General features: G+C 70.0%; 209 protein-coding genes, 5 tRNA genes, 1 other RNA gene and 2 riboswitches (2 of these 217 only partly in view). Of the genes, 94 read left to right on the top strand and 121 right to left on the bottom strand.

Annotation, left to right across the window (positions count from 1 at the left end; genetic code table 11):
• Both ACTJJP_RS01355 and ACTJJP_RS01350 read left to right on the top strand, forming a co-directional pair.
• On the top strand, window positions 1-161 hold the end of the coding sequence (locus tag ACTJJP_RS01355) for a glutamate--cysteine ligase (protein ID WP_440773261.1). Its footprint begins 1,003 nt before the window's first position; the window shows 161 of its 1,164 coding nt (coding positions 1,004-1,164); its start codon lies beyond the left edge, outside the window; it ends in the stop codon at window positions 159-161.
• A 48-nt stretch (window positions 162-209) separates the two neighbouring features.
• Window positions 210-953, top strand: a complete 744-nt coding sequence (locus ACTJJP_RS01350; RefSeq protein WP_440773260.1) for an SGNH/GDSL hydrolase family protein — start codon at window positions 210-212, stop codon at window positions 951-953.
• A gap of 22 nt (window positions 954-975) precedes the next feature.
• Here the strand turns inward: ACTJJP_RS01350 and ffh are convergent, their stop codons facing one another.
• Both ffh and ACTJJP_RS01340 read right to left on the bottom strand, forming a co-directional pair.
• Window positions 976-2,520 (bottom strand): signal recognition particle protein, encoded by a 1,545-nt coding sequence (gene ffh, locus ACTJJP_RS01345; protein ID WP_440773259.1) that lies wholly within the window; start codon window positions 2,518-2,520, stop codon window positions 976-978.
• Between the two features lie 205 nt (window positions 2,521-2,725).
• Entirely contained in the window at window positions 2,726-3,274 is a 549-nt protein-coding gene (locus ACTJJP_RS01340) for a TetR/AcrR family transcriptional regulator (RefSeq protein ID WP_440773258.1), read from the bottom strand.
• Between the two features lie 64 nt (window positions 3,275-3,338).
• On the opposite strand from ACTJJP_RS01340, the gene lipB reads away from it, so the two are divergent.
• Both lipB and lipA read left to right on the top strand, forming a co-directional pair.
• Window positions 3,339-3,977: a lipoyl(octanoyl) transferase LipB gene (gene lipB / locus ACTJJP_RS01335; RefSeq protein ID WP_440773257.1), complete on the top strand. Its 639-nt coding sequence runs from the start codon at window positions 3,339-3,341 to the stop codon at window positions 3,975-3,977.
• Window positions 3,974-5,008: a lipoyl synthase gene (lipA, locus tag ACTJJP_RS01330; RefSeq protein ID WP_440773256.1), complete on the top strand. Its 1,035-nt coding sequence runs from the start codon at window positions 3,974-3,976 to the stop codon at window positions 5,006-5,008. The genes lipB and lipA overlap by 4 nt, the downstream gene beginning before the upstream one ends.
• Window positions 5,009-5,074: 66 nt before the next feature.
• Here lipA and ACTJJP_RS01325 read toward each other — a convergent pair whose 3' ends face one another.
• From ACTJJP_RS01325 to smc, 3 genes are all read right to left on the bottom strand, one after another.
• Window positions 5,075-5,575, bottom strand: a complete 501-nt coding sequence (locus ACTJJP_RS01325; protein WP_440773255.1) for a DUF2004 domain-containing protein — start codon at window positions 5,573-5,575, stop codon at window positions 5,075-5,077.
• A 140-nt stretch (window positions 5,576-5,715) separates the two neighbouring features.
• Window positions 5,716-6,588, bottom strand: coding sequence for a signal recognition particle-docking protein FtsY (ftsY, locus tag ACTJJP_RS01320; RefSeq protein ID WP_055954091.1), 873 nt, complete (start codon window positions 6,586-6,588; stop codon window positions 5,716-5,718).
• Window positions 6,589-6,592: 4 nt separating this feature from the next.
• Window positions 6,593-10,138: a chromosome segregation protein SMC gene (gene smc / locus ACTJJP_RS01315; RefSeq protein WP_440773254.1), complete on the bottom strand. Its 3,546-nt coding sequence runs from the start codon at window positions 10,136-10,138 to the stop codon at window positions 6,593-6,595.
• Window positions 10,139-10,569: 431 nt separating this feature from the next.
• Here smc and ACTJJP_RS01310 point away from each other — a divergent pair, with 431 nt between their 5' ends.
• Both ACTJJP_RS01310 and ACTJJP_RS01305 read left to right on the top strand, forming a co-directional pair.
• Window positions 10,570-10,851 carry a hypothetical protein gene (locus ACTJJP_RS01310; protein WP_440773253.1) on the top strand — a complete coding sequence of 94 codons (282 nt, stop codon included), beginning with the start codon at window positions 10,570-10,572 and terminating at the stop codon, window positions 10,849-10,851.
• Between the two features lie 65 nt (window positions 10,852-10,916).
• Window positions 10,917-11,999, top strand: coding sequence for an N-acetyltransferase family protein (locus ACTJJP_RS01305; protein ID WP_440773252.1), 1,083 nt, complete (start codon window positions 10,917-10,919; stop codon window positions 11,997-11,999).
• A gap of 93 nt (window positions 12,000-12,092) precedes the next feature.
• Here ACTJJP_RS01305 and mutM read toward each other — a convergent pair whose 3' ends face one another.
• The 6 genes from mutM to ACTJJP_RS01275 all read right to left on the bottom strand — a co-directional run bounded on the left by mutM (window position 12,093) and on the right by ACTJJP_RS01275 (window position 17,284).
• The gene (gene mutM / locus ACTJJP_RS01300) at window positions 12,093-12,983 is read right to left on the bottom strand and encodes a bifunctional DNA-formamidopyrimidine glycosylase/DNA-(apurinic or apyrimidinic site) lyase (RefSeq protein ID WP_440773251.1); all 891 of its coding nucleotides are present in this window, start codon (window positions 12,981-12,983) and stop codon (window positions 12,093-12,095) included.
• Window positions 12,976-13,668, bottom strand: coding sequence for a ribonuclease III (gene rnc, locus ACTJJP_RS01295; protein WP_440773250.1), 693 nt, complete (start codon window positions 13,666-13,668; stop codon window positions 12,976-12,978). The genes mutM and rnc overlap by 8 nt, the downstream gene beginning before the upstream one ends.
• A gap of 10 nt (window positions 13,669-13,678) precedes the next feature.
• Window positions 13,679-13,888 (bottom strand): 50S ribosomal protein L32, encoded by a 210-nt coding sequence (gene rpmF, locus ACTJJP_RS01290; RefSeq protein ID WP_019179169.1) that lies wholly within the window; start codon window positions 13,886-13,888, stop codon window positions 13,679-13,681.
• A 2-nt stretch (window positions 13,889-13,890) separates the two neighbouring features.
• Window positions 13,891-14,385, bottom strand: coding sequence for a YceD family protein (locus tag ACTJJP_RS01285; RefSeq protein ID WP_440773668.1), 495 nt, complete (start codon window positions 14,383-14,385; stop codon window positions 13,891-13,893).
• 173 nt (window positions 14,386-14,558) lie between these two features.
• Entirely contained in the window at window positions 14,559-15,056 is a 498-nt protein-coding gene (gene coaD / locus ACTJJP_RS01280; protein ID WP_314453983.1) for a pantetheine-phosphate adenylyltransferase, read from the bottom strand.
• Between the two features lie 41 nt (window positions 15,057-15,097).
• A complete protein-coding gene (locus ACTJJP_RS01275; protein ID WP_440773249.1) occupies window positions 15,098-17,284 on the bottom strand; it encodes an ATP-dependent DNA helicase RecG in 2,187 nt (728 codons plus the stop codon).
• Between the two features lie 241 nt (window positions 17,285-17,525).
• Between ACTJJP_RS01275 and rsmD the strand changes: the two genes are divergently transcribed.
• Window positions 17,526-18,089, top strand: a complete 564-nt coding sequence (gene rsmD / locus ACTJJP_RS01270; RefSeq protein ID WP_440773248.1) for a 16S rRNA (guanine(966)-N(2))-methyltransferase RsmD — start codon at window positions 17,526-17,528, stop codon at window positions 18,087-18,089.
• A gap of 28 nt (window positions 18,090-18,117) precedes the next feature.
• Here rsmD and thiL read toward each other — a convergent pair whose 3' ends face one another.
• Entirely contained in the window at window positions 18,118-19,122 is a 1,005-nt protein-coding gene (gene thiL, locus ACTJJP_RS01265) for a thiamine-phosphate kinase (RefSeq protein ID WP_440773247.1), read from the bottom strand.
• Window positions 19,123-19,147: 25 nt separating this feature from the next.
• Here thiL and ACTJJP_RS01260 point away from each other — a divergent pair, with 25 nt between their 5' ends.
• The gene (locus tag ACTJJP_RS01260; RefSeq protein WP_440773246.1) at window positions 19,148-19,651 is read left to right on the top strand and encodes a DUF3515 family protein; all 504 of its coding nucleotides are present in this window, start codon (window positions 19,148-19,150) and stop codon (window positions 19,649-19,651) included.
• 233 nt (window positions 19,652-19,884) lie between these two features.
• Here the strand turns inward: ACTJJP_RS01260 and ACTJJP_RS01255 are convergent, their stop codons facing one another.
• The 6 genes from ACTJJP_RS01255 to leuC form a co-directional block, all read right to left on the bottom strand.
• Window positions 19,885-20,973 carry a D-alanine--D-alanine ligase family protein gene (locus tag ACTJJP_RS01255; RefSeq protein WP_440773245.1) on the bottom strand — a complete coding sequence of 363 codons (1,089 nt, stop codon included), beginning with the start codon at window positions 20,971-20,973 and terminating at the stop codon, window positions 19,885-19,887.
• Entirely contained in the window at window positions 20,870-22,015 is a 1,146-nt protein-coding gene (locus ACTJJP_RS01250) for an NAD(P)H-dependent glycerol-3-phosphate dehydrogenase (protein ID WP_440773244.1), read from the bottom strand. Before ACTJJP_RS01250 ends, ACTJJP_RS01255 begins: the two co-directional genes overlap by 104 nt.
• Window positions 22,005-22,754, bottom strand: coding sequence for a lysophospholipid acyltransferase family protein (locus ACTJJP_RS01245; protein WP_440773243.1), 750 nt, complete (start codon window positions 22,752-22,754; stop codon window positions 22,005-22,007). Before ACTJJP_RS01245 ends, ACTJJP_RS01250 begins: the two co-directional genes overlap by 11 nt.
• Window positions 22,751-24,124 carry a UDP-N-acetylglucosamine 1-carboxyvinyltransferase gene (gene murA / locus ACTJJP_RS01240; RefSeq protein ID WP_440773242.1) on the bottom strand — a complete coding sequence of 458 codons (1,374 nt, stop codon included), beginning with the start codon at window positions 24,122-24,124 and terminating at the stop codon, window positions 22,751-22,753. The genes ACTJJP_RS01245 and murA overlap by 4 nt, the downstream gene beginning before the upstream one ends.
• A gap of 63 nt (window positions 24,125-24,187) precedes the next feature.
• Window positions 24,188-24,784 (bottom strand): 3-isopropylmalate dehydratase small subunit, encoded by a 597-nt coding sequence (gene leuD, locus ACTJJP_RS01235; protein WP_440773241.1) that lies wholly within the window; start codon window positions 24,782-24,784, stop codon window positions 24,188-24,190.
• 1 nt (window position 24,785) lies between these two features.
• Window positions 24,786-26,303, bottom strand: coding sequence for a 3-isopropylmalate dehydratase large subunit (leuC, locus tag ACTJJP_RS01230; RefSeq protein WP_440773240.1), 1,518 nt, complete (start codon window positions 26,301-26,303; stop codon window positions 24,786-24,788).
• 228 nt (window positions 26,304-26,531) lie between these two features.
• On the opposite strand from leuC, the gene ACTJJP_RS01225 reads away from it, so the two are divergent.
• The gene (locus ACTJJP_RS01225; RefSeq protein WP_440773239.1) at window positions 26,532-27,842 is read left to right on the top strand and encodes an O-acetylhomoserine aminocarboxypropyltransferase/cysteine synthase family protein; all 1,311 of its coding nucleotides are present in this window, start codon (window positions 26,532-26,534) and stop codon (window positions 27,840-27,842) included.
• Window positions 27,839-29,152, top strand: coding sequence for an LLM class flavin-dependent oxidoreductase (locus ACTJJP_RS01220; protein ID WP_440773238.1), 1,314 nt, complete (start codon window positions 27,839-27,841; stop codon window positions 29,150-29,152). The genes ACTJJP_RS01225 and ACTJJP_RS01220 overlap by 4 nt, the downstream gene beginning before the upstream one ends.
• Before the next feature lie 572 nt (window positions 29,153-29,724).
• On the opposite strand, the gene ACTJJP_RS01215 is transcribed toward ACTJJP_RS01220, so the two are convergent.
• Window positions 29,725-30,789: a TerC family protein gene (locus ACTJJP_RS01215; protein WP_440773237.1), complete on the bottom strand. Its 1,065-nt coding sequence runs from the start codon at window positions 30,787-30,789 to the stop codon at window positions 29,725-29,727.
• A gap of 213 nt (window positions 30,790-31,002) precedes the next feature.
• Here ACTJJP_RS01215 and ACTJJP_RS01210 point away from each other — a divergent pair, with 213 nt between their 5' ends.
• Window positions 31,003-31,557: an RNA polymerase sigma factor gene (locus ACTJJP_RS01210; RefSeq protein WP_440773236.1), complete on the top strand. Its 555-nt coding sequence runs from the start codon at window positions 31,003-31,005 to the stop codon at window positions 31,555-31,557.
• On the top strand, window positions 31,554-32,609 hold the full coding sequence (locus ACTJJP_RS01205; RefSeq protein ID WP_440773235.1) for a DUF4349 domain-containing protein: 1,056 nt from the start codon (window positions 31,554-31,556) through the stop codon (window positions 32,607-32,609). The genes ACTJJP_RS01210 and ACTJJP_RS01205 overlap by 4 nt, the downstream gene beginning before the upstream one ends.
• A 167-nt stretch (window positions 32,610-32,776) precedes the next feature.
• Here the strand turns inward: ACTJJP_RS01205 and ACTJJP_RS01200 are convergent.
• A tRNA-Glu gene (locus tag ACTJJP_RS01200) sits at window positions 32,777-32,852 on the bottom strand.
• 187 nt (window positions 32,853-33,039) lie between these two features.
• On the opposite strand from ACTJJP_RS01200, the gene ACTJJP_RS01195 reads away from it, so the two are divergent.
• Complete coding sequence (locus ACTJJP_RS01195; RefSeq protein ID WP_440773234.1) at window positions 33,040-33,678, top strand: MBL fold metallo-hydrolase; 639 nt, start codon at window positions 33,040-33,042, stop codon at window positions 33,676-33,678.
• A 204-nt stretch (window positions 33,679-33,882) separates the two neighbouring features.
• Here ACTJJP_RS01195 and ACTJJP_RS01190 read toward each other — a convergent pair whose 3' ends face one another.
• The 9 genes from ACTJJP_RS01190 to ACTJJP_RS01150 all read right to left on the bottom strand — a co-directional run bounded on the left by ACTJJP_RS01190 (window position 33,883) and on the right by ACTJJP_RS01150 (window position 42,709).
• Complete coding sequence (locus tag ACTJJP_RS01190; RefSeq protein WP_055954014.1) at window positions 33,883-34,152, bottom strand: HPr family phosphocarrier protein; 270 nt, start codon at window positions 34,150-34,152, stop codon at window positions 33,883-33,885.
• A 28-nt stretch (window positions 34,153-34,180) separates the two neighbouring features.
• Window positions 34,181-36,256, bottom strand: coding sequence for a PTS fructose transporter subunit IIABC (locus ACTJJP_RS01185; protein WP_440773233.1), 2,076 nt, complete (start codon window positions 36,254-36,256; stop codon window positions 34,181-34,183).
• An 18-nt stretch (window positions 36,257-36,274) separates the two neighbouring features.
• Window positions 36,275-37,240: a 1-phosphofructokinase family hexose kinase gene (locus ACTJJP_RS01180; protein ID WP_440773232.1), complete on the bottom strand. Its 966-nt coding sequence runs from the start codon at window positions 37,238-37,240 to the stop codon at window positions 36,275-36,277.
• Entirely contained in the window at window positions 37,237-38,019 is a 783-nt protein-coding gene (locus ACTJJP_RS01175) for a DeoR/GlpR family DNA-binding transcription regulator (protein WP_440773231.1), read from the bottom strand. Before ACTJJP_RS01175 ends, ACTJJP_RS01180 begins: the two co-directional genes overlap by 4 nt.
• A gap of 344 nt (window positions 38,020-38,363) precedes the next feature.
• The gene (locus ACTJJP_RS01170; RefSeq protein WP_440773230.1) at window positions 38,364-38,783 is read right to left on the bottom strand and encodes a hypothetical protein; all 420 of its coding nucleotides are present in this window, start codon (window positions 38,781-38,783) and stop codon (window positions 38,364-38,366) included.
• A 79-nt stretch (window positions 38,784-38,862) separates the two neighbouring features.
• Window positions 38,863-39,072: a hypothetical protein gene (locus tag ACTJJP_RS01165; protein ID WP_440773229.1), complete on the bottom strand. Its 210-nt coding sequence runs from the start codon at window positions 39,070-39,072 to the stop codon at window positions 38,863-38,865.
• A gap of 72 nt (window positions 39,073-39,144) precedes the next feature.
• Window positions 39,145-40,110 (bottom strand): ABC transporter ATP-binding protein, encoded by a 966-nt coding sequence (locus ACTJJP_RS01160; RefSeq protein WP_440773228.1) that lies wholly within the window; start codon window positions 40,108-40,110, stop codon window positions 39,145-39,147.
• Window positions 40,107-41,630, bottom strand: a complete 1,524-nt coding sequence (locus tag ACTJJP_RS01155) for an ABC transporter permease (protein WP_440773227.1) — start codon at window positions 41,628-41,630, stop codon at window positions 40,107-40,109. Before ACTJJP_RS01155 ends, ACTJJP_RS01160 begins: the two co-directional genes overlap by 4 nt.
• A 38-nt stretch (window positions 41,631-41,668) precedes the next feature.
• Window positions 41,669-42,709, bottom strand: coding sequence for an iron ABC transporter substrate-binding protein (locus tag ACTJJP_RS01150; protein WP_440773226.1), 1,041 nt, complete (start codon window positions 42,707-42,709; stop codon window positions 41,669-41,671).
• A 91-nt stretch (window positions 42,710-42,800) separates the two neighbouring features.
• Here ACTJJP_RS01150 and ACTJJP_RS01145 point away from each other — a divergent pair, with 91 nt between their 5' ends.
• The 4 genes from ACTJJP_RS01145 to ACTJJP_RS01130 all read left to right on the top strand — a co-directional run bounded on the left by ACTJJP_RS01145 (window position 42,801) and on the right by ACTJJP_RS01130 (window position 46,998).
• Window positions 42,801-43,436 carry a response regulator gene (locus ACTJJP_RS01145; RefSeq protein ID WP_440773225.1) on the top strand — a complete coding sequence of 212 codons (636 nt, stop codon included), beginning with the start codon at window positions 42,801-42,803 and terminating at the stop codon, window positions 43,434-43,436.
• Window positions 43,433-44,737: a sensor histidine kinase gene (locus tag ACTJJP_RS01140; RefSeq protein ID WP_440773224.1), complete on the top strand. Its 1,305-nt coding sequence runs from the start codon at window positions 43,433-43,435 to the stop codon at window positions 44,735-44,737. The genes ACTJJP_RS01145 and ACTJJP_RS01140 overlap by 4 nt, the downstream gene beginning before the upstream one ends.
• A 177-nt stretch (window positions 44,738-44,914) precedes the next feature.
• A complete protein-coding gene (locus ACTJJP_RS01135) occupies window positions 44,915-46,789 on the top strand; it encodes a hypothetical protein (protein ID WP_440773223.1) in 1,875 nt (624 codons plus the stop codon).
• Window positions 46,790-46,848: 59 nt separating this feature from the next.
• Window positions 46,849-46,998: a hypothetical protein gene (locus ACTJJP_RS01130; RefSeq protein WP_440773222.1), complete on the top strand. Its 150-nt coding sequence runs from the start codon at window positions 46,849-46,851 to the stop codon at window positions 46,996-46,998.
• Here ACTJJP_RS01130 and ACTJJP_RS01125 read toward each other — a convergent pair.
• The 4 genes from ACTJJP_RS01125 to ACTJJP_RS01110 form a co-directional block, all read right to left on the bottom strand.
• Entirely contained in the window at window positions 46,980-47,666 is a 687-nt protein-coding gene (locus ACTJJP_RS01125; protein ID WP_440773221.1) for a hypothetical protein, read from the bottom strand. The two genes, ACTJJP_RS01130 and ACTJJP_RS01125, sit on opposite strands and share 19 nt — an antisense overlap.
• 212 nt (window positions 47,667-47,878) lie before the next feature.
• Window positions 47,879-47,953, bottom strand: a tRNA-Gln gene (locus ACTJJP_RS01120).
• A gap of 348 nt (window positions 47,954-48,301) precedes the next feature.
• A complete protein-coding gene (gene gltX, locus ACTJJP_RS01115; RefSeq protein ID WP_440773220.1) occupies window positions 48,302-49,810 on the bottom strand; it encodes a glutamate--tRNA ligase in 1,509 nt (502 codons plus the stop codon).
• Between the two features lie 10 nt (window positions 49,811-49,820).
• On the bottom strand, window positions 49,821-50,777 hold the full coding sequence (locus tag ACTJJP_RS01110) for a LysR family transcriptional regulator (protein WP_440773667.1): 957 nt from the start codon (window positions 50,775-50,777) through the stop codon (window positions 49,821-49,823).
• A gap of 81 nt (window positions 50,778-50,858) precedes the next feature.
• On the opposite strand from ACTJJP_RS01110, the gene ACTJJP_RS01105 reads away from it, so the two are divergent.
• Entirely contained in the window at window positions 50,859-51,992 is a 1,134-nt protein-coding gene (locus ACTJJP_RS01105; RefSeq protein ID WP_440773219.1) for an aminotransferase class V-fold PLP-dependent enzyme, read from the top strand.
• Between the two features lie 400 nt (window positions 51,993-52,392).
• Here the strand turns inward: ACTJJP_RS01105 and ACTJJP_RS01100 are convergent, their stop codons facing one another.
• The 5 genes from ACTJJP_RS01100 to ACTJJP_RS01080 form a co-directional block, all read right to left on the bottom strand.
• On the bottom strand, window positions 52,393-53,634 hold the full coding sequence (locus ACTJJP_RS01100; RefSeq protein ID WP_440773218.1) for an MFS transporter: 1,242 nt from the start codon (window positions 53,632-53,634) through the stop codon (window positions 52,393-52,395).
• Window positions 53,627-54,394 carry a fumarylacetoacetate hydrolase family protein gene (locus tag ACTJJP_RS01095; RefSeq protein ID WP_440773217.1) on the bottom strand — a complete coding sequence of 256 codons (768 nt, stop codon included), beginning with the start codon at window positions 54,392-54,394 and terminating at the stop codon, window positions 53,627-53,629. The genes ACTJJP_RS01100 and ACTJJP_RS01095 overlap by 8 nt, the downstream gene beginning before the upstream one ends.
• 313 nt (window positions 54,395-54,707) lie before the next feature.
• A complete protein-coding gene (locus tag ACTJJP_RS01090; RefSeq protein WP_440773216.1) occupies window positions 54,708-55,814 on the bottom strand; it encodes a branched-chain amino acid aminotransferase in 1,107 nt (368 codons plus the stop codon).
• A gap of 54 nt (window positions 55,815-55,868) precedes the next feature.
• The gene (locus ACTJJP_RS01085; protein ID WP_440773215.1) at window positions 55,869-56,918 is read right to left on the bottom strand and encodes a 3-isopropylmalate dehydrogenase; all 1,050 of its coding nucleotides are present in this window, start codon (window positions 56,916-56,918) and stop codon (window positions 55,869-55,871) included.
• Window positions 56,919-56,943: 25 nt separating this feature from the next.
• On the bottom strand, window positions 56,944-58,482 hold the full coding sequence (locus tag ACTJJP_RS01080) for an MFS transporter (protein ID WP_440773214.1): 1,539 nt from the start codon (window positions 58,480-58,482) through the stop codon (window positions 56,944-56,946).
• Between the two features lie 79 nt (window positions 58,483-58,561).
• On the opposite strand from ACTJJP_RS01080, the gene ACTJJP_RS01075 reads away from it, so the two are divergent.
• Entirely contained in the window at window positions 58,562-59,104 is a 543-nt protein-coding gene (locus ACTJJP_RS01075) for a TetR/AcrR family transcriptional regulator (RefSeq protein ID WP_440773213.1), read from the top strand.
• A gap of 141 nt (window positions 59,105-59,245) precedes the next feature.
• Here the strand turns inward: ACTJJP_RS01075 and serA are convergent, their stop codons facing one another.
• The 9 genes from serA to ACTJJP_RS01030 all read right to left on the bottom strand — a co-directional run bounded on the left by serA (window position 59,246) and on the right by ACTJJP_RS01030 (window position 69,790).
• Window positions 59,246-60,850, bottom strand: coding sequence for a phosphoglycerate dehydrogenase (gene serA / locus ACTJJP_RS01070; RefSeq protein WP_440773212.1), 1,605 nt, complete (start codon window positions 60,848-60,850; stop codon window positions 59,246-59,248).
• A 226-nt stretch (window positions 60,851-61,076) separates the two neighbouring features.
• Entirely contained in the window at window positions 61,077-61,415 is a 339-nt protein-coding gene (locus ACTJJP_RS01065; protein ID WP_440773211.1) for a bacitracin resistance protein, read from the bottom strand.
• A complete protein-coding gene (locus tag ACTJJP_RS01060) occupies window positions 61,412-61,981 on the bottom strand; it encodes a DNA polymerase III subunit gamma/tau (protein WP_440773210.1) in 570 nt (189 codons plus the stop codon). The genes ACTJJP_RS01065 and ACTJJP_RS01060 overlap by 4 nt, the downstream gene beginning before the upstream one ends.
• Window positions 61,982-62,121: 140 nt before the next feature.
• Window positions 62,122-63,147, bottom strand: coding sequence for a ketol-acid reductoisomerase (gene ilvC, locus ACTJJP_RS01055; RefSeq protein WP_440773209.1), 1,026 nt, complete (start codon window positions 63,145-63,147; stop codon window positions 62,122-62,124).
• A 195-nt stretch (window positions 63,148-63,342) separates the two neighbouring features.
• A complete protein-coding gene (ilvN, locus tag ACTJJP_RS01050; protein WP_055953948.1) occupies window positions 63,343-63,852 on the bottom strand; it encodes an acetolactate synthase small subunit in 510 nt (169 codons plus the stop codon).
• Between the two features lies 1 nt (window position 63,853).
• Window positions 63,854-65,662: an acetolactate synthase large subunit gene (locus ACTJJP_RS01045; protein WP_440773208.1), complete on the bottom strand. Its 1,809-nt coding sequence runs from the start codon at window positions 65,660-65,662 to the stop codon at window positions 63,854-63,856.
• Window positions 65,663-65,707: 45 nt separating this feature from the next.
• The gene (ilvD, locus tag ACTJJP_RS01040) at window positions 65,708-67,426 is read right to left on the bottom strand and encodes a dihydroxy-acid dehydratase (protein ID WP_440773207.1); all 1,719 of its coding nucleotides are present in this window, start codon (window positions 67,424-67,426) and stop codon (window positions 65,708-65,710) included.
• Window positions 67,427-67,550: 124 nt separating this feature from the next.
• The gene (gene otsB, locus ACTJJP_RS01035; RefSeq protein ID WP_440773206.1) at window positions 67,551-68,330 is read right to left on the bottom strand and encodes a trehalose-phosphatase; all 780 of its coding nucleotides are present in this window, start codon (window positions 68,328-68,330) and stop codon (window positions 67,551-67,553) included.
• Entirely contained in the window at window positions 68,327-69,790 is a 1,464-nt protein-coding gene (locus tag ACTJJP_RS01030; RefSeq protein WP_440773205.1) for an alpha,alpha-trehalose-phosphate synthase (UDP-forming), read from the bottom strand. The genes otsB and ACTJJP_RS01030 overlap by 4 nt, the downstream gene beginning before the upstream one ends.
• A gap of 202 nt (window positions 69,791-69,992) precedes the next feature.
• Between ACTJJP_RS01030 and ACTJJP_RS01025 the strand changes: the two genes are divergently transcribed.
• On the top strand, window positions 69,993-70,247 hold the full coding sequence (locus ACTJJP_RS01025; RefSeq protein WP_440773204.1) for a hypothetical protein: 255 nt from the start codon (window positions 69,993-69,995) through the stop codon (window positions 70,245-70,247).
• Window positions 70,248-70,366: 119 nt separating this feature from the next.
• On the opposite strand, the gene ACTJJP_RS01020 is transcribed toward ACTJJP_RS01025, so the two are convergent.
• From ACTJJP_RS01020 to ACTJJP_RS01010, 3 genes are read right to left on the bottom strand one after another with little or no spacing between them, the layout of a single operon-like run.
• Window positions 70,367-71,566 (bottom strand): acetyl-CoA C-acetyltransferase, encoded by a 1,200-nt coding sequence (locus ACTJJP_RS01020; RefSeq protein WP_440773203.1) that lies wholly within the window; start codon window positions 71,564-71,566, stop codon window positions 70,367-70,369.
• A complete protein-coding gene (locus tag ACTJJP_RS01015; RefSeq protein ID WP_440773202.1) occupies window positions 71,563-72,216 on the bottom strand; it encodes a CoA transferase subunit B in 654 nt (217 codons plus the stop codon). Before ACTJJP_RS01015 ends, ACTJJP_RS01020 begins: the two co-directional genes overlap by 4 nt.
• 54 nt (window positions 72,217-72,270) lie before the next feature.
• Complete coding sequence (locus tag ACTJJP_RS01010) at window positions 72,271-73,041, bottom strand: CoA transferase subunit A (RefSeq protein ID WP_440773201.1); 771 nt, start codon at window positions 73,039-73,041, stop codon at window positions 72,271-72,273.
• A gap of 103 nt (window positions 73,042-73,144) precedes the next feature.
• Here ACTJJP_RS01010 and ACTJJP_RS01005 point away from each other — a divergent pair, with 103 nt between their 5' ends.
• From ACTJJP_RS01005 to ACTJJP_RS00995, 3 genes are read left to right on the top strand one after another with little or no spacing between them, the layout of a single operon-like run.
• Window positions 73,145-73,942, top strand: a complete 798-nt coding sequence (locus tag ACTJJP_RS01005; protein WP_440773200.1) for an IclR family transcriptional regulator — start codon at window positions 73,145-73,147, stop codon at window positions 73,940-73,942.
• A 52-nt stretch (window positions 73,943-73,994) separates the two neighbouring features.
• A complete protein-coding gene (locus ACTJJP_RS01000; protein WP_440773199.1) occupies window positions 73,995-74,456 on the top strand; it encodes a MarR family winged helix-turn-helix transcriptional regulator in 462 nt (153 codons plus the stop codon).
• Window positions 74,453-75,682 carry an MFS transporter gene (locus ACTJJP_RS00995; RefSeq protein WP_440773198.1) on the top strand — a complete coding sequence of 410 codons (1,230 nt, stop codon included), beginning with the start codon at window positions 74,453-74,455 and terminating at the stop codon, window positions 75,680-75,682. Before ACTJJP_RS01000 ends, ACTJJP_RS00995 begins: the two co-directional genes overlap by 4 nt.
• Before the next feature lie 83 nt (window positions 75,683-75,765).
• On the opposite strand, the gene ACTJJP_RS00990 is transcribed toward ACTJJP_RS00995, so the two are convergent.
• Window positions 75,766-77,514, bottom strand: coding sequence for a DUF4082 domain-containing protein (locus tag ACTJJP_RS00990; protein WP_440773197.1), 1,749 nt, complete (start codon window positions 77,512-77,514; stop codon window positions 75,766-75,768).
• Between the two features lie 823 nt (window positions 77,515-78,337).
• Between ACTJJP_RS00990 and ACTJJP_RS00985 the strand changes: the two genes are divergently transcribed.
• Window positions 78,338-78,550, top strand: a complete 213-nt coding sequence (locus ACTJJP_RS00985; RefSeq protein ID WP_440773196.1) for a hypothetical protein — start codon at window positions 78,338-78,340, stop codon at window positions 78,548-78,550.
• Window positions 78,551-78,743: 193 nt separating this feature from the next.
• Here the strand turns inward: ACTJJP_RS00985 and ACTJJP_RS00980 are convergent.
• A tRNA-Lys gene (locus ACTJJP_RS00980) sits at window positions 78,744-78,819 on the bottom strand.
• A 111-nt stretch (window positions 78,820-78,930) separates the two neighbouring features.
• On the opposite strand from ACTJJP_RS00980, the gene ACTJJP_RS00975 reads away from it, so the two are divergent.
• Window positions 78,931-79,737, top strand: a complete 807-nt coding sequence (locus ACTJJP_RS00975; protein WP_440773666.1) for an inositol monophosphatase family protein — start codon at window positions 78,931-78,933, stop codon at window positions 79,735-79,737.
• The gene (locus ACTJJP_RS00970) at window positions 79,734-80,309 is read left to right on the top strand and encodes a hypothetical protein (protein ID WP_440773195.1); all 576 of its coding nucleotides are present in this window, start codon (window positions 79,734-79,736) and stop codon (window positions 80,307-80,309) included. Before ACTJJP_RS00975 ends, ACTJJP_RS00970 begins: the two co-directional genes overlap by 4 nt.
• 91 nt (window positions 80,310-80,400) lie before the next feature.
• On the opposite strand, the gene ACTJJP_RS00965 is transcribed toward ACTJJP_RS00970, so the two are convergent.
• Entirely contained in the window at window positions 80,401-80,667 is a 267-nt protein-coding gene (locus tag ACTJJP_RS00965) for a hypothetical protein (RefSeq protein WP_440773194.1), read from the bottom strand.
• An 84-nt stretch (window positions 80,668-80,751) separates the two neighbouring features.
• On the opposite strand from ACTJJP_RS00965, the gene ACTJJP_RS00960 reads away from it, so the two are divergent.
• Window positions 80,752-81,291, top strand: coding sequence for a YaeQ family protein (locus ACTJJP_RS00960; RefSeq protein ID WP_440773193.1), 540 nt, complete (start codon window positions 80,752-80,754; stop codon window positions 81,289-81,291).
• A gap of 71 nt (window positions 81,292-81,362) precedes the next feature.
• On the opposite strand, the gene ssrA is transcribed toward ACTJJP_RS00960, so the two are convergent.
• Window positions 81,363-81,733, bottom strand: a transfer-messenger RNA (tmRNA) gene (ssrA, locus tag ACTJJP_RS00955).
• Window positions 81,734-82,010: 277 nt separating this feature from the next.
• Here ssrA and ACTJJP_RS00950 point away from each other — a divergent pair.
• Window positions 82,011-82,667 (top strand): SIMPL domain-containing protein, encoded by a 657-nt coding sequence (locus ACTJJP_RS00950; protein WP_440773192.1) that lies wholly within the window; start codon window positions 82,011-82,013, stop codon window positions 82,665-82,667.
• A gap of 55 nt (window positions 82,668-82,722) precedes the next feature.
• Here ACTJJP_RS00950 and smpB read toward each other — a convergent pair whose 3' ends face one another.
• The 4 genes from smpB to prfB all read right to left on the bottom strand — a co-directional run bounded on the left by smpB (window position 82,723) and on the right by prfB (window position 86,446).
• Window positions 82,723-83,199, bottom strand: coding sequence for an SsrA-binding protein SmpB (smpB, locus tag ACTJJP_RS00945; RefSeq protein ID WP_055953901.1), 477 nt, complete (start codon window positions 83,197-83,199; stop codon window positions 82,723-82,725).
• Window positions 83,200-83,253: 54 nt separating this feature from the next.
• On the bottom strand, window positions 83,254-84,171 hold the full coding sequence (gene ftsX, locus ACTJJP_RS00940; protein ID WP_440773191.1) for a permease-like cell division protein FtsX: 918 nt from the start codon (window positions 84,169-84,171) through the stop codon (window positions 83,254-83,256).
• The gene (gene ftsE, locus ACTJJP_RS00935; RefSeq protein WP_440773190.1) at window positions 84,168-85,214 is read right to left on the bottom strand and encodes a cell division ATP-binding protein FtsE; all 1,047 of its coding nucleotides are present in this window, start codon (window positions 85,212-85,214) and stop codon (window positions 84,168-84,170) included. Before ftsE ends, ftsX begins: the two co-directional genes overlap by 4 nt.
• A 122-nt stretch (window positions 85,215-85,336) precedes the next feature.
• A complete protein-coding gene (gene prfB / locus ACTJJP_RS00930) occupies window positions 85,337-86,446 on the bottom strand; it encodes a peptide chain release factor 2 (RefSeq protein ID WP_440773189.1) in 1,110 nt (369 codons plus the stop codon).
• 71 nt (window positions 86,447-86,517) lie between these two features.
• Between prfB and ACTJJP_RS00925 the strand changes: the two genes are divergently transcribed.
• Together ACTJJP_RS00925 and ACTJJP_RS00920 are read left to right on the top strand one after the other, a co-directional pair.
• Window positions 86,518-87,753 (top strand): MFS transporter, encoded by a 1,236-nt coding sequence (locus ACTJJP_RS00925; protein ID WP_440773665.1) that lies wholly within the window; start codon window positions 86,518-86,520, stop codon window positions 87,751-87,753.
• A gap of 256 nt (window positions 87,754-88,009) precedes the next feature.
• The gene (locus ACTJJP_RS00920; RefSeq protein WP_440773188.1) at window positions 88,010-89,731 is read left to right on the top strand and encodes a M20/M25/M40 family metallo-hydrolase; all 1,722 of its coding nucleotides are present in this window, start codon (window positions 88,010-88,012) and stop codon (window positions 89,729-89,731) included.
• Between the two features lie 75 nt (window positions 89,732-89,806).
• On the opposite strand, the gene ACTJJP_RS00915 is transcribed toward ACTJJP_RS00920, so the two are convergent.
• The gene (locus tag ACTJJP_RS00915; RefSeq protein WP_440773187.1) at window positions 89,807-90,829 is read right to left on the bottom strand and encodes an NADPH:quinone reductase; all 1,023 of its coding nucleotides are present in this window, start codon (window positions 90,827-90,829) and stop codon (window positions 89,807-89,809) included.
• 72 nt (window positions 90,830-90,901) lie between these two features.
• Here ACTJJP_RS00915 and ACTJJP_RS00910 point away from each other — a divergent pair, with 72 nt between their 5' ends.
• The 3 genes from ACTJJP_RS00910 to ACTJJP_RS00900 all read left to right on the top strand — a co-directional run bounded on the left by ACTJJP_RS00910 (window position 90,902) and on the right by ACTJJP_RS00900 (window position 93,517).
• Window positions 90,902-92,518 (top strand): amidohydrolase, encoded by a 1,617-nt coding sequence (locus ACTJJP_RS00910; RefSeq protein ID WP_440773186.1) that lies wholly within the window; start codon window positions 90,902-90,904, stop codon window positions 92,516-92,518.
• A gap of 51 nt (window positions 92,519-92,569) precedes the next feature.
• Window positions 92,570-92,651 (top strand) — tRNA-Leu (locus tag ACTJJP_RS00905).
• A gap of 101 nt (window positions 92,652-92,752) precedes the next feature.
• On the top strand, window positions 92,753-93,517 hold the full coding sequence (locus tag ACTJJP_RS00900; protein ID WP_440773185.1) for a DedA family protein: 765 nt from the start codon (window positions 92,753-92,755) through the stop codon (window positions 93,515-93,517).
• A gap of 3 nt (window positions 93,518-93,520) precedes the next feature.
• Here ACTJJP_RS00900 and ku read toward each other — a convergent pair whose 3' ends face one another.
• Together ku and ACTJJP_RS00890 are read right to left on the bottom strand one after the other, a co-directional pair.
• The gene (ku, locus tag ACTJJP_RS00895; RefSeq protein WP_440773184.1) at window positions 93,521-94,375 is read right to left on the bottom strand and encodes a non-homologous end joining protein Ku; all 855 of its coding nucleotides are present in this window, start codon (window positions 94,373-94,375) and stop codon (window positions 93,521-93,523) included.
• A gap of 65 nt (window positions 94,376-94,440) precedes the next feature.
• On the bottom strand, window positions 94,441-94,914 hold the full coding sequence (locus ACTJJP_RS00890; RefSeq protein ID WP_440773183.1) for a nucleoside deaminase: 474 nt from the start codon (window positions 94,912-94,914) through the stop codon (window positions 94,441-94,443).
• A gap of 223 nt (window positions 94,915-95,137) precedes the next feature.
• Between ACTJJP_RS00890 and ACTJJP_RS00885 the strand changes: the two genes are divergently transcribed.
• Both ACTJJP_RS00885 and ACTJJP_RS00880 read left to right on the top strand, forming a co-directional pair.
• Window positions 95,138-95,623: a nucleoside deaminase gene (locus ACTJJP_RS00885; protein WP_440773182.1), complete on the top strand. Its 486-nt coding sequence runs from the start codon at window positions 95,138-95,140 to the stop codon at window positions 95,621-95,623.
• 113 nt (window positions 95,624-95,736) lie between these two features.
• A complete protein-coding gene (locus tag ACTJJP_RS00880) occupies window positions 95,737-98,220 on the top strand; it encodes an ATP-dependent DNA ligase (RefSeq protein ID WP_440773181.1) in 2,484 nt (827 codons plus the stop codon).
• Window positions 98,221-98,329: 109 nt separating this feature from the next.
• On the opposite strand, the gene ACTJJP_RS00875 is transcribed toward ACTJJP_RS00880, so the two are convergent.
• The 5 genes from ACTJJP_RS00875 to murI all read right to left on the bottom strand — a co-directional run bounded on the left by ACTJJP_RS00875 (window position 98,330) and on the right by murI (window position 102,463).
• On the bottom strand, window positions 98,330-99,247 hold the full coding sequence (locus tag ACTJJP_RS00875; RefSeq protein ID WP_440773180.1) for a cation diffusion facilitator family transporter: 918 nt from the start codon (window positions 99,245-99,247) through the stop codon (window positions 98,330-98,332).
• A gap of 202 nt (window positions 99,248-99,449) precedes the next feature.
• Window positions 99,450-100,259 (bottom strand): glycosyltransferase, encoded by an 810-nt coding sequence (locus tag ACTJJP_RS00870; protein WP_440773664.1) that lies wholly within the window; start codon window positions 100,257-100,259, stop codon window positions 99,450-99,452.
• A gap of 26 nt (window positions 100,260-100,285) precedes the next feature.
• Window positions 100,286-100,882 carry an RdgB/HAM1 family non-canonical purine NTP pyrophosphatase gene (gene rdgB, locus ACTJJP_RS00865; RefSeq protein ID WP_440773179.1) on the bottom strand — a complete coding sequence of 199 codons (597 nt, stop codon included), beginning with the start codon at window positions 100,880-100,882 and terminating at the stop codon, window positions 100,286-100,288.
• A 1-nt stretch (window position 100,883) separates the two neighbouring features.
• Complete coding sequence (gene rph / locus ACTJJP_RS00860; protein ID WP_440773178.1) at window positions 100,884-101,609, bottom strand: ribonuclease PH; 726 nt, start codon at window positions 101,607-101,609, stop codon at window positions 100,884-100,886.
• Between the two features lie 35 nt (window positions 101,610-101,644).
• On the bottom strand, window positions 101,645-102,463 hold the full coding sequence (gene murI, locus ACTJJP_RS00855) for a glutamate racemase (RefSeq protein ID WP_440773177.1): 819 nt from the start codon (window positions 102,461-102,463) through the stop codon (window positions 101,645-101,647).
• A 410-nt stretch (window positions 102,464-102,873) separates the two neighbouring features.
• Between murI and ACTJJP_RS00850 the strand changes: the two genes are divergently transcribed.
• Window positions 102,874-104,199 (top strand): nicotinate phosphoribosyltransferase, encoded by a 1,326-nt coding sequence (locus ACTJJP_RS00850; protein ID WP_440773176.1) that lies wholly within the window; start codon window positions 102,874-102,876, stop codon window positions 104,197-104,199.
• 33 nt (window positions 104,200-104,232) lie between these two features.
• Here the strand turns inward: ACTJJP_RS00850 and ACTJJP_RS00845 are convergent, their stop codons facing one another.
• The 3 genes from ACTJJP_RS00845 to ACTJJP_RS00835 are packed head-to-tail and all read right to left on the bottom strand — an operon-like array spanning window position 104,233 to window position 107,794.
• A complete protein-coding gene (locus ACTJJP_RS00845; protein ID WP_055953839.1) occupies window positions 104,233-104,499 on the bottom strand; it encodes a DUF3039 domain-containing protein in 267 nt (88 codons plus the stop codon).
• 50 nt (window positions 104,500-104,549) lie between these two features.
• Window positions 104,550-106,112, bottom strand: coding sequence for a hypothetical protein (locus ACTJJP_RS00840; protein WP_440773175.1), 1,563 nt, complete (start codon window positions 106,110-106,112; stop codon window positions 104,550-104,552).
• Window positions 106,088-107,794, bottom strand: coding sequence for an ATP-binding cassette domain-containing protein (locus ACTJJP_RS00835; RefSeq protein ID WP_440773174.1), 1,707 nt, complete (start codon window positions 107,792-107,794; stop codon window positions 106,088-106,090). The genes ACTJJP_RS00840 and ACTJJP_RS00835 overlap by 25 nt, the downstream gene beginning before the upstream one ends.
• Here ACTJJP_RS00835 and ACTJJP_RS00830 point away from each other — a divergent pair.
• The 3 genes from ACTJJP_RS00830 (at window position 107,751) to ACTJJP_RS00820 (ending at window position 110,718) form a co-directional block, all read left to right on the top strand.
• On the top strand, window positions 107,751-108,101 hold the full coding sequence (locus tag ACTJJP_RS00830; RefSeq protein ID WP_440773173.1) for a hypothetical protein: 351 nt from the start codon (window positions 107,751-107,753) through the stop codon (window positions 108,099-108,101). The genes ACTJJP_RS00835 and ACTJJP_RS00830 overlap by 44 nt on opposite strands.
• A gap of 278 nt (window positions 108,102-108,379) precedes the next feature.
• Window positions 108,380-109,306 carry a hypothetical protein gene (locus ACTJJP_RS00825; RefSeq protein WP_440773172.1) on the top strand — a complete coding sequence of 309 codons (927 nt, stop codon included), beginning with the start codon at window positions 108,380-108,382 and terminating at the stop codon, window positions 109,304-109,306.
• Between the two features lie 71 nt (window positions 109,307-109,377).
• Window positions 109,378-110,718, top strand: coding sequence for a maltokinase N-terminal cap-like domain-containing protein (locus ACTJJP_RS00820; protein ID WP_440773171.1), 1,341 nt, complete (start codon window positions 109,378-109,380; stop codon window positions 110,716-110,718).
• Window positions 110,719-110,844: 126 nt separating this feature from the next.
• Here ACTJJP_RS00820 and ACTJJP_RS00815 read toward each other — a convergent pair whose 3' ends face one another.
• Window positions 110,845-112,389 carry a trypsin-like peptidase domain-containing protein gene (locus tag ACTJJP_RS00815; RefSeq protein ID WP_440773170.1) on the bottom strand — a complete coding sequence of 515 codons (1,545 nt, stop codon included), beginning with the start codon at window positions 112,387-112,389 and terminating at the stop codon, window positions 110,845-110,847.
• A gap of 148 nt (window positions 112,390-112,537) precedes the next feature.
• Here ACTJJP_RS00815 and ACTJJP_RS00810 point away from each other — a divergent pair, with 148 nt between their 5' ends.
• Window positions 112,538-113,743, top strand: coding sequence for an aminotransferase class I/II-fold pyridoxal phosphate-dependent enzyme (locus ACTJJP_RS00810; protein WP_440773169.1), 1,206 nt, complete (start codon window positions 112,538-112,540; stop codon window positions 113,741-113,743).
• A 17-nt stretch (window positions 113,744-113,760) separates the two neighbouring features.
• Complete coding sequence (locus tag ACTJJP_RS00805) at window positions 113,761-114,114, top strand: Pepco domain-containing protein (protein ID WP_440773168.1); 354 nt, start codon at window positions 113,761-113,763, stop codon at window positions 114,112-114,114.
• 142 nt (window positions 114,115-114,256) lie between these two features.
• On the opposite strand, the gene ACTJJP_RS00800 is transcribed toward ACTJJP_RS00805, so the two are convergent.
• Together ACTJJP_RS00800 and ACTJJP_RS00795 are read right to left on the bottom strand one after the other, a co-directional pair.
• The gene (locus ACTJJP_RS00800) at window positions 114,257-115,063 is read right to left on the bottom strand and encodes a carbon-nitrogen hydrolase family protein (protein WP_440773167.1); all 807 of its coding nucleotides are present in this window, start codon (window positions 115,061-115,063) and stop codon (window positions 114,257-114,259) included.
• Window positions 115,060-115,557: a DUF6328 family protein gene (locus ACTJJP_RS00795; protein WP_440773166.1), complete on the bottom strand. Its 498-nt coding sequence runs from the start codon at window positions 115,555-115,557 to the stop codon at window positions 115,060-115,062. The genes ACTJJP_RS00800 and ACTJJP_RS00795 overlap by 4 nt, the downstream gene beginning before the upstream one ends.
• Window positions 115,558-115,640: 83 nt before the next feature.
• Here ACTJJP_RS00795 and ACTJJP_RS00790 point away from each other — a divergent pair.
• Window positions 115,641-115,714: transfer RNA gene (locus tag ACTJJP_RS00790), tRNA-Met, on the top strand.
• Window positions 115,715-115,820: 106 nt separating this feature from the next.
• On the opposite strand, the gene ACTJJP_RS00785 is transcribed toward ACTJJP_RS00790, so the two are convergent.
• Window positions 115,821-116,033 carry a hypothetical protein gene (locus ACTJJP_RS00785; protein WP_440773165.1) on the bottom strand — a complete coding sequence of 71 codons (213 nt, stop codon included), beginning with the start codon at window positions 116,031-116,033 and terminating at the stop codon, window positions 115,821-115,823.
• A 328-nt stretch (window positions 116,034-116,361) separates the two neighbouring features.
• On the opposite strand from ACTJJP_RS00785, the gene ACTJJP_RS00780 reads away from it, so the two are divergent.
• Window positions 116,362-116,496, top strand: a complete 135-nt coding sequence (locus tag ACTJJP_RS00780) for a hypothetical protein (protein ID WP_440773164.1) — start codon at window positions 116,362-116,364, stop codon at window positions 116,494-116,496.
• 1 nt (window position 116,497) lies between these two features.
• Here ACTJJP_RS00780 and ACTJJP_RS00775 read toward each other — a convergent pair whose 3' ends face one another.
• Genes ACTJJP_RS00775 through ACTJJP_RS00760 form a run of 4 tightly spaced genes read right to left on the bottom strand, consistent with a single transcriptional unit; the run spans window position 116,498 to window position 120,106 of the window.
• On the bottom strand, window positions 116,498-116,776 hold the full coding sequence (locus tag ACTJJP_RS00775) for a Dabb family protein (RefSeq protein ID WP_440773163.1): 279 nt from the start codon (window positions 116,774-116,776) through the stop codon (window positions 116,498-116,500).
• An 11-nt stretch (window positions 116,777-116,787) separates the two neighbouring features.
• Window positions 116,788-117,771 (bottom strand): GDP-L-fucose synthase family protein, encoded by a 984-nt coding sequence (locus ACTJJP_RS00770; protein WP_440773162.1) that lies wholly within the window; start codon window positions 117,769-117,771, stop codon window positions 116,788-116,790.
• Window positions 117,768-118,817 carry a GDP-mannose 4,6-dehydratase gene (gene gmd / locus ACTJJP_RS00765; protein WP_440773161.1) on the bottom strand — a complete coding sequence of 350 codons (1,050 nt, stop codon included), beginning with the start codon at window positions 118,815-118,817 and terminating at the stop codon, window positions 117,768-117,770. The genes ACTJJP_RS00770 and gmd overlap by 4 nt, the downstream gene beginning before the upstream one ends.
• Before the next feature lie 32 nt (window positions 118,818-118,849).
• A complete protein-coding gene (locus ACTJJP_RS00760; protein WP_440773160.1) occupies window positions 118,850-120,106 on the bottom strand; it encodes a glycosyltransferase in 1,257 nt (418 codons plus the stop codon).
• Between the two features lie 55 nt (window positions 120,107-120,161).
• Here ACTJJP_RS00760 and ACTJJP_RS00755 point away from each other — a divergent pair, with 55 nt between their 5' ends.
• The 6 genes from ACTJJP_RS00755 to ACTJJP_RS00730 all read left to right on the top strand — a co-directional run bounded on the left by ACTJJP_RS00755 (window position 120,162) and on the right by ACTJJP_RS00730 (window position 126,667).
• Complete coding sequence (locus tag ACTJJP_RS00755) at window positions 120,162-120,728, top strand: acetyltransferase (RefSeq protein ID WP_440773159.1); 567 nt, start codon at window positions 120,162-120,164, stop codon at window positions 120,726-120,728.
• Window positions 120,729-120,730: 2 nt separating this feature from the next.
• Entirely contained in the window at window positions 120,731-121,555 is an 825-nt protein-coding gene (locus ACTJJP_RS00750) for a glycosyltransferase family 2 protein (RefSeq protein WP_440773158.1), read from the top strand.
• A gap of 376 nt (window positions 121,556-121,931) precedes the next feature.
• Window positions 121,932-122,699, top strand: a complete 768-nt coding sequence (locus ACTJJP_RS00745; RefSeq protein WP_440773157.1) for a glycosyltransferase family 4 protein — start codon at window positions 121,932-121,934, stop codon at window positions 122,697-122,699.
• A 10-nt stretch (window positions 122,700-122,709) separates the two neighbouring features.
• Complete coding sequence (locus tag ACTJJP_RS00740; protein WP_440773156.1) at window positions 122,710-123,897, top strand: lipopolysaccharide biosynthesis protein; 1,188 nt, start codon at window positions 122,710-122,712, stop codon at window positions 123,895-123,897.
• Between the two features lie 155 nt (window positions 123,898-124,052).
• Entirely contained in the window at window positions 124,053-125,429 is a 1,377-nt protein-coding gene (locus ACTJJP_RS00735; RefSeq protein ID WP_440773155.1) for a hypothetical protein, read from the top strand.
• On the top strand, window positions 125,426-126,667 hold the full coding sequence (locus ACTJJP_RS00730) for an acyltransferase family protein (RefSeq protein WP_440773154.1): 1,242 nt from the start codon (window positions 125,426-125,428) through the stop codon (window positions 126,665-126,667). The genes ACTJJP_RS00735 and ACTJJP_RS00730 overlap by 4 nt, the downstream gene beginning before the upstream one ends.
• On the opposite strand, the gene ACTJJP_RS00725 is transcribed toward ACTJJP_RS00730, so the two are convergent.
• A complete protein-coding gene (locus ACTJJP_RS00725) occupies window positions 126,622-127,113 on the bottom strand; it encodes a lysostaphin resistance A-like protein (RefSeq protein ID WP_440773153.1) in 492 nt (163 codons plus the stop codon). The genes ACTJJP_RS00730 and ACTJJP_RS00725 overlap by 46 nt on opposite strands.
• Before the next feature lie 413 nt (window positions 127,114-127,526).
• On the opposite strand from ACTJJP_RS00725, the gene ACTJJP_RS00720 reads away from it, so the two are divergent.
• From ACTJJP_RS00720 to ACTJJP_RS00685, 8 genes are all read left to right on the top strand, one after another.
• Entirely contained in the window at window positions 127,527-128,126 is a 600-nt protein-coding gene (locus tag ACTJJP_RS00720; RefSeq protein WP_440773152.1) for an arsenate reductase/protein-tyrosine-phosphatase family protein, read from the top strand.
• 225 nt (window positions 128,127-128,351) lie between these two features.
• Window positions 128,352-129,878, top strand: coding sequence for a polysaccharide biosynthesis tyrosine autokinase (locus ACTJJP_RS00715; RefSeq protein WP_440773151.1), 1,527 nt, complete (start codon window positions 128,352-128,354; stop codon window positions 129,876-129,878).
• 163 nt (window positions 129,879-130,041) lie between these two features.
• On the top strand, window positions 130,042-131,775 hold the full coding sequence (locus ACTJJP_RS00710) for a DUF4012 domain-containing protein (protein WP_440773150.1): 1,734 nt from the start codon (window positions 130,042-130,044) through the stop codon (window positions 131,773-131,775).
• A 209-nt stretch (window positions 131,776-131,984) separates the two neighbouring features.
• On the top strand, window positions 131,985-132,566 hold the full coding sequence (locus ACTJJP_RS00705) for a hypothetical protein (RefSeq protein WP_440773149.1): 582 nt from the start codon (window positions 131,985-131,987) through the stop codon (window positions 132,564-132,566).
• 119 nt (window positions 132,567-132,685) lie between these two features.
• Window positions 132,686-133,174, top strand: coding sequence for a hypothetical protein (locus tag ACTJJP_RS00700; RefSeq protein ID WP_440773148.1), 489 nt, complete (start codon window positions 132,686-132,688; stop codon window positions 133,172-133,174).
• Window positions 133,175-133,223: 49 nt separating this feature from the next.
• Window positions 133,224-134,141, top strand: coding sequence for an SMP-30/gluconolactonase/LRE family protein (locus tag ACTJJP_RS00695; RefSeq protein WP_440773147.1), 918 nt, complete (start codon window positions 133,224-133,226; stop codon window positions 134,139-134,141).
• 226 nt (window positions 134,142-134,367) lie between these two features.
• Window positions 134,368-134,619 carry a hypothetical protein gene (locus tag ACTJJP_RS00690; protein ID WP_440773146.1) on the top strand — a complete coding sequence of 84 codons (252 nt, stop codon included), beginning with the start codon at window positions 134,368-134,370 and terminating at the stop codon, window positions 134,617-134,619.
• Window positions 134,620-134,749: 130 nt separating this feature from the next.
• Window positions 134,750-135,406, top strand: a complete 657-nt coding sequence (locus ACTJJP_RS00685) for a formylglycine-generating enzyme family protein (protein ID WP_440773145.1) — start codon at window positions 134,750-134,752, stop codon at window positions 135,404-135,406.
• 21 nt (window positions 135,407-135,427) lie between these two features.
• On the opposite strand, the gene ACTJJP_RS00680 is transcribed toward ACTJJP_RS00685, so the two are convergent.
• Window positions 135,428-135,859: a MarR family winged helix-turn-helix transcriptional regulator gene (locus tag ACTJJP_RS00680; protein ID WP_440773144.1), complete on the bottom strand. Its 432-nt coding sequence runs from the start codon at window positions 135,857-135,859 to the stop codon at window positions 135,428-135,430.
• 111 nt (window positions 135,860-135,970) lie between these two features.
• On the opposite strand from ACTJJP_RS00680, the gene idi reads away from it, so the two are divergent.
• From idi to ACTJJP_RS00645, 7 genes are read left to right on the top strand one after another with little or no spacing between them, the layout of a single operon-like run.
• Window positions 135,971-136,522 (top strand): isopentenyl-diphosphate Delta-isomerase, encoded by a 552-nt coding sequence (gene idi, locus ACTJJP_RS00675; RefSeq protein WP_440773143.1) that lies wholly within the window; start codon window positions 135,971-135,973, stop codon window positions 136,520-136,522.
• Window positions 136,519-137,589, top strand: coding sequence for a polyprenyl synthetase family protein (locus ACTJJP_RS00670; RefSeq protein WP_440773142.1), 1,071 nt, complete (start codon window positions 136,519-136,521; stop codon window positions 137,587-137,589). The genes idi and ACTJJP_RS00670 overlap by 4 nt, the downstream gene beginning before the upstream one ends.
• The gene (locus tag ACTJJP_RS00665; RefSeq protein WP_440773141.1) at window positions 137,586-138,455 is read left to right on the top strand and encodes a phytoene/squalene synthase family protein; all 870 of its coding nucleotides are present in this window, start codon (window positions 137,586-137,588) and stop codon (window positions 138,453-138,455) included. The genes ACTJJP_RS00670 and ACTJJP_RS00665 overlap by 4 nt, the downstream gene beginning before the upstream one ends.
• On the top strand, window positions 138,452-140,008 hold the full coding sequence (crtI, locus tag ACTJJP_RS00660; RefSeq protein WP_440773140.1) for a phytoene desaturase family protein: 1,557 nt from the start codon (window positions 138,452-138,454) through the stop codon (window positions 140,006-140,008). Before ACTJJP_RS00665 ends, crtI begins: the two co-directional genes overlap by 4 nt.
• A gap of 1 nt (window position 140,009) precedes the next feature.
• Complete coding sequence (locus ACTJJP_RS00655; protein ID WP_440773139.1) at window positions 140,010-140,414, top strand: lycopene cyclase domain-containing protein; 405 nt, start codon at window positions 140,010-140,012, stop codon at window positions 140,412-140,414.
• Window positions 140,411-140,728, top strand: coding sequence for a lycopene cyclase domain-containing protein (locus tag ACTJJP_RS00650; RefSeq protein ID WP_440773138.1), 318 nt, complete (start codon window positions 140,411-140,413; stop codon window positions 140,726-140,728). The genes ACTJJP_RS00655 and ACTJJP_RS00650 overlap by 4 nt, the downstream gene beginning before the upstream one ends.
• The gene (locus ACTJJP_RS00645) at window positions 140,725-141,615 is read left to right on the top strand and encodes a prenyltransferase (RefSeq protein WP_440773137.1); all 891 of its coding nucleotides are present in this window, start codon (window positions 140,725-140,727) and stop codon (window positions 141,613-141,615) included. Before ACTJJP_RS00650 ends, ACTJJP_RS00645 begins: the two co-directional genes overlap by 4 nt.
• Before the next feature lie 686 nt (window positions 141,616-142,301).
• On the opposite strand, the gene ACTJJP_RS00640 is transcribed toward ACTJJP_RS00645, so the two are convergent.
• Entirely contained in the window at window positions 142,302-145,250 is a 2,949-nt protein-coding gene (locus tag ACTJJP_RS00640) for a UPF0182 family membrane protein (protein WP_440773136.1), read from the bottom strand.
• Window positions 145,251-145,293: 43 nt separating this feature from the next.
• Window positions 145,294-146,421 (bottom strand): YlbL family protein, encoded by a 1,128-nt coding sequence (locus ACTJJP_RS00635; RefSeq protein WP_440773135.1) that lies wholly within the window; start codon window positions 146,419-146,421, stop codon window positions 145,294-145,296.
• A 126-nt stretch (window positions 146,422-146,547) separates the two neighbouring features.
• Between ACTJJP_RS00635 and ACTJJP_RS00630 the strand changes: the two genes are divergently transcribed.
• Window positions 146,548-148,002 (top strand): zinc-dependent metalloprotease, encoded by a 1,455-nt coding sequence (locus ACTJJP_RS00630; protein WP_440773134.1) that lies wholly within the window; start codon window positions 146,548-146,550, stop codon window positions 148,000-148,002.
• Window positions 148,003-148,875: 873 nt separating this feature from the next.
• Here ACTJJP_RS00630 and ACTJJP_RS00625 read toward each other — a convergent pair.
• Together ACTJJP_RS00625 and nudC are read right to left on the bottom strand one after the other, a co-directional pair.
• On the bottom strand, window positions 148,876-150,627 hold the full coding sequence (locus tag ACTJJP_RS00625; protein ID WP_440773133.1) for an ATP-dependent helicase: 1,752 nt from the start codon (window positions 150,625-150,627) through the stop codon (window positions 148,876-148,878).
• Window positions 150,624-151,583, bottom strand: a complete 960-nt coding sequence (gene nudC / locus ACTJJP_RS00620) for an NAD(+) diphosphatase (RefSeq protein WP_440773132.1) — start codon at window positions 151,581-151,583, stop codon at window positions 150,624-150,626. The genes ACTJJP_RS00625 and nudC overlap by 4 nt, the downstream gene beginning before the upstream one ends.
• Before the next feature lie 108 nt (window positions 151,584-151,691).
• On the opposite strand from nudC, the gene ACTJJP_RS00615 reads away from it, so the two are divergent.
• Entirely contained in the window at window positions 151,692-153,116 is a 1,425-nt protein-coding gene (locus ACTJJP_RS00615; RefSeq protein ID WP_440773131.1) for a phosphotransferase, read from the top strand.
• A gap of 345 nt (window positions 153,117-153,461) precedes the next feature.
• On the opposite strand, the gene ACTJJP_RS00610 is transcribed toward ACTJJP_RS00615, so the two are convergent.
• Complete coding sequence (locus ACTJJP_RS00610; protein ID WP_440773130.1) at window positions 153,462-156,785, bottom strand: UvrD-helicase domain-containing protein; 3,324 nt, start codon at window positions 156,783-156,785, stop codon at window positions 153,462-153,464.
• Window positions 156,746-159,892: an ATP-dependent helicase gene (locus ACTJJP_RS00605; protein ID WP_440773129.1), complete on the bottom strand. Its 3,147-nt coding sequence runs from the start codon at window positions 159,890-159,892 to the stop codon at window positions 156,746-156,748. Before ACTJJP_RS00605 ends, ACTJJP_RS00610 begins: the two co-directional genes overlap by 40 nt.
• A 213-nt stretch (window positions 159,893-160,105) precedes the next feature.
• Here ACTJJP_RS00605 and ACTJJP_RS00600 point away from each other — a divergent pair, with 213 nt between their 5' ends.
• Together ACTJJP_RS00600 and ACTJJP_RS00595 are read left to right on the top strand one after the other, a co-directional pair.
• On the top strand, window positions 160,106-160,330 hold the full coding sequence (locus tag ACTJJP_RS00600; RefSeq protein WP_285137019.1) for a DUF3107 domain-containing protein: 225 nt from the start codon (window positions 160,106-160,108) through the stop codon (window positions 160,328-160,330).
• Window positions 160,331-160,340: 10 nt separating this feature from the next.
• Window positions 160,341-160,628 carry a hypothetical protein gene (locus tag ACTJJP_RS00595; protein ID WP_440773128.1) on the top strand — a complete coding sequence of 96 codons (288 nt, stop codon included), beginning with the start codon at window positions 160,341-160,343 and terminating at the stop codon, window positions 160,626-160,628.
• 202 nt (window positions 160,629-160,830) lie between these two features.
• Here ACTJJP_RS00595 and ACTJJP_RS00590 read toward each other — a convergent pair whose 3' ends face one another.
• Window positions 160,831-161,547 (bottom strand): ferritin-like fold-containing protein, encoded by a 717-nt coding sequence (locus ACTJJP_RS00590; protein ID WP_440773127.1) that lies wholly within the window; start codon window positions 161,545-161,547, stop codon window positions 160,831-160,833.
• A gap of 146 nt (window positions 161,548-161,693) precedes the next feature.
• Here ACTJJP_RS00590 and ACTJJP_RS00585 point away from each other — a divergent pair, with 146 nt between their 5' ends.
• Window positions 161,694-163,145: a DEAD/DEAH box helicase gene (locus ACTJJP_RS00585; protein ID WP_440773126.1), complete on the top strand. Its 1,452-nt coding sequence runs from the start codon at window positions 161,694-161,696 to the stop codon at window positions 163,143-163,145.
• 562 nt (window positions 163,146-163,707) lie between these two features.
• Here ACTJJP_RS00585 and ACTJJP_RS00580 read toward each other — a convergent pair.
• Complete coding sequence (locus ACTJJP_RS00580) at window positions 163,708-164,568, bottom strand: PHP domain-containing protein (RefSeq protein ID WP_440773125.1); 861 nt, start codon at window positions 164,566-164,568, stop codon at window positions 163,708-163,710.
• A 115-nt stretch (window positions 164,569-164,683) separates the two neighbouring features.
• Here ACTJJP_RS00580 and ACTJJP_RS00575 point away from each other — a divergent pair, with 115 nt between their 5' ends.
• From ACTJJP_RS00575 to ACTJJP_RS00550, 6 genes are all read left to right on the top strand, one after another.
• Window positions 164,684-165,715 carry an endonuclease/exonuclease/phosphatase family protein gene (locus ACTJJP_RS00575; RefSeq protein ID WP_440773124.1) on the top strand — a complete coding sequence of 344 codons (1,032 nt, stop codon included), beginning with the start codon at window positions 164,684-164,686 and terminating at the stop codon, window positions 165,713-165,715.
• Between the two features lie 196 nt (window positions 165,716-165,911).
• Window positions 165,912-167,348, top strand: coding sequence for an aminopeptidase P family protein (locus ACTJJP_RS00570; RefSeq protein WP_440773123.1), 1,437 nt, complete (start codon window positions 165,912-165,914; stop codon window positions 167,346-167,348).
• A complete protein-coding gene (locus tag ACTJJP_RS00565) occupies window positions 167,345-169,126 on the top strand; it encodes a gamma-glutamyltransferase family protein (protein WP_440773122.1) in 1,782 nt (593 codons plus the stop codon). The genes ACTJJP_RS00570 and ACTJJP_RS00565 overlap by 4 nt, the downstream gene beginning before the upstream one ends.
• A 94-nt stretch (window positions 169,127-169,220) precedes the next feature.
• On the top strand, window positions 169,221-169,568 hold the full coding sequence (locus ACTJJP_RS00560; protein ID WP_440773121.1) for a hypothetical protein: 348 nt from the start codon (window positions 169,221-169,223) through the stop codon (window positions 169,566-169,568).
• Window positions 169,565-171,280 (top strand): hypothetical protein, encoded by a 1,716-nt coding sequence (locus ACTJJP_RS00555; protein ID WP_440773120.1) that lies wholly within the window; start codon window positions 169,565-169,567, stop codon window positions 171,278-171,280. The genes ACTJJP_RS00560 and ACTJJP_RS00555 overlap by 4 nt, the downstream gene beginning before the upstream one ends.
• Window positions 171,277-171,795, top strand: a complete 519-nt coding sequence (locus ACTJJP_RS00550) for a hypothetical protein (protein WP_440773119.1) — start codon at window positions 171,277-171,279, stop codon at window positions 171,793-171,795. The genes ACTJJP_RS00555 and ACTJJP_RS00550 overlap by 4 nt, the downstream gene beginning before the upstream one ends.
• Window positions 171,796-171,810: 15 nt before the next feature.
• Here ACTJJP_RS00550 and ACTJJP_RS00545 read toward each other — a convergent pair whose 3' ends face one another.
• Together ACTJJP_RS00545 and ACTJJP_RS00540 are read right to left on the bottom strand one after the other, a co-directional pair.
• The gene (locus ACTJJP_RS00545) at window positions 171,811-172,479 is read right to left on the bottom strand and encodes an alpha/beta hydrolase family protein (RefSeq protein WP_440773118.1); all 669 of its coding nucleotides are present in this window, start codon (window positions 172,477-172,479) and stop codon (window positions 171,811-171,813) included.
• Window positions 172,476-173,279, bottom strand: a complete 804-nt coding sequence (locus tag ACTJJP_RS00540; RefSeq protein WP_440773117.1) for a general stress protein — start codon at window positions 173,277-173,279, stop codon at window positions 172,476-172,478. Before ACTJJP_RS00540 ends, ACTJJP_RS00545 begins: the two co-directional genes overlap by 4 nt.
• Window positions 173,280-173,350: 71 nt before the next feature.
• Here ACTJJP_RS00540 and ACTJJP_RS00535 point away from each other — a divergent pair, with 71 nt between their 5' ends.
• Genes ACTJJP_RS00535 through ACTJJP_RS00525 form a run of 3 tightly spaced genes read left to right on the top strand, consistent with a single transcriptional unit; the run spans window position 173,351 to window position 176,357 of the window.
• Window positions 173,351-174,670: a magnesium transporter gene (locus ACTJJP_RS00535; protein WP_440773116.1), complete on the top strand. Its 1,320-nt coding sequence runs from the start codon at window positions 173,351-173,353 to the stop codon at window positions 174,668-174,670.
• The gene (locus tag ACTJJP_RS00530) at window positions 174,670-175,197 is read left to right on the top strand and encodes a DUF1003 domain-containing protein (protein WP_440773115.1); all 528 of its coding nucleotides are present in this window, start codon (window positions 174,670-174,672) and stop codon (window positions 175,195-175,197) included. Before ACTJJP_RS00535 ends, ACTJJP_RS00530 begins: the two co-directional genes overlap by 1 nt.
• Complete coding sequence (locus ACTJJP_RS00525) at window positions 175,194-176,357, top strand: P-loop NTPase (protein ID WP_440773114.1); 1,164 nt, start codon at window positions 175,194-175,196, stop codon at window positions 176,355-176,357. The genes ACTJJP_RS00530 and ACTJJP_RS00525 overlap by 4 nt, the downstream gene beginning before the upstream one ends.
• A 48-nt stretch (window positions 176,358-176,405) precedes the next feature.
• Here ACTJJP_RS00525 and ACTJJP_RS00520 read toward each other — a convergent pair whose 3' ends face one another.
• A complete protein-coding gene (locus ACTJJP_RS00520) occupies window positions 176,406-176,777 on the bottom strand; it encodes a hypothetical protein (RefSeq protein WP_055953679.1) in 372 nt (123 codons plus the stop codon).
• Between the two features lie 71 nt (window positions 176,778-176,848).
• Between ACTJJP_RS00520 and ACTJJP_RS00515 the strand changes: the two genes are divergently transcribed.
• On the top strand, window positions 176,849-177,487 hold the full coding sequence (locus tag ACTJJP_RS00515; RefSeq protein WP_440773113.1) for an O-methyltransferase: 639 nt from the start codon (window positions 176,849-176,851) through the stop codon (window positions 177,485-177,487).
• Window positions 177,488-177,710: 223 nt separating this feature from the next.
• Here ACTJJP_RS00515 and ACTJJP_RS00510 read toward each other — a convergent pair whose 3' ends face one another.
• The 3 genes from ACTJJP_RS00510 to dapE form a co-directional block, all read right to left on the bottom strand.
• A complete protein-coding gene (locus ACTJJP_RS00510) occupies window positions 177,711-177,881 on the bottom strand; it encodes a DUF3117 domain-containing protein (protein ID WP_074615842.1) in 171 nt (56 codons plus the stop codon).
• A 90-nt stretch (window positions 177,882-177,971) separates the two neighbouring features.
• Window positions 177,972-179,192 (bottom strand): hypothetical protein, encoded by a 1,221-nt coding sequence (locus tag ACTJJP_RS00505; RefSeq protein ID WP_440773112.1) that lies wholly within the window; start codon window positions 179,190-179,192, stop codon window positions 177,972-177,974.
• The gene (gene dapE / locus ACTJJP_RS00500) at window positions 179,189-180,265 is read right to left on the bottom strand and encodes a succinyl-diaminopimelate desuccinylase (protein ID WP_440773111.1); all 1,077 of its coding nucleotides are present in this window, start codon (window positions 180,263-180,265) and stop codon (window positions 179,189-179,191) included. Before dapE ends, ACTJJP_RS00505 begins: the two co-directional genes overlap by 4 nt.
• A gap of 44 nt (window positions 180,266-180,309) precedes the next feature.
• On the opposite strand from dapE, the gene dapD reads away from it, so the two are divergent.
• Window positions 180,310-181,230 carry a 2,3,4,5-tetrahydropyridine-2,6-dicarboxylate N-succinyltransferase gene (gene dapD, locus ACTJJP_RS00495; protein ID WP_440773110.1) on the top strand — a complete coding sequence of 307 codons (921 nt, stop codon included), beginning with the start codon at window positions 180,310-180,312 and terminating at the stop codon, window positions 181,228-181,230.
• A gap of 201 nt (window positions 181,231-181,431) precedes the next feature.
• Here dapD and ddaH read toward each other — a convergent pair whose 3' ends face one another.
• The 7 genes from ddaH to ACTJJP_RS00460 all read right to left on the bottom strand — a co-directional run bounded on the left by ddaH (window position 181,432) and on the right by ACTJJP_RS00460 (window position 187,096).
• Complete coding sequence (ddaH, locus tag ACTJJP_RS00490) at window positions 181,432-182,193, bottom strand: dimethylargininase (protein ID WP_440773109.1); 762 nt, start codon at window positions 182,191-182,193, stop codon at window positions 181,432-181,434.
• 307 nt (window positions 182,194-182,500) lie between these two features.
• The gene (locus ACTJJP_RS00485) at window positions 182,501-183,796 is read right to left on the bottom strand and encodes a citrate synthase (RefSeq protein WP_440773108.1); all 1,296 of its coding nucleotides are present in this window, start codon (window positions 183,794-183,796) and stop codon (window positions 182,501-182,503) included.
• A gap of 276 nt (window positions 183,797-184,072) precedes the next feature.
• Window positions 184,073-185,176, bottom strand: coding sequence for a succinyldiaminopimelate transaminase (gene dapC, locus ACTJJP_RS00480; RefSeq protein ID WP_440773107.1), 1,104 nt, complete (start codon window positions 185,174-185,176; stop codon window positions 184,073-184,075).
• A 3-nt stretch (window positions 185,177-185,179) separates the two neighbouring features.
• Window positions 185,180-185,500, bottom strand: coding sequence for a ferredoxin (fdxA, locus tag ACTJJP_RS00475; protein ID WP_055953658.1), 321 nt, complete (start codon window positions 185,498-185,500; stop codon window positions 185,180-185,182).
• Window positions 185,501-185,552: 52 nt separating this feature from the next.
• Window positions 185,553-185,957, bottom strand: a complete 405-nt coding sequence (locus ACTJJP_RS00470; protein WP_440773663.1) for a histidinol dehydrogenase — start codon at window positions 185,955-185,957, stop codon at window positions 185,553-185,555.
• A gap of 99 nt (window positions 185,958-186,056) precedes the next feature.
• The gene (locus ACTJJP_RS00465) at window positions 186,057-186,371 is read right to left on the bottom strand and encodes an AzlD domain-containing protein (RefSeq protein ID WP_440773106.1); all 315 of its coding nucleotides are present in this window, start codon (window positions 186,369-186,371) and stop codon (window positions 186,057-186,059) included.
• Window positions 186,368-187,096 (bottom strand): AzlC family ABC transporter permease, encoded by a 729-nt coding sequence (locus tag ACTJJP_RS00460; RefSeq protein ID WP_440773105.1) that lies wholly within the window; start codon window positions 187,094-187,096, stop codon window positions 186,368-186,370. The genes ACTJJP_RS00465 and ACTJJP_RS00460 overlap by 4 nt, the downstream gene beginning before the upstream one ends.
• Window positions 187,097-187,161: 65 nt before the next feature.
• Here ACTJJP_RS00460 and ACTJJP_RS00455 point away from each other — a divergent pair, with 65 nt between their 5' ends.
• The gene (locus ACTJJP_RS00455) at window positions 187,162-187,713 is read left to right on the top strand and encodes a helix-turn-helix domain-containing protein (RefSeq protein WP_440773104.1); all 552 of its coding nucleotides are present in this window, start codon (window positions 187,162-187,164) and stop codon (window positions 187,711-187,713) included.
• 131 nt (window positions 187,714-187,844) lie between these two features.
• The gene (locus ACTJJP_RS00450) at window positions 187,845-188,213 is read left to right on the top strand and encodes a DUF2200 domain-containing protein (protein ID WP_440773103.1); all 369 of its coding nucleotides are present in this window, start codon (window positions 187,845-187,847) and stop codon (window positions 188,211-188,213) included.
• A gap of 167 nt (window positions 188,214-188,380) precedes the next feature.
• Here the strand turns inward: ACTJJP_RS00450 and typA are convergent, their stop codons facing one another.
• Complete coding sequence (typA, locus tag ACTJJP_RS00445) at window positions 188,381-190,294, bottom strand: translational GTPase TypA (protein ID WP_440773102.1); 1,914 nt, start codon at window positions 190,292-190,294, stop codon at window positions 188,381-188,383.
• A 132-nt stretch (window positions 190,295-190,426) separates the two neighbouring features.
• Window positions 190,427-192,181 carry an ABC transporter ATP-binding protein gene (locus ACTJJP_RS00440; protein WP_440773101.1) on the bottom strand — a complete coding sequence of 585 codons (1,755 nt, stop codon included), beginning with the start codon at window positions 192,179-192,181 and terminating at the stop codon, window positions 190,427-190,429.
• 62 nt (window positions 192,182-192,243) lie between these two features.
• Between ACTJJP_RS00440 and ACTJJP_RS00435 the strand changes: the two genes are divergently transcribed.
• Entirely contained in the window at window positions 192,244-192,846 is a 603-nt protein-coding gene (locus ACTJJP_RS00435) for a PH domain-containing protein (RefSeq protein WP_440773100.1), read from the top strand.
• Between the two features lie 20 nt (window positions 192,847-192,866).
• On the opposite strand, the gene ACTJJP_RS00430 is transcribed toward ACTJJP_RS00435, so the two are convergent.
• The 3 genes from ACTJJP_RS00430 to ACTJJP_RS00420 all read right to left on the bottom strand — a co-directional run bounded on the left by ACTJJP_RS00430 (window position 192,867) and on the right by ACTJJP_RS00420 (window position 197,436).
• The gene (locus ACTJJP_RS00430; RefSeq protein WP_440773099.1) at window positions 192,867-193,916 is read right to left on the bottom strand and encodes an ABC transporter permease; all 1,050 of its coding nucleotides are present in this window, start codon (window positions 193,914-193,916) and stop codon (window positions 192,867-192,869) included.
• Window positions 193,917-193,947: 31 nt separating this feature from the next.
• Entirely contained in the window at window positions 193,948-195,492 is a 1,545-nt protein-coding gene (locus tag ACTJJP_RS00425; RefSeq protein ID WP_440773098.1) for an ABC transporter permease, read from the bottom strand.
• Window positions 195,493-195,642: 150 nt separating this feature from the next.
• Complete coding sequence (locus tag ACTJJP_RS00420) at window positions 195,643-197,436, bottom strand: ABC transporter family substrate-binding protein (RefSeq protein ID WP_440773097.1); 1,794 nt, start codon at window positions 197,434-197,436, stop codon at window positions 195,643-195,645.
• A 259-nt stretch (window positions 197,437-197,695) separates the two neighbouring features.
• Here ACTJJP_RS00420 and ACTJJP_RS00415 point away from each other — a divergent pair, with 259 nt between their 5' ends.
• Window positions 197,696-198,565: a CPBP family intramembrane glutamic endopeptidase gene (locus ACTJJP_RS00415; protein ID WP_440773096.1), complete on the top strand. Its 870-nt coding sequence runs from the start codon at window positions 197,696-197,698 to the stop codon at window positions 198,563-198,565.
• Window positions 198,566-198,580: 15 nt separating this feature from the next.
• On the opposite strand, the gene ACTJJP_RS00410 is transcribed toward ACTJJP_RS00415, so the two are convergent.
• From ACTJJP_RS00410 to ACTJJP_RS00375, 8 genes are all read right to left on the bottom strand, one after another.
• Window positions 198,581-200,314, bottom strand: coding sequence for an ABC transporter substrate-binding protein (locus ACTJJP_RS00410; RefSeq protein ID WP_440773095.1), 1,734 nt, complete (start codon window positions 200,312-200,314; stop codon window positions 198,581-198,583).
• A 149-nt stretch (window positions 200,315-200,463) separates the two neighbouring features.
• Complete coding sequence (gcvP, locus tag ACTJJP_RS00405) at window positions 200,464-203,250, bottom strand: aminomethyl-transferring glycine dehydrogenase (RefSeq protein ID WP_440773662.1); 2,787 nt, start codon at window positions 203,248-203,250, stop codon at window positions 200,464-200,466.
• A gap of 107 nt (window positions 203,251-203,357) precedes the next feature.
• Window positions 203,358-203,732 (bottom strand): glycine cleavage system protein GcvH, encoded by a 375-nt coding sequence (gene gcvH, locus ACTJJP_RS00400; protein ID WP_440773094.1) that lies wholly within the window; start codon window positions 203,730-203,732, stop codon window positions 203,358-203,360.
• Window positions 203,729-205,015 (bottom strand): glycine cleavage system aminomethyltransferase GcvT, encoded by a 1,287-nt coding sequence (locus tag ACTJJP_RS00395; protein ID WP_440773093.1) that lies wholly within the window; start codon window positions 205,013-205,015, stop codon window positions 203,729-203,731. The genes gcvH and ACTJJP_RS00395 overlap by 4 nt, the downstream gene beginning before the upstream one ends.
• Window positions 205,016-205,063: 48 nt before the next feature.
• Window positions 205,064-205,172, bottom strand: a riboswitch (glycine riboswitch).
• A riboswitch (glycine riboswitch) is annotated at window positions 205,173-205,267 on the bottom strand. It abuts the riboswitch before it with no gap.
• A gap of 83 nt (window positions 205,268-205,350) precedes the next feature.
• On the bottom strand, window positions 205,351-205,827 hold the full coding sequence (locus ACTJJP_RS00390) for a hypothetical protein (RefSeq protein ID WP_440773092.1): 477 nt from the start codon (window positions 205,825-205,827) through the stop codon (window positions 205,351-205,353).
• A gap of 20 nt (window positions 205,828-205,847) precedes the next feature.
• Window positions 205,848-207,443, bottom strand: coding sequence for a hypothetical protein (locus tag ACTJJP_RS00385; RefSeq protein WP_440773091.1), 1,596 nt, complete (start codon window positions 207,441-207,443; stop codon window positions 205,848-205,850).
• A gap of 110 nt (window positions 207,444-207,553) precedes the next feature.
• Window positions 207,554-207,892: a DUF6507 family protein gene (locus ACTJJP_RS00380; RefSeq protein ID WP_440773090.1), complete on the bottom strand. Its 339-nt coding sequence runs from the start codon at window positions 207,890-207,892 to the stop codon at window positions 207,554-207,556.
• A 65-nt stretch (window positions 207,893-207,957) separates the two neighbouring features.
• Window positions 207,958-209,133: a MarP family serine protease gene (locus ACTJJP_RS00375; protein WP_440773089.1), complete on the bottom strand. Its 1,176-nt coding sequence runs from the start codon at window positions 209,131-209,133 to the stop codon at window positions 207,958-207,960.
• A 368-nt stretch (window positions 209,134-209,501) separates the two neighbouring features.
• Here ACTJJP_RS00375 and ACTJJP_RS00370 point away from each other — a divergent pair, with 368 nt between their 5' ends.
• Genes ACTJJP_RS00370 through ACTJJP_RS00345 form a run of 6 tightly spaced genes read left to right on the top strand, consistent with a single transcriptional unit; the run spans window position 209,502 to window position 216,031 of the window.
• On the top strand, window positions 209,502-210,227 hold the full coding sequence (locus tag ACTJJP_RS00370; RefSeq protein WP_440773088.1) for an NUDIX hydrolase: 726 nt from the start codon (window positions 209,502-209,504) through the stop codon (window positions 210,225-210,227).
• A 12-nt stretch (window positions 210,228-210,239) separates the two neighbouring features.
• Window positions 210,240-211,571: a quinolinate synthase NadA gene (nadA, locus tag ACTJJP_RS00365; protein ID WP_440773087.1), complete on the top strand. Its 1,332-nt coding sequence runs from the start codon at window positions 210,240-210,242 to the stop codon at window positions 211,569-211,571.
• Window positions 211,568-213,172, top strand: a complete 1,605-nt coding sequence (gene nadB, locus ACTJJP_RS00360; protein ID WP_440773086.1) for an L-aspartate oxidase — start codon at window positions 211,568-211,570, stop codon at window positions 213,170-213,172. Before nadA ends, nadB begins: the two co-directional genes overlap by 4 nt.
• Window positions 213,166-214,023 carry a carboxylating nicotinate-nucleotide diphosphorylase gene (gene nadC / locus ACTJJP_RS00355; RefSeq protein WP_440773085.1) on the top strand — a complete coding sequence of 286 codons (858 nt, stop codon included), beginning with the start codon at window positions 213,166-213,168 and terminating at the stop codon, window positions 214,021-214,023. Before nadB ends, nadC begins: the two co-directional genes overlap by 7 nt.
• The gene (locus ACTJJP_RS00350; RefSeq protein ID WP_440773084.1) at window positions 214,020-215,150 is read left to right on the top strand and encodes a cysteine desulfurase family protein; all 1,131 of its coding nucleotides are present in this window, start codon (window positions 214,020-214,022) and stop codon (window positions 215,148-215,150) included. The genes nadC and ACTJJP_RS00350 overlap by 4 nt, the downstream gene beginning before the upstream one ends.
• Complete coding sequence (locus tag ACTJJP_RS00345) at window positions 215,147-216,031, top strand: glycosyltransferase family 2 protein (RefSeq protein ID WP_440773083.1); 885 nt, start codon at window positions 215,147-215,149, stop codon at window positions 216,029-216,031. The genes ACTJJP_RS00350 and ACTJJP_RS00345 overlap by 4 nt, the downstream gene beginning before the upstream one ends.
• 147 nt (window positions 216,032-216,178) lie before the next feature.
• On the opposite strand, the gene ACTJJP_RS00340 is transcribed toward ACTJJP_RS00345, so the two are convergent.
• Window positions 216,179-218,122: an ABC transporter ATP-binding protein gene (locus tag ACTJJP_RS00340; RefSeq protein WP_440773082.1), complete on the bottom strand. Its 1,944-nt coding sequence runs from the start codon at window positions 218,120-218,122 to the stop codon at window positions 216,179-216,181.
• Window positions 218,123-218,328: 206 nt separating this feature from the next.
• Here ACTJJP_RS00340 and ACTJJP_RS00335 point away from each other — a divergent pair, with 206 nt between their 5' ends.
• Window positions 218,329-219,810 (top strand): MDR family MFS transporter, encoded by a 1,482-nt coding sequence (locus tag ACTJJP_RS00335; RefSeq protein WP_440773081.1) that lies wholly within the window; start codon window positions 218,329-218,331, stop codon window positions 219,808-219,810.
• Window positions 219,811-220,119: 309 nt separating this feature from the next.
• Here ACTJJP_RS00335 and ACTJJP_RS00330 read toward each other — a convergent pair whose 3' ends face one another.
• The gene (locus ACTJJP_RS00330) at window positions 220,120-220,257 is read right to left on the bottom strand and encodes a hypothetical protein (protein ID WP_440773080.1); all 138 of its coding nucleotides are present in this window, start codon (window positions 220,255-220,257) and stop codon (window positions 220,120-220,122) included.
• 319 nt (window positions 220,258-220,576) lie between these two features.
• On the opposite strand from ACTJJP_RS00330, the gene ACTJJP_RS00325 reads away from it, so the two are divergent.
• Window positions 220,577-221,125 (top strand): type 1 glutamine amidotransferase domain-containing protein, encoded by a 549-nt coding sequence (locus tag ACTJJP_RS00325; RefSeq protein WP_440773079.1) that lies wholly within the window; start codon window positions 220,577-220,579, stop codon window positions 221,123-221,125.
• Between the two features lie 218 nt (window positions 221,126-221,343).
• Here ACTJJP_RS00325 and ACTJJP_RS00320 read toward each other — a convergent pair whose 3' ends face one another.
• A complete protein-coding gene (locus ACTJJP_RS00320) occupies window positions 221,344-222,153 on the bottom strand; it encodes a DNA-formamidopyrimidine glycosylase family protein (RefSeq protein ID WP_440773078.1) in 810 nt (269 codons plus the stop codon).
• A gap of 9 nt (window positions 222,154-222,162) precedes the next feature.
• Window positions 222,163-223,587, bottom strand: a complete 1,425-nt coding sequence (locus ACTJJP_RS00315) for an SPFH domain-containing protein (protein WP_440773077.1) — start codon at window positions 223,585-223,587, stop codon at window positions 222,163-222,165.
• A gap of 171 nt (window positions 223,588-223,758) precedes the next feature.
• On the opposite strand from ACTJJP_RS00315, the gene ACTJJP_RS00310 reads away from it, so the two are divergent.
• Complete coding sequence (locus ACTJJP_RS00310; protein ID WP_440773076.1) at window positions 223,759-224,172, top strand: glucose-6-phosphate dehydrogenase; 414 nt, start codon at window positions 223,759-223,761, stop codon at window positions 224,170-224,172.
• A 64-nt stretch (window positions 224,173-224,236) separates the two neighbouring features.
• On the opposite strand, the gene ACTJJP_RS00305 is transcribed toward ACTJJP_RS00310, so the two are convergent.
• Both ACTJJP_RS00305 and ACTJJP_RS00300 read right to left on the bottom strand, forming a co-directional pair.
• Complete coding sequence (locus ACTJJP_RS00305) at window positions 224,237-225,205, bottom strand: aldose 1-epimerase family protein (RefSeq protein WP_440773075.1); 969 nt, start codon at window positions 225,203-225,205, stop codon at window positions 224,237-224,239.
• Window positions 225,206-225,427: 222 nt separating this feature from the next.
• Window positions 225,428-225,598, bottom strand: coding sequence for a CsbD family protein (locus tag ACTJJP_RS00300; RefSeq protein ID WP_082484862.1), 171 nt, complete (start codon window positions 225,596-225,598; stop codon window positions 225,428-225,430).
• 174 nt (window positions 225,599-225,772) lie between these two features.
• On the opposite strand from ACTJJP_RS00300, the gene ACTJJP_RS00295 reads away from it, so the two are divergent.
• Complete coding sequence (locus ACTJJP_RS00295) at window positions 225,773-227,080, top strand: D-alanyl-D-alanine carboxypeptidase family protein (RefSeq protein WP_440773074.1); 1,308 nt, start codon at window positions 225,773-225,775, stop codon at window positions 227,078-227,080.
• A 27-nt stretch (window positions 227,081-227,107) separates the two neighbouring features.
• Here ACTJJP_RS00295 and ACTJJP_RS00290 read toward each other — a convergent pair whose 3' ends face one another.
• On the bottom strand, window positions 227,108-227,818 hold the full coding sequence (locus tag ACTJJP_RS00290) for a hypothetical protein (RefSeq protein ID WP_440773073.1): 711 nt from the start codon (window positions 227,816-227,818) through the stop codon (window positions 227,108-227,110).
• Window positions 227,802-228,007: the final stretch of an RNA polymerase sigma factor gene (locus ACTJJP_RS00285; RefSeq protein ID WP_440773072.1), read on the bottom strand. The gene runs 328 nt beyond the window's last position; 206 of the gene's 534 nt are visible here — the last part of the coding sequence; its start codon lies beyond the right edge, outside the window; it ends in the stop codon at window positions 227,802-227,804. The genes ACTJJP_RS00290 and ACTJJP_RS00285 overlap by 17 nt, the downstream gene beginning before the upstream one ends.

Here is a 228,007-nt window from a genome sequence, read left to right as displayed (position 1 = left end):
CCAGCCTCGAGACCATCCTCGCCACCGGCGGGAGCTCGGCGCGTCAGATCGCGGTGGCCGAAGCCGCCGACGGCGACCTGCGCGAGGTCGTACAGCACCTGATCCGCGAGTTCCGCGGCGGCCCGACGCTGCGCGAGCACCTGGCCGCGCTGCGGGTCTGAGTCGTCTTTCGACGCCGGCTCATAGGCGCCCGCTCGTAGGATCGCGTCATGTTCTCCGGACGCAGCGCTCCGGCCGTCTCGCTGGCGGCCCTCTCCGCTGCGGTCGTGGTCCTGCTCGCGGGCTGCGCGGGTGAGCCCGTCACCGCCGTCACCACCGTCTCCGCCACCCCGCGATTCGCGCCCGCGCGGCTCGCGGCATCCCCCTCCCCCGTACCGTCGTCGAGCGCCACCCCCTCCGAGCGAGTGGTCACCCTCGGCGACTCGGTGATGTCGGGCTTCGGCCTCACGGCGCGGGACGCGTGGCCGCGGCTTCTCGCCCAGCGGACCCACCTCTCGCTCGTCAACCTCGCGTGCCCCGGTATGGGCTTCGTGGTGGAGGGCGATTGCGGAACGCCGTACGCCGGACTCGTGCCCGCGGTGGCCGCCCTGCAGCCCGATCTCATCGTCGTGGAGTCGTCCAGCAACGATTTCTGGCAGGACGCGGACGAGATCCGGTTCGAGACCGCCGACACCGTCCAGCGCCTGCACGACGCCGCGCCCGATGCGCTCATCGTCGGCCTCAGCACCATCTGGAGCGATGATCCCGAGGTGCCCGACGACACCGCGGTCACCTCCGACGCGCTGCGCGACGCGGTGGAGACGGTCGGCGGCACCTATATCGACATCGGTCAGCCGCTGGTCGGACACCCCGAATGGATGCAGAGCGACGACGTGCACCCGACCGCCGGCGGACAGCGGGCGATCGAAGAAACGGTGGCGTCGGCCCTGCGCGACGCCTCCGTGCTGCCCTGAGTCCGAGCTCCGTGCAGCGGGGTCAGCCCCGGCCCAGCATCTTCTGCAGCTCGGCGAGGTCGGCCTCGCTCGGCGCCGCCTGGCCGCCCAGGCCGAAGCCCGAACCCGTTGCGGGTGCCGCCGCGGCGATACCGGCGTTCTCGGCCGCGCGCTTGGCCGGATTGCCGGAGCGCGATCCCTTCGCCTTCTGCTGCTTCCCGCGCTTCGACGACGCGCCGGGCTTGCCGCCGACCGGACCCATGCCGGGGATGTTGGGCACACCGCCGCGGGCGACGGTCTTCATCATCTTGGCGGCCTGATCGAAACGCTGCACCAGCTGGTTGACGTCGGTGACGGTCATTCCCGAGCCCCGCGCGATGCGCAGGCGCCGTGAGCCGTTGAGGATCTTGGGGTTGCGTCGCTCGACGAGGGTCATCGAGCGGATGATCGCCTCGGTCCGGTCGATCTCGCGCTCGTCGAAGTCTTCGAGCTGCTGCTTCATGTTGCCCATGCCCGGGAGCATCCCGAGCATCTTCTTCATGGAGCCCATCTTCTTCATCTGCTGCATCTGCTGCAGGAAGTCCTCGAGCGTGAACGTCTCGGTCGCGAGCTTCTCGGCGACCGCCATGGCCTCGGCCTCGTCGAACGCCGACTGCGCCTGCTCGATCAGCGTGAGGATGTCACCGAGGTCGAGGATGCGGGATGCCATGCGGTCGGGGTGGAACGGCTCGACGTCGTCGAGCCCCTCACCGGTCGAGGCGAAGATGATGGGGCGACCGGTGACCGAGGCGACCGAGAGCGCGGCGCCACCGCGGGCGTCGCCGTCGAGCTTCGACAGCACGACGCCGGTGAAGTCGACGCCGTCCTGGAAGGCCTTCGCCGTGTTCACCGCGTCTTGACCGATCATCGCGTCGATGACGAACAGCACCTCGTCGGGCTGCGTCGCCTTTCGGATGTCGGAGGCCTGCTTCATCAGCTCGGCGTCGACGCCGAGACGGCCGGCGGTGTCGATGATGACGATGTCGTGCTGATGGCGCGTGGCGTGCGCGACCCCGTCGCGCGCGACCTTGACGGGGTCGCCGACGCCATTGCCGGGCTCGGGGGCGTAGATCGTCGCTCCGGCACGCTCGGCGACGACCTGCAGCTGGTTCACGGCGTTGGGGCGCTGGAGGTCGCACGCGACCAGGAGCGGCGTGTGCCCGTCTTTCTCGAGCATCTTCGCGAGCTTGCCCGCGAAGGTCGTCTTTCCGGAGCCCTGCAGGCCCGCGAGCATGATGACGGTGGGAGGGTTCTTGGCGAACTGCAGACGTCGCTGCTGACCACCCAGGATGCCGATCAGCTCGTCGTTGACGATCTGCACGACCTGCTGCGCGGGGTTGAGGGCACGGTTGACCTCGTCACCGAGCGCGCGCTCACGGATGGCGGCGGTGAACTCCTTGACCACGGGAAGGGCGACGTCGGCGTCGAGGAGGGCGCGGCGGATCTCGCGCACCGTCCCGTCGACGTCGGCGGGCGTGAGCTGGCCCTTCTTCCGGAGGTTGCGGAAGGTCTCTGTGAGCCGGTCGGAGAGGGTGCCGAAAGTCGCCATGATGTGTCGAGTTTACGCGGGCTCCGCGGCGACCGCTGCCGTCGTTCCGGCCGGGTCGCGCGGCACAACCTCAGCGATCCGCGCGAGCTCAGCCCGACGACCCCGGATGCCACTGACCTCACGCGAATCACCGACCTCGCGCAACAGCGACCCGGCACCGTGCCGAGAGGCGCACGCACGACGCCAGAGGGGCGAGCGCGGCGCGTCACACGAGGGCGAGCGCCTCGGCGAGCACCTCGTCGAGGGGTCGCCCCGTCGCGGTACGGTCCGCCCACGACCACACCGCCGCCAGCACGGCGGCCGCCAGCGCGCCCGCGCGGACCTCGGCGAGCAGTCGCGGCATCCCCTCTCGCGCGAGACGGGCAGCGACGTGCTGCTGCAAACGGAACTGCCGCACGGCGCGATCACGGTCGAGCTCCGCGGCGATGCCCATGGCGTCGGCGTTGGTGATCGCCAGGGCGAGGGCGTCGGGCGTCAGTCCGCGGCCGATCGTCGCCAGCGCGGCGACGATGTCGGCGCCATCGTGGAGGAGCGCCACGCCTGCGGCGACCTGTTCGTCGAAACCCGACCAGAGCACATCGCTCTTCGCCGCGAAGTAGTTGAAGAAGCTCGAGCGACTCACCCCCGCGCGGCGTGTGATGTCGGAGACGCTGGTGGCGTCGTAGCCCTGCTCGAGGAACAACTCGCACGCCGCCTCCGAGAGCACCTCGCGCGAGGAGGCGCGCGGGCGTCCGCTGCGCGGTTCGGGGGTCACCGACTCAGACTAGACGGGTCGCCTGCGTGTATTGTTGGACGCAATCCAACATCGGAGGCGGTCGATGATCGACATCCACCAGGCGGGCCTCGCTCCGTCGTACGTGCCCTACCTCGACGGGTGGGCCCACCAGCGTCGCATCCATGCCGACGTCGTCGCTCACGAGCGGCCCGACACGTTGCTCCTGCTCGAGCACGAGGCCGTCTACACCGCCGGCAAACGCACCGAGGCGCATGAGCGACCCGACGATGGAACCCCCGTCATCGATGTGGACCGCGGCGGCAAGATCACGTGGCACGGCCCCGGTCAGCTCGTCGGCTACCCGATCCTCCGGCTGCCCGAACCGATCGACGTCGTCGCGCACGTCCGCCGGCTCGAGGCACTGCTCATCGACGCGCTGTGCGCGCACGGTGTCCACGGCTTCCGGGTCGACGGTCGCAGCGGCGTCTGGGTGCAGCGCCCCCTCGGCGTGGACAAGGTCGCGGCCATCGGTGTGCGCGTCGAGAAAGGCGTGACGATGCACGGATTCGCCGTCAACTGCGACAACTCGCTCGCCGGGTTCCGGCATATCGTCCCCTGCGGGATCACGGATGCCGGGGTCACGACCGTCAGCGAGGTGGTCGGCGCCGACGTCTGCCCCGCCGACCTCATTCCCGCGATCGAGCGCGTCTTCCGTGCCGAGTACGCGGCGGTGGCCGCGTGAGCGCCTGCGGGACCGGTAACACCGGGGCAGCGGCATCCACCGCTCCGAACGGACGGAAGCTGCTGCGCCTCGAGGTGCGCAACGCCGAGACGCCCATCGAGCGCAAGCCCGAATGGATCAAGACCAAGGCCAAGATGGGCCCCGAGTACACCGCCCTGCAGAATCTGGTGAAGACCGAGGACCTGCACACGGTCTGCCAAGAGGCCGGCTGCCCGAACATCTTCGAGTGCTGGGAGGACCGCGAGGCGACCTTCCTCATCGGCGGCTCGCAGTGCACGCGCCGGTGCGACTTCTGCCAGATCGACACGGGCAAGCCCGCGGACTACGACACCGACGAACCGCGTCGCGTCGCCGAGAGCGTCACCCGGATGCAGTTGCGCTACGCCACCGTCACCGGCGTCGCCCGCGACGACCTGCCCGACGAGGGCGCGTGGCTCCACGCCGAGACGGTGCGGCGCATCCATGCCGAGAACCCCGGCACGGGCGTGGAGATCCTCGCAACCGACTTCTCCGGCAACCCGGCACTGCTCGAAGAGGTGTTCTCGTCGCGACCCGAGGTGTTCGCGCACAACGTCGAGACGGTGCCGCGCATCTTCAAGCGCATCCGCCCGGCCTTCCGCTACGAGCGGTCCCTCGGCGTCCTGAGCGCGGCCCGCGATGCCGGTCTCATCACCAAGTCGAACCTCATCCTCGGGATGGGCGAAGAGCCCGAAGAGGTGGTCCAGGCCCTCGAAGACCTGCGCGCCGCGGGCACCGACATCATCACGATCACGCAGTACCTGCGCCCCACGCCCCGCCATCTGCCCGTGCAGCGCTGGGTGAAGCCCGCGGAGTTCGTCGAGTTCAAAGAGGAAGCCGAGCGCATCGGGTTCCTCGGCGTGCTCGCCGGTCCCCTGGTGCGCTCGTCCTACCGCGCCGGGCGCCTATGGGCGCAGTCGATGGTGTCAAAGGGGCAGCAGATCCCGCCGCACCTCGCCCACCTGGCCAAGGACATCGTCGACGCGGACGCCGGTTTCGCCCAGGCGGTGTGAGCCGCTTCACGCCCGCGTTTCCGGGGCGGAGTCGACGAGACGGATGCGGCAGGAGGTTACGCGCGCTCAGTCGGCGCTCGTGACCGACTGCACGTGACCGTCGGAGGCGAGGTTGACCAGCAGCACGTCGTCGGTGGCATCCGGATCGAGAGCGTACTCCAGCACCGCGAACGGATCGGCGCCCCCGTGCTCGTCGGCCAGGATGGTCATGCTCATCAGCTGCAGGGCTTTGATGACGTCGATGTGCGTGTCGCCGCTCACGTCCGTGAGCAGGTCTTCGAGTTCCTCGCCGAGCGTCGCCTGCTGCTGAAGGATGTACTCGGTCACCTCACTGGTGCGGGAGTCCAACTCGTTGACCATGGCGTTGCGGGCGGCGAGGTCGATGGACTCGAGCGACGAGACCATGGATGCCGCGACGTCGAGGGCCTCCACGGACACGTCGTCCTGATCGGGCGCCGTGAGATCGACGGTGACGCTCTGGTCGCCGAACTCCACGTTCTCACTCCAGAAGATCGACCCGTCGGGGCCGGATTCGAGGAGTCCGAAGAAGTCGTGCTCGATGGCCATGGGTCCATGTAAGCAGTCCGCCCGGTCTTCGGGAAGACGACCCGCCCGCGGCTCGCGGTGCGGTATGGGCATCGATTCGCGAGGCCGACCGCGCACGCGTTCCGGAGCGCGCTCGCACCCCGGGAGGAGCGAGACCGCGCTCAGTCGACGAGCGAGGCCGCGAACACGTGCGGCGTGAAGCCCGTCAGGTCGCCGATGCCCTCGCCCTGCCCGAGGAGCTTCACCGGGATGCCGGTGAGTTCCTGCACGGCGAGCACGAAGCCGCCCTTGGCCGACCCGTCGAGCTTGGTGAGCACGAGGCCCGTGACCCCCGCGCTGTCGAGGAAGGCCTGCGCCTGCATGAGACCGTTCTGCCCGGTCGTCGCATCCAGCACGAGGAGCACCTCGCTGATGGGCGCCTGCTTCTCGATCACGCGCTTGATCTTGCCCAGCTCGTCCATCAGGCCGCCCTTGGTGTGCAGACGCCCTGCGGTGTCGATCAGGACGATCTCGGTCGCGGTCTCCTTGGCGTGGGCGACGGTCTGGAAGGCGACGGATGCCGGGTCCTGACCCTCGTGCTGCGGGCGCACGATCGTCGCTCCCCCGCGCTCGGCCCACGTCGCGAGCTGGTCGACCGCCGCGGCGCGGAACGTGTCGGCCGCGCCGACGACGACCGTGCGGCCGTAGCGCTGGAGGAACTTCGCGAACTTGCCGATCGTGGTCGTCTTGCCCACACCGTTGACGCCGACGACGAGCACGACCGCGGGACGCTCGGTGAGACGCAGCGTGGTGTCGAACTTCGCGAAGTGCTCCTCGAGCGTCTCGCGGAGCATCCGCTGCAGGTCGCGCGGATCGGTGGTGCGGAAGCGCTCCACCTTCTCGCGCAACTCGTCGATGAGGCGCTCGGTGACGTCGGGGCCGAAGTCGGCGGTGAGCAACGCCGTCTCGAGATCGTCCCACGTCGTCTCGTCGATCGTGGGCTTGACGAACAACCCGCGCAGCGCGCGGCCCAACGACCAGGAGTTCTCAGCCATTGCTTCAGCTTACGGCCGCGGCCTCGACCGGGGCGGCGGCGCGGACGGCCGCACGATCCCCCACGCGCTGTCCGACCACGGCGGACACCCCGTCCTGACGCATCGACACCCCGTACAGCGCGTCGGCGATCTCCATCGTGCGCTTCTGGTGGGTGATGACGATGAGCTGACTGCTGGCGCGCAGCTTCTCGAACACGCCGAGGAGGCGTCCGAGATTGGCGTCGTCGAGGGCCGCTTCGACCTCGTCGAGGATGTAGAACGGGCTCGGCCGCGCGGTGAAGATGGACGTCAGGAACGCCACCGCCGCCAGCGACCGCTCACCGCCCGAGAGGAGCGACAACCGCTCGATCTTCTTGCCGACCGGACGCACGGCGACCTCGATGCCGGTGGTCAACGGCGACTCGGGGTCGGTGAGCGAGATACTGCCCGAACCCCCCGGGAAGAGGATGGGGAAGATCTCGGTGAAGGCGACGCGCGTGTCCTCGAACGCGGCGACGAAGATCGTCTGCATGCGTTCGTCGAGGTCGGCGATGATCGTCTGGAGGTCGGCGCGGGTCTGCTGGAGGTCGGCGAGCTGCTCGGTGAGGAAGGCGTGCCGCTGCTCGAGGGCCGCGAACTCCTCCAGCGCGAGCGGATTGACCCGGCCCAGCTGCGACAGCTTCCGCTCGGCATCCTGGAGCCGGCGCTTCTGAGCCACGCGGTCGAACGGGTCGCCGTCCCCCTCCCGGTCGACGGGAACGAGCTGATCGGGGCCGTATTCGGCGACGAGCACGTCTTCGTCGAGCGCGAGCTCGGACTGTACGCGCTCCAGCAGGCTCGTGACGTGCAACCTCTTCTCGTGCATCTGCAGTTCGAGGCCGTGCACACTCTCTGTGAGGCGCGCGAGACGCTCCCGCACGGCGGCTTCGTCGGCGCGAGCGCGGACGAGTTCTTCGGTGATCGCGGTGCGCGCGGACTCCGCCGCCGCGAGCTCGACGCGCGCCTGGCTGACCGAGCGGTCGACCGAGTCCAGCAGCGCGGGGAGGTGACCGGCGACCTCGGCGGCGACCTCGCGCTGCGCGCGCCGGACCACCGCGCGACGCGCGGCCTCTTCCGCGGCCGCGCGCTCGCGCTCGCGCTGCTGCTCGAGCTGGACGATGCGCGCCTCGCCCGCTCGCACGCGTTCCTTCAGCGCCTCGATGTCCAGACGTGCCCGCATCTCCGTCTCGCGCGCGGCGTCGACGTCTGCGGCCATACCCTCGCGCGCGGAGGCGTCGAGCAGAGGGCGCGGTGCCTCCAACGCGCGCTCGAGCGCGTCGGCGGCACGACGAGCGGCGTGCTCGGCCTCGGCGACCGCCGTCTCGGTCTGCGCGAGGCCCGCGGCGAGGCGGTCGCATTCCGCGACGGCCGCCTCGTGCCGCACCGTGACGCGATTGACCCTCTCGGCGTGGGCCGCCAGCGCGGCATCGTGGGCGCGCAACGTCGACAGGGCCTCTTTGGTGCGGTGGCGGGCGTCGGTGAGCGCGCGCTGCTCGTCGGTGAGGGCCTCGCGCAGGGAGTCCGCGATGACGACGATCTCATCGAGCCGTGCGGCTGCGGCGTCGCGCTCGGCGGCGAGCTCCAGCCGCGACCGCCCCGACCCCGAACCCGCACGGAGCGTACGGGACGTGGCGACCTCTCCGGCTCGGGTGACGACGGTGACGTCGGGGGGCAGAGACGCCTGCGCCTCGCGGAGGGCCGCGAGATCCTCGACGATCACCGTACGCCTCAGGATGCCGAGCACCCCTGGTGATGCGACCACCACGTCGATCGCCGGAACGGCCCCCGCCACCACGGTCGCCAGGTCCGCCGGGGCGACGTCCGGCGGGGCAGCGTCGGCGATGACGATCTCGACCACGCCGAGATCGCCCTCGTGCGCGTCACGTGCCGCGGCGAAGGCCGTCGCCGCATCGTCGACGAGCAGTCCCTCGGCGAGCGAGCCCAGGGCCGCGGCGATCGCGGCCTCGTATCCCGCCGTGACCTTGACGTCATCGCCCACGAGGCCGCGAACGCCCCGCCCGCCGGCGGCGAGCAGCTCGGCGGCGGCGTTGCGAAGGTCGAGAGCGCGGCCGAGCGCGGTCGTCTGCGCGCCGAGGGCGTCGCGCTCGCGCTCGGCCGCATGGAGGCGCTCACGCAGACCGGCGACCGTGGATTCGAGGTCGTTCGCGTCTCGCTGCGCCCGATCGTAGGCTGCGGCGTGCTCGGCGGTGGATGCCTCGGGCACGACGTCGGGGTCGAGCTCGGCGAGGGCGTGCTCGGTTTCGGCCCGACGGGTCAGGGCCGCATCCAGCGCACGCTGCTGCCGGTCGACACCGGCCCGGACCGCCGCGAGGGCGGAGTTCGCGGCATCCGCCGTGCCGCGGAGCGCCTGGAGCTTCAGGTCGTGCTCCGAGACGAGGGCGCTCTGTGCGGCGATGTCGACGTCGAGGGCATCGAGGTCGGCCCGTGCGCGCGCGACGGCACGAGCCGCCTCGGCCGCGGCATCCTGCGCGTCGCCGAGGCCGGCCGCGATGTCGTCGATCTCCGCCCGGACGTCGTCGATGGTGCTCTGCGACACGGTCGGCGCGAAGCCTGCGGCCTCGGAGCCGTCGTCCGTCAGCAGGGTGAGACGTTGACCGGCCAAGGAGTACAGGCCCCGCAGGCGCTCCTGCACCTGTTCGAGACCGAATGAGACGCTGCGCGCGCGGTCGACGGCTTCCGACCGCTGATCGTTCTCGAGTCGTTCGACGCGGCGACGAAGACCGTCGGCCTGTTCCTGCAGCCCGAGGCGCTCGGTGTGCCGCTCGCTCTCGGCGCGGGCGGCGTCGGCGAGCTGCGCGCGCAGCCGCACGAGGTCGTCGGCGTACAGGCGCGCCTTCGCATCCCGGACGACGGCGGCGATGGTCGCGGCCTCCCGCGCGATCTCGGCCTGCTTGCCGAGGGGCTTGAGCTGTCGACGCAACTCGCCCGCGAGATCGCTGAGGCGGGTGAGATTGGTCTCCATCGCCTCGAGCTTGCGCACGGTCTTCTCTTTGCGGCGCCGGTGCTTGAGAATCCCCGCGGCTTCTTCGATGAAGCCGCGGCGGTCCTCGGCGGTCGCCTGCAGCACCGTGTCGAGCCGGCCCTGACCGATGATGACGTGCATCTCGCGACCGAGGCCGGAATCGCTCAGCAGCTCCTGCACGTCGAGCAGGCGGCAGGTCTGACCGTTGATGGCGTACTCGCTGGCGCCGGTGCGGAACAGCGTCCGGCTGATGGTGACCTCGCTGTAGTCGATCGGCAGCGCACCGTCGCCGTTGTCGATCGTGAGCTGCACCTCGGCGCGCCCGAGCGGGCCGCGGGTCGACGTCCCGGCGAAGATGACGTCTTCCATCTTCCCGCCGCGCAGGGTCTTGGCGCCCTGCTCCCCCATGACCCACGCGAGCGCGTCGACGACGTTGGACTTACCCGAACCGTTCGGCCCGACGATGCAGGTCACACCGGGTTCGAGCGCGAAGGTCGTCGACTGGGCGAAGGACTTGAAGCCCTTGAGCGTCACGCTTTTCAGATGCATGCCACCCGCCTTCCCGCCCAGTCGAATCCTCGCCTCACGCTAGTCGAGGATCCGCGGAAAACCGCGGTGGCGAGCCGCGTCCGCCCCCACGACGCGCCCGGAAGTCCGCGAATTCTGGGAAATCGCTTGACCTCCCGCGATGACCTCCGCTAGCGTCGGGGGTCGCAACCGACGTTGAAAGGAGGTCACACCATGATTCGCACCACTATCGGCTTCACCGCCACCGGCTTCGTCGCCGCCCCCGTGCTGTCCGCACCCGTCACCGGAGTGACCGCCGCCGTCGGCTCGCCCTCTCGTCTGGGCTGACCCGTCGCGTCGAGACGCCCCGCGTCTCCGCCTTCCGCGAGCCGGCATCCGCCTCTCGCCCGGATCCCCGCGATCCCGCCACGCGCTCGTCGCGTGTTCCTCTCATCTCTCCACGGAGCCTCCGCATGAACGCCTTGTTCGCGCGCGCGCCGCAGCATCCTTCGGCCGCGCTCTCTTCCACCCCGTCCACGATCACGATCGACACCGCCCCCGACCGACCGCTGGGTCTGGTCGACCGCCTCTCGCTGCGCCTCGGCCTCTGGCTGCTCACGCGTCACGCCGCTCGCGGCCGAGCGCAGGCGTATCGGGCCGACCGGGCGCACCGTCGCCGCACCGCCGACGCCGAGCGCACCGCGCGCGAACGCGCCTGGCACCGCGCGGCCGCCCTCGTCCGGCCGCCGCTGTGATCCCGTGGGGCCGGTCACTCCCGGCCGGCCTCACCCGGATTCCTCTTCGAACCGAAAGCACTCCTATGAATTCCCTTCCCGCCGGCCTCGAGCTGCGGCCCCTGCACATCCCGGCATCCATCGACGACGACGATGCCGCCGACTTCCGCGAGATGGTGCGTCTGCGCAACCTCGTCTACGAGGAGATCTCCGGCCACGACGACGAGTCGATGCCCGCCGACGAACTGCTCCCCCTGTTTCAGCCGCGGCCGGAGGTGAAACGGTTCTCGTGGATCGCCGTGTTCCACGGCGAGGTCGTCGGTCGCGCGGGCCTCGACCTCCCTCAGGAGGAGGGCGCCCGCACCGGGTCGTACCTCATAGAACTCCGTCGGTCCGCCTGGGGCCACGGCATCGGTCGCGCCGCCTTCGCCATGATCGAGCCCCTCGCCCGCGCCCACGGACGGACGGTTCTGCAGTGCTGGGCCGCGCACCCCGCCGCCGAGGGGCCGCAGCTGACGGCGCCCACGGGGTTCGGCGCGGTGCCGCACGACCATGCCGCACGGTTCCTTCTGGCGTCCGGCTGCACGCTCGAGCAGATCGTGCGAGTGAGCACGCTGGATCTCGCTGAGGCCCGCCCGCGCCTCGGGGCCCTCCTCACCGAGGCCGAAGCCGCGGCGGCGGGGTATCGCGTGGTGCAGTGGACGCTGCCCACACCCGACGAGTTCGTCGACTCCTTCGCCTGGATGAAGTCGCGCATGGCGACGGACGCGCCGTCCGCCGACCTCGACGTCGACGAAGAGGTGTGGGATGCCGCTCGACTCCGACGCCACGAGGCCACGTACCTCGACGCGGGTCGACACATGCTCGTGACCGCGGCGCAGCACGTGGACTCGGGGGAGCTCGCCGCGTTCAACGAGCTCGTCATCGGCAAGGACCGCACGGCGGCGACGGGGCAGGAGGACACCCTCGTGGTGGCCGCCCATCGGGGACACCGGCTGGGCCTGCTCGTGAAATGCGCCGGCCTCCTCGCGTGGCGAGACGTCGCCCCCGAATCGCCCCGCGTGATCACCTACAACGCGGAGGAGAACCGCCCGATGCTCTCGATCAACGAACGGATCGGCTTCGCACCGATCTCGTACGAGGGCGTGTGGCAGAAGATCCTCTCGTGACCCCACGACGCGAGTCGCCGGATGCGCCGGCCGGGCCGCCACCGCCGGCGCATCAGGGCGGCTCGGGCGGTCGGCCGCGGCGCGGGCCGCGGTTCAGCGTCGCTTCTGGCAGTGCGGGCAGAAATGGCTCGAACGGTTCATGAACGACACGCGCACGATCGGACGCCCGCACCGCGGACACGGCTGACCCGTGCGCCCGTAGGCGTTGAGCGAGTGCGCGAAGTAGCCGGCCTGACCGTTGACGTTCACATACTGCGCGTCGAAGCTCGTGCCGCCCTCTGCCAGCGCCTTCTCGAGCACCGCCCGCACCTCGCCGAGCAGGCGGTTCACGCTTCTGGTCGGAAGATCGGATGCCGAGGTCTCGGGGTGCACGCGCGACGCCCAGAGCGACTCGTCGGCGTAGATGTTGCCGATGCCACTGGCGACCGTCTGATCCAGGAGCACGCGCTTGATACCCGACGCCGTGCGGCCCAGTCTCGCGCGGAAACGGGCCGCGTCGAAGGCCGGATCGAGCGGATCGCGACCGATGTGCGCCACCTGGGTTGGCACGCGCGCGAGGTCGGACCCGCGTCCGCCCGCGGCGCCGTCGGGCGTGTCGACGAGCTCGTCGAGCGCGAGCGAGCCGAAGGTGCGCTGGTCGGCGAAGACGACCGACAGCTGACCGTGCGTGGGGTGCTCGAGCTCGATGCGGATGCGCTCGTGGCGTTCCTCCGGAGCGCCGGGGACGCGCAACAGCATCTGCCCGCTCATCCCCAGGTGCGTGACGATCGCTTCGTCGCCGGCCACCGGCATCCACAGGAACTTGCCCCGACGGACCGCGGCGGTGATGCGCCGGCCGGTCAGCTCGGCTTCGAAGTGGGCCGCTCCACCGGTGTGCCGCGTCAGCGCGCGCTCGTCGCGCACGTCGACGGACGTGATCAGCGCACCGGCGACGGCCGGCTCGAGGCCGGCACGCACGACCTCGACCTCGGGGAGCTCAGGCACGGGTGTCGAGCTCGCGCCACGCGGTGAGGGCGGCGGCCATCTCGGCCTGCTTCTTGCTCGACCCGTTGCCCGTGGTGGCGAGGTCGCCGACGGTCACGGTCGCGGTGAACCGACGGTCGTGATCGGGCCCGGTCGCCTGCACGGTGTACACCGGGGCGGCTAGACCCTGGCGGGCCGCGATCTCCTGCAGGCTCGTCTTGGGATCCATGGCTGCGCCGTAGCGTTCGGGGTCGGCGAGGAGCGGCTCGACCAGTCTGAGCACCATCGCGGTCGACGCATCGGGACCGGCCGAGAGGAAGGCGGCGCCGATGAGCGCCTCCATCGTGTCGGCGAGGATCGAGTCCTTGTCGCGCCCGCCCGTGAGGATCTCGCCTCGGCCGAGGCGCACGTGCGCACCGAGACCGATCGTGCGGGCCACCTCTGCCAGGGCGACGGTCGACACGACGCTGGCGCGACGCTTGGCGAGGCCTCCCTCTTCGAGCTCCGGATGCCGCGTGAACAGGCGCACCGTCACGGCCTGCCCGAGCACCGAGTCGCCGAGGAACTCCAAGCGCTCGTTGTGCGGGATGCCGCCGTTCTCGTAGGCGTACGAGCGATGCGTAAGGGCAAGAGAAAGAAGCTCGGGGTCGATGTCGACCCCGAGCTTCTCGGTGAGCGCACCGCGCTCGACGTTGTTACGCGTCACGAATCGCCGATCAGACGTCGGCGACCTTGCGGCCCTTGTACTCGAGGAAGAGCTCGGTGCCCTGCGAGTCGGTGACGACCTTCGCCTGGTGAGGGCGGCTGTAGACGACCTTGCCGTTCTCGATGGTCTTGACCAGCGTGGGGGCCTCGGCCTTCCACTGCGCGCGGCGCGAGCGGGTGTTGGAGCGGGAGACCTTCCGCTTCGGGGGGTTACCTGCCATGACTAGCTCTTCTCTGTCTTGGGGGCGGCGCGGAGCGCATCGCCGTCGTCTGGGGTGTACTGCTGGAGCGCAGCCCATCGATGATCGACAGGCGTCTGCTCCGTGTCGCCGGTGGTTTCCGTCAGCCTCTCGCCCGTGTTCGGGTCGAGCCCGGGGCAGTCCGGCTGACACACCGGCTGGAACGGAAGCGACAGGACAATGGCATCCCGGACCAGATTTTCAAGATCCACGTGGTCGTCTTGAACGTCGAAGTCACTCGCTTCACCCCCAGGATACGTGAAAAGTTCCTGGAACTCGACTTCGACAGGCTCCTCGATGTCGATGAGGCAGCGTCCGCACACGCCCGTGGCGGTGGTGTCGACGGTGCCCGAGACGAGGATCCCCTCGTGCACCGACTCCAGACGCACCTCGAGCTCGAGGATCTCGCCCTCGGGGATCGAGACCAGTCCCTCCCCCCACTTCTCGGGGGTGGGGAGGTCGAGGCTGTGCTCGCGCATCTCGCCGGGATGGTGCTCGATGTCGCGGACGGGGAGTTGGAAGGGGCCGGGTCGACGGGTTCTCACGGACGTCCATGCTACCCGCACACCCCTGAGCGAGGGCCGGGCGAACCCGGCGCACCTGCGGCGCACGGTCGCCTCACGCTCGGGGTCCCGAACAGGGACGCAGCGCGTCAGATACCGCGGGCGCCGGTGTCGAGGTAGCGCGCGACGGCGGGCGGGACGTAGGGCGACACGTCTCCCCCGAGCCCGGCCACCTGGCGCACGAGCGAACTCGACACGAGGGCGTGCGAGGGGTCGGGGAGCAGGAACACCGTCTCGACGTGCGCGAGGTCGCGGTTGACGATCGCCATCGGGGTCTCGTACGCCACGTCGACCTGCGAACGGATTCCCTTCACCAGCACCTTCGCGCCCACGTCGGTGGCGTAGTCGACGAGAAGGCCCATGCTCCAGGCGGCGATGATCACGTCACCCTCGACACCCGCCTCCGAGATCGACTGTTCGAGCAGACGCTGGCGCTCGGCGATGGGCAGCATCGCCTCTTTACCGGGGTTGTGCACGACCAGCACGTGAAGCTGGTCGAACAGACCGGCGGCACGACGGATGACGTCGAGGTGACCGAGCGTGGGCGGGTCGAACGAGCCGGGGACGACGGCGATCCGGGGATCCATGCCGCCAGCCTATCGACGCGGATCGGCGGGGAGCCCGTCGTTCAGGACTTCGCCAGCGCGGCGCGCTCCTCGACGCCCACGCGACGTTCGAGGGCGGCGGCGAGTCCGGGATGCCGCAGGAGCGCGGGGTCGTCGGCGAGCAAGCGCTCCCCCTCGGCGCGCGCCTCGGTGATGAGGTCGGCGTCGGTGACCACCCGCAGGAGACGCAGCGATGATCGGGCGCCCGATTGCGCTCCGCCGAGCACGTCGCCCTCGCCGCGGAGTTCGAGGTCGACCTCGGCGAGGGCGAACCCGTCGAGCGTGGATGCCACGGCTTCGACGCGCGCGCGAGACGACGTGCCCGGTGCGGCTTCGGTCACGAGCAGGCACAGGCCCGGGACCCCGCCACGGCCGACGCGACCGCGCAACTGGTGCAGCTGGGAGACGCCGAAACGGTCGGCCTCGAGGATGACCATGGTCGAGGCGTTCGGCACGTCGACGCCGACCTCGATCACCGTGGTCGCCACGAGCACGTCGATGTCGCCGCGGGCGAATGCCTGCATGACGGCGTCCTTCTCATCGGAGGGCATCTTGCCGTGCAGGATCTGCACACGGATGTCGGCGAAGCCGGGGAGCCGGGAGATCAGCGCCTCGACCTGCACGACGCCCCATCGCGTTCGGTTGCTCTCCCCCGCGGCGGGCGCCGCCCCATCGGGAGTGTCGGCGGGTTCGTCGGTCTTGTCGTCGGCGGCGAGCTGCTCGGCGTCGATCGCCGCGCACACGACGAACGCCTGACGACCCTGCGCCACCTCTTCGGCCACGCGGTCCCACACCCGCGCGAACCAGCCCGGCTTCTCCGCCAGCGGGGCCACGAACGACTGGATGCCGGCGCGCCCGGCCGGCATGGTGCGGATCGTCGAGACGTCGAGGTCGCCGAACACCGTCATGGCGACCGTGCGGGGAATGGGCGTCGCCGTCAAGACGAGGGTGTGCGGGGACTGGCCCTTGGAACGCAGCGCCTCGCGCTGATCGACGCCGAAACGGTGCTGCTCGTCGACGACGACGAACCCCAGGTCGGCGAAGGTCGTGGTGGCGCTCAACAGCGCGTGCGTGCCGACGACGATCCGCGCCTGCCCCGACGCCACGCGCAGCGCCGCGCGGCGTCGCTCGGCCGCGGGCATCTGCCCCGTCAGCAGCGTGGGCATGAGCTCGGGCGCGAGCTCGGGCCCCAGCATCCGCGCGATCGAACGGAGGTGCTGGCCGGCGAGCACTTCGGTGGGGGCGATGAGGGCGGACTGCCCGCCCGACTCCGCCACCTGCATCATCGCCCTCAGCGCCACGAGGGTCTTGCCGGAGCCCACCTCGCCCTGCACGAGGCGGTTCATGGGCCAGTCGCCCGTGAGGTCGGCGGCCAGTCGCGCTCCGACGTCCTGCTGGTCGGGGGTCAGGTCGAAGGGGAGGATCGCGTCGAATCTCTCGAGCAGACCACCCGCAGCCGCGGGGCGTTTCGTCGCCGAGAGCGCGCGGACGAACTGACGCTGCTGCAGCAGTGCCGTCTGGAGCACGAAGGCTTCGTGCATGCGCAGGGTCGCGACCGCCGGAGGGATGTCGTCGTCGTTCTCGGGTCGGTGGATGCTCTCGAGCGCCGCACGAGCGGGGAGGAGTCCCCGCCGGGTGCGGAGGTCGTCGGGGAGCGGGTCGTCGACGTCGCCGAGCGCGTCGAGGACGACGGCGATCGTCTTCTGCACGAGCGTGCTGGGGACCGAGCTGGTGGCGGGATAGATCGGGATGGGCCTCTTCGCCGTCACCTCGGCCTCGGCGCGGGCTTCGGCGAGGTCGTCGAACAGCTCGTAGTCGGGGTTCGTCAGCTGCGTCTGCCGCCGGTACTCGCCGACCTTGCCCGAGAAGATGCCCCGCCGCCCGGGAGTCAGGTCCTTCAACCGCCAGGGCTGGTTGAAGAACGTCAGTGACATGCGCCCGTCGCCGTCGCTGATCACGACCTCGAGGAGGGAGCCGCGTCGGTTCTGCATGCGGCGCTCCGAGGCGCTGACGACCTCGGCCACGATCGTGACGGGTTCGCCCAGCGGCAGCGAGGCGATCGGGGTGAGCTCGCCGCGCCGGGCGTAGCGGCGCGGATAGTGCTCGAGCAGCTCGCCCACGGTCTTCATGCCGAACGCGCGGTCGAAGGCCGACGCCGTCTTGCCGCCCACGGCGCCGTCGAGCCGGGAGGCGAGCGAGAGACCGGACATGCTCTCGAGTTTAGGCAGGCCGTCCGACATCCCCCTGCCGCGCGCTCGGCCGGGCACCCGCGGGATCCTGGAGGCTTCGACAGGCTCGGCCTCCTCCGCCGCTCCGGCAGGCCCCGAGCCCGTCGAAGGAACCGGGGCCTGCCGAACGCCCCGTGTCGGCGCTCCGCGGATCCGCGGGTTTCGCCGGGCTCAGCCCGCCGCCCGCGTGTCTCCGCGGCATCCGCGACCCTAGGCTGGACGGGTGACGCGCATCATCTCCGGCCGAGCGGGAGGCACCGTTCTCGACGTCCCGCCGAAGGGCACCCGTCCGACGAGCGATCGTGTGCGCGAGTCGCTGTTCGGCGCACTCGAGTCGGCGGGTGTCATCGACGACGCCCGGGTGGCCGACCTCTTCGCCGGCTCCGGCGCACTCGGCTTGGAGAGCCTCAGCCGCGGAGCCGCCTCGGCCGACCTCGTCGAGCTGTCGGCCCCGGCAGCCGCGCTGATCCGCAAGAACGCCGACCGGGTACGCGCCGCGGGCGTCGCCGCTGCGGCGCGGGTTCATCGCGCGAACGTCACCGCCTATCTGGCGGCATCCGCCGACGAGTGGGACCTGGTGTTCCTCGACCCGCCCTACGACATCGCCGACCACGACCTCACGAGGGCCCTCGTCGCCCTCGCGCCCCGCCTGAGCCCGGATGCCACGGTCATCGTCGAGCGCGCGAAACGCTCCGCGGCGCCCGACTGGGCGGCGGCAGGACTTGAGGCCGAGCGCGACCGGAACTACGGCGACACCACGATGTGGTGGGGTCGACCACCCCTGTGAACCGCCGCCGCGCACGACGTCACACGGCTCAGCCCCGGCCGGCGTCCCAGTCCCGGTAGGGGTCCCACCCACCGCGGCCCGTCCACGCCGCCCCGTCGACCTCGATCGCCGTCTCCCCGCGCGGGTGAACGCTGCCGATGCGTCGGCCGAGGGTGGCGGAACCCGGGGGGAAGGTCACGAGGAAACCGTGGTCCTCGCCCCCGCCGAGAGCCCGCTCGGGGTCGTCGCCGAGGGTGCTCGAGTCGATGGCGAGGGTCACCCCGGACGCGTCGGCGAGGCGCGTCGCGTCCAGCGCCAGGCCGTCCGAGACGTCCATCATCGCGCTGGCTCCGGATGCCGCCGCCCTCAGGGCCTCGTCCAGGGGCGGGCGCGGGGCGAGCTGGCGCGACAGCGCCTTCGCGTCGGCCGGGTCGAGGGCGGCACGCGCCGCGTCCGTGAGGGCGACAGGTGCACCGTCGTCGCCCACGAACCGCTGGAACAGCACGTCGAGGCCGCGGGCCGCCACGCCGAGCTCCCCGATGACGTAGACGCCGTCGCCCACGCGGGCACCCGAACGACGAACGGGCTCACGACCGTCGAGACTGCCGAGAGCGGTCACGGCGATCGTCAGCGTGTCGGACACCGTGAGGTCACCGCCCTCCACGGCGCAGTCGGGGGCGAGCTCCGCACAGGCGGCGGCGAGCCCGTCGGCGAAACCGCGCACGAACGCCAGCGGTGTCGTATCGGGCATGGCCAACGCCACGAGAAGGGCGATCGGTCGGGCGCCCATCGCGGCGACGTCGGCGAGGTTGACCGCCGCCGCCTTGAAACCGAGGTCGAACGGCGACGACCACGCCAGCCGGAAGTCGGGGCCGTGCACGAGCGTGTCGGTCGTGGCGACGACGCGGCCATCGGGCACGGCCAGCACGGCGGCGTCGTCGCCCGGGCCGACGGGCGCGCTGGAGGGCGGAAGGCGGTCGAGGATGCCACGCAGGATCTGCCCCTCGGACAACTCCCCCACGGTGGTTTCACGGTCGGGCTCGGCGTCGGTCACCCTCCCACGCTATTAGCCTGGACGGGTGCCCCGCTCCTCCCGTTCCCTCGCGCTCCTGGCCCTCCTCGCCCTGGTCCCGGGGCTCGCGGCGTGCAGCACGACGGTCGCCATGGAGCCGGCGAAGCTCGCCAACGACCCCGCGTGCGCCTCGGTGATCTCGCGCCTGCCGAGCAGCATCTCCGGCCAGGAACGTCGCTGGACCGACGCGCAGGCGACGGGGGCCTGGGGCAACCCGGCATCCATCCTGATGACCTGCGGCCTCGAACCCCCGGCGCCGTCGACGCTGCCGTGCCGCTCATTCGACGGCGTCGATTGGCTCGTCGACGAGTCGCAGGCCGCGGACAACCGCTACACGCTGACGACGTTCGGGCGCAGCCCCGCCCTGCAGGTCTATCTCGACTTCGACACCGCCAGCAGCGGCGACGTCGCCCAGGCGCTCGGTCCTCTCATCCGCGAGTACCTGCAGCCGACGGGTTCGGTCTGCACCGCCGCCTCCGACGCGACCCCCGCGCCCACGCCGGCGCCGTAGTCATCGAGCCGGTGCCCCCGTCCCCGCCGCGGACCGGGTGACGCGGCCCTGTCCTGAGGCGGATGCAGCGACCCCGTCCGGGGCGGATGCCACGGCCCCGTCCGGGGGCGGATGCCACGAGCACGACAGCGGGGCCGTCCGGCGACACGCCGTCACGCAGCATCCCTCCACGGCGTGTCGCCCACGTCACCCGCCGTTGTGCACGGCACGGAACCGCGACGGGACGACGGGCCTCAGGCCTTCTCGAGCGCGGCGTCGAGCAGGTCGCTGATCAGGTCGGGGTAGGTCAGGCCCGAGGCGATCCAGCACGTGGGGAACATCGAGATCGGGGTGAAGCCGGGCATGGTGTTGACCTCGTTCACGAAGAACTCGGTGCCGGTGTAGAAGAAGTCGACGCGCGCGAGCCCCTGCCCTCCGATCGCCTCGAACGCCTGCGCCGCGATGCGCTGCATCTCGGCCAGTTCCCCCTCGCCGAGCGCGGCGGGGCACACGAGGTCGACTCCCGGAGCGTCGAGGTACTTCGCCTCGAAGTCGTAGAACTCCCGACCCGTCACGACGATCTCACCCGCCACGCTGACGCGCACCGGTCCCCCGTCGCGTCCGGGCAGCACGCCGCACTCGAGCTCGCGCCCGACGACGGCCTGTTCGACCAGTGCGAGGCGGTCTTCGGCGAAGGCGGTGTCGAGAGCGGCATCCAGGTCCTCCCACCGCGACACCTTGGTCACACCGACGCTCGAGCCCGCCTCATTGGGTTTGACGAACACCGGCAGACCGAGGGCGCGCATGCGCCGCTCCCAGAGGTCGCGGTCGCGCGCGAGGTCGGCGCGGGTCACGGCCACCCACGGCACGACCGGCACGTTCGCCGCGCGCAGCACCTGCTTGGTCACGTGCTTGTTCATGCCGATCGCCGACATGAGCACGCCACCGCCGGCGTACGGGATGCCGAGCAGCTCGAGCAGCCCCTGCACCGTGCCGTCCTCACCGAACCGCCCGTGCAGGATCGGCAGCACGACGTCGACCTCACCCAGCGACCGGGTGCCGTCGGCATCCGTCACCGTCCACTCGCGCGAGAGCGTCGAGTCGGGCAGCCGCACGCGGGAGCCGTTGTCGACCACCTCGGGCAGGGCTTCGGGCCGCAGGGCGAACTTGTCGGGGTCGTCGTCTTCGAGCACGAAGGCGCCGTCGCGGGTGATGCCGACCGGGATCACCCGGAAGCGATCACGATCGATCGCCCTCAGCACCCCGCCCGCCGTGGCGGAACTGATCGAGTGCTCGCTGGAGCGCCCGCCGAAGAGCACCACCACCACCACCGGATTGGTCATTCTGCGTCCTCTCGCCCTGCGGCTGGTCGTCGTCTGTCGTCAGGTGCGGCGCGATGTCGCGCGGATCCATGGTGCCGTCGAGCACCATCTTCACCTGCTGCACGATGGGCATGTCGACGCCGACCTGCTTCGCGAGCTGGAGCACCGGGGCCACGGAAGCCAAACCCTCGGCGGTCTGCTGCATCTGGGCCACGACCTCTTTGTAGCCGTATCCCTGGCCGAGCAGTCGCCCGGCGGTGTTGTTGCGACTGAGCGGCGACTGGCACGTCGCGATGAGGTCGCCGAGCCCGGCCAGACCCTGCAGCGTCTCGGGCTTCGCCCCCTGCGCCACGGCGAAGTCGGTCATCTCCACCAGACCGCGCGTGATGATCGAGGCCTTCGTGTTCTCGCCGTAGCCGACGCCGTCGACGATGCCGATGGCCACGGCGATGAGGTTCTTCAGCACGCCGCCGAACTCGGTGCCGATCACGTCGGTGTTGACGAACGAGCGGAAGTACCGGTTGCGTGCGCGCCGGGCCACCGCTTCGGCGGTCTCGGGGCTCAGCGAGCTGATGACGGCCGCCGTGGGCTGCTCGCGAGCGATCTCGAGGGCGAGGTTGGGACCGGATGCCACCGCGATGCGCGCCGGATCGCACTGCAGCACCTGCTCGATGACCTGACTCATGCGCAGGCCCGTCGACTTCTCGACACCCTTCATCAGCGAGACGATGGGCACGTCGGTGTGCTCCACGAACGGCTTGATCGCGGCGAGGTTCTCGCGAAGCGACTGGCTCGGCACCGAGAGGTAGATCTGCTCGGCGCCGCGCAGCGCCTCGCCGAGGTCGGTGGTGGCCGTCATCGTCCGCGGCAGGTTGATGCCCGAGAGATAGCGGCTGTTGCGCTTGGACTCGGTGATCTCGGCGGCCAGCTCGGGGCGGCGCGCCCACATGACGACGGAAGCCCCGCCGTCGGCGAGGATCTTGCCGAACGTCGTGCCCCAACTGCCGGCGCCGACGACGGCGACCTTCGGCCCCGCTGCAGGAGCGACGTTTCTACGGCTCAAGGCGCCCCGTCTCGTTCTGCCCGTGCTTCGTCGGGTCCCAACGCTCGGTCGGCGCGGGAAGACCCCGGATGCCGGAGAGCATGCTCGCCACGCGGTTCATCATCGTGTCGGTCGCCGCGACCAACGTCGAGGGCTGGGTCGGCGTCGCCGCGTAACCCGAGAGGTCCATCGCCGGTCCGAACTCCACGATGACGTGCGAGCGCCGAGGGAAGCGGAGCTTGCCGTAGCGGGGCAGGATCTGCTGCACGCCCCACTGCGCCATCGGGATGAGCGGGAGGTCTCCGGCCAGGGCGAGGCGCACGGCCCCCGTTTTGCCGCGCATCGGCCACAGGTCGGGGTCACGGGTCAGCGTGCCCTCTGCGTAGACGATCACGCCGCGACCGTCGCGCGCGATCTGCTCGGCGGCCTTCATCGATTGGTTGGCACCCGACGACGCGCGCGGGACGGGCACCATGCCGGTGGCCTTGAGCGCCGCACCCAGCACGGGCACGCGGAAGAGACTTTCCTTCGCCATGAAACGGGGGGCGCGGCCGAGTCGCCACACGGCGACGGCGACGACGAGCGGGTCGAACTCCGAGTTGTGGTTCGGAGCCAGCACGTACGCACCGTCGCGAGGCAGGTTATCGGCGCCCCGGATCTCGATGCGGGCGAACAGCCCCACCGCGGGCACGATGATCGCCGCGAGCGGCCAGAAGACGCTCGGGCGGCTCTTCTCGGGGGTCGCGGTCGTCGACCTCATCCGGCGACGTCGAAATCGGCGTCGAGGGCGGTGAGCTTCTCGAGGAACTTCTCGTAGCCGCGGCGGATGATGCCGATGTTGCGCACCGTCGACTCGCCCTGCGCGGCGAGGGCCGCGATGACGTAGCTGTAGCCGCCACGGAGGTCCGGCACCTCGACGTCGGCCGCGTGCAGCGGCGTCGGTCCGTTGATGACGGCGGCCTGCTCGAGGTCCCGGCGGGGGACGCGACGGTCGGCGCTGTCGAGACCCTTGGGGTGCACGACGATGTCGGCGCCCATCTTGTTCAGGGCCTCGGTGAAGCCGAGGCGGTTCTCGTACACCGTCTCGTGCACGACGGAGGTGCCCGACGCCTGGGTCAGGGCGACGATGAGCGGCTGCTGCCAGTCGGTCATGAAGCCGGGGTGCACGTCGGTCTCGACCATGACGGGCTTCAGTTCGTCTCCGCGACGGAACAGGATGCCGTCCTCGCGGACGTCGAACCAGCCGCCGGCCTTGCGGAAGACGTTGAGGAACGTGAGCATGTCCTGCTGGCGTGCACCCTTGGCGAAGATCTCGCCATCGGTGGCGAGGGCGGCGCACGCCCACGAGGCGGCCTCGTTGCGGTCGAAGATCGCCCGGTGGTCGTAGCCGTCGAGACGCTCGACGCCCTCGATGAAGATCACGCGGTTCGGCTCGTACGAGATGATGGCGCCCATCTTCTGCAGCACGGCGATGAGGTCCATGATCTCGGGCTCGATCGCGGCGTTGCGCAGCTCCGTCACGCCCTTCGCGCGGACGGCGGTGAGCAGAACCTGCTCGGTCGCCCCGACGCTGGGGTACGGAAGCGTGATGTTCGCTCCGTGCAGACCGTTGGGCGCGGTGATGCGGATGCCCTCGTAGCTCTTGTCGACGACCGCGCCGAACGCGCGGAGGGCGTCCATGTGGAAGTTGATCGGCCGGTCGCCGATGCGGCATCCACCGAGGTCGGGGATGAGCGCCTCGCCGAGCAGGTGCAGCAGCGGTCCGCAGAACAGGATCGGGATGCGCGAAGCACCCGCGTGCGCGTCGATCTCCTCGAAGTGCGCGGCGACGGCGCCCGAGGGATCGAGGTGAAGCGTCCCCTCTTCGTCACCCTCGGTCACGGTCACGCCGTGCACCTCGAGCAGGGAGCGCACGACCTTGACGTCGCTGATCATGGGGACGTCGCGCAGCGTGCTCGTGGTGTCGCCGAGGAGAGCCGCCACCATCGCCTTCGTGACGAGGTTCTTCGCACCCTTGACCTCGACGGTGCCGCGCAGCGGGCGACCGCCGCGGATCGTGAGGGTTTCGGCCTCCTCCCAGTCCGGCTGCCCGGGAATGCGGTCTCCGGAGTCGGTGACGAGTGTGCTCATAGGGGGGTGGACCTCACTTCGTTGACGAGGGGCGGCGAATCGACCCGATCGGGTCGATCGGGCTCAGCGGACCGGGAGGGTCCGCGGCCGCCATGCCTCGCGGCGCGCCTCGAACTGCGTGATCTTGTCTTCGTCACGCAGCGTGAGCCCGATGTCGTCGAGCCCTTCGAGAAGCCGCCACCTAGTGTAATCGTCGATGTCGAACGACACCTGGAGATCGCCGACCGTGGCCGTCTTGGCCTGCAGATCGACGGTCATCTGGATGCCCGGCTGCGCCTCGAGCACCGCCCAGATACGCTCGAGGTCGTCTTCGGTGATGACGCCCGTCACCAGCCCCTGCTTGCCGGCGTTACCGCGGAAGATGTCGGCGAACTTCGGGCTCAACACGACCTGGAAGCCGTAGTCGCGCAACGCCCAGACCGCGTGCTCGCGGCTGGAACCGGTACCGAAGTCGGGGCCGGCGACGAGGATGGATGCCGAACGGTAGGCGTCCTGGTTGAGGATGAAGTCGGGGTCCTGACGCCAGTTGGCGAAGAGGGCGTCGTCGAAGCCGGTCTTGGTGACGCGCTTCAGGAAGACCGCGGGGATGATCTGATCGGTGTCGACGGCCGAGCGCTTCAGCGGGGCGGCGATACCGGTGTGCGTGCGGAACTTCTCCATGTCAGGCCTCCGCCCCGGTCGACACGGTCTCGTCGGTGCGGGAGGCACCGCCGGTGATCAGGGTGCCGCCGTCGGATCGATCGCCCGAGCCTGTCGGCGGGTCGAGATCGGCGGGGCTCGACAGCGTCCCTCGGACGGCGGTGGCCGCCGCGACCAACGGCGAGACGAGGTGGGTGCGACCGCCCTTGCCCTGGCGTCCCTCGAAGTTACGGTTCGAGGTCGACGCGCAGCGCTCCCCCGGAGCCAGCTGGTCGGGGTTCATGCCCAGGCACATCGAGCACCCGGCGAAACGCCATTCCGCGCCGAAGTCGGTGAAGACCTTGTCGAGACCCTCCGCCTCGGCCTCCAGACGCACGCGCGCCGAACCCGGGACGACCATCACGCGGACGTTCTCGGCCTTGGTGCGACCCTCGATGACGGAGGCGAACGCACGCAGATCTTCGATGCGACTGTTGGTGCACGAGCCCATGAACACGGCATCCACCGGGATGTCCTTCATCGGGGTGCCGGCGACGAGGTCCATGTACTCCAGCGCGCGCTCGGCGGCGGCACGCTCATTGGGGTCGGCGATGTCGGCCGGCGTCGGGACGACGTCCGACAGGGAAACGCCCTGGCCGGGGTTCGTGCCCCAGGTGACGAACGGCTCGAGGTCGGCGGCATCGAGGAAGACCTCGGCGTCGTAGACGGCGCCTTCGTCGCTGGGGAGCGTCCGCCAGTAGGCGACGGCGTCGTCCCAGTCCTGCCCCTGCGGGGCGTGGGGCTTGTCCTTCACATAGGCGAAGGTCGTCTCGTCGGGGGCGATCATGCCGGCGCGGGCGCCGGCCTCGATCGACATGTTGCACATCGTCATGCGCCCCTCCATCGAGAGGGAGCGGATCGCACTGCCGCGGAACTCGAGCACGTAGCCCTGACCGCCGTTGGCGCCGATCTTCGCGATGATCGCGAGGATGATGTCTTTCGCGGTCACACCGGGCTTGAGATCGCCCTCGACCGTGATGGCCATCGTCTTGAAGGGCTTCAGCGGCAGGGTCTGCGTGGCGAGCACGTGCTCGACCTCGCTCGTGCCGATGCCGAACGCCATGGCGCCGAACGCGCCGTGCGTGGACGTGTGCGAGTCGCCGCAGACGACGGTGATACCCGGCATGGTGAGTCCCAGCTGCGGACCCACCACGTGCACGATCCCCTGCTCCTTGTCGCCCAACGAGTGGATGCGCACGTCGAACTCGGCGGCGTTGCGACGCAGCGTCTCGATCTGCGTGCGGCTGGTCAGGTCGGCGATCGGCTTGTCGATGTCGAGCGTGGGGGTGTTGTGATCCTCGGTGGCGATGGTCAGGTCGAGCCGGCGAACAGGGCGCCCCTCGGCGCGCAGACCGTCGAACGCCTGGGGGCTCGTGACCTCGTGCACGAGGTGCAGGTCGATGTAGATGAGATCGGGCTGACCGTTCTCGCCCTTCACGACGAGGTGGTCGTCCCAGACCTTCTCGGCGAGGGTGCGAGGGTTCTCGGGAATGGTGCTCATGGTTGCGTTTCTCCTCGGGAGGGGTGTGAGGCCCGCGACGAACTCCGCGACGAGAAAGGCCTAGAACAAGGTCTCGTCGCGGCCGCTAAGGAGGAGGCCGGCGATCCGCACCTCGTCACGATACCACCGGGCCGGTCGCCGGCTCCCGCGTAACACGGCGCCGCATGTTTGGGCGTCGCGCGCACTCGCGTGCGAGCCTGGGCCGACCCGAAGGAAGGAGCGCGCCCCATGGCCGCAGACGCCGAAACCGGATTCTCGACGCGACAGGTGCACGCCGGCTCCGCCACCGCGCCCGCCACCCCGCGGGCGATGCCGATCTACCTGACCGCCGGGTTCACGTTCCGCGACCTCGACGAGTCGGCCGCGCACTTCGGCACGGGCGCCGGCTTCGGCTACACCCGCACCGGCAACCCCACCGTGCAGGCGGTCGAGGAACGTCTCGCCTCGATCGAGGGCGGCGATCAGGCCGTCCTCGTCTCCAGCGGCCAGGCCGCGGTCACCGTGGCCCTGCTGGCCCTGGCCGGTGCCGGCGACCACATCGTCGTCTCGGAGCACATCTACGAGGGAACGCGCGGGCTTCTGCTCGACAATCTCGTGCGACTGGGCATCGAGACGACCTTCGTCGACACGTCCGACCTCGACGCCTGGAGGGATGCCGTGACCCCCCGCACGCGGGCGTTCTTCGCCGAGACGCTGTCCAACGCGCGCAACGACGTGCTCGACGTGGCGGCGATCTCGGCGATCGGTCGGGAGCACGGCATCCCGCTCGTGGTCGACAGCACCTTCACCACTCCGTACCTTCTGCGTCCGATCGAGCACGGTGCCGCGGTCGTCGTGCACTCGGCGAGCAAGTTCCTCGCGGGCCAGGGAGCCGTGCTCGGCGGCGTCATCGTCGACGACGGCCGCTTCGACGCCGCGGCATCCGGTCATCGCTTCCCGCACCTCGTGCAGACCGACCGCCTGGGCGGCGCGAGCTACGCCGAGAAGCACGGCGCGCGCGCCCGCGGCGCGTACATCCGCGAGAGTGTCGCCCCGCGCTTCGGTCCCGCGCCGTCGCCGCTGAATGCCTTCCTCATCGGCCAGGGCATCGAGACGCTGAGCCTGCGGGTCGAGCGGCAGTCGCAGAACGCACTGACCGTCGCTCGGTGGCTGGCAGCGCGACCCGAGGTCGAGCGCGTCGACTACGTCGGCCTCGAGTCGCACCCGCACTTCGCGCTCGGACAGCGCTATCTCACGCGCGGTAGCGGCTCGGTCTTCACCGTGACCCTGCGCGGCGGCCTCGAAGCCGCCCGGCATGTCGTGCAGTCGGTGAAGCTCATCACGCACATGACACACCTGGGTGACGTGCGCTCGCTCGTGCTGCACCCGCAGAGCACGTCGCACGCTGCCCGCACCGTCGAGGAGCGCGAGCGCGCGGGCGTGTTCCCCGGCACGATCCGCCTATCGATCGGCATCGAGGACATCGCCGACATCCTCGCCGACCTGGAGCAGGCGCTGATCGGCGTGCCGGCCGCCGAGCGCGAGACGGTCGTGCTGTGAGCCGGCTCCAGCACTTCGGGTGGTTCCTCGCGCGCGGCTTCGGCCCGCACGGCTGGGGGCACCCCTACCTGCGGTGGAACCACCGGTGGACCGAGCCCAGGCTCTACCAGGACTCGGCGCGAACGCTCGAGCAGGCGGGCTTCGACCTGCTCATCGTCGAGGATGCGCCGTCGCTCGGCAGCGCCGAGACGATCGATCTGCGCGTGCGTCACGCGTTCGGCGGCCCCAAGCACGACCCGCTCCTGCTCGCGCCGTATCTCTTCGCCGCCACGCGGCACCTGGGCGTCGTGCCCACGGTGAACCCCGCGGCATATCTGCCGTACACGGCCGCCCGGCAGTTCGCGACGCTGCAACACCTCAGCGGGCACCGTCTCGGCCTGAACGTCGTGACCGACACCGGCAGCGCGCGCCACTTCTCGACAGCGCCCCAGCTCGGACATGACGCGGCATACGACCGCGCCGAGGAATGGCTCGGCGGCATCAGGGATCTCTGGCGCAGCTGGGGCGAAGGCGCCCTCGTCGTCGACGAGGAGTCCGGCGTCTACGCCGACGGGACGAAATTGGATGCCACGCGTCATCGCGGCGAGTACTACGGCTTCGACGGCCCGCTGAACGCCATCCCGTTCACCGACGGCGAGCCGGCAATCGTCTCCCCCGGCGGGTCGGGCCGGGGACTGTCTTTCGCCGGACACAACTCCGACGTGCAGCTGGCACTGGCACCGCTCGACGAGCAGAGCATCCGGGGCTACCGCGGGCGCATCCACGCCGCTGCGGAGGCCGCGGGGCGACGCGCCTCCGACATCAAGATCCTCTTCGCGATCCAGCCCGTGCTCGTGTCGTCGCCGGAGGAAGCCGACCGGCTGGTCGCGGCATCCGCTCACCCCGACGACGATGCGCTGATCGCCATCGCCCGCAAGCAGTCGAGCGACCTCGAGACCGACCTGACCGGACTCGACCTCGACCGGCCGCTGGACCGCGCGATCTTCGGTGACCACGTGTCGGAGGGCAGCATCAAACGGCTCGTCGGAAAGCACGACGCCGACGCGCCGCTACGGGCGATCCTCGCCGCGCACGCGCGCCTGGGACGCCTGAACGACGGCACCGGGTTCGTCGGCACGGCGGACGAGTTCGCCGACCGCATCGAGGAGCTCGGCACCTGGGGCAACGACGGTGTGCTGCTGTGGGGCGACCTGCACCCGGTCACGGTTCACCGCGTGCTCGACGACCTCGTGCCGATCCTGCGCCGGCGCGGGATCCTGCGCGAGGAGTACGTCGACGGCGGGCTGCAGGCGAACCTGCGCGCGTTCTAGATTTTCGGATGCCGGGGCATCCGCCGGGACACACGGGCGGCGTCGCGCGGCGCAACGACGGCCCTGTCCCACTTCTGGTCACCTGAGCGCCGCACAGGCAGCCACTTCTGGGACACGCACCGCATCCATCGGGACGCGGGCAGTGTCGCGCGGCGAGACAACGGCCATGTCCCACTTGTGGTCACCTGAGCGCCGCACAGGCAGCCACTTCGGGGACACGCACCGCATCCATCGGGACGCGGGCAGTGTCGCGCGGCTAACCGACGGCCATGTCCCACTTGTGGTCACCTGAGCGCCGCCCAGGCAGCCACTTCTGGGACACGCACCGCATCCATCGGGACGCGGGCGGTGTCGCGCGGCTAACCGACGGCCATGTCCCACTTACGGTCGCCTGAGYGCCGCMCAGGCAGCCACTTCGGGGACACGCACCGCATCCATCGGGACGCGGGCGGTGTCGCGCGGCTAACCGACGGCCATGTCCCACTTCTGGTCGCCTGAGCGCCGCACAGGCAGCCACTTCTGGGACACGCACCGCATCCATCGGGACATGGGCGGCGTCTCGCGGCGAGGCGTCAGTCGCGGTCGGGGTGCTCGACCGTCGCAGGGGTGCCCTTCTCGTCGGCGACCTCCGCCGCGGCATCCTGAGGACCGGCGGCGGCGGGCTCGCGACGGGCGGCGATCAGGCTGGCGACGGTGGCGACCGCCATCGACACGATGATCACAGCCAGCGACACCCATGTCGAGATCTCGGGCGCCCACTCGATGGGCTCGCCGCCATTGAGGAACGGCAGTTCGTTGACGTGCATCGCGTGCAGGATCAGCTTCACGCCGATGAAGGCGAGGATGAACGCGATGCCGTAGTGCAGGTACTTGAGGCGGTCGAGCAGGTCGCCGAGCAGGAAGTACAGCTGACGAAGGCCCATCAGGGCGAAGAGGTTCGCGGTGAAGACGATGAACGGGCTCTGGGTGATGCCGAAGATGGCGGGGATCGAGTCGATCGCGAACAGCAGGTCGGTCACGCCAATGGCGACGAACACGATGATCATCGGCGTGAACAGCTTCTTGCCGTTGACGCGGGTGATGACCTTCTTGCCGTCGTACGAGTCGCTCATCGGCAGGACGCGACGCAGCGTCCGCACGATCAGGTTCTCTTTCTGCGTGTCGTCGTCGTGGTCACCGCCGGGGAACGCCTGACGGATCGCGGTGTAGATGAGGAACAGGCCGAACAGGTAGAAGATCGGGCTGAAGTTCTCGATGATGGTCGCGCCGACCAGGATGAACGCGCCGCGCAGCACCAGCGCGATGATGATGCCCACCATCAGCACCTCCTGCTGATACCGGCGGGGCACGGCGAACTGCCCCATGATCAGGACGAAGACGAACAGGTTGTCGATCGACAGGCTGTACTCCGTCAGCCAGCCGGCCACGAACTGCCCCGCCACCTCTCCCCCGGCGACGATCCACATCACACCCGCGAAGATGAGGGCGAGGGTGACGTAGAACACGACCCAGAGGGTGGACTCCTTCGGCGAGGGGATGTGCGGGCGCTTCAGGATGATCAGCAGGTCGGCGACCAGGATCAGCACGAGCACTACGAGGGTGATCGTCTGGAAGAGCGGGTCGAGCTGCAGCTCCATCGCGGGGCCTTTCGTCGGGGAAACGCTCGAGTTTATCCGTCCGGTGCGACGGCCCGAGCGCTTATGTAACTTCTTCGCCCGGTGCGGATGCCGCGACGCACGCCGACTCCTGTTCCCGAAGCCGCGCGAATCGCCGTGAGACGATCCGCCCCGGCGGGACACCTCTCAGTGAGAGAGTGCTCACGAAGCCCGCCGAGCGGGGGAACGGATGCCATGACCGACGACGTGATCGACGACAGGGCGCTGGTGGCGCGTGCGGCCGGCGGCTCGGAGCAGGCGTTCCGCGAGCTGTACCGCGCGTACGTCCGGCCGGTGTACTGGGTGGCGTTCGGGCTCGTCGGCAACGCCGCGGACGCGGAGGACGTCGCCCAGGAGACCTTCGTCGTCGCCTGGCGGAAGATCCCCTCGCTGCGACTGGAGGGCGCATCCCTTCTGCCGTGGCTGGCCACGGTGTGCCGCTTGCAGGCGCAGAACCGCCTGCGCGCCCGGCGACGCCACAGCTCGCACGCCGAGCTCGACGAGCAGATCCCCGCCCTCGTCGACGTCGAGGCGCAGGTCGTGCAGGCGCAGACCGTCGCGGCGATCCTCGCCGCCGTCGAGCGGCTGGGCGAGCTGGACCGGGAGATCTTCCGGCTGTGCGCCGCCGAGGGGTACGGCTACGAAGCCGCGGCCGCAGCCCTCGGAGTGTCGCACGGCGCGGTTCGCAACCGCCTCTCCCGCATCCGTTCCCGGGTGCGTGCCAGCGCGATGGAGACGGAGACGCCATGACCACCCCCACACTGCCCGCACTGTCCGCCGAGCGAGTGGATGCCATAGAGTCCGCCGTCTTCGGTCGCATCGCCGACGAGCGACGCGCGATGCGCCGCCGACGCCGGAACGTGTGGACGGGTATCGGTGCCGCCGCCGCGGTCGTCGTGATCGCGGCCGTGGTCGGTCCGTCGTTGACGTCGACGCAGTCGACCGGCGGATCGACCGTCGTCGGGGCGAGCGGGGCCGAGAGCGCGCCCGACTTCTCGGGGCAGTTCGACCAGAACAGCGTCGGGGCCGTTCCGGAGCAGGATGCCGCGGGATCGAGCTCCCTTCCCGAACAGTCCGCCACGAGGGATATCGGGTCGCGCGACATCGTCGCCACCGGGTCCAGCACGGTCGAAGTCGACGACGTCCGCGCGGCGATCGACGAGGTCACGGCGGCAGCGACCGCGGCCGGCGGATACGTCGAGTCCACGCAGCTCGGCGGCGGCATGGTCGGGATCCCCATCGAGGGGTCGGCGACGACCGCGACGGCGTCCTCCGGTTGGATCACCGTGCGGGTGCCGGCCGACACCCTGACGCAGGTCATGGACGGCCTCCGTGACGTCGGCGACGTGACCGCGACGAGCGTGAACCGTTCCGACGTCACCGATCAGACCGTCGACCTGCGTGCGCGGGTCGCCGCCGGTGAGGCATCCGTCGCGAGGTTGACGGAACTGATGGGGCAGGCCGCATCGGTCGCCGACCTCATCACCGCAGAATCGGCTCTCGCCGAGCGGCAGGCCCAGCTCGACAGCGACCGACAGGTGCTGCAGTCGATCGAATCGCAGGTGGCGCTGTCGACGCTGAGCGTGCAGCTGACCGAGCGCACGGCACCCGTGACCGCTGACCCCGCCGGCTTCGGCGACGGGCTCGTCGCCGGGTGGAACGGTCTCGTCGCGACGCTGAACGGGGTCGTGATCGGTGTCGGGTTCCTGCTGCCGTGGATCGTCATCGCCGGAGTGGCATGGGCGATCGTGTGGGGCGTGCGGCGCGTGGTGCGGCGGCGCCGCGCGGCGCGCGAAGGCTGATCCGCGCTGCGAACCCCTGCACCGGATCCAGGACAGCGCGACGGATGCGGATGACGGGAGCGGAGCCTCCGGGCGAGGGGCTCGACCCGCCCGATCGGCTCCCCGTCCGCCTCGGGTGCCGAGACGAGAAAAAGGCTCCGACCAGATGGTCGGAGCCTCTTTCTCGTTGGTGACCCCAGCGGGATTCGAACCCGCGTTACCGCCGTGAGAGGGCAGCGTACTAGGCCGCTATACGATGGGGCCGCGTTGCGACCGTTCAAGTATGCACTACGAATGACGCGCACGCAAAATCGGCTCGGAACCGCGGAGATCCCGGGCGTGTCCGCACACCGTACCGCGAAGCGGCGGCGCACGGAAGAGCAGAGCGACGGTGTTCCCTCTCGGCGCCAGCGCTTGCCGCGCTCCCCCGGCGAGGAGTTGACTCGTCGACATGCGTCTCACCAAGCACGAACATGCCGCCCTTGTCGTCGTCGAGTCGGGCCACTCCCTGGTCATCGATCCCGGAAGCTTCACCTCGCCGCTCGAAGACCTCACCGGCCTCGTCGGCGTGGTCATCACGCACGAGCATCCCGACCACTGGACACCGGAGCACCTGACCCGCCTTCTGAAGGCGCACCCGGGCGTTCCCGTCTACGGACCCGAGGGCGTCGTGCACGCGGCCGCCGGGTTCGACGTCACCGCGGTCCACCCCGATGACCGACTCGATCTCGGCCCGTTCCACCTCGAGTTCTCCGGTGGACAGCATGCCGTCATCCACGAGTCGATTCCCGTCGTCGACAACGTCGGCGTGCTGGTGAACGATGCGCTCTACTACCCCGGCGACTCCTACACCGTCCCGAAGCACGCGAAGGTGAAGCTCCTGGCGACTCCCGTCGGTGCCCCGTGGTTGAAGATCGGCGACGCGATCGACTACGTGCTCGCGGTCAAGCCCGAGCGCGTGTTCGCGACCCACGACATGACGCTGTCGGTCGCCGGGAAGCAGATGGGCGATGCGCGTCTGACCTGGGCGGTCGAGCAGAACGGCGGCTCGTTCGTCGACCTGAAGCCCGGCGACTCCGTCGACGTCTGAGCGGTTGCGCTTTCCGAACGGCACGTTCGGGGCGTGGTCGGCCGTTCGGAGAGCCAGGATCCTGCCCCGAGCGGCGAAAGCCGCCCCGAACCGGCCCCTGCGCGCGGACCGACGTGGGCCGATCGGAGAGCACGAGGGATACGCAAACACCGGATGCCACGAGCCCTGCGGCCCGTGGCATCCGGTGTTCGGAGACGTCGCGTCTTACTGCGCGTCGAGGTCCGTCTCGAGGAGGGCGACGAGTTCGTCGAGCGCCTGCTCGGCACCCTCGCCCTCGGCCTTGAGCGTCACGACCGTGCCGTGGCCGGCGCCGAGACCCATGAGCGACAGGATGCTGCCGGCGTTGAGGTCGGCACCGCCGTCGGCCGAGATCGTGACGGGGATCTTCTTCTCCTGCACGGCCTGCACGAAGAGCTTCGCGGGGCGGGCGTGGAGTCCCGAGCTGCTGGCGATGGTGGCCTGACGTTCTGCCATGGTGAATCCTCTCGATTCGACGGGGGTCTTAAGCGGCGACCGTGGCCGCGGGAGCGGTCTCGGCGACGGCGGCGTCCTTCGGAGTGCGACCGATGCCCTTCAGGGCGACGACGATGAGCGCCGACACGACCGTACCCACAATGATCGCCAGCGGGAAACCCCACACCGGGTTGATGGCGAACAGCACGAAGATGCCGCCGTGAGGGGCGTACGACTGCACGCCGATCAGCATGCTCAACCCACCGGTGATCGCACCGCCCACCATCGAGGCGGGGATGACGCGCAGCGGGTCGGCCGCGGCGAACGGGATCGCGCCCTCGGAGATGAACGAGGCACCCAGCAGCCAGGCGGCCGCGCCGTTCTCGCGCTCCACCGGGGTGAACCGGCCGCGGGAGAGGACCGTGGAGGCGAGTGCCATCGCGAGCGGGGGCACCATGCCTGCGGCCATGACCGCGGCCATGATGAGGTACGGGGTGGTGTTGGTCGTCGTCGCGGCGGCGAGACCCGTGGTGGCGAAGACGTAGGCGACCTTGTTGACGGGGCCACCCAGGTCGAAGCACATCATGAGACCGAGGATCACGCCGAGGACGATCGCTCCGGCACCGCTGGCGGCGAGACCGGTCAGGCCCTCGGTCAGCGCGGCCATGAGCGCGGCGATGGGACGACCGAGGAAGAGGATCATCAGGCCCGAGGCGAAGATCGAGCCGAGGAACGGCACGATCACCACCGGCATGAGACCGCGCAGCCAGCGGGGCGCGTTGAAGCGGCCGAGCCACCAGGCGATGAAGCCGGCGAGGAGCCCACCGATGATGCCGCCGATGAAGCCGGCGTTCATGAGCACGGCGACGGCACCGGCGACGAAACCGGGCGCGATTCCGGGACGGTCGGCGATGGCGTAGGCGATGAAGCCCGCGAGCACGGCCACCAGGAAGCCCATCGACGTCGCACCGATCATGAACGCGACCGAGCCGAGGTACTGGCCGAGTCCGCCCTCCGGCAGATCCCAGAGCGAGTTCTGGATGATGACGTTGGCCGCATCCGCGGTGACCTGGTATCCGGCGAGGAGGAATCCGAGGGCGATGAGCAGACCGCCACCGGCGACGAACGGGATCATGTAGCTCACACCGGTCAGGAGCCACCGCTGGATGCGACGACCGACCGACTGCCGGGCGACGGGGGCGTCGGACGCGGATGCCGCGGCGCCGCTGCCGGGGACGCGTGCGGCGTTCGGGTTCTCGCTGGCGGCGAGGGCCTCGGCGATGAGCTGCTTCGGCTGCTCGATACCGCGCTTGACGCCGGAGCGGACGACCGGCTTTCCGGCGAACCGCTGGGGCTCGCGCACGTCGACGTCGACCGCGAAGATCACGGCGTCGGCGTCGTCGATGACGCTCTGCGGAAGGGCCTTGTAACCACTCGAACCCTGGGGCTCGACGATCAGCTCGACACCGTCGGCTTCGGCACCGGCCGCGGTGAGCGCGTCGGCGGCCATGAAGGTGTGGGCGATGCCGGTGGCGCATGCCGTGACGGCGACGATCTTCTTCGTCTTGGTGGCGGTGCGGGCGTCGGCGCGGGTGGCGGCGGGCGCGGCGGCAGCGGCAGCAGCCGGGGCGGCGGCAGCAGCCGGGGCAGCGGCGGCAGCAGCGGGAGCGGATGCAGGCGTGATGGCATCCGTGATGATGCGCACCGCGTCTTCGGGCGCCTGCGCGGCACGCAGACCCGACATGAAGTCGTTCTTCATGAGGCTGCGGGCGAGCTGCGACAGCACCGAGAGGTGGGCCTCGTCGGCACCCGAGGGAGCGGCGATGAGGAACACGATGTCGGCGGGGCCGTCGGGGGCGCCGAAGTCGACGCCCGGAGTCAGGCGGGCGAAGGCGAGCGTGGGCTCGGTCACCGATGCGCTGCGCGCGTGCGGGATGCCGATGCCGCCGGGCAGCCCGGTCTCGTCCTTCTGCTCGCGGGCCCAGGCGTCGTCGAACAGCTCTTGTGCGCTCGTCGCGCGGCCCTGCGCGACGACGCGCTCGGCGAGGGCGCGGATCACCGACTGCTTGTCGGTGCCCAGGGGCACGTCGAGTGTGACGAGCTCCGGCGTGATGATGTCGGACATTGTCGATGACCTCCGTGGTCAGGATGTAGCGATAGGGGTGGCGAAGTCGGTGACGACGATGGCTGCTGTGGGCAGGTCGTCGGGTGTCGGGGCCTGAGTCCCCGGCAGGGTCGCGGCGGCGGCGCCGTAGGCGATGCTGCGCGCGAGGCGGTCGGGGGCCGTGGCCCCCTCGAGATCGGCCAGCAGGTAGCCGGCGAGCGAGCTGTCGCCCGCGCCGACGGTGCTGGCGACCTGGATCCGGGGGGCGCGTCCGCGCCAGTCGCCGTCGGCCGTGAACAGCAGGGCGCCGTCGGCTCCGAGGGTGACGAGGGCGGATGCCACCCGGCCCGGCACGAGGGCCCGGGCGCGCCGAGCGGCCTCGACGAGCACGTCGGTGTCGGACGCGGCATCCTCGCCCACGAGCTCGGCGAGTTCTTCGTGGTTCGGCTTGATGAGGTCGGGACGGGCGGTCTCGACGACGGCGGTGAGGGCGGCGCCCGACGCGTCCACCGCGATGCGGGGAGCCTCCACGCCCCATCGCGCGCGGACGGCCACGATGAGGTCGGCGTAGAACGAACTGGGCACGCCCGGCGGCAGCGAACCGGCGAGAACAAGCCAGGTGGCCCCCTCGGCCGCGGCGACCACCCCGGCGACGAGAGCCTCCGCCTCAGCGGCGGTGAGCTCGGCGCCAGGGAGGTTGAGCTTGGTGGTCACACCAGTCGGGTCGGTGATCGTGAGGTTGGCTCGGGCACGCCCGGCGACCTCGACCGTCTCGAGGGCGATGCCGGTGTCCTCCAGCAGCATCCGGTACGGGTCGTGCGCGTTCACGGGCACCACGGCACGCGCGGGAGCACCCGCCGCGGACACGACACGGGCGACGTTGACGCCCTTGCCGCCCGCGTCTTCGCGTGAGGACAGGGCGCGCTGCACCTCGCCGGGGGCGAGGGCGCCGGGGAGCACGACGGCGCGGTCGGCCGATGGGTTGGCGGTGACGGTGACGATCATGCGACGCGCACCTCGACATCGGCGTCGGCGAGAGCCTCCGCGAGCGGTGCGGGCGGGGCCGCGTCGGTGACGAGAACGTCGATCTCGTCGAGTCGGGCGAAGCGCACGAGCAGTTCCTCTCCGAATTTCGCCGCGTCGGCGACGAGGACGACGCGACGAGCCGATTGGATGATGGCGGCCTTCACGGCCGCCTCCTCGGGGTCGGGCGTGCTGAGGCCGAAACCGGCGCTGAGTCCGTTGGTTCCCACGAAGGCGATGTCGGGTCGCAGCTGCGCGATCGCGCGAACGGTGTGCGCACCGACCGCGGCTCCGGTGACGCCGCGCACGCGACCTCCGATGGTGGTGAGCGAGAGCTGCTCCTCCCCCGCCAGCAGGTGGGCCGCCTCGAGCGAGTGCGTCACGACCTCGACACCACCGCCCGCCCCGAGCGTCTCGGGGAGCACAGCCGCCACGGCGGCGGGCGTGGTGCCGCCGTCGACGAAGATCGAGCCGCGGAAGGAGGCGCCGAGAAGGCTCGCCGCCTCGGCGGCTATCGCGCGCTTCGCGTCACCCTGACGGTCGCGACGCTCGGTGAGCGTCGACTCGGCGGTGCTGGCCCGATCGGTGCTCACCGCGCCGCCGTGGACGCGACGCAGCGAGCCGGTTCCTTCGAGGCGGTCGAGGTCGCGACGAACGGTCTCGGTCGTGACGTCGAAGCGACGGGCGAGGTCGACGACGCTGACGCGTCCGACGTCGCGCAGTTCGCGCTCGATGAGCTGCTGGCGCTCCATTGCGTACACGGGATCCCCTTCGAAGATTCCCACACGATACAACACGAAACAACACAGAGCAACAGTCTCGCGAAGATCGCAAACGCCACCGCGAGGGCTTCGCGCTCCGCTCGAGGCGTGAGGTCGGCCGTCGGACGACTCCGGGGGGCGGTGATCACCTCAGCGCGCAGGGGGCCGGCGGGGGCGCCGGCGCCGTGCATGCCGACGAAGGATCCGGCATCCGCGAACCGCATCCGCTGTACGGCCGCCGGCACCGCCCTCCGAGGACGCTGGATGCGGTCCGCGATGACCCCGCCCCGCCCGATGGCCATGCCGCCGTCACGGCGTCGCCCGTCACGGCACCGCGAGGACGGTCAGTACTCGGAGACCGTGATCATGAACGAGACCGTGGCGCCGTCGGGGCCTGTGACGGTGGCCGCGGTGCTGCCCACCTCGCGCACGATGAACCCGGGCCGGAAGACGGCTCCCTCCGACGGTCCGCCGGCGGAGAACTCCGCGACGGCGACGTCGGCGGTCGTCCCCCTCCACTCCGCCTCGCTGCCCTCGGGCACCGCGAGCACGAGCGACGTCCCCAGGATGACGCGGACGTCGGTGCCCTCGAGGTCGTCGGGTGCGACGGTCGTCGGCGGCAGCATCTGGTCCATCCCGGAGGGCGACGGGGCGGCCGAGGCCGCGGGATCGGAGGTCGAGGGGTCCTCCGATGCCGTCGGGGTGCAGCCGGCGATCAGCAACGGCAGGGCCGCGGCCAGGACGACGATGCCGATGCGCTTCACGGGGACCTCCTTCCCGGGATGCTATCCCGCCGCGTGGTGACCGCGCGGAGGTGGGGCCGTGTCGTCTGCTCCCGGGTGCTCAGTCGGCGTCGGTCGCAGGGGCGGCGTCGCCCAGCGGGATCGCGATCGAGGTCGTCGCGTCGCCGGCGAGCCCGAGCAGACCGGTCGGTGACGCGGCGGGACGATCGTCGTCGGGCAACAGCTCGGCCGTCGTCCGCGGCCGCGCGGGCTCACCCGGCAGGCCCGCCCACTCGCTCGGTTCCTCCGGTCGCTGTACGAAGAGTCCCATGACCCCATTGTCGCCCCGTCGTGACTCCCGGAGGGCACGGGAAGGTCACGACCCGCGCCGGCCCGCGACCCGTCAGCCCGTCGGCGGCCGCAGGGTGCTCCCCCGTACCGCGACCCCGACCTCGGTGCCGGCGTCGGGTAACGGCGCGTGGCCCGACACCTCCACGACCGCGGTGCCGCCGTCGGCGAAGGCGACGGTGATCACGGCACGTGCTCCCTCGTCGCGCGTGGTCGTGACACGCGCGCGCACACCCGCCGTGGGATCGAGGACCAGCTGTTCCGGACGCACCGCGACACCGGCCCGTCCACCCAGCGCCGTCGGCACCGCGATGACGTCCCCCGTCAGCGCAGCGACGGCGCGAGTAGCCGGCGCGCGGTAGAGGGCGGCGGGGGTGTCCACCTGCGCCACCCGTCCGTCGGCGAAGACGGCGACGCGGTCGCCGGAGGCGAAAGCCTCGGCGCGGTCGTGCGTGATCAACAGCCCCGCGACGTCGGCTTCACGCAGCAGCGTCAGCACCCCCTCGCGGACGCCCGTGCGAAGGCCCGCATCCAGAGCGTTGAAGGGTTCGTCGAGCAGCACCACCGTCGGCCGCGGTGCGAGCGCTCGGGCCACCGCAACCCGCTGGCGCTGACCGCCCGACAATTCGTGCGGCATCCGATGCGCGAGGTCGTCCAGGTGCACGAGCGCGAGCAGTCGCCGCACGTCGGGGTGGTCCGCCGCCCGCCGGGCGCGCACGCCGCGGAGGCCGTAGGCGACGTTCGCCGCGACGCTGAGTCCGGGGAACAACGCCCCCTCCTGTGCCACCAACCCGATGCGTCGACGGTGGGCGGGCACGTCGGTGAGGTCGCGACCGCCCGAGACGACACGGCCCGACGCGACCGGGTGCAGCCCCGCGATCAGACGGAGCAGAGTCGTCTTGCCGCTTCCCGACGGGCCGAGCACCGAAACGATCTCGCCGCGACCGACGCTGAGGTCTACGCCGCGCACGACAGGATCGGAACCGTATCCCCCCGAGACGGCCTGGAGGTCGAGGGTCATCGCGGGTCCTCCCCGATCGAACGGATGCCGCGGGCCACCGCGAGCGCCGGCACGAGCCCCACCGCCACGAGCAGCAGTGCGGGCAGCGCCGCTGCGCCGAACGCCCCGACGCTCGTGGCCCGCCAGAGCTCTGTCGCGAGGGTGTCGACGCCGATGGGTCGCAGCAGCAGGGTGGCGGGGAGTTCCTTCATCACCGCGGCCATCACGAGCACTCCCCCGGCCAGCACGCCGGGTGCCGCCCCCGGCATCGTCACCCGCGCGAAGACCCGGGCGGGCGCGTCGCCCAGGCTGCGTGCGGCGTCTTCGAGGTCGAGACGCACACCCGCGACCGCTGCACGCGTGGATCCGACGGCCTTGGGCAAGAAGAGGACCACGTACGCCACGATGAGGGCGAGGGGCCCCTGGTACGCCGCGGGGGCGATCGCCACGGTCAGCGACACGAGCGCGAGCGCCACCACGAGTCCCGGAAGGGCGTGGCCGACGTAGGTGATCGACTCGAGCAGGGAGACGATCGGTCGGGGTCGCCGCGCCGCGAGCCACGAGATGGGCAGGGCGGCGACGACGGTGACGAAGGCGGCGCAGATGCCCAGGGCCAGGGTCGTCGCAGCGGCTCGGAACAGGTCGTCGCCCGTGGAGAGATAACGATCGGCGGCGGGGAGGCGGGCGAGAAGCGCGGCCGGGGGCACGATCACGGACGCGGTCGCCACCGCCCCGAGCATCCCGACCAGCAGAGCGGTCGCGGGGGGCCGGAGCGCGCGCCGCCGCGGCGGGACGGTCCGGCCCGGCGCGGGCCGCACCGACCGACGGCGGAAGGCACCCTCGGCGACCACGCATGTCACGGCGAGCGCCGCGAGCACGAGCGCCAGTGCCGCCGACAGCGCGCGGTCGATGCCGCCGGTGAACTGCGCGTAGATGCCGGTGGTCAGCGTGTCGACGCGCAGGAGCGCCGGCGCACCGAAGTCCGACAGCGCGTAAAGGGCCACCAGCAGGGTGCCGGCGAGGGCCGACGGCAGAACCTGCGGAAGAGTCACCGTCAGGAAGGCGCGCCGGGGCGAGCGGCCCAGCGAGACGGCGGCATCCGTCACCGCCTGATCGGCTCGCACGAACGCCGCCATCGTCGGCACCGTCACGTAGGGCGCGGTCGAGAGGACCAAGACGACCACGAGAGGGCCGATGCCCGACAGGCCCGGGAACACGCCCATCCATCCGAACGCTGCGACGAAACTCGGCACGGCCAGCGGCAGGCAGGCGGCGATCCGCCAGACCCCGCCCCACGGCAGCGCGACCCTCGTGAGCACCCACGCGGTCGCCACCCCCAGCGTGAACGCCCCGGCACTGGTGGCCCCGGCGACGACGATGCTCGTCGACAACAGCTCGAGCGTGCGAGGGCGGAACAGGACGGGTGTCAGTCGCTCCGGATCAGCGGTCGACACGCGCAGAAGCAGATGGATCAGCGGCGCCGCCGCCGCGATCGCCACCGCGACGGCGACGCACAGCAGCACCGGGGTGCCCGCGGACACAGCGCGGACACCCCGGTGCGCGGGGGCGGTCGAGCGGGTCAGAGCAGACCCGTCGCCGTGAGCAGGTCGACCGTCTGCTGCACCGAGGAGAGCTGAGCGAGGTCGATATCGGCACCGCCGAGCTCCGACAGCGGCGGCACACCGGCGGGAGAGGCGACTCCGTCGACGAGAGGGTACTCGAACGTCTCCTCGGCGAAGTACTCCTGCGCGGGAGTCGACACGAGGAAGGCCACGAACTCCTGTGCCTCGGACGACTCGGCGCTACCGGCGAGCACTCCCGCGCCCGTGACGTTCACCAGGGCCGAGACCGATCCGGGCTCGCCGAACTTCAGCTGCGCCCGCCGGGTGGTGGGGTCCTGCTCGGAGCGCGCCCAGTAGTAGTGGTTGAGGAGGCCGAGGGGGACGACGCCAGTGTTGACGGCCTCGAGGATCTCGCCGTTCTTCGCGTAGCGCTGCACCCCATTGGCGACCATCGCCTCGACCCATTCGCGCGCGCGGTCCTCACCCTCGGCGACGCGCAGGGCGGTCACGAAGGCTTGGAACGAGGCGTTCGAGGGGGCGATGGCGACCTTGCCGTTCCACTCGGGCTTGGTCAGCTCCCACACGTCGGCGGGGATCTGGTCGGCGGTGTAGGTCTCGCTGTCGTACGCGATGACGCGGGCACGACCAGTCAGTCCCACCCACGAGCCATCCGTCGAGGTGTACTCCGCCGGCACGGCTCCGGTGATGTCGGCGGGCAGCGACGCGAGCAGGCCCTCGGCGTCCAGGGCCCCGAGCGACCCGGAGTCCTGCGAGAGGAAGACCTGCGCGGGCGTGCGGTCGCCCTCCTCGAGGATCTGCGCGGCGAGCTCGGTCGAACCGGCGTAGCGCACCTCGACGTCGATGCCGGAGGCCTGCTCGAACTGCTCGATGAGGGGCGCGACGAGCTCCTCGTCGCGGCCGGAGTACACCGTCAGAGTGCGCTCCCGAGTGGCATCCGCCTCGGCGGGCGCGGGCGCGGCGCCCGAGCAGGATGAGAGGGCGAGGGCACCGGCGAGCGCGAGGGCGAGCGCGCCGGTGACGGACGTGATGCGGGGCATGGGAACTCCTGGGATCGACGGTTCGGATCGTCGCGACGTACTGAGGCTAGCCTTACCTTTGCGGCGCTCGACCCCCTAAACTGAGGGGGTCATGACCCCGCCCGCCGCTGTCGAAGACCCCCTGCGGGTGCTGGTCATCGACGACCATCGCGTCTTCACCGACCTGCTGGCCTTCGCTCTGGATGCCACGGCCGACACCGTCTGCGTCGGCACCGCCGCGAGCGTCGCCGAGGGGCTGCGCAAGGCCGAGGCGATGTCGCCCGATGCGATCGTGCTCGACGTCGGCATCGGAGACGACGACGGCGTGGAGGCCATTCCGGATCTGCGGGCACGGTGCCCCCGGGCGCGGATCGTCGTGCTGACCGCGCACCCGACCGCCGCCGGCGCCGATGCCGCGCGCGCCGCCGGCGCCAGCGGCTATCTCGCCAAGGACACGCGTCTCGACGGCCTGGTGACCGCGCTCCACTCCGCCACCGTCGCGCGCCCCGCGATCGCGCCGGGCCTCGCCCGCACACCGCTGGACGCCCTCACCCCGCGGGAACGCGAGGTGCTGGCCCTGTTGTGCGGAGGTCGCCGCCCGACCGACATCGCACGAGAGCTTTCGCTGTCTCCCCACACCGTCCGCGACCATGTCAAGACGCTCCGCCGTTCCCTGGGCGCGCGGTCGCAGCTCGAGGTGGTCGCGAAGGCCCGCGACCTCGGCGTGAGCATCCGGGGCGGCCGGTGACGCGCTCTGTGCCGCGCGCCGCGGCGATCGTGCGTCGCCACCTGGTCGCGTCGCTTGCCGCGACCTTCGCGATCGTCGGTGCGCTGGTGGGCGTGGAGTGGTCGCTCGCGAGCGCAGAGGCCGACCGGGTGAGCAGAGCCGCCGCCACCCGCGTCGCCGAGCGGGTGTCGGGTGCCCTCGCGGCCGCCGACTTCGCCCGCGACGACATCGACGTGGCCGCGCTCGATGCCCGACTGGAGGGCTTCTTCGCCGCCGGATCGGTCGCACGCGTCAAGGTCTGGCACATCGAAGAGGGCACGGCGCGCGTCGTCTACTCGGACGAGCGCCGCCTGATCGGCGATCAGCGCCCCTTCTCCCCCGCGCTGGCGGATCGCCTCGAGCGCGACGGCGTCGTGGTGCTCGACGTCCCCGACGACAGGGAGCACCGTTTCGAAGCGGGCGGCGCCGAGCTGCGCGAGGCCCTCATCGCCTTCGAAGACGCCGGCGGGTCACCGCTGCGCCTGGAGGTCTACGTTCCGGTTTTCCGTGACGCGTGGGTGGCGTCGACGCTCGCCGTCTACGTCCCCGTGCTCGTCGGGGGCATCGCCGTGCTCATGGCCGTGCTCATCCCCCTGTCGGTCCGGCTCGCGCGCACGCTCTCGGCCGCCGACGTCGATCGGCGTCTCGCCATCGAGTTCGGGCTGCGTTCGCGCGAGCGCGAGCGGCTGCAGCTGGGGCGCCGCCTCCACGACGACGTCCTGCAAGACCTCGCCGGATCGGCGCTGGCGCTCGAGGCCCTGGCATCCGCCCCCGATCCCACGCGGCTCCGGGCGATCGCGACCACCCTGGCGAAGGACGCCCGCACGCTTCGAGGGATCCTCGACGGCACGGCATCCGCGCCCGCGGAGCGCATCGGCGACGCCCTGTCCGACGCCGTCGCCGCCGCGCGCGAGGCGGGGATGCGCGTGGAGCTCGACATCGTGGTCGATCACGAACCGGATGCCGAGACCTCCCGGCTCGCGGTCGACGCGGCGCGCGAACTGCTGCGGAACGTCGCCGAACACGCCGCTGCGACGCGCATCGACGTGTCGCTGCGAGGACGACCGGGTTCCGTCGCGCTCACCGTCACGGACGACGGCCGCGGCTTCGCGCCGGGGCGCAGCGCGGCGTCCGGGCATGGCCTGAGACTTCTGCAACGAGCCTTCGCCGAGATGGGCGGCGAACTGACGGTGACCTCGGACAACGGCGGCACCCGCGTCGACGCCCGCCTGCCCACGTCGACGATGGATCGGAGTTGCCCCGCCCCAGCGCCCGTGCTTTGATGAGCGCAGTCCTGGGGGATCGGGGAGCGCCGCGCTCGATCGTTCTGTCGCGGCGCCGGATCCGGTCGTCGTAGACAGTGTCGTGTGTCGTCGCACCGTGGGGGCGGGAGTGACGTCGCACGGGCCGGACACACGCGACGATCCGCGCTCGGGCGCGGTCTACAGGGGGTCATCATCGTGTCCATTCATCGCGCCAGAAAATCGCTGGCCTGTGCGCTGTCGCTCGTCGTGGCGATCGGACTGGTCGGAGGGACCGCCGCGAATGCCGCGGTCGATCCCTCCGATCAGGACTCCGCCACGACGGCCGGACGCTGGCACACCGCCGAGGAACGCTCGCAGTCGCGGGAGGAACGGTCGACCCCGGTCTCGCCGAACCGTCTGTTCTCCGCCGCCGAGGCGCCTGCGAACGACATGCTCGCGAATGCGACGAAGGTGTCGTCGCTGCCGTTCCAGGTCAGTGGCCAGCCGTACGTCGGCGCCACGTTGGAGGCGGATGAGCCGGCGACATGCCGGACGACGGATCCGGACCAGTCCGAGTACTTCACGGACGGTGACCGCTCGGTCTGGTACACCTACACATCGCCTGTCGCTCAGACGCTGACGTTCGGTGGCGGGGTAAGCGGCGCGGAGAGCATGGTCATCGCCTACGCCGCAGCGGCCATGAGCGACCTCACCCGCATCAGCTGCACGGAAACCAGCTTCCGCGATGAGAACCACCTGCAGGCGAAAGCAGGAGGCACGTACGTGTTCCAGGTCACCGACGATTCCTACGGCGCGGCACCCTCCGACACGGCATCCCTCTGGATTCGCGCCAGTGCCCCGATCCCGAACCTTTCCCCCGCCACTTCGACGACGCTTTCGGTTCCGAGCACGGTGACCGGGTCGATCTCGAAGGTCGACAACAACTGGTATGCCCCGTACGACCGCACGTGCAGCGAAGACTTCGAGACCATGCTGGGGTCGCGCTGGTACAAGTACGTCGCGACGGCGACGACGGGAGTCCGTCTCGACCTCCGTGACAGCTTCTACGACGCAGACGCCGTCGTGTGGGCTTCGGACGGATCTGCGCCGACGTCGCCCCTGGCGTGCCCGAGGGCGAACCAGAACGACCCGAGCACGTACTCCAAGGCAGATGCATACGCGGACTTCGCTGTCGAACCCGGCAAGACGTACTTCATCCAGGTCGGCGGCTTCCATTTCAGCGTCGGCGACTACGTGATGAAGCTCTCCACCTACCAACTCCCCCTGATGACGTCGACGCCCACCCCGAAGATCACCGGTACCGCGCAGGTGGGCTCCACCCTCACCGCGAACCCGGGGACGTGGGACGAGGGTGCGACGCTCACGTACCAGTGGATGCGGAGTGGCGGCACGTACATCTCCGGCGCGAAGTCGTCGACGTACACGGTCAGCGCAGCCGACGTCGGCACGCAGATCACCGTCGCCGTCACGGCGAGCAAGCCCGGCTACTCCGGAGCGCGCAAGACCAGCGCACCGACCGCCGTCGTCGCCAAGGGCGTGCTCACCTCGGCTACCCCGACGATCAGCGGGGCGCCCGCCGTCGGCACGACGGTGACGGCGGTACCGGGTGCGTGGGGGCCGTCTCCGGTCACGTTGACCTACCAATGGCTTCGCGGAGGTGCGTCGATCTCGGGTGCGACGTCGGCGAGCTACACCCCCGTCGCCGCCGACGCCGGAACCCGACTGTCGGTCACGGTGACGGGGACGAAGAGCGGCTACACCGCGAAGGCGGCGACCAGCACGTCGACCGTGGTCGCGAACGGCACCCTGACCGGGGCCACGCCCACCATCACGGGAACGACGAAGGTGGGGTCCACGCTGACCGCGAAAGCCGGCACGTGGGCGCCCGCGCCCGTGACCCTGAGTCACCAGTGGCTGCGGAACGGCGTGGCGATCTCCGGCGCCACCTCGAGCACCTACAAGCTCACGTCGGCGGACAAGGGCAAGCGCATCAGCGTCCGCGTCACCGGCACCAAGGCGGGATACACCCCCCTGGCCCGGACGAGCACGGCCACCGCCGCCATCGGCTGAGCGGCAGCGNGGGGGCGACGGACGCGGGGCTACCTCGACGTCGCGCGGCGGTGGCCGGCATGTCCGCACTCCGCCTCACGCTCGTCGGCGTGTGCGGCGTGCACGAGTCGCGCGGGGCGAACCTCGTGGCATCCGTGGTCGAGGTCACCGGTCTCGTCCCGGTCGTCGTCGTGCGTGCCGACCCCTCCGGTCACCGCGAGAGGACGTAGACCAGCTCGAGCGCACCCGCCGCCGAGACCGTGACCTGCGCGCCGATGTCGACGCCGATGGGCGTCACCGTGGGGAGGCTCATCGTCGTCGCCACGCCCTCGTTCCGCGCCGCCGAGCCGACCTGGTCCGCGAGGGTCTCGAGATCGGCATCCGACCACCCCCATTCGCCCGCCCGCCCGTGGAGATCGGCGGACATGGCCGTCCATGAGCCGGAGGATGCCGACACGACGGCGACGCGCGCGAGTGCACCGTCCGCCGTGTCGAGGGAGAACCGCGTCACTCCGCTGAAGCGGAGCTCGCCCCCACTGCCCCGCACCTCGACGGGAAGGGGAACGAGCGTGTCAATGGCGGTGGAACCGTCCGCGGGGAGGCCGAGAGCTGCCGCCGACGCCGGCGCACCCAGATCGATGGTCACCAGACCCTGACGATTGAAGAAGTCCTGGCCGGCCTGGTCGAAGCGCGACTGGCCGTCGACGAGCTGCTGGTCGGCCGAAGCGACCGGGGCGTCCTCGGTCCACCACGAGTGGGACATGGCGTATGCGCCGACACCCACCACCGCGCAGACGATCACCGCGATCCCCAACGTGATCGTGGTCAGCAGGCGGTTCTTGCGCTTCGCACGCGCGCTCGGCGACTCGCGTCGGGGCGCCGGAGCGGTGGAGGTCATGCGTCCAGCCTCACACGACGCCACGCACGCTGCCACCCGGCAGCACCTCGGCGGCCGTCCGTGCGAGGGTGCCCGGGGCCGTGCGGGCGAGCCGGCCAGCGGTATCGCCCCGTCGGCGTTCGCCCCTCCGCGACCGCCGCTGCAAACCAAAACCTCCCCCGGCAGGACTGCCGAAGGAGGAAGGGATTTCGTTCACGTGGTGCCGCTCAGACTGGCTGGGGTACCTGGACTCGAACCAAGAACAACGGAACCAGAAACCGCCGTGTTGCCAATTACACCATACCCCAAGGCGCTGAGCCGGAACTCGTGCCGAGGAACAAGCTTACGTGAGATGCCGAGGTGAGCAAAATCGAGGCCCCTCCGCGCGGGTCGCGCGATGCCGGATCTCGCAGGGCCGAACGATCCTCGCAGCTCCGCGACGCGACCTGCGGAGATCGACACCTTCTGAGAGATTCGCGTGCGTCCGACCGCGCGCGTCCCCTCCGCGCTCGTCCACGGCTCGCCCGAGCCTCGCGTCCTCCCGGCCGGGCGCCGTGGCATCCGTGTGAGCCACTCGAGACGCGCAGAACGCCGCGATCCTCGCAATGTCCCGTCGGGATTCTGCGAGGATCGCGGTGTACTGCGCGGGCAGCGCCTCAGCTCAGGTGCGCGACCAGCGCAGTGAGGCGCCGCAGCGACTCGTCCTTGCCCAGCAACTCCATCGACTCGAACAGCGGGGGCGACACCCGTCGACCGGTCAACGCGACGCGCGGCGGGCCGTAGGCGACGCGGGGCTTCAGGCCCAGTTCGTCGACAAGGGCCGTCGACAGCGCCTGCTGTACCCCGGCGGCAGTGAAATCGTCGACACCCTCGAGGGCGTGCACGGATGCCGTGAGCACGTCGGCGGCGTTCGCCGGCAGCCCCTTCATCGCGTCGTCGGCGTACTCCACATCGGAGACGAAGAGGAAGCCGAGCATGCCCGGCACCTCTCCGAGCAGCTGCACGCGCTCCTGCACGAGCGGCGCCGCCTGGGCGATGATCGCTCGGTGCTCGGCCGACGGCTCCTCGGCGATGAACCCCGCGCCCGCGAGATAGGGAACGATCCTCGACGCGAAGTCGTCGGCATCCAGCATGCGGATGTGGTCGCCGTTGATCGCCTCCGCCTTCTTCTGGTCGAAGCGGGCGGGGTTGGGATTGACGTCGGCGATGTCGAACGCGGCGATCATCTCGTCGAGCGAGAACACGTCGCGGTCGCTCGCGAGCGACCAGCCGAGGAGCGAGAGGTAGTTCAGGAGTCCCTCGTGGATGAAGCCCTTCTCGCGCTGCAGGAAGAGGTCTGCCTGCGGGTCGCGCTTGGAGAGCTTCTTGTTGCCCGTCTCGCCGAGCACCAGGGGCATGTGGCCGAAGCGCGGGATGAACGTCGTCACCCCGGCGTCCACCAGGGCCGAATACAGCGCCAGCTGGCGGGCCGTCGAGGGCATGAGGTCCTCCCCGCGGATGACGTGGGTGATGCCCATGAGCGCGTCGTCGACGGGGTTCACGAACGGATACAGCGGCACTCCCCCGGCGCGCACGAGCACGAAGTCGGGGAAGGATCCGGCCGGGAAGGTCACCTCGCCGCGGATGAGGTCGACGTAGCTGAGGTCGTGGTCGGGCACGCGCAGACGCCACGCGGGCTGACGCCCCTCGGCGCGGAACGCGGCCCTCTGCTCGTCGGTGAGGTCGCGGTCGAAGTTGTCGTAGCCGAGTTGCTTCGCGCGTCCGTTCGCCTCGTTGCGGGCGTCGATCTCTTCGGCGGTCGAGTAGCTCTCGTACACCGCTCCGGCGGCGACGAGCTTGTCGAGCACCTCGCGGTACAGCTCGTGGCGCTGCGACTGGCGGTACGGCGCGTGCGGACCTCCGACCTCGACGCCCTCGTCCCAGTCGATGTTCATCCACCGCAGCGCGTCGAGAAGCTGCTGGTAGCTCTCTTCGCTGTCGCGGGCGGCGTCGGTGTCTTCGATACGGAAGACGAGTTTGCCGCCGTTGTGCCGGGCGTACGCCCAGTTGAACAGGACGGTGCGGATGAGACCTACGTGCGGCAGGCCCGTCGGAGACGGGCAGAAGCGGACGCGAACGTCGGCGCCGGAGGCGGTCGTGGTGCGGGGATCGGGCGTGGCAGACATCCCCTCGATCCTACCGGCGGCGCGTCGCGCGACCCGAGGGGTGGGGATAGTCGGCGAGCCCCTCGGTCACGGCCTCGAGGGCCACTCCTACCGCGGGAACGTTCTCGGCTCCACGGGCGGTGACGACGTGCAGGGTGCGCGCCTCGGCATCCGGAAGACGGGGCACGGCGATTCCCGACAGCAGGGGCATGGATGCCACGGCCATGCGCGGCAGGATGGCGACGCCCACGCCCTGGGCGACGAGGTTCTCGACGGCGATGTAGTTATCGGTCTCGAAGGCGATGTCGGGCACGAATCCCGCGCGGGCGCACGCCTCGAGCAGGTGGCCGCGGCACTGCGGGCATCCGGCGATCCATCGCTCACCCGCGAGTCGCGAAAGATCGATGGGTCCCTCGGCGGCCGGGTGGTCGACCGGGAGCACGAGCACCGTGTCGTCGCCGCCGACCGTGCGAACGGCGAGTCCCGTGGCCGCGAGATCGAGCTCGCGGCGATCGCCGGGGTAGCTGTACGTGAGAGCGATGTCGGCGCGATCCTCGCGGACCGCCACGATGGCCTCGGGGGGCTCGGCCTCGACGAAGCTGATCGAGACTCCCGGCCGACGCGCCGTCACCGCCGCGATCACCCGCGGCACCACCGTCGAGGACGCCGAGGGGAAGGCGGCGATGCGCACGCGCCCCGCGCGCAGGCCCCGGAGTTCGGCGAGGTCGCCCGCCGCGGCATCCAGAGCCGTCGTCACCGCGGCGGCGTGTCGCGCGAGGACGCGGCCGGCCTCGGTCAGGCGCACACCGCGCCCGACGCGTTCGACGATGGGCATGCCCGCGCGGCGTTCCAGGCGACGCAACTGCTGGCTCACCGCGGGCTGGCTGTAACCGAGTTGGCGCGCCGCCGCCGTGATGGACCCCGTGTCGGAGATCGCCTTCACAACCCGCAGGGAGTGGGCGTCGAGGTCGTCGTCGGCATCCGTCACCCGGATACATAAGCAGAAGCGATGGTTCTCATGCAATACCTGTGCTGGTGCAATGTGCTCGGGTCGCGGCACCCTGGATACATGAGCACCCTCGCATCGCACTTCACCGGCGGCCGCGACTACCTCGCCGCGTGCACGGTCGGTCTCCCCTCGCGCGGGACCGTGCGCGCCATCCGCGCCGATCTGGATGCCGCGGCATCCGGTCGCCCCGACATCGCCGCAGCATCGCGAGCCGTCGAAGACGCCCGCGCGGCGTACGCCCGTCTGGTGCGCTCCCCCGTCGGCGATGTCGCGATCGCGTCGCAGACCTCGGTGATGGTGTCGCTCATCGCGGCCTCCCTCCCGGCCGGCGCCGAGGTGCTCTGCCCCGAGGGCGACTTCTCCTCGCTGGTCGCGCCGTTCGCACACACCGGGCGCGGTGTCCGCCTGCGTACGGCCCCACTCGCCGACCTCGCCGACGCCGTGACGAGCAGCACCTCGCTCGTGGCGTTCTCCCTCGTGCAGTCGGCGACGGGCGAGGTGGCGGATGCCGCCGGCATCGCCGCCGCGGCGAGCCGCTGCGGCGCCCGCACGCTCTGCGACCTCACCCAGGCCGTGGGGTGGCTGCCGGTCGACGCCACGCTCTTCGACGCGACCGTCTGCCATGCGTACAAGTGGTTGTGCTGCCCGCGCGGCGTCGGCTTCCTGACCGTGACCACGTCCTTCGCCTCGACGCTGCGTCCCGTCCAGGCGGGGTGGTACTCGGGCGACGATCCGTGGTCGTCGTGCTACGGCACCGGGGGCACGCTGGCATCAGACGCGCGCCGCTTCGACGTCTCGCCCGCCTGGCAGGCGTTCGTCGGAGCCGCCCCCGCGCTCGAGATGTTCGCCGGCGCCGACATCACCGAGCTGTACGCCCACACGACGGGTCTCGCGGCACGCTTTCGCGCGGGGCTCGGTCTCGCGCAGCCCGCACGGCCCTCGGCGATCGTCACCTGGCCGGATGCCACGGGTGCGGCGCTGGCACGGCTGGCGAGCCGGGGCATCACGGCATCGGGCCGAGCGGGTCGGGCGCGGGTCGCGTTCCACGTGTTCAATGACGACGACGACGTCGATCGGGCGCTCGACGCGTTGAGGGCGGGCGGAGCGCGCGGCGCCGTGAGCGCGGATGACGCGCTCAGCGGGCGCGGGCTGACTTCGGCAGCCTCCCCGGTGATCCTCAGCTACTCGATCTGAGACGATCCGCGGCGAGCCCGCGGTCGTCGTCGCCGGTGCGGAGTCTCTGTCGGCCCGACCGTGCCTGACTCCGGAGATGACGCGCCGAACAGGCGTATCAGGGCCGTCGCCGGGAGGTTCCCACCGACTTCTTCCGGAGGTAGACACGGGGTCGGTGGGCCACCCCGGGCGACGCCGTGCGACGCCGGACATCGCACTGGCCGCGTCTATCGACGCGCGGCGGCAAGACGGTGAGGCCGCTCCGGTGACGCGGCGGCTCCGGCGGTGCGAGGGCGGCGCAGCGAGCCGGATCCTGCACCTTCGAGCCGTTGCTGCGGAGTTCGGCGCACGCGATCGAGTCCTCGCCGGCCGCCGATCCACGCGCCCACCGCCCGCCGGCCTCATCGGCCGCGGTAGGCGATCAGCGTCGACGCGCGCGCACCGTAACCGCGCCTGCGCACACCATTGCGATGGGCACGAACGCCCAGAGCGCGAGACCGCCGTACCCGACGAGGCCCAGGATGAGTCCTGCGAGCACCGACCCGACGGCGGCGCAGCCGGTCATGAGCGTGTCGCTGCGTCCCTGACGTCGAGGCCGTGCAGCGAGCGGCGTCGCCTCGGTGAGCAGGGCCGAGCCGGCGACGGTCGCCGCACTCCAGCCGAGGCCGAGCAGAAGCAGCGCGATGAGCACGCCTGCCTGGGAGGCGGCGGCGGTCGACGCGACGGTGAGCGCCGCCGCGAGCAGCCCCTGCCCCACCAGGATGACGGGGAGGCGACCGACGCGGTCGGCGAGGATGCCGAAGACCGGGGACAGCCCGTACATCCCGAACACGTGCAGCGAGATGGTGACTCCGACGGCGACGGTCACGGCATCCGGGGCCACGATGTGGGCGAGGTGCACGGGTGTCATCGCCATCACGGCGGCCATCGTGACGTGGGAGGCCGCGACCGCGAGCATTGCGAACCGGGCGACGCGCGATCGATCGAGCTCGGTCGTCGGGAGGGCCGTCGGCGCTCTCTCGCGGTCGAGGCGTTGAGCGAGCAGGAGGGGGTCTGGTCGTAGGACGAGAACATACAGCGCGAACGCGCACGCCTGGGCGAGGAGCGAGAAGAGGTAGGCGCCCGTGAGCCGGGGCATGCCGATGCTCGCGCCGAGGACTTCTCCCGGCGCGAGGAGCAGCGGACCCACGACGCCCCCGACCGTGGTCGCCCAGACCACTGTCGCGAGGTCGCGGCCGCGTCGGGCCGTCGTCGAGAGGTCGGTCGCCGCGAAGCGCGACTGCAGAGTGGCGGCGTTACCTGCGCCGATCAGCGCGATGCCGGCGAGGAGCAACGGGAACGATCGCGCCGCGGCCGCCAGGATGACGAGGGCGATCCCGCCGAGCGCGGAGACGTTGCCGGTGGTCAACGCGATCCGTCGCCCCCGACGCGCGGCGAGGCGCGCCAGGGGGATCGCCGTCAGGGCTGCCCCGAGGGTCACTGCGGCGGTGGCGAATCCCGAGAGCGATTCTTCGCCCGACAGGTCGGCGGCGAGAAGCGCGCCGAGCGACTGCGTCGATCCGAACGCGACGCCGCTGAGCACCTGCCCCGCCGCCAGCACCCGCACCGTGCGTCGTTGCGCGGCGACGACGTCGACCGCTGCGGGTGCCGTGATGTCAGGCATCGCGCGCGGTGTTGCGCAGGATCCCGATGCCCTCGATCTCGACCTCGATCGTGTCGCCCGCGTCGAAAGACCCGATGCCCGCGGGGGTGCCCGTGAGGATCAGGTCTCCGGGCAGCAGCGTGAACACCGCCGACGCGTAGGCGATGAGTGCCGGGATGCCGTGGATCATGTCGGAGACGGGGCCGTTCTGACGCACCTCGCCATTGACCCGCGTGGTGATGACGGCCGCGTCGAGGTCGAGGTCGGTCTCGATGACCGGTCCGACGGGGCAGAACGTGTCGAAGCCCTTGGCGCGGGACCACTGCCCGTCGCTGCGCTGCAGATCGCGCGCGGTGACGTCGTTGGCGACGGTGTAGCCGAGGATGTAGTCGCTCGCGCGCTCGGCGGGGACGTTCTTGGCGACGCGGCCGATGACGACGGCGAGCTCGCCCTCGTAATCGGTGTGAGAGCTCGGTGCCGTGGGGCGCACGATCGTGTCGCCCGGGCCGATGACCGACGTGTTCGGCTTGAGGAACATCAACGGTTCGGCGGGCGCCTCGCTTCCCATCTCGGCGGCGTGATCGCGGTAGTTCTTGCCGATGCACACGACCTTGGAGCGCGGGATCACCGGGGCGAGCAGGGCGGCCTCGGTGAGAGGCACCCGTTCCCCCGTGGTGTCGAACCCGGAGAACATCGGGTCGCCGGCGAGAACGACGAGTTCGCCGTCGTCGACGATCCCGTAGCGAATGGCATCCTGGTGGCTGAATCGTGCGATCTTCACCGGCTCAGCCTATCCGCGGGGTCCGACACTCACCGTGAGGGCGGTCCGGCCTCCCCGCCGCTGGCGCACCGTCCGGACGGCGCCTGCGCGATGCGGGCCGCACCGGATGCCGCTCAACGCCCGTGCCGCAGCACCCCCCGCGTCGCACGGCTCGACCGCTGCGCCAGCCGCGAGAAACGGCATCCGCACGAAGAAACGCCGAACCAACGCGTTTCCCCCTGCGGATCGCGTTTTTCGACACTCATGAGGCTGCCCCCGACGGACAAAGACGGAGGGACCCCCGGCATCCGGGAGCCCCTCCGTGTGCGACGCGTCAGGCGTCGAGTCTGTACAACCAGCCGTGCTTGTCTTCCGCGCGACCGTACTGGATGTTCGTCAGCTCTTCGCGCAACTCGAGGGCGAGGGTGCCCGTGGGCTGCTCGTCGATGAAGTCGCGACCCTTGAGCGTGCCGATGGGGGTGACGACGGCGGCGGTACCGCAGGCGAACACCTCGACGATGTCTCCGGATGCCACACCCTCGCGCCATTCCGTCAGCGAGACGTTGCGCCCCTCGACGTGATGGCCGCGGTCACGCGCCAGCTGCAGGAGCGAGTCGCGGGTGATGCCCTCGAGGATCGAGTCGGACTGCGGGGTGACGATGGTGCCGTCTTTGTAGACGAACACGACGTTCATGCCGCCGAGCTCCTCGACATTGCGGTCCTGGTCGAGGAACACGACCTGGTCGCACTCGTTCTCGTACGCCTCGGACTGCGGGAGCAGACTGGCGGCGTAGTTGCCACCGGTCTTGGCCGCCCCCGTGCCGCCCTTGCCGGCGCGCGAGTAGTCCTCGCTCAGCCAGATCGAGACGGGCTTCACGCCGCCCTTGAAGTAGGCGCCCGCGGGACTCGCGATCACGTAGAAGGCCACCTTGTGGGCGGGGCGCACACCGAGGAAGGCCTCTTTCGCGAACATGAAGGGCCGCAGGTACAGGCTCTGGTCTTCGCCGGAGGGAACCCATGCACCGTCGACAGCGATGAGTTCGCGCAGCGCCTGCAGGAAGTACGGCACCGGCAGTTCGGGAAGCGCCAGACGGCGGGCCGACCGCTGCAGGCGCCGCCCGTTCTGGTCGGGACGGAACGTGTGAACCGAGCCGTCGGCGTGGCGATAGGCCTTGATGCCCTCGAAGATCTCCTGCCCGTAGTGCAGGACGGCCGCAGCCGGGTCGAGGGAGATGGGGCCGTACGGCGAGACGCGCGGGCGGTGCCAGCCGCCGCGGACCGACCAGCAGATGTCGACCATGTGGTCGGTGAAGCTCTGCCCGAAGCCGGGGCTGGCGAGGATGGCGTCGCGGTCGGCGTTGCTCTTGGCCGCGAGGTTGCGGGTGACGGCGAACTCGAGCGGGTCGAGTCCGGTGTCGGGGTCGGTGTCGATGGTGGTCATCTGGGGTCCAAAACTGTTCGATGCACGGGGGTGATGCGGGCCGATCGGTCCAGGTTACGCCTGGACGCGTTCGGCGATGGCGTCACCGACCTGCGCGGTGGTGCGGGCGCCGACGCGGCTCGCGATGTCGTCCTCGACCGCGCGGGTGACGCGTGCGGCCTCGTCGGTGAGCCCGAGGTGATCGAGCAGGAGGGCGACGGAGAGGATCGCGGCCGTGGGGTCGGCCTTCTGGGTACCCGCGATGTCGGGCGCCGATCCGTGAACGGGCTCGAACATCGAGGGGAACGCGCCGTCGGGGTTGATGTTGCCCGATGCGGCGAGGCCGATGCCTCCGGTGACGGCGCCGGCCAAGTCGGTCAAGATGTCGCCGAAGAGGTTATCGGTGACGATCACGTCGAATCGGCCCGGGTTCGTGACCAGGAAGATCGTTGCCGCGTCGACGTGCAGGTAGTCTACGTCGACCCCCGGGAACTCGGATGCCACGGCATCCACGATCCGCTTCCACATACCGCCGGCGTGGACGAGCACGTTGGTCTTGTGCACGAGGGTCAGCTTGTGACGTCGCCGCTCGGCGAGGGCGAAGGCGTAGCGCACGACGCGCTCGACGCCGTACGCGGTGTTGACGGAGGTCTCGTTGGCGACCTCGTGCGCCGTGCCGCGGCGGATCGAACCGCCGTTGCCGACGTAGGGACCCTCGGTGCCCTCGCGGACGACGACGAAGTCGATGTCACTGGGATCCGCCAGGGGACCCGTCGCGCCGGGATAGAGCTTCGACGGGCGGAGGTTGACGTAATGGTCGAGCTCGAAGCGCAGCTTCAGCAGCAGACCGCGCTCGATGTTCGCGTCCTTGAGGCGGGGGTCACCGGGAACTCCACCGACGGCACCCAGCAGGATGGCGTCGTGCGCCGCGATCGCGGAGAGGTCGTCGTCGGTGAGGGTGTCACCGGTCTCGAGGTAGCGGGCGGCGCCGAGGGAGAACGGTGTCTTCTCGAACGACACGTCCGACGCGGCGGTGACGGCGTCGAGGATCTTCACGGCCTCGGTGACGACCTCGGGACCGATGCCGTCACCGGGGATGACGGCCAGCTTCACGACACGCGACATCGCTCTCCTCAGAGCTCGGGGCACGTCACTTCTTGGACGTGCTGCGGGTTCCTCCCAGGGTAGCGGCAGCGATCACCGCGGCCACGACGATCAGCGCCGCACCGATCAAGGCGGTCACCACCACACCGGAGTCGAAGGCGTGCGCCGCCGCGAGGCGCAACGACTCCGCCAGCGCGGGGTCGTCGAGCGTGTTCGACACCGCCACCGCCCCCGCGAGCGTTTCGCGCGACGCGTCGGCCGCGACCGCCGAGAGCCCTTCAGGCAACACGAGCTGCGTGCGATAGAAGGCCGCGAGGATGCCGCCGAGCACCGCTGTGCCGAGCACCGCGCCCACTTCGTACGCGGTCTCGGAGACGGCGCTGGCGGCGCCCGCCTTGGCCGAGGGGGCGCTGGAGAGGATGAGCTCATTCGACACGGTCTCGGCCGCTCCGATGCCGATGCCCAGCAGCGCGAAGGCGACGATCAGTTGCACGAGGTCGGCGGTCGAGAGGGCGACCATGATGTACGCCACCACGGAGAACGCGAGAGCCACCGGCACCACGACGCGCGGCGCGAACCGCTTGGCGACGGGAACCACCGCGAGCCCCGACACGATCATCAACGCGAGGCCCGGCACGAGAGCGAAGCCCGCGACCATCGGGGAGAGGCCGACGACGAGCTGGAGGTGCTGCGCGACGAAGTAGAGGAAGCCGACCAGACCGACGACGCTCAGCAGATTGACCAGGATGGCGCCCGAGAAGGTGCCGCGACGGAAAAGGGACATGTCGAGCATGGGTGCGGCCGCACGGTTCTGCCGGCGCACGAACAGCCATCCGAAGACGACACCCACGACGAACAGGACGGGAGCGAGCGATAGGGGGCCCTCGACCGCGAGCTTCTTGATGCCGTAGACGATCGGCACCATCGTCGCCAGCGACAGTACGACGCTCACCGCGTCGAACCGGCCGGGAGCCGGGTCGCGGCTCTCGGGCACGAAGAACGGAGCAAGGACGAGCAGCGGCACGAGGACGGGCACCGCCATGAGGAACACCGACCCCCAGGAGAAGTGCTCGAGCAGGAAACCGCCGACGATGGGCCCGAGCGCGGCACCCGCCGAGAAGCCTGACGCCCAGATCGCAATGGCGAAGCGTCGCTCGTCACGGTCGCGGAAGATGCTGCGCAGCAGCGACAGGGTCGACGGCATGAGCATGGCACCGAAGACGCCCATCAGGGCGCGGCCGGCGATGAGCAGCACCGCGGTCGGAGCAAACGCCGAGAGGGCCGACACGGCGGCGAATCCCGTGGCGCCGACCAGCAGGAGGCGCTTACGACCGAACCGGTCGCCGAGCGTTCCCATCGTCACCAGCAGGCCTGCGAGGACGAGCGGGTACACGTCGATGATCCACAGCTGCTCGACGCTCGAGGGCTGCAGGTCGAGGGCGATCTCGGGCAGCGCGAAACTCAGCACCGTGTTGTCGACCGAGACCAGCAGCACGGGCAGCATGAGCACCGCCAGCGCGAACCATCCGCGCCACCCGGCGCAGGGCACGTTGATCTCTTGAGTGGGCAACGACGAGGTGAGCATGATTCCGTTCCGTTTCTAAACCGTCCAGCCGGTATAGTATCAGACGAAGCCATCCATCCGCACGTACGATCGATAAGCCATGAGCCGTCCCCCACTCGCCCGCGATGCCGTCCTCGATGCGTTCACGCGCATCCTCGTCGACGAGGGCGAGCGTGCCGCGACGATGGATGCCACCGCGCGCACCGCGGGCGTGTCCAAGGGCGGGCTGCTCTACCACTTCAGCTCGAAGAGCGCCCTCGAGTCGGCCCTGGTCGAACGCCTAGAGCGGCTCGCCCAAGAGGACGTCGCAGAGATCGAAGAGTCCGACGAGGGCGTCGTCGCCGCGCACCTGCGCTCCTCTCAGAACACCGGTTCACCCCTCGACGTGACGATCCTCGCGGTGTCGCGCCTGGCGCAGAACGGCAACGATGCGGCATCCGCCTCTCTCCGGCGCGTCCGCGAGCTCTGGGAAGACAGCCTCCGCGCGCACACGCGGGACGAGACCGCCCTGCAGATGGTGCTGCTGGTCAGCGACGGTCTCTACTTCAACGCGGTGCTCGACCTCAACGCCGTGCCCGGGCCGCAGCTCGGGGGCGCCGACCTCGACCGGTTGATCGCCGCGGTGGTCGCCGCGACCACCTGACTCGACCGCGGGTACGCGCGCGACTCACCATCACGCCCGCGCCACCACCCATACCAAAGCCAGGACTCCCGGGCCGATAGATACGAAAACGAGGAGGAGAGGGCCGCCGCAGCGACCCCCTCCCCCACGACCTCCCGGTCGTCAGTCCTCGACGATGTCGATCTGTCGGAACAGGTCGGCGCCCACGGCCTCGCGCATGGCGCCGAGGATGTCGTCGGGCACCGGAGAGTCCACCGTGAGCACGGAGAGCGCCCGGCCCGTGGCATCCGGAGCCGCCACCTGGAGGCCGGCAATGTTGATGCCCGCCTCGCCCAGCTTCTGGCCGTAGATCGCGACGATGCCGGGGCGGTCGGCGTAGCGCATGACGAGGTGGTGCTTCTCGATGGGCACCTCGATGTCGTAGCCGTTGATCGAGACGACCTTGGGCACCATGCGCGTGCCCGCGAGGGTGCCGGCGACCGTCAGGGTGGAGCCGTCGGCCAGGGTGCCGCGCAGGATCGTGATGTTGCGGTACAGCGGGCTCTCGGCCTCGACGACCAGGCGCGCCTCGACGCCGCGCTGCTCGGCGAACAAGGGTGCGTTGACGTACGAGACGCTCTCGCTGACGATCCGGCTGAAGTAGCCCTTGAGCGCCGCGAGTCGGTAGACGCTGACGTCGTACTGCGCGAGCTCGCCGCGCACCTCGATGTCGAGGCTCGTGAGCGCGCTGTCGGCGAGGCCGCTGAAGAACTGGCCCAGCATCTCGACCAGCGCGATACCGGGGCGCACGAAGGGATCGATCGCGCCGCCCGCGACGTTCACGGCATCCGGAACGAGGTCGCCCTCCAGCGCGAGCTTGACCGAGCGAGCGACCGAGACGCCGGCCTTCTCCTGCGCCTCTTCGGTGCTGGCACCGAGGTGCGGGGTGACCACGACGTTCGGCAGGTCGAGCAGACGGCGCGCCGGGCCATCCTGCGCGGGCGGCTCGGTGGAGAACACGTCGAGGCCCGCCCCGGCGATCTCGCCCGTGGTGAGCGCCTCGAAGAGCGCGTTCTCGTCGATGAGTCCCCCGCGCGCGACGTTGATGACGTACGCGCTCTTCTTCAGGCGGCGCAGCTGCTCGGTGCCGATCATGCCCGTGGTCTCGGGTGTCTTCGGCATGTGGATGGTCACGAAGTCGCTCTGTTCGAGCAGTTCGTCGAGCGAGACGAGCTGGACGCCGAGCTGCTGGGCCCGAGCGGCCGTGACGTAGGGGTCGTAGGCGATGACGCGCATGTCAAAGGCCTGCAGGCGGGCGGCGATGAGCGCGCCGATTCGGCCGAGACCGATGATGCCGATCGTCTTCTCGAACAGCTCGGTGCCCGTGAACGAGCTGCGTTTCCACAGACCCTGCGCGAGCGAGGAGTGGGCGGCGGGGATGCGACGGGCGAGGCTGAGCACGTGCCCGACGGTGAGCTCGGCGGCCGAGATGATGTTCGAGGTGGGGGCGTTGACGACCATGACGCCGGCCGCCGTGGCCGACTTGATGTCGACGTTGTCGAGGCCGACGCCGGCGCGGGCGACCACCTTCAGCGACGGAGCGGCGGCGAGGGCCTCGGCGTCGATCTGGGTGGCCGAGCGCACCAGCACCGCGTGAGCGTCGGCGAGGGCCGAGAGCAGCGCGGAGCGGTCGGTCCCGTCGACGTTGCGCACGTCGAAGTCGGGGCCGAGCGCGTCGATCGTGGCGGGAGAGAGTTCTTCGGCGATGAGCACGACGGGCTTCGTCACGGATGCGTCCTTCGAAACGGTGCTGGGGACTGGCGCGCACCGCCGCGCACCACCGGCGCGAGCCGGGCGCGCGACCCGTGCGGGCCGTCTGCCAGCCTAGCGCGGAGGCGAGGATGCGCCCGACCGTGTGACGGTGCAGGACGGATGCCGGACCCCGGGGCCGCTGTCGACGCAACGAGGAGATCGTCCCGGCCGGGCCGAGCCACGGGGCCGCCGATGCGCGGCTTCAGCCCCCGTACAGGCCGTAGGAGGTCGTTCCGTAGCCGACGATCGCCAGCCAGAACGCCGCCGACACCGTCAACCCGGCGAGCAGCACGATGGCGAACTCCCCCGCACGGCGTCGCGCTCCGATCGCGAAGGCCACGCCGAACGCGATGAGCGGGAACACGATGGGCAGGATGTAGACGAACCACCCCAGTCCGTTGAGGCCCAGAGGCCCGTTCACTTGCTGGACGAGCAACGCGACCGAGCTCCACACGACGTAGGCGTAGAACAGACCGAACACTCCGGCGATCGTCACCACCAGCCACGTGGGGAGATGACGGGTGCGCACGGTCTCGCTCATGCGAAGGCTCCCAACGAGAGGAAGGGCCAGGGGACGAGGAGCACGATCCCGAGGATCAGCAGGAGGAAACGCTGCCAGGTGCGCCACGACCGGGTCAGCGCGAGCACCGCGACGAACCACACGAGGGGGGCGAGAGCCGCGCCGATCGTCAGGGCGATGAGGGTGACCGCCGGGATCGGCAATCCCAGCCCCTGCAGCTGGAGGCCGGCGACGAGCCACCCGACGGCGAACAGCAGGAAGGTGGCGGCGACCATGCCGATGCCGATCAGGCCGGCGTTGCCCAGCGGCCTCGGGTGAGCGGCGTCCGGTTCGTCGTCATCGGACTCGATGTCGTCGGCCTCCGGATGCCGGGCGGTCGGCGCGGCGGAGGACGAACGGGGCTGCAGGGGCTCGGGGACGGTCTGCAGGGGCTCGGGGCCGCGGGGATCCGCGACGTCGGCAGGCGTCGAGTCGGGCTCGGACGCCGCAGCAGCGGCGCGTCCCGGCGCGGCCTTCTCGCCGACGTCGAGCGTCGGGTCGTCGTCACCGCCCCAGGAGAGGGCGTCGTCATCGCGCGGAGTGCTCACGCGACAACGCTAGCGGCGTCCCCCCACCGCGGGGGCGCGCCCCGCCGAGGCCGAGTCCGCGGCATCCGGAACCGACACGCCCCGCGGAGACGCCGAACGCCCCGGAACCGCGAGGTCCCGGGGCGTTCGAGAGACGAGACTCAGCGCGCGGCCGAACCCTCGACGTAGTCGGTGTCCTGCTGCTTCCACGCGAACAGGCCGCGGAGCTCCTTGCCGGTCGCCTCGATGGGGTGACCCTGCTCCTTCTCGCGGAGCTCGAGGAACTCGGTGGCGCCGTTGTCCTGGTCGTCGATGAAGCGCTTCGCGAACGCGCCCGACTGGATGTCGGCGAGGACGGCCTGCATGCTCGTCTTGACCTCGGGCGAGATGACGCGGGGGCCCGAGACGTAGTCGCCGTACTCGGCCGTGTCGGAGATCGACCAGCGCTGCTTGGCGATGCCGCCCTCCCACATGAGGTCGACGATGAGCTTGAGCTCGTGCAGGACCTCGAAGTAAGCGATCTGGGGCTGGTAGCCGGCCTCGACGAGGGTCTCGAAGCCGTACTGCACGAGGTGGCTCATGCCGCCGCAGAGAACGGCCTGCTCGCCGAAGAGGTCGGTCTCGGTCTCTTCGGTGAAGGTCGTCTTGATGACGCCGGCGCGGGTGCCGCCGATGGCCTTCGCGTACGAAAGGGCGGTGTCCCAGGCCGTGCCCGAGGCGTCGCTCTCGACGGCGATGATGTCGGGGATGCCGCGACCGGCGACGTATTCGCGACGCACGGTGTGGCCGGGAGCCTTCGGGGCGACGAGGATCACGTCGACACCCTCGGGGGCGTCGATGTAGCCGAAGCGGATGTTGAAGCCGTGCGCGAAGGCGAGCGTCTTGCCCTCGGTGAGCTTGTCCTTGATGGAGTCGGCGAAGATCGACCGCTGGTGCTGGTCGGGCGCGAGGATCATGATGAGGTCGGCCCACTCGGCCGCGTCGGCGACGCTCTTGACCTCGAAGCCGTCTTCCTGCGCCTTGGCGGCCGACTTGGAGCCGTCCTTGAGGGCGATGACGACCTCGACGCCGGAGTCGCGCAGGTTCTGCGCGTGGGCGTGACCCTGGGAGCCGTAGCCGACGATCGCGACCTTCTTGCCCTGGATGATCGAGAGGTCGGCGTCGTCGTCGTAGAAGATCTCTGCCATGGGGATGTTCTCCTTGGATTCAGGTCCCTGAGCTTGTCGAAGGGACCGGGGTGTGTGGACGAGTGGAGTTCGGGGTCGGACCCTTCGACAGGTTCGGGGACCGATGTGATTCGGGGTGTCAGACCTTCCGACAGGCGCGGGGACCGACGTGGTTCGGGGCGTGAGCCCCGTGGACGGGCGCGGAGACCGACCGGTTCAGCCGCGCAGGACGCGTTCGGTGATGCTCTTGCCGCCGCGGCCGACGGCGAGCAGGCCCGACTGCGCGAGCTCCTTCACGCCGAACGGCTCGATGGCTTTGAGGAACGCCCCGACCTTGCCCGAGTCGCCCGTGATCTCGATGACCATGGCGTCGGGGGCGTAGTCGACGACCGAGGCGCGGAACAGGTTGACCACCTCGACCACGTTCGAGCGCGTGGCGTTGTCGGCGCGCACCTTCACGAGCACGTGCTCGCGCTGCACGGATGCCGCGGGGTCGAGTTCGACGATCTTGATGACGTTGATGAGCTTGTTCAGCTGCTTGGTCACCTGCTCGAGCGGAAGCCCTTCGACGTCGACGACGACCGTGATGCGCGAGAGTCCGGGCACCTCGGTCACCCCGACCGCGAGCGACTCGATGTTGAAGCCGCGGCGGGCGAAGAGGCCCGCGACGCGGGTGAGCAGACCGGGTTTGTCCTCGACCAGGAGGCTCAGAACGTGACGAGACATCTCAGTCCTCCTCCTCGTTGAAGGTGGGCGAGTGATCGCGCGCGTACTGGACGTAGCTGTTGCTGACGCCCTGCGGCACCATCGGCCACACCATCGCGTCGGCGCTCACGACGAAGTCGATCACGACGGGGCGGTCGTTGGTGTCGAGCGCGAGCTGGATGGCGGCGTCGATCTCGTCTTCCTTCTCGACGCGGATGCCCAGGCACCCGTACGCCTCCGCCAGCTTGACGAAGTCGGGGATGCGACGCGTGCCGTGGCCGGTGTTCAGGTCGGTGTTGGAGTGGCGGCCGTCGAAGAACAGCGTCTGCCACTGGCGCACCATGCCGAGCGACGAGTTGTTGATGATCGCGACCTTGATGGGGATGTCGTTGATGACGCAGGTCGCAAGCTCCTGGTTGGTCATCTGGAAGCATCCGTCGCCGTCGATCGCCCACACGGCGCGCTCGGGCTGAGCGACCTTGGCGCCCATGGCCGCGGGCACGGCGTAACCCATGGTGCCGGCACCGCCGGAGTTCAGCCACGCGTTGGGGCGCTCGTACTTGATGAACTGCGCTGCCCACATCTGGTGCTGACCGACTCCCGACGCGTACACGCCCTCGGGACCGGTCATCTCGCCGATGCGCTGGATGACGTACTGCGGCGAGAGGAGCCCGTCGGTGGTGGGCGTGTAGCCGAGGGGGAACTCCTCGCGCAGACCGTTCAGGTAGGTCCACCACTCGGCGTAGTCGTGCGCGTTCTCGGCGTCGGCCGCGCGGAAGGCAGCCTCGAGGTCGATGAGGACCTCGCGCAGGTCGCCGACGATCGGCACGTCTGCGGTGCGGATCTTGGAGATCTCGGCGGGGTCGATGTCGACGTGCACCACCTGCGCATTCGGGGCGAACAACGCCGCCTTGCCGGTGACGCGATCGTCGAAGCGGGCACCGAGCGAGACGATGAGGTCGCTCTCCTGCAGGGCGAGCACGGCGGGCACCGTGCCGTGCATGCCCGGCATGCCGAGGTGCTGCTCGTGCGAGTCGGGGAAGGCTCCCCGCGCCATGAGCGTGGTGACCACGGGGGCGCCGGTAGCTTCGGCGAGCACCTTGAGCTCGGCCGACGCGTTCGAGCGGATCGCGCCGCCGCCGACGTAGAGGACGGGCTTCTTGGCCGTGGTCAGCAGATGGGCCGCCGCCTGGATCTGCTTGCCGTGCGCCTTGGTCACCGGACGGTAACCGGGCAGGTCGATCTTGGGCGGCCACACGAAGGGCGCCTCGGCCTGCTGCGCGTCCTTGGTGATGTCGACCAGCACGGGACCGGGACGGCCGGTGGACGCGATCTCGAACGCCGCGGCGATCGCGCCGGGGATCTCGTCGGCCGACTTCACCAGGAAGGAGTGCTTGGTGATGGGCATCGTGATGCCGACGATGTCGGCTTCCTGGAAGGCATCGGTGCCCATGAGGGTGGAGAACACCTGGCCGGTGATGCACACCAGCGGCACCGAGTCCATATAGGCGTCGGCGATCGCGGTGACGAGGTTGGTCGCGCCGGGACCGGACGTGGCGATGGCAACGCCGACGCGTCCCGACGCCGCCGCGTACCCCTCGGCCGCGTGGCCGGCACCCTGCTCGTGGCGCACGAGGATGTGGCGGACGTTCTCGTCGTCCATGAGCGGGTCGTAGACGGGCATGATCGCGCCGCCGGGCAGGCCGAACACATCGGTCACACCCAGCAGATCGAGCGAGCGGACGACCGCCTGCGCGCCCGTCATCACGGGCGCCGGTGCGGTGCGAGCGGGCGGCCGGGGAATGGCCGCGGTGGGGGAATCGATGGACATGGGAGTACCTCGAGAACCAGGAGAAGGTGAGAAGGGGGACGGCCGTCAGCCCGTGACCGCGCCCTCCGCGGCGGAGTGCACGAGCTTGGAGTACTTGGCCAGAACGCCACGGGTATAGCGCGGGGGAAGCGGTTCCCAGCCTTCGCGGCGGGAACTCAGCTCGTCCGTCTCGACGATCAAGTCGAGAGTGCGAGCGGCGATATCGACCCGTATCAGATCACCATCGCGCACGAAGGCGATGGGACCTGCGTCCACCGCTTCGGGAGCTATGTGGCCGATGCACAGTCCGGTTGTGCCGCCTGAGAATCGACCGTCCGTCAAGAGTAGTACATCTTTTCCGAGCCCCGCGCCCTTGATGGCCGCCGTGATGGCGAGCATCTCGCGCATGCCGGGACCGCCCTTGGGGCCCTCGTAGCGGATGACGACGACGTCACCGGCCCGGATCTGACCCGCCTCGAGGGCGTCCATGGCGGCGCGCTCGCGCTCGAACACACGGGCCGGTCCCTCGAAGACGTTCCCGTCGAAGCCCGCCGACTTCACGACCGCACCCTCGGGTGCCATCGAGCCGTGCAGGATCGTGATGCCGCCCGTCGCGTGGATCGGGTTGTCGAAGGTGTGGATGACCGTGCCGTCGATGGGGTCGGGGTTCAGATCGGCGAGGTTCTCGGCGAGCGTCTTGCCCGTGACGGTGAGCGCGTCGCCGTGCAGGAGTCCCTCGTCGAGCATCGCCTTCATGATGACCGGGATGCCGCCCTGGCGGTCGACGTCGTTCATGACGTACTTGCCGAACGGCTTCATGTCGGCGACGTGCGGCGTCTTGTCGCCGATGCGGTTGAAGTCGTGCAGCGAGAGCTCGACCTCGGCCTCGCGCGCGATGGCGAGCAGGTGCAGCACGACGTTCGTCGAGCCACCGAGAGCCATGGCCAGGGCGATGGCGTTCTCGAACGCCTCTTTGGTGAGGATGTGGCGGGTGGTGATGCCCTGGCGCAGCAGGTTGACCACGGCCTCACCCGAGCGGTGGGCGAAGTAGTCGCGACGACGGTCGGCCGACGGCGGGGCGGCCGATCCGGGGAGGCTGAGACCGAGCGCCTCGGCCACCGACGCCATCGTGTTGGCCGTGTACATGCCGCCGCAGGCGCCTTCGCCGGGGGCGAAGGAGCACTCGATGCGCTTGAGGTCGGCCTCGCTCATGCGGCCAGCGAGGCACGCGCCGACTCCTTCGAAGGAGTCGATGATCGTGATCTCTTTCTCGGTGCCGTCGGACAGCTTCACCCAACCGGGGGCGATCGATCCGGCGTAGAGGAAGACGCTCGAGAGGTCGAGGCGAGCCGAGGCCATGAGCATGCCGGGGATCGACTTGTCGCAGCCGGCGAGCAGGACGGAGCCGTCGAGGCGCTCGGCCATCATGACGGTCTCGACGCTGTCGGCGATGACCTCACGCGAGACGAGGGAGAAGTGCATGCCCTCGTGGCCCATCGAGATGCCGTCGGAGACGGAGATGGTGCCGAACTGCAGCGGGTACCCGCCGCCGGAGTGCACGCCCTCCTTGGCGCCCTGCGCCAACCGGTCGAGACTGAGGTTGCAGGGGGTGATCTCGTTCCAGCTCGACGCGATGCCGATCTGGGGCTTGTCCCAGTCGTCGTCGCCCATGCCGACGCCGCGGAGCATGCCGCGCGAGGTCGTGGCTTCGATGCCATCGGTGATGACGCGACTGCGGGGCTTGATGTCGAACTCGCCGGTGTTCGGATTCTGCGGTGCGGGCATCCTCGAAGTCTATTGCGCGCACACGTCCCCCCGATGCGCCACGGGCGATGAACGGCCGATTAACCGCCGTGTGCAGGAGCGGCCAGGTACCGCGGATGCGGCTGTGGACCGGCGCACGCGCCGATCACGCGCCGTGCGCTCGGCGCAGGCGCACCACATCCTCCAGCACGGCGACGAACGCGGCGATGTCGTCGACCCTCAAACTCGCCGCCGTCGCTCCCCCGCCGACGCGGACGCCGAGGTCTCCCGCATCGAGCGACCGCAACGCGTCTTCATCGGTGACGTCGTCGCCGGCGAAGAGCACCGCCGACGCTCCCACACGATCGCGGAGCCGCGCGATCGCGGAGTCCTTCCCCTCGTGACGGAACGCGAACTCGAGGATGTCGTGGCCCGTCCGTCGACGCCAGGCCGGCGCCGCGCGGGTCACCAGTGCGTCGACGAGGTCGCGCGCAGCACGGGCCGTCTCGGCATCCGCGGTGCGCGTGTGCACGCCGAGGCCGTATTCCTTCGGCTCGATCCACACACCGTCCATCTCACGCGTGCCGGTCGTCGCCTCCCGCTGCAACCGGTCGCGGAGCTCGAGGTCGGCGGTGTCGTCGGGGGTCTCTTCCACGCCGACGCCCGGCACCCAGAACTGCGCGCCATGCGAGCCCGCGAGCCAGACCGGCGAGTCGTCGGCATGCTCGGAGATCTCGCGCAGGTGCCCGAGCGAGCGACCCGAGACCAGTGCGACCACCGTGCGCGGCAGCGCGGCGAGCTCATCGACGACCGCACGTGCCTCCGGCGTCATGCGCGCCGACATCGGTTCGTCGACCAGCGGCGACAGCGTGCCGTCGAAGTCGAGGGCGATGAGGAGGGTGTCGGTGGTGGCGACCGCCTCGACCGTCGCGTCGGCGGCGGTCATCCGGCATCCCCCTCGACGTCGTCGGCTTTCGCCTCGATCTCGGCGGCCGCCGCGCGGGACGAGCGATCGTGGAACACCGACAGCGCCTCGAGGAAGCCGCGTGACCAGTCCTCGACGTCATGCTCGCGAACGCGCCGTCGCAGAGTTCGCATCCGCCGTCCCTGCTCGGCCGCGGGCATGTCGACCGCGCGGATGATGGCGTCCTTGAGCCCGTCGATGTCGTGCGGGTTGATGAGCAGTGCACTGCCCATCTCGTCGGCGGCGCCGGCGAACTCGCTCAGCACGAGCACGCCGCGGTTGTCGATGCGGCTGGCGACGTACTCCTTGGCGACGAGGTTCATGCCGTCGCGCAGCGCGGTGACGAGCATCACGTCGGCGGCGAGGAACAGCGCCACCATCTCTTCGCGCGGATAGGACTGGTGCAGGTAGCGGATCGCGGTGTGCGTGGTGGTGTCGTAATCGCCGTTGATGCGCCCGACCGTCATCTCGATCTCGTCACGCAGCTGCACGTAGGCGTCGACGCGCTCGCGGCTGGGGCTCGCGACCTGCACGAGGGTGGCGTCCTCGACCGTCGCGCGGCCGTCTTCGAGGACTTCGCCCCACGCCTTGAGGCGGTGGCGGATGCCCTTCGTGTAGTCGAGCCGGTCGACGCCGAGAAGGATCTTGCGGGGATTGCCGAGTCCCTCGCGGATCTCTTTGGCGCGCTGCTGGATGTCGGGCCGCTGGGCCAGCTCGATGTAGGACTCCGCGTCGATCGAGATGGGGAACGCCTTCGCCAGGGCCACGCGCGTGCCGCCCTCGGCGTCGGGCACCAGGATGCCGCTGGCCTTCGTCTCGTAGCGCAACTGGCGGCGAACGGCGCGCGCGAAGTTGCCCGCGTCGGCCACGCGCTGGAAGCCGATGACGTCGGCGCCGAGCAGACCTTCGAGCACCTGCTTGCGCCACGGCAGCTGCGAGTAGAGGCCGTAGGCCGGGAACGGTATGTGGTGGAAGTAACCGATCGTGACGTCGGAGCGCAGCTCCCGGAGCAGCTTCGGCACGAGCTGCAGCTGGTAGTCCTGCACCCAGACGATTCCGCCCTCGGCCGCGACCGCGGCGGCCGCGTCGGCGAAGCGCTTGTTGACCTTGACGTAGGCGTCCCACCACGCGCGCTTATAGGTGGGCGGCGAGATCACGTCGTGGTACAGCGGCCAGATGGTGTCGTTCGAGAAGCCCTCGTAGTACAGCTGCACGTCCGCGGCCGAGAGCGTGACGGGAACGAGGTGCATGTCGTCGAACTCGAACGGCTCGACGTCGACGTCGGCCTGCCCCGCCCACCCCACCCACGCACCGTCGGCGCTGCGCATGACAGGTTCGAGGGCGGTCACGAGTCCGCCTGGCGAGCGCCTCCATCCCTCTCCATCGGGGGTGCGGTCGACGGGCAGTCGGTTCGCGACGACGACGAAATCGGCCTGGGTCACAGGTCCTCCTCGGGGATCGTCCTCAGGCTAACAGCGGGTCGGATCCGCGTCCGGGGGCTGGACGCCACCCCGCGAGACGGTCCTCGCCGCCGGGAGCGCCTCGACGCGTCGCGTCCCCGTGGCTCGCGTCGCTCACAGAGAGGGGCGTGAGCGGGTGTCAAGGCGGCGGTGGCGATCGCCTGCGAATCGGTAGGTTGGGCGCATGCGGCAGTACATCTTCGGAACCGGTCTCCTCAGCGCCATCACGGGCGGCGTCACCCTTCTGCGCGGGCTCAAGAACGATGAGCCGTTCACCTGGCGCACCGCCCTGGCGTGGCTGAGCTGGGGTATCACCCTCGCCCTGGCCGTGGGTGCGGTCGTCGACACGCGCCGCGCCCGCCGCGGCCGGGTGATCGCGGGAGACTCCCCCATCCAGAAGAAGCAGGGCAAGCTGCTCAAGAAGCGTCTCGCGCGCTGACCCGTCGCAACCCGCGCGAGATCACATGATCGGCGCGAACGCACACGGTGTGGGGCCGCCGGATCCGGCGACCTCGACACGATCGGGTGATCTCGCCGCACGGGCGGACGGCGAGGGTTTCACCGGGTGAGGATGAGCGCGTCGCCCTGACCGCCTCCGCCGCAGAGCGCGACCGCGGCCGTGCCGCTCCCCCGCCGCACGAGTTCGTGGACGGCGTGGACGACGAGGCGGTTCCCCGAGGCGCCGATGGGGTGGCCGATCGCGATACCGCCGCCGTGCGGATTGACCACGTCGTCGGAGAGTCCCAGTTCGGCTTGGGACCGGGCGACCACCGCACCGAACGCCTCGTTGATCTCGACGAGGTCGAGGTCGGATGCCGAGATCCCCTGCTTCTCCAGCGCCCGGGCGATCGCGCGGGCAGGCTGGTCGTGCAGGGAATTGTCCGGGCCGGCGACTTGCCCCGCGGCACCGACGACGGCGAGAACGTCCCACCCATACTTCTCAGCGACCGCACGGGTGGTCACGACCACGGCGGAGGCGCCGTCCGAGATCTGCGAGGCATTCCCCGCCGTGATCGACCCGCCCTCGGCGAACGCGGGGCGGAGCTTCCCGAGCGTCTCGACCGTGGTGCCGGGGCGGATGCCCTCGTCTGCGGTGACGATGACGGGATCGCCCTTGCGCTGCGGGATCGACACCGGGACGATCTCGGCGTCGAACACCCCGTCCGCCTGCGCCGCCGCGGCGCGCTCATGCGAGCGGGCGGCCACGGCATCCTGTGCTTCTCGCGTGACCTCGTACCGGTCGTTGGCGCGCTCGGTCGAAGCCCCCATGCTCTCGCGGTCGTACGCATCGGTCAGACCGTCGGAGGCCATGTGGTCGAGCACCTCGACGGAGCCGTAGGCGTATCCCTCGCGCGAGTTCATCAGCAGATGCGGCGCGCGAGTCATCGACTCCATGCCGGCGGCGACGACCACCGTCGCGTCTCCGAGGCGCAGCATGCGGGCGGCGTCGATGACCGCTGTGAGGCCCGAGAGACAGACCTTGTTGATCGTGGCGCTGTGCACGTCCCACCCGATGCCCGCCGCGATCGCGGCCTGACGCGCGGCGTTCTGACCGGACCCCGCCTGCAGCACCTGCCCGACGAGCACGGCGTCGACGGTCTCGGCCGGGATGCCGCCGCGCTCGAGCGCACCGCCGATGGCGGCTGCGCCCAGCTGCACGGCGGTGAGCGGGGCCAGCTGCCCCTTCAACCGCCCCTGCGGGGTGCGGGCAGCGGCGACGATGACGACATCGTCCTCGGGAGCGTTCTGGCGGTTCATCGGGTGATCTCCTCGGTGAGTCTCACGGTCAGCGGGGGCTCGGTGGCATCTCGCACCTCGTCGACACCGACCCCCGGGGCGAGCTCGACGAGCACCAGTCCATCCTGCGTCACGTCGATGACGGCGAGGTCGGTGATGATGCGATCGACGACGCCCCGCCCGGTCAGGGGCAGGGAGCAGGTGTCGACGATCTTGGGCGAGCCGTCCTTGGCGACGTGCTCCATCAGCACGATCACACGGGCGGCGCCGTGCACGAGGTCCATCGCGCCGCCGGGACCTTTGACCATCTTTCCCGGGATCATCCAGTTGGCGAGGTCTCCGGATGCCGAGACCTGCATCGCACCGAGGATGGCGGCGTCGATCTTGCCGCCGCGGATCATGCCGAAGCTCAGCGCCGAGTCGAAGAAGGCGGCCCCCGGGAGGGTCGTCACGGTCTCTTTGCCGGCGTTGATGAGGTCGGCGTCCACCGCGTCGTCGGTCGGGTAGGGACCGACGCCGAGGATGCCGTTCTCGGACTGCAGCACCACGGTCACCCCGTCGGGCACGTGGTTGGGGACGAGGGTCGGCAGGCCGATGCCGAGGTTCACGTAGGCGCCGTCGGCGAGTTCGCGGGCGGCGCGGGCGGCCATCTCGAGGCGGGTGAGGGGCATGTCAGAACTCCTTCGCGTTCATCGTCGTCCGTGCGCGAAGCGACCGGTACCCGCTCACCGTGCTCCCCCGCTCACCGTGCGCTTCTCGATGCGCTTCTCGAACTCGCCCACCTCGACGATGCGGTGGACGAAGACTCCGGGAAGGTGCACGGCATCCGGGTCGATCTCACCCGGCTCGACGAGGTGCTCCACCTGCACGATGCAGGTGCGACCGGCCATCGCCGCGAGCGGATTGAAGCTGCGGGCGGCCTTGCGGAACACGAGGTTGCCGTGATGGTCCCCCTTCCAGGCGTGAACGAGAGCGAAGTCGGTGGTGATCGCCTCTTCGAGAACGAACTCGCGGGGCTCGCCGCGAACGTCGAAGATCCGCACGTCTTTCGCGGGCGATGCCACGGCGATGCCGCCGGCGCCGTCATATCGGCGGGGCAGCCCGCCCTCCGCGACCTGCGTTCCGACACCGGTCTGGGTGTAGAACGCGGCGATGCCCGCGCCGCCCGCGCGCAACTTCTCGGCGAGCGTGCCCTGCGGGGTGAGCTCGAGCTCGAGTTCACCCGTGAGGAACTGCCGCTCGAACTCCTTGTTCTCACCGACGTACGAGGAGGTCATCTTGCGGATGCGACCCGCCCCGAGCAGGATGCCGAGCCCCCAGTCGTCGACCCCGCAGTTGTTCGACACGACGGAGAGGTCGCGCGTCCCCTGCGCGAGCAGCGCCTCGATGAGGGCGATGGGGTTGCCCGAGAGGCCGAATCCTCCCACGGCGAGCGAGGCTCCGTCGGGGATGTCGGCGACGGCGTCGGCCGCCGAGGGCCAGGTTTTGTCGATCACGCGTACTCCTTCGAACAGCGGTGATCCCATGGTGCGACGGCTCTGCCGGCCGCACGCAGCAGCATCTTGCGATGTGGATGCCGCGCCGCGTAGCGTCCACATCGTGGACACCCCAACCGGATCGACCCCTCGCGCCGGGGTGCCCGGCGCTCAGGTCATCGCCCGCGCGGCGCACCTGCTGCGCCTGGTGACCGCCGCGGGTGACGGCGGCGCGAGCGTCGGCGACCTCGCGCACGATGCCGACCTGACCCGCCCGACGGCGCATCGCCTTCTCACCGCGCTGCGCGCGGAGGGACTGGTCGACCGCGACGATGCCTCCGGACGGTGGCTGCCGGGACCGGAGCTGTATCTCATGGGAAGCGTCGCGGCATCCCGATTCGACATCACCGCCACCGCGCGCGACATCGTGCGCTCGCTCGCGGTCCGAACCGAGGAGAGCGCGTTCCTGTCGGTGCGGCGCGGTGACGAGACCGTCTGCCTGGTGCGCGAGGACGGGAGCTTCCCCATCCGCTCGTTCGTCCTGTCGGAGGGGGTGCGCTTCCCGCTCGGCGTCGCGTCGGCCGGACTGGCGATCCTCGCCTTCCTGCCACCCCAGGATGTGGACGCCTATCTGGAACGACATCCGGAGTTGGCGGAACGGTGGGGGGCGTCGCACTCCCCCGCACGCCTGCGCACGCGCATCGCCGACACGAAGGCCCGTGGCTACGCGGTCAATCCGGGGCTGATCGTGGAGGGGAGCTGGGGTCTGGGGGCGGCGGTGTTCACGCGGTCGGGCGATCCGCAGTGGGCGCTCAGTCTGACCGGAGTCCAGTTCCGGTTCGGCGGTGAGCGCCTCGCCGAGCTGGGGCGCGTCCTGTTGGCGCACGCGCATCAGCTGTCGACGCGGATCGCCGCGCGGTGATGACTTGTCCCACATCCATACCTTAGGTATATACCTGAGGTATGCTTTTCCCATGACCCGCGACGACGACCTGCAGACACTCCTGCTCGCGGTGCACGCCCTCACGCGCATCGCGGCCATCGACACCCAGAACGACGCCCCTGCGGCACAGTGGCGCACGCTGACGCTCCTGCGCGACCACGGCCCTCAGCGGCTCGGCGACCTCGCCACCTTGAGCCGGGTGACCCAGCCGGGCATGACGCGGCTGGTGCATCAGATGGATGCCGCCGGTCTCGTCGAGCGCGCAGCGCACGCGAGCGATTCGCGCGTCAGTGTGATCCGCGCGACCGACGCGGGCCTGGCCGCCCTCGCCGGGTGGTTCGAACAGTTCCGCACGGCGCTCGCGCCGCACGTCGCCGACCTGTCGGAGGCGGAATGGGATGCCGTCGGCGTCGCCGCCTCGGCCCTGTCCCTGCGCGTGGGCCTCGTTCCTGTCGCGCCTCTCACCCCCGAGCTGAAGGAGGTCGTCCGGTGACCGCCGACACCGCAGCACCCCGCATCTGGAAGCAGCCCGCACAGGTGTGGGCCGTCGCGTTCGCGTGCGTCGTGGCGTTCATGGGCATCGGTCTCGTCGACCCCATCCTCCCGGCGATCGCCGAATCCCTTCAGGCGAGCCCCGTCGAGACCGAGCTGCTGTTCACGAGCTATCTCGTGGTCACCGGACTCGCGATGCTCGTGACGAGCTGGATCTCGAGCCGGATCGGGGCGAAGGCGACGCTCCTGGTGGGCCTGGCGCTCATCGTGGTGTTCGCCCTGCTGTGCGCCCTCAGCGGCAGCGTCGACGCGATCATCGGTTTCCGCGCCGGGTGGGGACTCGGCAACGCGCTGTTCATCTCGACGGCTCTGGCCACCATCGTCGGAGCGGCGTCAGGGGGCAGTTCCGCCGCGATCATCCTGTACGAAGCCGCCCTCGGCCTCGGCATCGCGGTGGGCCCCCTGCTGGGCGGGATCCTGGGCGAAGTCAGCTGGCGAGGACCCTTCTTCGGTGTCGTCGCGCTCATGGCCATCGCGTTCGTCGCCGTCCTGCTCCTGCTTCGCGGGCCCACTCCCGCGCGGACGCCGCTCGCGTTCAGCGCGCCGTTCCGCGCCCTGGGCCGGCCCGCGCTGGCGATCCTCGCCGCCACCGCCCTGTTCTACAACATCGGCTTCTTCACGCTGCTGGCGTTCTCGCCCTTCCCGCTCGGGTTCGGCGCGATGGGGATCGGCCTGACCTTCTTCGGGTGGGGTCTGGGGCTGGCGATCACCAGCGTGTGGGTCGCGCCGCTGCTGCTGCGGCGTCTGCGTCTGACGACGGTGCTGCTCATCGCTCTGCCACTGCTCGCCCTCGACCTTCTCGTGGCCGCGTTCGTCGTATCGTCGGCCGCCGCGCTGGTCACCTGCATCGTCGTCGGCGGACTCGTGCTCGGCGTCGTCAACACCGCGCTCACCGAGGCGGTGATGGAGGCGACCGATCTTCCGCGTTCGGTGGCGTCGTCGGCGTACTCCGCCGTGCGGTTCCTCGGAGGCGCCGTCGCTCCCCCGCTCGCCGCCCTGCTGTGGCACGCGTTCGATGCGGGCGTCCCGTACGTCATGGCGGCCGTGTCGGTCGTGATCGCGAGCCTGTGCATCCTGTTCGGACGCCGCCTGCTCGCCCACATCGACGGTGCGCACCCGGATGCCGCCGACGAGGGCGCCGCGGTACTGGTGGGCGACGCAGCGTGACGCGGTAGCTGCGGAACCGGTGCTGAGGCGCCGGATGCCGACGCTCGATCGCAGACCGANTCCGGCGCCTCGCCGTTCGGGCGTCAGCCCCAGATGGCCGCCAGGCGCTCGGCCGTCGGCACCGGTGCGATCTCGTCGAGGTCGTCGAGCGTCATCGGCTCGAGCTTGCTGAACCCGCGATCGCCCTTGGTGCTCTCGGACGCCTCGACCTCGGAGAACGAGTACGACGGCGAGACGCTGCCCGCGACCGTGGAGGTGTCCATCGCGAGGTCCGACCACGTCCCGTGCAACGAGTTGGCTGCGAGGACGGGCTGCCCGCCCTCGTAGACGGGGTAACGCTGCTGGCTGGTCTTGCCGCCGACGACGACGGTGTTGCGGATCTCGCCGCCGCTGTTGCTGCCCGCGATGATGCCCTGGTTGGACGACGCGAAGACGGCGGAGTCCTCGATCACGATGTCGGTCATCGTGCCCGTGCCCGAGGTCGTCACGAACTGGATCGTGTCGGTGTGGGCGTTGGACCCGCGCGCCTTGTAGTGCGGCGCGGCGTACAGGCCCGAGAAGGTCAGACCGTCGATGTCGTACCCGTCGGCGGACTTCACCTCCATGCGGTCGTACCCGGCGCCCGCCACCGCTTCGGTGCCCGCCACCACTTCGACCACGTCCGTGTTCTGTACTCCGCGGCCGCCGTTGGCGGTCACGAGGAGCGTGCCGACCGTGGTGTACCCGAAACCGAACGACTCGACGTTGCGGAGCATCACCGACGTGTCGCCCATGTCGATGCCGACGATGGACACACCGCGGACCCCGACGAAGGCGATGCCCTTGTCTCCTGCGGTCTTGACCGTGCCGACGCCGTCGCACGCGTCGACGAGGATGCGCGACGGGCGGTTGGCGTTTCCGACGTCCTGGAGGACGCCCTTGGCGCTGGATCCCGAGCCGTTGCCGCCCACGATGGTGCCCGGCGAGACGCAGATCACCACGTCGTCCGAGGTCTTGGCTTCCGCGGTGATCGCCGCGGAGATGGCGGCCCACGTGGGCTTCACCTGCACCACACGCGCCGCATCGGCACGCGGGGTGTTCTCCGGCCAGTGGGTGCCGTCGGGGCCGACGGCGCTGACGGGTCCGGCGGGGTCGGGCTCCGGTGCCGGGGGCTCGACCGGAACGGGCGTCGGTGCGGGGGCGGTCGGGTCCGGCTCGGTCGGGTCGGGCGAGGGCTCGGATCCGGACTCGAGGTCGGGTTCGGCGGTGAAGGCGATGTCGACGAGGCCGCTCGCGGTCTGCCCGATGGTGGGGTAGCCGGCGGAGGCCTTGTACACGCCGGCCTTCGCCGGCGTAACGATGCCGTTGGTCGTCTTCGGCTCGGCGAAGTAGTTCTCGATCGCGGGGATGCGGCCGTCGTTGTCGAGCACGCTGACGGTGTACGAGACATCCGCCTCGAGGTCGAGCGCGATCGGGACGGTCCGCCAGCCCACCGCAGCGACGGGATCGACCGGCGCCTGGGCGAGCAGCACGCCGGTGGACGACCAGACAGACGCGCTGACCACGCCCGAGTTGGGGGCGTTCTGGTAGAACCGGACGGCCGACAGGGCGCCCGACTCCTCGGGCGAGAAGGTGAATCCGACCTCGATCGGGCCGGGGACGGGCATCGCGGGGACCTGCGGTCGCACACTGTCGGGGAAGAGTCCGACCGGCCCGGCGACCGCGGCGACGCTGGGCGTCGCGGTTCCCGCGACGAGAGCGGCTACGGCGACGGCGACGGTCGTGCTGATCAGGGTGCGTCGGTGACGGGCGGACGAACGGGACGGAACACCGGAGGCGGCGTTGAGTTCCATGGGCGCATTGTGCTTTCGGCTCGAGCTCAGGGTGCGCATTGTTTCTTTCGCGCCCCGCGGCGGGTGCAAATGTCAGGACCGCTGCGGCGCAGCAGAAACGACCTTATACCCGCACCATTACGGGTGGATTAAGAATGGACCGCCAGGAGCCCCCCAATCGAGCCCCTGAGCGCGTCGTGCGACCCTCCCGACGGTGAGCACGATGAGAACAGCCGCGTCTTTCCGTGGGTGAGGGACGGGCGTCTCGAGTGGATGCAACCCCTCGGGCGACCGGCGAACCGCAGGAGAACGCCGTTTGCACTATTGACACCGTCTCGCGGAGTGCCACAGGATAGCGGTAACCACGTCGTCGAGACATGAAAGAGCGTGCAATAGCCTCTCGCGATGATTTCCCGTGACTTCCGAGCGAAACCGCGGCGAGAATGAACCGCGCGGCCCACCTCCGATGTAAAAGTTATTGCGCCGACGTAGCGAGAACTGTCTCGCCGATCATGCGGTTTGGAACGGTTCACCCGGTCCACGGTGAGATTCATCTCCTCGACGGACGCTGACATCCCCGCTGTGCGAATGCGGATCCCGGGGGCACGGAAGAGAGTCTTCCCTGTCGACCACCGCTACGCCTTCTCGACGACGCGACCAGGGCCGCCAGGACCCGTGGTCACGCATAGCGGCTCGTCTTCGACCGCTTCCCGCGGGAACAAGCCGAGTGCGGAGCCGGCGCGAACGGCCTCCGAATACGGACGAGACGCGTTCCGGGGCGGTTATGCTCTCGGTGATGGTGGCGGGCGGGGGCCCTGACCACCGTCACGACAAGGGGAACGCAATGCTCATCGATGAGCCAGCGCTCGGCCGTCTGGTGCGGCGGATGCAGGCGCGCTTGGACCGTCCGGTCCTCTGCGCTTACGGCACCGCGGGCGAGATGTCCGAACCTCGCTGTGAAGCCCTCATCACCCGGCGCTCGTCGCGGGCAGCAGGGCACCCGGGCTACTGTTCCCACGCGCACGCCGCGCTCGCGCAGGACGACCAGATCCTCTGACACGACGACGAAACGCCTTCCGACACCGCCCTCAGCACCGAGGAAGGACTCTGGACCGAACCGGGCGAGGACGACACGCCCGAGCCATCCACACGTTCTCGCCTATGTGCCATAGGCCACGCCCGCCGAACCGCACCTGTGGAGCACGGAAGCCCGCTTTCTCATCTCGCGATGAGAGACCGGGCTTCGTGAGTGGTGCACCCCCTGGGACTTGAACCCAGAACCCACTGATTAAGAGTCAGTTGCTCTGCCGATTGAGCTAGAGGTGCGTTCCGTTCGGGCCGAAACTTGCGTTCCGAACCGAGGGATTACGTTACCAGGCGTGACGCGGGCACGCCAAATCGGCCGCCGGTCGACCGTATCCTTGAGCCGTGTCCCCGATCGAAGCAGCGCCTCCGACCCTCACCGACGACCTCGCCCTCGCCCTGCGCCTGGCCGACGCCGCCGACGCTGTCTCGATGCGCCGCTTCGATGCGGCCGACCTCCGCGTCGACACCAAGCCCGACCGCACGCACGTGACCGAGGCGGATCTCGCGACCGAGCGCGCGATCCGCGCGATCCTCGATGCCGAGAGACCCGACGACGCCGTCCTGGGCGAGGAGTACGGCTCCTCGGGCGACACGGCCCGCCGGTGGGTCATCGACCCCATCGACGGCACGCACAACTACATGCGGGGCATCCCCGTGTGGGCGACGCTGATCGCCCTCTCGGTCGACGGCGTCCCCCAGGTCGGCGTCGTGAGCCAGCCCGCCATCGGACGCCGCTGGTGGGCCGCGGTCGGCCACGGCGCGTGGACGACAACCGCGTCGGGCGAGACCCGCGGCATCCGGGTGTCGGGAGTGGAGGAGGTCGGTGCCTCGAGCATCAGCTTCCAGAGCATCCAGCAATGGGACGGCGTCGAGCTGGTGCCCGCCCTCGAGCGACTGGCGCGTGCGGTCTGGCGCGACCGTGCCTACGGCGACGCCCTGCCGTACATGTGGCTCGCCGAGGGCAGGCTCGAACTCGTCGCGGAGTTCGACGTGAAAGAGTACGACATCGCCGCGATCGCCCCCATCGTGCGGGAGGCCGGCGGCCGATTCACCGCCTTCGACGGCTCGGACCGTCTCGACGCCGGCTCGTCGTTCGCCACGAACGGCATCCTGCACGACGACTTCTTCGCCCTGCTGCACGGCGGGGACCCTCGGTGAGCGGCCCGCGTGAACGTGCCCCCCTGGTGGCGGTCGGGGGAATTCTGATCGCGAGCCTGCTCACCGCGTGCAGCGGCCCCACCCCCGAGACCGTGCCCAGCGTCGCCGAGTCGGCAGCCGGCCCCACCATCGCGGCCCCTGAGACGACGGCGACCCCCGCTTCCGAGACGCCCGACCCCACGTGCGAGAACATCATCCCGCAGGCGACAGCCGACGACTTCACGAGCATCGGGTGGGTCACCCAGCAGGAGCCCTTCCGCATCGGCGCGATCGCGCTCGAAGAGGGCATCCAGTGCAAATGGGGCGACCAGAAGATCGCGTCCGACAGGGTCCAGATCTTCGGGTGGGCGCCGATCGACGAGGCCACGGCAGCCACGGCCCAGAAGGAGCTCGTCGCGTCCGGCTGGAAGGTCGAGGTCGACGACGATGGCACCTACGTCACCGAGAACCCCGAATGGCTCGGGGGCCGTGGGGTCGACGGATACGGCCTGACCTATCTCTTCGGCGACGGGTTCGTGAAGCTCGCCGACACGCGGCAGAGCCTGATCCTCGTCGACGCCCCACGCGGATAAGCGGCGGCCACCCACGGCGGGTTCCGGGGCTCGGTTCCGCAGCTCGGGTTCGGCTGTGCCGGTCACGTTGCTCGGGTTCGGCGTTACGGGTTCAGCGGTACGGGTTCACCGCCGCGGCATCCCGGGCCGCAGCGAAACCCTCGTCCCAGGCGTCACCGCGCGCCTCGACGGTGCGCCACAGTTCGTCAGCGCGCAGCACACGAGTCGCGAACGCGACCCACTCGCTCCACCCCGCGGTGATCCCGGATGCCGTGTAAGCGGCGTCGCCGCGCGGAGCTGCGGTCCAGGTGGAGGCGTCGGGCGTGGGCTCGAGCTGGAAGGGGCCGACGTCGATGCGGAGCGCGCGAGGGTCAGGCATGCTCCGACGCTAGACGCCGCCACGGGGGCGGACAAGCGGCGCACCGGCACGCCGGCGACCCTCGCTCGCGTAGGCTCGGTCGTCGTGGCTATCGGCTCGACCATTCACACCTTCACGGTGCAGCTCTCCGACGTCGATCGCGGCGTGTACGACGAACTGCAGCTGCGGGTCGCCCGGCATCCATCAGAGACCGCGCCGTACATGCTCACCCGCGTGCTCGCCTACTGTCTCGAGTACGAGGAGGGCATCGCCTTCAGTGAGGGCGTCGCCGCCACCGACGAGCCGGCCGTCATGGTCACCGACCTCACCGGAGCGCTCGTGGCGTGGATCGAAGTCGGCGCACCGGATGCCGCCCGGCTGCACACCGGCAGCATGAAGGCCGGGCGCGTCGCCGTCTACACCCACCGTGACCCCGACAAGGTCTCGGCGGCCTGGACGGGCAAGCGCATCCACCGCGCCGATCAGGTGCTGCTGCACAGCTTCGACCCCGGCTTCGTCGAGCGAGTGGCCGAGGGCCTCGAACGCCGCAGCACCGCCACCTTGACCCGCACCGAGGGTCGCGTGTACCTCGACCTCAACGGCGTCTCGGGCGAGAGCGACATCCACACGCGCACCGCGGGCTGAACGAGCGCACGAAAAAGCCCCCATCCCGCCGAAACGGGCGGATCTGGGGGCTATCTCATCGTGACAACGGCTCGTGGAGCTGGGGGGAATCGAACCCCCGTCCAACGCTGGGTCTCCGCGTTTTCTCCGGGCGCAGTCTGTGCAGACGTTCTGCTCGGCTCCGACCTTTGTCACAGACACCTAAGTCGACGAGCCCAGCCTGGGAAAAGTCCCGCGTGACGTCCAGACGCCGTCACACAGCAAGACCCCTAAATGACGCCAGAATCCGTGGCGGGGTCACACACGGTCTGACGGACTATCGGGCTCGCTTACGCAGCGAGGGCGAAGTCAGTGCGCTTAGCATCGGCACTTATTGTTTTGCAGGGAGCGTTTACGAGATAACCCCACATCCTCGGCCCGCTTTCTCGCGGGTTCGCAGGCGCTGTCGAAACCGATCAGCCCCGGGAACTCCGTGAAGGAGCGGCCGTTGTCACGCTATTGAGTTGCCATCTCGGCCGCCGAAGCGCCCGAGCATCTCAGTCTACAACGCCTCGCGGGGCGCCGTGATTCCCGAAGGCCGGGAGGCCGAGCGCGCGCTCGTGCAGAACTCCGGAGATCTGCCCGGGCGGCGGCGANTCACGCGGCGCTCCACGGCCGGAACGGCCGATCCTCCGGAGTTCTGAGCGGGAAGGAGCGCATCGACACGGGGCCGGACGACCGCGCTCCCGTAAGCTCACCGCATGAGCGACGTCGTCATCACCGTCCGGGGCGAAAGCAACTCGCGCGTCCGCGCCGAAGAAGCGGCCGTGCGCGTGACCGTCTCCACCGACGGTCCCACGCGCGGTCCCGTCGTCGAACGGGCGCAGGAACGCGCGACAGCGGTGCAGGACGGCCTCGTCGCCCACCTGCGCTCCGGTGAGGTCTCGGAGTGGTCGAGCGCCCGCGTCTCGGTCTGGTCCGACCGCCCCTGGAACAACGAGGGGACCCAGCTGCCCCTCGTGCACCACGCGAGCGTGGAACTGTCGGCGACATTCACCGACGCCGGCGCATTGTCGTGGTGGCTCGGTGACGTCGCCGAGTCCGACGACGTGCAGGTCACGGCCGTCGAGTGGCGCCTCTCCCCCGACACGCGCGCCCGGGTGGAACGCGAGGTCGCCGCCGAAGCGGTGCATGTGGCCCTCGAACGGGCTACGGCCTACGCCGACGCCCTCGGCCTCGCATCGGTGGCGGCGGTCGAGATCGCCGATGTCGGATTGCTCGGCGGTCGTCCCGAGGCGCCGTCGCCGATGGGCGCGCGGATGATGGCCGCCCATGCCGACTCCGGCCCGTCGTTCAGCCTGCAGCCGCCCGAGATCGTCGTGACCTCGGCGGTGGAAGGGCGCTTCCGCGCGGAGTGACCCGCCCGAATCGGACCGCACGCCCCGGGCGCCGGTGATGCAGGTCGCGCGGCTGTCAGTCGCCCAGGCGGTTCTTGGTGCGCATCGCCCGCTCTGCCTCGCGCTTGTCCTCGCGCTCGCGGATCGTCTGACGCTTCTCGAACTCGCGCTTGCCCTTGGCCACAGCGATCTCGACCTTGGCGCGACCGTCGAGGAAGTACAACCGCAACGGCACGAGCGTGTAGCCGCCCGCCGAGACGGCGTGCGACAGCTTGATGATCTCCTCCTTGTGGAGGAGAAGCTTGCGCGTGCGCTTGGCGGAGTGGTTCGTCCAATGCCCCTGCGAGTACTCGGGGATGTGCACCGCGTCGAGGAACGCCTGCCCGCCGTCGATGTAGGCGTAACCGTCGGTGAGGTTCGCCCGACCCTGCCGCAGCGACTTGACCTCGGTACCGGTCAGGATGAGACCTGCTTCGTAGGTCTTCTCGATGGCGTAGTCGTGACGCGCCTTCTTGTTGGACGCAATGAGCTTTTCACCCTGCTCACGAGGCATGGTGCCACCTCCTCATGATCATGGGCACACGGAGCCTTACAGATTACCCCACGCTCAGGTGCGCAGCCACCGCCGGATGGCGAAGCTCGCGCTCAGGGCGGCGAGGATCACCCCGACGACGACGATGACCGGGATGACGACGGCGACGTCGCCCACGTCGACCCACGACGTGATGAATCCGATGCGGTCCCGCAGGTACTGGTTCACGCCGACGCCGACGATGGCCCAGACCGCGACGCTCGCGAGGGCCGAGCCGACCAGGGCGGCGAGCACGCCCTCGACGACGAACGGTGTCTGGATGAACCGGTTGGACGCCCCCACGAGCCGCATGATGCCCAGCTCCTTCCGACGCGCGAACGCCGACAGGCGGATGGTCGTGGCGATCAACAGCACGGCCGCGATCAGCATGAGACCAGCGATACCGACGGCGACGTAGGTCGCGACCGTCAGCGCCTGGAACAGTGGCTCGAGATACTGCAGCTGATCCTGGACGTCCTCGACCCCGGTTCGGCCGCTGAACGCCTCGGTGATCACGTCGGACTGGCTCTGGTCCACCAGGTTGATGCTGAAGGTCGCGTTGAACTGGTCGGCCGTGACGACTCCGAGGATGTCCTCCGGCAGCTGCTGCTGCGCGTCGGCGAACACTTCGTCGCTCGTCTGGAACGTGTAGTCGCGGATGAGCGGCGCGAGCGCCTGCCCGTCCAGCGTCGCCTTGACGTCGTCGATCTGCTGCTGGGTCGCCGGCTCCCCCGCGGCGCACGTGTCGGTGTTCGACGACGATGCGCACATGAACACCGCCACCTGGGCGCGGTCGGCCCAGTACGACTGCATCTTGCCGATCTGCATCTGCATGAGCATCGCCGCGCCGACGAACGTCAGCGAGACGAAGGTGACGAGGATGACCGAGATCACCATCGACGCGTTGCGGCGGAGACCGGTGAAGGCCTCCGACAGGATGAGCCCGAACCTCATGACGTGGGCCCCACTTCGTCGACGCGGTCTGTCTTCTTCCCGAGGCCGAGACGATCGGCGAGTCCGAGCTCGTCGACCTGGGGGGTCGTGACCGGAATGAACCCCGTGTTCGTCCCCGGCTCGCGGGGCTGCCGGGCGGGCTGCTCGGCGGCGGCCTCCGCTGACGCCGGAGTGTCGGCCTCGGGGGCGGCATCCGGTGCCCGTTCCGCACGAGGTTCGGGGGCGGCATCCGTCTTCGGCAGGGGCTGCAGGGGGCCCGTTCGACCGGTGACCTCGCGCTGCACCTCGAGCACCGCCGAGAGGGCGGCGACGGCGGCCGCACCCTTCTCGACCTCAGGACTCAGACGCGGGATGCTGGCGGTGTCGCCGTAGCCACCGCCGCGCTCGTCGCGCACCATCTCGCCACCGCTGAGCTCGATCACGCGTCGCTGCATCTGGTCGACGAAACCGGCCTCGTGCGTTGCCATGACGACGGTCGTGCCGCCGGCGTTGATCCGCGCGAGAAGGCGCATGATGTCGGTGGACGTGCCGGGGTCGAGGTTTCCGGTCGGCTCGTCGGCGAGCAGCACCTGGGGGCGGTTGACGAGGGCGCGCGCGATGGCGACACGCTGCTGCTCCCCACCCGACAGCTCGTGCGGCAGACGCTTCTCTTTGCCGTCGAGGCCGACGAGTGCGAGCACCTCGGGGACGGCCTGCTGGATGAACCCTCGCGAGGAGCCGGTCACCTGGAGCGTGAAGGCGACGTTCTGGAACACGGTCTTGTTCGGCAACAGTCGGAAGTCCTGGAAGACCGAGCCAATCTCGCGACGGAAGTAGGGCACCTTGCGGTTGGACAGCGTACGCAGGTCCCGACCGAGCACGACCACGCGCCCCTCGCTGGGCGTCTCCGCGCGCAGGATGAGCTGCAGGCACGACGACTTCCCCGACCCCGATGCACCGACGAGGAAGACGAACTCCCCGCGCTGCACCTCGAAGTCGACGGCGCTGAGGGCGGGCTTCGCGGTGCCGCGATACCGCTTGGTGACGTTTTCAAACCGGATCATGGCTCGATGAGCCTAAGCGCGGGCCCGGGACACGCCGTCAGGACGCGCCGTGTCGCGAAACGAGAGAACCCTGTGGATGCCGGTCGTCTCGGCATCCACAGAGTTCGTCGTCACGGGAGGGGTCAGTCGTCTTCTTTGCGCTTGCGCCAACGGATGCCGGCGGCGATGAGCCCATCGAGGTCGCCGTCGAAGACCACCGCGGGGTTGCCGACCTCGTAGCCGGTGCGCAGGTCTTTCACGAGCTGTTGGCCGTAGAGGAAGTACGAGCGCATCTGGTCGCCCCAGCTCGCGGTGATCGTGCCGGCGAGCTCCTTCTTCTTCGCGGCCTCTTCTTCGCGCTTGAGCAGGAGCAGGCGGGTCTGCAGCACGCGCATGGCGGCGGCGCGGTTCTGGATCTGCGACTTCTCGTTCTGCATCGACACGACCAGGCCCGTGGGGAGGTGCGTGATGCGAACGGCCGAGTCTGTCGTGTTGACCGACTGTCCGCCCGGCCCCGACGAGCGGAACACGTCGACGCGGATGTCGCCCTCGGGCACGTCGACCTCGACGGCCTCTTCCATCACCGGGATGACCTCGACCGCGGCGAAGCTGGTCTGGCGCTTGTCGGCACCGCCGAAGGGGCTGATGCGCGCGAGGCGGTGGGTGCCCGCCTCGACGGACAGCGTGCCGTAGGCGTAGGGCACGTCGACCTCGAAGGTCGCGGACTTGATGCCCGCGCCCTCGGCGAACGAGGTGTCCATGACCTTCACGGGGTACTTGTGGCGCTCGCACCAGCGCAGGTACATGCGCAGCAGCATCTCGGCGAAGTCGGTGGCGTCGTCGCCGCCCGCGCCGGAGCGGATCGTGACCACCGCGGAGCGCGGGTCGTACTCGCCGTCGAGGAGCGTCTGCACCTCGAGCTGGCCGATCACGTCTTTCAACGAGGCGAGTTCGCGACGGGCCTCGTCAGCGGACTCCTCGTCTTCCATCTCGATGGCGAGTCCGACGAGCACCTCGAGGTCGTCGAGGCGCTGCTCGATCTCGGAGACGCGCTTGAGCTCCGCCTGCTTGTGGCTGAGACGGCTGGTCACCTTCTGGGCGTTGTCGACGTCGTCCCAGAGGTTGGGGGCACCGGCCTCTTCGCTGAGGCGTGCGATGTCTGCGGTGAGTGCGTCGACGTCGACCACGGCCTGGATATCGGCGAAGGTCGAGCGCAGCGCCTGGATGTCGGCGGTCAAATCGAGTTCGAGCATTTGGCATCCAGCCTATCGTGGAGACGGTGACAGCCGACTCTCCCCGGAACGTGCTGGTGCGCTTCGCGCCGATGATCTACGGACCCACCCTGCTCTTCGCGATCGGCGAAGGCGCGGTCATCCCCCTCATCCCCGTGATCGCCGACCGGCTCGGCGCCGACGTCGCCCTCGCGGCCCTGGTCGCCTCCGCCCTCGTGGTCGGGCAGCTGTGCGGGAACATCCCCGCGGGGTGGGCCGTCGCCCGTTTCGGTGAGCGCGTGACGATGGGCGTCGCCGGCATCGTCGTCCTGGCCGGTCTCGTCGGCATCGTGTTCGCGTCGTCGCTTGCGGTGTTCGCGGCGGCGGTGTTCCTCATCGGCTTCTGCGCGGCGGCGTTCGCGCTGGCCCGCCATTCGTTCATGACCACCCGCGTGCCCCTGCACTTCCGCGCCCGGGCGTTGTCGCTGCTGGGTGGCACCTTCCGGGCGGGCATGTTCGTCGGCCCGTTCATCTCGGCGGCACTGCTGGGCGTCTTCGGCGACGAGACGGCATCCGTAATCTTCTTCGCCGTGTGCCAGGTTGCGACGATCCTGCTGGTGTTCTTCGGACCCGACCCCGAGCGCGCCGTGCCGGTCGGGGCGGGCTCGACGCAGCGGCAGCCCGCCGTGACCGGGGAGGCCGAAGACAGCGGCGAGCCCGTCACCGGCGCGATCCCCACGGCCGAACGTGCCGGGGTGTTCCGCACGATGTGGCGCTTCCGCGGCGTGCTCGCGCGGCTCGGACTCGCGGCGGCCTCCCTCTCGGCGGTGCGGTCGGCCCGCCAGGTGGTGCTTCCACTGTGGGGTGTGTCGCTGGGATTGGATGCCGGCACGATCGCGGTCGTGGTCGGGGTGTCGGGTGCCATCGACTTCGCCCTCTTCTACGCCAGCGGTCAGGTCATGGATCGCTTCGGACGGCTCTGGGCGGCGCTGCCGGCGATGATCCTCATGGGCGCCGGGTTCATCGCGCTGTCGTTCACGCACGATCTCGGCTCCGCGGCCATGTGGTACGCGATGTTCGCCGCCGTCCTCGGCGTGGGCAACGGCCTCTCGAGCGGCATCCTGCTCACCCTCGGAGCCGACATCGCCCCTCCCGCCGAGCCCGCCGCCTTCCTCGGGTCGTGGCGGACGCTGACCGATGCCGGCGGGGCGGTGGCACCGTTGCTCGTCTCGGCGCTCACGGCGGTGGCGTCGCTGTCGGTCGGAGTGGGAGCGGTGGGCGCGATCGCGGTGCTCGGCGCCGTCGGCTTCATCCGGTGGGTGCCGCGGTACGTGCCGCGCCCTCGCTGAGAGGCGGGAAACCGTGCGGGTCGATCGCACGGCCGAGGCGTTCGAGTGTCGTCCGCGCATTTCGTCGCCGTAAACATTCCGGTGACCAGTAGCGAATACATGGACATCCGATAAGAATCGACATGTGCCCGCCTCCTCGTGCGGGTACGTCATTCCCCCTGGATGATGCGGACATCGCTGCCCGCAGAGAGGTGCCTTCACCGTGCCCCGTAACACCACTCCTTCCCCGCCCTCGCGCGGCCGACGGTTCTCCGCCGTGATCGCCACGACCGCTCTCGTCGGCGGATCGCTGCTGCTGGCTCCGGCGGCGAACGCCGCGGTCGCATCGGGAGAAACGCCGAACGACCTGGGCCTGACCGGCGCCGACGTCATGACCCACCTCGCCGAGCTGTCCGAGATCACCGAGTCCTTCGCCGCGGAAGGCTTCCGCGCCTGGGATTCGCCGGGCTACGAGGCCGCCGCCGAGTACGCCGAGGACGTCCTCGAGACCACGGGAGCGTTCACGGTCACCCGCGATGAGTTCGAGGTGCCCTACACCGACCTCGGCGAGGCCTCGCTGACCGTCGACGGCAAAACGTACGAGGGTTCGCACTTCGACCTTAGTGAGGGCATCGACGGTGACCTGACCGCCGATCTCGCCCTGCCGTCCCCCAACGCCGCGGGGCTGCGCGAAGGCTGCGCGAGCACGGACTACGCGACTGTCCCGGCGGGGGCGATCGTGCTCGTACAGCGAGGGACCTGCACCTTCGAAGAGAAGATCGATCTCGCCACCGCTGCCGGCGCCGGCGCGGTGTTCGTGTACAACAACGCCCGTCCTGAAGCCGAGGGGACCACTCCCCAGGACCAGCTGACCAACGTCGCCTCGGGTCCGCGCAACACCGACGACTCCCCCGCGGCCACTCTTCCGCAGGCCAGCGGCGAGGCGATCGCGGCGCTGATCTCGGCGGCACCCGCCGATGAGCCCGTCGAGGGCACCGCCGTCATCGAGAAGGAGTTCCTCGTCGGAACGTCCTTCAACATCATCGCCGACAGCATCGCGGGCGACCCCGACGGCACGATCGCCATCGGCGCGCACCTCGACGGCGTCGCCGAGGGTCCCGGTGTCAACGACAACGGCTCGGGCTCGGCCGCCATCCTCGCCCTCGCCGAGAAGATCGCGGCATCCGAGGTTCCCAACGACAAGCGCATCCGCCTCGCCCTCTGGGGTGCCGAAGAGATCGGCCTGCTCGGCTCGACGGCCTACGTCGACCAGCTCGTCGCCGAAGACCCGGCGGAGCTCGCCCGCATCTCTGCGTACCTGAACTACGACATGATCGGGTCGGAGAACTTTACGGTGGGCGTGTACGACGCCGACCAGTCCTCGTCCGAGGCACCCGTGGACATCCCCGACGGATCGGCCGAGATCGAGGACGTCTACACCGATTACTTCGACGCCATCGACCAGCCCTGGATCGACACCGAGTACTCGGGACGCAGCGACTACCAGGCGTTCATCGAGAACGGCATCGCCTCGGGCGGACTGTTCTCGGGTGCGGATGACATCAAGACCGACGAGCAGGTGCAGTTGTTCGGCGGGACCGCCGGGGTCTTCATGGACCGGAACTACCACACCGAGAACGACACCCTCGCAAATGTCAGCCGCGCCTCGGTCGACATCTTCGCTCCGGCGATCGGCCACGCGGCCTACGCCCTGGCGTGGAACGCCGTCGAGCCCACGCCGACGCCGGAGCCGACGCCCACCGCGGAACCCACGGTCAGCCCGACCGCGGAGCCGACGGCCACGGCGGCACCCACGGCCGGTCCCTCGGCCAGTGCCACGCCCGTCCCGGGTTCGAAGGGCTCGGGCGGAAGCCTCGCGCGCACCGGTTCCGAGGTCGACGGTTCGCCTCTGCCGCTGATCGGTGCGGGCATGCTCGCTTTCGGTCTGCTGGTCGCGGCCGGAACGGCGATCGCGCGCCGCCGCACGCAGCAGCAGTAGTCGACGTTCCCCCCCGGACGACGAACCGCCGGGGTCGCGCCTCACGCGCGGCCCCGGCGGTTTCGTATGCGGCGGCTACTCGCCCTCGCCGACCCGGATGAGCACCTTCCCCGTCGCACCGTCCGCCACGGCGTCGTGCGCGGCGGCGGTGTCGGCCAGAGCGAACCAGGTCAGGGGCAGCCCGGCGTCCTCGCCCACCGGGAGCGCACCGTCGGCCACGGCGGCGGAGATGTCCTCCGCAGCGGCGGCGAGCGCGTCTTCGCCGACGGTGTACAGCAGCAGGCCCTGCCAGCGGACGTTCTTGGCGAAGCTCGCCCGCACGGCCGCCGAGAACGCGTCGCCGCCGTTGTCGGCGTAGTAGCCGATCGAGCCGTGGTTGGCGATCACCTCGACATCGAGGGCGGCGTTGTCGGCGATGGCGACCTCGACGATGTGGTCGACGCCGTCGGGTGCGAGCTCACGGATGCCGTCGGCGAGCGCGTCGCTCGGGTACTGCAGCACGTGGTGGGCGCCGGCAGCCCGCGCCAGCGTTTCCTTCTCGTCGCTGCTGACGGTCGCGATCACCGTCGCGCCGGCCCAGACGGCGAGCTGGATGGCGGCGTGGCCGACCGCGCCGGCACCGCCGTGCACGAGGACGGTGCGGCCGTCGAGCGCGCCGGGGGCGAGTCGCGCGGGGCCGTTCTCGTGCACCGTCAAGGCGCGGTGGGCGGTCATGGCGGGAACGCCGAGGCTCGCACCCAGCTCGAAAGAGGCGCCGTCGGCCAGCGGAACGGCGCGTTCGGCGGGGATGACGGCGTACTCGGCGGCGGTGCCGGTGGGACGCTCGTGCTGGGCGAGGTAGACCCAGACCTTCTGGCCCGTCGACGGGGTGTCGACGCCGTCGCCGACGGCATCCACGATTCCCGCGCCGTCCTGGTTGGGCGTCACCTCGTCCCAGGAGAACGGCCGGCCGCCCTGTCGAGCCTTCCAGTCGGTCGGGTTCACCCCCGACACGGCGATGCGCACGCGCACCTCGCCGGGGCCCGGCTCGGGCACGGGTCGCTCGACGAGCGAGAGGACGGAGGAGTCACCGGTCTGGGAGTACGTGATCGCCTGCATACGGAAGGAAGCGCCCGAGGCGGCGCGCGCATTCCTTCGGCGTGTCGCAGAGGTCCCCGCCACACTGAAGCCGTGAGCAGCCTTCTCGTCGCCGACGGCGTCTTCTTCTCCGCCGGAGCCGTTCTCGATGCCGACGCCCTGGGGATCCGCGACGGCAGGATCGTGGCCGTCGGTTCCCGCCGCGCGGTGCGCGACGAATTGGGCAGCGTCGACGACGAACTCGACGCGCGCGGCGGTCTCGTGACGCCGGGGTTCGTCGATGCGCACCTGCACCTCGGTGGTGGGGCGGTGGACGCCCTCCGCTGCGATCTGGCCGGCGCGGCGACCCTCGATGAGCTCGACGAGCGCGTTCGCGCCTTCGCCGCCGGCACCGGCGCCGGTTCCGCCTGGGTGGTGGGCGGAGGGTGGGACCCCACGCTCTTCCCGCCCACCGGCCCGACCGCGGCCCACCTGGACGCGCTGGTTCCCGACCGACCCGCCTTCCTGCTCGACGCCGACCACCACGGCGGGTGGGCGAACTCGGCGGCCCTCGTCGCCGCGGGCATCGACCGGGAGACCCCCGATCCCTCCGACGGGCGGATCGAGCGTGGGGCCGACGGCACTCCTCGCGGCGCGTTGCGCGAGGGCGCCATGCAGCTGGTCTCCCCGCACATCCCCCCGCACGAGACCGCCGACATCGCGCGCGCTCTGCTGACGGTCTCGCGGTCGGTGTTGGCCGCCGGCATCACCGGCTGGCAGGAGGCCGCGCTGGGAGAGTACGCCGGGTACCCCGACTTCTCGCACGCGTACCTCTCACTGCTGAACGACGGGTCGCTGATCGGGCGGGCGACGGGCGCCATCTGGGTGCCCCGCACCCTCACGTCGGAGGGCATCGACGCCTTCGTGGCCGTGTGCCTCGAGCGCGCCCGGGCGAACACCGCCGCCGGTTTCGCCACGCGCACGGCGAAGCTGATGCTGGACGGGATCGTCGAGACGCGGACCGCTCACCTCTGCCACCCCTATCCCGACGGATCGCACGGCCTGTCGTACTTCGCGCCCGAGCTCGTGCAGCAGCTGGTGCCCGCGTTGAACGCGGCCGGTCTCGCCGTCCACGTGCACGCCCTCGGGGATGCGGCGGTCCATGACGCTCTCGACGGGTTCGCCGCGGTACCGGCCGATCACCGTGCCCGCGTGCGCAACCACATCGCCCACCTCGAGCTCATCGCGCCCGACGACGTCCCCCGCTTCGCCTCGCTGGGGGTCACCGCCAACTGCCAGCCGTACTGGGCCTGTGCCAACGCCCTCGTGCGCCAGGTCACCCTGCCGCTGCTCGGCGTCGACCGCGCCGACGATCTCTACCCGTTCGCGGCCCTCCATGACGACGGCGCCGCGCTCGCGATGGGGTCGGACTGGCCTGTCTCGACCTTCGACCCGTGGCTGGGCATCCACGTCGCGGTCACCCGCCGTCCGCCCGGTGAGGGGGATGCCGCACCCCTGGGTGCCGGGCAGGCGCTCGAGCTCGGGACCGCCCTCGACGCGTACACGCGCGGCTCCGCCGATCTCCTCGGCATCGGTCCCGGCACCCTCGTGCCGGAGGCGCCTGCCGACCTCGCGATCGCCGACCGCGACCCGTTCGCCGGTCCGGCCGTCGACATCCATGAGACCCGGACGAACGTCACCGTGGTGGCGGGTGAGGTGGTCGCGCTTTGACGGCTCGTTCACATCGAGCGCGCGCGTGTCCCGTTTAGACTGATCCCACTCGCGGGAGTGGTGAAATCGGCAGACACGCAGGATTTAGGTTCCTGTGCCTTCGGGCGTGGGGGTTCAAGTCCCCCCTTCCGCACGATCGGCCGTTTCACCGGTGACGTCTCGCCCCACCGCGTCGCCCGCACCGTTGTCCGACCGTTCCACCCAGCACCGCTTCTCCGATCCGACGGGACCGATGTGATCCACACCACCGCCGCCCTGCTCCCGTGGCTCGACCCCGCGACGATCATCGACGCCGCCGGCCCCTGGGCCCTCGTGATCGTGTGCCTCATCATCTTCGCCGAGACCGGCCTGCTGATCGGCTTCCTGCTTCCAGGCGACACGCTGCTGATCATGGCGGGCATCCTGTCGAACCCGGTCACGCACCCCCCTCACGGCGTCTTCGGCGTCAACGTCTGGATCACCGGCATGCTGATCGGCCTCGCCGCCTTCCTCGGCGGCGAAGTCGGGTATCTCATCGGCCACAAGGCGGGGCCTGCGATCTTCGAACGCAAGGAGTCGGGGCTGTTCAGCCGGAAGAACGTCGAGCGCACCAACGCGTTCTTCGTCCGGTTCGGCGGGCTGACCGTGATCCTCGCCCGCTTCGTGCCGATCGTGCGCACGTTCGCGCCGATCGCCGCGGGCGTCGGCCACATGAACAAGTGGAAGTACACGCTCTACAACCTGATCGGCGCCCTCATCTGGGGCTTCGGCCTCACGGTGGCGGGCTATCTGCTCAGCCTCATCCCCGGCGTCGGTGAGTTCGTCGCGGAGTACATCGACGTCATCCTGCTGACGGTCGTCGTCGGCACCGTCGGTTTCGTGGTCTTCCACTACTTCCGCGAGCGCGCCGCCGCCAAGCGCGACGCGGCGGCCGGGCACGGCACCGTGACCCACGCCGAGGCCGAGGCGCTGACCCTCGACCCGAAGACGCTCGAAGACGGCGACCACCCGGCCCGCTGAGGTTCAGGACGCCTTCGTCTTCTTCTTGACCGCCGGCTTCTTGTCGGCGGCCTCGTCTTTCTTCCCCGCCCGCGCCGCGCGGCTGCGCTCGACGCTCGCGCGGAGCGCCTCCATCAGGTCGATGACCTCGCCGCCGTCCTCCGTCTCCTGCGTGCCGAAGGTGGCATCCGTGTCGATCGCGTCGCCCTTCTCGAGCTTGGCGTCGATCAGGGTGCGCAGCTCCGCCTGGTACGCGTCGGTGAACTCCTCGGGATCGAAGTCCTTCGAGAAGCTCTCGACGAGGGATGCCGACATCTCGAGCTCCTTGGCCGAGATCCGCACGCTCTCATCGAGCGCCGGGAACGCCGCCTCGCGCACCTCGTCGGCCCACAGCAGCGTCTGGAGCACGAGCACGTCTCCGCGCACCCGGAGGGCGGCGAGCCGGGTCTTCTGCCGCAGGGAGAAGCGCACGATGGCGGTGCGGTCGGTCTGCTCGAGGGTTTTGCGCAGCAGGACGTAGGCCTTGGGCGACGAGGAGTCCGGCTCGAGGTAGTACGCCTTGTCGAGGGTGAGCAGGTCGACCTGGTCACTGGGCACGAACTCGACGACCTCGATCTCGCGGCTGCGCTCGCTCGGCAGCGACGCCAGGTCGTCCTTGGTCAGCACAACGGTCTGCTCGCCGTCGTCGTAGGCCTTGTCGATGTCACTGTAGGGCACGACCTCGCCGTCGATCTCGCAGATGCGCTGGTAGCGGATGCGCCCGCCGTCGGCGTTGTGCACCTGGTGCAGAGAGACGTCGTGATCCTCGGTGGCCGAGTACACCTTCACGGGCACGTTGACGAGGCCGAACGTCAGGGCACCCTTCCAGATCGATCGCATGGGTCCAGTGAACACCGAAAGGACGGGGGATGCCGAGGCCCTTGCGTCGCGGGCGGGTCCCGCGGTCAGTCGCCGTGCATCGCGGTCCACTCGCGGAACGGTGCCGTCGGATCGTCGGCGCGACCCTGCTCGGTGGGAAGGGAACGCTCCGCCACCGGCTTCGCGTACTCGTCGTAGAACGTCGCGAGGGTCATCAGGCGGTTGCCGTCCTCGTAGTGCTCGCCCTCCTGCTCCCGCGTGGCCGCGTAGACGAGGCGATCGGGCTGCGCGTAGTAGACCGCCCCCAGACACATCGGGCAGGGGTAAGCGGTGACGAACATGTCGTACCCGCCGAGGTCGCTGATGCCCTTCGCCGCGGCGGCCCGGATCGCCCGGACCTCGGCGTGGGCCGTCGGGTCGCCCTCTTGGCTGACGTGGTTGACCGCCTCGGCGACGATCTCGCCGTCCTTGACGATGAGACACGCGAACGGCTTGCCCCCGTTGCGGACGTTCTCGCTCGCGCGAGAGAGGGTCAGGGCGGTGAGCTCGTGATCGTTCATCGTCTCACCGTAATGACGGGATGCCGATCGACGCGGGATCCGCTCGAAGCTCGCGGATGTGCTACTCGTCGACGGCGCGCACCATATCGTGTCCGTCGTCGACACCGTCTCTGTGGTCACGCCGCGGCGCGGGCGGCAAGGGGCAGGCNCGACGTCAAGATGGATACGACACACGTGCACCCACGACCCGCCCGCGGCGGTACGACCCGGGAGAAGAGGAACCATGGACGACATCGAGGCCCTGAGACGCTGCCTGGAACTGGCGACCGAGGCGGTGGGCGCGGGCGACGAGGCCTTCGGATCCCTGCTCGTCGATGCCGACGGGCACGTGCTCCGAGAGGAACGGAACACGGTCGGTCAGGGCGATCCCACCGCGCACCCGGAGCTCGCTCTGGTGCGGTGGGCGGTGGCGCGCTATCCCGCGGCCGAGCGGGCCTCCCTGACGGTGTACACCTCGGGCGAGCACTGTTCCATGTGCGCCGCGGCGCACGCGTGGGCGGGACTCGGCCCCATCGTGTTCGCCGGCTCGACCGCTCAGCTGACGCAGTGGCGGTCCTCGTGGGGCGCAGCGCCGTCGCCGATCCGGCCCCTCGCCATCCACGACGTCGCCCCGGGGATCGTCGCACGTGGCCCGTTCGAGGTGTTCGCCGCCGAACTCGAGCGACTGCACTTCGAGGTCGAGAGACGCCGCTCGGGCGCCGAAGCATGACGTCGCCCGCCGCGTGAGCGCGATCGGGGCACCGGGTTCGACTCGGCCCCGACCGGAGCTCAACCCCGCATCCTCTTCGGCATCCGGAGCCGTTCCCGCCCTACGCTGGGTCGATGGTGGAGCAGACGGTGCGGATCGGCGGGCGCCGGCTGCGCCTCTCGAACCTCGACAAAGTGCTCTACCCCGAGACGGGGACCACCAAGGGCGAGGTCATCGACTACTACTCGCGCATCGCGCCGCGCCTGCTCCCCCACGTCGCCGGGCGCCCGGTCACCCGCAAGCGCTGGCCTGACGGGGTCGGCACCGACTCCGACCCGGCCGAGCCATTCTTCGCGAAGGCCCTCGAACCGGGAGCGCCCGCGTGGGTGCGCCGGTTCCCGATCGACCACTCGTCCGGCTCCAAGGACTACCCGCTCGTCGACGACCTGCCGACCCTCGTCTACCTCGCACAGGTCGCCAGCCTCGAGCTGCACGTGCCGCAATGGCGGTTCTCCCCCGACGGCGAGCGGCAGAACCCCGATCGTCTGGTGCTCGACCTCGATCCCGGGCCCGGTGTCGGTCTGGCCGAGTGCGCCGAGGTCGCCCGCTGGGCGCGGGCGATCCTGCGGGACATCGGTCTCGACCCCCTGCCGGTCACGAGCGGCAGCAAGGGGATCCACCTGTACGCCCACCTCGACGGCCGCTCCTCGAGCGACGCGGCCAGCGCGATCGCGAAAGAGCTCGCCCGGGCGATCGAGGCCGACCACCCCGACCTGGTGGTCAGTCAGATGTCGAGATCGGCGCGCCCCGGCAAGGTCTTCATCGACTGGAGCCAGAACAACGGCTCCAAGACGACCATCGCACCGTATTCGCTGCGAGGACGCTCACGCCCGACGGTCGCCGCGCCCCGCACGTGGGACGAGCTCGACGATCCCGGGCTCGGCCATCTACTGTTCGACGAGGTGCTCTCCCGCATCGGAGATCCCCTCGCGCCGCTCGAGCGCGACGCGGGGCCGCTGCGCGCCTACCTCTCCAAGCGGGTCGCGGGCAGGACGCCCGAACCCGTTCCCGACGCGCCGCACGGCGATGCCCCACCCGAGGGTCTCCCCCGATTCGTCATCCAGGAGCACCACGCGAGCCGCCTGCACTGGGATCTGCGGCTGGAGCACGACGGCGTCTTGGTGAGCTGGGCGGTCCCCCGGGGCGTCCCGCCGACCACGGCGAAGAACAGCCTCGCCGTCATGACCGAGGATCACCCGATGTCGTACCTCGACTTCGCCGGAGAGATCCCCCGCGGCGAGTACGGCGCGGGCATCATGACCGTCTGGGACACCGGCACGTATGAGCTCGAGAAGTGGCGTGACGACGAGGTGATCGCCACCCTCGCCGGGCAGGACGACGGTCCGCTCGGACGTGTGCGCCTCGCCCTGATCCGCACCGAGGGGCATGGCGAGAAGTCGCAGTGGCTGCTGCATCGTATGAAGACGGATGCCGAGGGCCGGGCGCAGAACGACGGGGCGCCCGTGGTGGCCCTGGAGCACGGCGACACCGCCGGTCGCGATCGGGACGCGGCACCCGCCCAGGCAGCCGTTCCGGGACCGGCTGCGGGCCCGTCCCCCACCCGGGAGTCCGACGCCGAGCCCTCCACGGCCGACCTCCAGCCCATGCTGGCCACCGCATCGACGCCTGGTCTCGCCCGCGCCGCCGCCGCGCGCTGGGGGGCACCGTGGGTGGAGATGAAATGGGACGGCATCCGGGGACTGGGCGTCTGGGACGGCGAGCGCCTGCGCCTGCGATCGCGCAACGGCAACGACCTCACCCCGACCTATCCCGAGCTGACCGCGGTCGACCTGGCTCTCGGGGCACGGCGCGCGGTCGTCGACGGCGAGATCGTCGCGCTCGACGCTCAGGGACGACCCAGTTTCCCGCTCCTGCAGAAGCGCATGAACCTCGCCCGACCGCGCGAGATCGCGAACGAAGCCCGGCGGACGCCGGTGCAGTTCTACCTCTTCGACGTGTTGTCGCTCGAGGGGCACGACGTGGCATCCCTTCCCCTCGCGGAGCGACGGAAGCTCCTCGAGCAGCTCGCCGCCGGTGCCGGAGCGCCGGTGGTGCTGCCGCCCGTGTTCGACGACGTGGATGCCGCGGTCGCCACCAGCGGACGGTTCGGGCTCGAGGGAGTCGTCGTCAAAGACCCCGCGTCGACGTATCGGCGGGGTACGCGCTCGGAGCACTGGTTGAAGGTGAAGCACTCGCGCACGCAGGAGGTCGTGGTCGGCGGCATCCGACCGGGTAAGGGCAACCGCGCGGGCACGATCGGGTCGCTGCTGGTCGGGGTGCCGTCGAAGGACGGGCTGCAGTACGCCGGGCGTGTCGGCTCGGGCTTCGGCGAGCAGACCCTCGCGCGCCTCGCCGCCCTGCTCGACCCCCTTCGCACCGACGTCGATCCGTTCGTCGGGGTACCGGCTGCCGACGCCCGAAACGCACTCTGGGTGCGGCCCGAGCTCGTGGCAGAGGTGGAGTTCGCGGAGTTCAGCCCGGGCGGCATCCTGCGTCAGGCTCGGTGGCGGGGGCTGCGGCCCGACAAGGACCCGCGCGACGTGGTTCGCGAGGACTGACGCGACTGTTCCCTTCGACTGACTCCGGAAGACTGCGAACGGTGGCTGAGCCGGTCGACGCCACCGGGCGCGGCGAGACCACTGCAGCGTGCGACCCCCGGCGGACGGGCTAGGCGTGCCGCGAGTCGTGCTCGACGTGGCCGGCGGTCTCGAGTTGGAAGGTCGAGTGCTCCACGTCGAAATGATCGGCCAGGCACTCCTGCAGCGAAGCCAGGATGCCGGCAGCCCGACCATCCGCGAACGCGGCGTCGTCGACGATGACGTGGGCGCTGAACACCGGCGCTCCACGCGTGAGCTGCCACACGTGCACGTCGTGCACGTCGACCACGCCGTCGGCCCCGCGCAGGTGGTCGCGGATCTCGGCGACGTGCACTCCCACCGGCGCCGACTCGGTCAGCACCACCACGACCTCCCGCAGCAGCCCGATCGCCCGCGGCACGATGAGCACCGCGATGAACAGTGAGGCGAGGGCATCGGCCTGCACGAACCCGGTGGTCAAGATGACGGCCGCGGCGAGGATCACCGCCACCGACCCGACGAGATCGCCCAGCACCTCGAGGTACGCGCCGCGCACGTTGATGCTGCGCTTCTGCGCCCGCCCGAGCAGCCACATCGACACGGCGTTGGCGATCATGCCGACGACGGCGACGACGAGCATGAGCCCGCCCTGCACCTCCGCCTCGGCCGGTGCCAGTAGGCGCTGCACCGCCTCGACCCCCACCCACGCGCACAGGACGATCAGGATGACGCCGTTGACCAGGGCCCCGAGCACCTCGGCGCGCTGGTAGCCGTACGTCCGGCGGTCGTCGGCCGGACGTGCGGCGATCGAGGTGGCGACGAGGGCGACCACCAGGGCCGCGGCGTCGGTGAACATGTGCGCGGCGTCGGCGAGGAGCGCCAGCGATCCCGACAGGACCGCCCCGACGATCTGCACCACCATCACCGTGGCGGTCACGGCGAGGGCGATCGTGAGCAGGCGCGCGTGACCGGCATCGCGGATGCCGCCGGTGGGCGCGTGGTCGTGCATGGGACAAGGCTAGATCCGACCCCCGACATGGTGCTCGTTTGCGCGGCAGTCGGGAATGAGAACCGCCCTCAGCCTCCCGTGATGGACGCGCAGCCCGGGGCGGACGAGGAGGCGACACGTGCCGGCACGCCCTGAGCACCACGCCGTGATGAGCCCGCAGCGATGACGACACCCGCCTCCCGCGCCAGCGGGCGGGGGCGCCTCAGCTGCGCAGCGCTCTCCACTGCGCCTGCACGCGCCGGTGAACGTGCAACGCCGGGTACACGCCCAGGAACACCGCCATCGGGGCCCGGAGTCGCACGTCGCGGATGTCGTGCGCGGCGTAGGTGTTCTCGAAGCGGTCGACGTAGCGTCGGAAGTCGCGCGGGCGGTCGTCGAGACGCCGTGCCGACATGCCCGCGACCATGTCGGAGCAATAGGCGATGCGGCGCCCGCCGAGGGCCAGATGGATGGCGATGTCGAGGTCTTCGTGCATGACGTCGGCCTCGTCGTCGCACAGGAACTCGCGCACGTCCCGCCACGCGTCGGCACGCACGGCCATGTTGCTGCCGAACAGGAAGACGAAGTCCCCCGCCAAGCGCACCTGCAGCCGGCGCAACCGGTCGTCGATCTGCTGGCCGATCGTACGCAGCGGCAGGTCGTAGTACTCCACCGGTCCCGACACGGCATCCATAACGCCGTCCGCGAAGACGCGCGAGACCTGCGCCACCCAGTCGGGCTTCAGAACGGTGTCGGCGTCGATTCGTCCGAGCACCTCGCCCGTGGCGGCATCCATTCCCAGGTTGCGGGTGGGGACGAGCCCCTGCCTGCGGTCTTGCCGCAGCAAACGGATGCCGGCCCTCGGGTGTTCGTCGATGACGCGCTGCACCGCCTCGCGCGTGCCGTCGGCCGAGCGGTTGTCGACGACGAGCACCTCCGACGCCGGGACGCTCTGACGGACGATCGCGCGCAGGCACCGCTCGATCACCGCCTCTTCGTTGTAGGCGGGCACGACGATCGACACCGTGGGCATTGCGGTCACCTCACGGGTTTACACGCTCAGAGTGACGCGAGAAGGGGCGAGAGTCGAACGAACGCCCGGGCGCGGTGCGATGCGGCGTTCTTCTCCGCAGCGGTCCATTCGCCGACGGTGCGCTCCGCGCCCTCGGGCTGACCGTCGGGCACGAAGATCGGGTCATACCCGAAACCACCCGGCCCCGCGGGTGTCATCGCCAGGCGTCCGGGCCAGCGGCCCTCGACCGTCTGCTCGTCGCCGTCGGAGCGCACCAGGGCGATCACCGACACGAATTGCGCCGTGCGGTGCGGGTCCGCCACGTCGGACAGCTGGTCGAGCAGCAGTTCGAGGTTGGCCGTCGCGTCCTTCTTGTGCCCCGCCCAGTACGCCGAGAACACCCCGGGCGAACCGCCCAGCACGTCGACCGCGACGCCGGAGTCGTCGGCCAGGGCCGGGAGTCCCGTGTGCGCCGCCGCTGCGCGCGCTTTGATGAGCGCGTTCTCGGCGAAGGTCACGCCGTCTTCGACCGGCTCGGGTCCGTCGTAGCCGACGACCTCGAGGTCGGGGCGGACCTCCGCGACGATCGCCTGGAACTCCTCGACCTTGTGCGGGTTGTGCGTGGCGAGGACGACGCGCGCCATCTCAGCCCTCGAGAGCCGCGGTCTGGATGCCGCGCAGCTCGGCGCAGCCGTTCACGCCCAGCTCGAGCAGGCGATCGAGCTCGGCCTTGTCGAAGGGTGCGCCCTCGGCGGTGCCCTGCACCTCGACGAACAGGCCGCGACCGGTGACGACGACGTTCATGTCGGTCTCGGCGCGCACGTCCTCGACGTAGGCGAGGTCGAGCAGCGGCTCGCCGTCGACGATGCCCACCGACACCGCGGCGACCGAGTCGCGCAGCACCTCGGAACGCTGGCCGATGAACTTCTTCTCGCGGCCCCAGGCGATGGCATCCGCCAGGGCGACATAAGCGCCCGTGATGGCCGCGGTGCGCGTGCCGCCGTCGGCCTGCAGCACATCGCAGTCGATGACGATGGTGTTCTCCCCCAGCGCCTTGGTGTCGACCACGGCACGAAGGGCCCGGCCGACCAGTCGCGAGATCTCGTGCGTGCGCCCGCCGACCTTGCCCTTGATGCTCTCGCGGTCGTTGCGGCTGTTCGTCGCGCGCGGCAGCATCGCGTACTCGGCGGTGACCCAGCCCTTGCCCTTGCCGCTCAGCCAGCGGGGCACGCCGTTGGTGAACGACGCGGTGCACAGCACCTTGGTGCCGCCGAACGTGATGAGTGCGGAGCCCTCGGCGTGCGCCGACCACCCGCGTTCGATGGTCACGGGACGGAGCTGATCGGCGGTGCGGCCGTCTTTGCGGGTCATGGATCCTCCAGAGGAACGGGAACGGATGCCGCGCCTCAGCGCGGCAGGTCGATGGCGCCGGTCTGCACGAGCTGAACCTCGCGCACCTCGCGGCCCATGAGGCGGTGCGCCAGGCGCAGGAAGTCGTCGGCCGAGGAGCCGGTGGCCTCGTAGCGGTGGTTCGGTACGGCATCCGCACTCGCCAGGAGGTCACGCGAGACGAGCTGACGGAAGACGTCTTTCGCGGTCTCGCTGTCGCTGGAGACGAGGCTCACGTCGGGGCCCATCACGTAGCTGATGGCGCCCTCGAGGAACGGATAGTGGGTGCAGCCCAACACGAGGGTGTCGACGCCGGCGTGGCGGAGCGGGGCGAGGTACAGCTCGGCGGTGGCGAGGACCTCGGGCGAGTCGGTCACCCCGGCCTCGACGAACTCGACGAAGCGCGGACACGCCTCGGCGAACACGGTGAGACGCTCGTTGACCTCGAGCATGTCCTGGTAGGCGCGCGAGCCGATGGTGCCGGCGGTGCCGATCACACCGATGCGACCGTTGCGGGTCGTCGACATCGCGGTGCGCACCGCGGGGCCGATGACCTCGACGACGGGCACGTCGTAGCGCTCGCGCGCGTCGCGGAGCATCGCGGCCGAGGCGGTGTTGCAGGCGATCACCAGCATCTTCACGCCCTGCTCGACGAGCGTGTCGAGCACCTCGAGGGCATATCGGCGGACATCGGCGATGGGCTTCGGACCGTAGGGCGAGCGGGCGGTGTCGCCGATGTAGAGGATCGACTCGCGCGGCAGCTGCGCCGACACGGCCCGGGCGACGGTGAGACCGCCGACTCCCGAGTCGAAGATCCCGATCGGTGCGTCGTCCATAGACCGCCAGCCTATCGGGCGGGGGTGCGCCCGACGGTGAGGCGTCTCACGCAGGGGGCCGGCGGCGGGGCGGGGCGGGGCGCCCGGCGGTGAGGCGTCTCACGCAGGGGGCCGGCGGCGGGGCGGGGCGGGCGGGGCGCCCGACGGTGAGGCGTCTCACGCAGGGGGCCGGCGGCGGGGCGGGGCGGGCGGGGCGGCCGACGGTGAGGCGTCTCACGTAGGGGGCCGGCGGCGGGGCGGGGCGGCGGTGCGGCGGACACAACGCAGGAGAACGGGCGTCCCGCCGTCCGCCGACCGCGCATTCACGCGGTGTGCCCCCCGGATCTCCTGCGTTGTGTCGCGGCACAGGCGCGCGTCAAGGGGCGGCGGGCGACCCGACCACGGCGAACCGGCCGCAATAGGCTGGCGCGATGACGCGCAGCACGGCTCTGCACACCGACCGCTACGAACTCACGATGCTCGACGCGGCGCTTCGCGACGGCACGGCCTCGCGCCGCTGCGTGTTCGAGGTGTTCGGGCGCCGGCTCTCGGGCGGACGCCGCTTCGGGGTCGTCGCCGGCACCGGCCGGCTGCTCGAGGCCATCCGCGACTTCCGGTTCGGCGACGACGAGCTGCGATACCTGCGCGATGCGAGGGTGGTTGATGCCACGACCCTCGACTTCCTCGCCGACTACCGCTTCACCGGTTCGGTGACCGGCTACCGCGAGGGCGAGGTGTACTTCCCCGGTTCCCCCCTGCTCACCGTGGAGGGGACCTTCGCGGAGGCCGTGCTGCTGGAGACGCTCGCGCTCAGCGTCCTGAACTACGACTCCGCCGTGGCCACCGCCGCCGCGCGCATGAGCGTCGCCGCCGGCGACCGACCGCTCGCCGAGATGGGCTCTCGTCGCGCGAGCGAGGAGGCGGCCGTCGCCGCCGCCCGCGCCGCCTACATCGTGGGCTTCTCGGCCACCAGCAACCTCGAAGCGGGGCGCCGCTGGGGCGTTCCGACGATGGGCACCGCCGCCCACGCATGGACGCTGCTGCACGACAGCGAAGAAGACGCGTTCCGTTCGCAGGTCGCCGCGCTCGGCAGCGGCACCACCCTTCTCGTCGACACGTACGACATCGCCGAGGGCGTGCGCACCGCCGTCCGCGTCGCCGGGACCGACCTGGGCGGCGTGCGCATCGACTCGGGCGACCTGCCCATCGTCGCGGGCGAGGTGCGCGCGCTCCTCGACGAGCTCGGCGCGACGGGTACGCGCATCACCGTCACCAGCGACCTCGACGAGTACGCGCTGGCCGCCCTCGCGGCATCCCCCGTCGACTCCTACGGCGTCGGCACGTCGGTGGCGACCGGCTCGGGCGTTCCCACCGCGGGCCTGGTGTTCAAGCTCGTCGCCCGCGAAGCGGCCGATGGATCATGGGTGGGCGTCGCCAAGGCCTCCACGCAGAAGGCCTCGCACGGGGGCCGCAAGGCCGCGTTCCGCACCCTCGACGGGGGCACCGCGACCGGAGAGCTCGTCATGGTGAGTGACGGTTTCGAAGAGCTGTCCACCGCCGCCGAGCACCCCGACGCCCGTCCCCTGCAGATCACGCTCATGCGCGACGGAGAAGCGGATGCCGCTGCCCTCGGCCCGGCGGGCGTCGACGCCGCGCGCGCACACCATGCTCGCGTGCGAGAGGAACTGCCCGTGCGGGCGCTGGCACTGAGCAAGTCCGAGCCGGCCCTGCCGACCGAGTACCGCGAGACGCACTGACGGACGACCCGCACCGATCGAACGAACCGACGGTTATTTGACGAGCGACTCGTAGATCTCTTTGCACTGCGGGCAGACGGGGAACTTCTCGGGATCGCGACCCGGCGTCCACTTCTTGCCGCAGAGCGCGCGGACGGGTTTGCCGGTGATCGCGGACTCGAGGATCTTGTCTTTCTTGACGTAATGCGAGAAGCGCTCGTGGTCGCCGGGCTCGATGTTCTCTTCGCGGATGAGCTCTTCGAGCTCTCGATCCAGGGTCGCGAGACCCCCGCTGTCAGGACTGTCGAGAGGCGTGCTCATGGAGAGCCAGTGTAGCCGCGGACCGCGCCGGGCGGTCCGACGGGTTCGACTCAGGTCGCTTCGGCGAACTCCATGAGCTGCGTCGCCCGGTGCTCGTAGACCACCGCGCCCAGCACGATTCCCACGATCATCACGACCGCACCGGCCCCCACGCCGACCCAGAGCGCGAACATCGCATCGATGGCCGTGCCGTTGATCGCCTGCCATGTCAGCCAGCCCGCGGGCAGGGCGGTGAGCACCGCCCCGAGCATGACGAGGCCCTGCGCGAGGACCCCGCCCGAGCCCGTGCGCTGCGGCTGTTGGAAGGGGCTGTCGCCCGGCCGCGACACCGCGTACGGCGCCAGCACCGATGACACGCTCGACAGCCCCAGACCGCCGAGGAACAACGCCGCGCAGACGCCGACCATGGCCGGAAAGATCGCCCAGCGACCATGCGCGACGATCGCGAGCGGAAGGCTCACGGCCAGGACCGGGATGCCGATGAGCAGGATGGGCACGAGGCGCCCCAGGCGATCGGGGATGCCGCGCACACCGCTGGCGATGTGCATCCACAGGGCCGTGGAGTCGTACGCGAGGTCGTTGTGCGGCAGCCAGCCGAAGAACAGCGCCATGATCGGCACCGGCAGCAGCACCGCCAGCTCGAACGGCACGCCCGCGACGAGCAGCGGCACCGTCGAGACGACGGCCGCGATCGGCACGATCACGACATTGACGAGGTAACGCCGGTCGCGCAGCCAGTACGACAGGCTTCGCGCGGCGACGGCTCCCCCCGGCGTGCCCGGAAGAAGGGCGAACCACCCGAGTCCGCCGCGCTCGCGCACCGCGACCGGGCGACGCGTCGTGGTGAGCAGCACCTCGACCAGGGCGAACCATGCCAGGGCGAGCAGCGCAACGGTCGCGAGGGCGACGACGAGGCTGCCGACGGCCGCACCGGTCGTCGGTGCGAGGCCGATGGCCCACGCGGCCCCGACGGGCGTCCACGACAGGATCTCGGCCGCCGACGCCAACTGCGACGGCACCGCGCCGCGCCACTCCAGCGATCCGAGGAACACCCCGATCGGCACGACGACGACGAGCACGGCGACGAGGTACACGCTCATCAGTTCGCGGGACTGGCGGGGCCGCTGCACGAGCGCCCCGAGGGCCATGCTGACGCGGGCGAACAGCACGCAGGTCGTGAGCCCCAGGACGACGGATGCCGCGCCCGCCACCGCCGAGGCGCCGTGCGCGCCCCACGCCATGGCGAGGCTGATGCCCAGCGCGAGCGTCACGAGGACGGGCACGCTGAGGAATCCGGCAAGCAGCAGGGCTCCGGCGAGCGGTCGCGGTTCGGGACCGACGACGGCGAACCGCCGCGGGTCGAGGGGGTCGATGGACGCCGTGATGGGCGGCCCGACGGCGAACCCGAGGGTGACCGCGGAACCGGCCAGGACGGTGACGACCGTCGTGGTGAGGCGGTCCGCATCCGCGAGGCCCGTCGCACTGACGGCCGCGAAGACGGTGGCCGCGATGAGAACGACCACGCCGACCGCCCGCCGGATGACGTCGCGCCGGTCGCCCCGCAGGGCGCCCAGCATCATCGCCAGTCTCAGGCGGAGAACGTGTGCAACCACTCGAGGCCCTCCACGTCGCCCAGTCCGCCCGACAGCTCGCGGAAACGCTGCTCGAGTGTGCCCTCGCCGCGTACCTCGTCGATGGTGCCCTCGGCGAGCACCTGGCCGGACACGATGACCGCGACGCGGGAACAGACCCGCTCCACGAGCTCCATGCCGTGACTCGACAGGATCACGGTGCCGCCGTGGTCGACGTACGTGCGGAGGATGTCGAGGATGACTCCGCTGGAGACCGGATCGACGGCCTCGAACGGTTCGTCGAGCACGAGAAGGCGCGGGGAGTGGATCATCGCGCCCGCCAGCATGACCTTCTTCGTCATTCCCGCCGAGTAGTCGGATACGGGGCGCGCGAGCGCGTCGACGAGGTCGAAAGCGCGAGCGAGGTCGGCCATGCGGCTCTCGACGAGGCCACTCGGTAGCCCCCGCAGCGCACCGTAGTACGACAGCAGCTGGCGACCCGTCAGGCGGTCGAAGGTGCGGAGGCGATCGGGCAGGACGCCGATCATCTTCTTGGCTTCGCGCGCCCGTTTCTTCGCATCGACGCCGTTGATCGTCACGGCGCCGCCGTCGGCGCGGAGCAGTCCCGCGATGATCGACAGGGTCGTGGTCTTGCCAGCGCCATTGGGACCGACCAGGCCGTAGAACGAGCCCGCGGGCACGGTCAGGTCGATCGCGTCGACGGCGCGCAGCTCACCGAATGTCTTGGTGATGTGACGGAGCGTGAGCGCGGGGACCGCGGCACCGGCCTCCGGATCGGTGGATGCCGCCGTGTCGGTGGCACCGTCGGCGGATACGGCGGCGCCGGGAGCCGAGTCGGCCGATGCGTCGTCGTGCGTGGCCATGACGGCGGTGGCCGCGGCGACGGTGCTCGGTGCCTCGACCTCCGCGTCGGAGGCGTCGAGCGCGAGGGCGTCGGAGGTCTCGTCGGCCGGGGCGTCGTCGTCGGCGCGGACGTCGGGCGGGGTGGGATCCTGCCGATCGTCGGACGATGTCACGTCGGCTGCTCCGTCGCCGGGAACGTCATGCGACGCGGCTGCTTCGTCGACCCCGCGCGTCGCGTCGTCGGGGACGTCGGACGTCGCCGGTTGCTCGTCGGTGTCGTCACGCGTGTCGAGCGGGGTTTCGACGACCACCTCGACATCGGATGCGAGGGGCCCGGGGTCGTCTTGCGCAGCGGTCTCCTCGAGCGCCGTCGACCGTTCGTCGGCGGACGGCTCCGCGGTGAGCGGATCGGCGATCACCGGCTCCTCGACGGCGACGTCTGCCGGCGTCGGGTCGAGGGCGATGCGCTCGTCGATCGCGTGGGACACCGGCGCCTCGGCCGCAGGCGCGACGGGAAGCGGGGGCCGCGGAGGAATGACGATGTCGTCGAACGCGAGGGGGGACGCTCCTTCGGGCGACGCGAGGTCGGGGTCTGCTGCATCCGGGTTCATCGGATCGGCTTCCCCCGCGGGTGAATCGACCGTCGGAGCGGGCTCCTCGGACGGCAGCGACACGACCTCGACCGGCGTGTCGGCGGCATCCGGAGACGCGGGGTCGTCGTGCTCCGTCGGGGTGCTCGCGGCATCCTCCGGAGACGCGGACCCGTCCGCCGTGACACGCGCGTCGACGGCTTCGGCCGACGCGGCCTCGGGGACGATGGCCGCATCGGCATTCACCTCGTCGCCGGCGGCGGCGGACACGGCGCTCGCCGGCGCGGAGGTCGACGACGCCGTCGTGGCCGAAGAGGCGGATGCGCGCGGCGACGCCGGCTTCTTCGCGGCGGTCCGCGCGGTCGTCGGCTTCTTCGTCGCGGGCGTGCGCGCAGCCGTTCCCGACGCGCGTGCCGCCGCCGTCCGCGGAGCGCGGGGGGCGCGCGGCTTCGGCGTCGGTTTCGCTGCCGCGTTGCCGCTCGACGCGTCGGCGTCGGACACCCCTTCGCCCGGGGTGCGGGCCGGCGGACGCTTCGCGGGCGTGCTCCGCGGCGTGCGCGGCGTCGAGGGGGTCTGACGGGTCGCGGGTTCGACGCTCGCCGCGACGCCCTCGGTGTCAGAGGGGGACGAGTCTCGGGGTTCCGGCAGCGACGCTGTCATCGCACCAAACTACCAAGCACCTCCGACACCGCCCTTCCTCTTGCCGACGCCGTTCCCGCGTGCGTCGACGCCCCCTGGGCGATCCCCGGCGCGGCGATACCGAACAGACACTGCGGGCCGACACGTTTCACGGCGAATCCGCGCCCCACCGTCGCGTCACAGCGCAAGTCGAGCCGACCGGGAGAGGATGAGGTCATGGCCGAGAAGGTGCACCGCATCCACTCCCTCCCCCGCGACGCCCCGTGGACGGGCGGTCTCCCACCCGTGGGGTCGGACGAGCATCCCCGCACGATCCGTATGCTCGACCGCGTGCTGTCGGTGCAGCGGCCCGTCGTGCTGGCGCACCTGCGCAGCATCCGCCTGCGGCATCCGGATGCCACCGTCGACCAGATCCTGCAGATCCTCGAGCGCCGTTATCTCGCCGCGGTGACCACGGGCGGAGCGGCCGTGGGTGCCACCGCGGTCGTGCCGGGCATCGGCACGGGCATCACCCTCGCGTTGAGCGGCGTCGAAACGGTCGGGTTCCTCGAGGCCACCGCGCTCTACGCGCAGTCGGTCGCGGAGGTCCACGGCGTCGCCGTCGAAGACCCCGACCGCGGGCGGGCGCTGGTCCTCGCGCTGATGCTCGGCAAGGAGGGCGTCGACCTCGTCTCGCAGCTCGCCGCGCAGGCGGCCGGGCGCGGCACCACCCGCTCGGGATACTGGGGCGAACTCGTCACCAAGACCCTCCCGCGTGCGGCCATCGGTCCCCTCGTCGACCGGTTGAAGACGTCGTTCGTGCGGCAGTTCGCCACCCGCGGCGGAGCGTCGTGGCTCGGCAAGGCGCTGCCCTTCGGGGTCGGCGCCGTCGTCGGCGGCGCGGGCAACCACATCCTCGGCCGGCGGGTGCTGGTCAACGCGCGCCGCGCGTTCGGGAGTCCCCCGCTCGAACTGCCCGCCGATCTCGAGCCGCGCGACGGCAGCGAGCCTCTCGAACGCAGCGCCGTGGGCGGCATCCGCCGCGCGGGCTCCGCCCTCGCCGACGCCGTGGGATCGGCAGGGCGACGCACCGGTTCTGCGGCGCGGAAGGCGATGCCCCATCGCGGTCGACGCGATGCCGGGGCCGCACCCGAAGTCGACTGACCCCTTGTCATCGAGAGCACCCCGCGCGCAAGTCCTGCACGGCCGACCCGGTCGCGCGTTAGCCTCGCCGCATGGGTGACCTTCTCGAGCTCCTCGCTGTCTGGATGCCGCGTCAGCGCTGGTACGGCACGAAAGGCCGCGACCCGCGGCTCACCGTCGTCGCCGACTGGCCTCTCGACGACGACGTCCGGCTGCTGCTCGTGCGCGACGAAGCCGTGCACCCCGCCATCGTCTACCAGGTCCCCGTCGCGATCCGCGCGGAGGGCTCGGTGCCGCCCGGCAGCCTCATCGGCGCGTCGGGAGAAGGCCAGGTGTGGACGGATGCCACGACCGACGCCGGATTCACCGAGCAGCTCTACTCCTGGGTGACCGCCGGCGGCGAGATCGGCGTGCCCGGAGACGGCTTCATCGGTTTCGCCCTCGCCATGCCCGACGGCAAGGCGCCGGCCGCTCACGCGACCGCGAAGGTGCTGAGCGGCGAACAGTCGAACACGTCCCTGATCTTCCGCCCCGACGAGGGTGCCGACGGCGTCCCCGTCATCTGCAAGCTCTTCCGCCAGGTGAACCCCGGCATCAACCCCGATGTCGAGCTGCAGTCGGCTCTGGCGGCCGGAGGCGCCGCGTTCGTCCCGGCGGCGATCGGCGAGATCCGCGGATCGTGGATGACGCCCGAGGGCGTACCGGTCAGCGGCTCCCTCGCGTTCGCGCAGGAGTTCTTCGAGGGCGTCGAGGACGCGTGGCGGGTCGCACTGGATGCCGCTGCCGCGGGCGACGACTTCGCCGAGCGTGCGCATGCCCTCGGCGCGAGCGTCGCGGGCATGCACGTCGCCCTCGCCGCGCAGTTCCCCACGCGCGAGCCAGACGAGGCCGACCGCGCCGCCGTGGTCGGTGCGTGGGAGCGACGGCTCGCCATCGCCCTCGCCGAGGTGCCCGCGCTGGCCCCGTACGCCGATCGCATCCGTGCGGTGTACGCCGCCGCCGCGCGCGCCCCGTGGCCGGCCCTGCAGCGCGTGCACGGCGACCTGCACCTCGGACAGGTGCTGCACACCCCGTCGAACGGATGGGTGCTCCTCGACTTCGAGGGCGAACCCCTTCGGCCGATCGAGGAGCGCCTGCTGCCCGACGTGGCCGTACGCGACGTCGCCGGCATGCTGCGCTCGTTCGACTACGTCTCGGGCGCGGTCGCAGACGACGACGGTGACGCGGTGCGCGCGTGGGTCATCGCCGCACAGCAGGCCTTCCTCGCCGGCTACGCCGACACCGCGGGAGCTGTACGCACCGACGACGACCCGCTGCTCGCCGCGTTCGAACTGGACAAGGCGGTGTACGAGGCGATCTACGAGACCCGCAATCGTCCCGACTGGATCGGCATCCCGCTCGCCGCCATCGGCCGGCTCGCACCGCTCGACTGACGGCCCGCGCGGAGGTCTTCGCGACGCGGCCCCGTCAGCCCGCACGGGACGGTCACGCGCCGCGCTCAACGACGCCACCCCGCGACGTCGCGTCGCGGGGTGGCGTCGTGCCCGTGAAGGCGGGGGTCAGCTGGTGGGCATGGAGCCGAGGGTCACCTCGGCTGTCCGCTCCTGGCCGCCCCGGAGGTAGGTGACCTGGGCCTCGGCACCGGCGGCGAGCGCGCGCACCTGGGCGGTGAGGTCGATGGAGTTGGTCACCGGGATGCCGTTGAACTCGGTGATGACATCGCCCTTCGTCAGGCCCGCCGCCTGCGCCGCACCGCCGCTGACGGCCTCGGCCACGAGAGCGCCGGTGGTGGTCGCCCCCTGCTGGGAGGCGGCATCCTGGACCGACGCGCCGAGCAGACCGTGCGTGGCGGAGCCGTTCTCGATGATCTCCGACGAGATGCGCTTGGCGATGTCGGCGGGAATCGAGAATCCGACGCCGATGTTGCCCGACTGCCCGCCGGACGACGAGCCGCCCGCGCTGGCGATCGCGACGTTGATGCCGATCAGCTTGCCCTCGTCGTCGACGAGCGCGCCGCCCGAGTTACCCGGGTTGATGGCCGCGTCGGTCTGGATGACGGCGATCTTGATGGTCTGGCTCGCCGACTGCGACTGCTGACCCTGACCGAAGTCGAACCGGAACGGGCTCTCCTGCCCGGGCTCGGTCTGCTGCTCATCGGAGCCGTCGCTCGGGGCGGCCGAGGACGCGACCTGGATCGACCGGTTCAGCGCGCTGACGATGCCGGTGGTCACGGTGTTCGGCAGGTCGAGAGGAGCACCCACCGCGACGGTGGCGTCGCCGACGTTGAGCTTCGACGAGTCGCCGAACTCGATGGGCGTGAGGTCCGACACGTTCTGCAGCTTGATGACGGCGAGGTCGTAGGTGGGATCGGTGCCGACGACGGTCGCGGCGTACACCTTGCCGTCGGAGGTGGTCACCGAGATGGTGGCGTTGCCGGTCTGTCCGTCGAGGGTGACGACGTGGGTGTTGGTGAGCACGTATCCGTCGGCGGTGAGGACGACGCCCGATCCGGTGCCGCCGGACTGCGAGCCGGTGGCGCTGATGGTGACGACGCTCGGGACGACCTTCGTGGCGACCGCCGCGGTGGCGTTGACGTCCTGCGGGTCGTTGACGGTGATGGCCGTAGGACCGGAGACGCTCGAGGCGTTCTCGCCGCCCCAGAGACTGAGTCCGGCGTACGTGCCGCCGAGGCCCGCACCGCCACCCACGAGGGCTGCGGCGACCAAGAGCGCGGCGATGCGGGGCGCCGAGCTCTTCTTCCGCGCGGGGGTGGATGCCGACTCGGGCAGCGTGAGCGTGGGGTGCGCGTTGGTGGCGGCGGGGCCGAACCCGTGGCCGGTGGGAGTCGGCGCACCGGAGGGGGCCGAGGCGTACGTGCCGTGAGCGGGTGCACCGGGCTGAGGGGTCGCGGTTCCGGCGGCGGGCGGGGGCCACGCGGCGGCAGCGGCCGCCGGCGAGCGTGTGGGCACCGGCGGAAGGTCGGGACGCGACGTCGCGGCCGGTGCGGTGTGCGGTGCGGGGGCGGGCGTCGCGCGCTGAGGCGAAGGCTCGTCGCTGTTGCTGTGGTCGTTACCGTCGGGACGGTTGTCCGTGGTGTCGTTCATGGGATGCTCCTTCTTCCAGGCGCTTCTACGATGACCACGGATGCTGTGGGTCACCTATGACAGAAGTGAGCCGCCTCTATGGGTCTAGCAGCAACGCACCGCGAAGCATTCCCCCTTGCCCTCGGCGCAGGTGGGGCATGCTGGATCCATGCACCAGCTTCCCGGCGCCTGGCAGCGCACGGCCCGCGGCGCGGGCCTGCTCGCTCCCGACGGCTCCTCGGTCCCCACGATCTTCGCCGAGATGAGCGCGCTCGCCGCCGCCACCGGCGCCCTCAACCTCGGTCAGGGCTTCCCCGATGAGGACGGCCCCGCGCCGGTTCTCGAGGCGGCACGGGATGCCATCGCCCGCGGTGTCAATCAATACGCCCCCGGGCGCGGCTTCCCTGACCTGCTGTCGGCCGTCGCCGAGCACCAGAGACGGTTCTACGGTCTCGAGCTCGACCCGCAGCGCGAGGTGCTGATCACGGTCGGGGCGACCGAAGCGCTCGCGGCGACCCTGCTGGCCCTCATCGACTCCCCCGATGACGAGGTCGTCGTCTTCGAGCCCTATTACGACTCGTACGCGGCGTGCGTGGCGCTCTCGGGCGCGAAGCTCGTACCGGTGCCGTTGCAGTGGCCCGACTTCCAGCCCGACCTCGAGCAGTTGGCATCCGCGGTCACCGATCGCACGCGGGTGATCCTCGTGAACGACCCGCACAATCCCACCGGCACGGTGTTCACGCGCGAGGTGCTCGACGAGTTGGTGCGCCTGGCGCACCGGCACGACGCGATCATCGTCACCGACGAGGTGTACGAGCATCTCGTGTTCGACGGGCCGCACGTGCCGATCGCCACCCTCCCGGGAGCCGCCGAGCGGACGCTCTCGATCTCGTCGGCCGGCAAGACCTTCTCGCTCACCGGGTGGAAGACCGGCTGGGTCACCGGCCCCGCCGAACTGGTGACCGCGGTCCTCGCCGTCAAGCAGTTCCTCACCTACGTGGGGGGCTCGCCCTTCCAGCCCGCGATCGCCGTGGGGTTGCGCCTGCCCGACGCGTTCTTCGCCTCGGTCGCCTCTGAGATGGCCGAGAAGGCCCAGCTGCTCGGCGCAGGGCTCCGCGCCGCCGGATTCGACGTGTCGACACCCGGCGGGTCGTATTTCACGGTGGTGGATGCCGCCCCGCTCGGCGCCACCGATGCCGATGCGTTCTGCCGCGAGCTGCCCGCCCGCGCCGGGGTGGTCGGCATCCCGCTCACCGCCTTCGTCTCGCCCGCCCACCGTGACCGCTACGCCACGCTGGTGCGGTTCGCGGCGTGCAAGCGGGTCGAGGTGCTCGCCGAAGCGGCGGAGCGTCTCGCCGGGATCACGGTGGCGTGAGGCCGGAGGAGCAGCGCATGACCGACGACTGGACCGTTCAGATCTACGTGCCTTCGCCCGCGGCGTCGGGAACGTCCGATGAGCAGGGAGCGGGCCGAGCTTCGGGCCTCCGCGACCGCGGCGGCCGCGTGGTCGACGCGAGCGTCGAGGCACTGCGTGAGAATTGGCACGAGACCGTGCAGAAGCTCGTCGAGATCGGCGACGGGATCGACGACGCCGAGTCGGCGTGGGGCGTCGCGGAGATCGAGATCGGGCTGACCCTGAGCGCCAAGGGCCAGCTGCTCTTCATCGCCGAAGCCGGGGCCGAGGCGTCGGTGAAGATCACGCTGACGCGGCGTGGTCCCGACGGGCGGCTCCCCGCGAAGGACTGAGCGCCCGTCTGCGGCAGCTCAGCCCGCTCTCCCGCGGCTCGGGCGGGCCTCGACGCCCCCTCGCACGACGCGGCGCTCCTCGGGCACGTGCCTCGGAGGTCGGACGGGCGACGCGGCGCCTCCGGGCGCGAGACATTCAGGCTCAGCGCGGAGTGACGCGGAAACGACGGAGTTCGAGCGCCGGGTTGACCCGACGAACCCGCGCGATGGCATCCGGATCGAGGTGCGCGACGGCCACGTCGGTCGCCGTGCCCACCTGGGCGATGGCCACCCCCTGCGGGTCGACGATCGTCGAATGCCCGACGCCGAGGGGCGGTGGATGGTCGGCCGCGGCGACGAAGAACGTGTTCTCTATCGCTCGCGCCTGCAGCAGTGTGCGCCAGTGGTGCTCTTTGAGGGGCCCCCGCACCCACTCCGCCGGTACGAGCGCCACATCGACCCCCGCATCGGCGAGCGTGCGCGCGACCTCCGGGAAGCGCAGGTCGTAACAGGTCATCAGCCCGAAGCGCAGGCCCGCGGCCTCGAAGGTCTCGGGCGGGGCGATCTCGCCCGGTTCCACCCAGTCGGACTCGCGCTGACCGAAAGCGTCGTAGAGATGCAGCTTGCGATAGACCGCCCGGATGCCGTCTGCGCCGACGGCGACGACGGCGTTGCGCACGCGTCGACCGTCGCCCGCCTTCTCGAGCAGACCCGCGACGATCACGGTGTCGATCTCGCCCGCCAGCGCGGTGAGGGCGGCGACGAAGGACCCGTCGAGGTCTTCGGCGTTCGCGGCGAGGGAGTCGTCGAACGGGTCGACGAAGTAGCTGGAGTACTCGGGGAAGACCACCACGCGTGCTCCCCGCGCGGACGCCGTCCGAGCGGCGGCCGAGATGTGGTCGAGGTTCGCGGCGCGTGACGCCACGGGCGCGAACTGCGCCACGGCGACGCCTACGGTGTCCTGACTCATCGCACGCCCTCTCTCCCCTGGTGTCGGACGAACACCGGCACCACCACCCACAGTAGGAGGATCACCACCCCGAGCACGATTCCGGCTGTCACCGCGGCGCTCAGGCTCACCACCACGTCGAACACGAAGACCACCACGCCGACCAGGAGCAGTGACACGAGCGCCAGCGCACCCCGCAGAGCGTTGTGCCCGAACCGCACGAGCGACGGCTTGACCTGCAGGTGGAAGACCGCGCGGTGAAGGGCCACCGGGGCCAGCGCCACCACCGCGCTGAGTGCGGCGAGACAGATCAGCACGAGGTAGAACGCGCGCTGCGCCGGCGAGAGGTCGGCGAAGGAAGCCTGGAAGGCGAGCGCGAGCAGAAATCCGGTGAGGATCTGCGTACCCGTCTGCAGCACCCGCAATTCTTGGAGGATCTCGTTCCAGTTGCGATCGGCGCGCTGCGCCGGTGTTTCGGGGCGCCCGTCGTCGAGATCGTCGAAAGTGTTGCTCACCTGGCTATTCTGTCGCGACACTCCCGGGCGGTAGGTCAGGATTTGCCATGTCGTTCATCTCGGCGTAATGTTTTCTCTTGTGCCGCGGGGTGGAGCAGCTCGGTAGCTCGCTGGGCTCATAACCCAGAGGTCGCAGGTTCAAATCCTGTCCCCGCAACAAGAAGAAGGCCCCGGATCGAAAGATCCGGGGCCTTCTGTCATGTGTTCTCCGTCGTCCGGCTCCGCGGTCGGGGGTCGCCTCGCGGAGCCGGACGAAGCCGTCGTCAGTGGTAACTGCGGTAGCGGCTGGCCGCGGCTGCGGGGGCAGCCACGATGAGAGCGGCGACGAGGAGGAAGACTCCCATGTCGCCGTGCATGGTCATGACGGTGAGACCCGCCAGGGTGAATGCGATGACCGCCGCCCAGAGGACGACCGTTGCGAGCGGGGTCGCCCACGCCGGTCGGTGGGCAACATGATGCGCGTAAGGGTGCTGCATTGCTCCTCGCCTTCGAGATGCTCTGAGAAACCTGTCCAGGGGGTGCGACAGGGCCGCGTCGGACGACGACGTCGACTGCGTCGATCGTATGACCATTTCGCATTGCTTACGCACCCCTTGACGGGTGTCGCGAGAAATATGACGAATATCTCCCCACGCGTCCGTCAATCCCGTTCGATCAAGAAATCCCGAAACTTGTCCCCCATTAGGGGGACACGTATGATCAGCGAGGCCGATTCGTATTGCGCTTTCTCAAAGCGAGTCGGTGAAGGGGGACGGGGGAAAGAGTTGAGCGATGTTTGCACCACTCACGCAGGTGAGGATTTCGATGAGTAAGTTCCTGTTCGGCGCGACGAAGGTCACGTGCGAGACGTGCGGGGACTCCGTGCAGCCGCAGCACGCCGTGTGGCGCAGCCACCGGCCGTACTGCTCGGCGGCGCACGAGCACGCTGACCAGCCGTGACCTAGGTCGCCGGCTGTTCCCAGTCGGCGACCCACCAGTCCGAGATCCGCGCCAGCTGATCGGCTGCCTCGCGGTGGGCGGCGGAGCCACGCCACACTCGGAATGTCGCGGCGTCGACGAAGGTGGCGTCCTGGGCGATGATCGTGCCCTTGCGCTCGTCGAGAGACCGCTTCACCGCCCAAGAGACGACGCCCGCGTGCCGTCCGAGGACGTGCAGGGTCGTCTCGGCCGCAGCGATGTCCGTCGCGTCCACACCGTCACGGACGCGGAACAGCACCACGTGCCGGTACATCAGACGCGGAGGGCGCTGACGTTGTCGCGGTACCAGGCGACCGTCCGCTCCATTCCTTCTTCCAACGAGATGCCGGCCGCCCAGCCCGCATCGCGGAGAGTGGAGACGTCGAGGAGCTTCTGCGGCGTCCCGTCGGGCTTGGACGTGTCCCAGCGGGTCTCCCCCGTGAAACCCGTCACCCGGGCGATGGTCGCGGCGATCTCGCTGATGGTGACATCCGAGCCCGTGCCGACGTTGACCTGACCGGGCCCGTCGTAGTGTTCCATCAGATGCAGGCACGCGTCGGCCATGTCGTCGGCGTGGAGGAACTCGCGGCGGGGGGTGCCCGTCCCCCAGTTCGTCACGGCATCCGCACCCGAGGCGGCGGCCTCGTCGTATCGACGGATCAGGGCGGGAAGCACGTGCGAACCCTGCGGCGAGAAATTGTCGTTCGGGCCGTAGAGATTGGTCGGCATCGCGCTGATCCACGGCAATCCGTACTGTCGCCGCACCGCCTGAGTGTGCAGGATGCCGGTGATCTTCGCGATCGCATACGCATCGTTCGTCGGCTCGAGATGACCGGTCAGCAGGGATTCCTCGCGGATGGGTTGATCCGCGAACTTGGGATAGATGCACGATGAACCGAGGAACAGGACCCGCTCGACGTCGTTCGCCAGAGCGGCGTCGAGAACGTTCACCTGAATGCGCACGTTGTCACTGAGGAAATCGACGGGGTACGTCGAATTGGCCAGGATCCCCCCGACCTTCGCCGCCGCGAGGACGACGTAGCGCGGCTTGATCTCGGCCATGTAGGCGAAGACCGCTTCGCGATCCTTCAGGTCGAGCTCCGCCGACGTCTTGCCGACGACGTTCTCGAACCCCCCGCGCCGGAGTCGGCGCACGATCGCCGATCCCACCAGACCGCGGTGACCGGCGACGTAGAACGTCGCATCCCGGTCGAGCTCGCCCGGCGCGTACGTCACCCCGTCGACGGCCGTCGTCACGCGCGCGCTCCCACGAGTTCGCGATTGCTCCAACTGGGCAGGGAGACCGTGTCGATCCATTTGGCCCCCTGCTCGAGCGCGACAGTGTCGGCGTCGACCATGAGCCGGGCCAGTTCGTCACCGTGCACGGCCGGCACCCAACCGAGCTTGTCCGCTGCCTTGCTCGGGTCGCCGATGAGAGCGTCGACCTCGGTCGGGCGCAGATAGCGCTCGTCGAAGCGCACGTACTCGGCCCAGTCGAGCCCCACGTGGCCGAAGGCCACCTCGAGGAAATCCTTGATCGTGAAGCCGACGCCTGTCGCGAGGACGAAGTCCTCGGGGGTGTCGGCCTGCAGCATCCGCCACATGCCCTCGACGTACTCGGCGGCGTAGCCCCAGTCGCGGATCGAGTCGAGGTTGCCGAGGTAGAGGTGGTTCTCCTCCCCCGCTTTGATGCGGGCGACCGCGCGCGTGATCTTGCGGGTCACGAACGTCTCTCCGCGACGGGGCGACTCGTGGTTGAACAGGATGCCGTTGACGGCGAACATGTCGTACGCCTCGCGGTAATTCTTGGTGATCCAGTAGCTATACAGCTTCGCCGCCGCATACGGGGAACGCGGGTAGAACGGGGTCTCCTCGTTCTGCGGAGGCGGGGTGGCCCCGTAGAGCTCCGATGTGGACGCCTGGTAGAACTTCGTCTGGATGCCGGCGAGGCGCACCGCCTCCAACAGGCGGATGGTCCCTGTGCCCGTGGTGTCGGCCGTGTGCTCCGGTTCGTCGAATGACACGCGCACGTGGGACTGGGCGGCGAGGTTGTACACCTCGTCGGGGTCGATCTGACTCAGCAGCGTGACCATGCGCGCACCGTCGGACAGGTCGCCGTAGTGCAGGAACAGCTTGGCTTCCGGGTCGTGCGGGTCGACGTACAGGTGGTCGATGCGACTGGTGTTGAAGGTCGACGCACGACGGATCAGACCGTGCACCTCATAGCCCTTCGACAGCAGGAGCTCCGCCAGGTAGGAACCGTCCTGGCCGGTGATGCCGGTGATGAATGCACGCTTCGTCAAAGTACTAGTGCCGATCTCTTTGGGGGGTCAGATCAATGAACGCGCTCAGCGCCTGCGGGGGCGGTCAGATTGTCGAGAAGACTACAGAATCGATCGATCGCATTTGTTTCCTCGAGAACCGTCTCTTTGTAACGTTTTCCGCTCGCACCGAACCGACGGCATTCGTCACGGTCGGATGCGAGGAGCTTCGCGCCGTCGAGAATCGCTTCCGGGCTGCCGGCCGCAACGACCAGGCCCGCCCCCGCCGCGGCCACTTCTTGAGCGGTGATCCCCGACGCGTCGGTCGCCGCGAGCACGGGCCGGCCCGAGGCGAAATACGACGTAAGTTTGCTGGGGACGGCCATTTCCGCCACGCCCGGGAGCTCATTGACGAGCAGGATGTCGGCTGATTGCAGAGTCTCGGCGAAGGCCTTGTCGTCCAACGGCGGGAGGATCTGCGTCGTCGTGGGGTGCTCGTCGATGCGCTCCTGCAGCTCGTCGCGTTGGGCGCCATTGCCCACCAACACGAAACGTACCCGCTCGCCCCTTTCGTGAGCCAATCGGCCCGCGTCGACGACGTGCTGCAGCCCCTGCTTGACCCCCATGTTGCCGGTGTGGACGACGACGACATCGTCGTCGGACCACCCGTGCGCCCGGCGCACATCGGCCACGTCGACGGGCGGCATCGGCGGGAGGTGAGTCCAGTTGCGGACGACGGCGATGCGCTCGCGCGGGATCGCGAAATCGTGATGGACGCGATCGGCGAAGCGGTCGTGGATCACGACGACCGTCGATGCAGAGCGCAGAAGCCAGGCCTCCAAGGCCCGGAGGGCGCGCGCGGCGAGCCCCCCGCCCTGCCCCGTCTCGACGACACCGAGACCGTACAGGTCCTGGACCCACACCACGAAGGGCGTCTCGCGATGGGTCGCGAGGGCCCGGAGGCGCACGATGGCCGACGACAGAAGGGCCGGAGACGCCGCGACGATGGCCGACGGCTGCCCCCACCGCACGAACGCCTGACGCAGTCCGAAGCTCACCTCCGCGAGCGCGCGGGGAACCAGGGTGGGGCGGCGGGGCACGAAATGCAGCACGCGGTCGACGACGACGCCGTCCATTCTTTCGCGCTTCGACCACTGCCCGTAACCCGGCGCGATCTTCCACTCCGGATAATGAGGGTGCGCGACGACGGCACGAACATCACGCCCGCGCCGAGCGAGCCCGGCAGCCATTGCACCGGTGTACGGGGAGATTCCCGTAGTCTCCGGGGGGTAGTTCAATCCGAAGACGAGAGTTTGCGAAGATTGGCCCACAATGGCCCATCATACGGCTAGACAAAAGCAACGCACCGACCAAGAAAGGGGCGGCATGAACAGCAGCCCGGTGATCGATCTTTCGAAAGCCCCCGGGGAACGTGCCGCCTGGGACCAGCCGACCTGGAAGGTGTATCTTTGGGCGATCTGCGAGTTGCTTTTCGTCACCAACGCATGGCAGATCAGTTCGACATTGCGCATTCTCGTGCTGCGCGCGTTCGGCGCCGAGATCGGTGACGACGTCATCTTCCGCCCGCGCACACGTGTCAAGTTCCCCTGGAAGCTGCACGTCGGTCCCCGCTCGTGGATCGGCGAGGGTGTGTGGTTCCACAATCAGGACCACGTCTTCGTCGGAGGCGATGTCGTCATCTCGCAAGAGACGTTCCTCTCGACTGGCAGCCATGCGCACCGACGCGACATGGCGCTCCTCGTACGACCGATCCGAATCGAAGACGGCGCGTGGATCACGAGCCGCTGCGTCGTGCTGGGTGGCAGCCGGATCGGCCGCTCCGCCCTGCTGCGACCCATGTCGCTCGTGGCCGGCGAGCACGTCGGACAAGGCGAGGTCTGGGGCGGAAACCCGTTGAAGTACGTCGGCGAGCGATTCGAGACTGCGAGATGAAGATGAGCGATATTTCCGTGATCGTCCTGACGAAGAACGAGGAGGAGGGTCTTGCCAACACCCTCCGCGAACTCAGTGACTTCGAAGACCTCATCGTCGTCGACTCGAACAGCACAGACCGGACCGTCGAGATTGCTCGCAGCCTGGGCGCCCGAGTCGTCAACTTCACATGGGACGGCGCCTATCCGAAGAAGAAGCAGTGGTCTCTCGACCATGCGGGGGCGAAGAACGATTGGGTGCTTCTGCTGGATGCGGATGAGTACCCCACCCAGGCACTCAAGGATGAACTTCGAGCCCTGGAAGGACAGCTCGCCACCGCCTCAGAGGGGGCCTTCGACATCCACCTGCTGTATCGATTCGGCGGCCGGCTCTTGACTCATGGCCATGTGGTCACGAAGCGCTCGCTCTTGAACACGAAGCGTGCCCGGTTCCCAGAGGTCGCCGACCTCGACGCGCCCGGGATTCGAGAGGTCGAGGGGCACTATCAGCCGTCCACCTCGGCGCCCATCGGAAAGCTGCGCGCTCGCATCGTGCACGACGATCGGGACCCGGTCAGCAGCTGGTTCGCCCGACACAACCGGTACTCCGACTGGGAGGCTCATCTCGAGATGAACCGCGAGCTGAAGAAGGACATCGCCAGCAAACGCACGGTGAAGGGCCGAATCTTCGACTCCGTTCCGATGAAGCCTTTCCTGTTCTTCATGTACGCATTCGTAGCGCGAGCGGGGTTCCTCGACGGTCGGGCGGGCTTCGACTACGCCGTCGCACTCTCCACCTACTACTGGCAGATCGGCGTCAAGAGGCGGGAACTGCTGCGTGTCGCCTGATCCCCGCGGATCGGGGCTCCGCCTCGTACAGATCGTCAACACACTCGACCACACCGATGGTGGACCTGCGCGCAACGCCTTCGAACTCAACCTGGCCCTGAACGCGCAGCCGCGCGTGGAAGCAGCGCTCGTGTGGATCGCGGGAGACGAGAAAGACTCTGTCTCACGCACATTCTCGGACCAAGGGGGCCACCTCCCACCGACTCCTCCGCGACGATTGCGACCGCGTGGACGACCAGGTGCTCGCGAAGTGGGACTCGGCGGCGCCCTTCGGGAGGTTCGGCGAGCGGACGCGCTCGTGCTGCACGGGTACTACTTGTGGTGGGTTCCTCTCTTCACCGCAGCTGGCCTGATGTGCCGCACAAGAGTCTTCCTCATGCCGCATGGAGCGCTCACCAGGTACGAGAGAGGACGCAAGAAGGGCAAAAAGGCCCTGTTCCATCTGGCTGCCGGATGGTGGATGAACGACCGGCTCGCTGCGTTCGTCACGGGCTCGGAGGTGGAGAAAGGCGAACTGATCGCCGACGGCATCGGCAGGAGAGTGGAGTACGCAGGGGTGGGTACCGCACTCGTCTCGTCACCTCCTGAAGATCGAGCGCTGGCGGACCCGATCCGCCTGTTGACCATGTCGCGCCTCGCCGCGAAGAAGCGTGTCGACGTCGCCGTTCAGGCGGTCCGGCACCTGCTCGACTCGGGTGTGCGCGTGAGTCTCACCGTCGCCGGTGCGGGCGACTCCGAGACGGAACGCTCGATCAAGGAGGTCATCCGATCTCTCGAATTGACGGATGCGGTGCAGATGGTGGGACTCGTCAAGGGAGAAGCCAAGGAGCGACTCCTTGCCGAGAGCGACATCTTCCTCCTGCCCAGCGAAGACGAGAACTTCGGTATCGGTGTGGCGGAGGCCGCGATGCACGGGCTTTTTGTCGTCGCATCGTCGAAAGTCGCAGCTGCCACCATGCTGAGCGGAGAGAGCGCATCGAAGCTCGACTCGACCGACCCCAGGAGTTTCGCCACCGCAGTCGAGCGTGCCGTCGGCGACCACCCCGTCGGCGCTCGTTCACAGATCAGCGCTGAGGCTCGCGAGCTGTTCTCATGGTCTGCCGTTGCGCAGCGGTGGGTGTCGATCCTCGGCGATCGCTCCTGAGACTGACCACATGAAGGCTCAAATCGCGGGACTCGTCGCCACACGGGGAATTTCGGGTGCAGCACAGGCGCTGGCGCTGATCTTCCTGGCGCGCAACTCGAGCACGGCTGAGTTCGCGGCGGTTTCCGTGGTCAGCGGAATCGCGGTGTTCGTATGCGCTTTCGCTGACCTCGGGCTCGCCGGTTTCGTCTCGAAAGCGCGCGCCAGGCGCGAAGACAGCCTTGTGCGCGCGGCCCTACGCGTGAACCTCTGGTCGACTCTGCTCTTCGGGGTCTTGTTCGCGCTATGCGCTGCATTGGCTGCGCCCGGGGGCCTCGTTCTCGCGCTGATACTTCTCAGCGTGGGGTTCTTCCTCGAGAAGAATGCGGACACGCTTCTCGGTGTCGTGATCGCAGACGGCAATAAAACCGTGCCCACCATCTCGATCGTAGGACGACGCGGCATCAATCTGATCGGAGTGGTGGTCGCGGTCGTCTGCGGCTGGGACGCAACCTTGGCGTATTGCCTCTCGTACGCGGTCGGCGGCGCATTCGCGCAGTTCGTCGGAACCCGTTACGTCCGTACCCGCCTCTCCGAGGAACGGTCTCCTACCCCGCTCCGACAGGTGATCCGACGCAGTTCGCGGTACATGTGGCCATTCCTGGCGGGCCAGAGCAGGCTCCTCGACGCCGCCGTCGTCACGGCATTGACCGGGAGCGACACAGCGGCGCGGTATGCGGCGGTGACGCGTCTGGCCCAGCCCGTGCTCATCATCCCCGGGGCGATCGGATCCATCATGCTGCCGCACGCAGCACGACAATCCGGCAGCTACGCGCGACGGATAGCCATCCGACTGATCGGGGCGACGGCCGCTCTCGCGTTGCTGTGCGCCCCCGTAGCCGTGTTCGGATCGCAGATCGTTCAGTGGCTTCTCGGAGACTCTTACGGGGATACCGGTGCCGCGCTGGGGTGGTCGCTTTACGCCATCCTCTTCCTCGGCGTCGCAACTCCTATGACCAACGCGCTTCAAGGACTCGACGATGAAGGCTTCGTGGTGTGGAGCAGTCTGGCCCTCGCAGCTGTCCTCCTCTCGTCGGTTGCAGCGGGGGCCAGCATGGGTGGGGTGACAGGCGGCACCATCGGCTTCTGTCTCGCAACCTTCGTGCGGTGGTCTACCTATCTCATTCGTCTGTACTGGCTGCGAAGGAACCCCCGATAATGCACGGACGCTCCCCCACGGCTCCCTCGCGAATCGCGCTGACTGAGCGGAAGTTCGCAAAGGAAGCACGACATGTTCCCGGCGAGCGACCCACTAACCAAGCCCGGCGATTCTTAGCAATCGGCCTCGGGTTTGGGCTGCTGATAGTCCTCCCTGTGATCGCGCTGACGACCTTGCCGTCGGCGTACGACGGCGGCAACCTCGTGCTGCGACTCCTCCCACTGGGCTATGCCGCGATTCGGCTCACGATGATCTTCCTGTCCCCCGAGCGCAAACCTTTCGCCTCGGTGTTCTTCATGTTCGTGTACATCACTCTCGGAGTTGTACCGCTCGTTCAATATCTCCTCGACCGAGAGCAGTACTACTCCGTCGGCGTGGAGCCGATCACCACCTCACTCATCATCCTGGTGGGATGCGGAGCCTTCGATGTGGGCTACGCGGTCCATCAGCGTCGCCGCAACAAGGATCAAGGGGCCTTCCCCGTTCCATCCGAGCAGAGCGGTGCGCTCGTGACGTCGGGCGGAATCGTCGCTCTCCGCCTTTTGTCGAGTCTCACCCTCGTCGTCGCTCTGTACTACATCTCGTCTGCGGGCGGCGTCGGTGCCTTCTTCAGTTCGAGACAAGACCTAGGCATAGCCACTGCTGAGTCCTTATCGAGCGATGGGGGCGAAGCTACCCGGGCGGTCGTTGCTTCTCTCGCGAAAGTGGGGCCACTTTTCTGCCTACTGGCTTACCTCTTCTCATCGCGATACAAGCGAATGTCGATAAGAATTCCAGACGGGTTCGTGATCGCGTTGCTCGCAATCGCGAACATTATCGTCAACAACCCCATCTCCAATCCGCGTTACTGGTTCCTCGCCGTCCTTCTCGGTGTCTTCTTCACTGTCGTTAGATCCAAGACCGGGCAGGATCTGGCCATCGTGGGCGGAATACTTGCAGCAATCGTCATCTTCCCCGTTTCGGACGTCACCCGATACGCGAATCCACAGGAAGCAATCGCTCGCGGCTCCATCTGGGAGACGATAGCTGTGAAAGACTTCGATCAGTACACAATGATCAACAATTCGATCTCGTTCACCAACGACGTCGGATACTCCCTCGGCCGCCAACTGGCCGGCGTCTTGCTCTTCTGGGTCCCGCGGTCCGTCTGGCCCGCGAAACCGCTGGATAGCGGTGTGGTGCTCGGCGAGTGGCTCGCGATGCGAAACACGAATCTCTCGTCGCCGCTGTGGACGGAAGGGTGGATGAACTTCGGCTGGGCGGGCGTCATTGTCTTTCTTCTCGCGTTGGGGCTTCTCGGCGCGCGCCTGGATGGAACGTACGCCAGGGGGCTAAGCCTGCCGTATCAAGCACCTATCGGAACGCAAGTCGGGACGGCGTTGCTAGCGGGATATCTTTTCATCATCCTGCGCGGCCCACTGCTTCAAGCATCGGCGAGGTTGCTCGTCATAATTGTTTTCATCGGAGTGCTCAACCGCATCTTGCGCGGCTCACCCGGCGACCAATCCTCGGCGGGAAGGATCAAGCGATGACGACCGATCGACCGAGAATCGCATATCTGGATAGCATGCGGGCAATTTTGATGCTTCTCGGCATCCCGTTCCACTCCGCGCTTGCATTCTCCGGTGAGAACTGGGTTGTGACGGCTCCCACGTCAACACCGACGCTTGCGGGGCTCGCCGAGTTCCTCCACGTCTGGCGAATGCCCACCTTCTTCATGATCGCCGGGTTCTTCGCAACGCTGATGCTGGACCGCTACAACGAAGCTACCTGGCTTCGCATGCGAGCGGTCCGCCTCGGCATTCCTTTGATCTTCGGAATGCTGCTACTCAGCCCTCTGCAGTGGCTACTGGCCGGGTACTACCGGGCCGACAGTTGGGAAGGCGCCATCCAATTCGCCCTCAGCAAGCTGTGGCCACCGTCGAGCTGGTGGACGATGCACCTGTGGTTCCTCGCCGAACTCCTCGTGTACTGCGTCGCTCTGGCTCTGATCTACCGGTTCGTCGGCCGGGCACGGTTGGGTTCATGGAGCAGAACAACATTCGCTCAGTTCGATCGGAGACCGACGATCGCCGTATCCTGCGCTGCGATCGGCGCGGGGGTTGCTGTCGTTCTGGGGCTGGCCGCTTGGCAGGCCGTGAGCGCCGATGAGCTTCTCAGCGGCCTGCTAAGTCGCAATCTCCCCATTTTCGCGCCGGCCTTCTTTCTCGGCTGCCTCCTCGGAGCCGATGGGGCCAGTCGCCTGTCATCCGTCAACCGCGTGTCCATCTGGACGCTCGGCACGTTCGCGACGGTCGCGATCGCCTGCGTCATCATGCTCAAGGTCGTCGTGGGAGCGGAGAGCAACACCGCGCTCGCAGCGGTCGCGTTCATGTGGACGGTCGGGGGCTTGACGACAGCCATCCTCTGTCTGCGTGTTGCGAGGGGTCTCCTCGATCGATCGAGCCGACTCGTCCGTGTCCTCGTCGACTCATCACTCGTGGTCTACCTCGTTCATCAGCCCCTCATCCTCGCCGCGGCTATCCTCGCGAAAGGAGCGTCGTCCGTTCCCTGGCTGTCCTGGGCGCTGACGGTCATCTTCGTCTTGGGCGTGAGCCTGGGCATCTACGAGGCAATCAATCGGATCAAGCCGCTGCGGTGGATGTTCACCGGGTCCACCCGCCGTGGCGCGAGCTTCCTCGGGGGGATGTCCGATCGTGCCCTCACCGCAGGGTCTCGGCGACCTCAGACGGTTCCGAGTGCCATGAGGCCGAAGAAGGACGCGTTGTAGGTCAGATGGATCAACACCGCACCCCACAGGCGTCCGGTCGCGAGTGTATACACGGCGCAGCCGAAACCGACGAAGACGAGCTGGGTGACCTCTGCACCGCTCAACCCCTCGAAGAAGAGATGCAGGCATACGAATAACGCCACGGACGCCACCGTCGCGGCGACGCCTGCGCCGACGAAGCCGAGAGGTCTTCGCAGCATCTGGTAAATGGCCACCAAAAGGACGCCTCGGAAGAAGAACTCCTCGAACAGGGGCGAGACGAGTCCGCTCGCCACTCGAAAAGACAGTCCCACTAGCTCGTCGCGGGTATCCGCTCCACCGGAGAACGAAGGGAACGGCGAAGAGTTCGCGTTGCTGAGCATGCCCTGGAGAATGCGTAACGCGAGACCCAGGCAGAACGCCCACAGCAGGTCGCGCGCGTGAAACGTGAGGAGGCGTGCTGGCACTCCTCTCGAAAACGCCAGGACGGCGGGGAGGCCAAGTCCCGCCCAGAGGACGACCATCGATAACGCGGGGGCCCATGCCATGGGCGATCCGCCGACCCAACCTGAGGCGATGACAGCCACACCGCAGCTGATCAAGGCGGTGGCAACGACGACACCGTCCCAACGATGCACACCCCGCCCACCCAGTCGCCAATCCGAGCGGGCACGGCTCGACCGCTCTTGCCTCGCCGCCGAGCTCTGCACCGTCATGCCGTCGCGACTCACGTGGCGGTCGACTGAGATGGTCGGTCGGGTTCAGTGAAACGCCCGGGTGGATCGTCGAAAAGACTCGTCAGCACGTCATTAAGCTACCGTCGATATAACCGACCGCGACATTCCCGTCGCTCGAACCGAAGGCCGCCGTGCTGAGAATCATGACCGTCTGCACAGGCAATATCTGCCGATCACCGGTCGCCGCGCAGGTGCTGCGGACTCGATTGTCGACCCTCGGTGTGAGGGTCGACAGCGCGGGTACGCGGCCGCGTGAAGGCATGCATGCCACCCATGAAGCTGTAGAGACGGGGGTGGGCATGGGGGCCGTCGCCGACGAACTCGCGCGACATCGCGCCCGGTGTCTGACGGCGACTGACCTAGAGGCCGTCGATCTCACCGTGGCGATGGCCCGAGAACACCGCCGCGAGGTGGTCGAGCTCGCCCCGGCGCAGATGCGTCGCTGTTTCACGGCGCGGGAATTCGCGCGCCTCACCGAGGAGATGTCGGATGCGGAACTCTCGGAGGCCGCCTCGAACACCGCCGGCGACCCCCATTCCCGTCTCGCGGGGGCGCTCGCCGCTGTGAACGCTCGACGAGGTCTGGTGCTGCCTCCCATGCGGCCGGATGACGACGACGTCGTGGATCCGTACCGGCGATCCCGCGCTGTCTACGAGCAAGCCGCCCGTCAACTGGAGCCGGCGTTGATAGCGGTGGAACGCGTAGTCCGCCTCGTTGCTCTGGGACCGACACGCGAGGGATGATCCGCTGTCTCAGCATCATCCTGAATGAGAACGACGGATGCGACTGGAGATCGGTTCACCCGGCTGGTTCGGCAAGAACCTTCAATCCCGTAGACACCTAAATCGACGCCCAATCGACACATGGTTGTAGCGCAACGATCCTGAACCTGACGATTCCTGTGGAAGACTGGGGCTCATTCCTGCGGCTGGGCTGAACAGGCTGGCGGCGCGTTCTTGAAAGGCACCATGGAGCTCAGCGACTACATCCGTATCCTGCGTAAAAACTGGCTCGTCATGATTGTGCTGACATTGCTGGGCGCCGCAGTCATGGTTGGATACACGCTCACCCGCGTTCCCATCTACGAATCGTCGAGCACCGTTTTCGTGTCCACGCAATCGGGCAACACCGTCGCAGAACTTCAGCAAGGCTCGAGCTTCACGCAGGCGCGCATCAACACCTACGTCGGACTCGTGTCCACGCCCATCGTGCTGCAGCCCGTCGTGGACAGCCTCGATCTGGACGTCACGGCCAAGGCACTCGCAAGCGAGGTGAAGGCGACAGCGTCGCCGAACTCCACTCTCATCACCGTGACGGTTTCTGATCGGAACGCGGAAAGCGCTGCCGACATCGCGAACGCCATCGCCACGAGCCTGTCCGCCGCCGTGCCGCGGCTGGAGCCCGAAGCAAGTGACGGATCGAGCCCGGTGCGGCTGAGTCTCGTCAGCCAGGCCGAACCCGCGTTGGCGCCTTCGAGCCCCAACACACTTCTCAATGTGGCTCTGGGGTTGTTCGTAGGAGCTGGATTGGCCATCCTCGTCGCCGTTCTCAGGACGAGTTTGGACAACCGGATCCGAACCCCGCGGGACGCCGAACTCATCACGGGCGCTCCGGCCATCGGCGCGATCGCGTACGACGCCAAGGCAAAAGAGCGGCCGCTTATTGTTCATGCTGACCCGTCGAGTCCCCGCGCGGAGTCGTTCAGAGCACTTCGCACGAACCTGCAGTTCCTCGACATGGGCGGCCGATCGAGCTTCGTCATCACCAGCTCGATTCCCAGCGAAGGCAAGTCCACGACGACCATCAATCTCGCGATCGCTCTTGCTGACGCAGGAAAACGAGTCGCACTGCTCGACACGGACCTGCGCAAGCCGAAGGTGGCCGAGTACCTGGGCATCGAGGGCGGTGCGGGTCTCACCGACGTTCTGATCGGTCGCGCGAACGTTCGCGACGTCATGTTGCCCTGGGGCGGGCGGAGTTTGTACGTCCTCCCCGCCGGCAAGATTCCGCCGAACCCGAGTGAGTTGCTCGGTTCCACCCAGATGGGCGTGCTTCTCGGCGCTCTCGAGAACGACTTCGACGTCGTCCTTTGCGACGGTCCTCCCCTTTTGCCGGTGACAGACGCGGCCATCCTCTCGCGACTCACGAGCGGTGCGCTGATGGTGGTAGCCGCTGGTCGAACAACCAAACATCAGCTCACGGGTGCGACCGAAGCACTGAACGCCGTGGATGCGAACCTGGCCGGCTTCGTCATGTCGATGGTGCCCACAAGAGGACCGGACTCTTACTACTCCGCCTACGGGTACGGGTACGGATACGGCTCGGTCTATGGCTACGGCGAAGGAGGAGGGCCGGTCGATCGGGAACCGAAGACGCTGGCCTCACTGCGATTCCGGACCGGCTCGACAGATGTGACCGGCGAGAGCGAAGCATCCAGAGGTTCAGCCGATCCGGGGTCTCGTCGAACCGCACGAGAAGTCGCACGAGACGCGTGAGTCGCCACGGATCGGCCCTGTCGTCTTCAGAGCGTTGCGACGTGAAGGGACGCAAGTCCGCACGCTGGCGGATCGCGGAACGGACGCTCGCCGATTGAGCTCCCGAATCCTTCCGCCGCGGCTGCACCACGCAGGAAGACTCGCCACCTGGGTTCTGGCGGCCTTGTCCGTCGTCGCCTGCTTCATCATCGTGTGGGTCGGGGTGCGAGGCGCGCTGGCATATGAACATCTGACTCGTGTAGAGGCGTCGGTTTCCGACGTATCAGCGGAGTTCGCGGCGGACCCGTCCCTCGCGGGGCCTGCCCTTGAGAACATCGCGACCGAGGCTCGAGGCGCCCACGAACTCACGTCTGACGGGATCTGGTCCCTGGCCGAACGGACACCGTGGTTGGGCCCACAACTGTCCGCCTTCCGCACCATCGCCGCCTCGTCAGATCAGCTTCTCACCGATGCGTTACTGCCTCTGGCGGCGGTCGCGCAGGATACTTCCCTCGACGATCTGCGGCCGAGCGGCGGCCGGTTCGATACAGCGTCTTTGGTCGAGCTCGAGCCGACGGCGCAACGTGCGGCTGACGCATCGGGTCGCGCAGCATCCGCCGTTCAGAGCCTCGACCGTACCCCCCTGATCAACTCGGTCGGCTCAGCAGTCGATCGAGCCGACGCGTTGTTCACCCGGTCGTCCGCCGCCATCGACGCGCTCGCACGGGCCACGAAGCTCCTCCCCGCCATGCTGGGCGACGACGGTCCGCGCTCGTACCTCGTCCTCGTCCAGAACAACGCCGAGTGGCGTTCTCTCGGTGGCATCACCGGCACCGCGATTCTCCTGCGGACCGACGGGGGCGTGATATCGCTCATCGACACGCGGTCCGCCACAGAGCTGTCACGCGGGATCAGGGCGCCCGCCGCGCAACTGCCGGATGACGTGCGGGAGATCTATGGATCCCGTCCTGCGCGGTTCTTCCATAACCTGACGGAGATCCCCGACTTCTCCGTGGACGGCCCGCTGGCGAAGGAGATGTATCGCGAGCAGACGGGAGTCGACGTCGACGGGGTCATCGCAATCGACCCGGTGACCCTTTCCTACCTCCTGAAGGCCACGGGACCGGTCGCTCTCCCGGACGGGGAGTCTCTGACATCTTCCAGCGCCGTGTCCGTTCTGCTGAACGATGTGTACCAGCGCTACCCCGAGCCTGCTGCACAAGATGCCTTCTTCGCCGGCGCAACCGGCGCTGTCTTCTCCGCTCTCCTGGACGGACGGGGGTCCGCGACCGGTCTGGTGACTGCCCTTGCGCGCGCGACCGAAGAACGTCGCATCCTCCTGTGGTCGGCAGATCCGACGCAAAGAGCTCTCATCGATGGCACAACCCTCGCCGGCGCCATTCCGACCACGGACTCAGACACCGCTCGTTTCGGCGTGTATCTCAACGACGGGACGGGGTCCAAGATGAGCTTCTACGTTCGACCGATCGTGACACTCACGTGGGGCCCGTGCAGTGCCCAGGACCGTCAGCTCACCGTCACGATGACCTTGACGAACACGGCACCCACGGACGCCGCAACCAGCCTGCCGAAATACGTCACGGGAAATGGGGCTTTCGGGACCGCGCCCGGCGCCGCGACCGTGGTCAGCAACATCTTCCTACCGGAGGGGTGGAGATTGGCCTCGGCGACAACCACGAGCGGCACAGGTCCGACGGAGGGATCGTTCGACGGACGAGACGTGCTGACCTTCGGTTCGACACTCGGTCCGCAAGCGACAGACACGGTCGTGATCACCGTCGAATCGGATTCCGGGGCGTCGGAGGCTGAGGCTCTCATCACACCGACCGCGGACGCGTCGCTCCCGACCGCCGTCCAGGCGAGATGCATCTCCTCGTCCAGCGCGACTCTGGGGTAGTGCGGACGCGAGGAACCCCAAGAATGTTCCGTACAGTGACATTTAACGTGCCGGAAACCACTCCCAGTTTGCATTGGGAATGTACCTAGGCAATACTCAGAATGTCTTATAAAGACCCGCTTCACCGTTGTCCTCCCCTTACGTCGTTGCCGGATAGCACGAGCGCGGACCACCTCTCTCCGGTACCCCGGATTCGAAAGCAGGCATTCATGAAGCTCAATTTTGCAAAGGTCGGCGCTACGGCCGCGCTCGCTGGCGCGCTGCTTCTCGCAGCGCCGGTTGCCGTACAGGCGCAGACTTACGTCCCCACCGCCCCGGGGACCCAGTCTCGCGAGATCACCGAGGATGGGCCCCAGGGCTTCGCCGGCTACCTGCCGGGAAGCCCCGTGTCGTTCACCCTCACCGGCGTCGGAGTGACCAGCTCGAACATCGCGACCGCCGGTCTCGCCGTGACATCGGCCTCCGTCACGAAGTTCGCGGATGCGTCGGGCTCTGCGACCGCTGTCATCACGCTCCCCGAGCCCCAGGTCGGCACCTACCTCCTGACCGCCGCAGGCACCGCGGCTGACGGTAGCCCCACCACGTCGACCGGCGTCGTCGGCGGCGGCACCAGCGTCGGCAGCGGAACGAGCGCCGGGGGCACCTCCGGCGGGAGCGACTCGCTGGCAGTGACGGGTATGGACGCGAACTCGCTCCTCGGCTTCTGGGTCGGCGGTGGCGCCCTCGTCCTCGCCGGCGCGACCGTCGCCGTCGCCGCGACGGCCCGCCGTAACCGCCGCAGCAAGGCCTGACGCGCCACGCGTCTCTCGAGGGCGTCGCCGACGGAAGTCGGCGGCGCCCTTCGACGTGTGTCGGGCGGCCCGGCCGTCAACCCTCCGTCCGTGAGCCGCCGCGCGGGTTGACTCGTCGCATGCAGACGACCACCACCGCCCCTCTCGATAACGACGGCCGCGACCCCGACAGCCCGCCGACGCTGCCTTTCGTGCACATGTGGACGGGGCTCGACGGCCGGAGCCGCCTCGACGAGTCGCTCCTGCGCGGCTTCGGCTTGCAGAGCGTCGGAGGCGGGGCGGATCCGCAGTGGATGCGTCCTTTCCCGGGTGAGGTGACGGCCGTGCTGTTCGCGGTGCTGCCGGTCGGCTGGGTCGGGGATTGGCATCCGTCTCCTCATCCTCAGTGGGTCGTTCCGCTGCGCGGGCGCTGGTTCCTTGCGACGCAGGATGGCGCGCGGGTCGAGATGGGTCCGGGAGACATCCATTTCGGGCAGGACCTCGACACCGACGAGATCGCCGGCGACCGCGGACATCTCTCGGGCACCGTGGGCGACGAGCCCTGCTGGCAGATGCTCGTGCAGTTCGCCTCCTCCCCCGGCGCCCCGACACCGCATCCGTTCGGCTGAGCTCGTCAAGCCGCTCTTCGCGCCAGGACCGACCGGATTGACTGGGACCATGCCTCTCCCCATCGACGGCCAGATCCTCCAGCACCCGCGTTCCCCGGAGCAGGTCGAGGTCGCCTCGCCGCGCGTCTGGGACGACCGTCTCGCCGCCGTCCTCCCACCGACCTCGCGGCTGCTCTCGCTCTACGCCGACGCCACCTGGGCCGAGGGCCCCGTCTGGTGGCCGGAGGAGCGTTCGCTGGTGTTCAGCGACGTGATCGGCCGCCGCACGCTCGCGTGGCGCGAGGACGGCAGCATCGTCACCGTGCGCGATCGGTCGCATTTCGCCAACGGCAACGCCATGGATGCCGAGGGCCGGCTGGTCCAGGCCGAGCACGGTCGCCGCGGAGTCAGCCGGACCGATGCCGACGGCACGACGTTGCTCGTCGACGCGTTCGAGGGCGAACCGCTGAACTCGCCGAACGATCTCGTGGTGGCATCCGACGGGGCGATCTGGTTCACCGACCCCACCTACGGCATCTCCGATCCGCGCGAAGGCTATCCCGCCGATCCCGCGCTCCCCCACCAGAGTGTCTACCGCTGGCAGGAGGGCGAAGGCCTCCAGCGCATGATCGATCTCGACCAGCCCAACGGTCTGGCCTTCAGCCGCGACGAGCGCACGCTCTACGTCGCCGAATCGAACGCCGAGGGGCTCCCCCGCGTCGTGGCCTGCGACTGGGACGGCGAGACGCTCGGATCGCCGCGGTTCTTCGCGGGAGTGGATGCCGGCATCCCCGATGGTTTCGCCGTCGACAGCCGCGACTGGCTCTGGATCTCGAGCGAGGCGGGCATCGTCATCGTCGACGACACGGGGCGGCGCCTGGGCGTCATCCCCACCCCCCACGTCGCGAGCAATTGCACCTTCGACGCCGACGAGACACGTCTGTTCATCACCGGCGACAGCGACCTGTGGATGGTGCAGCTGGCGTAAGCGGTCGGAGGCTTCGGACGCCGATCGCGGGAGGTTGCGCCCGCCGTGAGGATCGCGACATCGACGTCGGCGCAGGGTTCTCTGAAGGAAAGCGACCGTATCGCAAGATCCCCCGAGGAAATCCCCAAGCCGCTCCCTCCGCGCGTAACGCGCCCGTAACGTCGCTCCTGGGACCCGCTCCGTCACGGATATCGCGGGGCGTCGGGCCGGTCAAGAGGAGAGCCACATGAACAACGTGTTGAAGCGCGTACGAGACGGTGTGAACACGGTCGTGTTCGGCAGCACCGTCGTCTGCTGCGAGACCTGTGGATCGACCCTCCGTCCCAGTCGTGCCGTATGGCGTGGGCAGAGGTCCTACTGCTCTGCCGCGCACGAGCACGCCGACCTCGACACCGGCGACTTCTCGTCCCTCGTCTCCGCGGCGCGTCCGGCCGACGGCGCGGGGCTGCGATCGACGGCGGACCTCGTTCTTTCCTGAGCACTACACGAAAAGTCGCCGCTGTCACCCCGGCCTCACGCGCCGGGGATGTGCGTCACCCTGGTTCAGTGAGCCGTCGCGGGCCCCGTCCCGCTGTCGAGGCCCCCTGACCTGTGAGTGGTGACGAACATTGACCGACGTCGAGATGGCGAAGATCCCCGCCGGCCGTGTGCTGCGGGGAGACCTGCGCGGAGCCGAGCGCCGGGAGATCGTCGTCGAGGCGTTCGAGATCGGCGTCTACCCCGTCACCGAGGAACAGCTCGCTGAGCTGCTCGGCATCCCTTCCCGCCACCCGAGACGCCCGGCCGTCGACGTGAGTTGGCTGCGCGCCATCCGACTGTGCAATGCGCTGAGCGAGTGGGAGGGGCTCGACCCGGTGTATTCCTTCGACGGCGAGGTCGTCGACGGGGATGCCGAGGCCGACGGTTTCCGCCTCCCCACCGACGACGAGTGGGAGTACGCGTGCCGCGCCGGATCGGTTTCCGCCGCCTACGGACCCGTGCGCGACGTGGCATGGACGGCCGCTGACGGAGTGGGTCATCCGTCGGAGGTCGGCGCGCGCCTGCCCAATCTGCATGGCTTGTTCGACACGCTCGGCAACGTCTGGGAGTGGTGCATGGACGCCTACGACCCCGACGGCGCCGGAGACGCCCGCTCGTTCCGGGGCGGAGGCTGGTCGGACGCCCCGGCTCTGGTGCGGGCGACCGCTCGTCGGGGAGGGCGTCCGCGGGAGGGGTTCGACGACGTCGGCGTGCGCGTGGCGCGGGGGCCGGTGGGGCGGCGGTAGGGGGTCGCGCAGGGCGCCCCGTCAGTCGTCGGTCGTGATGGCCTCGGTGAGCTCGTCCATGAAGCGCGTGACGGTGGCGAGCTGGGTGTCGTCGAAACGGTCGGCGATCTCGCGCATGGCGACGAGATGGACGCCGAAGTGCTGGAAGAACTCCCGTCGCGACTTGTCGGTGAGCACGACCACGCGGGCGCGACCGTCGGAGGGGTGCGGGCGACGCTCGAGGTGGCCCGACGCCACCAGGCGGTCGATGAGCTTGGTGGTGGAGGCCGTCGAGATGCGCAGATGAGTGGCGACATCGTGCGGACTCACCATCTGCCCGCGATGCTCGCGGATGGTCAGCATGCGCAGCGTCGCGAGGTCGCTGGCATTCATGTCCATGTCGCCCTTCATGCCGCTGTGCATGCGATCGAGGGCATCGCTCAGCGTCTGGATGGCGCGCAGCGACTGGGTCACGCGGGGTCGATTACCAGAGGTCGACACGGGGCTGGTCACGGTGGACACCCCCTTTCCGCCTGGGTATAGTCAGGCTCACATCGCTAGCTAAACTAGCAAACAGGAGGCACGATGAGCGAGACCGAGTATGTCGTCCTTCTGGACGACTTCGGAGGAGAGATCGGCACGGCGCCCAAGGCGAGCGTGCACGATACCGACACCCCGTTGCACCTCGCGTTCTCGTGTCATGTCGTCAACGGCGACGGTCAGGTGCTGGTCACCCGACGCGCCCTGCACAAGAAGACGTGGCCGGGTGTGTGGACGAACTCGTTCTGCGGGCACCCCGCGCCCGGCGAACCCATGATCGCGGCCGTTCATCGCCGCGCCGGCTTCGAGGTCGGGCTCCGCGTGCGCGATCTCGAACTCGCCCTTCCCCACTTCCGTTATCGGGCCGTCGATGCCAGCGGCATCGTCGAGCACGAGATCTGCCCCGTCTATGTGGCCCGCACCGACGAGGACCCGCAGCCCCATCCCGACGAGGTCGCCGAGTACCGCTGGGTCGACCCCCTCGATCTCGCCGCGTCCATCAGCGCCACCCCCTGGGCCTTCAGCCCGTGGCTCGTGATGCAGGCCCGGCAACTGCACCTGTTCGAGGCCCTGCCCGCCGTGAGGAGAGCATCGTGATCGTCGCCGTCCCCTCCGCGCCCACCGCTCGGCAAGAGATCGAAGACGCGATCGAGACGGCGCTCGAACGCCTCGAGTACCGCGTCGTGCCGCTGGGCGAGGGAGCGCGTGCCCTTGCATCCGCCATCCGTCGCGCGGCCACCGGGGGAAAGCGGTTCCGGCCGCTGCTCGTCGCCGCCGCCTACGACACCCTCGACGGCGACGCCGTCGCGCTGTCTGCGCTCTGGCAGGTCGCCGCGGCCTTCGAACTGCTGCACACCGCCTTCGTCGTCCACGACGACGTCATCGACCACGACCTCGAGCGCCGCGGCATCCCGAACATCGGAGGCGAGTTCCGCCAGCGCGGTCTCGAGAAGGGCGCCGACGAAGACGGTGCCGCCCTGCTCGGAAACGCCGCGGGCATCCTCGCCGGCGACATGCTCCTGCACGAGGCGGGTCGCCTCGTCGCCCTGGCCGACGTGCCGGCGGGCATGCGCGCCGAACTGATGCGTCTCGTCGAGGATGCCGTGATCGTCTCGGCCGCCGGCGAGCTCGCCGACGTCGAGAACGCCGTCTCCGCGGGCGACGTCGATGCCATGACCGTGCTCAAGGCCACGCGTGACAAGACCGCCGTCTACTCGTTCTCGGCGCCCCTGCAGGCCGGTGCCGTCATGGCCGGCGCGAGCGAAGCCTCCCTGCATGCCCTCGAACGCTTCGGCGAACGTCTGGGACTCGCCTACCAGCTCATCGACGACCTCATCGGCGCCTTCGGCACCCCCGCCGTCTCCGGCAAGGACGAGGGCTGCGACCTGCGCGAGGCGAAGAAGACGCACCTCATCTCGCTCGCCCGTGAGACCGCGGACTGGCCCGAGGTGAGCCTCGCGCTGGCGCAGGCCCACACCGGCCCGGTCGCCATCCGCGCAGCTCAAGCCGCGCTGTCGGCATCCGGCGCGCGCAAAGCTCTCGAGCGCATGGTCTACGAGACGCTCGAAGAGGCCACGATGATCGTCGAGGGTGCCCTGCTGCCCTCGGCGTGCAAGGCCATGCTGCTCGAGCTCGTCGACACCGTGGCGGAGCGCGTTCCGTGAGCACCGCCCACACGGGACTCGAGCTCTATTCGCAGACGGCCGACGACGCCGCGGCCGCCGTCATCAATCGGTATTCCACCTCGTTCGGCGTAGCGACCCGGCTGCTCGGCGCCCGGCCCCGCCCGCACGTGCGGAACATCTACGCCCTGGTGCGCGTCGCCGACGAGATCGTCGACGGTCCCGCCCACGACGCCGGCCTCTCTCCCGAGCGCGAACGCGCGGTGCTCGACGGGCTCGAGAACGAGGTGATGGATGCCATCGCCTCCGGGTTCAGCGCCAACCTCGTCGTGCACGCCTTCGCCCGCACCGCCCGCGAATGCGGCATCGGCGCCGACCTGATCGCCCCGTTCTTCGCCTCGATGCGCACCGACATCGACACCGCCGCCCACGACGACCTGTCGCACGACGCGTACGTCTACGGCTCGGCGGAGGTCGTCGGACTGATGTGCCTGCAGGTGTTCCTCAACGCCGGCATGTCGGCCCCCGCCCGCCCCGCGGCCGACCTCGTCGACGGCGCCCGGCGTCTGGGCGCGGCGTTCCAGGACGTGAACTTCCTGCGCGATCTCGCCGACGACGCCGACCGCCTCGGCCGCGACTATCTCGACGGCGCGGCCGACGACGAGCGGCGCACCGCCGTGCTCGACCGCATCGACGCCGACCTTGCCGCCGCGGCATCCGTCATCCCGCACCTCCCGCCCGACTGCCGGGCCGCGGTGACCACCGCGCACGACCTCTTCGCGGAGCTGTCGCGCCGCCTCCGCTCCTCCCCCGCCGGCGCCCCCCGCGTCCGTGTCCCCGACGGTGTCAAAGCCACCCTCGCCGCTCGCGCCCTCCTGGGGCGTCCTCCGAAAGGTTCCCGCTCATGAGCGCCCAGCGCATCGTCGTCGTCGGAGGCGGAATCGCCGGACTCGGCACGGCAGCCCTCCTCGCGGACCGCGGGCACGACGTCCAGCTGTTCGAGGCCCGCGACGCCCTGGGGGGGCGCGCCGGTTCGTGGGAGAGCGACGGGTTCCGCTTCGACACCGGCCCGAGCTGGTACCTCATGCCCGAGGTGTTCGACCACTTCTTCCAGCTGCTGGGCACCAGCGCCGCGGAGCAGCTCGACCTGGTGCGCCTCGATCCGGCGTACCGCGTCTACGGTCCCCCCGGAAAGGGCGAGCCGATCGACATCGTCTCGGGACGAGAGGCCGTGCGCGCGCTGTTCGAGGAGCACGAGCCCGGCTCGGGCGACAACATCGACGCCTACCTCGACTCCGCGAAAGACGCGTACGAGCTGTCGACGTCGAAGTTCCTGTACGACCCGTACTCCTCGACGAAGGGGCTGCGCGACCCGGCGCTCATCAAACGCCTCCCGACACTGATCCCGCTGCTCACGCGGACGCTGTGGAGCCGCGTCACCAGCGACTTCACGAACACCCGCCTGCAGCAGATCCTCGCCTACCCGGCGGTGTTCCTCGGCGGCTCCCCGTTCGAGGTGCCGAGCCTGTACCACCTGATGAGCCACCTCGACCTGGGCGACGGCGTGCTGTACCCCAAGGGCGGCATGACCGAGATCATCAAGGCGATCGAGAAGCTCGCGCGCGAGCGCGGGGTGCGCATCGAGACCTCGTCTCCCGTGGATGCCATCATCACCGAGTCGGGTACCGCCCGCGGCGTGCGCCTGGCCGACGGACGGGTCATCTCGGCGGATGCCGTGGTCTCGGGTGCCGACCTCCATCACACCGAGAACGACTTGCTCGAAGAGAAGGACCGCCAGTACCCCGAGAAGTGGTGGAAGGACAAGGTCCCCAGCCCCGGCGCGCTGCTGCTGCTGCTCGGGGTGAAGGGCGAGCTGCCCCAACTCACCCACCACACGTTGCTGTTCACCGACGACTGGCACACGAACTTCGATGCGATCTTCGGCGAGAACAAGATGATTCCCGATCCCGCGTCGATCTACATCTGCCGCCCGAGTGCGTCCGACGACTCCGTGGCCCCCGAAGGACACGAGAACCTCTTCGTGCTCGTCCCCGTCCCCGCCGATCCCGACAGCGGGCGCGGCGGTGTCTCCGGCGCCGGTGATGAGCGGATCGAGAAGGCCGCCGACCGGGTGATCGCCCAGATCGCCGAGTGGACCGGCATCCCGGATCTCGCCGACCGCATCGTCGTGCGCAAGACCATCGCCCCTGAGGACTTCGCAGAAGACCTGCACGCCTGGCACGGCAACTCGCTGGGGCTCGCGCACACGCTGACGCAGAGCGCGATCTTCCGCCCGAAGAACCGTTCGCGCAAGGTGAAGAACCTCTTCTACGCGGGGACGTCCGTGCTGCCGGGCATCGGTCTACCGATGTGCCTCATCTCGGCCGAGCTGGTCGTCAAGCGCATGACCGGCGACACCACGGCCGGTCCCCTGGCGGAACCCGCGCGCGCGGCGGTCTGAGGTGCCCGGGATCTACCTCGGCGCGATCCTCTTCTCGTTGATCGGCATGATGATGATCGACGGGAAGTACTCGCTCGCGCTGCGGGTCGCTCCCTGGCGCACGGTGGCGACGGTGCTGGCGGGGACGGCGTTCTTCCTCGCGTGGGATCTCGTCGGCATCGCCACCGGCGTCTTCGTCAAGGGCGAAAGTCCGCTGTTCGTCGGTGTCATGCTCGCGCCGCATCTTCCGCTCGAGGAAGTGTTCTTCCTCCTCTTCCTCAGCTACCTGACGGTGGTGATGTTCGCGGTGTTCGAGCGGCGCGCCCGCGCCCGCGGCGCCGCACGCCACGCCGAGGTCGCCTCGACGGATGCCGCCCGTGACTCGGGCGACGCGGGCCGTGCCGACTCGGAGGGACGACCCGCGTGACGTACCCGCTCATCGTGCTGCCCTTCGTGATGCTGACCATCGTCGTCACCTTCGCGACGCGGACGCGCCCGCGCTTCCGGGAGCGCTTGAGATCCTCGGCCCTGACGGCCCTCGTGCTCGTCGCTCTCACCCTCGTGTTCGACAACCTGATGATCGCGGCGGACCTCTTCTCCTACCCGCAGGAACACCTCAGCGGACTCAAGCTCGGACTCGCGCCGATCGAGGACTTCGCCTACCCGGTGTGCGCCGCCTTCCTTCTGCCCGCGGTGTTCACGCTGCTCTCGCCCCACACCTCGTCGAAGGATGCCGCATGACCCTGCCCGCACTCACCCCCGGCCGCGTCGTGCGGGAGCTGTTCGTCTCGTCGCGCCCGGTGAGCTGGATCAACACGGCCTTCCCCTTCGCCGCCGCCTACCTGCTGACGACCCGGCAGATCGACGCGCCGCTGATCGTCGGCATCCTGTTCTTCCTCGTGCCGTACAACCTCGCGATGTACGGCGTGAACGACGTGTTCGACTACGAGTCCGACCTGCGCAACCCGCGTAAGGGCGGTGCGCACGGCGCCGTGCTCGACAAGCGCATGCACCCGGTGACGCTGTGGGCGTCGGCGCTGTCGTGCGTGCCGTTCGTGGTGTACCTGGTCATCGTGGGGTCGCCGCTGTCGTGGCTGGTCCTGGCGCTGAGCCTCTTCTTCGTCGTGTTCTACTCCGCGCCGCCGCTGCGGCTGAAGGAGCGTCCGTTCCTCGACTCGATGACCAGCAGCATCCACTTCTTCTCTCCCGCGGTGTACGGCCTCGTGCTCGCCGGGGCGGAGTGGACGTGGCAGCTCGTCTTCGTGTTCGTCGCGTTCGCGCTGTGGGGTGTCGCCTCGCACGCCTTCGGCGCCGTGCAAGACGTCGAGGCCGATCGCGCCGCCGACATCTCATCGATCGCCACCGCCCGCGGGGCGCGCTGGACCGTGCGCTTCGCGCTCTCGGCCTACGCCCTCGCCGGGGTGGCGATGCTCTTCACGGCCTGGCCGGGACCGCTGGCCGCCGTGCTCGTGATCCCCTACCTGGTGGTGTGCTGGCCGTACCGGAACGTGACGGATGCCGACAGCGACCGCGCCACAGCCGGGTGGAACCGCTTCCTCTGGTTGAACCAGATCGCCGGCTTCGGCACGACGATGCTGTTGATCTGGTGGTGGTTCTTGAGCGCGTAGCGCGGGGTCGCACGGCCCTCACCGGTCCCGGTGGCTTCGACGAGCTCAGCCACCCCCACCACGGCCCGAACCCAGGTCCCGGAGCCTGTCGAAGCGACCGACACCCGCTGCGCGCACGCGCCCCACGCCGTCCGGTGCTTCGACGAGCTCAGCCACCCCCACCGCGGTCCGAACCCAGGTCCCGGAGCCTGTCGAAGGGACCGACACCCGCTGCGCGCACGCGCCCCACGCCGTCCGGCGGCTCGACGAGCTCAGCCACCCCCACCGCGGCCCGAACCCAGGTCCCTGAGCCCGTCGAAGGGACCGACACCCGCTGCGCGCACGCGCCGCACGCCGTCCGGTGGCTTCGACGGGCTCAGCCACCTCCACCACGGCCCGAACCCAGGTCCCTGAGCCTGTCGAAGCGACCGACACCCGCTGCGCGCACGCGCCCCACGCCGTCCGGCGGCTTCGACGAGCTCAGCACCCCCACCACGGCCCGAACCCAGGTCCCTGAGCCTGTCGAAGGGACCGACACCCGCTGCGCGCACGCGCCCCACGCCGTCCGGCGGCTCGACGAGCTCAGCCACCCCCACCGCGGCCCGAACCCAGGTCCCTGAGCCTGTCGAAGGGACCGCCACCCGCTGCGCGCAACGACGACGCCGGCGCCCCGCGGATGCGGAGCGCCGGCGTCGTGGTGAGGGTGGTCAGCCCGCCGGCGTGGCCTCGGGGGTCGGGGTCGGGGTGGCCTCGCCGCCCTGTCCCTCCGCCTCGAGCGCCAGCAGACGCTGAACCGCTGCCGTGAGGCGGGCGTCCTGCTCGGCGAACGCCGCGAGATCGCCGCTGGTCAGCGCGGCCTGTCGGGCGGTGAGAGCATTGCCCGCTTCCTGCAGCGCCGCGGCGTAGTCGGCGGCCGGCACGGTGGTCCCGCCACCGGTACCGCCGGTGCCTCCGCCCTGGCCCTGGTCGACCGGGGTGACGGTCTCGTCGCCCGTGTTGGCGCCGGAATCACCGCCGAACAGGGTGTCGAGGGCCTCGCTCAGCGTGTTCTCGAATGCGATCTCGTTACCGAACGCCACCAGCACGCGTCGCAACTGCGGCAACTGCGTGTCACCGGACGACTGCACGAACACCGGCTGCACGTAGAGCAGACCGCCGCCGACCGGGAGGGTCAGCAGATTGCCGTTCAGCACCTCCGATTGCCCCTGCTGCAGGATGTTGATCTGCGACGACACGGCGGTATCGGAGTCGAAGGTGTTCTGCACCTGACCGGGTCCGGGCACCGTGGTGGCCGCATCGATCACGAGCATCCTGAGGCGTCCGTAGTCGTCGCGTTTCGATCCCGCCTGGTCTCCGGCGTTGGAATCCACCGCGAGATAACCGGTGAGCACGTTTCGTGCCTGTCCACCCTGGGACGCCGGGATGAAGCTCGTGAACATCGAGTACGACGGTTCGTCCTGGCTCGGCATCTTCATCGTCAGGTAGTACGGCGGCTGGAAGGTCGCCGGGTCCTGCGGGTCGTTCGGGGTGGTCCAGCGGTTGTCCTGACGGTAGAACGACACAGCGTCGTCGACGTGGTAGACGCCGAGCATGGAGCGCTGCACCTTCATGAGGTCGGTCGGGTAGCGCACGTGGCTCATGAGGTCGGCCGACATGGCGCTCCACGGCTGGAGCGAGGTCGGGTAGATGTTCTGCCAGGCCTTCAGCAGCGGATCCTCGTCGTCCCACGCGTACAGGTCGACGGAGCCGTCGTACGCGTCGACCGTGGCCTTGACCGAGTTGCGGATGTAGTTGATGTCATCCAGCGCGTAGGTCGGGGCCGGGTTGTTCGAGTCGGCGATCGCGCGCGAGAGCGAGACACCGGTCGAGTACGGGTAGTTCGCGCTCGTGGTGTAGCCGTCGATGACCCACTTGATGCGCCCGTCGACGACCGTCGGATACGGGTCGCTGTCGAGCGTCAGGTAGGGCGCCGCCTTCTGGACGCGCGTCTTGGGGTCGCGGTCGTAGAGGATCTGCGACGAATCGTTCACGCTGTCCGAGAAAAGGATCTGCTCCGACTGGAACTTCAGCGCGTAGATGAGACGGTTGAAGACGTTGCCCACGCTGGGGCCGCCGTCGCCGTCGAACGTGGTGCGGGTCTCGGTGCCGCCATCCGCGCCGAGCGGGTAGTCGAGCTCGATGGGATCCGTGCCCTCGGGCGCACCGACGATCGAGTACGTCGGCGACTGCTCGCCGAAGTAGACGCGCGGCTGGTACTGCAGGTCGGTGAGGAAGCCCGTGCCGGGGATGGCCTGCTCGAGGAACACCGGGTCGCCGTCGGCCGTGCGCTCGTTACCGGCGGCCGCCACCATGCCGTACCCGTGGGTGTAGACGAGGGTGGTGTTCTGCCACGAAGCGGCATCGCCGAGCTGACCGATGTTCAGCTCGCGCAGCGACACCACGGTGTCCTGCGTCTGGCCGTCGATCGTGTACCGGTCGACGTCGAGCGGGTTCGTGAACTGGTAATACGCGCGGTACTGCTCGAGCTGACGCACGGTCGGTCCGATGATGGCGGGGTCCATGATGCGCAGCTGCGCGGTGGACTCCGCGTCGTTGCGCAACTGGCCGGCCTCGGCCTCGGTCGTGGCCTGGAAGTTCTCCTTCTCGACGTTGTCGATGCCGTAGGCGGCCTTCGTGCCGTCGAGGTTGCGCTGGTAGTACTGGCTCTCGAGGGTGAGCTCGTTCGGGCGCACCTGGAAGGTGGTGACCGCCCACGGGATGGCCGCGCCCACGACGACGGCCGAGACCACGAGCAGTGCCGTACCGATGAGGGGGTAGCGCCAGCGGCCCAGGAACGCCGTAACGAAGAACGCCAGCGCGACGATCACTGCGGCGATCGCGAGGATCGTCTGGCCGGGGATGACGGCGTTCGCCGCCACGTAGCCGGGGCCTGTGATGCGCTCCGACGGCTCGACGAGCGTGCGGAAGCGGTCGAGCCACAGGCTCGCACCCTGCAGCAGCAGATACAGACCGGCGAGGATGGCGAGCTGGATGCGCGCGGCCTTGGAGATGCGCAACTCGCGCTGGCCGACACGCACGGAACCGTAGAGGTACGACACGACGCCCGTCAGCAGCAGGCACACCAGCACGACGGCCGAGGCGAACCCGAGGGCGGCGGTGTAGAAGGGCATCGCGAACAGGTAGAACCCGGTGTCGAGCCCGAACTGCGGGTCGGTGACGGAAGTCGCGACGCCATTGACCCAGAGCCAGGTGGTCTCCCACTGGGCGGATGCGGCGAAGCCGGCGAAGAACCCGAAGAAGATCGGGATGCCCCACATGGCGAGGCGGCGGAGCGGCTCCACGACCTCCTGGTAGCGGTCGAGCTGCGAGTTGAGGCGCGCGTACACGGGACGCAAGCGGTAAGCGAGTTGGATGACGCCCCACACCGGCACCGCCATGGCCAGGAAGCCGACGACGAACATCACACTGCGGCCGATCCACTGCGTGGTGAGCACGCCGGTGAAGCCCAGCTGCGAGAACCACAGCCAGTCGGAATACAGGTTGGCGAAGACGAAGAACGCCACGACGAGCGCCGCGATCACCGCCAGTGTGATGGAGACGATCCGTCGGGAGCGGTTCGGGGGCGTGGCCTGGTTCGGCACTGAGGTCGTGGTCACCCCTTCATCCTAGGCGCGGCCTTCTCGGGGTATGCCGTGAATGCTACGATCCCGAGCCACACGTGGGCAGGGCGTCGAGATCGCCCCCGTCGCGCACCGTCTCCAGCACCGTCAGCGACTGCTCGAGGGTCGACGTGGAGAACACGCGCAGACCGTCGGGCACGTGGCCGACGACCTCGTTGCAGTTCGCCTCGGGAGCGAGGAACATCGTCGCGCCGGCATCCTTTGCCCCGTAGAGCTTCTGACGGATGCCACCGATCGGTCCGACGTTGCCGTCGGCGTCGATCGTGCCGGTGCCGGCGTAGTGCACCCCGCCGGTCAGGTCGCCCGGCGACATCTTGTCGATGATGCCGAGCGCGAACATCATCCCCGCGCTCGGGCCGCCCACGTCGTTCAGCTGGATCGTGACGTCGACGGGGAGATCGAACGAGATGCCGAGGCCGACGCCCAGAAGGTACTGCGTCTGACCGTCCGCCGTCGTCTCGCGCGGGGTGACCTGCGTGGAACCGGGGATGCCGTCGCGCTCGAAGCCGACGGTGACCGGGCCGCCCGCGGCATCCTGGACCTTCGAGCGGATCGCCTCGACGCTCGTGACGGCCGCGCCGTCGACCGAGGTGATGACGTCGTTCTGCTGCAGCCGACCCGCCGACGCTCCGGCTTCGTCGATGGTCATCACGGTGATCTCCGCGGGAACGTCGTATCCGAGCTCGCGGAGGGCGGCAGCGCTCGCCTCGTTCTGCGAGTCGGTCATCAGGGCGGCGTTCTCGTTGTTGCGCTGCTCGGTGCTCTGACCCGCGGGGAAGATGCGGTCGATGGGCACGACGGCGCGGGAGCGGTCGAACCACGCCCCGGCGAGCTCGAGCCACGAGGGGGTGCGCTCGCGATTACCGCTCACCTGCACCGTCAGCAGGTCGAGCTGTCCGGTCGAGGTCGTGTCGTCCTCGTCCGGCACCGTGATGAGCGGGACGTCCTGTCCGTCGGCGTTCTTCGAGGTGCCCAAGGTGTCGAAGACCGGACCGGGCTGCTGGATGACGTATGCCGAGGGCAGGAACGTGAGGGCGAGCAGAACGAGCGACGCGATGCTGAGCGCCCACACACCGGTGACGGTGCGGCGACTCCACCGTTCGCGGGGCGCCGGCACGACGGCGACGTTCTCATCGAACAGGGTCACGGTGGGGGTCCTTTGCCGGGTCGTTCGCGTGCGGCGTAAGCGGCGCGGGGCCGGGCCGGCAGATGCGGGGAAGCGTGCGACTAGCGTAGGACTCGTTCCCCCAGACCTGGCTGAAAGGCGGCCGAAATGGCAGACGAGAACCGCGGGCCCGACGACCGGAGCCCCGAGGAGGAGTTCCAGGAGCTGATGCGTCGCCTGATGTCGGGCGACACCAGCGGGATCGACCCCGAGCAGCTCTCCCGCCTGTCGGGCATGCAGATCGACCCCGCCATGCTGCAGCAGGTCATGAATCAGCTGCAGGGCGCGTTCGCGGGTACTCAGGAGGGCGTCGACTGGAGCCTGGCCGAGCGCCAGGCCCTGCACATCGCCAACCAGGACGGATTGGGCGTGACCACGGGTCAGCGCAACGACCTGGACCAGGCCTTCACCCTCGCGGGACTGTGGCTGGGTGAGGCGACGACCATCTCCGACCTGCCGCGACCGCCTCGCGCCGTCACCCGCGGCGCCTGGGTCACCGCGACGCTCCCGGTGTGGCAGGAGCTCGCCGAGCCCGTCGCCACGAGCATCGCCGATGCGCTGACCACGGCGCTCGGTCAGCAGGCACCCGATGACATGCAGGAGATGATCGCCGGAGCGGGGCGCCTCATGCGCACCGTGGGCGGGTCGCTCTTCGCCACGCAGCTCGGTCACGTCGTCGGGCGGCTGTCGACCGAGGTCGTCGGCGGCGGCGACGTCGGCATCCCGGTCATGCCCGACGGCGAGGCGGCGATCCTGCCGCAGAACTTCGCCGACTTCGGCCGTGATCTCGAGATCCCCGACGACCAGCTGGCGCTGTACCTCGCGACGCGCGAGCTGGCGCACGCCCGGCTGTTCCGTCACGCGCGCTGGCTGCGGCTGCACGTCATCTCGCAGGTGCGGGATTTCGCGCACGGCATCCGCGTCGACACCGACGCCCTCGAAGAACTCGCTTCGCGCTTCGACCCGTCGCAGCCGGAAGAGCTGCGCGGCGCGCTCGAGAGCGGAGCGCTGCTGCCCGAGCGCTCCGAGGAGCAGACCGCGGCCCTCACGCGCCTCGAGAACCTGCTCGCCACGATCGAGGGCTGGGTCGACGTCGTCACCGAGGACGCGACCTCGCGCCTTCCGTCCGCCGTGCGCATCGCCGAGGCCGTTCGTCGACGCCGAGCGGTCGGTGGCCCCGCCGAGCAGGCGCTCGGCTCGCTCGTCGGCCTCGAGCTGCGTCCCCGCCGCATGCGCGAAGCCGCCGCGATGTGGCGCCAGGTGACCGACGCGGTCGGCGTCGAGGGGCGCGACGCGCTGTGGGACTACCCCGACCTCATGCCCACCGCCGACGACATCGACGATCCCGCCGCCCTCATCGCGCGGCTCACCGCCGCCTCCCGCGGCGAGGCGGCTCCCTCGGATGCCATGGACGACGCGCTCGCGCAGCTGCTGGCCGAGGAGGCCGGGGGTGGCCGAACCGACGACACGGCAACGGATGCCGATGACGCGGGCGCCGCGCCGACGTCGACCGACGAGCGGCCCGACGACGACTCCGCGCCGGGCGACCAGCGGCCGGTGTAGGGCTCTCGCGCTCGAACGCGCCCGGGGATGAGACGTGCTGTCCGCCCCGGGCGCGGTCGTTACGGCCTGTGGCCCACGCCGATGCACGGCCGGGATGAGGGCGCTGCCGATCACCTCGGACGCCGGCCGGGGTACGGCTCCTCCCCACGCCGGGAAGTGCGGCCGCGGGTGGGGACAGCGGCATCCGGGGTCGATGGGCTCGTCAGGATCGGGCCATGATCCGACTCGATCCCTCCGCTCTCCCCCTCTGGCGTGATGACGGCCGCGTGCAGTTCGGCGCGCCCGAGCTGGCGCGCACCCCCTTCGCCGGTCGGTGGGTCGACGTCGTGGTCGCAGCCCTCGCGGCCGGCACGACGCGGGCCGAGGTGCGCGGTCTCGCGCGCCTCCACGGCGCGGCCGACGGCGACGGCGACGCCCTGCTCGACGCGGTGGCGCCGGCGATCGCGTCGAGCAGGCGACAGGCGCCGATCGCTCTGCAGGTCGTCGACGATCTGCCGGCGCGTGCCGTTCGGGCCGTCCTCGCTGCCCTCCCGGCGCGCACGAGCGTGACCCCCTGGGCCGGACCGGCAGGACACCGCGTGCCGACCGGCGCGCACGTGGTGCTTCTGGCCGCCCACCGCGTCGACCCGCGGCGCGCGGCCGTGCTGCTCAGCGACGACGTGACGCACATCCCCCTCACGCTCGACGCGGGCGGTGCGACCATCGGTCCCGTCGTCGTCCCCGGCCGAACCGCGTGCCTCGCCTGCCTCGACGCCACCCGACGCCGCGACGACGCGCAGTGGCCCATGATCGCCGCGCAGCTCCTGGGCCGCCCCCGCCCCGACGTCGACGTGGCTCTCGCCGCCGAAGCGGGACGCGCCGCCCGATTCCTGCTCAGGGGGCCGATCGCGTCGACGTCGAGGTCGCTGCGCCTGCGCGCCGATTCGTTCCGGCGGGCCTGGGAGATGCATCGGCCGAGCGAAGAGTGCCACTGCCGATCTCCTGAAGGAAGCGCGACGGAGAGCGTTCCCCGCGCCCTCGACCCCGCGCCCAGCTCACCGACAGCGTCCGCGCCGCTCGCGTGACGCCGACGTAGGCGAGGCGCCGCTCCTCATCGACCGCCTCGAACGTCTTCGCGTACGAAATGGGCAACAGCCCCTCGCTCACCCCCACGAGGTACACGTGATCCCACTCCAGACCTTTCGCCGCGTGGAGCGTGGCGAGCGTCACCGTGCGCGTCGTCGGCTCGTGCTGATCGCGCGCGCGTGCCTGCAGGTCGTCGGTGAACGCGCGCAGGTCGGTTCCCGCCGGCGCGTCCTCGGCCAGACGCAGCAGGGCCGCCCGCGCTTCCCACGCCTCGCGCAGCGCGCCGCCGGCCGCCGGCGGGTCGTCGGTGAGTCCGACGCTGCGCAGCACGTCGCGCACCGTGGCGAGGAAACCCGTCTCCATCGGGGCGACCGAGGCCGCCCGCAGGGCCATGAGCGCCTGGCGCACCTCCGGCAGATCGAAGAACTTGCGCCCGCCCAGCACCGATGCCGCCACGCCGACCCGCGACAACGCGGCGAGCAGCGCCGCCGACTGCGCATGGGCGCGGTACAGCACAGCGATGTCGTGCGGGTCGACTCCGCGTGTCAGGGAGTCGGCGATCGACCTCGCCACCGCGGTGGCCTCGTCCTCGTCGTCTTCGAATGCGCGCACGGTGGGCGTCGGGGTGTCCACGGCGCTGGCCGCGACGAGTTCGAGGGCGCCCGCTCGTCCGCGCATGAGCTCGTTGGCCACGGCGAGCACGGGGGCCGTGGAACGGTAGTTGCGCTCGAGTCGCACGACGCGCGCATCCTCGTGAGTGCGCCCGAAGTCCAGCAGGTACCGCGCGTCGGCGCCCGTGAACGAATAGACCGTCTGACTCGCGTCGCCCACGACGCACAGGTCGCGGCGATCCCCCAGCCACAGCTCCAACACGCGATTCTGCAGGGGCGAGACGTCCTGATACTCGTCCACGGTGAAGTGCCGGTACTGCTCTCGCACCGCGGCGGCGACGTGGGGCTCGGCCTCGATCATGCCGGCGCACGTGAGCAGCACGTCCTCGAAGTCCATCTGCCGCCGCTCGTCCTTGAGCTTCTCGTACGCGCGCTGAAGGGCGACGACCTGGTCGACGCCCAGACGGCCGACCCCCTCGGGCCGGTCTGCGGCGTACTGGTCAATGGAGCGCAGAGTGACCTTGCGCCACTCGATCGCGGCCGCGACGTCGCGCAGCGTGGCGGTGTCAGGCGAGAGCCCCACGCCGTCGGCCGCGTGCGCGAGCATGCGCACCTTGTTGTCGATGATCGAGGGCGCCTGATCGCCCGCGAGGGTGGGCCAGAAGAAGTTGACCTGCGCGAGGGCTGCGGCGTGGAAGGTCCGGGCCGATACGCCCGACACGCCGAGCGCACGCAGACGCCCCCGCATCTCACCCGCCGCCTTGGCGGTGAAGGTCACCGCCATCACCCGCTGAGGCGAGTACGCACCGGTATCGACGCCGTGCGCGATGCGCCGCGTGATGACCCGGGTTTTGCCGGTCCCGGCGCCGGCGAGCACGCATACCGGCCCCCGCAGGGCACGAGCGGCCTCGAGCTGGTTCTCATCGAGGTCGTCGAGTGGGCCGGTCACGCGATCCCCCGGTACCAGTCGTCGATGAGGCGTCTGGCGATGGACGCGGCGCCCGGCAGGGTCACGTCGGACTCGCCGCGCAGCGCCGCACCGATCTCGTCCCGGGTGAACCAGCGCACCTCGACGATCTCCCCGCCGTCGGGACGGGCGTCTGCGTCGTCGACGACCCGTGCGCGGAATCCGAGCATGAGCGAACGCGGGTACGGCCACGCCTGCGAATCCCGGTACGCGATGTCGCGCAGCCCGACACCGGCTTCTTCCCCCACCTCACGGGCGACGGCATCTTCGAGCGACTCCCCCGCCTCGGCGAACCCCGCGAAGCACGAGTACCTCTGGCCGCCCCACGCGGCGTTGGCCCCGAGCAGGATCCGGTCGTCGGATTCCGCCGACGTGAGGAGCACGATCACGGCCGGATCGGTGCGCGGGAAGTGCTCTCGACCGCACCCCGGGCAGTGTCGCGACCAACCGGCGTGGCGCACCTCGGTGAGGGTGCCGCACGCGGGGCAGAAGGGGGCGTCACGCAACCAGCCGGCCAGAGCCACGGCGGTGGTGAGCACCTCCGCCTCCCCGGCGGGCAGATCGCCCCCGGCTGCGCGCAAGGGCGCCCAGGAAGCGTCCGCGACGAGATCGTCGGGGGCGTCATCGGCGACGGTGGCGAGCACGATCGCCCGCCCGTCGCCGTCTCGGCCCAGGAAAGCCCACTCGTGGACGCCGGGCACCGATGTCCCGGAGCTCTCGCGGGAGGCCCCATGAAGCCGACCCACCTCCACGAGAGCGAGGTGGCCCCCGACGAGAGGAGCGGTATCGCGTCGCACGGCGAGCACACGAGTGCGGGGATCCTTCAGAAGGCGCGGCAGCAGATCGGCGTCGTCTCGCTCCTCTGCCGACCTGTCGATACGCACTTCCGGACCCTCGGCGGGATCCGCGGCGGACGGCGTGAACGCGGAGCGCGACATGAAGCACCTCTCGAACGAACGGACGGGGCGGGCGGTTCCGGCGCGAGCTCCCCCGCTCAAGGGCGTGGCGTGGACAGCGGGACGAGAGCCCCACCTACCCTGGGAGGCATGGCACGCTCGCCCCTCATTTTAGCTGCGTCGGCGACGACGGCTCTGCCCGGCACCGTGTTCACCAGCGCTCGGATCCTCACCGAGAACGCGGGCGGACGGTTCGACTCCGCTCTCGCGCGCACCGACGACGGCCGCGAGGTCGTCGTACGCATGCCGGCCGGCGAGGAGGGCGCCCACGACCTGGCCGCCGAGTCGCGAGCGCTGCACGCGCTGACCGCCGGCGTGCGCGCACTGTTGCCGTTCGCGGTTCCCGAGGTGCTCGGCGAGAGCGGATCGGGTGCGCAGCGCGTGCTCGTGGTCGACCGCATCGAGGGCTACCGCATCGATCCCGCGCAGCTGCCGAAGGGTCCGGGCTACGCACCCGCGATCGGCGGGGCGCTCGCGGCCGTCCATGCCCTCCCGGCATCCATCGTGCGCACGGACGGTCTCCCGGTCCGCACATCCGAGCAGGTCCGTGACGACATCCGACGCTTGCTCGATCGCGCCGACGCCACGGGACGCGTCAGCGACGACCTCATGCTGCGCTGGCGACGTGCCCTCGACGTCGACGAACTCTGGCGGTTCGAGTCCGCGGTCGTCCTGGGCGGCGCCACCAGCACGTCGATCGTCCTCGCCGACGACGACGACGGCGTACCGCACGTGGTCGGAGTCCTCGACTGGGCCGGCCTCAGCGTAGGCGACCCGGCCGTCGACCTGCGGTGGCTGGCATCCGCCCCCACCGCCGCCGACGACGTCCACGAGGGATACGCGGCGGCCGGCGACCGGTCCCCCGACCCTCTGCTGCGGGAGCGCGCCCGCCTGTACGCCGAACTGGAATTCGCCCGGTGGCTGGTCCACGGCCACGACGCCGGACAGGCCGACGTGGTCGACGACGCGGTGGCCCTGCTCGATGCCCTGGCCGAGGGGGTCCGCGGCGACCACATCGTGCCCGACACGCGCAGCGACATCGACGACGCGATGGCACTCGTCGAGAGCGCACCGCCCGTGTCGACGCCCGCGCGCGTCGACACGTCGATGCAGACCGACGCCTACGACCCCGAGGCCCTGTCGCTGTACCTCGCGGTGGAACGCGATCGCGCGGCCGCCGCCGATGCGCTCGCCGCAGCGATGGATGACAGCGTGAACCCGGATGCCGACACCGGCGCCATCCACGTCGACCGACTGCCCGCGCCCGACGGCGTCGACCATGACGCCACCGCTCCGGTCGACCTGGACGGCTGGGGTGACGACGCACCACCCGCAGACACCTCGGTAGCTCCGGACCGACGCGACGCGGCGACCCCTGCAACCGAGACCTCGGGCCAGGCGTCGTCTCGCTCCGACCACACGGCCGAGTCGTCGATCGTCGATGATGAAGAGGACGCCCTCCGCGCGAGCCGGGCCGCCCTGCGCCGGTGGGGGGTCTCGGGCGACCCCACCTGAGCCGCACACTCGAGCGGAACTTTTCAGCTGGATATCGGGCCGGTCTCGAGCGACCGCGGGCCAGCGCGCCGAGCTCTGACGTCGGGACACCCCGAACCGCTTGCGCGTTTCGCGACATCGCTCGATCAGAGCCGCTCCTCGCCCCGCCACGCACGGCACCCGGCCACAGCCGAAGTCGCTCGATCAGCCCGCGCAGCCTCGCGCCCGCCCCGCGCGGCCCCGCATCGCCGCGGCCCCGCAGCGCGCCTGACGCCCCGCCCCGGGCCCCGCAGCGCGCCCGACGCCCCGCCCCGGGCCTCGCGCCACTCCCCCTGCGCCGCACGATCCCCCACGCGCGGGCGCCACTCAGCCCCGAAGCACCAGTTCGTCGCCGACGTAGAACAACGTCACGTCGATCAGGTCGATGTCGATGCCGTGCTTGGCGTGATACGCCTCCCGATAGAGCTCGAGCTGCAGCATGCGCGCGCGACGATCCGCCTCGGTCGCGGGCGGCCGACCCGTCTTCCAGTCGACGATCTCGTAACGGTCGCCGCGGCGGTATACGGCATCCAGTTTGCAGATGACGACGTGCTCGCGACCGTCGAGTCGGGTGGTGACGAAGTCGATCTCCGTCTCGACCTCGAGGGGGCGGAGGTCCGCCCACTCCGACCGCTCGAAGCACTCGCGCAGCCGCTGCAGGTCCGCCGCATCAGCGGCGGAGGCACCGGTCTCGTCGTCGTCCCACAGGCCGTCGTCGTCCAATCCGATCCCCGCGCCGACGTGGCCCGACCGCTGTTCCACCCACGCGTGGAAGAGCGTGCCGAGGCGCGTCTGACGGTACGGGCGTTCGGGCATCGGTCGCCGGAGGTCGTCGACGGCGCGGCCGTAGTCCGCGACGAAGTCTTTGAACTTCGACGCCGGAATTCGCGTGGGGGCGGGCGCGTGCGACGGACGCAGGCGGTCGGCGCGCTCCGCGAGCAGCAGTTCGAGGTCGCTGTCGGGATGCGCGGGAGGATTGGCGCGCGCCGCGCTCGCTGCCGCCACAGCCGCCGTCACGGCGGTGCGGCGTGCGCCGAGAGGGTCGAGCGGCCAGTGCAGCAGCCGGCGCTCACCGTCGTACGGGTCGTCGCCCGACTCGCCGACCGCGAGGTCGATGCCCAGAGCGTCTGCGGCTTCTTGGAGGAAGACGCTCGGTCGCCGTGGGCGCTTGGTGCCCGACCAGCTCGACCCCGATAGCAGCAGGTGATCGCGCGCGCGGGTGAAGGCCACGTACGCCAGCCGCCGGTCTTCGTCGAGCTGACGGGCGCGATTGTCGGACACGAACGCCTCGATCGCGGCCTTCAAGTCTTGCTGCGTCTCAGCGCCGCGCCAGCCGAAGACGGGCAACCAGGCGGAATCGCCGCGGAACTCGGAGGGCAGGATGCCGAAGCCCAGCCACCCTTTCGTGTCGCGCGCGAGCGACGGCAGCTCGTCGGTCACCAATCGCACCACCGCCACGGCATCCCATTCGAGTCCTTTCGACCCGTGGATGGTCAGCAGTTGCACGACGTCGGCCTCGGGGGGCTCGGTGCGCGGGGCGAACTCGTCGGCCTGCTCGGCGTGGTCGAGCCACGCCAGGAGGCTCGCGACGGACCCCGATTCGTCGGCCGCCAGGAAGCCGCGGATCTCGTCGACGAACGCGCGCAGTTGAGCCGACGCGATGCGCGCGGGCCCACGCGATTCGTTCGCGGCGAGTTCGATGTCGAGCCGTAGTTCGGTCTCGATCAGCCGAATCAGCTCGGGGATCGGGGCGCCGGCATTGCGACGGAGCCCGGCGAACACGGCCCCCGCCTCGCGCAGACGCGCCCGCCCCTCGGACGTGATGTCGGTCAACCAGCCGTGACCGTCGCTCTGTCGCGTGACGAAGTCGAGGGCGTCGACGAGCGAAGCCCGGTCGGCGCCCGGCGTCGAACGCAGTCGGTCCACCACGTCGGCCGACAGCGGCTGGAGGGCGACGTCGTGGGTGGCGAGGCGCCGCGCCAGCTGGGCGAGCGCACGGAGGTCGGCGAGACCGACCGCCCATCGCGGTCCCGACAGCAGACGGATCAGTGCGGACCCCGCCTCGGGATCGCTGATGACGCGGAGCACCGACACGACGTCGACCACCTCGGGTGTCGTGAGAAGACCTCCCAACCCGAGGATGCGGTGAGGGATGCCGCGACGGCCCAGCGCGTCGCCGAAGCGCACCATGTGCTTCTTGCTGCGGAACAGCAGCGCCCCCGTCGTGGCGCGTCCCTCCGCGGCGCGAGCGGCACGAACGCCCACGAACCAGGACGCGACCCGGTCCGCCTCGGCATCCAGGTCGTTCTCGAACACCATGTCGACGACACCCTCCGGCGCGCCCGGCCGCGACCGCAGTTCTTCGACCGCGACGGGAGCTCTCGAGGCGAGAGGTGCCAGGACGGCATTGGCCGCGTCGAGCACCCGCGCGCTGTTGCGCCAGCTCGTCAGCAGCGAGAAGTGCTGGCATCCGCCCGCCGGTGCGAAGGCGACGGGGAAGCCGCCCAGATTGCCCGCGCTCGCACCTCTCCAGGCGTAGATGGCCTGATGCGGGTCGCCGACGGCCATGACCCCCGTCCCCCCGAACAGCGTCGCGAGCAGGTCGGTCTGCACGACCGAGGTGTCTTGATACTCGTCGAGCAGGACGACGCGATATCGCGCCCGGAGCTCCTCGACGACGGCCGGATGCTCCCGGGCGATGCGGAGCGCTCCGGCGACCTGATCGGCGAAGTCCATGACGCCGAGGCGCACCTTCTCGCGGCCGTACGAGGCGGCGAGCCCGGCCAGCAACGAGAGCGCCGACACCTTCGTCGCCGCATCCGCGACCTCTTTGTAGACGTCGACGCGGTTGGAGGTCGACGGGCGTTCGACGACGCGCCCGAACTCGTCGGGAAAGGCCGCGAGCCGCTCGAGGTCGACGAGGTTGTCGACGCCGTCGCGGGCGATCCGCAACGCCGCGTCGATGAGCGTGCGCGGCGACTCCTGCCGCTCCTCCAGTCGAGGGTCGTCGGAGGCGAACACCACCCGTCGCATGAGCAGCCACGCCGCGGATTCCGACAGCACCGCCGACTCGGCATCCCGACCGATCCTCAGCCCGTGCTCGCGCACGATCGAGTCGGCGAAACTGTTGTACGTCGACACCGTCGGGCGGTGCAAGAGGTGATCGGCGTCGGGCGCCGACGCCGCGGCGACACCGACCTCCGACGCGAGCGCGTCGAGCGCCTCCCGCCGCAGGGCGTCGCCGCGAGCGCCCTCCGTCTGGGCGAGCTCGCCGAACACCGACAGCCTGCCTGCCGCGTGCAGCGTCGGGAGGGCGGGCAGCAGGCCGCGCGACTCGAACTCCGCGAGGCGCTGCAGGCGCTTCTGGATGCGCTCCGCGAGCTCACCAGCGGCCTTTCGCGTGAAGGTCAAGCCGAGCACCTCGTCTCGACGCACGTGGGCATTGGCGACGAGCCAGACGACGCGGCCCGCCATGGTCTCGGTCTTGCCGCTGCCGGCACCGGCCACCACCAGCGCCGGGGCGAGGGGTGCCTCGATGACGGCCGTCTGCTCGGCGGTGGGCGGGAACTGCCCCAACGCGGCCGCGATGGTCGCGGCCGAGAGACCGCCGGTCACGAGGCGCTCACCGCCGAGACCGTGTGGATGCGACACAGCCCGTACGAGAACTCGTCGCGACAGTGCACCTCGTACGGGGCGGCGAAGCTCGTACCCCGCATGACGCCGACGGCGCGCTGGACGCGCGTCACGAACGCGTCCCGCTGGGCGTCGTCGAACGGCTGCTGCGTCGGCTCGGCGTACTCCTTCTTCGTCGCGCTGGGCCGCAGCACCAGGAGTTTCGCCCCACCCGACGGCAATCCCGCAACCTGCTCGATCGCTCCCGACGAGAAAGCGAGCTGGTAGGCGGCGAGTTGCGGATTGTCGGCGACTTTCTGGTCGCTCTGCGGTTCGTTCTTGCCGGTCTTGAGATCCACGATCACGACCTCGCCCGCGGGAGTGATCTCGACGCGGTCGATGTCGCCGCTGAGCACGGCGCCGTGCTCGCCGGTGTCAGCGAGCGGGATCGGCACCTCGAAGTGCCGTTCCGCACCCACCAGTCGTCCACCGGCGTCGTCGAAGCGCCGGAGATACGTCGCCAGTCGCCGCACGAGATCGCGCGCGCGGGTCCGCTCTGCCCGTTCTCTCCAGACGGCGTCGAACGCGAGTTCTCCCCAGCGTTCCTCGACGACCGCCCACAGGTCGTCTTCGGACGACGACGACGCCGTTTCGAGCGCCGCATGGATGATCGTGCCGATACCGGCGGTCGTCCCCCCGCGATCTCCGCCGAGGTCGGCGATCACCCAGTCGAGCTCGCACTCCTCGAGGGCGTGCAGGCGCGACGGCGAGACGCGCACATCTTCTCGGTCGAGGTCGCGTAGCGGCGCGGTGGAGGTCGGCGGCGCGACGCCGTACCACTCGTCGCATGCCGCTCCGGCGACATCGGCCGCGGCCAGCAACGCGAGTTGCCCGGCCGCGTGGGCGCGATCGACCGCGGGGACGCGGGGTGCGGTGAGCGAGCGCCGGTGCCGTGCGACGAGACCGCGCAGCGACAAGGGGTGTTCGGGAATGGATGCCGCGGGCTCGGGCGCGGGGAGCATCTCGAAGAGCACGCTGGGGCCGGTGTCGTCGTCATCGACCGCCGTGACGATGAGCATGCGCTCGGCACGGCTGAGCGCCCGCACGAACAGGCGCAGTTCGTCGTGCATGGCCGCCCGCCGTCGGTCGAGCATGCCCGCGGCCGGGAGGTCGGGGTTCTGCACCGCGTCGGACAGGCGCCAGGTCTCGAGGAGTCCCCCGCGCAGGCGCGTGTTGGGCCAGACGCCCTCTTGCACCCCGGCGATGATCACCGTGTCGAACGCCGTGCCCGCCGCGGCGGCCGGCGTCAGGATGCGCACCGCGTCGACGACGGCGGGCTGCTCGATGCGGTCCTCGGCCACGTCGCTGTCGAGCACCGCGCGGAGGAAGGTCGAGGCTTCGCCATCGGGTTCGCGCTCGGTGTAGCGCTTCGCCGCCTGAAAGAGGGCGACGATCGCGTCGAGGTCGCGATCGGCCTGCTCGGCGATGGGTCCGTGCCCCCGGGAGGCCTCTCGCCACGTGCGGGCCAGGGAACTGCGTTCCCACGCCGTCCACAGCATCTCGTGCGCGGTCGCACGCGATCGCGCCTGGGCTCCGAGGGCTGCGAGAGTCTCGCCGAGGCGAACCGCCCGCCGCGCCTCGCGCGTGTCGACGGCGGCGAGCTCGAGCGGGTAGCGCACTCCCGAGACGAGCAGATCGGTCGCCGATCGTACGCCGCCGTCCGTCACCTCGGCGTGCCGCAGGGCGGTGCGAAGCCGGCGCAGTTCGATCGGATCGAGGCCGCCGAACGTGCCGAGCAGCGCGTCGACGACGACCTCGGGCGACCACGCGTCGGGGTCGGTCATGCCCAGCTCGACGAGGCGTACGAGGTCGCGAACGGGCCGTTGCACCCCGAGCGCCAGGCCGGGTCCGCTCGCCCGGGCCGGAACCTCGCGCGCCGCCAGCTCGGACTCGAGGGTGCCCACCTGGCGCGAGTCATGCGCGATGACTGCGCACGAACCCCACGGCACGCCCTCCAGGACGTGCCGTTCCCGTAGCAGCCGCGAGATCGCGTCGGCCTCCTCCGCGGGCGAGCGGAGAAGATAGGTGCGCACCGACCCCTGAACCGGCGCGCCCTGCGGCGCACGGCGGTGCGCGACGACGCCGGCCGCGCCGATGCGCGACGACACCTGCCGCACGAGGTCGACCTGTTCGGGGGTTCCGCGATGCGGCGTTCCCAGTGCCGCCGTCGTGCCGAGCTCGCGAGCCAATCGGGCGAAGTTCTCCGGGGTCGCTCCACGGAATGCACCGGATGCCACGTCGGGGTCGCCGAAGGCGACGACGCCGATGCCGAGCGCACGACACGCTCCGAGCACATCGATGCCGCCGGGAGTGAGCTCCTGCGCGTCGTCCACGAGGATGCAGCGCAGAGCCGCGAACCGCCCCAGCGTCTCGCGATCGGCGCGGGCGTCGTCGAGAACCGCGACGGCCTCGCGGGCGAGGTCTGCGGCGTCGCGATGGGCCCCCCGCATCGACGCGCGGACGGCACGATACTCGTCGGAGAAGGACGCCAGCGAGGCCCACACGGGCACGTCGAGGTGAGCGGCCAGGTCGGCGAGGGCGATCGACGAGACTCCGAGGTCGGTGCACTCGGCGAGGAACGCGCGGACGTCGCCGCGGAATCCCCGGGTCGCCCTGATCGCCGGGCCGAGCCAGTCCGGCCACCGCGACACGCCGTCGATCTCGTCGAGAGCGTCTCCCTCGAGCAGGTCGCGGATGATCCGGTCTTCATCACCGCCCGTGAGCAGCTGCGGGGGTTCAGCGCCGCGGCGCACCTCGGCGCCGCGGACGAGCTGGAACGCGAACGACGCCACCGAGCGTGCGAGCGCACCCGATGTCGCGCGCCCCACCGCGAGCGCGAGCGGATCGCGCAACGCCGTCGCGGCCGGCCGCGTGGGCGTGAGTACGAGAAGGTGATCGGGATCGACCCCGGATGCCACGAGCTCGCGCACGCGGGCGAGCAGCGTCGTCGTCTTGCCCGAGCCCGGGGCGCCGACGACGACGCCGCTGGCCTCGGCCGCCCACGACGCCACCGCCCGCTGATCGGCGTCGAGACCGTCCCCGAGCAGGGAGGATACCTCGGGGGTCACGGCATCCGGAATCTGCATGCGTCCACGCTAAACCTCACCTCCGACATCGCTCCGGTGCGGGCCCGGGGCGCCGCGCGATGGCCAGGAGGGCGGCACCGTCACGCGCGCCTGCGCAGGCCGGCGTTCGCCGTCCGCGAAGCGCCGCCCCCACCGGGTCGTCGCCCCGCACGCCTGCCCTAGAGTCGAAGGACGCGCAGGGCCGACCGCGGCCCCGCGAGGAAAGGACGCATCGTGGAGATCCGCATCGGCATCACCAACACCGGCCGCGAACTCAACTTCGAGACCAACGAGAGCTCCGACGCCGTCAAGACCGCCGTCGCCACGGCCCTCGACTCCTCGGCCAGTCACGTCTCCTTCACGGATGTGAAGGGCAACTCCTACCTCGTCCCCACCGCCAATCTCGCTTTCGTCGAGCTCGGCACCGAAGAGTCGCGCCGCGTCGGCTTCGTCGCCTGAGCCCACGACCGTGCAGATCCTGCTCGGCTTGATCATCGGCGCCGTCATCGGGCTCGCCGCGCACTTCTCACTGCCACACCGTGCCCTGCGGGGGGCCTTCCTGGCGCCGCTCGCCGGTGCGGCGGCGGCGGCGGTCGTCTGGACGGCCGCGACCTGGATGGGGCTCGGCATCGACTCGCCGGTCCTGTGGCTCGTCGCCGTCGTCGCTCCGGCCGTGACCGCCTTCGTCCTCGTCCCCCTCGTCACGCGGGCGCGTCTCGCGCGCGACCATGCGGACCGCGCCCGGCTCGGCGTCTGAACCGAGGCATCCGTCCGCCTCGCGGTGAGCGCGTCCGGCGGTCGAGTCACGTCCTCCCGCCGCGCGCAGAGCCGGGTAAGACCGCTCGGCCCGTGGCCTCCGTCGGCCGGGCATGATGCGCGTCGTACCGCCCTGCCCAAGTCATCCCGTCGCGCGAGATGCCGCCTCAGACCACCCGGCCCGCACGCCCCGCCGAGCCGCCTCAGGCAGCCAGCCCCATGGCATCCATCCGCCGAGCGTGCGCGCCCATCAGTTCGCTGAAGACGGGCTCGACCTTCTCTTCTTCGGCGCGATCGAGGTGTCCGTGCCGAAGTGCCGCGCGGGCGACGAGCAACGTGTCACCAACCAGACGTCGGCCCCAGAGGGCCAGGAGCCAGCGCCACTCCTCGTCACTGTCGATGGTCGCCGCGAGGATGTCGACGATGGCCTGCCGGTCGTCATCGGCCTGCAGGATCCGGGCGACCCGGCGCCCCGTGTCTCCGTAGCTCGACGACAGGGCGAGGTAGAAGTCGTCCAGGAGCCCCGCGGTGATGTGCACCGTGAGCATCGTCTCCTGCGGGCGCACGCCGTGGGTGTTCCGGCGGAACGCGTCGAGCGACTCACGGAACGGCAGCATCAGGTGCGTGGGGTCGGTTCCGCGGTCGCGGATCAGCGCGACCAGTTCCTGATGCTTGATCAGGGCCGCACCGGCGGCGCGGGAGAGCGATTCCTTCTCCGCGAGCTCGGGAGTGAGGGCGATCAGCTCACTGAGCGTCTCGAAGAACCCCAGCTGCAGGTACGCGGCCTGCCCGAGGAAGGTCTCGACGTCGGGCGCGAGCTCGGCGAAGTCGACGCGCATCGCCTCGCCGAGATCACCGCGCGAACGCAGTTGAAGCGTGCGACCCACGGGGCGCTGACGACGACGTAACCACGCGAACACGTAGACAGCCTAGGCGTCGGGGGCTCCGGAGACACGCCGGGTAGAGTGGTCGGGTCCCGACAACGGATCGGGACCCTGCGCCTGTGGACGAGTGAGGGCGTGGATTCGACTCCCAGGCGGTCTCTCGCCGCCGGAACAGGCACCTCATGACGACATTCGCCGAGCTCGGCGTCGACCAGGACATCGTCGATGCCCTCGCGACGAAGGGCATCATCGATGCTTTCCCGATCCAGGAGCAGACGATCCCCCTCGGTCTCCCCGGACAGGACATCATCGGTCAGGCCAAGACGGGCACCGGAAAGACCTTCGGCTTCGGCATCCCCGTGGTGCAGCGCCTCGGCCCGAACCCCGAGCCGGGCGTCAAGGCGCTCATCGTGGTCCCCACGCGCGAGCTCGCCGTCCAGGTCTACGAAGACATGGACATGCTCACCAGCAACCGCCCCACCAGCGTCGTCGCGATCTACGGCGGCAAGGCGTACGAGGGCCAGATCGACCAGCTCAAAGCCGGTGCGCAGATCGTCGTCGGCACCCCCGGACGCCTCATCGACCTCGCCAACCAGCGCCTGCTCGACCTGTCGCACGCGACCGAGGTCGTGCTCGACGAGGCCGACAAGATGCTCGACCTCGGCTTCCTCGCCGACATCGAGAAGATCTTCTCCAAGGTCCCTCCCGTGCGGCACACGCAGTTGTTCTCGGCGACCATGCCCGGGCCCATCGTCGCCCTCGCGCGCCGGTTCATGTCGAACCCGATCCACATGCGGGCCAACGACCCCGACGAGGGTCTGACCCAGGCCAACATCAAGCACCTGGTCTACCGCGCGCACTCGCTCGACAAGGACGAGGTGATCGCCCGCATCCTGCAGTCCGACGGCCGCGAGAAGGCCGTCATCTTCACGCGCACCAAGCGCGCCGCCCAGAAGCTCGTCGACGAACTCGGCGACCGCGGCTTCAACGCCGCTGCCGTGCACGGCGACATGAGCCAGGAGGCGCGCGAGCGCTCCATGGCCGCATTCAAGGCCGGCAAGAAAGACGTGCTGATCGCCACCGACGTGGCCGCCCGCGGCATCGACGTCAACGACGTCACCCACGTCATCAACCACACCATCCCCGACGACGAGAAGACCTACCTGCACCGCGCCGGTCGTACCGGTCGCGCCGGCAAGACCGGCATCGCGGTGACGTTCGTCGACTGGGACGACCTGCACAAATGGGCCCTCATCAACCGCGCCCTCGAGTTCGGCCAGCCCGAACCCACCGAGACCTACTCGTCGAGCCCGCACCTCTACACCGACCTCGACATCCCGCAGGGCACGAAGGGCCGCCTCGTCACCGCTCCGAAGGCTGTCGCACCGAGGCCCGAGAGGAAGACCGAGGGGCCCGCGGATGCCGAGGGCGAGGGCGGTCCGCGTCGCCGCCGTCGCCGCGGCGGAGCGACCTCCACCGCCTCAGGTGAGGCGACTCCCCGCGACGAGGACGGCGCCGGCACGCACGACGGCGCCGGCAAAGAGCACCACGACGGCAACGCGGCCCCGCGCCGTCGCCGTCGCCGCCGCAGCGGCGGTGGCAGCTCCGGCACTCCGACAGCCCCCGTCGCCTGACGCACCGAACCTCGACACGGCGCTGATCCCCTCGGGGGTCGGCGCCGTGTCCGTTGCTCCGGCCGTGCGGCGNCGCCCGCGTCGCGGCGCCGACCCGGTGCGCGCCCGCGTCGCGCAAACGCCGCGAGAAACGGCATCCGCCGACAGAAACGCCCCATCACCCCGTTTCCGCCCGCGAACAGCGTTTCTCAGCGGATGCCGGCAGCCACCCCGCACGCCGAGCAGCGACTCGCAACGGATGCCGGGCACAGCCCCCGCGCCCCGTCCCGCCCCGCACCGCACCGCGCAGCGCCGCGTCCCGCCCCGCACCGCACCGCGCCGCGCCCCCCACCGCAAGGCGCAGCGCCGCGCCGCACAACGCCCACACACCTCGCGAGAAACGGCATCCGCCGGCAGAAACGCCGCGTCACCCCGTTTCCGCCCGCGAAAAGCGTTTCTCAGCGGATGCCAGCAGCCACCCCGCACGCCGAGCAGCGTCTCGCAGCGCACACCGACAGCAGACACGCGCGACGAACAGCGCCCCGCAACGAATCCCCGCGCCGCCCTCCCGCGAGCGTCCCGTCTACGGGTAGACGGGTGCCGTGCCGTGGCCCAGGGCGAAGATGCGCGCGACCATCTCGTCGGCGGTGGTGTTCTCGCCGGGCAGGTTGGGCTTGCCGAGGCCGTGGTAATCGCTCGACCCGGTCACGATGAGGTCGCGCTCCGCAGCGAGTCGTGCCAGCAGCGCGGTCGGCTCGGGCAGATTCTCCCGGTGCGCGAGTTCGAAACCCGCGAGCCCCGCGTCGAGCATCGCCTGCAGCACACTGTCGGGCAGCAGCGCGCGCCCCGCGGGGTGCGCGACAATCGGAACACCGCCCGCGCCGACGACGAGCTCCACCGCAGCGACGGGGTCGGGCGCGTAGAGCGCCACGTAGTAATCGCCGGCGGGGTGCAGGATGCCGGCGAACGCCTCGGTGCGATCGACCACGATCCCCCGTGCGACGAGGGCGTCGGCGATGTGCGGACGTCCGACGGTGGCACCGTCGGTCGTCTGCGCGACGATGTCGTCCCAGGCGATGTCGTAGTCGTGCGAGATGCGCTCGGCCATGATCTGCGCGCGATCCAACCGCGAGGACCGGATGCGATCGGTCATCGCCCGGAGCGCCCGGTCGTCCGGATCCACCAAGTAGGCGAGCAGGTGGACGCTGCGCCATCGGTGCCGCGCCGACAACTCCATGCCGGGCACGAACGTCATCCCGAGCGATGTCGCCGCTTCCGCCGCCTCCGCCCATCCCGACGTGGTGTCGTGGTCGGTGAGGGCGGCGGTTCGTACACCGTACCGGTGGGCCGCCGCCATGACCTCGGCCGGCGGTTCCGTGCCATCGGAGTGCGACGAGTGCAGGTGCAGGTCGCTCGGTCCGGTGAATCGAGGAGCGTGCGGCACTCTTCGAGCGTAGCGCCCCCTCCCCGCCCGGACGGTGCCGCACCCGTCCTCACCCGCAGGCGGCATCCGGTCGACGTCGGTCGATCTCCCAGACGTCTGACCTAAGGTCGGGTGCGTGCGTCGACTGCTCGGTTCCCTGGTCGCGCTCGTCGTGGCGGCGGGCGCCGCGGTGCTGACGTGGCCCTCCGCATTCGGCGTGGAACGCGTCTTCCCGGTCGCGCAGGTGATCTCGTTCCGTGCCCCGATCGCGGCCGTGATGATCGCCGCGACACTGCTCATGCTGCTGTTCGCCTTCATCCGCCCCCTGCGGGCATTGGCGCTCGTGTTGGCTCTCATCTTCGGCGTATCCGGCGGAATCAACGCCGCGATCCTCTCGCAGCGCGGCCTCGGCTCCGAGGACTTCCCCGCCAAGACGGCCACGAGCCTGCGCGTCATGACGTGGAACACCGCCGGGTCGGCGACGTCAGCCGAATCCATCGCCCAGTTCGCGGTCGGCATGCAGGCCGATGTCGTCACGCTCCCCGAGACGACGATCGACACGGGCGCCCAGGTGGCCGAGATGATGCGCGACATGGGTCAGCCCATGTGGGCGCACCACGCGGAGTACGGCGAGTACGGCATCACCGGATGGGATGCCACCTCGACCACGGTCCTGATCCGCCCCGAGCTGGGCGACTACTCCGTCATCGAGTCGTCGCTGGACGGCTCCAGCAACACGTCGACCGTGCCCAGCGCGGTCGCCATGCCGACGTCCGGCGACGGCCCCATCATCGTCGCAGCCCACGCCGTCGCGCCGCGGCAGGAGTACATGACCGAGTGGCGCAGCGACCTGCAGTGGCTCGCCGACCAGTGCGCGAGCGACAACGTCATCCTGGCGGGCGACTTCAACGCGACCCTCGATCACATGACGGGGATGGGCGTCGACGGCGGCACGCTCGGGCGGTGTCACGACACGGCATCCGAGAGCGGCAACGGCGGTGTCGGCACCTGGCCGACGGACGCCCCCGCGTTGCTGGGCGCGCCCATCGACCACGTCATGGCGACCCCCGATTGGACGGTGTCGGGCTCCGTCGTCATGCGCTCGCTCGACGGCTCGGGCAGCGATCACCGCCCCATCGTCGTCCAGCTGGAGCGCACCGCCGGCTGAGCGGGCACCGGAGCCGCGCCGGATCCCGGCGCGTGTCGGACGCCGCTGTGCCCCGCTCCCCGACTCCGGCGATGCACGCGGATACCGAGGTCGCCGACTCCGGCGAGGCACGGATGCCACTCCTCCCCACGCATCTCCGCTCCACGGGCCCCGTGGTATCCGTGCGGCCGCGGCGAACCGGTGCGAGACTGGAACGATGGATGCCCCCTCCACCAGCGACACGACCGCGCCGACCGCCGAGCCTCAGGCCGATGACACCAAGCCCCTCGATGCCCCGAGCAACCGCAAGGCGCCGTTCCCCCGCGGCTTCCTCGAGAACATCTCGACGGGCTGGGCGGAACGTCCCGACGCGCTCCCCGAGCCGCGGGAGCAGGCCGCGTGGGCTGCACGTCGTCGCGCGCGCGTGTCGGAGGCGTTCCCCGGCCGACGGGTTGTCGTCCCCGCGGGGGGCCTGAAGCAGCGCAGCAACGACACCGACTATCCCTTCCGCGCCCATTCCGCGTTCGCCCATCTGACGGGCTGGGGCCGTGACGCCGAACCCGACGCGGTGCTCGTCTTCGAGCCGCGCGACGCAGGACACGAGGCCGTGCTCTACTTCCGCGAACGCGCCGACCGCACCACCGCCGAGTTCTACTCCGACGCAACGGTCGGCGAGTTCTGGATCGGCCCTCGCCCCGCGCTCGACGGCGTCGCCGCCGACCTCGCGATCGCCACGGCGCACCTCTCCGACTTCCAGCCCGGCGACGACGACCGCACCGTCGGCGACGACGACGAGATCACCCGCTTCGTGTCGGAGCTTCGTCTCGTCAAAGACGAGTACGAGCTGGCCGAGATGGCGCTGGCCGTGGAGGTGACCGGACGCGGCTTCGACGACATCGTCTCCGAACTGCCTCGGATCATCGAGCACCCCCGCGGGGAACGTCTCGTCGAGGGCGTGTTCCATCAGCGCGCGCGATCCGACGGCAACGCCGTCGGATACGACACGATCGCCGCCTCCGGCCCGCACGCGTGCTACCTCCACTGGACGCGCAACGACGGCGCGGTGAAGCCGGGCGACCTCATTCTCGTCGACGCCGGCGTCGAGGTCGACAGCCTGTACACGGCCGACATCACCCGGACGCTGCCGGTGTCGGGCACCTTCACCGACGTCCAGCGCCGCGTCTACGAAGCGGTCCGCGAAGCCGCCGACGCGTCGTTCGCCGCGGCGAAGGTGGGTGTGCCCTTCCGCCGCCTGCACGAGGCCGCGATGGAGGTCATCGCCGCGCGCGTGGCCGAGTGGGGTCTGCTCCCCGTGAGCGCCGAGGAGGCTCTGGACGCCGACAGCGGCGGCCAGCACCGCCGCTACATGGTGCACGGAACGAGCCACCACCTCGGGATCGACGTGCACGACTGCGCGCAGGCGCGCCGCGACATGTACTACGACGGGCTGCTCGAGCCGGGCATGGTCTTCACGATCGAGCCGGGACTCTACTTCCAGATCGACGATCTGACCGTTCCCGAGGAGTACCGCGGCATCGGCGCCCGCATCGAAGACGACATCGTCATGACCGCCGACGGACCGGTCAACCTCTCGGCGGCGATCCCCCGCACCGCCGACGAGGTCGAGGAGTGGATCGCCCGGCTCTCGCGATGACCTTCACGCCACCGGCATCCTTCACCACTCGCCCGACCCTGCGGGGCACCTTCGGCATGACGGCCTCCACGCACTGGACGGCCACGGCGACCGCCCAGGCGGTGCTCGAACGCGGGGGCAACGCGTTCGACGCGGCCGTCGCCGGGGCGTTCGTGCTGCACGTGGTCGAGCCGCACCTCAATGGTCCGGGGGGCGATCTCGTCGCCCTGATCCGCCCGGCGGGAGAAGAGCGTCCCCTAGTTCTGATGGGCCAGGGCCCGGCTCCGGCGGCCGCGAGCATCGACCACTTCCGATCGCGCGGTCTCGATCTCGTGCCCGGAGCGGGCGGTCTGTCCGCCGCTGTTCCCGGCGCCGTCGACGCATGGTTGCTGCTCCTGCGCGATCACGGCACCTGGGAGCTCGCCGACACGATCGCCTTCGCCGTCGGCTACGCCCGTGACGGACACCCGCTCGTCGCGGGGGCCGCGGCCACGATCGCGCGGGTCGCCGACCTGTTCCGCTCTCACTGGCCGACGTCGGCGGAGAGGTGGATGCCGACCGGCTCGCCGCCGGCGCCCGACACGGTCCTGAAGAACCCGGCGTGGGCGGATGTCCTCGACACCCTGGTCGCCGCCGGATCTGACGCGTCGGATCGCGAGGCGCGCATCGACGCAGCGCGATCGCGGTGGATGACCGAGGTGCTGCCCGAGGCGGCGGCGTTCGTCGGGCTGCCTCACCGGCACTCTGACGGTCGCGATCATGCCGGGGTCCTGGATGCCGACGACCTCGCGTCCTGGCGGGCGGGGTACGAACCCGCCGTGACCGTGCGATTTCGTGGGTGGGACGTCTTCAAGGCCGGCACGTGGTCCCAGGGTCCCGCCCTGCTGCAGACGCTGCGGATCATCGAAGACGCCGACGACTCCCGCCTCGACCCCGCGACGGTCGACGGGGCGCACCTGCTGCTCGAGGCGCAGAAGCTCGCCTACGCCGATCGCGACGCGTGGTTCGGTGATTCCGACGGAGCTGTCGGGATCGAGGCCCTGCTCGACGACGACTACGTCGCCGCGCGGCGGGCGCTCATCGACCCCGAGGCATCGACCGACCTGCGCCCCGGATCGCCTGACGGACGGCCGCCGCGCCTCCCTCCGCTTCGTACCGACGCGGCTTCGGCCGACGGGTCAACGGGCGAGCCGACGGTCGACCGGTCGGGGCAGACGCGCGGCGACACCTGCCACATCGACGTGATCGACCGGTGGGGCAACGCCGTGTCGGCGACCCCCTCGGGTGGTTGGCTGCAGTCCTCGCCGACCGTGCCCTCGCTGGGATTCTGCCTCGGCACGCGGCTGCAGGCGACGTGGCTCGTGCCCGACCACCCGGCATCCCTCGAACCGGGCAGACGACCGCGCACCACCCTGACTCCCACTCTGCTGATGCGAGGTGAGGAGGTCGTGGCAATCGGTTCACCCGGCGGCGACCAGCAGGATCAGTGGCAGCTCCCCGTGCTGCTGCGTCTGCTGGTCGGCGGGTACTCCGGTCAGCAGGCGATCGACGCGCCGACGCTCAACACGACCGCACTCATCGATTCGTTCTGGCCGCGCACATGGACGCCGGCCGGCGTGACGGTCGAGGACCGCCTCGGCGACGAGGTGATCGCCGCACTCGAAGCGCGCGGTCATCGGGTGCGCCGAACGGGCGACTGGTCGCTCGGACGCGTGACCGCGGTCGGTCGTGACGCGGATGGTGTCCTGTGGGCCGCCGCCAACCCGCGGGGCGCGCAGGGATACGCCGCCGGTCGCTGACCGTGTTCGCCTGCGGGCGAGCGCGGTGGTGAATTCCGCGCCGTTATCCACAGGCGGGAAACGGGCGCGGGGGCGCCTTCATTAGCATCCGGGGATGTCGTTCTCCGTCCAGCCCGATGAGATCGCCGGCATCGCCGATCGCGTCCGTCTCGCCCTCGACGACGCCCTCGACCGCTCGCACGCATTGCGTGACGCGGTCGAGGCGCTGAGCGGCGCGCTCGGCGGCCTTCCGTCCGCGCGAGCAGCGTTCGACGACGTCGCGCTCGCCCGGGTCGAGTTGTCGCGCGGCATCGTGTCGCGCGGGCGTTCGGCCCTTTCGGCTCTTCGATCGGCCGTCCTCGCCTACGTCGAGGCCGACGACGACATGGTCGCGTCGACGCACCGTGCAGACCCCGATTCGGCACTGTTCGATCCGGCGCGGTTCGGTCGGGCGCGTCGATGACCCCCGCGATCGACGACATCCCCGTCTGCCCCGCCGATCCCGACGAGCTGCGTCGACTCGCCCAGTCCGTGGAGGCCGCGGGATCCGCCACGAAACCCTCGGCCGATCGCATCCTGTTCACCTGGGAGCTGCTGTCGAGTGTGTACCGCGCACCCGAAGCGACCGCGCTGCAGCAGAGTCTGCGTCCACTCGATCCTGCCGCCGCCGAGATCCACTCGGGCCTGCGCGGTGCGCGCACGGCGATCGAGACGCTGGCCGATGAACTCGAGGCCGTGAACCGCCGACGCAACGCCCTGATCGAGCGACTGCGCGAACACACGGCGACTGCGGTTCTGGCCCTCCCTGAGGCGAGCGATACTCTCGGTCGGCGTCTCGACGACATCGCGCACGCCGAACACGACGCCGCATTCCGCCGGGACTGCGCCGCCTTGATCGATGGATGGGATGCCGCAGCGCGCGCGTGCGCCGCGACGCTCCGTTCGATCCCCGACGTCTCGTGGACCCTGACCCGCGACCTCTCCGTCGATGAGGCCGCCCCGGATGCGCCCTCGACGTCCGTCCTCGACGAAGCCGCGCTCCCCCTCCTCCGCCGTCTCGCTCGCGGCGGCGCCGATGCAGCGCGCTTGCTGCGCGAGAACCCGGAGTGGACAGCCATCATCCGACGCGGCCGACCCGAAGCCGTGGCCGAATGGTGGTCGAGCCTGTCCCCCACCGTCGCTGCCGCGCTTGTCGGAGCGGTCCCGGCTTTGATCGGCAACCTGGACGGCGTCGCCCTCGCCGATCGCGTCGCGGCCAACCGGGCCCGCGCCGCAGGCCACCTGACCGAGCTCCGCGCGAAACGCGACCGCGCGCTCGGCATCGACAGCTCCACCGGTGCGCGGCGATCCCGCGCCGTTCCTTCCGCAGACATCGACGCCATAGAGCGCGAGACGGCCTACTTCCAGGCCGTGGCCGACGGTCGAAGACAGCTCTACGCGTGGGACCCCCACCACGGCTCACTCATCGAAATGTCGGGCGATCCCGCCACCGCGAAAGCCGCGCTGTTCGTCGTGCCGGGCACGAACACCACGGCGGACTCGTTCTATGGAGAGGACCCCGTGACCGGATTCGCGGACTGGCAGGTGCGAGGCGGCCGAGGAGAGGTGATGGCGTTCACCGTGATGACCGGACCCATGCCTCAACTGCGGGATATCCCTTACGGCGGGGGTCCTCAGTGGAACGGATACGCGCACGATCGTGCACCCGAATATGCCCGGTTCATTCTGGGTGTGCGCGCCGCAGATCCGAGTCTGTGGACCATGAGCTATGAGCATTCGTACGGCGGCGGCGTCGGCAGCGCCGCCGAAGCATACGGCGGCATCGTGAATTCCCGGTTCTTAGCCGCGTCCGTCGGCGCGGTGGACGGGTACGTGCCTTCGGATGGAACGACCTATTTTTCGGCGCAGGGGCCGGATGACATCAATCGCTATTACGCGGGGCTTCAACTGGGTCCGGTGGGCTTCGGGGTTGGTCCTGAGTCCATCGGTGGTGTGAAGACTCTCGACTCCGGGCTCCCGGGGACTGATCCCGCCAAGCTGACGCTTGGCGTCCCATTGGTCGTCGCCGACAGCGTCGCTCATCACAACGCGCTGATGAGCGACGACGAGAGTATCAACGGGAAGGTACTGAACTCCGTGAAATACCTCCTGAGGACGAAAGGTATGGCGGAGTGAAACGCTTGCTTTACATCGCAATTGTCATCGTCACCGTTGAGGTATTGGGAGGCTGCGCGATGTCCACACCGTCGTACACCGAGGTGCGCAGCGAGACACTCGATGCACTGCAGGTGGTCTCGGACCTCGTCCCGGGACCAAAGGAGATCGTCGCGACCCCCGAGTTCGACCCATATCCGTGCAACGACGGTCTGACGCTGAGTGGCGGCTCAGGTTCGTTTTATACCGGTCAATGGGCACTCTTCGTTGACGACAGTTTCGACATCCCGCGCTTCATCGAAGAAGTGCCCCAGCTCTTGGGTGATGAGTGGCATGTCGAGGAGTTGGGAGTGCCCGTGAACTTCGCCGAGGTGTATCTCGTTCGTGATTCGCCCCGAATGACGTTGACCGTCGAAGAAAATACGATCGATGGCCGCAAAGCCATCGACCTCCTCGCGATATCTCGGTGCGGACGCGTCACGGACGAGGAGCGCTCCGCAACCTTCCCCCCGCCGACGCCTCGACCCGCGCCGTAACGAGCGAGCGTCCCCTCACACCCCGCAAACGAACTCCCCCACCACCGGAGCCAGTGCCGCGCCGATCTCGTACGCCGGCCGCCGCGCGCCCTTCACCTCGAACGAGTGATTGCCACCGGCGACCCAGTGCACCCGGGCATCCCGGCACGAGGCCACGACCTCCTCGAACTGTTCCCTCGGGTCGATGAACGGGTCGTTCTCTCCCTCGACGAACAGCTGCGGCACGGCGATGGCGGGCAGGTGCTCGCGCCTCGGCTTGTCGGGTCGACCGGGCGGGTGCAGGGGGTACCCGAGGTAGACCAGGGTCCCGGGGGCGATGACCTGCTCGGCGCACGCGACCGACGCCATGCGTCCGCCGTACGACTTGCCCACGGCGCCCCAGGGTCCGGGTGCCGCGGTGCCGAGCCACGCCTGTACGCCCGCCCACGTCGCGACGGCGTGAGCCGCGGGTCCGGGCATGCGGCGGCCGGCCTCGACGTAGGGGAAGACGAAGCGCAGCACCGACACACCATCCGCCATCAGCGCGTCTGCCAGTCCGGCGAGGAACGGATGCTCCATACCCGCGCCCGCTCCGTGCGCCAAAGCGATCGTCGCGGTCGGCGATTCCGCCCGCGCCCACAGCCCCGATACCTCGGTGGCACCCGTCGGCAACGCGACGGGGATGCGGACCGGCTCGGAGCTCACCGGATGGTCGGAGCGGAGTCGCTGTCGGCGTCCTCGTCACCACACGACGGCGGCGTCACGCGCTCGCCGTACCGGGGCGGCTCCTCGCCGGTCGGCGCGGGCGAGGCGGGAGACGCGGTGGGTGCCGGCGGGCGCGGCGGCGCCACGGGGGCCTCGCCCGCGGGCGGCACGCGCTCACCGTACTGCGGGGGCCCTGCCTCCCCGACGGGAGGAGTGACCGGCGGACGCGGCGGCGCGGCGGGGGCCTCGGTCCCCGGTGGCACGCGCTCGCCGTAGCGCGGAGGCGCCGTGTCGTCCGAGGCGGGTCGCGACACCACGGTGCGCTGCGTTCCCGTGGGTCCCACGATGCCGCGTGCCTTGTGCACGCTGTTCGCAGCGACGCACACGTCGTAGTGGTCGGCGGCGACCTGCATGACCGACGCGAAATCACGACGCCGGCGCACGATCGAGTAGGTGCCGAGGCTCAGCAGCATCCCGAGCGCCATTCCGACGAGCAGCACGCCGATGAACGCGGAAATCTGGACCGTCGGTGTTCCGAGTACGAAGATGAACGCGAAGAGCAGACCGAGCATGAGGCCGTTCAGGGCACCCGAGCGGGCTGCCGTGGCGTAGCCGAGCTTGCCGGTGATGCGCTCGATCGAACGCAGTCCCGACCCGACGATGGCGATGTCGCGCGCGGGAACCTCGCCGGCGATCAGCGACGAGACCGTCTTCTGCGCCTGCTCGTAAGTCGGGAACGAGGCGACCTTCTCGCCGACCTCGTCGCGGCCGGCACCCGGACGCTGCGCGAACATACTCATTTCACCATCCTGTCACGCGCGCCTGACCGTTCCCGAGGTGTTCACCGAGACCTGCGGACTACGCTGGACCGGTGAGCACGCAGAGGGTTTTCGTCGCCCGTTTGACGGGCTGCACGGTGTTCGACCCGGCGGGAGACCGTCTGGGCAAGGTGCGCGACGTCGTGGTGATCTACCGCGCGTCGGCGGCGCCGCGCGTCGTGGGGCTCGTGGTCGAGATCCCCGGCCGTCGACATGTGTTCGTGTCCATCGGGCGCGTCACCTCCATCCAGTCGGGTCAGGTCATCACGACCGGTCTCATCAACGTCCGCCGTTTCCAGCAGCGCGGTGGCGAAGTGCGTGTGATGGCCGAGATGCTCGGGCGGCGCGTGAGCCTCGTCGACGGCTCCGGCGGTGCCGTGATCGAAGACGTCGCGATCGAACGCAACCGCCTCGGCGAATGGGACGTGGGTCAGCTGTTCCTGCGTCGCCCGCGCACGAGCGCTTCCCCGTTCGCCAAGGGAGCGACGACCTTCGCCGCGTGGGGCGAGGTGCGCGAGAACCAGACGCCCGGCGAAGCGCAGTCCGCCGAACAGCTCGTGGCGACCTACTCCGAGCTCAAGCCCGCCGACCTGGCCAACACCCTCCTCGATCTGCCTGAGGAGCGTCTCATCGAGGTCGCGGAGGAACTCAGCGACGACCGTCTCGCCGATGCTCTGGAAGAGATGCCCGAAGACGAGCAGGTGCACATCCTCGAGCAGCTCGGCGACGAGCGCGCCGCCGACATCCTGGATGCCATGGAGCCCGACGACGCGGCCGACCTCCTCGGTCAGCTGCCCGAGTCCCGCTCCGAGCAACTGCTCGAGCTGATGGAACCTGAGGAAGCCGACGACGTGCGCGCCCTGCTGCAGTACGGGCCCGACACCGCCGGTGGTCTCATGACCCCCGAGCCGATCGTGCTGTCGGCGGATGCCACGGTGGCCGAGGCCCTGGCCCTCATCCGCCGTCACGAGTTGCATCCCGCGCTCGCGGCATCCGTGTTCATCACCCTGCCGCCGTACGAGACCCCCACCGGACGCCTGCTGGGCACGGTCCACTTCCAGCGGATGCTGCGCTATCCGCCGCACGAGCGTCTCGGCGCCATCATCGACGACACCCTCGAGCCGGTGCCCGCCGACGCCACCGCCGCCGAGGTGGCGCGTCTGCTGGCCAGCTACAACCTCGTGTCTCTGCCCGTGGTCGACCAGGCGCATCGCCTCGTCGGCTGCGTCAGCGTCGACGACGTGCTCGACTACCTGCTGCCCGATGACTGGCGCACGCACGACGGCGACGATCCGACACCGAAGACGACGACCCGACAGCTCACGACGCAGAGCATTCCCACCCAGGTCCCGAACACTCCGAGGAGGCGCTGATGGCACGCACCAACCGACGTCCCGCCCTCGACGCCCCCCGTGGTCGCACGGGGGTGCTGGCGCCCCGCGCGCCGCAGCCTTCGCGTGACCGTTTCGGCCGTTTCACCGAGTGGGTGGCGCGCGCGATGGGCACACCCACGTTCCTGGCCTCGCTGACGCTGTTCTGCGTGCTGTGGATGGGGTTCAACTCTCTCGCGCCCGATGACTGGCGCTTCGACTCCGCCGCGATCGGCTTCACGGCGCTGACGCTCGTGCTCTCTCTGCAGGCGTCGTACGCGGCGCCCCTCATCCTGCTCGCGCAGAACCGGCAGGACGACCGCGACCGCGTCCAGATCGAGCAGGACCGTCAACGCGCCGAACGCAACCTCGCGGACACCGAGTACCTCGCCCGTGAGATCGTTGCGCTGCGCATGGCCGTGCGCGACCTGACCGACGAGGTCATCACGAAGGACACCCTGCGCGCCGAACTCAGGGCCGCCCTCGATCGCCTCGACGAGCACGACGAGCACCCGCGGACCGGCTCATGACGTCGGAGCCCGCGACGACCGAGCTCGCGGAGCGCGTGCGCGCCGCCGTCGCGGCCGTCACAGATCCCGAGTTGCGACGTCCCCTCGGAGAACTCGACATGCTGCGCGGCGTCGACGTGCACGACGCGACCGCCGAGGTCGCGATCGCGCTGACCATCGTCGGGTGCCCGGCCGCCGATCGCATCGAGCGCGACGTTCGGGATGCCGCTGCCTCGGTCGCCGGCATCGATACGGTAGACGTGCGGATCGGTGTGATGTCACCCGACGAGCGCAAGGCGCTGACCGAGAAGCTCCGCGGCGGTCGGGCCAAGCGCGAGATGCCCTTCGGCTCCGACTCGCTCACCCGCGTCATCGCGGTGACGAGCGGCAAGGGCGGCGTCGGCAAGTCGACCGTCACCGCCAATCTCGCCGTGGCGCTCGCAGCGCGCGGCCTTCGGGTCGGACTCGTGGATGCCGACGTGCACGGCTTCTCCATCCCGGGCTTGCTCGGTCTGGTCGACGCCGACGGTCTGCCACCGGCTCCGACGAAGCTCGACGACCTCATCCTCCCGCCCGTCGCCTACGGCGTGAAGGTCATCTCGATCGGCATGTTCCTGCGCCGTCCGGGCGAGGAGGCCGCAGGCGCGGTCGCCTGGCGCGGGCCGATGCTGCATCGCACCGTGCAGCAATTCCTCACCGACGTGTTCTTCGGCGACCTCGACGTTCTCTTGCTCGACATGCCGCCGGGCACGGGCGACGTGGCGATCTCGGTCGGTCAGCTGCTCCCCCACGCCGACGTGCTCGTCGTGACGACCCCGCAGGCGGCCGCCGCCGACGTCGCCGTCCGATCCGGGCTCGTGGCGCGCCAGACGGGTCAGCGCCCCATCGGCGTGATCGAGAACATGTCCGCGATGACCCTCCCCGACGGGACGCTGCTCGACCTGTTCGGCGCCGGGGGCGGCGAAGCCGTGGCCCGCGCCCTCTCGAGCGAGATCGATGACGTGCCCCTGCTGGCATCCGTTCCCCTGAGTGCGGCCCTGCGGACCGGCGGCGACGACGGGCGTCCCGTCGTCATCGCCGCCCCCGACGACCCCGCGGCCCGCGCGATCACCGCCGCCGCCGCGGCCCTCGCCGTGCGCCCCCGCGGCCTGGCGGGCAAGCCGCTGCGCCTCGGCGTCTGAGGCGGCGCGGCCTCCCGGTCCGGGAGATCAGCGAGGAGCCCCGCGCGGTCAGGTCGCCTCATCGTCGAACGGGGGACGCTCCCCCGCGACGAAGGGCGTCGTCTCGGGCTTCTCACGGGCGGCCAGCGCCGCCGCGCCCGCCGCGCGCATCGTCGCGGTCGGAGTGTCGTCGAGCAGAGCCTCGCGGATGATGCGGCGCGGGTCGTACTGACGCGGATCGAGCTTCTTCCAGTCGACGTCGTCGAACTCGGGACCCATCTCGTCGCGCATGCGCGACCGCGCACCCTGCATGGTCTCTTTCGCGCGTTTGGTGAACTTCGCGAGCGCCTCGGCGTAGCGGGGCAGTCGCTCCGGACCGATGAGGACCGCTGCGATCACGCCGATCAGCATGAGCTTCTCGATCGTGAGCCCGAAGAACATGCGTCCAGATTACCGGCCGCGCCTGGGGGTCCCGCACCGATCGGCCGTCTAGCCTGAACAAGGAGGTCCACGTGAGCGGTCAGCAGGCGAACGAGCGGTTCGTGCAGGAGTCGACGGTCGAGCCCGAGCACATCGCTCGCGCACGGGCGCACGCTCTCGAACTGGGCGCTGCGCCCATCAGCGCGGCGGTCGGAGCGCAGGCTGCGGTGATCGCGGCGGCATCCCGAGCCCTCAACATCGTCGAGGTCGGAACCGGCGGCGGTGTTTCGGGCCTCTGGCTCCTCCACGGTTCGCCGCGCGCGACCCTCACGACCATCGACAACGAGCCCGAGCATCTCGGCGCCGCGAGGTCCGCGTTCATCGATGCGCGTGTCCCTGCCGCGCGTGCGCGCTTCATCACCGGTCGGGCATCCGATGTCCTCCCGCGCATGAACGAGGCGTCTTACGACATCGTGTTCATCGACGCCGACCCCGAAGGCGTCATCGAGTACGTCGAGCACGGACTGCGGTTGGTTCGTGCCGGCGGCACGGTCCTCATCCCCCGTGTGCTCGCGAACGGTGCGGTCGCCGACCCCGTGCGACGCGATGCCGTCACGACGGCCTATCGCTCGCTCATCCAGGAGGTGCAGACCTCGCCCGCCGTCATCGGCGCCCTGTCGACCACGGGCGAGGGTCTCCTGCAGCTGACGACGCGCCCGACCAACGTCTGAGCGAGGGAGCTCGGTCTCGCGACCGGTGGAGCCCACGGGGGTGTCGAGCCGCCCGGACGCCTGTCGCGGATGCCGGGCATGTCATCGCCCGCACCGTCTGTCGCGACTCGGAACGACCCGGATCGCCGCCGGAGGGTGTCGTCGGGGAGGCCTCCGGGCCCCATCGCCCGGAGGAACACGGAAGGCCGGCCCCGAGGGGCCGGCCTTCGCACGTTGACGGTCGTCAGGCGGTGACGACGCCACCGAGGACGTCGTAGAGTTCTTTCGCCTCGGCATCGTTGACGGAGACGACGAGTCGTCCACCCCCCTCGAGCGGCACCCGCACGATGATCAACCGACCCTCCTTCACGGCCTCCATCGGTCCGTCACCGGTACGCGGCTTCATGGCTGCCATCGCGGCCCCCTTCTCGTGATTGCACTCCGATTAGTTTAGTCGGTCACCGGCACAACCCGCCGTCACAGGTCGTCACCTGGCGTCGCGAGGTCAGGGAATCTGCCAATAGGTGTTCCCCAGCGCGTACATGTTGTAGATCCACCACCACTGCCCGACCAGGGCGAGTGCCAGCATTCCGAGGCGCCACGGCAGCGAACGCGGCACCGCGAGGGCGCCGAAGAGCGGCGACGCCGGCACGAGCAGCCGGAAGACGCTGGACTGGGGGAAGAACACCAGCAGCAGATAGACGAGGTAGCTCGCCGACCAGAGGCGCACCTCGATCCCGAGCTTCTTCACCTGCGGCAGCAGGAACAGACCCGCCGCAACGGCGACGACCAGCAGGAAGAGGAAGATGTAGCCCATCTCGGGCCCGAGACCCCACTGCGTGAACCAGAAGCCCGCGGCCTTGACCCACCCGTCGATCGGCACGAATCCGCTCTCGCCGCCGAGCCAGTTACGACGCCAGGCGAGCTCGGTGGCGAGATACGCACCCGGATCGCCGGTCACGACAGCGGCGACCCATTGCCACGCGAACCCCACGAGGGTTGCCAGGGCGCCCAACGACACGATGTGCACCACGTCACGCGCGGGCAGCGTCTCGCTGCGTCGGCGGATGAAGCGATGGATGCCGTAGAGCCCGAGGAAGAGCGCGAAGGCCAGGATGCCGGGACGGGTGAAACCCATCGCCGGCACCAGCAGGTACAACCAGCCCCACCGCCGGCGCTGAACGCACCGGATCGACAGGAACAGCAGGAAGAGGAAGAGCGTCTCGGCGTAGCCGACCTGGAACAGCGCGGCGAGCGGACCGCACGAGAAGAGCACGACCGCCCACATCGCGGCATCCCCCCCGATGCGCTCCCGCAGCATCGCGTGCAGCGCCACGCACGCCCCGTAGCCCGCGACGAGCGAGACGACGACCGCGCCGGCGCCCCACGACCCGAGGAAGAATCCGACACCGGCCGAGAGATACGCGTACAGCGGCATGAAAGCCCAGGCGTTCTCGGCGACGTGCCCCGCCTCCGCCAGCGGCAGCTCGGACGGGTACCCCGACACCGCCACCGTCCAGTACCACTGCGCGTCCCAACCGATGGCGAGATTCGACAGCGAGGGGGCGATCCCGAACCGCGACCCCTCGGTCGACAGCGAGGCCGCGAACAGGAAGAACGCCGTCGTGACCAAACGCGCGACGACGTAGACGATGGCGATCCGCGCCGCGACGGGCAGCCGCGTCCATGCGTTCGCGGCGGTGACGACGGGGGCGGGTGCGGTCACGACGTGCTCAGCCAGGCGCGGAGCCCGCGTTCGACCGCGTCGATCTGCCAGACGGGGACGCGCTCCTCATCGTGGTGCGCGAGGTGCGGATCACCGGGACCATAGTTCACCGCCGGGATGCCGAGCGCCGAGAACCGAGCGACGTCGGTCCAGCCGTACTTGGGCGTGGGCGTGGCGCCCACGGCATCCACGAACTCTTTCGCCAGGGGTGCGTCGAGCCCCGGACGCGCTCCCTCGGCGATGTCGACGATGTCGATCTCGAAACCGGTGAACACGTCGCGGACGACGCGTGCGGCGCCCTCGGCGTCGCGGCTGGGGGCGAACCGGTAGTTGACCTCGACCTCGCACGCGTCGGGGATGACGTTGCCCGCGACACCGCCCGAGATGCGTACGGCATTCAGCCCCTCGCGGTACACGAGTCCCTCGACCTCGATCTCGCGGGCCCGGTATTCGGCCAGTCGCGCGAGGATCGGGGCGGCCTTGTGGATCGCGTTCTCGCCGATCCAGGAGCGGGCGCTGTGCGCGCGCACGCCGTCGGTGCGGATGAGGGCGCGGAGCGTGCCGTTGCACCCTCCCTCGACCTCGCCGTTGCTGGGCTCACCGAGGATCGCGAAATCACCCTCGAACAGGTCGGGGCGGTTGCGCGACAGGCGCCCGAGACCGTTGAGCGTGGAGTCGACCTCTTCGTGGTCGTACCACATCCACGTGATGTCGACCGCGGGGTCGGTGAGTTCCGCGGCGAGCTTGAGCTGCACCGCGACGCCGGCTTTCATGTCGACGGTGCCGCGTCCCCAGAGGAAGGCCTGGCCGTCCACCTCCCGCTCTTCGACCGGCAGGTTGCGGTTGATCGGCACGGTGTCGATGTGCCCGGCGATGACGACGCGTCGGCTGCGGCCGAGCGAGGTGCGGGCGACGATGGTGTCGCCGTCACGAACGACCTCGAGGTGGTCATAGGCCGAGACGGCGGCCTCGATGGCATCCGCGAGAGGAGTCTCGTCATCGGACACGCTGGGGATGTCGCAGATCGCCCGGGTCAGGTCGACGGATGAGGCGGTGAGGTCGAGCACGGACATGCCCCCGATCATTTCACACGCGCCCTCGCCGGTAGCCTGAGGGTGTGAGCAACGAACGACGCATCAGCGCTGCCGGCCTCTCCACACGAACCCTCGACGGAACGGTGCTCGACGCCTGGTTCCCGCATCCGGTGCTCGGTTCGACGGGCGACCTGGATGCCGAACGGGAGGCGCTCGAAGCCTCCGCCGGTCCCGACGAGCGACGCGGTGTCGTCGTCGAGACGGTGGCTCTCACGATCGACGCCGACGCAGCACCCTCCTCCACCGTCGATGCCTATCTGCGTCTGCACGCGCTGTCGCACCTCTTGGTTCGTCCGAACGAGATCAACCTCGACGGCATCTTCGGCCACCTCCCCAACGTCGCGTGGACCACCGCCGGCCCCGTGCACCCCGACGATGCGGCCCGCCGTCTTCCGCTGCTGAAGCGCCACGGCATCGAGGTGCAGGGTCTCGACAAGTTCCCCCGACTGACCGACTACGTGCTGCCCGCGGGCGTACGCATCGCCGACGCGTCGCGGGTGCGCCTGGGCGCGCACCTCTCCCCCGGCACGACCGTCATGCACGAGGGCTTCGTCAACTTCAACGCCGGCACGCTCGGTTCCTCGATGATCGAGGGCCGCGTCTCGCAGGGCGTCGTCATCGGCGACGGGACCGACATCGGCGGCGGCGCGTCGATCATGGGCACGCTGTCGGGCGGCGGCACTCACCGCGTCTCGATCGGCGCGCGAACCCTCCTCGGCGCCAACGCCGGCATCGGCATCTCGCTCGGTGACGACTGCGTTGTGGAAGCCGGCCTCTACGTCACCGCCGGCACGAAGGTGAAGGTCGGCGACCAGACGCTGAAGGCCGGCGAGCTGTCGGGCCGCGACGGCATCCTGTTCCGTCGGAACTCCCTCACGGGCGCCGTCGAGGCCTCGGCGCGCGCCGGCGTCGGCGTGACGCTGAACGAAGCGCTTCACGCCTGACAGCGCCGAACACTCTCCGAGAAACGCCTCTCGCTCGAAGAAACGCCCTATCGCGGCGTTTCTTCGAGCGGGAGGCGTTTCTCGCGAGCACGACGCGCGCACGGCGAGCACGACGCGCGCACGGCGAGCACGACGCGCACACGGCGAGCACGACGCGCGCACGGCGAGCACGGCCCGCGGGTCTCTCACAGGACCCTCGCGTCAGTCGCGCAGGCGCACCGACAGACAGGTGACGCAGCCCTCGAGCTTCTCGAACTCGCTGACCTCCACCGTGATGACCTCGAGCCCGCGGGCACGATGCGCGGCGGACGTCAGCGGGGCGTCCGCCGACATCAGTACGGTGCGCTCGTCGAGCACGACCACCGCGGTACCGTGCTCCTCCGGAACGCCGGCGAAGTCGGGGAACAGAGCGGGGTCGTTGACGAGCGGCTCGAACCCGATCACGGTGCCGTCCGGCAGCGCTGTCACACCCGACTTCAGGTGCAGCACCTTCGTCACCGGGATCTCGCGCACATCCCAGCCGCGGGGTTCGACGATCTCCCGCAGCTGCGCAATACCCGCGGCGTTCGACCGCGACGATGCGCCCACGTAGACCGTGCGACCGACCTTGAGCACGTCGCCGCCATCGAGCGTCCCCGGCGGCACGATCTCGGCATGGTCGATCCCGGATGCCGTGATGGCGGCGCGCACCGTCTCGGCCTCACCCCGACGCGACTCGGCGCCGGCACGGCACAGCACGGCCAGGTCGCCGAACACGACGACGGCGTCCTCGACGAACACCCCATCCGGCTTATCATCGGCCGGTGCGATCTCGATGACATCCCACCCGCGCGTGCGGAATGTCTCGACGTATCCGTGCCACTGCGCGAGCGCCAGGTCGGCGTCGATCGGCACACGGTCGAGGTGCGTGAGCTCACCCTCGGCGAGGCGGAGCGATGGACGACGGACGAGAAGACGCGGCATGTGCCGACCCTACTGACAGCGCGACGTTCCATGTGCTCGGCCCGGCGGCATCCGCCCCTCCGCCCCTCCGCCCCGCCGGCCAGGCGGACCAGGCGGACCAGGCGACCAGGCGACCAACCGACCAACCGGCCAACCGGCCAACCGGCCAACCGGCCACCAGGCGACCAGGCGAGCATGTCCCGAAATGCACCGACCATGTCCCACTTTCGGCGAGCTGGAGACCCCTCAACCCGCACAAAGTGGGACACGGCTCGCAATGACGAAACGCCCCACCCCTCGCGAGAGGGACGGGGCGTTTCAGACGGGGTCAGACCCCGGGGTAGTTGCGCTCGGCGGCGCCGGTGTACAGCTGCTGCGGGCGACCGATCTTCGTCTGCGGGTCGGTGATGGCCTCGCGCCACTGGGCGAGCCAGCCGGGGAGGCGCCCGATGGCGAACAGCACCGTGAACATGCGCGTCGGGAAGCCCATCGCCTTGTAGATCACGCCGGTGTAGAAGTCGACGTTCGGGTAGAGGCGACGCTCCTTGAAGTAATCGTCTTCGAGGGCGATCTGCTCGAGTTCTTTCGCGAGATCGAGCAGCGGATCGCTGACGCCGAGGGCCTCGAGCACCTCGTCTGCGGCACCCTTGACGAGCTTCGCCCGCGGGTCGTAGTTCTTATAGACCCGGTGGCCGAAGCCCATGAGCTTGACGCCGTCTTCTTTGTTCTTGACCCGCTCGACGAAGCGCTCGACGCTCTCGCCGGAATCGCGGATGCGGCCGAGCATCTGCAGGACGGCCTCGTTCGCGCCGCCGTGGAGGGGACCGGAAAGGGCCTGGATGCCGGCGGAGATCGACGCGAACTGATTGGCCCCGGTCGAACCGACCAGACGCACGGTCGAGGTCGACGCGTTCTGCTCGTGGTCGGCGTGGAGCATGAGCAGAAGGTCGAGCGCCTTCGTCATGACGGGGTTGACCTCGTACAGCTCGCTGAGCACTCCGAAGTTCAGCTTGAGGAAGTTGTCGACGAACCCGAGCGAGTTGTCGGGGTACAGGAAGGCCTGCCCGATGCTCTTCTTGTGCGCGTAGGCCGCGATCACGGGGAGCTTGGCGAGCATGCGCACCGTGTTCAGCTCGACGTGCTCGGGGTTGTGCGGGTCGGACTCGGCCTCGTAGTAGGTCGACAGCGCGGCGGTCGCGGCCGACAGCACCGACATGGGGTGCGCGGTCGGGGGCAGCGACGAGAAGAAGCGCTTCAGGTCCTCGTGCAGCAGGGTGTGACGGCGGATGCGCTCGTCGAACGACGCCAGCTCGGACGCCGAGGGCAGCTCGCCGTAGATGAGCAGCCACGCCACCTCGAGGTAGGTGCTATTCTGCGCGAGCTGTTCGATGGGGTATCCGCGGTAGCGCAGGATGCCCTGATCACCGTCGATGTAGGTGATGTCCGACTTCGTCGACGCGGTGTTCACGAAGCCGTAGTCGAGGGTCGTGTGACCGGTCTGCTTGGTCAGCGACGCGATGTCGATGCTCGGCACACCGTCGGTGCCGCGCAGCACCGGGAATTCGGCGGTGGAACCCCCCACCGTGAGGGTGGCCTTGTCGTGCTGCGTACCCGCGTCGCTCACCGCGCCTCCTTGCGATTTCTGGTCGCCCGTGTGGTCGATCGCGGGTCCTGAGGCCCCCGCGTCCTGTCGACCGGTGGATGCCACGGGTGTGTCATCCGGGTCGGCACGCACACGGGTGGGTGACCCGAGCACAGTGCTTTTACAGCCTAGTAGTCACGCCGACGTACAGACGACACCGCCAAAGGATGTCCCCATCGAATGGAGGGATCCTCCTGTGCACGTCGAGCGGCGTGCACGGGCGACCCCGTACGAGAGGGTCGTGACCAGGCGCGGCGCCTACGCCCGGAGCCGCTCCGCTGCCGCCGCGATCCGCTCATCGGTGGCCGTGAGCGAGAACCGCACGTGGTTCGGGAAGTGCTCGCCGTAGAAATGCCCGGGTCCGACCAGGATGCCGAGTTCGGCCAGGCGTCCCACGCTCTCCCACGCGTCGCGCCCCTCGGTCGCCCACAGGTAGAGGCCGCCCTCGCTGCGGTCGATGGTGAAGCCGGCCGCCTCGACGGCGGGCTTGAGCACGGCGCGACGGCGGGCGTACAGCGCGCGCTGCGCGGCGACATGGGCGTCGTCGCCGAGCGCGACGGTCATCGCCCGCTGGACGGGCGCGGGGGGCATGAGTCCGAGGTGCTTGCGCCCGGTCAGCAGCCGCGCCACGAGCGCCGGGTCTCCAGCCAGGAACGCCGCGCGATACCCGGCGAGGTTCGACTGCTTGCTGAGCGAGTACACCGACAGCACGCCGGTCAGGTCGTCGCCCACGACGGACGGGTCGAGCACGCTGGGTACGCGCTCGGTGTCCCACGGCGCGTCCCACCCGAGTTCGGCGTAGCACTCGTCGGATGCCAGGACGGCACCGATCTCGCGCGCCCGCGCCACGGCATCCCGCAGTTCGCCCGTGGAGAGCACGCGTCCGTCGGGATTGCCGGGCGAGTTGATCCACACGAGCCTCGCGTGGGCGGGCCATTCGGCCGGATCGTCGGATGCCACGGGCTCGGCGCCCACGAGACGGGCACCGACCTCATAGGTGGGGTAGGCGGCACGGGGATGCACGACGGCGTCACCGGGGCCGAGGTCGAGCAGCAACGGGAGCAGCGCCACGAGCTCCTTCGAGCCGACCGTGGGCAGCACGTGGGAGGAGTCGAGGCCCGGCACTCCGCGCCGGCGGTGATACCACTCGGCGATCGCCTCGCGCAGCGCCGGTGTGCCCGCGGTCTGCGGGTACGCGTGCGCATCGGTCGCGTCGGCCAGGGCCGCGGCGACGACGGCCGGAGTGGGATCGACGGGTGAGCCGATCGACAGGTCGACGATGCCGTCAGGGTGTCGCCGAGCGCGTTCCGCGTAGGGGGCGACGGCGTCCCAGGGGTAGTCGGCGAGGTCGGCGACGCCCACGGCTCAGTGGCTCTGCGGGGGCAGCTGCGAGATGACGGGGTGATCCTTCGCGATCACGCCCACCTTCGCGGCTCCACCGGGCGAGCCGATGTCGTCGAAGAATTCGACATTGGCCTTGTAGTAGTCGGACCACTCTTCGGGAAGGTCGTCTTCGTAGTAGATGGCCTCGACGGGGCAGACCGGCTCGCACGCACCGCAGTCGACGCATTCGTCGGGGTGGATGTAGAGCGATCGCTCACCCTCATAGATGCAGTCGACGGGGCATTCGTCGATGCAGGCGCGGTCCTTGACATCGACACACGGGAGGGCGATCACGTAAGTCACCCGCTCAGTCTAATCGCGCCGGGGAACCGGGCCCCGCAGCGAGGCCGGGGACCTATGATTCGGCGGGTCGAGAGGGTGCCGGGGAGGAGGCGGCGCGCAGTCGCGAGAAGTCGGGCCACATCGCGACGAGCACCATGAGCGCCGGCCCCACGACGGTCCACACCAGCGGAACCCACTCCGTCCCGGCCGTCGGAGCAGCGACGATCGCCGAGCCCCCCGGACCCACCTGGGAGAAGAGGAAGGTGGCGGCGGTGATCCCGAGACCGCCCGCGAGGGCGTTGATCCGATCACCGGTGAGCGTGCGAAGCGCGACCAGCAGCGCGGCGCTCCCGGCAGTGGCGAGGATCAGCCCGACCGGGACGGGCCCGACGAGGAACGCCTGGCCGACCGTTCCCGCCGTGCCGTAGAACGCGCCGATCAAGAAGGCGACGGCCCACCCGATGATCCGCAGAATCATGGAACTCACCGCGTCAGTCTAGGAGCGGGCGCCCATGGTGCGGCTGACAACGGGACGGCCTCGTGAAGTCCCCCCGCTATCGAGCGGCCGTTCGCGCGGTCACGCCGCCCACCCCCACAGCCGCAGAAGCGCCGCCGTCACCGCCGCGCCGGCGACGACCACGAGGAACGGCGCTCGCGCCCACAGGAGCAGGGCCGCCAAGGCCACGGCCGGGAGCCGCGCGTCCACGATGATCGCCGGCCCCGCGGCGAGGGACTGCACCATCACGAGCGCGGCCAGAAGCGCCACGGTCAGCAGGTCGGCGACCCGTGCGGGGCGCGGCGCATCGAGCCAGTGGGCGGGAAGCAGATACCCCACCGCCTTCAGCGCGACGCAGATGACGGATGCGACGAGCACCGCGTTCCACAGGGTCACGGCATCCCCTTCTCTTCGGGCGTACCGGACGGGGCCGGAGTGGGGCGACTCGGATCGAACAGGCCTACGACGACGGCGACCGCGGCAGCGGCGATGACGGGGATGCCCGGCATGAGCCACGGCGTGAGGAGGGCCGCGACCACCGCGGCACCGGCGGCGACGGCCAATGGCTGACGCCCGCGCAGTCGTGGCCACAGCAGGGCGAGGAAGGCGGCGGCTGCGGCGGCGTCGAGGCCGTAGGTACGGGGGTCGCCCAGAACGTCGCCGAGCAGGGCGCCGATCAGCGTGGAGACGTTCCAGCCCAGCCAGATGGCGACGCCGGTGACCCAGAAGCCCGCCTGGCGAGCGCGCGGGGTGTCCTGCGACAGGCCCACGGCGACGGATTCGTCGATCGTGAATTGCGCCGCGGCCGCCTTCCGCCACGCTCCGCCGCCGACGACCGGCGCCATGCGCATCGCGTAGGCCGCGTTGCGCACCCCGAGCAGCGCCGACGAGGCGATCGCCGCCGGGGCCGCGGCAAGACCACCGGCCGCGATGACGCCGACGAAGGCGAACTGCGACCCACCGGTGAACATCAGCAGGCTGAGCACGCAGGTCTGCCAGACGTCGAGTCCGGATGCCACCGACAGCGCGCCGAACGAGATGCCGTAGGCGCTGGTCGCCAGGGCGACGGCGAGACCCTGGCGGGAGGCCGCGCCCTCGGGTGTTCGGTGGAACGAACGCATGGACATCATCGTGAACGACGACGCGGCGTTCGTCAAGTCGAACGATCGGTGAGCATAATGAACGCATGACGGATCTCGGCGACCGGATCGCGACGACCCTCCGACGCGAACGAGAACGGCGCGATCTCAGCGTCTCGGAGCTCGCCCGCCGTGCCGGCGTCGCGAAGGCGACGGTGTCGCAGCTCGAGAACGGCGGGGGCAACCCCAGCGTCGAGACCCTCTGGGCTCTGGCGTCCGCCCTCGAGGTGCCCTTCGCCGTGCTGGTCGACGAAGGGGTCCGCTCCCCCACGCTGATCCGCGCGGGAGAGGCCGCGACGGCGGTGCCCTCGTCGGCATCCGACTACCTCGCCGTCCTGCTGTCGGCGAGCCCTCCGCACGCGCGCCGCGACATCTACCTGCTCAGCGCCGAACCGGGTTCACCGCGGGTGTCCGACCCGCACCCCCGGGGCACGGTCGAACACCTCGTGATGGTCACCGGACGCGGGCGCGTGGGTCCCGCCGACGACCCGTACGACCTGTCGCCCGGCGACTACCTCTCATATCCCGGTGATGCCCCGCACGTCTTCGAGGCGCTCACGGCCGGCATGAGCGCGGTGTGCGTGGTCGAGTCGCACTGACCCGCTCTGATTCGTCGCGTGCCCAGGACACGCCGCGCACGCGGGTTCGCACACGACGTCTCTTCGAAAGCGAACCTCGCCGCCAGGCAGGGCCGGTCGACGGGGGCGGGGAGGCGGACTATCGTGCGAGCATGTCACGCATCTTCGGCGTCGCGTTCTCGGCCGTCTACCCGCTCTACCTCGCGAAAGTGGAGCACAAGGGGCGCAGCAAGGAGGAGCTGGACGCCGTGATCCGCTGGGTGACGGGCTTCGACGACGAACAGCTCGCCCGTCACGCGAGCGGGACGACGACGTTCCGCGAGTTCTTCGACGAAGCGACGCTCACCCCGCGCGCCGACCTGGTCACGGGCAGGATCTGCGGCATCCGGGTCGAGGAGATCCAGGACCCCCTCATGTACCGCATCCGGGTGCTCGACAAGGTCGTCGACGAACTGGCGAAGGGTCGGCCCCTGGCGAAGGTGCTCCGGGAGGGCGCGGGATCCCCGGCTTCCGCGGGGTGACTGTCCACGACACCCGGAGCCTCGAGAGAACATCCGGGTGTTCGGGACACTCGGCGGCCCGGCATGACCTCGCCGCGAACGGAACCCGCGCGCCGTCGCACCGCCGCGACGACGGAACGGCCCCGCCGAGCGCGAGGCTGGGCGGGGCCGTTTCTAGCGACGAACGCTTACGCGTTGGCATCCTGACGCTTCAGGCGCGAGGCACTGCGGCCGCGCGCGGTCGCGTCGAGCTCGACCTTGCGGATACGCACCTTCTCGGGCGTGACCTCGACGCATTCGTCGTCACGGGCGAACTCGAGCGACTCCTCGAGGGTGAGCAGGCGCGGGGGCGTCATCGACTCGAAGGAGTCGGAGGTCGACGAACGCATGTTCGTGAGCTTCTTCTCCTTCGTGATGTTGACGTCCATGTCGTCGGCGCGCGAGTTCTCGCCGATGACCATGCCCTCGTAGACCTCTTCGGTGGGCTGCACGAAGAAGCTCATGCGCTCCTGCAGGGCGATCATCGCGAACGGAGTCACGACGCCCATGCGGTCGGCGACGATCGAGCCGTTCTGACGCGTGGTGATCGACCCCGCCCAGTCGTCGTAGCCGTGCGAGATCGCGTTGGCGATACCGGTGCCGCGCGTGATCGTGAGGAACTCGCTGCGGAAACCGATGAGGCCGCGCGAGGGGACGACGAACTCCATACGCACCCAGCCGGTGCCGTGGTTGGTCATGTTGTCCATGCGGCCCTTGCGGGCGGCCATGAGCTGCGTGATCGCACCGAGGTGCTCCTCGGGGGCGTCGATCGTGAGGTGCTCGAAGGGCTCCTTGAGCTTGCCGTCTTCGCCGCGCTTGGTGACCACCTGGGGCTTGCCGACGGTGAGCTCGAAGCCCTCGCGACGCATGTTCTCGACGAGGATCGCGAGGGCCAGCTCGCCACGGCCCTGCACCTCCCACGCGTCCGGGCGTCCGATGTCGACGACCTTGAGCGAGACGTTGCCGATGAGCTCGCGGTCGAGGCGGTCCTTCACCATGCGTGCGGTGAGCTTGTGGCCCTTCACCTTGCCCATGAGCGGCGAGGTGTTGGTGCCGATCGTCATCGAGATGGCGGGGTCGTCGACGGTGATCGCCTTGAGCGGGCGCACGTCTTCGGGGTCGGCGATGGTCTCGCCGATCGTGATGTCGGGGAAACCGGCGATGGCGACGATGTCGCCGGGGCCGGCGTCTTCTGCCGGGTAGCGCTCGAGGGCGCGGGTCTTGAGCAGCTCGGTGATACGGGCGTTGCTGGTGGTGCCGTCGGCACGCACCCAGGCCACGGTCTGGCCCTTCTTCAGCGTGCCGTTGAACACGCGCAGCAGCGCGAGGCGACCGAGGAACGGGCTCGAGTCGAGGTTGGTGACCCACGCCTGCAGCGGCGCCTCGTCGTCGAAGGACGGGGCGGGCACGTGTTCGAGGATCGCGCCGAACAGCGGCTCGAGGTCGTCGTTGTCGGGCAGAGAACCGTTGTCGGGACGGTTGAGCGACGCAGCACCCGCACGACCCGAGGCGTAGACCACCGGCACGTCGAGCAGGGCGTCGACGTCGAGGTCGGGCACGTCGTCGACGAGGTCGGACGCCAGGCCCAGCAGAAGGTCGTGCGCCTCCTCCTCGACCTCGGCGATGCGCGCGTCGGGACGGTCGGTCTTGTTGACCAGCAGGATGACGGGGAGCTTGGCCTCGAGGGCCTTGCGCAGCACGAAGCGGGTCTGGGGCAGCGGGCCCTCGGACGCGTCGACGAGCAGCACGACGCCGTCGACCATCGACAGGCCGCGCTCGACCTCGCCGCCGAAGTCGGCGTGGCCGGGGGTGTCGATGACGTTGATCGTCACCGGCACGTCGGTGTGGGCACCGTTGTACGTGATCGCCGTGTTCTTGGCGAGGATCGTGATGCCCTTCTCGCGCTCGAGGTCGTTCGAGTCCATCGCGCGCTCCTCGACGTGCGCGTGGTCACCGAACGAGCCGGTCTGGCGGAGCATGGCATCGACGAGGGTCGTCTTGCCGTGGTCGACGTGCGCGACGATCGCGACGTTGCGGAGGTCAGGACGAAGGGCGTGCGCCATGGAGGGTCTCCAGGAAAATTCGGGGTGGCGCCCGGAATCGGGCCTTCGCAGTCTACCGGGCGGTCGCGTCGGAGGCTGGCAGGCAGCACAGAGGGGCGGAATCCGCGCGGACCCCGCCCCTCCCGTGCGTCCTCAGGATGCCGGTGTGTTCTTCAGCAGCTCGTGGCGCAGCTCGCGGCGAGCGGCCTGGACCTCGACGTCGGGAACGGGGATCGCGGCGATGAGGCGCTGGGTGTAGGGCTCCTTCGGCGCGCGGAGGATCTCGTCGCGCGTGCCCTGTTCCGCGATCTTGCCGCGGTTGAGCACGACGATGCGGTCGGCCATGGCGTCCACCACGGCCAGGTCGTGACTGATGAACAGGCACGCGAAGCGGTGCTCCTTCTGCAACTCGCTCAGCAGTTCGAGCACGCGAGCCTGCACCGACACGTCGAGGGCGCTGGTCGGTTCGTCGGCCACGAGCAGACGCGGCTGCAGCGACAGGGCGCGGGCGATGCCGACACGCTGCTTCTGTCCACCCGAGAGCTCGTGCGGGTAGCGGTTGCGGTAGCTCTTAGGCAGGCGCACCTCGTCGAGGAGCTTCTCGACCCGGGCATCGAGGGCCGCGCCCTTCGCCTCGCCGGCCAGCAACAGCGGCTCGCCGATGGATTCGCCGATCGGCAGACGCGGGTTGAGCGACGACGACGGGTCTTGGAACACGATGCCCACCCGGCGCCGCAGCGACTTGATGAGCTTGCGCGATCCACTCGAGATGTCCACACCGTCGACCACCAGCCGACCGTCGGCGATGGGCTGCAGGCCGATCGCGGCGCGTCCGATGGTGGACTTGCCCGAGCCCGACTCCCCGACGAGACCGACGATCTCGCCCTCCGCGATGCCGAGCGTGACATCGTCGACGGCACGGAACGCCGCGACACGGCCCTTCTTGCCGTACTCGATCGAGACGTTGTCGAGCTGCAGGACCGGGTGCGCGATCTCCGGGGCGGCGGCCGCGAGGGCCAGCGCCTCCGTGCGGGCGGGCCCCTCTGCGACGGCAGCGGCCAGAGCCTCGACGAGGTCGACCGAGGACTCGCCCTCCAGCGTCTCGCCCAGACGGGGCACGGAGGCCAGCAACTCCTTGGTGTACGCATCCTGCGGCGACCCGAGCACCTGGGCGGCGGGTCCTTGCTCGACGATGTCGCCCGACTTCATCACGACGATCCAGTCGGCGAGGTCAGCCACCACGCCCATGTCGTGCGTGATCAGGAGGACGGCGGAGTCGAGACGGTCGCGCAGATCGCGGATCAGGTCGAGGATCTCCGCCTGCACCGTCACATCGAGCGCGGTGGTCGGCTCGTCGGCGATCAGCAGAGCGGGCTCGAGGCTGATGGACTGGGCGATCATCGCGCGCTGACGCTGTCCACCGGAGAGCTGGTGCGGGTAGGACGCGAACGCCTTCGCCGGATCGGGCAGTCCCACCATCTCGAGGAGTTCGAGCGCCCGCGCCTTCGCCTGCGTCGGGGCGATGGGGGTGTGGGCGCGCAGCGCCTCGATGATCTGCGAACCGACGGTGAGCACCGGGTTCAGGGCCGTCATCGGCTCCTGGAAGATCGCCGCGACCTCAGGACCGCGGAGCTGTCGCATCTGAGCGGTCGACAAGCCGGTCACCTCGCGACCGTTCACCTTGATGCTGCCGGTGACGCGGCTGTTGCGCGGAAGCAGGTCGAGCACGGCCATCGAGCTGACGCTCTTGCCGGAACCGGACTCGCCCACCACCGCGACGACCTGGCCGCGAGCGATCGAGTAGGTCAGATGCTTCGCCGCGGGGACCCACACGTCGTCGACGGCGAAGTCGACGCTGACATCGGTCATCTCCAGGGCGGGGATGCCGGACTTCTCGGTCGTGCTCATGAGATTGTCCTCTCGTTCCCGCCGAGCGGGAGGGAGTGATCGGGGAATGAAAGAATCGAGGGATGCCACGCCAGACGTTCCGTTCGACGTTCACCCGGGTCTTGTGCGGGATCGTGTGGGCGATCATCGCCGTCGTGGCGATCGGACTGCTCGTGACCCCTGCCGCCACGGACGCCCCTGCTCTGGTCGTCGTGGGCGCGCTGGGAGCGGCGGCGCTGGTGGCTGGCATCCTGTGGTCGCCCTCGGTATCGGTCGACGACGAGGGAGTCCAGGTCGACAACATCGCTCTGCGCTACCGCGTGCCGTGGTCCGCGCTCGTGCACGTCGACACCCGCTATGCTCTGCAGCTGCACACCCCTCACCGTCGCATCAGCGTCACCGCCGCACCGTCGCCCGGAGCCGCCGGCTCGCTGCGCGCCGCCCGAGCTCATCGCCGGAGCGAGAGTGCGTCCACGCCGCAGGTGCGCCCCGGCGACCTTCCGAACACCGATTCCGGGCGCGCGGCCGAGATGGTGCGCACCCGCTGGTACGCGCTCCGCGACGCCGGTCGCATCGAGGCGGGCAAGGCGGAAATGACCCCCGTCGCCGTCACCGCTCGTGTCGACAACGTAGTGCTGCTCGTGCTCGGCGCGGTCGGTGTCATCGCGGCGGTCGCACTCGCGTGACGCCCACGCGGAGACGGTCGTCATGACGACGGTGTCTCCGGGTGCACCCGCGCCTGCGTGCTCGCGGGAGCCGTGACGGACGAACCGGCCTGCTCCTTGGTGCGACGCAGAGAGAAGCGCTTCTGACGCGGGTCGAAGGCGTCGCGCAGTCCGTCGCCGACGAAGTTGACGAGCACGGCGAGCAACACGATGAAGACGGCCGGCCACCAGAACAGCCAGGGGCGGGTCGAGAACGCCGACTGATTGTCGGAGATGATCAGACCCAGCGACACATCGGGCGCGCGCACACCGAGCTGCAGGTAGCTCAGCGCGGTCTCGAGGAGGATCGCCGAGGCCGCGAGCAGCGTCGCCGCCACGATCACGACGCCGATGGCGTTGGGCAGGATGTGCTTGAAGATGATCCGGGCGTCGCTGGCTCCGGCCACGCGCGCGGCCTCCACGAACTCGCGCTCGCGAAGCGAGAGGAACTCGGCACGCACCAGGCGCGCGATCGTCGTCCACGAGATCATGGCGAGGAAGAACGCCAGCGGGACGACGCCCAGACCGCCCGTGGCGCGACCGACGACGGCACCGATGACGATGATCGGGATGACGATGAAGACGTCGGTGATGCGCATGAGCACGGCGTCCACCCACCCGCGGTAGTACCCCGCGAGGGCTCCGATCACGGTGCCGACGGTGGTGCCGACGACGCTGATCACCAGCATGACCAGGATCGAGTTCTGGATGCCACGCATCGTCATGGCGAAGTAGTCGATGCCGATCCGGTCCTGCCCGAACGGGTGGTCGCCCCACACGAAGGGGAACACCGACAGGGTCGGTGCCCCGCTGTTGTTCTGCGGGTTCAGCGTCGTGAAGTCGTACTTCCACCACCCGGGGATCGGGCCGAGGCCGATCGCCGACACGGAGAAGACGGCCAGCAGGAGGAACAGGACGCCGGAGACGACGGCGATCTTGTTCGCAAGGAAACGCCGCAGGACGAGTCGTCCCTGACTCACGCCGACGGTGTTGCGTTCGTCTGCGGGAGCCGGAGCATCCACGTTCGCGGGCTCGGGGAGCATCTGGGTCATGCGGAGACCTCCGGGAATCGGACGGCGGCGATCATGCGACGACTCGCACGCGGGGGTCGAGCGCCGCGTACGCGAGATCGGCCAGGAAGTTGAACACGATGGCGGTGATGGCGATGACGATGAAGTAGCCCATCACCGGGTTGACGTCCACGCGCTGGATCGAGGTGACGAACAGCTGGCCCATGCCGGGGATGGCGAACACTCGCTCCGTGATGACGGCACCACCCAGGAGGGCTCCCACGTCGGTGGCGATCAGGGTCACGATGGGGATCAACATGTTGCGAAGACCATGACGCATGACGACGGTGCGCTCGGGGAGACCCTTCGCGCGCGCCGTGCGGATGAAGTCCTGGTTCATCACCTCGAGCATGCCCGCACGGGCGTATCGGGTGTACCCCGCGAACGAGATCAGCAGCAGCGAGATGGTCGGCAGCAGCAGGTGCGTGAACGTGTCGATGCCGCTGATCCACATGTCGCCACTGAACCCCGGAGTCGCGGCGCCGACCGTGGCGATCGGGCGACCGTTGATGCGGGGATTGTCGACGTATGCGGGCCACGACTGCATGTAGCGGTCGAGCACGACGAGAGCGAACGAGAAGAACGCGACGAGTGCGCCGATGCGCGCCGTCATCCCGCGGTCGGGCGCACCGACGAGGTACCCGGTGATGAGGCCCACCGCGACGGCCACGACGATCAGGATGATGATCGTGGGGACCGTGGAGATGTCGAACAGTCCCTGCAGGACGTAGTAGGCGATGTACGAGATCGCACCGTTGCCGGCGGCGACGATCAGCGCACGGCGGTTCGACAGGCCCGAGATGAGCGCGGTGGTGATGACGACCACTCCGCCGATCAGCAGGAGGAGGCCGACCGGGCCGAAACCGGGGTTTCGGAACCAGTCGGTGACGTTGAAGTAGACCAGCAGGGCGATCGTCGCCGCGGCGGCGGTGCCGGCGACGATCGCGCGTCGACGCGCCGAGCCGCCGATCATGGCCTGCCAGATCACCGCCGCGACGACGGCGAGCAGCACGATCAGCCAGATCGGGATCGATGTCGCCGATTCGAGGAAGCTGTTGAACCCGAGGGCCAGGAACTCCTTCAGGAGGACCGCGACGAGGAACGACGGCAGGGAGAAGAGGAAGAAGCTCAGCAGGGTGATGCCGAAGTCGAATCCGCTGTACTGGCGGAGAGCCGACACGACGCCGACGACGATGCCGAGCACGATGGCCAGCACGAACGACGCCGTCACGAGCTGAAGGGTGGAACCCACCGCGGTGGGCAGGATGTCGAGCACGGGGGCGTTGCTGATCGTCAGGCCGAGGTCGCAGGTTCCCGCGAACGGGATGAGGCAGCCAGCGGCGCCGCCGAGCCACAGGAAGTAGCGCAGAGGGGCGGGGACGCTGAGGTCGAGCGCGGCGACGCGCGCGGCGATCAGTTGATCGCGGTTGGCGGCGGTGCTGTCGCGGAGGTCCTGGAGCGGGTCGCCGGAGTTGGCGGCGAGCACGTACATGATGAACGATGCGGCAAGGAGAACCAGGATCGAGACGGCGATGCGCCTGAGAATGAATCCGACCATCGCGGGAGGTCTTCTTTCGATCGGGTGACGGGCGCCGAAAAGGCGCCCTGGACAGGATAGTCGCGGGCGTGGCGAAACGGCGCTGCACGCACGCGAAGTGAGGCGCCGGAGCCGAGCGACTCCGGCGCCTCACGTGAGCTCAACGGGTCATCAACCCGCCAGCGTCCACTCCTGGGCGTTCCACACGATGCCGGTCTGGCCGCCGAAGTAGTCGACACCCGTCACGGAACCGTTGTCGGCGAACAGACCCGGCGACTGGAAGAGCGGAAGACCGTAGAAGTCCTTCGCCGTCGCCGTGTCGATCTGCACCTTGATGTCAGCGAGCGCGTCGGCGTCGACCGTCACCTGGCTCTCGTCGACGAGCGTGTCGACGGCGCTGTTGCTGTAGTTGTTGTAGTTTCCGCCACCGCCGGTCTTGAAGATCTGCGGGAGCGCGGCGTTGCCCGCACCGGGCGAGACCCAACCGAAGATCGACGCGTCGTAGCTGCCGCTGCCGAGCAGCGAGCTCCAGTCGGGCGAACCGGCGTCCTCGATCACGAAACCGGCCTGCTGCGCCGACTGCTGGATGGCGCGGAAGCTGTCGACACGGTTCGGGTTGTTGGTGTTGTACAGGATGCGCACCGTCGGGGTCGCACCGTTCAGCAGAGCCTTGGCACCCTCGATGTCGGGCTCGGTGAAGGCGTCGTAGCCGCTGGCCGCGACGGCGGTGGTGTACTGGTCGCCCTCGGTGGGGAGGAAGATCTGCGAGTTCAGGACCTCGGCGTCGGGGTTGACCGGCGTGACGATCGACTCGAGGATCTGCTGGCGCGGGATCGTCTTGAGGAAGGCCTCGCGGACGTTCGCGTCGGCGAAGACGCCGCCGAAGCTGAGGTCGACGTGGTCGTAGGCGAGCTGGTTGCCCGAGTGGACCGTGGCGTTCGCGTTCTCGAGCGCGGTCAGCGTGTCGGCGGAGGCCTGCGGCTGGATGGCCTGGACCTCACCGTTCTGGAGGGCGGTGACCTGCGCGTTGGAGTCGCCGATGAAGCGGATGATCAGCTGGTCGTACGAGGGCGACATCTCGCCCTTGTAGTTGGGGTTCTTGCCCAGCGTGATGCTCTGCTCGGGGGTGAAGTCGGTCACGATGAACGGACCGCTCGCGACGAGCAGGCTCTCATCGGTCGGCATCGCGGTGACGTCGTAGCCGGTGTTCCAGAAGTCGGCGGCGGCCTTCAGGGTCGCGTTCGGGGCGACCGGAGCGGCGGTGTCGCCCTTGGGGAGCGTCTTGAGCAGCTCGATGAAGTCGGCCTCGGACACTCCGGCCTTCTCGGCGAGCACGTGAGCCGGCTTGCCGATCGGGTTGACGAGCTCGTAGTCGACGTACGGCGTCGAGTAGGTCAGCGTCATCGACATGTTGTCGTCGCCGATCTCGGGGAACGCGGTCGTGTCGAGGCCGGCGGTGCTGCCCGCGAGGCTGAAGTACTGCGTGCCGCCGTTGGTGACGTCACCGGTCGCCGGGTCGAGGATCGCGTCGTTGTAGTAGCCCGAGTTGATGGCCCAGCTGACGAGCATGTCGTCGGCGTTGATGGGCTCGCCGTCCGACCAGGTCAGTCCCTCGTTGAGGGTGTACTTGACCGTCAGAGGGTCTTCCGAGACGGTCTCGTAGGTACCGAAGTCGGTGTTGTTCAGGACCGAGAAGTCTTTGTCGAGGCGCTGGAAGCCACCGAGGCCGAGACCGCCGCTGACACCGGTCAGGTAGCCGACCATGCCGTTGGTGTCGAGGTTGGCCTCGGGGGTGTCGCCGTTGAACGAGGTGAACGCGTTCGTCGTGGCGATCGTGATCGTGCCACCCGTGTTCGATTCGCCCTCGGGCGTGGCGGTGGTGGTGCATCCGGCGAGCGCCAGAGCCGCGACCGCGACTCCTGCTCCCGCCGTGAGGGCGCGTGCGCGCCGGGTCTTTTCAGACACTTTGCCTCCAGTGCAAGGTTGACGAGCACCCCACCGCGCAGAACAGCCGGGGGGAGCCGTGGATACCGAAACGATAGGTACATGTCACCTGATGGTCAAAACATTTGGATGTTTCGTTACAGACCTTTAATCTCCTGCGCGCTCATCCGAGCATTTTGACAATCCCGCGGGTCGTCGCTCCTCGGCCTCGCTCTTCCCGCGCGAGCGCTCATCGGCATCCCATAGGTCCGTCTCGATCGCGCGGTGTTGAATGTCTCCCATGTCCCGGCACCCCTCGGCCACGCACTCCGGTGCGGCTGACCTGTCGACGTCGGCAGAGACGCTCGGCCCCTTCCCCTCACCCATCGAGCGCTCCGACGGCTACGCGCGCAGGAGGCTGGCGTGGGAGGTCGTCCTCGTTCTGCTCATCAGCGTCGGCCAGTCCGCGATCTACTCGGTCGTGTCGTTCGTGCGGGCGGCGACGCGGGCGCCCATCTCGCAGCAGCAGACGCAGCTGAACCCCTCGCGCAGTGCCGAGCCGCTGTGGGACGCCATCTACCAGTTCCTCGACATCTTCTTCTCGCTGGCCCTCGTCGCCGTCGCGATCTACCTGCTGTGGGAACCGGCCGGCAACGCCCTGCGACGCATCGGTCTCGACTTCCGTCGGTTCGGGTCCGACGTGCTTCGAGGGCTCGCGCTCGTCCTGTTGATCGGCGCCCCCGGTATCGGGGTGTACGCCGTGGGCCGGGCGATCGGCCAGAGCATCGCCGTCGTGCCCGCGCCGCTCGACTCGTCATGGTGGGTCATCGCGCTGCTCGTGCTCGCGGCGCTGCGCGCCGGTCTCACCGAGGAGGTCATCTTCCTCGGATACCTCTTCGACCGGCTGCGCCGCCTGGGTTGGTCGTGGACGGGGGTCATCGTGTCGACCGCACTCCTGCGGGGGAGCTATCACCTGTATCAGGGATGGCCCTCGGCGCTCGGCAACGTCGTCATGGGGCTGGTGTTCGGGTGGTGCTACAAGCGGTGGGGACGGGTCATGCCGCTGGTCGTGGCGCACACCGTCATCGACGTCATCGCTTTCGTCGGCTACCCGCTCGCCGCCGCCTGGTGGCCGGGGATCTTCGCCCCGCCCGCCACTCCGACGCCCTGACCGCTCCCGCCTCGCTTACCGCGGGGGCCCTGACCAGGTCCAGAAAGCGGGGGGCACACCGTCGGGCTCGGAGGTGTAGTCCACTCCCCCGACTCCCTCGGCGGAGACGACAGCGCCCGTGCGTTCGAACAACGGTACGCCGGCGTAGGCCGCGAAGAGCGAGCGGTCGATCTCCTTCGCCTCGGCGAGGATGTCGACCGGATCGGTGTGCACGGTCAGCTCGGCGAACAGCTCGTCGGTGTTCGAGCCGTCCACACCCTCGGCGAGGCGGTCCCGCGCCGACCGGTACAGGCTCTCGTCCTCTCCGACCCACGAGAGGGTGGCATCCGCGGCGTCGTCCGCCGTGGCGGCGCGCACGGCGATGCCCGCCCGCGCCCCCATCGACACGAGCCGTGGGAAGACCTGCGACGACAGTTCGTCGGTCGCGTCGTAGGCCACCCGGAGGACGGCGGCGCGATCGCCGAGCGCGTTGCGCGCGGCGTCCACATCGCTTCCCGTGCCGGGCGCTCCGTTGCCCGCGACGAGGTCGTTGTAGAGCTGCCCCGTCGCCGACGAGGAGAGGAACGACTGCAGCGGCTGGGCATCGGGACGCATCGGACCGAGCACGTCGCGCACGATCGACGAACGGTCGATGGCCAGGGTCATCGCCTGGCGCAGATCGGATGCCGTCTCGTCGGCGAACCGCAGATGCAGGGTCTGGGTGGTGGGGCCGACCTGCACCTGATAGCCCGCATCGGTGAGCGTCTCGCGCTCGGCGACATCGATCTCACCCACGTTGGCGATGTCGACGACCCCCGCCTCGAGGGCTGAGAGCTGCGCCGCCCGGTCGGGGAAGAAACGCACGTTCAGCTTCTCGAGGCCCGGGAAGTGAGCGCCCTGGTAACTGTCGCGTCGCGCGAGGCTCAGCGTGTCGGCTGTCGACTCCGCCACCGTCCAGGGACCGGCGGACACGACGCTCGCGGGGTCCACGGCGGTGCCCGCGGGCACGTCGAAGCCGGTGTTCCACACCTGCGCCGCAGCCATCAGTACCGCGTTGGGTTCGACCGGAGCCTGCGGGTCGCCCTCGGGGACGGTGAGGATCGCCGTGACCAGATCGTCCACGCTCACGCCCGCGCGTTCGGCGACGACGTGCACGGGACGGTCGAGCAGCCACTGGCGGTTCCAGTCCGCGAACGGTTCGTCGTAGGTGAGGGTGAGGGTGTCGTCGGAGCGGTCGACGCGGGGCCGCGCGGTCCGGGCGTTCGGGTCGGCGGGTGTGGCGGTGTCGAAGTATCTCGTGCCCGAGACGATCAGACCGGCGTCGTCGTAGGTGGCGTCGTCGAAGAAGTGCGAGGAGACCGCCCAGCCGAAGAGCAGGTCGTCGAGGGTGACCGGCGTGCCGTCGGACCAGACGCGATCGTCGAACAGTTCGTAGCTGACCTTCAGCGGGTCGCCCTGCACGCGGGTGATGCGGCCGAGGCCGTCGTTGGGGACCACCTGCAGGTCGCCGTCGAGCGACCCGAGGTTCTCGTCGAGCAGGGAAGCCACGGCCCGGTTGGCGGGGGTGTCTCCGGTCGCGGAGGCGGCGTTGAAGCTGGTCAGTGCGCCGACGACGCCCACCGTCAGGGTGGGGGCAGGCGCCTCCTGCTCCGTCTCGGGCGCGGGCTCCGGAGCCGAACACCCGGCGAGGACGATCCCCACGGCGGCGAGAAGGGCGATGACGCGTCCCGGGCCACCGCGTCGTCGGGTCGGTCGAAGGTCCTCGTTCACGCCGTGATGCACATCGGGAACCTTACTAAACGCCCGCTGTGCGAACGCGGGGTGGGTGGGGTGAGGGCAGGCACGATCTCCCCGTCCGCGGTTCCGCGCGCGGCTTCTCGGCGACCGCTCTGAGGAACGGTCGCCGAGCGGCCCGCGAGTCAGGCGAAAGCCTCCGGCGGCGGGCAGGAGCACACCAGGTTGCGGTCGCCGTAGGCCTGGTCGATCCGGCGGACCGGCGGCCAGTACTTGCCGCGGATGAGCGAGCGCACGGGGTACACCGCCGTCTCGCGGGAGTACGGGTGCTCCCACTCGCCCACGACGACCGTCTCGGCGGTGTGCGGGGCGTTCACGAGCGGGTTGTCGTCGGCGGGCCACTCCCCCGCCGCGACCGCGAGGGCCTCGTGCTTGATCGCGATCATGGCATCCACGAACCGGTCGAGCTCGGCGAGATCCTCGCTCTCGGTCGGCTCGACCATGAGCGTGCCCGCGACCGGGAACGACATCGTCGGCGCGTGGAAGCCGTAGTCGATCAGACGCTTGGCCACGTCGTCGACGGTGACCCCGGTCTGCTCCTTGAGCGGACGCAGGTCGAGGATGCACTCGTGCGCCACCAGGCCGCCCTCACCGGCGTAGAGCACCGGGTAGTGCTCGCGCAGGCGCGCCGCGATGTAGTTCGCCGACAGCACGGCGGCGGCCGTGGCCTGACGCAGCCCCTCGGCGCCCATCATGCGGACGTAGGCCCACGAGATCGGGAGGATGCCGGCGGAGCCGTGGGGCGCCGCCGACACGGGGCCGCCGTCGAACGTGCCCCCGGCGTGGTCGGCACGCTGCGAGAACGGGTGCGACGGGAGGTGGGGCGCGAGGTGCGCCTTGGCCGCGACCGGGCCGACGCCGGGTCCGCCACCGCCGTGCGGGATCGCGAACGTCTTGTGGAGGTTCAGGTGCGACACGTCGCCGCCCAGATCGCCGAAGCGGGCGAATCCGAGCAGGGCGTTGAGGTTGGCGCCGTCGACGTACACCTGTCCGCCGGCGTCGTGCACGGCCTGCGTGATCTCGAGCACGTCGTGCTCGTACACCCCGTGCGTCGAGGGGTAGGTGATCATCAGGGCGGAGAGTTCCGCGGCGTGCTGCGCGATCTTCGCGCGCAGGTCGCCGAGGTCGACGTTGCCGGCCTCGTCGCACGCGACGACGACGACCTTCATGCCCGCGAGGATCGCGGAGGCGGCGTTCGTGCCGTGCGCCGACGACGGGATGAGGCACACCGTGCGCTCGGTGTCGCCGTTCGCGAGGTGGTAGCCACGGATCGCGAGGAGTCCCGCGAGCTCGCCCTGCGAGCCGGCGTTGGGCTGCAGCGACACGGCGTCGTAGCCGGTCACCTCGGCGAGCCACCGTTCGAGCTGGTCGATCATCTCGAGGTAGCCGTGCACGTCGGCCTCGGGGGCGAACGGGTGCACGCGCGAGAACTCCGGCCATGACACGGCCGCCATCTCGGTGGCGGCGTTCAGCTTCATCGTGCACGAACCGAGCGGGATCATGCCGCGGTCGAGCGCGTAGTCGCGGTCGGCGAGCGACTTGAGGTAGCGCATCATCGCCGTCTCGCTGTGGTGCACGTGGAAGACGGGGTGGGTGAGGTAGTCGTCGTCGCGATGAAGGGCGTCGTCGACCCCGCGCAGAGCGATCCCCTCCGGCAGTTCTTCGGTCGCGAGGCCGAACGCACCGAGGACGGCCGAGATGTCGGCATCCGTCGTCGTCTCGTCCACCGAGACGCCCACGGTCGCGTCGTCGACCCACAGCAGCTGGTAACCGCGCTCGCGGGCGCGGTCGACCACGTCCTGCGCGCGTCCGGGGACGTGCACGCGCACGGTGTCGAAGAACGCCTCGGATGCCAGCGTCAGATCGTAGGTGCGGAGGGCGGATGCCAGGATGTCGGCCTTCTGCGCGACCCGTGTCGCGATCGCGCGAAGCCCGTCGGGCCCGTGGTACACCGCGTACATCGCGGCCATGACGGCCAGCAGCACCTGGGCGGTGCAGATGTTCGACGTGGCCTTCTCGCGGCGGATGTGCTGTTCGCGCGTCTGCAGCGACAGGCGGTAGGCGGGGGCGCCGACGGCATCCTGCGACACGCCCACGAGGCGACCGGGCAGCTGACGCTCGAGTCCCGCCCGCACGGCCATGTAGCCGGCGTGGGGTCCACCGAAGCCGAGGGGGACGCCGAAGCGCTGCGTCGTGCCCACGGCCACATCGGCGCCGAGAGCACCCGGCGACCGCAGCAGGGTCAGCGCCAGCAGGTCGGCGGCGGCGACGACGAGCCCGCCCGCGGCGTGCACGGCATCGGCGACGGCCGAGAAGTCCCACACGCGCCCGGTGGCGCCGGGGTACTGCACGAACGCGCCGAACGCCTCGGGGAGCTCGCCGTCGAACGAGGTCTCGTGGATGCGGATGCCGACCGCCGCGGCGCGATGGTGCAGCAGCGCCTTGGTCTGGGGCAGCGCGTCGACGTCGACGAGGAAGACGTCGGTCTTTGCCTTCGACGCACGACGGGCGACGAGCATGCCCTCGACGACCGCGGTGGACTCGTCGAGCATCGACGCGTTGGCGGTGGCGAGGCCGGTGAGGTCGGTGACCATCGTCTGGAAGTTGATCAGTGCCTCGAGCCGACCCTGCGAGATCTCGGGCTGGTACGGCGTGTAGGCGGTGTACCACGACGGGTTCTCGAGCACGTTGCGCGCGATGACCGACGGGGTGAAGGTGTCGTGGTAGCCCAGACCGATCAGCGGGCGCGCCGAACGGTTCGTCGAGGCGAGTTCGCGCAGTTCGGCGAGCGCTTCGGCCTCGGTCGCAGCCGGCGGAATCGAGCTGGTCGCACGAGGGCGGACGTGGATGGATGCCGGGACGGCGGTCTCGACGAGCTCGTCGACGCTGTCGTAGCCGACGACCTCGAGCATGCGGGCCTGCGCCGCGGCGTCGACGCCGATGTGGCGGTCGACGAACCCTTCGACAAGCTCAGGGACCGTCTGGCGGACCGCGTCGGTGCGCGGAGGGAGAAGGGTGCTCATGCGGTGAGGTCCTCGTAGGCGGCGCGGTCGAGCAGGTCGGCCGGAAGGTCGCCCTCGACGCGGATCTTGATGAGCCAGCCGCCGGCGAACGGCTCGGCGTTCACGAGGGAGGGATCGTCGACGACCGCGTCGTTCACCTCGACGACGGTGCCCGTCAGAGGTGCATACAGCTCGCCGACCGATTTGGTCGACTCGATCTCTCCGCAGACGTCGCCGGCGGCGACGGACGAGTCGGCGCCCGGGAGCTCGACGAAGACGACGTCGCCGAGCTTGTCGGCGGCGAAGTCGGTGATGCCGACGGTGGCGACGTCACCGTCGATCGAGATCCACTCGTGCTCGGACGTGTAGCTGAGGGCGGTGAGGTCGGTCATGCGTTTCTCCGATAGAAGGGAAGGGCGGTGACGGTCGCGGGGATGCGGGTTCCGCGCACGTCGATGGTCAGTTCGGTTCCGAGTCCGGATGCCGCGGGCGCGACGAACGCCATCGCGACGGGGTGGCCGAGGGTGGGGCTGAGGGCGCCGCTGGTGATCTCGCCGACGACGTCGTCACCGTGCAGCACGGCGTATCCGGCTCGACCGGCGCGGCGGCCCGTCGAGACGAGGCCGACGAGCACGGGGGCGCCTGCGGGACCCGACGAGAGGCCGTCCTTGCCGACGAACGCCGACTTGTCGACGGCCACCACGCGACCGAGACCGGCCTGGGCGGGCACGATGTCGCGAGAGAGCTCGTGGCCGTACAGCGGCATCCCGGCCTCGAGGCGCAGCGTGTCGCGCGCGGCGAGTCCGCACGGGACGAGTCCTCGGTCGGAACCCGCGGCGAGCGCGGCGTCCCACAGCGCGCCGGCCTGCGCGGTCGGGATCATCAGTTCGTACCCGTCCTCGCCGGTGTAGCCCGTGCGGGCGACGAACAGCGGCGCCCCCTGGAAGGCCCCCTCGGTCCAGGCGTAGTAGCCGAGCTCATCGAGGGCGGTGCCGGTGACCTCGACCCCCGGAGTGGACTTCAGGATGCCGCGGGCCTCGGGGCCCTGGAGGGCGATGAGGGCGTACTGGTCGGTGTCGTCCGTGACCGTGAGGGTTCCGGTCCCTTCGACAGGCTCAGGGACCTCGGTTGCGGCGTCGGGAAAGTCGATCGCGGCGCTGGCGATCTCCATTGTGCGAGCGTCGGTCGCTGAGCCTGTCGAAGCGTCCGACGCGGGGGCTCCGGGACCATCGACAGGCGCAGGGACCTCGGCCGACGCGGGGACCCACGTGCGCTGAGCCAGGTCGAACGCCGCCGCCACGGCATCCCGATTTCCGGCGTTCGAGATGACGAGGAATCTCTCGTCCCCCGTGCGGTAGACGATGACATCGTCGACGATGCCGCCGCTTTCGGCGAGCACGAGCGAGTACTTCGCTTTGCCGATCTTCATGGTCGACAGGCGTCCGGCGAGCACGTAATCGAGGAAGGCCGCGGCGCGGGCACCCTCGACGCGGAACTCGGCCATGTGCGAGATGTCGAACAGTCCCGCGGCCTCGCGCACCGCGCGGTGCTCGGCGAGGTCGGAGGTGTAGCGCACGGGCATGTTCCAGCCGCCGAAGTCGGTGAACGAGGCACCGAGGGCCTCGTGCCGATCGTGCAGCGGCGACGTGCGCGGTGGAGCGGGGGTTTCGGTCATGAGTTCTGCCGTTCGCGATGACGGACAGACGCCGGTCGGCGCCTGGAGAACTCCCCCTCTGTCATGGGCCTGAGAGTTTCACTGCCGCGTTGCGGACGCGCAGCTTTCACCGTCGGCGGATCCGGCGCACTGCACCCGGATCACTTTCCAGAGTGGCCCGATCGACGCGGTACGCGTACCTGAGAGATTGGCGGGGAGGCTTGCTCCTTCGGTGCCCGGCTGCGTTCGCCGGAGCTCTCCCGCATCGATCATGGGGCCGGTGTGGACTTGTGGGGTCAGCTTATCGGAGGGGTGGGCGGGGCACAGCCGCAAATGTCGCTCGATTGAAGCGCACCTCAATACTTGTCGCCCCGCCACACGCCCTCCGGCAGGCGAACGCACGGCGCAAAAGAGTCGACGTCTAGCTCAGCCTGCTCTCGCGAGTACCGCACGATCCACATCGAGCCGTGTGCGCCGATGATGTCCACCAACGAATCGTCATGGTCCACCCGAAGGCGGACCATCAGATCCTCTCGATCGGAGAAATGTGAGGCGATCTGGCCGGTGACGCGCTCTGGAGAGGGATCACCCATGACGGATGCCGTCAACCCGCCGGCCCAATGCTCGCCTTCGCCGCCGGAACACGGGAGGAACGTGCCCTTCGATCGCTGGTCTATGTCGGTCAACACATCCGGCGTAAGGGTCTCGGCGATCTCACGTTCGATGCTCTGAGCGCGAGCCTTCGCTTGATCCAGAGTCATACTCTCGTCCACTCCACCGCCGGGCGGCGCGCAGCTCGTGAGGAGCAGGCTGGCGAAGGCCAAAAGCGTCACGCTGCGAGTTGCACGCATCTTCAACGGAACATCTCCTCGGACAGGCTGTTCAGCAGCGGAAAGTTCTCCGGCGACACGTCGACTACGAGGTCGTGATTTCTGACTGGCGAGAATGATCCGCGGAAGGACGGTCCATCCGGATCCACGAAGGGCGCCAGATCACCACCCAGCGGTACGTCGTAGTCGCCTGGCCGATCGTAGACGTGCTTGTCGAAGGGCGCGGTGACATCCGGGTTGCGGCCCTCCCCCACCAATCCCGCGTCCTGCGCCATGGAGAGGAAATCCGTATAGCTCCAATGGAAGTAGCTCGTGGTTGGATCAGCGGTCCATTCTCGGGGAATCCACGCTCCGGCGAAGGAATGGATGGAGTCGTAATGAGTGCCGACCGCTTCCGAACCGGTGAGGGGAACCAAGCCCCAGCTGTAACCCGCCCCGATCTGACGCGCGTGGCCCACGGCCGGGTCGCTCCGCATCTCGCCCATGAATTGCGCCAAGGTCTCACCCGCGGGGAGCGCCCGCGATGATCCGTTGGCTTCGAGAATGCCGTTCAATTGATCGGACCATTCGTGCCCCTCGTTGTCACCCGGAAATTCCGTGCCCTTCCATGCGAACGCCACCATCTCGGCATCCTGGCCCACCAGCCACGCCGGCATCGCCTGAGCGCCACCCCGATAGAAGCTCTGCACCGACGTGAACGTCCCCGGCACGTACGTCAGCACCCGCTGCGTGGCCGGACCCGGGGTGCCGATCATTTCGGCGATGCGGTTCTCTTCCGGTTGGTAGAGGACGAGCTGCACGTCGCCGGCTACGACGCGCTCCAGGTATGCGCGTTCGGCGGTGAGGCGGTCGAGCGTGCTCTGCCGCTCCGTTCGTAAGGTCGCCATCGTCCCGTCCGTCAGGAGTGCCTCGTAGTGCGCGATGTCTCTGTCGACGAGCGCGACCCGATCGCGCGCAACGACCCGGTTCGCGGCGACGCGATCGAGTGGCGGCACTCCGCCGAGCGCGCCCACCACGTTGGGCGCCCCGTTCGTGAGAGCGGTCCTCGCAGCAGATGTCAGCGAACTCCACCAGTCGCGGATCTCTCCCGGCGCCGGCGGGCGCCGGCGGATCCGGTCCGCCCACTCGGGGTGGTCTGCGAGGAGTGTCCGCACGCGTCCTGCGCCGCCGCGTGCGGCTTCGACCAGCGGGGCGAGCACGATTTCGCGCGCCGCCCGCTCCGTTTGCACCTGCCACGTGATGCGCGGCCCGGTGAGGGGTCCCGTGCCCCCGACAGCCGCCAGCGGCAGGGGCGGAGGCGCGGCCAGACCGGCGAGATCCCGACAGGCCTCGTCGAGCACACCGGCGATGTTCGACCGCAGGCGTGCAACTGTCACATCGAGATCTGTGCGCGCGAACGCCGCTCCCGAGGCTCCGCGCGCGGCCTCGTCGGCCAGGACGGATCGACGCCATTCGAGGAGGCGGAGCCCGTCGACCAGTTCACTCAGCACCTCACCCACGCGCGCGAACGTCTCACTCGTCTGGGTGCCGCCCTCCGCGAGAGCCGTCATCCTGTCGGTCAGTTCCCCGACTTCGGGCGCGTCGTACCGCGAGCGCAGTTCGCGCCATCCCGCGACCACGTCCTCTGCGCACGCGGCGACCGCACCGCACCGGCCCCGCAGACGAAGCGCGGTTCGCTCGAGCTCATCGGAGCGAACGGGCACCTCCGGGAGGTCCAGACCAGCGCTGCTCACGAGACCCTCCAGCGTCCGTGACCACGCGAGGACGCTGCGCGGTCGGTGTCGACGGCCATCGCGGCATCCGCGCGGCAGTATTCGACGACCGCGTGTTCAGCGGCCGACAGCACCGCTCCCCCGTGCTCCGCGAGGGCCGTCGCGCGCTCCACCCAGGGGTCCACCGCCTTCGCGAGGGCGCGGGCGAGATCGGGCGCCGGGGCCACGGCATTGCGAATCTCCTCCGCGACGAACAACACTCCGAAGACGGCTTGGGCGAGCGCATCGAGACGCTGCGCCGTCCGCGCCGCGAGGTCGAGGAAGCCGGAGACGTCGATCGCATATCGGTCAGCCATGCGGCGACCCTAGGGAAATCGGCGGACACGCCTCGGAATCTCTCCACAGGCGCGGCGGGTGATGCTCAGCCCCGCGTACAGCTCCCGGATGCCACGGGCACCGCCAGCGCATCCATCTGCGCCATGACCGGCTCGAGCTCGACCGACGTCATGGCGTACCCGACGTTGTCGTCGGTGTCGGAGCGGGCGAACACGATCCCGCCGACCTCACCACCCGTGGTGAGAAGCGGTCCGCCGGAGTTGCCGGGGCGGACGATCGCGGCGAGCGCGAAGATGTCGCGCGACGACGAGGAGCTGTCGTAGATGTCGGGGACGGGGACCGTTCCCTCCGACAACACCTGGGCGCTGCCCGAGGTGAACGGCCCTCCGCCGGGGTATCCCTGCACGACGGCCGACGATCCGACGTCGAGCGTCGAGACGATGGGGAGGGGCGCGGCATCCAGACCGTCGACGGCGACCACGGCGATGTCGTCGATGGGGTCGAAATAGACCACGCGTCCTTCGCGGGCGGGGCGACCGGGCAGTTCCACGACCGGTGTGTCGACGCCGGCGACCACGTGCGCGTTCGTCATCACGCGGTCAGCGGCCACGACGAACCCCGAACCGCTCGATGTCACACCGCACGCGTACGCGGTGCCCGAGATGCGGGCGACCGACTGCGCCGCCTGCGTCAGGGCCGGATCGTCGAGCGCGACAGCGGGGGCGCTGGGCACGGGGCCGATCTGGATGAGCTGACCGAGACGCGGGATGCCCTCGGCGAAGACGGTTCCGCGGAGCTCCGCGAGCGCCCCGCGCACCGGCGCCGGGGTCAGGTCGTCGATCGTCCGGACCACGGTCGAGGAGCCGAGCGCCGCCGACACGACCGGCAGGCCCACGGGCGTCAATGATCCGGCGGCGAATGAGATGGCGAGCGCCGCAGCGGCGACGTTGACCACTCCACCGAGGAGTCGCTCGGGCACCCGCAGCTTGATGCGATCGGCACCGCGACGGATGACGCCGCCCACGGCGGTGCCGAGACCCGAGCCGATGAGTAGAAGCAGGATGCCGGTGAGGATCATCGCCGGCCCGCGCCACGACGGCGACGTGACCCACTGCCCCACGAACGGCGTCGCCCAGTACGCGGCCACGGCGCCGACGGCGAGACCGGCGAAGAAGCCAATGGTCGCGAGGAACCCGCGTGCCAGGCCCGTGATGAGTGCGATCACCAGCAGGGCGATCAGAACGATGTCGATGAGCGGCATCCGACCTCCCCAATCCGACTCTCACGCTAGGCCGCGCATCTGAGAGAACCCTTTCGACACGGCCGGGCCGGGGTCTGCTCGGGCGTCGGCATGGTTCGGGGCGTGATCTGCGGGTTGGGGCGGCAGATCGCGCCCCAAAGACATGATCACGCCCCGCAGCCCGGGCCCCGCGCGGGCCGCTCGCGCCGCGCGCGCGTCGCGCGTGCCGCCGCAGCGGCGACTCGGCGCAGGGTTCGGGGCGCATTGCGCGCACCGGGGCGGGCGATGCGCGCCCCGAAGGACGAAACCCGCCCCGAAGCCATGTCCACGACGCCGATTCGCCCTTCGGGTCGACATGACACTAAGATCGATCCGGAGATATGGTCACCATGACAAGAACCCCTGCCCCCGAGATCCGCGACGCCGACGTGCGCGTCGCGGTCTCGACCGTGATCTTCAGCGTGCGCCGCGACGCGCACGACGAGCCCGTGCTCTCGCTCCCCCTCGTCCGTCGCACCCGCGACCCGTTCGACGGCCGGTGGGCGCTGCCCGGCGGATGGCTCGACCCGGCCGAGGGGCTCGACGTCGCGGCATCCCGTACCCTCGCCGAAACCACCGGGCTGACCCCCAGCTACCTCGAGCAGCTCTACGCGTTCGGGGCGGTCGACCGCTCCCCCACCCGGGTCGTGTCGATCGTGTACTGGGCGCTGCTGCGCTCCGACGAGGTCGACGCGCAGGTCGCCGCCCACGCGCGCGAGGGCGACGCCCCCGAGAACGTCGAGTGGTTCGACGCGACCGACCTCCCGGCCCTCGCGTTCGACCACGACGACATCGTCGAGTACACGCTCTGGCGCCTGCGCAACAAGGTGGGATACAGCCGGATCGCGCACGGCCTGCTGCCCGATGAATTCACGCTCGCCGACCTCCGCGAGGTGAACGAGACCATTCTCGGCAAACGACTGGATCCCGCGAACTTCCGCCGTCAGGTCGACACGTCCGACACCCTCATCCCGACCGAGCGCTTCCGCACGGGAAGCCATCGCCCCGCCCGCCTCTACCGCTACAACCGCGATGTGGAGCTCGCCGACCGCGGCCCGCTCCCCACCCGTCACTGATCGGAACCGCCCATGTCCGCCACGCCCCTCACCCTGCAGCCCCGCCCCGCGATCGACCCGAGCGTCGACCACGCGATCCAGGCGATCGTCTCCGGCGCGTCGATCGACGCCACGTGCACCACCGACCTCGCGGTCGGCCCCTGGGACTTCGACAGCCGTCCCGGGTACGGTCCGGGCTCGTCGATGGGCGACGTCATCCCGACCGGTGCCCCACGCCAGGGCGAGCTGCCCCAGCAGTACCGCGACGCGACCGACGACGAACTCGACGAGCGCATCCGTGCGGCGAAGGCCGCTCTCGGCGACCGCGCGGTCGTGCTCGGGCACTTCTACCAGCGCGAAGAGGTCGTGCGCCACGCCGATTACGTCGGGGATTCGTTCCAGCTCGCCAATGCGGCCCTTGAGCACCCCGAGGCCGAGGCGATCGTCTTCTGCGGCGTGCACTTCATGGCCGAGACCGCCGACCTGCTCTCGCGCCCCGAACAGGCCGTGATCCTGCCGAACCTCGCCGCCGGATGCTCGATGGCCGACATGGCCGACATCGACCAGGTCGAGGAGTGCTGGGAGCAGCTCGAAGACGTGCTCGGCGACCTCGAGACGCCGGATGCCGACGGCCTCGTGCCCGTCATCCCGGTGACGTACATGAACTCCTCCGCCGCCATCAAGGGCTTCGTGGGCCGACACGGCGGCATCGTCTGCACCTCCTCGAACGCGCGGACCGTGCTCGAGTGGGCCTTCGCGCGCGGGCGCCGCGTGCTGTTCTTCCCCGACCAGCACCTGGGCCGCAACACCGCCAAGGCGATGGGCGTGCCGCTCGAGCAGATGCCCCTGTGGAACCCGCGCAAAGCCCTCGGCGGCTCGACCGCCGAGCAGGTGCAGGACAGTCGCGTCATCCTCTGGCACGGCTTCTGCTCGGTGCACCGCCGCTTCACCGTCGACCAGATCGACAAGGCGCGCGCCGAGCACCCCGGCGTCCGCGTGATCGTGCACCCCGAGTGCCCGATGGACGTCGTGGATGCCGCTGACGAAGCGGGGTCGACCGACCTCATCCGCAAGGCGATCGCCGCCGCCACAGAGCCCACGACCTTCGCCATCGGCACCGAGATCAACCTCGTGCAGCGCCTGGCCGCGCAGTACCCGCAGCACGAGATCTTCTGCCTCGACCCCGTGGTCTGCCCGTGCTCGACGATGTACCGCATCCACCCGGGCTACCTCGCGTGGGTCCTGGAATCGCTCGTCGCAGGTGACGTCGTCAACCGCATCACGGTCCCGTCCGATGTCGCCGCCCCCGCGACGGTCGCCCTCGAGCGCATGCTCGCGGCCAAGCCCAGCGGTGCGGTGAAGTGACCACCGTCGTCGTGGTGGGCAGCGGCATCGCCGGTCTCACGGCGGCGCTGCACGCGGCGGAGCACGGATGCCACGTCACCATCGTGACGAAGGGCGACCTGTCCGACACCAACACGCGCTGGGCGCAGGGCGGTGTGGCCGCCGTCACCCACCCCGCCGACAGCCTCGCCTCGCACGCGGCCGACACGAGAACCGCGGGCGCGGGGCTGAACGACCCGGCCGCGGTGAACGTGCTCGTCGGTGAGGGGCCCGCACTCATCGCCGAACTCGTCGCGCGCGGCGTCGGCTTCGATCGCACGTCCGACGGTGACTTCGCCCGCGGGCTCGAGGCGGCGCACGCGATGCCGCGCGTGCTGCACGCCGGCGGCGACGCGACCGGGGCAGTGATCCAGGCGGCGCTCGGCGCCGCCGTGCGCGGCGCCGGTGTGCGGGTGCGCGAGCACGCGCTCCTGCGCGACCTCGTGCTCCGCGGTGAGCGCGTCGTCGGCGTCGAGCTCGACGGCGGCGAGCGCATCGCCGCCGACGCCGTGATCCTCGCCACGGGCGGCGCGGGTCAGCTCTACGCGCACACCACGAATCCGACCGGGGCGACCGGCGATGGCATCGCCGCGGCGCTGCGCGCGGGCGCGGCGGTCGCCGACCTCGAGTTCGTGCAGTTCCATCCCACGGCCCTCGCCGTCGGAGCACCGTTCCTCGTGTCCGAAGCCGTGCGCGGCGAGGGCGCGACGCTCATCGACGATGCCGGACGCCGCTTCTGCTTCGACGCGCACCCCGACGGCGAACTCGCTCCGCGCGACGTCGTGGCCCGCGCGAACGCGCGGGCGATGGCCGCGCAGGACGGGCGTCCGGTGCGTCTGGATGCCACAGCGCTGGGAGCGCAGCGTCTCGCGCAGCGCTTCCCCACCATCGACGCCGCCGTGCGGGAGCGCGGTCTCGACTGGGCCGTGGACCCCATCCCCGTCACGCCCGCGGCGCACTATCTGATGGGCGGCGTCGTGACCGACCTCGATGGACGCACCACCGTGCCCGGGCTGTACGCGGTGGGCGAGACGGCCCGGACGGGCGTGCACGGCGCGAACAGGCTGGCATCCAATTCCCTGCTCGAGGGAGCGGTGTTCGGTGCGCGCGCGGGTGACGCCGTGGCGCGCGAGCGCGCGTGGCCGGTCGCTCCTCCGGCGAAGCGAACCACCGCGGCACCACCGTCGCTCCCGCACCCGGCGCCGGATGCGGAGCCCTTCTCACGCACCGCGCTGCAGAGTCTGATGTGGACCGAGGCCGGACTCGTCCGCGATGCGGCCGGTCTGGACCGCGCGGCCGGAGTCCTCGCGGCGTGGAGTGCCGTCCCTTCGCCTCGGTCGATCGAGGATGCCAACCTCCTTCTCGTCGCCCGCCACGTCGTCGCCGCGGCCCGGGCCCGCACCGGATCGGTCGGTGCGCACTACCGCTCCGACGCCGGGACACCGGACCTCCCCGCCCCGGGCACTGCCGCGGCGAGCGCGCCGATCTCCGCCGCGAGCACGGTCATCGCAAGGCCCCACCCCACCACCGCGCCCGATGTCTCGGCATCCGCTCCCCTGCCCCAGGAGGTCCTCGCATGCTGACCCGTGCCGCCATCGATCGCGTCGTCTCGGCCGCCCTCGAAGAGGACGCGCCCTGGGGCGACCTCACCAGTGACACGCTCATCCCGGCCGATGCGACCGCGCGGGCCGTGCTCGTCGCGCGCGTCGAGGGCGTCTTCAGCGGCGCCGAGGTGTTCGCGGCCGCCTTCACGCTCACCGACTCGTCCGTCGAGGTCGAACAGCGGGTCGCCGACGGGCAGCGGTTCGCGCCGGGCGACACCCTCGCGCTGGTCACCGGTCCCGCGCGAGCGGTGCTGACCGCCGAGCGGATCGGCCTCAACTTCGTCCAGCGCATGTCGGGGATCGCGACACTCACCAGCCGGTACGTGGCCGAGGTCGCGCACACGGGTGCCCGGATCGTCGACACCCGCAAGACGACTCCGGGGCTCCGCGCACTCGAGCGTCAGGCGGTGCGCGACGGCGGCGGCCACAACCACCGCTTCTCGCTCTCGGATGCCGTGATGGCGAAGGACAATCACCTCGCCGTGCTGACGGCGAGCGGGCTCTCGGTGACCCAGGCCCTCGAGAGCGCGATCGCGAGGCTCCCGCACACCACGCACGTCGAGGTCGAGGTGGATCGACCCGACCAGATCGACGCGGTGCTCGCCGCGGGCGTCGGCACGATCATGCTCGACAACTTCTCGCTCGACGACCTGCGGGTGGGGGTCGCCCGCATCGCCGGGGCCGCTCAGATCGAGGCCTCGGGCGGGGTGACGCTCGACACCGTGCGCGCGATCGCCGAGACCGGGGTCGACGTCATCTCGGTCGGGGCCCTCACCCACTCGGCTCCGTCGCTGGATCTGGGCCTGGACATCCGTATCGAGACGGCGTGACGCTCTACCTCGACAACGCCGCGACCACCCCCGTGCGCCCCGAGGTGCTCGAGGCCATGGCGCCCTACCTCACGCGGTTCTTCGGCAACCCGTCCAGCCATCACGAGGTGGGCGAGGCCGCGGCATCCGCCCTCGACGATGCCCGCCGCCGCATCGCCAGCGTCCTCGGTATGCGCGCCGGCGACGTGATGTTCACCTCCGGCGGCACCGAGTCGAACAACGCCGCGATCAAGGGTCTCGTCCTGGGCTCCGACCGCCGGCACCTCGTCACGACGGCGATCGAGCACGAATCGGTGCTCGCCTCGGCCGATTACCTCGCGCGCCTCCACGGCGTCGAGGTCGCCCACGCGGCGGTCGACGCGACGGGGACCCTCACGCCCGAGGTCCTCTCCGACGCGCTCCGCGACGACACGGCGCTGGTCAGTGTCGGTTACGCCAACAACGAGGTCGGCACGATCCAGGATGCCGGTGCCCTGGCGGCCGTCGCCCACGCCCGCGGCGTGCCGCTGCACCTCGACGCCGTCCAGGCCGCCGGGTGGCTGCCCTTCGCCGGGCTCGGGGCGGATGCCGTGACCGTGGCCGGCCACAAGATCGGCGCGCCGAAGGGCACCGGCATCCTCGCCGTCCGGGGCCGGCTGCCGTTCGAGCCGCTGTTGCACGGCGGCGGACAGGAGCGCGGGCGTCGCTCGGGCACTCCCGACGTCGCCGGGGCGGTGGCCATCGCCCGCGCCCTCGAACTCGCGGAGGCGGAGCGTGGCGACGAGGCCGCGCGGGTGTCGGCCCTTCGCGACGCCTTCACCGCCCGGGTGCTCACCCTCGTCCCCGGCGCCCGGGTGACCGGGCACCCGACCCGGCGGTTGCCGGGTACGGCGAGCTTCGTCTTCCCGGGCACCAACGGCGAGACGGTGCTGCTCGAGCTCGAACGCCGCGGGATCGTCTCCTCGAGCGGATCCGCGTGCGCGGCGGGCAGTGACGAGGCCTCGCACGTGCTGACGGCCCTCGGCGTCGGTCACGACGTGGCGCGCACCGCCGTGCGCTTCACGCTGCCGCACGGGATCACGGCATCGCTGGACCCGGTCGCCGATGCGGTCGCCGATGCGGTTTCGGCCATAGGATCGCGCGGGTGAGTTCCCCCGCGGTCACCGTCATCGTTCCCGGCTTCGACGTCGCCGAATACGCCGAAGAGGTGCTCGACTCGCTCCGCGCGCAGACGCACTCCCGGTGGACCGCCGTGCTGGTCGACGACGCGTCGACCGACGACACGACCCGCATCTTCGCCGACGCCGCGGCCGCCGACCCGCGGTTCCGTTTCGTGCGCCACGACCGGCAGCGCGNGCGCAACACCGGGCTCGCCCTCGTCGACACCCCGTACACGGCCTTCCTCGACGCCGACGATCGGATGCGGCCCGAGGCGCTGACACGCCTCACCGCCACCCTCGAACGCACGGGTAGCGACTTCGTCGTGGGCGCGTACGTTCGTCTGCGGCCGGATGCCGACGGACACGGCTACACCGCCGGCGACGTGCAGCCGTGGGTCACCGCGGCCACCGACCCGTCGCGGGAGCGGACGACCCTCGCGGCGCACCCCGCGGCATCCGGGAACATCGTCGCGTGGTCCAAGGTGAGCCGCACCTCCTTCTGGCGCGCGCACGACCTGCGTTTCCCCGAGGGGCGCTACTACGAGGATCAGGTGCTCGCTCAGCGCATGTACACGCTCGCCGGGACGTTCGACGTGGTCCCGGATGTGGTCGTCGAGTGGCGGCAGCGCCGCGACGGCGGCTCGATCACCCAGCGACTCGGCGAACTCGACGTGCTGCGCGACTACCTCGACGCGCTCGGCGAGGGCATCGCCCTGCTGAGGGCGGCCGGGGCGGATGCCGCGGTTCACGAACGCGCGGTGCTCATCCGCACGCTCGACCTCCCGCCGCTGCTGCGCATCGCCGAGACGCACCCCGACCCCGCGTACCGGGTGGCCCTTCAGGCGTTCGTCGAGACGCTGCCTGCGTGAACTCTGCCCGCTTCGTCCGCAGCCGTTCCTGCCGCGCGACCGTCGGCGAGGGCTGAGCGCGTCGACGCCGCCGATACCCGCGCACGAGCGAGCCGTCCGACGGGCTCGGGGCCCTGGGCCGACGAACCCCGGGTGCAGGGGCGGCGGTCAGGCAGGCGGGCCGTCGGCGCGGCGGGCCGGCAGCGCGGCGGGCTCGAGACCGGCCGCGTCGTGCTGCTCCTCGGCGAGCACGAAAGATGCGGCGAGCTGTTCGGCGGCGAGGCTCGCGTAGAGGCCGCCGGCTGCGAGCAACTCGCTGTGGGTGCCCGACTCGACGATGCGTCCGGCGTCGACGACGTGGATGCGGTCGGCGCCGATCACCGTCGACAGCCGGTGCGCGATCGACAGCGTCGTGCGCCCGTGCGACGCGGTCTCGAGGGCCTCCTGCACGATGCGTTCGGACACGGTGTCGAGAGCGCTCGTCGCCTCGTCGAGCAGGAGTACCGGCGGGTCTTTCAGAAGCACGCGCGCGATGGCGATGCGCTGCTTCTCGCCGCCTGACAGGCGGTATCCGCGCTCACCGACCACGGTGTCGTAGCCGGCTTCGAACGACGCGATCACGTGGTGGATGTTCGCGGCGCGGCAGGCGGCCTCGATCTCGTCGTCGGTGGCATCCGGTCGCGCGTAGCGCAGGTTCTCGCGCACGGTGGCGTGGAAGAGGTAGGTCTCTTGCGAGACGATGCCGATCTCATCGACGATCGAAGCGCGGTCGAGGGTGCGCACATCGGCGCCGGAGAACATCACCGCGCCGCCCGACGCCTCGTACATGCGCGGCGTCAGGTAGAGGATGGTCGTCTTGCCCGCGCCCGACGGTCCGACGAACGCGACGTGCTGCCCCGGCTCGACGGTGAAGGACACGCCGTCGAGCGTGGGACGCGTATGCGCCGGGGCATCGGGATAGCGGAACTCCACGTCGCGGAACTCGATGCGTCCCAGCGGTCCGGGCGCCGCCGCCACGGGAACCGCCTCGGGCACGTCGACGATCGCCGGCTCGAGGTCGAGGTACTCGAAGATGCGCGCGAACAGCGCCGACGAGGTCTGCACGTCGAGAGCGACGCGCATGAGCCCCATGAGCGGCATGAGCAGTCGCGCCTGCACCGTCGTGAAGGCGACGATCGTTCCCGCCGTGATCGCCCCGACGCCCCCGCCGATGAGGTAGCCGGAGACGAGGTAGATGATCGCCGGCACGCTCGACATGATCACCTGGACGACGGCGAAGAAGCCCTGGCCGCTCATCGCCCGACGCACCTGGAGGTGCACCTGGTTGGCGTTCTCGGCGTCGAAGCGCGCCGATTCGGTCCGCTGGCGGTTGAAGGACTTCGACAGCAGGATGCCCGACACGCTCAGCGTCTCCTGCGTGATCGCCGATAGCTCCGAGAGGGATTCCTGCGTCTCGCCCGCGATGCGCGCGCGGACTTGACCGACCCGTCGTTGCACGAAGATCAGGAACGGCATGAGGGCGATGGCGATCAGGGTCAAGCGCCAGTCGATCAGGATCATCGCGACCAGCGACGCGAGCACGGTCACGGCGTTGCCCAGGATGCTGGTGACGGTGTTGGTGAGGACGCCCGAGACACCGCCGACGTCGTTCTGCAGACGCGATTGGATGACGCCCGTCTTCGTGCGCGTGAAGAAACCGAGCTCCATCGACTGCAGGTGGTCGAACAGACGCGTACGGAGATCGCCCGTGACGCGATTGCCCACCGTGGCCGTGAGCCACGTCTGTCCGACGTTGAGTCCCGCCGAGAGCAGGAAGAGCACGATCATCACGCTGACCAGCTCGGCCAGCAACCCGAGGTCGGGGCTCGATCCGTCGACCGGGAACAGCGCGTCGTCGAAGATCCGCTGCACGAGCAAGGGCGGAATGACGGCCACCGCGGCGCCGATCACGACCAGAACGGCGGTGAAGGCGATCCGCCAGCGGTAGGGACGGAACAACTCGACGACACGGCGGCCCAGGTCGGCGACGCGCGGCGCCTGGGCGTTCCGACGGCGCTGCATGTCGGCGTCGACGCCGCGGAACATGCTTCCGCCCACACCACCCGGGTTCATGCGGGCCAGCCTACGTCCGACCACCGACACCGGCTCCGCCCGAGCGGTGTCGCAGGCGCAGGCTAGACTCGGGCCCCGCCCTCCGCGGCATCCCTCCCCCGGGTTTTTCTCTCGACGTCGGAATATCCCGATGTTCCGCGGCGTTCCCGCTCAGCGCAGTCACCACCGTGGCGCCACGAAGCCCCCCGTTCGAATAGGACCTCGTCATGGCCACCACCGGCACCGTCTCCTCCGCTCCGCCCCAGACCTCCTCGGGCGTGACCGCCCAGCAGAGTCGCGTCATCTGGCTGCTGCTCACCGCCGCTTTCGTCGCGATCCTGAACGAGACGACGATGAACGTCGCGATCCCGTTCCTGATCCGCGACCTCGGCATCACCGCCGTCGCCGCCCAGTGGCTGACCACCGCCTTCATGCTGACGATGGCGGTCGTCATCCCGATCACCGGATTCCTGCTCCAGCGCTTCACCACCCGCCAGGTCTTCGTGACCGCGATGTCGCTCTTCTCCGCGGGCACCCTGGTCGCCTTCCTCGCCCCCGGGTTCGAGGTTCTCGTCGTGGCGCGCGTGATCCAGGCGTCCGGCACCGCGATCATGATGCCGCTGCTCATGACGACGATCATGACGATCGTGCCGCCGGCCCAGCGCGGCCGCATGATGGGTCGCGTCAGCATCGTCATGGCGCTCGCACCCGCCATCGGCCCCACCATGTCGGGCCTCGTCCTGCAGTCGCTGGGCTGGCACTGGATCTTCGGCATCGTGCTTCCCATCGCACTGGTGGCCCTCTTCGTCGGCGCGCGATGGATCCACAACCTGGGCGAGACCCGCAACGCCCCCATCGACGTGACCAGCGTCATCCTCTCGGCGTTCGGTTTCGGTGGTCTCGTCTTCGGCCTCAGCCAGATCGGCGGCGGACACGGCGGAGACGCCGGAGCTGCCGACGCGTCGACGGTCACCCTGGTGGTGTCGCTGGCCATCGGCGTCATCGGCCTCGCCTCGTTCGTCTGGCGACAGCTGCGCCTGCAGCGCACCGACTCCGCGCTGCTCGACCTGCGCGTCTTCCGCTCCCGCAACTTCACCCTGTCGGTGGCCCAGTTGGGTGTGATGTCCCTCGCCTTCTTCGGCGCGATCACGCTGCTGCCGCTGTACCTGCAGACGGTGCTCGAGAAGACGCCGCTCGAAACCGGGCTCGCCGTGCTGCCCGGTTCGCTCGCGATGGGTCTCGCTGGCCCGGTCATCGGCCGCATCTACGACCGATTCGGCACGCAGATCCTGCTGGTCCCCGGCGCGATCATCGTCAGCGCGACCCTGTGGTTCTACACCACCCTCGGAACCGACACGTCGTTCCCGCTGCTCATCCTGGTGCAGACGGTCATGATGCTCGGCCTCGCGCTGTCGTTCACGCCGTTGTTCACGGCATCCCTCGGTTCGCTCGAACCGCGGTTCTACTCGTACGGTTCGGCCATCGTCGGCACCGTGCAGCAGGTCGCGGGAGCGGCGGGCATCGCACTGCTCGTGACGATCATGTCGTCGGTGTCGGCGTCGACGGGCACCGGACTCGAGGCGGATGCCGCGGGAACCCGCGTGGCGTTCCTGGTCGCGGCGATCATCTCGCTGCCGCTCATCGTCGGCGCGTTCCTCATCCGCAAGCCCGCCGACCAGCTCGAGGGAGTCGCACCCCTGGCGCACTGACCATAAAACAGGCGCACCCTCCGCTCGCGGCGTTCACGTCGTGGTCGGAGGGTGCGCCCGTTTCGCGGAAACGGGCCGTGGTCGGAGGGTCCGGTTCGCGGCAGCGATGCGCACGCTCGATGTGCCGTGTCGTGGTGGTTCGTGCCGCCTCGGTCGCGAACGCCGAAAAGACTCGTGCGCGGGGAGCGAACCGCTTTTGAAGGACAGGTCGCGCCGCCGCAGACGACCTCGCCTGATCGATGACGGCATCTCGGCCCGGGACCGCCTTCGAGCCGGACGAACCGGATCAGGATGCCGCGAGCCGCAGTCTCACATCGAGCAGGAACCGCCGCCGCAGCACTGCGATGCGGGCCGCGCGGTGTCGTCGGCCGCCTCGAGGGGAGCGTTCAACAGCGTGATCAGCGGCTTCTCGGAGGGCTTCGCGTCAGACATCGTGTCATCGGACATGCGCTCCATGCTACGCCCGTGCATTCGCGACGGGGCCGCGGGCGCCATCCCGCGCCCCCGGGTCGCGTGACGGCGACAGCGGCAAGCGCCGCGCGGGACGTCGGGGTCCGCGTGCGTCGGAGCCGCGGTCCGCGCACGGCGGGGCCGCCGCGACCGCCTTCGATCCGCGTGGGCCGAGGCCGCATCGGGGGTCCCGCGTCTCGAGCGGCCCCGGATCGCGAGGAGTACCCGCCTCCCCCGGCGTCCGCAACCCCCGCCCGGGGTGCGCCGCACTTTCCTAGCGTGGTTGCGACCCCCGATCGAGAAAGAGAGCCGAACCATGACCGATCTCAGCGGCAAGCGCATCGCCTTCCTGGCCACCGACGGATTCGAAGACAGCGAGCTCACCAGCCCGTGGGAGGCCGTGACCTCCGCCGGAGCCGAAGCCGTGCTCGTCTCGCCCCGCGAGGGCAGCATCAGCGGCGAGAAGGGCCACGAGCAGAAGGTCGACCTCGCGGTGTCGGGCGCATCGGCCGGCGACTTCGACGCCCTGGTCCTGCCCGGCGGTGTGCAGAACGCCGACGACATCCGCATCGTCAAGGACGCCGTGTCGTTCACCCGTGACTTCTTCGACCAGCAGAAGCCGGTCGCCGTCATCTGCCACGGAGGCTGGATCCTGACCGAGGCCGACGTGCTCGCGGGCCGCACTCTCACGAGCTACCCGACGCTGCAGACCGACCTGCGCAATGCCGGCGCGACCTGGGTCGACGAAGAGGTGCACGTCGACCAGGGCCTCGTGTCGAGCCGCAACCCCGACGACCTGCCCGCCTTCAACGCGAAGCTCGTCGAAGAGGTCTCCGAGGGCAAGCACTCCGGCCAGACGGCCTGACCAGCACTCGCGAAAGGGCTCCGAACCACGGTTCGGGGCCTTTTCCCGTGCTGCCGGGTGGTTTCACCCACCGCGATTCGCGCGCCCTCAGCCCCACCCGCGCCTACGTGATGACGATGCGGAGATCCCCGAGGTTGTGACGCACGAGTGCCACCACGCGCTCATCCGGGCCGCCCGAGCAGACCCGACCGCCCGACGCCGGGAGTGAGACGAGTCCCTCAGCCGCCCTGACACGACGGGCAACACTGGCCACCGCCCTTGGTGCCGGGGATGTCCTCGATCATGCCTTCGCACCCGGGACACGGCTCGCCAGTACGGCCGTGCACCCGCATCGCCGCGACCTTCGCGGCCTTCTGCTCCGCGATCGGCACGCCCCGACGCGCCGCGACGGCCGCCGCGAGCGTGTCGCGCAGCGCCTCGAACAGCCGAGTCGCCTCCTCCGCGGTCAGCGATGACGCGTGGGCGCGGGGCGACAGCCGCGCGGCGAAGAGGATCTCGTCCGAGTACGCGTTCCCGATCCCGGCCAGCGTCTCCTGCTCCTGCAGCAGAGCCTTCAGCTGCTTGCGGCGTCCGCCGAGCGCCGTACGGAGCATCTCGAGCGAGAATGCCGGGTCGATGACATCCGGTCCGAGCCCCGCCACCGACGGCACCTCGCGCGCGTCGTCGACAAGGTGCAGCTGCACCGACAGCCAGTCCCCGGCGTCGGTGATACCCAGGATGCCGTCGTCGAAGACCACGCGCGCGATCACCGCGGCCGCGGTCGCGGGCTCCTCGCCGTCGCCCTCGATCCACGTCGCCCACCCCGCGCGGCCGAACCCCAGCGACAGGTGCGTCCCCTCGAGGTCGAGGTCGATGTGCTTGCCGAACCGTTCCACCGCGGTCACCCGTCGTCCGTCGAGCTGGTCGAGGGGACGGGCACGGGTCTTCCACGCCCGCCCCTCGACCAGCTCGGTCTCAACGACCGCGTGACCGACCAGGCGCTCGCGCAGGAACGACGCGAGCGCCTCGACCTCGGGAGCCTCGGGCACGGCGAGCGCTCAGGCCCCCGGCTGCGGTGCGGCCGGCTCCGCCGGCGGCACGGTGGGTGCGGGATACGTCGGCTTCTCCGCGGACGCCGAGGGGCGGTGAGCCGACTCCGCGAAGGCGTCGGCCACCGCGCGCCCCTGGATGATCTGCGTCAGGTCGATACCGGTCGCTGCGCGCACGGCCTCGAACGAGGAGCGCAGGCCCGTCGCCGACTCGGTCGCGAGGTGGCTGCTGGCACCCTCACCCCCGAGAACCGTGATGTTGCCGACCCGGTCGTAGCCCTTCGCGAACTCCGCCATCATCGGCACGAGAGCCTCGAGCGCACGCTGCGCCAGCAGTGCCTCCTGGTTGTGCGACAGCGCCTCCGCCTCAGCGCGGATCGCCTCGGCACGCGCCTCACCGGCCAGGCGCACAGCCTGGGCGTCGGCCTCGGCACGCACGCGCACGGCCGCGGCCTCCTGCTGGGCGATCTCGGCTCGCGCCTGAGCCGCCTTGATCTGGGCGTACGACTCCGCGTCGGCTTCTTTCTGACGCTGGTACAGGTCGGCGTCGGCGACGCGGGAGACCTCGGACTCGAGGCGGGCCTGGGTGTTCTGCGCCTCCTGCTGAAGGACGGCCTGTCGCCGCTCGGCGCGGGTCAGCGCCTCGGCCTGCTCGGCCTCGGCGTTGGCTCGACCGACCTCGGCCTTGGCCGCGGCACTGTTCTTGTCGAGCGCCGTCTGCTCGATGAGGTTGGCCTCATCGGTCGCGATCTGACGCGCGCGGATCTCGCGCACGGCGTTGATGCGGGCGACCTCGGCCTCGCGCTTGACCCGCTCGACCTCCGTGGCGCCGAGCGCCGAGATGTAGCCGTTGAGGTCGGTGATGCCCTGGATCTGGAAGGAGTCGAGAATGAGGCCCTGCGAGGACAGGTCTTGCTTGATTCCCTCGGCGATCTGATCCGACAGTCGCTGGCGGTCGCGCATGAGTTCTTCGACGGTCAGCGTCGCGACCACTCCGCGCAGCGCACCTTCGAGCTGCTCGGTGGTGAACTGCTCGATCGCCTTGTCCTGCGAGGCGAAGCGCTCTGCCGCGCGACGCACCGACTCGGGATCCGAGCCGATCTTGACCAGTGCCACACCGCTGACGTTCACCGTGACGCCGGTCGACGACTGCGCCGTCGGCTCCATCTTGATCTGACGGGCCCGCAGCGAGATCATCTCGCCGCGCTGCGTCAGCGGGTTCACGATCGCGCCTCCACCCGTGATGACGGTGATGCGCGAGGAGTTCCCATCGGAGCTCTTCTGCCGCTTACCGACGATGACCAGGGCTTCGTCGGCCTTCGCGACGCGGTACCAGCCGCGCACGACCAGGGCGAGCACGGCCATGACGACCACCGCGATCACCACGACGATGGCCACGATGACTCCGATGGCTCCCAATGCGGCGAGTTCCATGCTTCTCCTTCGACGGGCGCCACCGAGGCGGCGCGGGGGAATTCCTTCCAACCTAACGGGGGCCTCCGCGGGCGTGTCCACCCTTTCCGCGCACGATCGCGTCGCACCGGGGTGGGGAGGAGCGTACCGTTGGGGGGAGGCGGCCCGAACCGCCGAAGAAGGGTCCCCCACATGAAGATCGTCTCGTCGCAGGACTGGCGCGATGCCATCCGCTTCGACGCCCCCGTCCTGGTCGCCGACGTCGTTCCGGGCGAAGCAACTCGCTGCGTCGCCTGCGGCGCCGATGGCCCGCTCTACGAGCGCACCGAGCTGTGGGCGGTCAAGCACCGCCACCCCAAGCACCACGACGGGTTCGTCCGCTTCTACTGCGAAGCGCACAAGCCGGCCGCGCCCCCTCCGCCGCCGGTCGCCCCCGTCACCGCCGCTCGAACCCGGGCCGCTGCCGCCCCGCGCGCGGAGCGTCGGAGCGCGAGCCCGAGGCCGACGCTGATCACCGACCGCCCCACGCGCACCATGTGCCCCGATTGCTTCGTCGAGGTGTCCGTGGGAGGCGACTGCGGCATGTGCGGCGCACAGGTCGTCTGACGCCCCGCACGCATGACGGAACCGCCCCGGGATTCACCCGGGGCGGTTCTGTCGTCAACGAGCGTCAGCGAGCGGAGATCGTCCACCCCGCCTCGTGCGACGCCCCCGGATCGAGTGAGACGACGCCGGTGTCGAAGTCGTAGGCGTCGTCGTTGAAGGCGTCGGGCGCGCAGGTCATCGGCTCCACCGCGAGGCCTGCGCGGTGTCCGGGCGTGCCCGGGCCGGCGGGCAGATCGGCCGTGTGGATCTGCACCCAGGGGCATTCCCCGGCCCAGCTCATCGCCACGCCCGTGCCCGCGGGGTCCGTGACGACCACGGTCGTCCGACCGTCGGCATCCCGGATCAGACCCGTGTACGCGTGGTCGATCTCGACCGCGCCGAGGGCGCGCTGGTCGCGGAAGTCGAACCGGTCGGCGTCGACGGTGACGGATGCCAGAGCCACCGGCGACAGGCGGTCCGGGGTCACCTCGAGCACGGTGTCGGCCGGGAGGGCGAGGGTCCACTCGTCCAGGCTCGCGGGGCCGGCGACGAGGTACGGGTGGGGCCCGGTCCCCCAAGGTGCGGGCGTGTCCGACAGGTTCGTCGCGCGGACCGTCTGCGTGAGGCCGTCGGCATCCAGGCGGTACGTCGTCGACACGACGAGCCACCACGGGTACCCCGCCTGCGCGGTGATCGTCGCGCTGAGCGTGACGGCGCTGTCCGAGGCGTCGGAGACGTTCCAGTCGGCCCACGACAGCAACCCGTGCAGGGCGTGACCGCGGTCGGGCTCGGTGAGGGGGAGCTGGTGCTCGACGCCGTCGAAGTGGTGCGTGCCGTCGACCACGCGGTTGGGCCACGGCGCCAGCGTGGTTCCGCGATAGGCGGGACGCAGCTCGTCGGCGGCGAAGGGCACGACGAGGTCACGGCCCTCATGAGTGAGGGAGCGGAGGGAGGCGCCGACGCTCGCGATGGCGGCTTCGTAGCCGTGGGCGCGCAGAACGACGGGGGTGCCCGAGACGAGCGTGGGGGTCTCGGTGGGAACGGCAGTGGTCATGTCGCCATTATCGCGGTCGCACCGTCAGACGCACGACATACGGGGCCGTCGCGTCGTCCGGGTCGGGCGCACGGCAGCCGTACCGCCGCCACGGCGTCTCCGTCCGCCGGCCCCGCACGGTCGGCACACGCATCGGCGGCCGCAGGATCGGCTTCCCGGTGGGAAGGCTCCGAGAACGACGAATGCCCCGACCGTGACGGTCGGGGCATTCGGGGAGGGCGCTTACTTGAAGGCGTCCTTGACGTTCTCGCCGGCCTTCTTGACGTTGGCCTTGCTCTGGTCGCCCTGACCCTCGGCTTCGAGACGCTCGTTGTCGGTCGCCTTGCCGAAAGCTTCCTTCGCCTTGCCGGCGATGTCTTCAGCGGCGTTCTTGATCTTGTCGTCGAGTCCCATGGCGGCTCCTCCCGTGTGGTCCTCGGGTATTTCCCGATGGGCTCGACGCTAGATCGCCTCCCGCGGAATGGCGGGGGGCTTGAATTTCATCTCGGCGTGAGGCAATACCGGGGGTTAGGTTCGAGAGGTGCGCGTGATTCCTCTCCGTCCGTTCCGTCGCTCCGGGGCCGTGGCATGAGCACGCTCGCCGATTTCCACGACCTCCTCGACGACGCCCCGCGCGAACCCCAGAGCGATGGCCGTGCCGGCCGCATCGCGCTGATCGTCTTCCTCGTCGTCACCTTCCTGGTTCTCGGCGGCAGCGGCGGGTACGTGTGGTGGGCGTCTTCCGCCGCCCTTCCCGCCCCGATCGTCACCTCGCAGGCACCCGCCGCGGCGGCGGGTCCGGCGGCATCCCTCGCCCTCCCCTCCGGCGGCCAGATGCTGATGAGCGTCGAGGGTGGTGGAGACTATCTGGGACCGGATGCCGCGGGCGCGTTCGCCTCGTCGGGCGGAAACGATCCGCGCCCCATCGCGAGCGTCGCCAAGCTGATCACGGCCCTCGTCATCCTCGACGCCCACCCGCTGGACGGCCCCGACGACGCCGGACCCACGATCGCCTTCACCGAGGCCGACACCGACCTCTACGACCGGTTCTACGTCCAGGACGCGGTCGTCGCGAAGATGCCCGACGGGCTCACGATGTCCCTGCGCGACTCGCTCGCGACGATGCTGTTGCCCTCGGCGGCGAACTACGCCGTCGCCAACGCCCGCTGGGCCTTCGGCTCCGAGAACGCCTACGTGCAGGCAGCGCGGTCCTGGCTCAGCGCGAACGGTCTGAACGACACCCGGATCGTGGATGCCACGGGCCTCGACGCTCGCAACATCAGCACGCCGAGCGATCTCGTCGCGCTGGGCCGCATCGCCGCGGCCGACCCGGTCGTCGCCCGCCTGGCCGCCACCACCTCGATCAGGGTCGAGGGGCCCGGGTACGTCACGAACACGAACGACCTGCTGGGAACGCTCGGGATCACCGGGATGAAGACCGGCAATCTCGGTGAGGGGACCTTCAACCTGCTTTTCACGTCCACGCTCGACGTCGGCGTCGGCGGACCGCTGAACATCACCGGAGTGCGGCTCGGCGGAGCGACGCACGACAGCACCGACGAGGATGTCGTGCGCCTGCTGCAGAGCCTGCAGGACGGTTTCCACGACGTGAGCCTGGGAACCGTCGGCGACGACGTCGGCACGATCTCGACGGCCTGGGGGTCCGAGGCGTCCCTCGTGCTGGCGCGGAACGCGGCGCTGCGCACCTGGTCGGACACCCCCGTCGCGGTGAACCTCGAAACCGTCACCCCGCAGAACTACGCCGACGGCGAGGTCGTGGGCACCGTGACCTGGACCGCCGGGCCCGAGACGACGTCGTCCGACGTGAAGATCAAGGGCGCCATCGGCGAACCCAGCCTGTGGTGGCGCCTGACCCACCCGACCGAGCTGGGCTGACGCGCACCGCCGTCGGCATCCCCCCGATCACACCGCGGGAAGCTCCGCGTGCGCGATGACGACGTCGGTCGTGTCGCGCAGTTCCATCCGCGCGGCGTCGCCGCGCAGGACGGCGGCATTCAGGCGGCAGACGATGGGCACGTCGGAGCCGAGCACCTCCCCCGCGGTGAACTCCGTGCCGTCGACCCCGACGAAGACGAGTTCGTACGTCGCTCCGACGTCGAGTCCCGACGCCTCGAGATACGCCTCGGTGCCCCACGTGTGGGCCACCACCTCCGCCGTCACGTCGACCCCGCGGGCGTCGTCGCTCACCGCGATCTGCTCCACGGCGCCGAGAGTGCCCGGCGGGCCGGAGGGCGCGGGAGAGCCGAACATGCCCGCCCCGCCCGCCCCGATCGCCACCCCGGTGGCGAGGCAGGCCGCGGCGATGACGGGCGTGACCCATCGGCGACGGCGAGTCCCGATCGGAGAGACGGGCGGCGGATCGGCCACGCTCGGGTCGCGGCGGTCGACGGCTGCCTCGATGCGCGCGAACAGGTCGCTGGTGCCGCGGGGAGCGGTCCAGCCGATATCCCCCTGACGCAGACGTCCGGCGACCTCTTCGAGCGCGGTGTACTCCTCCGCACGAACGGAATCGGTGCGTCGGATGTCATCGAGTTCGATCTTCTCCGCGGCGGTGAGCTCGCCCGCCAGGGCAGCGGCGACCAGTTCGGCCCAGCGGTCATCGGGAGTGCGCATCGGGCGCCTCCATTCCTTCGAGGTGCGCCCGGAGAGCGCGGAGTGCGTGGAACGTGCGGGTGCGCCAGGTCGCGACGGGGACGCCCGTGGCATCCGCGAGTTCCTGGTAGCTGCGGCCGTGCAGATGGATCGCGACGACGGCGCTCCGGTGCGCCTCGGTGAGGACCGACAGCGCTTCGAGCATCTGCA

It is taken from the genome of Microbacterium sp. 22296 (assembly GCF_052045385.1).
Classification (GTDB): Bacteria; Actinomycetota; Actinomycetes; order Actinomycetales; family Microbacteriaceae; genus Microbacterium.
The sequence above is the reverse complement of the archived record's forward strand: the minus strand, read 5'-3'. Positions and strand labels throughout refer to the sequence as shown.

Coding starts and splice junctions, on each gene's coding strand:
- rpmF (WP_019179169.1), bottom strand. CDS start 13,888: ATGGCAGGTAACCCCCCGAAGCGGAAGGTCTCCCGCTCCAACACCCGC.
- ACTJJP_RS01085 (WP_440773215.1), bottom strand. CDS start 56,918: ATGTCGCGTGTCGTGAAGCTGGCCGTCATCCCCGGTGACGGCATCGGT.
- ACTJJP_RS00870 (WP_440773664.1), bottom strand. CDS start 100,259: ATGCCCACGGTGTCGATCGTCGTGCCCGCCTACAACGAAGAGGCGGTG.
- ACTJJP_RS01180 (WP_440773232.1), bottom strand. CDS start 37,240: ATGATCGTCACCGTCACCGCCAACCCATCGGCCGACCGCGCCGTCGTG.
- ACTJJP_RS00395 (WP_440773093.1), bottom strand. CDS start 205,015: ATGACCGAAACCCCCGCTCCACCGCGCACGTCGCCGCTGCACGATCGG.
- ACTJJP_RS00460 (WP_440773105.1), bottom strand. CDS start 187,096: ATGCGTTCGTTCCACCGAACACCCGAGGGCGCGGCCTCCCGCCAGGGT.
- ACTJJP_RS00530 (WP_440773115.1), top strand. CDS start 174,670: ATGGCACGCACCAACCGACGTCCCGCCCTCGACGCCCCCCGTGGTCGC.
- prfB (WP_440773189.1), bottom strand. CDS start 86,446: ATGCTCGAACTCGATTTGACCGCCGACATCCAGGCGCTGCGCTCGACC.
- ACTJJP_RS00885 (WP_440773182.1), top strand. CDS start 95,138: ATGGACGACATCGAGGCCCTGAGACGCTGCCTGGAACTGGCGACCGAG.
- ACTJJP_RS00425 (WP_440773098.1), bottom strand. CDS start 195,492: ATGGTCGGATTCATTCTCAGGCGCATCGCCGTCTCGATCCTGGTTCTC.
- ACTJJP_RS00750 (WP_440773158.1), top strand. CDS start 120,731: ATGAGCGATATTTCCGTGATCGTCCTGACGAAGAACGAGGAGGAGGGT.
- ACTJJP_RS00295 (WP_440773074.1), top strand. CDS start 225,773: ATGAGCACGCTCGCCGATTTCCACGACCTCCTCGACGACGCCCCGCGC.
- ACTJJP_RS01185 (WP_440773233.1), bottom strand. CDS start 36,256: ATGTCCGACATCATCACGCCGGAGCTCGTCACACTCGACGTGCCCCTG.
- ACTJJP_RS01190 (WP_055954014.1), bottom strand. CDS start 34,152: ATGGCAGAACGTCAGGCCACCATCGCCAGCAGCTCGGGACTCCACGCC.
- ACTJJP_RS01305 (WP_440773252.1), top strand. CDS start 10,917: ATGAATTCCCTTCCCGCCGGCCTCGAGCTGCGGCCCCTGCACATCCCG.
- ACTJJP_RS00470 (WP_440773663.1), bottom strand. CDS start 185,957: ATGATTCTGCGGATCATCGGGTGGGCCGTCGCCTTCTTGATCGGCGCG.
- ACTJJP_RS00455 (WP_440773104.1), top strand. CDS start 187,162: ATGACGGATCTCGGCGACCGGATCGCGACGACCCTCCGACGCGAACGA.
- ACTJJP_RS00565 (WP_440773122.1), top strand. CDS start 167,345: ATGACCTTCACGCCACCGGCATCCTTCACCACTCGCCCGACCCTGCGG.
- ACTJJP_RS01245 (WP_440773243.1), bottom strand. CDS start 22,754: ATGAGGTCGACGACCGCGACCCCCGAGAAGAGCCGCCCGAGCGTCTTC.
- rdgB (WP_440773179.1), bottom strand. CDS start 100,882: ATGGCGCGCGTCGTCCTCGCCACGCACAACCCGCACAAGGTCGAGGAG.
- ACTJJP_RS00510 (WP_074615842.1), bottom strand. CDS start 177,881: ATGGCAGCCATGAAGCCGCGTACCGGTGACGGACCGATGGAGGCCGTG.
- ACTJJP_RS01000 (WP_440773199.1), top strand. CDS start 73,995: ATGACCCGCGACGACGACCTGCAGACACTCCTGCTCGCGGTGCACGCC.
- ACTJJP_RS00745 (WP_440773157.1), top strand. CDS start 121,932: ATGCCGCATGGAGCGCTCACCAGGTACGAGAGAGGACGCAAGAAGGGC.
- ACTJJP_RS00370 (WP_440773088.1), top strand. CDS start 209,502: ATGACAAGAACCCCTGCCCCCGAGATCCGCGACGCCGACGTGCGCGTC.
- ACTJJP_RS00730 (WP_440773154.1), top strand. CDS start 125,426: ATGACGACCGATCGACCGAGAATCGCATATCTGGATAGCATGCGGGCA.
- ACTJJP_RS00415 (WP_440773096.1), top strand. CDS start 197,696: ATGTCCCGGCACCCCTCGGCCACGCACTCCGGTGCGGCTGACCTGTCG.
- ACTJJP_RS00700 (WP_440773148.1), top strand. CDS start 132,686: ATGCAGACGACCACCACCGCCCCTCTCGATAACGACGGCCGCGACCCC.
- ACTJJP_RS01125 (WP_440773221.1), bottom strand. CDS start 47,666: ATGACCTCCACCGCTCCGGCGCCCCGACGCGAGTCGCCGAGCGCGCGT.
- ACTJJP_RS00695 (WP_440773147.1), top strand. CDS start 133,224: ATGCCTCTCCCCATCGACGGCCAGATCCTCCAGCACCCGCGTTCCCCG.
- ACTJJP_RS00315 (WP_440773077.1), bottom strand. CDS start 223,587: ATGGAACTCGCCGCATTGGGAGCCATCGGAGTCATCGTGGCCATCGTC.
- ACTJJP_RS01160 (WP_440773228.1), bottom strand. CDS start 40,110: ATGACCCTCGACCTCCAGGCCGTCTCGGGGGGATACGGTTCCGATCCT.
- ACTJJP_RS01020 (WP_440773203.1), bottom strand. CDS start 71,566: ATGAACCGCCAGAACGCTCCCGAGGACGATGTCGTCATCGTCGCCGCT.
- ACTJJP_RS00555 (WP_440773120.1), top strand. CDS start 169,565: ATGACCCCCGCGATCGACGACATCCCCGTCTGCCCCGCCGATCCCGAC.
- ACTJJP_RS00715 (WP_440773151.1), top strand. CDS start 128,352: ATGGAGCTCAGCGACTACATCCGTATCCTGCGTAAAAACTGGCTCGTC.
- ACTJJP_RS00925 (WP_440773665.1), top strand. CDS start 86,518: ATGATCTACGGACCCACCCTGCTCTTCGCGATCGGCGAAGGCGCGGTC.
- ACTJJP_RS00525 (WP_440773114.1), top strand. CDS start 175,194: ATGACGTCGGAGCCCGCGACGACCGAGCTCGCGGAGCGCGTGCGCGCC.
- murI (WP_440773177.1), bottom strand. CDS start 102,463: ATGGACGACGCACCGATCGGGATCTTCGACTCGGGAGTCGGCGGTCTC.
- ACTJJP_RS00825 (WP_440773172.1), top strand. CDS start 108,380: ATGGCCGAGAAGGTGCACCGCATCCACTCCCTCCCCCGCGACGCCCCG.
- nadC (WP_440773085.1), top strand. CDS start 213,166: ATGCTGACCCGTGCCGCCATCGATCGCGTCGTCTCGGCCGCCCTCGAA.
- ACTJJP_RS00800 (WP_440773167.1), bottom strand. CDS start 115,063: ATGAGTCAGGACACCGTAGGCGTCGCCGTGGCGCAGTTCGCGCCCGTG.
- ACTJJP_RS01065 (WP_440773211.1), bottom strand. CDS start 61,415: ATGAGCGAGACCGTGCGCACCCGTCATCTCCCCACGTGGCTGGTGGTG.
- ACTJJP_RS00380 (WP_440773090.1), bottom strand. CDS start 207,892: ATGGCTGACCGATATGCGATCGACGTCTCCGGCTTCCTCGACCTCGCG.
- ACTJJP_RS00340 (WP_440773082.1), bottom strand. CDS start 218,122: ATGAACCCGGGTGGTGTGGGCGGAAGCATGTTCCGCGGCGTCGACGCC.
- ACTJJP_RS00740 (WP_440773156.1), top strand. CDS start 122,710: ATGAAGGCTCAAATCGCGGGACTCGTCGCCACACGGGGAATTTCGGGT.
- ffh (WP_440773259.1), bottom strand. CDS start 2,520: ATGGCGACTTTCGGCACCCTCTCCGACCGGCTCACAGAGACCTTCCGC.
- ACTJJP_RS01130 (WP_440773222.1), top strand. CDS start 46,849: ATGTCCGCACTCCGCCTCACGCTCGTCGGCGTGTGCGGCGTGCACGAG.
- ACTJJP_RS00520 (WP_055953679.1), bottom strand. CDS start 176,777: ATGTTCTTCGGGCTCACGATCGAGAAGCTCATGCTGATCGGCGTGATC.
- ACTJJP_RS00805 (WP_440773168.1), top strand. CDS start 113,761: ATGACCGACGACTGGACCGTTCAGATCTACGTGCCTTCGCCCGCGGCG.
- ACTJJP_RS00325 (WP_440773079.1), top strand. CDS start 220,577: ATGACCGATCTCAGCGGCAAGCGCATCGCCTTCCTGGCCACCGACGGA.
- murA (WP_440773242.1), bottom strand. CDS start 24,124: ATGAGCACACTCGTCACCGACTCCGGAGACCGCATTCCCGGGCAGCCG.
- lipB (WP_440773257.1), top strand. CDS start 3,339: ATGATCGACATCCACCAGGCGGGCCTCGCTCCGTCGTACGTGCCCTAC.
- ACTJJP_RS01045 (WP_440773208.1), bottom strand. CDS start 65,662: ATGTCCATCGATTCCCCCACCGCGGCCATTCCCCGGCCGCCCGCTCGC.
- ACTJJP_RS00810 (WP_440773169.1), top strand. CDS start 112,538: ATGCACCAGCTTCCCGGCGCCTGGCAGCGCACGGCCCGCGGCGCGGGC.
- ACTJJP_RS00875 (WP_440773180.1), bottom strand. CDS start 99,247: ATGCACGACCACGCGCCCACCGGCGGCATCCGCGATGCCGGTCACGCG.
- otsB (WP_440773206.1), bottom strand. CDS start 68,330: ATGACCGCCGCCGACGCGACGGTCGAGGCGGTCGCCACCACCGACACC.
- ftsY (WP_055954091.1), bottom strand. CDS start 6,588: ATGGCTGAGAACTCCTGGTCGTTGGGCCGCGCGCTGCGCGGGTTGTTC.
- ACTJJP_RS01255 (WP_440773245.1), bottom strand. CDS start 20,973: ATGACCAATCCGGTGGTGGTGGTGGTGCTCTTCGGCGGGCGCTCCAGC.
- ACTJJP_RS01325 (WP_440773255.1), bottom strand. CDS start 5,575: ATGGCCATCGAGCACGACTTCTTCGGACTCCTCGAATCCGGCCCCGAC.
- ACTJJP_RS00335 (WP_440773081.1), top strand. CDS start 218,329: ATGGCCACCACCGGCACCGTCTCCTCCGCTCCGCCCCAGACCTCCTCG.
- crtI (WP_440773140.1), top strand. CDS start 138,452: ATGAGCGCCCAGCGCATCGTCGTCGTCGGAGGCGGAATCGCCGGACTC.
- ACTJJP_RS00435 (WP_440773100.1), top strand. CDS start 192,244: ATGCCACGCCAGACGTTCCGTTCGACGTTCACCCGGGTCTTGTGCGGG.
- gltX (WP_440773220.1), bottom strand. CDS start 49,810: ATGTCTGCCACGCCCGATCCCCGCACCACGACCGCCTCCGGCGCCGAC.
- ACTJJP_RS00850 (WP_440773176.1), top strand. CDS start 102,874: ATGACGCGCAGCACGGCTCTGCACACCGACCGCTACGAACTCACGATG.
- typA (WP_440773102.1), bottom strand. CDS start 190,294: ATGGCGCACGCCCTTCGTCCTGACCTCCGCAACGTCGCGATCGTCGCG.
- idi (WP_440773143.1), top strand. CDS start 135,971: ATGAGCGAGACCGAGTATGTCGTCCTTCTGGACGACTTCGGAGGAGAG.
- ACTJJP_RS00570 (WP_440773123.1), top strand. CDS start 165,912: ATGGATGCCCCCTCCACCAGCGACACGACCGCGCCGACCGCCGAGCCT.
- ACTJJP_RS01150 (WP_440773226.1), bottom strand. CDS start 42,709: ATGCCCCGCATCACGTCCGTCACCGGCGCGCTCGCCCTCGCGCTCGCC.
- smpB (WP_055953901.1), bottom strand. CDS start 83,199: ATGCCTCGTGAGCAGGGTGAAAAGCTCATTGCGTCCAACAAGAAGGCG.
- ddaH (WP_440773109.1), bottom strand. CDS start 182,193: ATGCCGCGTCTTCTCGTCCGTCGTCCATCGCTCCGCCTCGCCGAGGGT.
- ACTJJP_RS00880 (WP_440773181.1), top strand. CDS start 95,737: ATGGTGGAGCAGACGGTGCGGATCGGCGGGCGCCGGCTGCGCCTCTCG.
- ACTJJP_RS01225 (WP_440773239.1), top strand. CDS start 26,532: ATGGCCGCAGACGCCGAAACCGGATTCTCGACGCGACAGGTGCACGCC.
- ACTJJP_RS01205 (WP_440773235.1), top strand. CDS start 31,554: ATGACCACCCCCACACTGCCCGCACTGTCCGCCGAGCGAGTGGATGCC.
- ACTJJP_RS00705 (WP_440773149.1), top strand. CDS start 131,985: ATGAAGCTCAATTTTGCAAAGGTCGGCGCTACGGCCGCGCTCGCTGGC.
- ACTJJP_RS00585 (WP_440773126.1), top strand. CDS start 161,694: ATGACGACATTCGCCGAGCTCGGCGTCGACCAGGACATCGTCGATGCC.
- ACTJJP_RS00300 (WP_082484862.1), bottom strand. CDS start 225,598: ATGGGACTCGACGACAAGATCAAGAACGCCGCTGAAGACATCGCCGGC.
- ACTJJP_RS00820 (WP_440773171.1), top strand. CDS start 109,378: ATGGGTGACCTTCTCGAGCTCCTCGCTGTCTGGATGCCGCGTCAGCGC.
- ACTJJP_RS00830 (WP_440773173.1), top strand. CDS start 107,751: ATGGCCGCATCGGCATTCACCTCGTCGCCGGCGGCGGCGGACACGGCG.
- ACTJJP_RS01210 (WP_440773236.1), top strand. CDS start 31,003: ATGACCGACGACGTGATCGACGACAGGGCGCTGGTGGCGCGTGCGGCC.
- ACTJJP_RS00965 (WP_440773194.1), bottom strand. CDS start 80,667: ATGCCTGACCCTCGCGCGCTCCGCATCGACGTCGGCCCCTTCCAGCTC.
- ACTJJP_RS00780 (WP_440773164.1), top strand. CDS start 116,362: ATGAGTAAGTTCCTGTTCGGCGCGACGAAGGTCACGTGCGAGACGTGC.
- gcvH (WP_440773094.1), bottom strand. CDS start 203,732: ATGACCGACCTCACCGCCCTCAGCTACACGTCCGAGCACGAGTGGATC.
- ACTJJP_RS00720 (WP_440773152.1), top strand. CDS start 127,527: ATGACCGTCTGCACAGGCAATATCTGCCGATCACCGGTCGCCGCGCAG.
- ACTJJP_RS00305 (WP_440773075.1), bottom strand. CDS start 225,205: ATGACCACTGCCGTTCCCACCGAGACCCCCACGCTCGTCTCGGGCACC.
- ACTJJP_RS00985 (WP_440773196.1), top strand. CDS start 78,338: ATGCTCATCGATGAGCCAGCGCTCGGCCGTCTGGTGCGGCGGATGCAG.
- ACTJJP_RS01350 (WP_440773260.1), top strand. CDS start 210: ATGTTCTCCGGACGCAGCGCTCCGGCCGTCTCGCTGGCGGCCCTCTCC.
- ACTJJP_RS01145 (WP_440773225.1), top strand. CDS start 42,801: ATGACCCCGCCCGCCGCTGTCGAAGACCCCCTGCGGGTGCTGGTCATC.
- ACTJJP_RS00755 (WP_440773159.1), top strand. CDS start 120,162: ATGAACAGCAGCCCGGTGATCGATCTTTCGAAAGCCCCCGGGGAACGT.
- ACTJJP_RS01310 (WP_440773253.1), top strand. CDS start 10,570: ATGAACGCCTTGTTCGCGCGCGCGCCGCAGCATCCTTCGGCCGCGCTC.
- leuD (WP_440773241.1), bottom strand. CDS start 24,784: ATGGAGAAGTTCCGCACGCACACCGGTATCGCCGCCCCGCTGAAGCGC.
- ACTJJP_RS01090 (WP_440773216.1), bottom strand. CDS start 55,814: ATGACCACCATCGACACCGACCCCGACACCGGACTCGACCCGCTCGAG.
- ku (WP_440773184.1), bottom strand. CDS start 94,375: ATGCGATCGATCTGGAAGGGTGCCCTGACGTTCGGCCTCGTCAACGTG.
- ftsX (WP_440773191.1), bottom strand. CDS start 84,171: ATGAGGTTCGGGCTCATCCTGTCGGAGGCCTTCACCGGTCTCCGCCGC.
- ACTJJP_RS01275 (WP_440773249.1), bottom strand. CDS start 17,284: ATGTCCGGTCTCTCGCTCGCCTCCCGGCTCGACGGCGCCGTGGGCGGC.
- dapE (WP_440773111.1), bottom strand. CDS start 180,265: ATGTCCGTGCTCGACCTCACCGCCTCATCCGTCGACCTGACCCGGGCG.
- gcvP (WP_440773662.1), bottom strand. CDS start 203,250: ATGCTCGAGGTCGTCGGCTACGACAGCGTCGACGAGCTCGTCGAGACC.
- ACTJJP_RS00845 (WP_055953839.1), bottom strand. CDS start 104,499: ATGAGCACGCCTCTCGACAGTCCTGACAGCGGGGGTCTCGCGACCCTG.
- ACTJJP_RS00290 (WP_440773073.1), bottom strand. CDS start 227,818: ATGCGCACTCCCGATGACCGCTGGGCCGAACTGGTCGCCGCTGCCCTG.
- ACTJJP_RS00615 (WP_440773131.1), top strand. CDS start 151,692: ATGGCACGCTCGCCCCTCATTTTAGCTGCGTCGGCGACGACGGCTCTG.
- smc (WP_440773254.1), bottom strand. CDS start 10,138: ATGCATCTGAAAAGCGTGACGCTCAAGGGCTTCAAGTCCTTCGCCCAG.
- ACTJJP_RS00630 (WP_440773134.1), top strand. CDS start 146,548: ATGGCAGACGAGAACCGCGGGCCCGACGACCGGAGCCCCGAGGAGGAG.
- ACTJJP_RS00540 (WP_440773117.1), bottom strand. CDS start 173,279: ATGAGTATGTTCGCGCAGCGTCCGGGTGCCGGCCGCGACGAGGTCGGC.
- ACTJJP_RS01015 (WP_440773202.1), bottom strand. CDS start 72,216: ATGCCCCTCACCCGCCTCGAGATGGCCGCCCGCGCCGCCCGCGAACTC.
- ACTJJP_RS00605 (WP_440773129.1), bottom strand. CDS start 159,892: ATGCAGATTCCGGATGCCGTGACCCCCGAGGTATCCTCCCTGCTCGGG.
- ACTJJP_RS00915 (WP_440773187.1), bottom strand. CDS start 90,829: ATGCAGGCGATCACGTACTCCCAGACCGGTGACTCCTCCGTCCTCTCG.
- ACTJJP_RS01075 (WP_440773213.1), top strand. CDS start 58,562: ATGAGCCGTCCCCCACTCGCCCGCGATGCCGTCCTCGATGCGTTCACG.
- ACTJJP_RS01100 (WP_440773218.1), bottom strand. CDS start 53,634: ATGCCTGACATCACGGCACCCGCAGCGGTCGACGTCGTCGCCGCGCAA.
- nudC (WP_440773132.1), bottom strand. CDS start 151,583: ATGTCGCGCTCCGCGTTCACGCCGTCCGCCGCGGATCCCGCCGAGGGT.
- ACTJJP_RS01080 (WP_440773214.1), bottom strand. CDS start 58,482: ATGCTCACCTCGTCGTTGCCCACTCAAGAGATCAACGTGCCCTGCGCC.
- ACTJJP_RS01195 (WP_440773234.1), top strand. CDS start 33,040: ATGCGTCTCACCAAGCACGAACATGCCGCCCTTGTCGTCGTCGAGTCG.
- ACTJJP_RS00990 (WP_440773197.1), bottom strand. CDS start 77,514: ATGGAACTCAACGCCGCCTCCGGTGTTCCGTCCCGTTCGTCCGCCCGT.
- ACTJJP_RS00560 (WP_440773121.1), top strand. CDS start 169,221: ATGTCGTTCTCCGTCCAGCCCGATGAGATCGCCGGCATCGCCGATCGC.
- ACTJJP_RS00950 (WP_440773192.1), top strand. CDS start 82,011: ATGAGCGACGTCGTCATCACCGTCCGGGGCGAAAGCAACTCGCGCGTC.
- ACTJJP_RS00330 (WP_440773080.1), bottom strand. CDS start 220,257: ATGTCCGATGACACGATGTCTGACGCGAAGCCCTCCGAGAAGCCGCTG.
- ilvC (WP_440773209.1), bottom strand. CDS start 63,147: ATGGCAGAGATCTTCTACGACGACGACGCCGACCTCTCGATCATCCAG.
- ACTJJP_RS00375 (WP_440773089.1), bottom strand. CDS start 209,133: ATGCCGCTCATCGACATCGTTCTGATCGCCCTGCTGGTGATCGCACTC.
- ACTJJP_RS00440 (WP_440773101.1), bottom strand. CDS start 192,181: ATGAGCACGACCGAGAAGTCCGGCATCCCCGCCCTGGAGATGACCGAT.
- leuC (WP_440773240.1), bottom strand. CDS start 26,303: ATGAGCACCATTCCCGAGAACCCTCGCACCCTCGCCGAGAAGGTCTGG.
- ACTJJP_RS00890 (WP_440773183.1), bottom strand. CDS start 94,914: ATGAACGATCACGAGCTCACCGCCCTGACCCTCTCTCGCGCGAGCGAG.
- ACTJJP_RS01105 (WP_440773219.1), top strand. CDS start 50,859: ATGAGCACCCTCGCATCGCACTTCACCGGCGGCCGCGACTACCTCGCC.
- ACTJJP_RS00690 (WP_440773146.1), top strand. CDS start 134,368: ATGAACAACGTGTTGAAGCGCGTACGAGACGGTGTGAACACGGTCGTG.
- rph (WP_440773178.1), bottom strand. CDS start 101,609: ATGACCCGCAAAGACGGCCGCACCGCCGATCAGCTCCGTCCCGTGACC.
- ACTJJP_RS00815 (WP_440773170.1), bottom strand. CDS start 112,389: ATGAACGACACCACGGACAACCGTCCCGACGGTAACGACCACAGCAAC.
- ACTJJP_RS00310 (WP_440773076.1), top strand. CDS start 223,759: ATGAAGATCGTCTCGTCGCAGGACTGGCGCGATGCCATCCGCTTCGAC.
- ACTJJP_RS01165 (WP_440773229.1), bottom strand. CDS start 39,072: ATGGGACTCTTCGTACAGCGACCGGAGGAACCGAGCGAGTGGGCGGGC.
- ilvD (WP_440773207.1), bottom strand. CDS start 67,426: ATGCCCGCACCGCAGAATCCGAACACCGGCGAGTTCGACATCAAGCCC.
- ACTJJP_RS01025 (WP_440773204.1), top strand. CDS start 69,993: ATGCGGCAGTACATCTTCGGAACCGGTCTCCTCAGCGCCATCACGGGC.
- nadA (WP_440773087.1), top strand. CDS start 210,240: ATGTCCGCCACGCCCCTCACCCTGCAGCCCCGCCCCGCGATCGACCCG.
- ftsE (WP_440773190.1), bottom strand. CDS start 85,214: ATGATCCGGTTTGAAAACGTCACCAAGCGGTATCGCGGCACCGCGAAG.
- coaD (WP_314453983.1), bottom strand. CDS start 15,056: ATGGATCCCCGGATCGCCGTCGTCCCCGGCTCGTTCGACCCGCCCACG.
- ACTJJP_RS00450 (WP_440773103.1), top strand. CDS start 187,845: ATGTCACGCATCTTCGGCGTCGCGTTCTCGGCCGTCTACCCGCTCTAC.
- ACTJJP_RS01215 (WP_440773237.1), bottom strand. CDS start 30,789: ATGGAGCTGCAGCTCGACCCGCTCTTCCAGACGATCACCCTCGTAGTG.
- ACTJJP_RS00645 (WP_440773137.1), top strand. CDS start 140,725: ATGACCCTGCCCGCACTCACCCCCGGCCGCGTCGTGCGGGAGCTGTTC.
- ilvN (WP_055953948.1), bottom strand. CDS start 63,852: ATGTCTCGTCACGTTCTGAGCCTCCTGGTCGAGGACAAACCCGGTCTG.
- ACTJJP_RS01285 (WP_440773668.1), bottom strand. CDS start 14,385: ATGCGCGAGCACAGCCTCGACCTCCCCACCCCCGAGAAGTGGGGGGAG.
- ACTJJP_RS00430 (WP_440773099.1), bottom strand. CDS start 193,916: ATGACCCAGATGCTCCCCGAGCCCGCGAACGTGGATGCTCCGGCTCCC.
- ACTJJP_RS00785 (WP_440773165.1), bottom strand. CDS start 116,033: ATGCAGCACCCTTACGCGCATCATGTTGCCCACCGACCGGCGTGGGCG.